Below are 191,512 nucleotides of genomic sequence, written 5' to 3' on the forward strand. Positions count from 1 at the left end.
GTTTTGCGGTCTGCGTGTCCAGTTTGACGCAAAAGATACTCCCCAGTCTTTGGCCTTCTGCCTCGGCGATCCAGCCCTTCTCACACGCTGGGTCATGATCGGCAACAAAACCATCCAGTATGCGTGCGACCAGCGGGGCGAAGCTGTCATCAAACCCCTCATCGCGGGCATAGAGGGTTCCGTGACGCTCAACCAACCAAGGCGCATCCTGGGGCTGAAAGGATCTGATGCTTACATTCTGCATACCGTATCAGAGCGCAAAGGCCGCTTGATTCTCAACCCCGTGCGCGCTAGCAGGAACGCTCAGTCCCCGGAGGCGAGTATGGGTATCAACACCGAACGCGACATTCAGGCCAACCTTCAGATCGGCCCCACAGATCAGGGTATGGTACGTCTGTTTATCGAGGCAGATGGCCTTGAGATTCCGATGGATTTCGATCCCGAGGAAGCCGAAGAGATCGCAGACGAGCTGCGTGCCGCCGCACAGGCTGCCCTGGCCGTCAAAGGCTGAACTGCGTCACAGCCGCGGATCGCGCAGCGCCTGCAATCGACGCGCTGCATCGGTCGCGAATTTCTGGATCATCTTTTTACGCCGGGCCGGAGGCAGCTTATCCTCGGGTGCCATGCGAATGATTTCGGCATCATAAGCATCGGCAATGATCAGACCGGTTTCCTGCGGTAACAGGTCCGTTGGGAACTCAGTATCGACAGCCCAAAAAAATCGATCGCACCACTCCAGATAGCCTTGCCACTTCGAATCTGACTGATAGTCAGCACGGCTGGATTTGCACTCGATCACCCAAAGCTCGCCCTTTGGACCTAGCCCCATCACATCAACGCGCAGCCCGCGCGTCGGCACAAATTCTTCAACGGAAACAAAACCGTGGGCGGTGAGATGGCGCGCGACGCCGCGCGCAAGTTTCTGTCCAGGCTGTAAATCCAGTGTCATACCGAGAATGTGAACAATTAGTGAACAAAAGTAAAGTCTTCACTCAACGCTTGACATGGTACCATATGGTATCACATTAATATAATACCAAACGGTATCTTTACCGAGGCGACAAATGCAAACCCTTACCCAAAACGCGTTCCGTGCGCTTGCAGACCCAACCCGTCGGGACATCATCAAACTGCTGGCCTCTCAGGACATGACGATCGGGCAGCTGACGAACCGGTTCGACATGACGAGGGCTGCCGTCAAAAAGCACCTGACGGTCTTGTCTGATGGCGGGCTTATTACGGTGGAAGCTCGCGGCAGAGAACGCATCAACCGCATTGAACCACAGGGCATGGCCCCGGTCTTGGATTGGCTCAGCTACTTTGACCAGTTCTGGGATGAACGCCTCAACTCTCTTAAGGAAGCTATTGAAAGGAAAAAAGAATGACGAATGCTGTATTGCAAAAGACGATTTTTCTACGGGCCGATCGAGATACTGTCTGGGCCTATCTGACCGAGCCCGAACGGCTGGCAGAGTGGTTTCACAAACCGGATTGCACGTTGACCAAAGGAAGCAAACTGCAAATGTTCGGGACCACCAGCGGCGACCTGCTGATCTGGGGCGAGGTACGGGAAGCACGTGCCCCTGAATATCTTGAGTACACATTCGCTGTGAAGCCGATGGGAGACGCGGTCAGTCTAGTCAGATGGACTCTGACCCCCGTCGCAGGAGGTACAAAGCTTAGCCTTCAACATGAAGGTTTGCCCCAGGGTGCGGATGCGTTCGGCCTGATCCTTGCGCTCGACAATGGCTGGGACGAGCATTTCGGCAAGATGCGCACGGCGCTGCACGAAACTGTTGATGCCTGACCCCTTGTGTAAATCCGCCGGACGCCCTACGTAGGCGCTTGGCGGGTTCTGCCCTTCTTGTGACTGGTAGCATTCTGGTGGCCTTAAGCAATTCCGAGGGGGCTGGCTCTGTTCAGGTCCTGGCCTGATTACCTGGCGCCCACCTGTACATACAGGTCCTCGGGAATCACACCGCACGGTTGACTGGTGGTCCCGCCACATTTCCCCTGAAAATCAGCGCTCTGCGCGGGCTTCCTGCTTGGCCAATGCCGGCTTGAAGCTGTCGACCACGGGCGAGCCGCGACGTGGGCCTCCGGGTTTTTCTGCCATGCTCATGATCTTGTAACCGAACTGGACACCGGCAAACACGATCCCGTTCATGAACCAGATCATCGCAAGCGCGACCAGACCGATTTCCGAACTGGTGATCAAATGACGGAGGTTTGCCACGTTAAATGCTAGAAGCACCCCTACAAACACGGCCGAGATAACGAAACCCCAAGCGACTTGCGTGATATACAGGCGGATCAGTTTGGGCATGGCGAACCTCATTGCGCTATGACATTCAGGTTAGCGCATGTTTGGCTCGAGTAAAGGCGTCAGAATGCCTCGGGCTGAGCCTCACGGGCCATGTGATCCAGCACGGCGTTGACGAATTTCGGCTCTTTGCCTTCAGGGAAGAAGGCACGCGCGACGTCGACGAACTCGGTGATAACCACTTTTGGCGGCGTCTCGCTTTGGGTCAGCTCGGCCCCGGCGGCGCGGAACAACGCGCGCAAGGTTGGGTCGATGCGTGAGATCGGCCATTTGGCGACCAGAGCGCGGTCGGTCATCTGGTCGATCGGCGCCTGATAGTTCACCGCATTATCGACCAGCGACCGGAAGACGCTGATGTTGCCGTCCAGCATTTCCTCACCCTCGTAGACGGCACCGAACCGGTGATCCAGAAACTCATTCACGACCGCTTCAGTCGTCTGCCCCGATTGCTCCATCTGGAACAGTGCCTGCACGGCGTAAAGCCGGGCGGCGGATTTCATCAGGCGTTTCTGGTTGGCCGGTTTCGGCGCGTCTGTCTGGGTCATGCTGTCGTGGATCCGTTGCTGTCGCCCGCCACAAGGATGGACTCGGACGGCGGCTTGAAGCCCACGCCCTTTTTGGAAGAGCCCCACTTACGGCTGAGCGCGATCAGATGCAAGGCCGCAGCGGCTGCTCCGCCACCTTTATTCTTCTTTTCGGGATTTGCGCGGACTTCGGCCTGATCGTCATTCTCGACGGTCAGGATGCCGTTGCCGATGCAAAGCCCCTGCAGGCCCATCAATTGGATCGCACGGCTGGAGTCGTTGCAGACGGTTTCATAATGCGTGGTCTCGCCGCGAATGACGCAGCCCAGCGCGACATAGCCGTCGAAGTCGCATTGACGATCAGCCATCGCGATAGCGGTTGGGATCTCAAGCGCGCCGGGTACTTCGACAACCTCACAGGTGCCGCCCGCCGCTTCGATCTCGGCCTTCGCGCCCGCAATCAGATTGTCGGCAATCGCGCGGTAGAAAGGCGCCGCGACGATCAGCAGCTTCACCGGTTTGTCGAAGCTAGGTGTCGGCAGAATGCCATGTTTGTCTTGTTCAGCCATGATCAGTCTTCCTTCAGGATCGGGCGGGTGCCAACGATGGACAGCCCAAATGCGTCCAGCCCCAGATATACGGTTTCGGGCGAGTCAGTCAGCAGGACTAGCTCTTGAATGCCCAGTTTGGACAGGATCTGAGATCCCAGACCGGTTTGCTTGATGGTCCGCGGGCCTTCATCTTCGGCTGCATAGAGAGAGTTGCGCGGCTGGCGGAACAGACAGACGACCCCCCGGCCCTCTTCCGCGATCTTCTCCATCGCGCGTGGCAATTCGCGAGAGGACTTCGGACCGAGGCCCAAGATATCCGGCGCTTCGTGCAGCGCGTGGGTGCGGGTTAGGACAGGCTCGGGCGTGGTGATGTCGCCTTTGATCATGACGACATGTTCGATGCCGTGAAGCTGATCGGTGAACAGGCGCATTTCCCATTCGCCGCCGTATTCCGACGAAACCATCTCGCGCGAGGTTTCGACCACGAGGTTATCATTGCGCGAGCGGTAGGTGATCAAGTCGCTGATCGTACCAATCTTCATGTCATGGGTTTTGGCGAACTCGACCAGATCGGGCAGACGGGCCATGGTGCCGTCGGGCTTCATGATCTCACAGATCACGCCCGAGGGGTTCAACCCGGCCAGGCGCGAGATATCCACGGCAGCCTCAGTGTGGCCTGCGCGGACCAGCACCCCACCCCGCTTGGCGCGCAAGGGGAAGATGTGACCTGGTGTTGCGATATGGGCCATCGTGTTCTGTTCATTGATCGCCGTCGCCACGGTCAGCGCGCGATCAGCGGCTGAAATACCGGTCGACACGCCCTCACGTGCTTCGATCGATACCGTAAACGCCGTCTCGTGGCGGGACGAGTTGTTCACCGCCATCATCGGAAGCGCCAGCGCCTCGACCCGTTCAGCCGTCATCGGCAGGCAGATCAACCCGCGTCCATGGGTTGCCATGAAGTTGATCGCCTCGGCATCGGCAAATTCTGCGGCAATGACCAGATCGCCCTCGTTCTCGCGATCTTCATGATCGACGAGGATATACATCCGGCCTGCGCGGGCCTCTTCGATGATGTCCTCAATCGGGCTGATCGCATCGCGCAGCTGGGCCTCGACCGGGCCGGGGGTTTCAAAGCTCATGGGGCAGCCTTTCACAAGAGCATTTCTGCAAGGCGGGATAGACCACCCCGCATCCAAAAGCCAGAGCACAAACGGCCTGAGCGGGCTCAGACGCGACGTATTCTAACGCTCAGACGGTCTCGGCCAGTCGGGCGACGTAGCGAGCCAGAGTGTCGATTTCCAGATTCACCCGATCCCCGACGGCGACATCACCCCATGTGGTGACCTCTTTCGTGTGGGGGATGAAGTTGATGCCGAAATCGCAGCCCTCTACATCATTCACGGTCAGAGACGTCCCGTTCAACGCTACCGAGCCTTTGGGCGCAACGAAACGCGCCAAATCCTTGGGCGCGCGCAAGGTCACGCGGGTGCTGTCACCTTCGTCGCGCAGATCGACAACTTCGGCGACGCCATCCACATGGCCCGACACGATGTGACCGCCGAGTTCGTCGCCAACCTTCAGCGCACGCTCAAGGTTGACGCGCTTGCCCAGCGCCCAGCTGTTCAGGTTGGTTTTTGAGACGGTCTCGGCGCTGATCTGAACATCGTACCAGTCATCGCCCAGCGCGATCACAGTTAAACAGACACCATCGCTTGCAATCGAGGCGCCAATATCAATCGAGGCCGTGTCATAGCTCGTCTGGATACGCGCACGCAGGTCGCCTTGCTGGTCCAGCTCGGTCACTGTTCCAATATCGGTCACGATCCCTGTAAACATTCCGTCAACCCTCGCGTTCTACCCTGTCTCAGACTATCAGGGCCGAGGTAAGCTGATCCGCGCCGCCCGGCAAGCCCAACCTTGCCGAGAAACCCTCAGGCGGGCATAGTTTCGACAAGAATATTAGCTAAATCGCGCAGATGCACCACCCAGACCCAAACGCTGACCCTCGGGTCTTTCTGTTCCTGCAAGGCCCGCATGGCCCGTTTTTCAACGCGTTGGGCCGGATGTTGCGGGCCTCGGGGGCGCAGACATGGCGTGTCGGCTTCAACGCGGGCGATCAGGCTTTCTGGTTCGACAGGAAAAGTTACATCTCCTATCGCGACGCGCCAGAACACTGGCCCGAGGTGCTGCAGGCGCTGATCGCCGAGAAACAAGTGACAGACATCGTTCTATACGGTGACACCCGCCCGATTCACGCCAACGCCGTCAGGATCGCCAAAACACGAGGCATAACTGTGCATGTGTTCGAGGAAGGCTACCTGCGCCCATGGTGGGTCACCTATGAGCGGGGCGGCTCAAACGGCAACTCGCGGCTTATGTCTCTGGATCTGGACCAGATGGCACAGGCCTTGTCGCATTCGGGCGGGCACGCGCCGCCGCCGCCGTCCCATTGGGGAGACATGCGACAACACATTTTCTACGGCGCGCTCTATCACTGGTTTGTACTGTTTCTGAACGGGCGCTATCGAAATTTCAAACCCCACCGTGCGCTGCCAGTCTCGAAAGAGTTTCGCCTGTATTTCAAGCGCCTGATGCTGATGCCCATCCATCGGCTGCAACGCAGTCTGGCCACGGCGCGGGTACGTAGCAGGGCTTTTCCTTATCACCTTGTGCTGTTGCAACTGGGACATGACAGCTCGGTCCAATCCCATTCAGACTATTCGGGAATGTGCGCTTTTTTAGAACAAATGATGGAGGGCTTCGCGAAAGGCGCTCCCACGCATCACCACCTTGTCATCAAGGAGCATCCGCTTTAGAACCACCGCGAACCCCTCCGCCGACGTGTTCGGGATTTGGCGCTTAGTTTCGGGATCAAGGGACGGGTTCACTACGTTCCCGGCGGCAAACTGGCGAAACTGCTGGACGACGCCAACTCGGCCGTGACCATCAACTCGACTGCCGGGCAGCAAGTTCTGTGGCGCGGTATCCCCCTTCGGATTTTTGGTCGTGCGGTCTATGAAAAACCGGAACTTGTGTCACAACAGGAGGTTAGCTGTTTCTTCGCCGACCCTGAATTACCCGACATCGAGGCCTACCAGTTGTATCGACGGTTTCTGCTGGAAACCAGTCAGGTTCCGGGCGGCTACTACTCCAGACGCGGACGTCGGCAATTGCTGCGCCGCACTGTCGACATGATGCTGAGGGCTGATGATCCCTATCAGGCCCTGCTGTCCGTCGACGCGACCCCAGAGCCACAGTTGAAAATCGTTGAGTAGACCCGGCCATCCTTCTCTGGAAGTTGTAGCGATAAAAGAGTAGTTTGCCGAAAAACAAGTAGAACTGAGGTTATCGGCAGTGCATCGCTTTCCAATCCGTTGGGTACGGGGGGTCGCCCTTGTGACCTCACTCGTCATGCTGAGTGCATGCCAGTTGCCCAAAGCGGGCCCAAACAAGAACGAGATTCTGGCCGGCTCAGTCAATAATGGCGGCAATGCGTTTGTGGTGGAAGTCGATGACCGCGTGTCACGGGCCACGTCATCAGTGCCGCAGTTTGGGTTCTCTTCCTCCTTTACCTCTGCCCCATCTCTGACCGCTGATACCGTACGCCCCGGAGATGTTTTGGGCCTAACGATCTGGGAGAACGTCGATGATGGGCTGCTTGCGGGCGATGCAGGTTCTTCGACTGCGTTGAACGAGGTTCAGGTCGACAGCGAGGGCTTCATTTTCGTCCCCTATGCAGGCCGTCTACGCGCCGCTGGCAACACTCCGGAAGAGCTCCGAGGGTTGATCACGGACGAGTTGAAGGAACAAACCCCCGACCCTCAAGTCGAAGTACGACGCCTGGCCGGTGACGGCTCTACTGTTTCGCTAAGCGGTACTATCGGCGCCCCGGGAATTTACCCGATAGAACGCCCCACCCGTACCCTGCTCGGCATGCTGTCGCAGGCCGGGGGGGTTTCGGTTGAGTCCGATATTGCGCTGGTCACGCTGATCCGTGGCGACCAACGTGGGACAGTCTGGTACAATGACCTGTTCCGCAATCCTAAACTGGATGTCGCGCTGCGCAGCGGTGACCGCATTCTGGTCGAGGGAGACAGCCGTTCCTATATCGCGCTCGGCGCAACCGGAGGACAATCGCGCGTCGCCTTCGACAGTCAGGACCTGTCCGCGCTTGAGGCACTGGCACAGGTTGGCGGCCTGGTATCCATCTCATCCGATCCAACTGGTATTTTTGTCCTGCGCCGCGAACGCCAGGACATCGCCCGCCAGGTGATGGGCCGTTCCGACCTGCAGGGCGATCAGCGCATGATCTATCTTTTGAACCTGACCGCGCCCAATGGCCTGTTCATCGCGCGTGATTTCGTGATCCGCGACGATGACACAATCTACGTGACCGAGGCACCGTACGCGCAGTGGACAAAGTCGATCTCTCTGATCGCAGGGGGCCTGACGCCGGTTGCGAATGTCGCCACCTTGACCGGCAACTAAACCATGACCCATGGGGACCCCACCGCAACTGGCGCGGCGCGGTCCCGGGCATTTGTCTACAATGGCGGGTTTCTGACCAACCGGCGCCTCCGGCGCATTCTATCCCTTTCGGGATATGACATCCGACTGGGCCTGCCCCGACCCGAAGACACCGTCGCCATTTGGGGCAACAGCCCTACCGCCCATCGCGGGCGACGCATCGCTAACGACCGGGGTACCCCTTTGCTGCGGGTCGAGGACGCCTTTCTAAGATCTCTCCGCCCCGGTCGCCAGGGCGAGCCGCCTTTAGGCCTGCTTCTGGATCGCTCGGGCTTACACTTTGATCCGGCCCAACCGTCAGATCTGGAAACGCTTCTAGCGACACATCCGCTGGATGATACCGCGCTTCTGAACCGGGCGCGTGGCGCGATTGAGCGCCTGAAGGAACTGAACCTCAGCAAATATTCCGCCTATGACCCCGACGCGCCGATCCCCGACCCCGGTTATGTGCTGGTGGTTGATCAGACGGTCGGCGATGCCTCGGTCACGGCCAGCCGAGGGGACCGCGCGCGGTTTCTTGAGATGCTGGTGATCGCGCAGGAAGAAAACCCCGGGATGCAGGTTCTGATCAAGACCCATCCCGAAACACTGGCTGGTCACCGCACCGGGCACTACACCGAGCAAGACCTCTTGGAACGCGTTTCCTTCGTTGCGGATAACATCAGCCCATGGTCGCTGTTGGACGGAGCGGTCAGTGTCTATACGCTCTCGTCGCAAATGGGGTTCGAGGCCATTCTCTCCGGTCACAAACCCCGCGTCTTCGGGCAGCCATTCTATGCCGGATGGGGTTTGACGCAGGACGAAAACCCCGTTCAACGCAGGCAACGCAATCTAACGCGCGCGCAGCTCTTTGCTGCAACAATGATGCTCTATCCCGTTTGGTATGATCCCTATCGGGACCAATTGTGTGAGCTAGAAGTCGTGCTGGACACGCTCGAGGCCCAGACCCGCGCGTGGCGGCAGGACCGTTTGGGATGGACCGCGTCGAGCATGCGGATGTGGAAGCGCAAGCATCTGCAGGCCATGTTTGGCCAGCACCGGAAAATACGGTTTTTGCCGTCGCCTCCGGCCTCATCCACCCGTCCCCACATGGTCTGGGCCAATCAATCCCGCGAAGCCGAGGGCGTCACCCGTATCGAGGATGGCTTTCTCCGCTCCCGCGGATTGGGGGCCGACCTAGTGCCTCCGCTGTCGCTGGTTACGGATCCTGACTTCCGACATTTTTTCGTATAAGTCATTGATATTATTATGCCTTGGTTGCCAAAAGGCACTACACGGACTTTTTTCGCCAGCGATTGTTTCGGAGTGTTGAGGGAGCTCAGGCTTTGGTCTGGCCAGTTTTTCGGGTGCGCCCGGGGGGTATCTTGAAAGGGGCTTCGTTCCAGGTCAGGCCGACGCAGGTGAGGATGCGTCTGGCATCGACCGTGGCATGGCTTGGCATGCCGTAGCGGTCAGGGGTGCCTTTGTGGCGCAGGATCGAGAGCTGCAATGCGTTCAACTCGTTGCGGATACGAGCCGGGCTCATCGGGTGTCCGAGCAGGTCCAGATGCTTGCGCAGGTGCTGCAGGCAGCAGAAGGCCATGTAGCAGATGGCGATATGGGCCCGGACCCGACGCGGCGACCAGTGATAGATGGGCCGGATTTTCAGATCGTGCTTGTTGGTGCGGAAGCAGGCTTCGATCTCCCACAACTGGTGATAGCGGGCAATGACGTCCTGTGCCTCCAGTTCGTCCGCACCATGAACAACAATGGCATGCAGCCCGTCCCATTGTGCCGCTGCCTTGATCTTTGCATCATCCAGCGTGACGTCCCCGCTGTCGGGGAAGGCCAGGAAGCGGCCATATCCCCGGCTGCTGAAGCTGCCGGGTTTGCGAGAGCGCTTGAGCTTCTTGTGCAGCTTTTCGATTGCCTTGTCGCGCTTGTGGGCATCATTGCGTGCCCGGGTGGGTGACCAGGTCACAATGACCCGCGCTCCCTCCTGGTCGATCACCTTGTACCAGCCCTTCTCGGTTGCCTCTTCAGAACCGTGTCCAGCCCAAGGCTGGCGTCCCTCCGGGCTCAAAATGTTCGCCTTCACGGCGGCCGGGGCGGACTTCATGCGATAGCCGAGGATGTAGGGCAGACCCTTGTTCTGCAACATCTGCTGGTTGTCCTTGCTGAGCATGGCGGCATCGGCCACGAACGTGACCCTGGCCACGTCGAAGCGTCCCTCCAACGCCTTCAGCGCAGCTTCCAGCGTATGACCTTCCCAGGTGTTTCCCGGGAAGAGTTCATAGCCCACAGGCAGCCCATCGGAGGTGACGATCAGCGCCAGCATGACCTGAGCGCGGTGATGCTTGCCATCCTTGCTGAAGCCCTTGGCCAGAAGATGATCCTGCTCGACCCCGTCCGCATCCTCGGCCGGGTCCTCGCGCTCGGTGTCAAAGGCCAGGGTCGTGCAATCGTAGAACAGCACGGTCACTGGCCCGCCCAGCAACTTCTCTGCCGCCGCGTGAGAGGTTTTGCAAATCCCGTCTATCACCGGCGTATTGATGTAATCCATGCTCCGATAGACCACGTCCAGATTGAGCGTGATGCCTGCCTGGTTCTCCAACGCCTCCACGGTCGCGCGCTTGCTCTCGGGCTGTGCGATCCGCGCCATAACCAGCTCTTTCACAATGCGATTGGCACTTTTACGCGCCGCCCCCAGAAGGGCCCCCCAACCCAGTTGGTCATACATCGTCCCCATGACATCCCGCAGACCCAGAGAGACCCGCGCCTCCTCACGGCACTCGGCAAGATCAACGCCAAGCTTGTCCGGCCGCGGAGCGCGGCGCACCAGCGCCTGCAGATCGGCATATTCCGTGGGCGTGAACAGTTCCATTTGCGGCGAGCGATCAATGCGTAATTGCTCCATCAAGCGGCCCGCCAGACGCTTGATATCCTCAATCTCGCTGTCGTTATGGGCCACACCCACATGGCGCAGGATCTTCTGGCGTACCTTGGAGCCGGTGCGGACGGATTCAACGATCTGGATCCGTGTGCGGTTGAGCTTTGCGTCATGTTTGGTGCGGATGAACATGGGCGAAGAGGTTAGCCATCTGAAGGCCCATGTCAATACTTTTTATAATAATGGGGCACTACAACGCGCCTCTGAGCAACCACACCTGAAAACAAACCAAAAACCCAGTCAGATCAACAAAAAGGTCGGAAGTCAGGAATCAATCCCGCGAAGCCGAGGGCGTCACCCGTATCGAGGATGGCTTTCTCCGCTCCCGCGGATTGGGGGCCGACCTAGTGCCTCCGCTGTCGCTGGTTACGGATGATCTGGGTATCTATTACGACCCGACCCAAACCAGCCGCTTGGAAGAGTGGATTTCTAAGCGCGAGACCCTGCGTCCGGATCAGGAATACCGGGCCGAGCGGGTGATCTCAGCCCTCGTGTCCGAGGGGTTGAGCAAATGCAACACCGGCGGCGCTGCGCCGCCTCTGCCCAAAGGTCATCGCATTCTGGTACCCGGACAGGTCGAGGATGACGCCTCCATCCTGCTGGGCACCAGCGCCATCCGCACCAATCTGGACCTGCTGCGCAAAGTTCGGTCCGCCAATCCCGATGCCGTGGTGATCTACAAACCCCATCCTGATGTCGAGGCTGGCCTGCGCTCGGGCCGGATTGACACCGAGGGCTTGGCGGATGTGATCGCGACTGAAACCGACCCATCGGCCTTGCTGTCCAAGGTGCAGGAGGTCTGGACCATGACCTCGCTAATGGGGTTCGAGGCGCTTTTGCGCGGAATTCCGGTAACCACCTTTGGCGCGCCTTTCTACGCTGGTTGGGGCCTGACCACGGATCTTGGAAGTGTTCCGGCCCGTCGCGGCGCACGCCCATCCTTGCTGGGGTTGGTGCATGCCAGCCTGATCGACTATCCCCGCTATCTGGACCCTTCAACCGGCGCACCCTGCCCCGTTGAAGTCGCCGTTGAACGGCTGGCCCAAGGTCAGCCCGCCAAACGCGGGCCGCTCAATCGCGCCTTGTCAAAGCTACAGGGTGCTTTTTCCACCCATGCCCATCTCTGGCGACGTTAATGCGTCGTTCGCGCCCAACGGTGCAATACGTCGCCACCGACCGGGCGCGCCTCGATCAACTCGAACCGAGGGGCGCTGTCTAGTTTTTCCAGACCCAAAGCGCCAATCGCCGAAAGGCCTTCGGCACCGATGGTCAAACCGGCGGTGAAACCGACAAGCTCATCGACCAAATCCTGCGCCAGCAACGACGCCGCCAAAGCCGAACCGCCTTCGCAGAAAACACTTGTCAGACCTTCGTGGCCCAGCTGTTGCAGCAAGTCGCGCGCATTAACCTGATGGTCGTGCAACGCGCAGGGCAACAACCGCGCGCCCAACCCCTCCCACGTGCGAGCGCGCTCGGCGTCGGGATGCGGGCCATGACATAGCCAAACGGGCGTTTTTGTGGCCGTGCGCGCCAGTTGACCCATTAAGGGTAAATCCAAATGGCGCGAGACAACCACGCGCACCGGCTGACGCTCTATCCCCAGATCCCGAACCGTAAGCGAGGGATCATCCGCGCGCGCCGTGCCAGCGCCGACCATGACGGCATCGTGTCGGGCGCGCATCGCGTGAACCTCGCGTCGCGCGGTTTGTCCGGTGATCCACTGGCTATGTCCGGTGGACGTGGCAATCCGCCCGTCAAAGCTGTTGGCCAGTTTCAATGTCACAAACGGACGGCCCTGTTCGGTTTTCAGAAAGAACCCGGCCAGATCACGCTCGGCCTCTTGCGCCAGCACACCAGTTTCAACCTCGATCCCGGCCTCGCGCAGCATGGCAAAGCCCTGCCCGGAAACGCGAGGATCGCTATCTTCAATCGCTGCAACAACGCGGGCCACACCGGCCGAGATCAACGCCTCGGCACAGGGCGGTGTCTTGCCGTAGTGGGCGCATGGCTCCAGCGAGACATAAGCCGTGGCCCCTTTAGCCCGCGCGCCCGCTTGCGCCAAAGCCTCAGGCTCTGCGTGGGGACGCCCGCCGGGTTGAGTCCACCCTCGGCCAACAATCCTGCCGTCGCGCACGATCACGCACCCGACGGCCGGGTTGGGCCAACACGACCCTTGACCGCGCCGACCCAAAGACAAGGCCAGCGCCATAAATCGCTTATCTGTTTCGCTCACTCGTCCGTCGAAGGCTGCGGCGGGCGCAGTTCGTGAACAAACTCCTCGAAATCATCGGCCGCCTGGAAATTCTTGTACACACTCGCAAAGCGAACATAGGCGACGGTGTCGATCCGCGCCAGAGCTTCCATGACGATCTCACCAATTCTGTTGGACGGAATATCGGTGTCGCCCATGCTTTCCAGACGCCGCACAATCCCCGAGATCATCTGATCAATCCGCTCAGGATCAACCGGGCGTTTCTGCATCGAAATACGGATCGAGCGTTCCAGCTTATCACGGTCGAAGTCCTCGCGTTTTCCGTTGGTTTTGATCACAACCAGATCGCGCAACTGAACCCGTTCATAGGTCGTGAAACGCCCTCCACAGGCCGGGCAAAAGCGACGTCGGCGTATTGCAACGTGATCCTCTGCCGGGCGTGAATCTTTCACCTGAGTGTCGATATTTCCGCAAAACGGGCAGCGCATCCGCCGTCTCCTCGTCCCTAGCTGGCCTCTTTTGTAAGCACTTTGGCTTACTTATCCACAACTATAGGGCAGCCGCTAGGATTTGGGTAGTCGGAATTTCGCACCCCAAAATAAAGGGTCAGGACAGATGTGCCGCGACCAGCCGCTGATGCGGGGCGCGGCGGTGTTCAAACAGGTAAATCCCCTGCCATGTGCCTCCTGACTTCCGACATTTTTTCGTATAAGTCATTGATATTATTATGCCTTGGTTGCCAAAAGGCACTACACGGACTTTTTTCGCCAGCGATTGTTTCGGAGTGTTGAGGGAGCTCAGGCTTTGGTCTGGCCAGTTTTTCGGGTGCGCCCGGGGGGTATCTTGAAAGGGGCTTCGTTCCAGGTCAGGCCGACGCAGGTGAGGATGCGTCTGGCATCGACCGTGGCATGGCTTGGCATGCCGTAGCGGTCAGGGGTGCCTTTGTGGCGCAGGATCGAGAGCTGCAATGCGTTCAACTCGTTGCGGATACGAGCCGGGCTCATCGGGTGTCCGAGCAGGTCCAGATGCTTGCGCAGGTGCTGCAGGCAGCAGAAGGCCATGTAGCAGATGGCGATATGGGCCCGGACCCGACGCGGCGACCAGTGATAGATGGGCCGGATTTTCAGATCGTGCTTGTTGGTGCGGAAGCAGGCTTCGATCTCCCACAACTGGTGATAGCGGGCAATGACGTCCTGTGCCTCCAGTTCGTCCGCACCATGAACAACAATGGCATGCAGCCCGTCCCATTGTGCCGCTGCCTTGATCTTTGCATCATCCAGCGTGACGTCCCCGCTGTCGGGGAAGGCCAGGAAGCGGCCATATCCCCGGCTGCTGAAGCTGCCGGGTTTGCGAGAGCGCTTGAGCTTCTTGTGCAGCTTTTCGATTGCCTTGTCGCGCTTGTGGGCATCATTGCGTGCCCGGGTGGGTGACCAGGTCACAATGACCCGCGCTCCCTCCTGGTCGATCACCTTGTACCAGCCCTTCTCGGTTGCCTCTTCAGAACCGTGTCCAGCCCAAGGCTGGCGTCCCTCCGGGCTCAAAATGTTCGCCTTCACGGCGGCCGGGGCGGACTTCATGCGATAGCCGAGGATGTAGGGCAGACCCTTGTTCTGCAACATCTGCTGGTTGTCCTTGCTGAGCATGGCGGCATCGGCCACGAACGTGACCCTGGCCACGTCGAAGCGTCCCTCCAACGCCTTCAGCGCAGCTTCCAGCGTATGACCTTCCCAGGTGTTTCCCGGGAAGAGTTCATAGCCCACAGGCAGCCCATCGGAGGTGACGATCAGCGCCAGCATGACCTGAGCGCGGTGATGCTTGCCATCCTTGCTGAAGCCCTTGGCCAGAAGATGATCCTGCTCGACCCCGTCCGCATCCTCGGCCGGGTCCTCGCGCTCGGTGTCAAAGGCCAGGGTCGTGCAATCGTAGAACAGCACGGTCACTGGCCCGCCCAGCAACTTCTCTGCCGCCGCGTGAGAGGTTTTGCAAATCCCGTCTATCACCGGCGTATTGATGTAATCCATGCTCCGATAGACCACGTCCAGATTGAGCGTGATGCCTGCCTGGTTCTCCAACGCCTCCACGGTCGCGCGCTTGCTCTCGGGCTGTGCGATCCGCGCCATAACCAGCTCTTTCACAATGCGATTGGCACTTTTACGCGCCGCCCCCAGAAGGGCCCCCCAACCCAGTTGGTCATACATCGTCCCCATGACATCCCGCAGACCCAGAGAGACCCGCGCCTCCTCACGGCACTCGGCAAGATCAACGCCAAGCTTGTCCGGCCGCGGAGCGCGGCGCACCAGCGCCTGCAGATCGGCATATTCCGTGGGCGTGAACAGTTCCATTTGCGGCGAGCGATCAATGCGTAATTGCTCCATCAAGCGGCCCGCCAGACGCTTGATATCCTCAATCTCGCTGTCGTTATGGGCCACACCCACATGGCGCAGGATCTTCTGGCGTACCTTGGAGCCGGTGCGGACGGATTCAACGATCTGGATCCGTGTGCGGTTGAGCTTTGCGTCATGTTTGGTGCGGATGAACATGGGCGAAGAGGTTAGCCATCTGAAGGCCCATGTCAATACTTTTTATAATAATGGGGCACTACAACGCGCCTCTGAGCAACCACACCTGAAAACAAACCAAAAACCCAGTCAGATCAACAAAAAGGTCGGAAGTCAGGAAACAGGTAAATCCCCTGCCATGTGCCTAAAACCATCCGCCCCTGACGGACAGGAATGGACAAGGATACCGGCATCATCGCTGCTTTGATATGGGCAGGCATGTCATCCGGCCCTTCATAGGTATGGCGCAGGTAAGACATTGAGGGATGATCAGACGGAGGCACAAGACGCTCAAAAAACGCATGCAAATCCGTCTGCACCTCGGGGTCTGCGTTCTCTTGCACCAGCAAAGAACAGGAGGTGTGCCTGACGAACAACGTCAGGACACCATCCCGATCAAAGGAACTAAGCCAACCTGCAACCTGGGATGTGAATTCGTACAAGCCGGGCCCATCGGTCTGGAGCGCGAATTCCGTCTGCATTGCGTCTTGGCCTTTGTTCTAGTTGTCAAAAAATCTGCCGGCGACCGCACCGCGCATTTGCACCCTGCACGGAAATGCTGGAGCCGACAACGAAGGGCCCCGTTACACCACCAGATTGTGTTGGAGCATCAGCCGGAGGCGGTTTCAGCGAAAACTGAACCGCGGTTACACGCCCAGTTGTTACACTAGGTCCATAGCCGCGCAACACATAGATGGGGTCCTGCCAACCTGCCCCGAGACTGCGGCGCGCGAAATCTGCCGCCTCGCACCAATACCCGTCTGTGTCATCCCGTGTACGGGGAATGACTTCAAAGTCGGTGCTATTGATTGCATTGGCTTGAAAACCCAAACGTGCCGCGTCCGCCGTTGCCGGAACACTCAGGGCAAACACCGCCAAAGCGGCGCAATATTGTAACTGTTTCATAATACTCTTTCCTCACTTGCTGCTCCCCTTAGTTTAGAGGTCATCGCGCCCGCGGAAAGCAGGTCTCACAATCATTTCAACCAACTTGCGCCCTACTGTGAAGCGGCGTGAGCCAGCCGTGGTAGCGGATCAGCAATCCCAATCCCGGCATCGAGGACGCTACATCAAACCGAAAGCGCCCCAAATCATCCTGCCATTCACTCGTTGACGATTGCGGCATTAAAAACTGAGGGAGCGACACGCCGAAAACCGTCAGGCGATGGACATGAACCTCCAGCCCTCGTTTCGACGCAACCGGCTTTAGCCGGATCGAAAGCGGCCCGAAACGCTCATTAACATAGCCCGTTTTTGCATCGAACCTCAGCTCTGACGTTGTTTCGTGCCCCCCGAAGTCTCGCAGCCAGCTGTGGTCTTTATCCTGAGTTTGGGTCACCAGTCGAACGGGCACATGCCGGCCCGCAGGGGGAAACCGCCCCAATTTAAGCGCGAGTTGAACGAGAATGCCCCGACCACGTTCGATATCGCATTCGCCGACATATTCACCTGGGCTGTGATGCAGGTCTCGCACGGATTGGGGCAGAACACTTGGGTCCGCCAAAGCCTGAAGAAACGGATCCGTCACGCGTCAAACCCCTGCTCGGCAAAACGCTCGAGGAGAGCAGCATCCGGCATCATACAGGTATCGTACCGACCGAACAGAGCATACCGATTGCGGGCGATCGAGAAATACAGCGGGTCTTTCACAGCGCTCGGCAGAAACCGTACCAGCGATAGAAAGGCCGCACCCCCGGCAGCGCGCGCACAGCCGCCGCAAAGGCATCAAGCCGTTGAAAAACCTTACCATCTACGATCACGAGGTTGGTCTCATAATCCACAACGGGCAGATTCAGCGCCATGTACATCCTTTGCCCAAGCGGAGACTGCGCCGTTGCAAATTCAAAGCGTCGGGTTTTGTCGCGTTTCAGCATGAACCGGAAAAAGCCTGAACGCAGAACGCATTCTCCGTCAAAGACGATCAGGTTGCGTCCGTCGAACAGATCGGTTGTGTCAATCCCTGCCATGGCGCCGCTACCTACCCAAGCTTGCACAAACAGCGTGGCATAGGGCCACCAGGTGGACAATGCGGCAAGAAGGAGAAGTGTGCCGGGGAACCCGGTGACCGGTTGGTAAGACCGGCGGTGGCTCTGACCTCATCCCCAACAAGGTACTAACCCGGCAACGAAAAGGATATAGGCAGGAACGTTTGACCAGGCTTGTTGCCAGCTGCCAAATCCATTCGAATTTCTGACAGAAAAGCAGTATGCTGGAACGGCCCCGGTCCAGAGAAAGGAAGGCTTCGCTGCGATGAATGTGGATATTGACCGCCTTCACTTTCTGCGCGATGCGCTCGACGCGCGATTGGAAAAACGCAACACCTTGGAGGTGCTGGATCGTAGCGGACTTGGCCCGCGGGATCTGCCGGAGGATGCGACCTCCTTTTGCGCCCACAAAGAGGCGCTGTTTGTCCGCTATGCCTGCGACGCTCTGAACGATATCACCTTTGCGGCAAGTGTCGGGCTTGGCGTCACGTCCTCATCGACCTTGACGGCCTACATCAGCAAATACTCACGAGACCTGGAGCAGGTGATTGAAAACACGTCTCATTTCCACGACATGATCGACCCTGCTATCGCCTTCAACCTGCGGGTTTCGGGGAATTTCGCCGCGTTAGAGGCCCGGTGGAAAGACGCCAGCTTTGCTCGCTATCACCGCCGAACTGAGTTCTTGATGTTTGCCGCCGTCGCCCGAATGCGCAACCTGACACATACCGATTTCCACCCTATTGAAATACGGTTTCAGCATGAGGTTGGGGATCATATCCATGCCTTCCAGCAACTGGCAGGTTTTCCGGTTGTTTTCGGCTCTGAAAGCCTCGAAATCGTCCTGTCCCCGTCCTCGCTGAACCTGCCCGTCCCGACCTACGACCCCAGCTTGCGCGCCCACCTACTAGAATACGGGGAACGCGTTCTAGCCGAGCGTCGCTTGCCGAAGCAATTGACTCGCGCCAAAGTCGAAGGGCTGATCACTCGCTCGCTGCCGGGCAAAATCCTCAGCGCAGATGATGTCGCGGCAAAACTCGGAATGAGCGCCCGCACCTTTGCCCGACGGTTGCAAAGCGAAGGCACCAGCTACCGCGACATCACCGAGGATTTGCGCTGCGATCTGGCCCAGACCTTCATCACCAATGGAATGAACCTATCCGAGATCGCTTATTCTCTGGGATACGCCGATCAATCCGCGTTTTCCACAGCGTTCAAACGTTGGACAGGTCAGCCCCCGAGTACCTTTAAAACGCGGGTTGAACATCCTCTGGACTTCGGGAACCGGGGGTCATCAGCTTAACCGCCTCGCCCCGGCCCGCCCCATGAGTGGACCAAGCAGATATAGAAACGGGCACGCCACAACACGTGTGAAGTCGCGCCAATGTGTTTGGCAAATCTGCCAATGTGAACGGTGAAACGAAAAAAGGCGCCTCCGTCCGGGGCGCCTTTGATCTCACTGATCCAAGAAGGAGCGAAGTTTCCGCGATCTGCTTGGGTGTTTAAGCTTCCGCAGGGCTTTCGCCTCGATCTGACGGATACGTTCGCGGGTCACGCTGAACTGTTGGCCGACCTCTTCCAGAGTGTGGTCGGTGTTCATGCCGATGCCAAAACGCATCCGAAGAACCCGCTCCTCACGCGGGGTGAGGGAGGCCAGAACCCGGGTTGTCGTTTCCTTGAGGTTTTCCTGAATGGCACTGTCCAGCGGCAGCACGGCATTCTTGTCCTCAATGAAATCACCCAGTTGGCTGTCTTCCTCGTCGCCGATTGGCGTCTCAAGGCTGATCGGCTCTTTGGCGATTTTCATTACCTTGCGCACTTTCTCAAGCGGCATCTGCAGCTTCTCGGCTAGTTCCTCGGGCGTCGGCTCGCGGCCGATTTCGTGCAACATCTGACGACCGGTCCGAACCAGCTTGTTGATCGTCTCGATCATGTGGACCGGAATACGGATGGTCCGCGCCTGATCCGCGATCGAGCGTGTGATCGCTTGACGGATCCACCAGGTCGCATAAGTCGAGAACTTGTAGCCGCGACGGTATTCGAACTTGTCCACCGCCTTCATCAGGCCGATGTTACCTTCTTGAATAAGATCAAGGAATTGCAGGCCACGGTTCGTGTACTTTTTAGCAATCGAGATCACCAGACGCAGGTTGGCCTCGACCATTTCCTTCTTGGCTTGCCGGGCCTCTTTCTCGCCCTTTTGAACCTGCTGCACGATGCGGCGGAATTCGCTGATATCCAGACCGACATATTGACCGACCTGAGCCATATCGCTGCGCAGTTCCTCAACCTTGTCGGTCGAGCGTTCGATGAACATCTGCCAGCCCCGGCCCGGCTTTTCCGCCATCTCGGATAGCCAGTTCGGGTCCAGTTCACGCCCGCGATAGGCGTCAATGAACTCCCGACGGTTGATCCTGGCCTGGTCGGCCAGTTTCACCATCGAGCTGTCCAGAGACATGACGCGGCGGTTGATGCCATAGAGCTGGTCGATCAGCGCCTCGATCCGGTTGTTGTGCAGGTGAAGCCCGTTCACCAGTTCAACAATCTCGGCCCGCAGCTTCTGATAGGTCTCTTCGTCTTTTTCACTGAACGAGCCATCCTCGTTCAAAGTGGCTGAAATCCGGCTATCCTGCATTTCCGACAGCATCGAGAAGTCGGTCGAGATACGCTCCAGCGTGGTCAGAACCTGATCCTTGAGGGCGGCTTCCATCGCGGCCAGCGACATGTTGGCCTGATCGTCCTCGTCATCATCATCGTCATTGCTTAGCGGGTTGCCATCAGCATCCAGTTCGGGCCCGGTGTCTTTGGCAGGTTTGGCCGATTGCACGGCCGAGGTGTCGACGACCGGCTCTTGCACGTCACCATCTTCGTCCATCTGGTTGCCAAAAGTGGTCTCCAGATCAATGACGTCGCGCAGAAGAATGTCTTCGGACAGAAGTTCGTCATGCCAGATGGTGATCGCCTGGAAGGTCAGAGGGCTTTCGCACAGACCCGCAATCATCGTGTTCCGGCCCGCTTCGATCCGCTTGGCGATGGCGATCTCGCCCTCACGGCTCAGCAGTTCGACCGAGCCCATCTCACGCAGATACATGCGGACGGGGTCGTCGGTGCGGTCCAGTTTTTCAGTCGCAGCACCGGCCAGAGCCACCTCACGGTTGTTGTCCGTGGTGGTCAGTTCGGTGGAGCCTTTGTTTTCTTCTTCCTCGGCCTCTTCATCTTCGATGATGTTGATGCCCATCTCGGACAGCATCGACATAACGTCCTCGATCTGCTCCGAACTGACCTGATCAGGCGGCAGAACCTGATTGAGCTGGTCGTAAGTGATGTAACCTTTCTCGCGGGCTTCGGCGATCATCTTCTTGACCTGGGCCTGGCTCATGTCCAGCGAGATTTCCTGTTCCTGCTCGTCTGACTTGCGATCTTCTGACGTGTCTTTGGCGGCCATTCAATGCTCCTGCAGGGATGGGTGATTCGTTTGATCCGAATCATTAGCGCGTGAAACTGATTCGGCCACCCGTTTACCTGTTTTTCTTTTCCAGTGCTTTACGAAAACATCACTTCAGCGACGTTTCCGTTCGAAATTGATCCCGGACATGATTGCCTTGAACGCATCCTTTTCGTCGCGATTGATTCGCGCGCCATTGTCGGCAATGTCGAAAACGGCTCTGTCTTCATTCTGACTGCGGCTTGTACGGTTACGCTCTTCGGCGGCTTGCGCCAGCCGATATGTCAACGCCTCGTCGGCCAGATCAGAAAGTTCCTCTGCGGCTTCGGCAATCTCAGCATCCAACCCCCGGAGCGCTTTTATTTTCGCGAGTTCCTCGGCCAGTGTCATCTCAGCCTTTTCAACGTCGCCTGGTTTGAACACACAGGGGATCACTGCGACATGGCGAAGGCTCAGCAGATTTTCAAGGGGTTCGGCCCCCAAAGTTTCAACAATATGGTCCCGAAGGTTTTCAGGATCATCAATCGCATGGCGCAAAATGGCATGACGCAGAGCAGCATGTTCAGGATCATGGCAATCCATCTCTTCCAACTGCGCCTCAAACTGGACCACGACCTGAGGGTTCAGAATCGCGATGGCCAGAATCGCGGCTTCACGCAGATGGATGTCCGCATTGTCCGATGACGCCAGAAACGAGGCCCGCGCACCCGCGGTCGCGGGCTGTTTCTGCGGTTGCCACTTCCCTTTTGGTTGCCACGCACGGTTTTGTGACTGTCTCTGCGGGCGAAACAATTGCCAGCGCAGATCTTTGATCTCTTGCCCGTAATGCGATCGGATCGAGGGGTCACGGATCAGCTTGATCTTGTCGCGTAGCACCTTATCGAGCCCAGCTTTGCGTTCAGGGCTGTCAAAAACCTTGCCCTCGGTCTCGCGCTGCCACAGGAGCTTGACCATTGGGATGGCCCCGTCCAATACGGCCTGAACAGCCCCTGCCCCGTCGGCCCGTAGCAGATCATCCGGGTCTTTTCCTTCGGGCATCAGCGCAAAGCGCAGGGACTTTCCGGCCTCAAGCAGCGGCAAGGCCAGATCGACCGCTCGCATCGCCGCCCGCAGGCCGGCCGTGTCGCCATCCAGCGCAATGATCGGCTCATTCGAAATCCGCCAGAGCAGCTGCAACTGATGTTCGGTAATTGCCGTCCCAAGCGGAGCAACCGACGCGCCGAACCCAGCCTCGGCCAGCGCGATAACGTCCATATAGCCCTCGGCCACGATCAGCGGCTGCCCCTTCCCGGCCGCCTGCCGCGCAGGCCCGTGGTTGTACAGGCTACGGCCCTTATCGAACAACTCGGTTTCGGGTGAGTTCAGGTATTTGGCATTATCATTCGGGTCCATCGCCCGACCGCCGAATGCAATACACCGACCGCGCGGATCACGGATCGGGAACATGATCCGGTTGCGGAACGTGTCATATGGTTTCTTGCCCTTGTTCGACGGCTTGGCCAGACCCGCCCCGAGGATCAGATCTTCGGCTACGTTCTTTCCGGTCAGATGATCCCACAAAGCCTGCCAGCCGTCCGGGGCAAAACCGATCTCCCATCGCTCCAACGCTTTGGCGTCCAAACCCCTACGGGCCAGATAGTCGCGCGCCGCACTGCCCGCCCCGGTCTTGAGTTGCAGGCGAAAGAACTGAACCGCCTGCTCCATCACTTCGGCCAGTTGCGTGCGGCGGTCTTGTTTTTCTTGCGCTTTCGGGTCGCGCGCGGGCATCGGCATGCCAGCTTCACGCGCCAGAATTTCAACGGCCTCGATGAACGAGACATTCTCGGTCTCTTTCACGAAGGTGATCGCGTCCCCTTTGGCATGACAGCCAAAGCAGTAGTAGAAGCCCTTTTGGTCATCCACATGAAAAGACGCCGTTTTTTCGTGGTGAAACGGGCACGGCGCCCACATGTCCCCCTTGCCCTGATTGGATTTTCGCTGATCCCACATAACTTTACGCCCAACAACCTGAGACAGGCTCAGCCGGGTGCGCAGCTCATCGAGAAATCCGGGGGGCAATGACATGGCTCAAACCTGCCAGAAATGAAAACGCGCGCCAAGGGGATGACGCGCGGTTGTCCACAGGGAAATTGCTGAGCTGTGGATTATTGCTGCAAACACAGCTCAAGCCAAGCCGCACCCAGATCCTTTTTGCGAACGTCGCGCATCTTTTGCTCATAAACCCAGGGCGTGATCAATGGGATCGCCGCGTTATAGTTCTCGGGCCATGTGGGGCTGGTTTCAGCCACGGCCTCCACAACGTCGCGCTCTTTCACCTTGTCCAGACGCGCTTTCTGGATCGCGGCCACGACATCGGCCTGATACTGGCAGCTTTGTTCCTTGGTTTCGGCGGCGGCCAGAGGCGTTGCAAGCAAGGCTGCAGCGATGGCGATACGCAACATTGAGGTCTCCCGGATTCGTTTGTCTGGACGCAGCTTACCCGCCAGCACCGTTTTCGCAATCGACGCGCAGCATTCAGTGTCGCTAACACGCGATATGTCCGGTGTATGTAACATGCGATCTGTCCGGTTCTATTCTGTCTCTGAGAGGAGGCGTTATGAACCGAGCAGAAGTGTTACAGGAAGTTCGACTGATGAAGTTTGAAGATGTGTATTCGCGGCGAAGCGCGAACAAGCTGACGCAAGAACAGGCGGCTGAGATACTGGGTGTATCCGTGCGCACCGTCAGGCGTTGGGAGGATCGATTTGAGGCGGATGGTGCAGAAGGTCTGTACGACCGTCGGCTTGGCAAACTGGCCAACAATCGTGTTGCCACGGATAAGGTCATGGAGATGCTTGAACTGTTTGATACCAAGTACTGGGATTACACGCCGAAGCATTTCCACGAGAAGCTGGTGGCCCACCATGGTTTCACACAGAGCTACAACTGGGTGCGGCTTACACTGCAGCGCCACGGCCGGGTTCAGGCAGCACCCCGACGAGGTGCCCATCGGCGCAAGCGGCCCCGCCGTCCGATGGTTGGCATGATGTTGCATCAGGACGGCTCCAGCCATGAATGGGTTCCGGGTCAGTGGTGGGATCTGATCGTCACCATGGACGATGCCACCAACCGGGTTTATTCGGCATTCTTTGTCGAGGAAGAAGGGACGATGAGCAGTTTTCAGGGGCTGACAGAGGTGATCGAGGCGCAAGGTCTGTTTTGCTCGCTCTATGCCGATCGGGGCTCTCATTACTGGCATACGCCCGAAGCGGGCGGCAAAGTGGACAAGGACAATCTGACCCAGGTCGGGCGCGCCTTGCAGCAACTCGGCATTGAGCTGATCCCGGCCTATTCACCGCAGGCCCGTGGACGGTCTGAACGCATGTTTGGCACGTTCCAGAACCGATTGCCGCAGGAACTGCGGTCCCATGGGATCACAACCATTGAAGAGGCCAATCAGTTCCTGAAAGAGGTCTATCTTCCCGAACACAATGCCCTGTTTGCAAAGGAGCCGGAGGATACGACCTCGGCCTTCGTGCCGTTTACAGGCAATGTGCGCGACACCCTGTGTGTGCAGGAAGACCGCGTCGTCGGCAACGACAATACGGTGCGCTACAAGGGCCTGGTCATGCAGATCGCGGCAGACAGGCACCGTCATCATTTCGTCAAGGCGAAGGTCAGGGTCCACGAATACCCCGATGGTCAACTGGTCATCTTCCACGGCCCGAGATGCATTGGCCGCTACCAGCCTGACGGATCACCCATCACACAGGAGGATAGCAAACACAAAGTCGCGTGACCCGCTTCGACGTGGCGCGAACGCGGTGGCCCAAATCTACGGTCGCCTACGGCTCCCTCCGAATTGGGCCACCGCGCAATCAACTGAAGCGGACAATTGGCATGTTACCTACACCGGACAATTCAGAATGTTCTCGACATCGACGCGCAGCATTCAGTTTGCGCACGGGGCAGAAAAGCCACCCCGTGCGCCAAGTGTCATAGGCCTTTGGCCCTGTAGCTTTTGGCCACGCGATCAATCGCAACGATATAGGCCGCCGTGCGCAGATCCTCGACATCGTCGCGGCTGTGCCAAACCTCGCGCATGGACTGGTAGGCAATCCGCATCGTGTCATCGAGGCCCGAGCGTACCAACTCCAACTCATCCGCGCCTTTGAGGTACTTGGCCTTGAAATCCGGCGACATTGACCAGGCATCGCCCAGATAACGATCCAGCCGTTCAAGCTCGCTTACGATCAACTCATGCCGTGCCTCTTCTTGACGGCGCTGCATGCGACCAAATCGAATGTGGCTGAGGTTCTTCACCCATTCGAAATACGAGACCGTCACACCGCCCGCATTAGCATACATATCAGGAATGATGACGGTGCCCTTCTTGCGCAGAATTTCATCCGCACCTGCGGTCACCGGACCATTCGCGGCCTCGATGATCAGCGGAGCCTTGATCCTGTCGGCATTGTCCAGATTGATCACGCCTTCCAGAGCCGCGGGGATCAGGATGTCGCAATCTGCCTCTAGCACCGAGGCACCGTCGGTTGAATGAGTCGCGTCCGGGAAATCCTTTACGCCACCATGTTTGACGATCCAGTTGCGCACCGCCTCAACGTCGATACCGTCCGGGTTATAAAGCGCACCGTCCCATTCGATGATCCCTATAATGCGCGATCCATCTTCCTCAGCGAGGAACTTGGCCGCGTGGTAGCCCACGTTACCCAATCCCTGTACAACGACGCGCTTGCCGTCCAACTCGCCGGACAAACCGGCCTTGGCAATGTCTTCAGGGTGGCGGAAGAACTCGCGCAGCGCGTATTGGATACCGCGCCCCGTCGCCTCGACCCGCCCGGCGATACCGCCTGCGTTCAATGGTTTACCCGTCACACAAGCGCGTGCGTTAATGTCGGTGGTATTCATCCTTGCGTATTGGTCAGCCATCCAGGCCATCTCACGTTCACCTGTGCCCATGTCAGGCGCCGGAACGTTTTGCGAGGGGTTTATCAGATCGCGTTTGGCCAGCTCATAGGCAAAGCGTCGGGTGATCTGCTCCATCTCGTGTTCTTCGTATTTGCGCGGATCAATACACAGCCCGCCTTTCGAGCCGCCAAACGGCGTCTCAACCAGGGCGCATTTGTAGGTCATCAGCGCAGCAAGCGCCTCAACCTCGTCCTGGTTCACCGCCAAGGCATAACGAATCCCGCCCTTGACCGGCTCCATATGCTCGGAATGGACGGAACGGTAGCCGGTGAAAGTATGAATCTCACCGCGCAGACGCACCCCGAAACGAACCGTGTAGGTGGCATTGCAGACCCGGATTTTCTGCTCAAGACCGGGCGGCAGATCCATCAGGGATGCCGCCCTGTTGAACATCAGATCCACACTTTCACGAAAGCTCGGTTCCTTGGTGCTGGTCATTAATCCCTCCGTACCGGTGAATGACGAACGTTATGGCGTTTTGTCGCACCACTGGCGCAAAGCTGCAATCTTTTATGATGAAAAATTCATCACTTCATGAACGGGCGACAAAAACCCCTTACTGAGTCGCCTCGGAAATTTTTGCGGCGCTAATTGTCAACACAACAGAAACAAAACCCTCGCCACCCCGTTAAATGCGGCAGTTTGCCGTTCAATCCCAGCAGCATAGTGGCAAAGTCGCCCAAATCTCGCCACGTTCGCCGACTAAATTCTTAAAGTTGATATGACCCGCCTTCCGTGCGCCGGATTACCTGCAGGGACTAGATATGAAAAAAGTGTTTAGGAATTCTGAATCCAAACGAACTGAGCATTCCAGCTGCTCCGACAAAGGCGCTGCGCCGTTCTTACGCTCGGAGCGCGGGACCATGACCATCCTGTCGTTGGGCCTAATCCTTGTCATCTTCACTGTGGGTGGATTTGCCGTCGACATGATGCGCTATGACCATGAAAGAGCGCGCCTTCAGTATTCGTTGGACCGCGCCGTTTTGGCCGCTGCAGACCTCCAACAGAACCTTTGCCCAAAAGACGTTGTACAGGACTACTTGGTCAAAGAAAATTTGGACCAGTTTCTGGATGGCGAAGTCATAGTCACCCCGAGGTCTTGCGATGATGACGGCAACAAGTTGATCGTCGGACAGCGCCGCGTCGAAGCGAGAGCAACGATGCCGGTCGGTATGCATTTCATGCAATGGTGGGACGTCGACTCGATTGACGTGAACGTCGTCAGCGTCGCAGAAGAGTCCATCGGCAACGTCGAAATCGCTATGGTTCTGGATGTTTCGGGCTCCATGAGAGGGTCGCGCCTGACCAACCTGAAAGGTGCGGCCAAGAGCTTTGTCACCAAAATGTATGAGAACACGAGTTCTGACAAACTCTCGATCTCGATCATTCCTTACGCAACGCAGGTGGGTGTCCCTTCTGCCGTCATGAACCAGCTTACGACCGCTGGCTCCAACAGATTCGCCAACTGTATCGACTTTGAAACCTCAGATCTGGCAGCAGGGACATTCGATCTTTCAAAGACGTACAATCAATCGTTGTACTATTCTCGCTACGGTGGGGATCAGCGCCCGTCAGGTGGGTTCAGTTCACCGCGCATCGACGAACGGTGCCGTTCTGAGGCCAGCCGTCAGCTTGTTGTTCACCAGAACAACGAAACGAACCTGCACACTTACATTGACTCGTTTTATGCGCGCGACAACACGTCGATAAATGTCGGCATGAAATGGGCACTGACGCTGTTGGACGAAAACTTCCGCCCCGTTGTCACCAACATGATCGCAAACGGCCAGATACCGGCAGATTTTGCGGGTCGCCCCGCCGACAGCGTCGGTAGTGACACCATGAAAGTTATCGTTCTGATGACCGATGGCGAGAACACTTCTCGCACATGGGTGAAACCGCCATACAATGATGGTCAATCGGGTATTTGGTGGAATGGAGACGAAGAAGTCTATTCCGTCAATGTGAACCACTATGACGAAGACGACGATAGCTTCAGATATGCGTGGCTGGGTGTGGACAGGGCATACTGGGACAGCAGTCGCGGCAGATACTGGGTGCGCGACGAGTTTCAGGACCACGCGTACGGAAACGACACTTTCAATGTCTACCTTTGCAGAGGAAATTACTACAGCAGCGGCTATTGCGACAACCTTGACAGGGGCGAAGTTCGCCAGCTCGATGAAGATGGGAGCGCCCTGTCTCTGACATGGCCCGCCTTGTGGGAGCGTACCTCGCGGTACGAAATCTATCAGTTGCTGTATGATTCCGTCGGTTCGAGCGATGCATACAACTGGTATTATGCGGCGACCGAGACCGAAAACCGTTCCAAAAAAGACGATCAGGTCGAAGCGATGTGCGATTATGCGAAATCCGGCGCAAGAAACATTCTGATCTTCTCGGTCGCCTACGAGGCCACCACCAATGGTCGAAACCTCCTGTGGTACTGCAAATCGGATGAAAACGCATATTTCGCACCAACAGGATCCGAGATTGGCGAAGTCTTCGACGATATTGCGGCGAGCATCCAGAATCTGAGGCTGACCCAATGATCCGACATCTGAAAAAAGTGCTGCGAAGGTTTCGCCGCGAAGAAAAGGGAATGGCCACAATCGAATTTGTGATGTGGTTTCCGATCTTCATGATAACCACCTATTCCGGTATCGAGATCGGGATTGTGGCGTGGAACCATGCCAACCTAGAGCGCGCCCTAGATGCGACGATCCAGGATGTCCGCATGAATCGAATTGATCTTTATGAAGGCGAAACAGCCTGGACGCACGACCTGTTAAAGCGGATCATCTGCGAAGAGGCCGGCGCCATTCCAGATTGTCAGCAAAATCTGGCTGTCGAGATGACAAGGGTCAATCATTTCGACAGCAGTGCAATTCTTACTGGCAACTTTGATCGGCCATTTTGCGTTGATACGCCAGAAGAGATTCGAGGCAAAGACGATCAGATTTTTACACCCGGAACGGCCAACGAACTAATGATCATACGCGCGTGCGTAGAAATCACTCCTTTGTTCTTCGGTACAACGCTTGGTCGGCTTGCTCGGCAAGATCCCGATGGACAATACGAACTTCATGCAACGACGGTGTTTGTACATGAACCTTAGATCTTTCATTCAAAAACACTTGGCCGGTGTGACATCACGCTTTCTAAAGAGAGAAGATGGTGTCGTTAGCATCGAAGCCATTATGACGTTTCCCCTACTGTTCTGGTCGGTCTGGACGGCGTATACCTATTTCGACGGATATCGTCAGGGTGCTAGCAACCTGAAAGCGGCCTACGCTGTCGCTGATATTCTTTCCCGAGAGAAAGACACGGTAACGGACCAGTACATCACATCCATGTATGATCTACAAAGATACATGATCAGTGAAGGCAACGGATTGTCGTTGCGGATCTCTTTCGTACGATGGGACACTGGCGATGAAAGCACAGACACAGATGATCGTCACTTTGTCGAATGGTCCTGCACACGCGGTGAAGGGTTGACACGGTGGTCCAACGAAACAGTTGATCAAGTCTCGGATCGCATTCCAATAATGGCAGATAACGCCACGATGATCTTGGTCGAGACACGGCATCACTACGTGCGTCCGTTCAAAATCGGATTCGGTAGCAACGAGTTCTTCATCGACAAATTCATCTTCACGCAACCCCGCGGATACACCTTCATCCAAGGGCCAGACTCTTGCAAGGACGCCAACAACGTGGACGACGGCACTGTTGATAGCGGACATGACGACAGTACTCCGGAAGATAACACCACCGTGGAGCCGTCAACGCTGTAACACCATAGCCGAGAGTATCTCGGACATGAACTTGGCCTCGGCGGATGCTGTCATGCCGCCGACGCCAACCCGGCGGCCTAGCCGCCACCACAGGCCAGGCGCCCAGACGTTACCGGCCTTTTCGCGCGTTCGCACCAGAAACCCATTAGACGGTTTGAACGCGAAAACACCTCGATCCACGGCTTCAATCTCTTCGACACGCGCAATCACCTGCCCCGATCCGGTGCGCAGCTCTGATGCAGTCAGCTCGATCCTGTCCTGAGTGGCCATCCAAACGCGATAGGCCAACCACAAGGACGACGCGCCAACCGCCAATAAAAACACCTGCCAGACGAGTTCAGGCGGAGAAGCCAGCGCCACGTAAATCACCAAAACACCTACGCTGCCCAGCATAGCAACACCGGCCACCCGTCTTGGGGATGATGCCTCGATCGTTGCCAGCACTTCGTCCTGCATGACTGCCTCCTGTCTTTCTGCTGTCTCGTGTATCCGCTTTGCGCAGAAATAAACAGGCCCTCCCCTGCCCTACATTTGCGCACATTCATGGTGCCTCTGCGCAAATTGACCAGTCCCCGGCCGGGCATACATCTTGCAAACAAATGAAGGAGGTTGCCATGTCCCTCAGACCCACATTGGAAACACGCAAGGCCGTACCGACGATGGAAGGTGCAGGCGTCAAGCTGCATCGCGCCTTCGGGTTTCAGGACCCGTCCGAATTGGACCCGTTTCTGTTGTTCGACGACTTTCGGAACGAGCGCCCGCAGGACTACCAGGCCGGATTTCCCTGGCATCCTCATCGCGGGATCGAGACGATCACCTATGTGCTGTCCGGCACGGTCGAGCATTCGGATTCGTTGGGCAATAGCGGGACGCTCGGTGCCGGTGATGTACAATGGATGACGGCGGGGTCGGGCATTCTGCATCAGGAAATGCCGCACGGGAATGCCTCGGGCCAGATGCACGGGTTTCAGCTCTGGGGCAACCTGCCCTCGGATCAGAAAATGACCGCTCCGCGCTATCAGGACGTTCAGGCCAACGAGATCCCCGAGGTCATCGACGATGACGGTACCACAGTGCGCGTTATCGTGGGTGAGTTCTGGGGCAAAACCGGCCCGGTGGACGGTATCGCTGCAGATCCCCAATATCTGGACGTTCAGATCCCGGCCGGTGTCAAAAAGACCTTCAAAATCGACACCTACCGCCGCGCCTTTGCCTATGTGTTCCAAGGTCAGGCGGCCTTTGCCGATGCGTCCCAGCCGACCGGAGTTTTGCTGGAAAAGGAAGTCGCCGGGCAAGAGGTCAATATCCGCGACATGTCCGGAGACCGCACTCTAGTACGGTTCGGCACCGGGGATGAGATCACGGTTCAGGCCGGGCCTGAAGGCGTTCGCTTTCTGCTGATCTCGGGCGCTCCGATTGACGAGCCTGTAGCGTGGCACGGACCCATCGTCATGAACACGCGTGCCGAACTGGAACAGGCGTTTCGTGAGCTGCGCAACGGAACCTTCATTCGCCCTGCCCACTAAGGCTAAGCCTGACCCGATTATGGGTCAGGCCATCACTGCGCGGCGAACCATGTCCCAATAAATCTGCTCGACTTCGTCCAACGACAATCGCCCACCCGAGCGATACCAGGTCATCACACCATTCAGCATCGCTATCACCGCCAGCGTGGCGATCTTTGTGTCCGAGATCGCGAAGTGACCGGCTTGCTGGCCCTCACTCAATATCCGCTCCAGAGAATCTTCGTATGCGCGGCGCAGATCCTCGATCTCTGCGAAGTTGTCCGGCGTCAAGTTGCGCAACTCCATATAGGCGATGAAAACCTCGTCGGGGCGTTCCAGATGAAACCGGATGTGGAACCCGACAAAGCGGCGCAGAGCCTCTTGCGCGTCGCCAGTTTCACCAAGCGCATCATAGGCTTGCTGCAACTCCTGCATGTGGTCGCGCATCAGGCGGAACAACAGGCTTTGCTTGTCGGGCGTGTAGTTATACAGCGCCCCGGCCTGAACGCCGACCTCCTTGGCGATCTGGCGCATCGAAACTGCGGCGTAGCCATGGCGGGCAAAAAGACCCAACGCTGCCTTGCGGATGCGCGGGCCGGTTATGTCCGAATGTGATCCCTGTGTACGAGCCATGGACCGACACTATCTGAACGCACGTTCAGATAGAACCCCGCTTGAACAGATCGGGTAAAAGAGGCATCACAAGACCAGTCCTTTGTGAAAGCACCCGTTATGAAGCGCATGCCCGTTCTGGTTCTGATCCTGACCCTTGCCGGATGCACAAACTTCCCCGAGTTGGAAGGCAGCGAATCCCGCGCGGTCAAGACAGCGCCTTACCCCAAGCTTTTGCCTCTACCTAACGTTCTGGGCGCGCCTGCCGATCCGGTCAGCGAAGCCTCTGCCGTTGAGCAGGACCTGACTGCCCGGAGCGAGGCTTTGGCGAAGAAAGCCGAAGCGCTGCAAAATGCGCAGATCGACTAAAGATCGGCTTTTCCCAGCCCCGGCCAACGCGTGACGGATTGCGCCCGTGCCCTGAACCGGCTAAGGCAGCGCTGAGCGGGCAAAAGGCCCGAAATCAGACTGGTACGAGCGAAAGGAACCCACGGGATGACACAGGCGCTGCGGCTTGGAATTGCGGGCTTGGGAACTGTTGGCGTGGGTGTTGTCCGGATTGTCCGGCGTCATGCCGATCTACTGCAGGCACGCACCGGACGCCCGATTGAAATCGTCGCCGTGTCGGCCCGCGATTCAAGCAAAGACCGGGGCGTGAACCTGTCGGACTATGCTTGGGAAACCGATCCCGTAGCCTTGGCAAAACGCGATGACGTGGACGTATTTGTCGAGTTGATGGGCGGTGAAAACGGCCCAGCCAAAGCCTCGGTCGAGGCGGCGCTGGCCAGCGGCAAGGATGTTGTCACGGCCAACAAGGCCCTGCTGGCAATCCATGGTCAGGAACTGGCCGAGAAGGCCGAAGCCGCAGGCCGCGTGATCCGGTTCGAGGCCGCCGTCGCCGGAGGCATCCCGGTGATCAAATCCCTCACCGAAGGTCTGGCTGGAAACGAGATCACCCGCGTGATGGGCGTGATGAACGGCACCTGCAACTACATCCTGACCCGCATGCAATCGCAGGAAAAAGGCTATAACGCGCTGTTCGACGAATGCGCCGAACTGGGCTACCTCGAAGCGGATCCGAACCTGGATGTGGGCGGCATTGACGCGGCGCATAAACTGGCCCTGCTGTCATCGATCGCGTTTGGCACGAAACCGAATTTCGACGGGATCGAGATTGAAGGTATCCAGCAAATCAGCCTCGACGACATTCATCAGGCCCACGACATGGGTTACCGGATCAAGCTGCTGGGTCTGGCGCAGCGTACTGCGCGCGGCCTGGAGCAGCGTATGCAGCCCTGCCTCGTGCCTAGCGACTCGCCGCTTGGTCAGCTCGAAGGCGGCACCAATATGGTGGTGATCGAAGGTGACGCGGTTGAACAGGTCGTACTACGCGGCCCCGGAGCGGGCGAAGGACCAACTGCAAGCGCGGTGATGGGCGATGTTTGCGATCTGGCACGGGGTCTGAAAATCTCGACCTTCGGGCGCCCTGCGTCCAGCCTTGAAGACGCCACCCCAGCCATCACAGGCCTGCCTGCGCCCTATTACCTGCGTCTGGGCTTGCTGGACAAACCCGGAGCGCTGGCCAAGGTTGCGGCCATTCTGGGGGACGCGGGCGTGTCGATTGACCGGATGCGCCAGTACGGCCACAGCGACAGCACAGCCCCCGTCCTGATTGTCACGCACAAGACCACTCGGGCCACTCTGGACGTGGCGCTGGACGGGTTCCGCACAACTGATGTTGTCGCGGGTGAGCCTGTCGCGCTTCGGATTGAACAGGTCTGAACCCTTGCAGCCTGCGCCATCCGCAGGCTATGCCAGACGAAACGCCATTGCCTGCCAAAGGAATACAACGCATGAACGCTGCCAAAATCGACTTTAACGACCGCCTGCTGTCCTTGGGCCTTGCGCGGGTTGCGGAACAGGCCGCGCTTGCCTCGGCCTCGCTGGTGGGGCGTGGTGATGAGAAAGCCGCCGACCAGGCCGCCGTGAACGCGATGCGCGAGCAGTTGAACCTGCTGGATATCGCAGGCGTTGTGGTCATCGGCGAAGGCGAGCGTGACGAAGCGCCGATGCTCTATATCGGCGAAGAGGTTGGCACCGGCGAAGGCCCCGGCGTGGATATCGCTCTGGACCCGCTGGAAGGCACCACGCTGACCGCGAAGGACATGCCAAACGCACTGACCGTGATCGCCATGGGCCCGCGTGGCTCGATGCTACATGCGCCGGATGTCTACATGGACAAGCTGGCGGTTGGCCCCGGCTATCCTGAGGGCGTTGTCTCGCTCGACATGAGCCCGCGTGAACGTGTTGAGGCACTGGCCAAAGCCAAAGGCTGTGAGGCAGCAGATATTACCGTTTGCATTCTGGAACGTCCGCGCCATGAAGCGATGATTGCCGAGGTGCGAGAAACCGGTGCCTCGATCCGCCTGATCACTGACGGCGATGTGGCAGGTGTTATGCATTGCGCCGAAAGCGAAACCACCGGCATCGACATGTATATGGGTCAAGGTGGCGCGCCGGAGGGTGTTCTGGCCGCTGCTGCTCTGAAATGCATGGGCGGTCAGATCTTCGGCCGCCTTCTGTTCCGCAACGATGACGAACGTGGTCGCGCCGCCAAGGCAGGCATCACCGATCTTGACCGTGTCTATGCACGTGACGAGATGGTGACGGCGGATGTGATCTTTGCAGCAACTGGCGTAACAGGTGGCTCTCTACTGCCGCGCATCAAGCGTGAGCCGGGCTGGGTTGAAACCACCACCCTTCTGATGCGCTCGAAAACCGGGTCGGTTCGCCGCATGTCCTACCGCACGCCGATGTGGTCGCACGACGAAGCCTAAGCGGCTTGCGCCGATACCTTCGGCGAGAGTATCTGTGAAAAGATGAAGAGGCCGGGTCCAAATGGGTCCGGCCTTGGCACATGAGAGGCGCGATGAGTTTTCTTGGGGTTGAGCAATCTTTGACAGGTCGGCGCTGGGTGGGGCCCTCGCCCGAAGTTGAGCGCGCGACTGAAATGCTGGTGCAGCAGGCCGGTTTGCCGCGTGCCGTTTGCCAAGTACTGGCGCGGCGGGGCGTCCCTCCGATGGAGGCTGCCGGTTTTCTGGAACCAAAGCTGAAAGAGCTTTTGCCTGATCCACGCAGCATGAAAGACATGGAAACCGCTGCGACCCGGTTTCTGAAAGCGGTGCGCGAAAAGCAGCGGATCGCAGTCTTTGCGGATTATGATGTGGATGGAGGCAGTTCGGCGGCGTTGCTGCTGGTCTGGCTGCGTCAGATGGGTCTGCAGGCGACACTCTATGTGCCGGACCGCATCGACGAAGGCTATGGGCCGAACGTGCCTGCGATGCAATCGCTGGCAGCGGCGCATGACCTGATCATCTGCGTGGATTGCGGCACGCTGAGCCGTGACCCGATCGCTGCAGCGCAAGGCGCGGATGTGATCGTGCTGGATCACCATCTGGGCGGTGAGACCTTGCCGGATTGTGTGGCCGTGGTGAACCCAAACCGGCAGGATGAAAGCGGCGATCTGGGCTATCTCTGTGCGGCAGGCGTTGTCTTCTTGATGCTGGTCGAGGCTGGGAGGCAAATGCGTGAGGCTGGGGCCAAAGGGCCGGATCTGGTGCCTCTGCTGGATTTGGTCGCACTGGCGACTGTCGCCGACGTTGCCCCGTTGATCGAGGCGAACCGCGCTTTGGTTCGGCAAGGCTTGAAGGTCATGGCAGGCCGTCAGCGACCCGGCCTTGTGGCCCTGTCGGATGTCGCTCGGATGGATGCGGCGCCAAACAGCTATCACCTTGGGTTTCTGTTGGGACCACGTGTCAACGCGGGCGGGCGTATCGGTCAGGCCGACCTTGGAGCGCGGCTGCTCAGCACCGACTCTTTGCACGAAGCGCAGGCCCTGTCCGAGCGGCTGGACGCGCTGAACTCTGAACGGCGCGATATTGAAAACGCAGTGAGAGCTGCTGCGCTTGAACAAGCTGAGGAGCGCGGTTTGGACGCGCCCTTGGTCTGGGCTGCTGGCGAAGGTTGGCATCCGGGCGTTGTCGGTATCGTCGCCTCGCGCCTGAAGGAAAACGCCAACCGCCCGGCGATTGTGATCGGCTTTGACGGGGATGAAGGCAAAGGATCAGGGAGGTCGGTGTCGGGCGTTGATCTGGGGGCCTCGATCCAGCGACTGGCGGCTGAGGGGTTGTTGGTCAAAGGCGGCGGTCACAAGATGGCGGCGGGGCTGACCGTGATGCGCGACCAGTTGGAACCGGCCATGAAGCGCCTGTCAGAACTGCTGGAAAAACAAGGCGCAGGGCAAGGTGGTCCGGCGGACATGAAGCTCGACGGGGCGTTGATGCCCGGCGCCGCGACAGTGGATCTGATTGAAGAAATTGAGAAAGCCGGGCCTTTTGGGGCCAGCGCCCCTGCTCCGCGCTACGCCCTGCCCAACCTACAGGTGCGGTTTGCCAAACGGGTGGGCGAGGCGCATCTAAAGCTCTCGCTTGCGGATGGTCTTGGCGGCGGGCTGGACGCGATCGCATTCGGAGCCTTCGACGGGCCGATGGGTGAAAAGCTTTCAAATCACGGCGGAGCGCGCTTTCATTTCGCCGGTCGGCTTGAGGTGAACACATGGGGTGGTCGCCAAAACGTACAGCTACGTCTTGAGGACGCGGCCGAGGCGAAATGACCAGTTTCAAGGCAACAGCAGGACAGGTCAAAAAACTTTCGCATCCCTGCATTTTTCGGCTTGCGGGGGTCGGGGTGAAACCGTAAAAGGCCCTCCACAAGCTAGCGTGGCCCGTTCGTCTATCGGTTAGGACGCCAGGTTTTCAACCTGGAAAGAGGGGTTCGATTCCCCTACGGGCTGCCATTTTTGCTTGTGAGCCAAGGCTCAGTGGCCCGTTCGTCTATCGGTTAGGACGCCAGGTTTTCAACCTGGAAAGAGGGGTTCGATTCCCCTACGGGCTGCCACTTCACCAGCATTCGATATCTAGAAGAAAACCAGAAGTCTGGCTTCAGTCTTAAGCTGCTTTCTCTTTGATGCTTCTCTCTTTGATTTCTATCGGCGCTTTTTCAGTTGTGGCTGCCACAGGTTTTTTCGTGCGGAACACTAAGGCAACCTTTCGTTCCAGAACCCCAAACCTCCGCCAGCGTGTTACGCCCTTCGACCGTTTCGACAACAAACTGATCATTGAACCTATGGCAGTCGCAGAGCCATGGTTCACCGGCACCTGCCTCGTGCTACCAGCCGCGACGGCCAAACAGAGAATGCAAGCGGTTCTGACCTGCAAACGGGTCGATCTCCTGCGCGCGTTCTAAGCTAGACACAACACGGCCGACCAAATTCCAACTGATCGCGGCGAAGATGATGCCTCCGAAAGCCTGCCCCAACAGAACGCCGGACGCCCCTGCCAGCGCCGATCCGATTGAGGCAAACACCCATGTGCCGACGGTGTGGCGGCCCCAGTTGATCCAAGTGGAATAGACCGGGTGGCCCAGGTTATTGAAACTGGCATTGGCGACGAAGATGACTCCGTTGAAGAATGACGCCAGCGCCAGAGGCCCGCAGAACAGATAGATCAGCACGCGGGTCTCGCCCTCGGCCGCGAACAGATCCGCGATTGGCGCGCGCAGAAGGAACAGAACTGCCGCCATCCCGAGAACGTAGACCGCCGTGAATTTGATACCGGCCAGAAAGGCTTCGCGTACGCGGGTGAACTGCTCGGCCCCGAAGTTCTGGCCGATGATTGGGCCAATTGCCCCAGACAGCGCGAAGATGACCGAGAACGCCACGGGCAAAAGCCGCCCGATCACGGCCATTCCGGCCACCGCATCCGTTCCATACTCGGCGATCTCACGCACGACGATGGCATTTCCGATCGGCGTTGCCACATTGGTCAGCACGGCCGGGATCGCGATGGCCCGGACCGGTTTCAGATCGGATGCGACTTGCCGCAGCGATGGGCGGGCAAAGCCTCGGTGAACGCGCAGGGCGGGCCAAATCGCAGCGGCCAACATGCAGGTCCGTGCCAGCACCGATGCGATGGCCGCACCGTCGAGCCCCAAACCAACCCCGAAGATCAGGATCGGGTCGAGAACCGCATTCACCACGCCGCCATAGATCGTGGCCATCATGGATCGCCGCGCATCCCCATGCGCCCGCAGAACCGCCATAGCCACCATCGCAATCGCCATCACCCACATGGTCGGCAGAATGATCGAAACATAGCGTGTGGCGAGCCTCAACACCTCGCCCTCAGCCCCCAATAACGACAACAGTGCGCTGAGGTTCCAAAGCACCAGAACCGGGGTTACCAGCCCAACGCACAGACCCAGCGTTGCCACGCTGGAGGCATATTTCCGCGCCTCCTCCGGCCGCCCCGCCCCCAAGGCCCGTGCTGTTAACGCTCCGGCCGAGATCGACAAGCCAATATTGATTGCATTGGTGAAAAACAGCAACGTTCCGGCATATCCCACGGCGGCGGCCAACGCGTCATTGCCAAGCATCGAGATAAACACCATGTCGACGAAATCGACCGCAAAGATCGCCATCAGACCGATACTGGTTGTCAGAGACATGCGCGTGACATGTCGCATCAGGCTGCCACTCAGGAAAACGGCTTCGCCTTGGGATTGATTGGCCATGTTCTACCTGCTCTGCGACGGCGTTTGAGTTCAGTCACCTTCTCAGATGGCAGCGCAGCGTCAACAGTTTCATTTCGCCCAAAAGGCGGGCCATTTTCGGGCAATCACCGCTGAGTCGGGTTTTGCAAGCCCTGAGCCGAAGCCGCGCTTGACAGAATCCAACCATCTCGTTCTGATACCAGCGTGAGCAAAAACACTGAATCAAACCAATGCATTGCCCGGATCACGCGCTGCTGTCAGCATCGCTCTCGGCATGGTTGCGTTCGGTCTGATGACCCCAAACGCCTGAAAGTCTGCCTCTCGTGACAGGACCCATGATGACTTATGTGCGGTTCATCGACCGCGCCAACCGGATGCTGGGTCGCGTGATCATGTATGGCATCTTCGTGATGATGGCGATTTTGCTGTATTCCTCGGTCTCCAAGACGTTCTTCGTGCCGTCCCTCTGGACGCTGGAAATGGCGCAGTTCGCGATGGTGGCCTATTACATGCTGGGCGGGCCTTACGCGATGCAGATGGGCGCGAACGTCCGGATGGATCTGCTCTATGGTGAATGGACGGACCGTAAGAAAAGCCAGATCGATGCGCTGACTGTTTTGTTTCTGATTACATACCTCGGCTTTCTGCTGTGGGGTGGCTGGGACAGCCTGATGTATTCGTTCCAGTATGGTGGTGAGCGTTCGTCCTCGGCCTGGCGGCCCTATATCTGGCCGATCAAGACCATCATGGTCATCGGCATTTTTCTGATGCTGCTTCAGGCGATATCGGAACTCTGCAAGGACATCCTGCGCCTCAAAGGCTTTGACATGGGCAAAAAGGATGATGAGCCCGTCCACATGGCCCCCGAAGACCTTGAAGGAGGGCATCGCGGGTGAGCTATGAACTGATTGCCGCGCTCATGTTCTCGACCATGATGCTGATGCTGCTGACCGGTCAGCGGGTCTTTGGTGCGATTGGCTTTGTCGCTGTGGTTGCAGCATTCTTCCTATGGGGCGATCGCGGAGGATACGATCTCGGTTTTGCGGCGGCGATCAAGGTGATGCGATGGTATCCCCTTCTGACGCTGCCGATGTTCATTTTCATGGGGTACATCCTGTCCGAGTCCCGGATTGCCGATGACCTCTATCGAATGTTCCACGTCTGGATGGGCGGCCTATCCGGAGGCCTCGCCATTGGCACCATCGGCCTCATGGTTCTGATCTCGGCCATGAACGGACTGTCTGTGGCTGGTATGGCGATCGGAGCCACCATCGCCCTGCCCGAGCTGTTACGCCGTAACTATGACAAGCTGATGGTCACCGGCGTGATACAGGCCGGATCATCACTGGGCATTCTGGTGCCACCCTCAGTCGTGCTGGTCCTTTACGCCATGATCGCGCGCCAGCCGGTCGGGCAACTCTGGCTGGCCGGCGTGATCCCCGGCCTGATGATGGCCACGATGTTCATCATCTACATCGCCATCCGCTGCCGCATAAATCCGGCGCTTGGCCCCGTGATGAGCGCGGAGGAGCGCGCAGAGGTCACATGGGGGGAAAAGATGCGTCTGCTGGGCGCTGGCCTTCTGCCGCTGGGCATCTTCGCCGTGATGATGGTGCCCTTTGTCAACGGCTGGACCTCCCTGGTGGAAAGCTCAGCCCTTGGCGCAATTGCCGCCTTTCTGGCGGCCGTTCTGAAACGTCGCATGACATGGCAGGTCTTTGAAACCTCGATCAAGCAGACGCTGGGCATCACCTGCATGTTCATGTGGATCATCCTCGCCGCACTTGCCTTTGGGGCCGTCTTCGACGGTCTGGGCGCGGTCAAAGCAATTGAGAACCTGTTTACCGTTCAACTCGGTCTGAACCCGTGGATCATCCTGATCTTGATGCAACTGAGCTTTCTGCTCATGGGAACATTCCTTGATGACACGGCCATGCTGGTCATCGTCGCGCCCCTTTACGTGCCGCTGGTCGGCGCGCTTGGGTTTGACCTGATCTGGTATGGCGTGCTCTACACGATCACCTGCCAAATTGCTTATATGACACCACCTTTCGGGTATAACCTGTTCCTGATGAGGGCCATGGCCCCGCCTGAGGTGACGATCAAAGACATTTACCGCTCCATCATCCCGTTTGTCTGCGTGATGGCTGTGGCACTGGGATTGGTGATGGCCTTCCCTGACATTGCATTGTGGCTTCCGGGCGTCGTCTACGGAAACTGAGCACATAAGAAAGAGAAGCCGGAAAAACCGGTTCAATTTCAACAAAAAGCACAGGAGAGGAAGACTATGACCACAACAAGACGCAGATTTTTACGCACTGCAGCTTTGGCCGCGCCTGCGACATTGGCAGCGCCCGCAATCGTCAAAGCGCAGGCCCCGATCAAATGGCGCTTTCAGACCTACGCAGGGGGTGCGTTGGGTGAGCATGTGACCAAACCGGCCATCGACTACATCAACGCCAACGCCAATGGCGAGCTTGAGATCGAGCTATTCTACGCCGACCAGATCGTCCCCACTGGAGAGCTGTTCCAGGCGCTTCAGCGCGGCACCATCGACGGGGTGCATTCGGACGATGACTCGATGGCCTCGCCCACGCCGCTGCGCGTGTTCGGAGGGTATTTCCCTTTCGCAACCAAGCACATCCTCGACGTTCCTGTCCTGTTTAACCAGTACGGTCTGGCTGATATCTGGCGCGACGAATACGCCAAGGTCGGGGTGCAATGGCTGTCCGCCGCAGGTCAGGACCCGTGCAACTTCAACACCAAGAAGGAGATCACCTCGGTTGCTGACCTGGATGGGCTGAAGCTCTATACCTTCCCGACCGCTGGTCGCTTCCTTGCCAAGTTCGGCGTGGTTCCGGTGAACATCCCCTATGAAGACGCCGAAGTGGCCGTTCAGACGGGTGAGTTGGATGGCATGGCATGGTCTGGTATCACCGAGGATTACACGGTCGGCTGGGCTGATGTGACCGACTACTTCCTGACAAACAACATCTCGGGCGCGTGGATCGGATCGTGGTTCGCCAACCAAGAGCGTTGGAACGAGCTGCCGGATCACCTGAAATCCGTAGTGATGGCCGGGATCGAAGCCGGGCACACCTATCGGAACCAGTGGTACTGGGGTGGCGAAGCGGCGTTGCGGGCCAATGGTGACAAGCTGGAGTTGCGCTCGGTTCCACCCGGCGAATGGGCCGAGGTTGAGAACGCGGCCAAGGAGTTCTGGGACGAGATTGCTCAGGAAGGCGAAGTCCACCAGAAGATCATCGGCATCTTCCAAGAGTATAACAGCGTCATCAATCAGGCTGGCGTGCCCTATAACTTCGAATAAAGAAACGGGCGACCCCGCGCAAAGGGGTCGCCTTGCCAATTTGTCATCCACAGAAACCAACCGACATGCTAGAGGTCCCAAGACACCGAAGGTTCAGGGCAAGGGCAGAGCATGAAACTGGAATTCTACCACATCAACTTCGTCGCCGATGATGTTGATCGCATGCACGATTTCTACACCAACGTGCTGGGGCTAGATGACATCCCACAGGACAATTTCCCACGGACCGAGGCCGATGAGGAAAGCGGCTATGACGGCAAGATTCGCTTTGCAACCGAGGGCCACATGCAGATGCATCTGGCCGAACGCGCCTTTGACGTCGCCTTCAAGAACGGCCAAGTGATCAACCCGGTGGAACGCGGCCATATCGCATTTCGCACCGATGACCTGCCTGCGTTCCTGAAGCTGCTGGACGAGCGCGGCATCCCCTATTCCGACTACGGCACCACCTTCGCGAAAGAATGGCACCAGGTCTTCTTTCAAGACCCGGAGGGCAACGTGATCGAAGTGCATCAACAGGTCGATCAAGGCGACTAGCCAAAAAAGGCCCGCGCACTCAGGTCGTGCGGCGGGCCTTTGAAAGAGTTGTTGGGCGGGAAACCCGCCCAAGCGTGGCGGTTCAGACGAACCTGTTGACGTAGTTCTCGAGAATTTCCTGACGACCGGAGCGAGGCTGCGGGTTGATTTCCTCGGCCAATACACGGGCCGTGATCTCATCCAGACCAGAAGAAAGCATGGATTGCGCGGCTTCCGTCGACCAGCCCGCGTATCTGTCCGCCAGCGCGGCCTCTAACCCGCCATCTTCGATCATGGCGGCGGCCGCTTTCAAACCGCGCGCGCAGATATCCATACCACCCACATGTGCGGCGATCAGATCCTCGGCGTCGATCGACTGACGCCGGATTTTCGCGTCGAAATTGGTGCCGCCCGTGGTGAAGCCTCCGGCCTTGAGGATGTGATAATAGGCCAAGGCGACCTCGGGCGTGTTGTTGGGGAACTGGTCCGTATCCCAACCCGACTGATAGTCGTTGCGGTTCATATCTATGGAACCCAGCATGCCTTCGGCTGTGGCAGTTGCGATCTCATGCTCAAAGCTATGACCGGCCAGAATGGCGTGCCCCTGTTCGAGATTCAGCTTGACCTCATCTTCAAGGCCATACTTGCGAAGGAAACCGATGCAAGTGGCTGCATCATAGTCATACTGATGCTTGGACGGCTCCTGCGGCTTGGGTTCGACCAGAATGGCGCCCTTGAAGCCGATCTTGTGCTTGTACTCGACCACCATGTTCAGGAACCGACCCATATGATCAAGCTCGGCCCCCATATCGGTGTTGAGCAGCGTCTCATAGCCTTCACGCCCACCCCACAGCACGTAGTTCTCGCCCCCCAGCTTATGGGTCGCGTCGATACAGGATTTCACCGTTGCAGCCGCAAAGGCAAACACGTCCGGATCAGGGTTCGTGCTCGCCCCACCCATCCAGCGGCGATGGCTGAACATATTGGCAGTTCCCCAAAGCAGCTTGGTGCCCGAAACTTGCATCTTCTCACCGATATAGTCGGTGATCTCTTCCAGAGTTCTCAGGTTATCCGCATAGTTGCCCTGTTCGGGCCGGATATCCGCATCGTGCCAGCAGAAATAGGGCTGCCCGAGAATGTCGAACATCTCGAACGCGATGTCGGCTTTCATCTTGGCCCGGCCCATATCATCCTGCGGATGCCAGGGGCGCTCAAGCGTCGGGCCACCAAACGGGTCGCCCCCCTCCCACGCGAACGAGTGCCACCACGCGACGGCGAAACGCAGGTGATCCTCCATGCGTTTGCCCATGATGACTTCATCCGGATTGTAGTGACGGAAGGCGAGCGGGTTCTTGCTGTCTTCGCCCTCGTACCGGATCTTTTCGATCTCTTGAAAGAAACCACTCGCCATTGTCTTCCCTCACTCAGTCTTTTCGCCGGGCTTTTTGCCCAGAATAATCATCGACAGCAGGTCATCATCGGTGACATCGGGGATGTCGACGGTTCCGACCAATTGACCGTTCTTCATGACCGAAGCCCGATCGCACAGTTCCATCACAGCATGCACATCATGGTCGATTAGGAAAATCCCGATCCCCTGCGCCTTGAGCTTCTGGATCAATTCCGCAACCATCTGGGTCTCATGTGGGCCCAATGCGGCTGTGGGTTCGTCCATGATCAGGATGCGCGCGTTGAAATACACCGCCCTGGCAATCGCCACCGACTGGCGCTGACCGCCAGACAGGGCAGAGACCGGGTCATTGAACTTCTGAAAGTTCGGGTTCAGCTGACCCATGATCTTGCGGCACTCGGCCTCCATCGCGGCGTCGTTGACTAGGCCCATCGGTGTCACCATCTCGCGCCCTAGAAACAGGTTCGAGCTGGCGTCTAGGTTGTCGGCCAAAGCGAGCGTCTGATAGATCGTCTCGATATTGTTGGCCCGCGCGTCCCGAGGGTTGTTGATCTCGACCTTTTCACCGTCGATCCGGATCTCGCCGCTGTCCATCTGGTACGCACCGGACAGGACCTTGATCAGCGTGGACTTCCCTGCCCCGTTGTGGCCCAGCAGGCCCACAACTTCGCCGGGGTAGAGGTCGACCGACACGTGATCCACCGCCTTGATGCCCCCGAAGGAAATCGAGATGTCGTTCATTTCGACCAGAGGTGGCTGGCCTGAACCGCGACCCGAATTTGTGTTCTGCGTTTCTTCAGCTTGCATCATTTCGCTCCCAGACGTTTGCGATAGACGATGTCGATATAGACAGCCAGGACGAGCACAGCACCGACGACGATGTTCTGGAACGGTGCATCCACACCTACCATCGCCATCCCCGATTGCAGCGCCTGCATGATCAGGGCACCAAGGATCGCGCCATAGATCGTCCCCAGACCACCGGACAGGGCTGTCCCGCCGATCACGGCTGCAGCAATAACACGAAGCTCATCCAGCGTACCAATGTCGTTCGAGTGGTTGGCCAGACGGGCCGAAGCCACAACAGCGGACAGCGCGCACAGGAAGCCCATCAAGGCAAAGATCTTGACGGTCATCATACGGGTGTTGATACCCGAAAGCTCTGCCGCGTCAGGGTTGCCGCCGGTTGCAAAGATATAGCGACCAAACCGGGTCTTGCGGGCCACGACGGTCAGTGTGACGGCCACCAGGATCAGGATCAGAACCGAGATCGGGATGCCGTAGCCGACGACCAGACCCTCGGGCATGATCTCACCACGCGCTTCGAACATACGCTCGAGTCGACGGGTCGGGATGGCGTAGCTGTTGACGATGAAGACATAGCCCATGATCGCGATGCCGATGATGCCGGCCAGCGTTGTTTCAGCCCAGACGGGTTTGACCGGGAAACCATGTGCGGCCTTGGACCGGCGCGCACTCCAGAGCGCCCAGATCGCGGCGGCTGTGGCGGCAAGGCCGAACAAAAGACTGGCCGTGGTGCCAAGCGTTCCGTTGGTGCCGCCGAACATCAGGAATGTGCTATCCAGCGGGCCAATGGTCTGGCCATCGGTCATGTACCAGGCGACGTTGCGCCAAACCAGAAACCCACCGAGGGTCACGATGAAGGCGGGAATTGTTAGGTACCCGATCATCCAGCCTTGAAAGGCCCCGATCAGGGTTCCAACCGCAAGCCCAACGACCAGAGTGATCGCCCATGTGGCCGGGTTGTTCAGGCCCATGCCCAGCATGTTCGGCAACAGCTCGGTTTGGGTCATGGCCATCACGGCGGATGTCGTTGCCAGCAAGGCGCCGACAGACAGGTCGATGTGGCGCATCACGATGATGAACACCATGCCACAGGCCATGATCGCAACCGACACGGTCTGAATGGACAGGTTGAACAGGTTGCGAGGGGTCAGAAAACGCCCATCAGTGACGATATTGAACCCGATGCAAAGGATGATAAACGCGCCGATCATACCCAATAGCCGCATATCCAGCTCAAGCTGCTGGAACAAGTTTTGCTTGCTTTTCTGGGGTACCGGCTGAGACGAAGTTTCGGTCATATCCGATCTTTCATGTTCAGCGATTGGGATCCCGGCCCGCCTACGCAGGCCGGGAATTGTATTAGTTTAGTTACAGGGGGCTGGGCCGTTTTCCACGCCCTGGCACAGGTCTTCCAACGGAATCCAGCCTGCATCTACAACAACCGAGAGGTTGTCTTTTGTGATCGGAACCGGCGCCAGGAAGACCGAGGTCATCTCGGTGCCGCCGGGCGATGTCCAGCTGACCGCGCCTTCAACGTCTCCTGCAGCGGTGCCGCCGCTCAGCGCGACCGCGATCTCGCCTGCGGCTTTGCCCAGCTCACGCGCGTCTTTCCAAACGGATACGGTTTGAGTGCCCAGCGCGACGCGGTTCAGCGCGGCATGGTCACCGTCCTGACCCGAGACCGGGATACCTTCCATGCCCTGCGCCGTCAGCGCGGCAACAACACCACCGGCCGTACCATCATTCGAGGCAACCACGGCGTCCACGTTGTTTTCGTTCGCCGTCAGGATCTGCTCCACGTTGCGCTGTGCGTTCGCGGGCAGCCAGCCATCGGTGTAAGCTTCGCCGACGATCACAACATCACCGCTGTCGACAGCGGCCTGAATGATCTCTTGCTGACCGCCACGCAGGAAGTCCGCATTCGGGTCGGTCGGAGAGCCCTTGATCATGACGTAGTTGCCCTTGGGCATCGCGTCGAACACTGCGCGGGCCTGCATGCGGCCTACTTCGACATTGTCGAAGGTCAGGTAGAAGGCGCGATCATCTTCGATCAGACGGTCATATGCGATAACCGGGATACCCTCGTCTGCGGCGGCCTGAACAGCCGGGCCAATCGCCTGCGAGTCCTGCGCGAGGATGATCAGAGCGTCCACGCCCTGCGCGATCAGGCTTTCAATGTCCGACAACTGCTTGGCAGAAGACGACTGCGCGTCGGCAGAGATATAATCAGCCCCACCCGCCTCAAGCGCGGATTTGATCGCGGCTTCGTCGGTCTTCCAACGCTCTTCCTGAAAGTTCGACCAGCTGACGCCGACGACGGTTTCAGCAAAAGCAGCCGTGCCCATCAGAGCCGCTGCGACTGAAATGCTTAGGAATTTCTTCATGCTTTCCTCCCGGTTGTTCGAGTCCCTTCGAAGTGATTCGAGGACTTCACCTACCTGAGTAGCACATTTATTTCAGTCGGCAAAATATTTATGCTATCGCTAACATGAAAATCTGACTAAGGTGAATGCCAAGATGAGATTCGCGAGGGCAAGATGCTGAAAAACAAAGCCTCTTCTATCTCTACCGAGCAGCGGAACGTAACGCGGCTGCGCGTGCTGGAGCATATCCGCCGCAAGGGGGCGATCTCGCGCATTGATATTGCGGGTGCGTTGCAGACCAGCCCCGCTACCGTTACCACCGCAACTGCGGATCTGTTGTCTGCAGGGCTGATCCATGAGGTTGAAGGCGACCCTCAGTCCGGGTCCCCACGGCGCGGACGGCCCCGTGTATTGCTCAAGCTGAACGGGGGATCATTGCTGATCGCGGGGTTCAAGGTCACACGCCACTATGTATCCGTACTTATCGCAGATTTCGAAGGGACCGAGCGCACGTCGATCAAATACCCGCTGACCGAGGCCTGCATGACCCCGCTCGACTTTGCCCAAACCATCCGCAAAGCGCTGGAAAGCGCCTGCGCGGCGGCGTCCATTTCGATGTCGGACATCGCCGGAGTCTCGATCGGGATCGCGGGCCTGATTGATGCCGAGCATAACTTTGTCCATTGGTCCTCCTCGATCTCGGAACGGAACGTGCCACTTGGCCCGCTTCTGCAGCAAGAGGTTGATTGCCCAGTATTCATTGAAAACGACGCCAATCTCGTTGCAAAGGCGGAACAATTGTTCGGGCTCGGCAAAGGTTTGCGGAACTTCCTTGTCATTACGATAGAACACGGAGTCGGCCTAGGGATCGTGCTGGGCGGCAAGCTCTACCGGGGTGAGCGCGGATGCGGGGCTGAATTTGGACATACCAAGGTGCAACTGGATGGGGCGCTCTGCCAATGTGGACAGCGCGGGTGTCTTGAAGCCTATGTCGGGGAATATGCCCTGATCCGAGAGGCCTCTATTGCTGGTCAGGATCGCGACCAGATCACCATTGCCGATCTGCTTGACAACGCGCAGTCCGGTGATCAACACGCCTTGTCCGTGCTAGATCGGGCCGGTCAGATATTCGGCATGGGCGTTTCGAACCTGATTAATCTATTCGATCCCGAATGTATCATCATCTCGGGCAGTCAGGTCAGCTTTCAGCATCTCTATTCCGACAGCGTGATGGAGCGGATACGTAAGGGGGTCGTTCACGTCGATGCCCCCTTGCCCGACATCAAGGTCAACCAGTGGGATGACACCATGTGGGCCAAAGGCGCCATTGCCTTTGCCATCGAGCAGGTCTCAACCTTGAAGATTCGCGAGATGCCGGCCCATGCATCGTGAATGCGTCCTCCTACTGGCAAGCACCACAGTTGTTGCGGCCGATCAGCCCGTACCAAGCTTTCAGCAGATCGTGGTTGCCGAACATGTCTATGACGGCGGTTGGGAACACTTCGTGGGCGGAGGCGTTGCGGTGTTCGACTGCAATGGCGACAGCCTCCCCGATTTCTTCACCGCTGGTGGGTCAAACCCGTCTCAACTGTTCCGCAACACCTCGGACGGCGACCTGTCTTTCCGTGTCGACACGCCCCAGGCCCTGTCCCTGACCGGTGTGACCGGGGCCTATCCTTTGGACGTCGACGGCGACGGCTTTCAGGATCTGGCGGTTCTGAGGGTTGGTGAGGACCTTTTGCTGCAAGGCCTGCCCGACTGCCAGTTTGCGCCCTTTTCCGATGTCAACTTTCAATCGGATGATCATTGGACCACTGGCTTCTCGGCCACGTGGGAGGACGGCGAGACGCTGCCAACGCTGGCCTTTGGAACCTATGTCGACCGTTTTGACCCTGAAGGGCCGTTCGAGACCTGCGGTCCGACGCTCCTCTACCGTCCTGAAGGATCGGGATACGGGGCACCGTCACTGCTAGAGCCAGGCTATTGTTCATTATCGATCCTGTTTTCCGACTGGGCGCGAACAGGTCGGGCGGACCTGCGGGTCAGCAATGATCGCCACTACTACGTGCGCGGCGGGCAGGAGCAGCTCTGGGCGATGGAGGCTGCACCGCGCCTCTACACCGAAGATGACGGATGGCTGCCCTATTCGATCTGGGGAATGGGGATCGCCTCGCGCGATCTCACGGGGGACGGGTTCTCCGATGTCTACCTGACGTCGATGGGCGACCAGAAGTTTCAGGTGTTTGACCCCTCCGACGACAGCCCGACCTGGCGCGATGCGACCTATGAGAAAGGCACCACCGCGCACAGACCGCATGTCGGCGGCGATGGGCGACCTTCGACCGGATGGCATGCGCAATTCGGAGACGCCAACAACGACGGGCTAGACGATATTTTTGTGACCAAAGGCAATGTCGAACAGATGCCTGTCGCGGCTTTAAACGACCCAAATAACCTGATGCTGCAACAGCCTGATGGCTCCTTTGTCGAAGCCGCTGCCGAGGCGGGCGTGGCTTCGATGGCCAAGTCGCGCGGCGGCGCCTTGGTCGATCTGAACAATGATGGCCACTTGGATCTTGTGGTCGTCAACCGGGGCGCGCCGCTGGAGGTTCACCAGAATACAAGCAACGCCGGAAATTGGGTGTTGGTCGATGTCTCTCAGAACAGCTTCAACCGTGCTGCGGTGGGCGGGTTTATCGAGATGCGAACGCCCTCCGGCTTACAGACCCGCGAGATCACCATTGGCGGAGGCCATGCTGGAGGGACCTCAGGCCTGCATCATTTCGGCTTGGGATCGGCTGACGCAGCCGAGCTGCGGATGATTTGGCCGGATGGTTCCACAAGCGACTGGCAGGCGTATGACGCCAACCAGATCATCCTCCTCCATCACTGATCCACATGCAGCCCGCTGGGAACGGTTTCGGGAACACCAAGCCTTAGGGCCGGGTCTTCAAGGGTGTTCAGAAAACTGAGGATCGCGTTAACCTCATCATCGCTTAACGCAACCGGATCCAGGCTATTGGCTGCAGCGATAGCTTCGGTCGTTTCGCCTAAAGCCCTCTGATCATCTGCACCCGGAAACGCGGGCAGACGTGCTTGTTCCAGCGAATACCGCTGCAACGACCCCACGGGATCAAGGTGGTGGCGCACCACACCCTCCAACTCGGCATAGGCGCCGCTGTGGCCATAAGGGGCGGTCAGGGTCACATTGCGCAGCGACGGTGTACGGAAGGCAAACGCGTCGTCGGCCTCGCCAGTCACCCGCATGCGACCATCGTCACGGGCGTGACTTTCAAACCGCGCGCCTTTGCCCGGCCCGATCTGAGGCATCGCGATGGCGTGGAAGCTATGGTCCGTCTGGAGCCATCCCGAATGGCAGGAACTACACCCCGCCTCGCCGTAAAACAGATCCAACCCGGCCTGTGCCTCGGGCGGCAGCTCGGCTTCTCCGCGCATCGCCTGATCAAAAAGGCTGTTGTCGGCCCGCCATTCGAAGGCGATGAAATCGGCAAGCACGTTGGCAATCGTCGTAAAGGTGATCTCCTCGCCCGGCAGAACGTCTTCGAACCGTTTCTGATATTCGGGAATGGCTGCGACACGCGCGGCGATTAGGTCCCAGGCCCCACCCTCTTGCGTCAGCAGACCCAGACGCACCGCTTTACTTATTTCATTCTCGGAGTAATGCCCGGCCATCTCGTCCGGCGACAGCACCGGGAACATGGCCTGCGCCGCGAGGGCGGATTTGAACCCCGATCGCATATGCGTTCCCAGCGGAGTGCGGATGCCGTTGGGACGGCTTGGGTCAGCCTCAAGCCGCCCGTCATGGAAGAAGACCGTGAATTCCTCCGCGCCGAGGTTCCACAAGGCCGGAGAGTTGCGGGGAATGCGCTGTTCCGGGCGGTTTTCGGGGTCCAACGCACGTGTCACTCCCAGCCCGATGCCGCCCTCACCCACACCCAGAGACAACCCGTCGGACGTGCCCAGACGCGGATGGTGACAGGACCCGCAGCTGATATTTCGGTTGCCAGACAGGATGGGATCGTAAAACAGCAAATGCCCCAGTTCGACAACGGCCAAATCGGGTTCCGCGAATTCGGGAGGAGGGCCAAGGTCCAGCGCCTGTGCGGCCGAGGCCAATCCCATCATTCCAATCGCCGAAACTACCCTCATGCCTAAGTCCCTGTGAGTTTGAGTGTAAGTGTCTGATGATAGGGCCGCTCAGGTGAAAAAACCATGCTGGGAAACGCGTTGACGTTTGGCGCGTTGGGATAGCCTGATGGTTCAATACATAGACCAGCGCCGGCGTGAAACGGTGCTCCCAATGAACCGGCAGAATAGACCTGCGCCCCGGCCTGATCGGAGAATACCTGCAATCCCAGCCCATTTGCGGCGTCAATCGTGGAGATTGGCTGCTGCGCGTCGCGGTCGTTGTCGAACACGTAGAAATGATCGATGTTTTTGCCCGGGCGACCCGGCGTCCTGAAATCCAGAGCCGTGTTTTGTACGTCTTGCAGGTTGCCGGTTGGCACACCATGCGCATCGGTCTCCAGCACATGCCCGGCATTCACCTGCAGGGTGAAATCTTCAACGCCCATAGGACTGCCAAGGGTATAGTAGTTATGTTGCGCGATGCTAATTGCCGTTGGCCGGTCCGGCTGGGCCGTGATGGTATAGGTCAGATTGGGAAAACTGAGCGAGACGTGCAACTGAAACCTGACCTCGCCCGGAAAGCCGCCTTCGCCATCGTGGGAGAGATAGGTCATCACCGCCTCACGATCCGAAAGCTTCTGCAGTGTCCAGATTTGGCGGGACAGGCCCTCGGCCCCGCCATGCAGTGTGTTGGCGCCCTCGTTCGGGTCCAGCCGGTATCGCGCACCCGCGAGGTCAAAGCTCGCACCCGTGATCCGGTTTGCCACGCGCCCAACAATCGCCCCGTGATAGAAGCGATCTTCCAGATAAGCCTCAGGACCGTCATATCCTAGGATCAACGGCGTACTATCTATCCACCACCCTTGGGTGATTGCGCCGTAGTTCAAAAGGCTGACGGACATATTTCTGTCTAGCAACCGCACCTGTTCGATCTGCAAATCCGCCACCATTTTCCCTATCGTGTCGCGCAGTGCGGCGACACCTGTCCCTCTGTCAAAAGGCAGCCTTGAAGACCAACCCGAGTTACTGCGCTCATAAGACCCCGAACAGGCCCCAATTCCACCCAAGGTTTCGAATGCCGTGAGACCCGCGCCTGCATGGCGACTACTCGCCTCGATGGTTAGCGCTATCATAAATATTGTCAAACGCCTAACCAGATGAAAAGTGTTCTTCACCCGCACTTCATGGCTCTTTTTTCCTAGAGACAGAACAACCCAACAAGCGTGATCACGACCCCGCTTGTTGGCCAAGGATCAAGTTTGCGCGGCCACGTTCCGGGCGACCAAATCCTTGTACAAGGCGCGGATACGCAATGTCATCGAACCCGCCTTGCCCTCTCCGATCTGTTTGCCGTCGATCTCGGCCACTGGGGTTTGCGCGCCGAAGGTGCCGGTCAGAAACGCCTCATCCGCACCGTAGGCCTCGTAGAGTGAGTAGTCCTTTTCTAAAACCGGGATGTCATTGGCGCGGCACAGGTCGATCACTTTCTGCCGGGTCACCCCGTTCATGCAATAGTCCCCTGTCGAGGTCCAAACCTCGCCCTTGCGCACGATGAAGAAATTACAAGCGTTGGTGGTGTTCACAAAGCCATGAGGGTCCAGCATCAGCCCCTCATCCGCGCCTGCCTGTTCGGCCTGCAAACAGGCAATGACACAGTTCAGTTTGGAGTGGCTGTTGAACTTCGCATCCTGGCTGGTCGGCAACCCCCGCACCTGGGGCACGGTCGCCAGACGGATACCTCGCTCAGTCAACGCCTCGGCGGGTTTGGAGTGTTCGACGATGGCCACGATGGTCGGTCCCCAGCGAGACAGCTTGGGATGCTGAAACGGCTTGGCCTTGCGTCCGCGCGTGATCATCAGCCGCGCGTGGGCATCGGTTGTCGCGCCATTGGCGGCGGCGGTGGTGTCCAGAATCTCGCGAATTTCGTCACGCGTTTTTCCTATGTCCAGCGACACGGCTTTACAGCTGTCAAACAGCCGGTCCATATGTTCGTCAAAGAAGGCCCAGCATCCATCATAGAGCCTCAGCCCCTCCCACATGCCGTCGCCCAGCATGAAGCCGGAATCATAGACCGAGACCTTGGCCTCATCCTTGTGAACCAGCGCGCCATCAACCCAGATTTTCAGGTCCTCGTTGCGGGCATCGTATTCCGCGTCGTGGGTTGAGAGTTCAGTTGTCATGCATCACCTTCCCGAACAAGTGCATCCGCCTTGAGCCGCTCATAATATGGCATCGCCGCATCGCAAACGGATTGCAGCACAGGCGGCAAGGTCGGTAACTCCCCCTCAGCGCCCGCAAACCCGGTTGAGGCATGCACGGCCCCGTACCAGTGGCTGGCCCACACACCGTCCGACGGATGGCCGCCCACAGGCCACGACAACATGGCCGGGTCAAAGGGCAGATCAATTGCCGCACATAGTTTCCGCAACATCTGTTCGGGCGCCTGACGGATATCATAGCTGTCGACGACCACGCCTGCTCCGGTTCGCGCGCGGATCAGATTGTAGATCTCGGCCTGTTGCACAAAGCCGATATCCTCAAGCGTCGGGTTTTCGCGTTTTGCGGCATAGCTGGCCAGCACACGCGCGGGGTGGCGGATCAGAAAGATATGTTTCAGCCCATCCATCCAGGGCTGATCCAAGCCCCAAACCATATGCTGGGTCATGTGTTTCTGGTAGATATGCGCCTTACCTTCGGGCGGCTGAGCTGCACAACCCCGCCCGACCTGAAGGGGGTCCGTTTCGCCCTCGGCGATGATCCGATCTCCCATCGGATGATGCAGCCCGGTCTCAGCCAGATAGGCCGCGTAGAACGGCTCATCCCAGACGGCGCAATCGGCGCGCGCGCCAAAGGCATACATCATCGCAGTGGACAGATTTCTGGGGCCAGACCAGCAGGCTATGTTCATTACTCAAGACCCCTCAATCGGCTTGACGGATGGTATCGCGGGCGGGCCGCAGCCCGAAGTTTTAGTATGCGCTACGGTTACATAAGGGCACAACTTCAAGTTCACACATGCCCCCTCTGCTTGTCACAGCAACACCCTGATTTTGTCAACATCGAGTATTCAGACGGACACTGAACCCGGCCTCAAGCAAACGCCAGGTTCACGTCACGGTTTTTCAGGTTGAATTTCGTTACAAATGTAACAATGCTGCAGCAACGACGGGACAATATCATGAAACTCTATTCCTACTGGCGCTCAACGACTTCGTTCCGAGTTCGCATCGCCTTGAATCTCAAGGGCCTCAGCTACGACTACTGCCCGGTCGATCTGGTCGCCGGAGAGCAAGGCTCGGTCTCATATACCGCGCTCAACCCCGGCAAGGGTGTTCCAACTCTGGTTCTCGAAGACGGCACGGCCCTGACCCAGTCGCTTGCGATCATCGACTATCTGGAGGCCATCGCCCCAGAACCTCAGCTGCTGCCCGCCCAACCCCTGTTGCGCGCACGAGTCCAAGCCGCTGCGTACACCATCGCGATGGACATCCACCCGGTGAATAACCTGAGGGTTATGACCTACCTCAAATCTCAAATTGGAATGGACTCCGCCGGGCAGACCGCTTGGTTCGACCGTTGGATGACCGAAGGATTTGCCGCCTACCGGGCGCTGTTGCCGCAAAACACCTACTTCAGTTTCGCAGACACCCCAACCCTCGCCGATATCTGCCTTGTCCCCCAGCTCTATTACGCGCATCGCTGGGGGGGTGGACATGACACGCTTTCCGCGATTGCTCGAGATCGAAAACACGCGCTGTCCCTTACCGCTTTTGATCAGGCGCGCCTGGAAACCCAACCCAGCGCAAGCTGACAAGTTTAAGTAACGGCAATCGGACTATTGTCGTCGGAAAGGAAGGTGCGAATTCTCAACGCGGTTGTGGAGCCACCTGCTCGTTTGTTGTTTTCCCTTGGCACCAAGTTCCCAGAGAACTGTCCGAAATGATACGAAACGATCCGTGACCACATTCTTCGCAACACCGTAGCGTATCCAAAATTTCTCTATTAATTTCTATGCTTTCCGCCTGGTTCGGCGATTGGTAACGACAGCTTCGAACACCTCTCTTTCGTGATCAACGACGCTCCGCAGGTCTAGCCGCTTTCCATTGATCTAAACAAACACTTCGTCGACATGCCATTTCAATTTTGGGTATGCCCGCAACTGCTGGATCCGTTTTATCCGAATTTCCGATGCGAAAATCGGGCTAAACCAGTTCCGCCACGACCGCACGGTCTTGTGGCTGACTTCGATGCCATGCTTATGCATCAGGTCTCTCACATTTAGAAGCGACCGAGGAAACCAAACGCATAACATCACCGCCAAGCGATTGATCTCTGAGCTGGTTTTAAAGCACTTGAAGGTAACTCGTCTTTTCACGAGCAGAGGCAACGAAAGCCCCCTACCCGACTCAAGACAAGTTCCTCTGACAAGACCTTTATTTTGAGTCAGCAAGAAAGGGCCATTCCATAAATATCTTGCATCGCGAGCTTTGGATCACCGAATTACGTGAACCGAACACTTGGCATGATGCACGACTCTGTTCGCAGTGGAACCTAGAAATATGTCCTCGAATCCTGGTTTGTGTGACGCTAAGACGATGCAATCAACGTCTTTCTGATTTGCGAAGTCGACGATAGCCCTACCCGCGTGCCCAGAGATGAGCTGTACCTTCGCGTCTGGAATTTCAGAGGCAGTCTGATGCAGGCTCTCCAGTATCTCATGCCGCGTGTTTGCAAGCACTTCGCTTGGAATCTGAGACCCTACATACGCCGGAATAGGCTCCTGGACGTGCACAACGGTGAAAATAGCGTCAGCGTCAGCCAATTGGCGCGCGGCCCCAAGCGACGCTTGGGTATCGTGTTCTTTGTCCAGAGCAACCGGGATCAGGATATTCTTGTACATTTGACCTCCTATCTACTGCTCAGATGACTTCAGTTTGGTATTTCGGCAGCAGGAAACCTACACAGGCTCAGACTTCGAAGATTTCCCCGCACTCTTTGTAGCGGCTGCAACATCACCAACTGTTTTCTCGACAGCTTCAGCTTCGGTTTCAGCGACATAAGATGCACAACGGGACACGGTTTCGAACCATTCCTGCGCGTCAGCAACCAACCGTTCAGCCGAATGGCGCTGCCATTCCGCCATGCTCTGAAAGGCTTTCGATGGATCGGACGGGTTCGCGGAAGACACTTTGCGTGCAGCTTGTAGAGCCGTCCGGACCGCCTCATGACGCCGTTCAAACCAATGCTGCGCAAAGGCCTCAGTTTCTTCGAGTAATTTTTCTTGCGCGTCCCAAAATTGTTCAATCTGGGCCCCGAAGGCCGGATTGCCAGAAACGGGTGGCTGCATTTGCTTGATAACATCCAACAGTGAGGTCGGGCTGTTTGTTTTAGTTTTCTTTGTCGGCATCGAAAGTTCCTCCTCATTTCCTGAATGAGTTATTGTGCCACTTGCGGCACGCTTTCGCCTTAATACAGATCAATATCCCTTATTTTTCAGGTCTTCGGCCTAAGCTGCGACGGGACCCCGCATTCTCACCGACATCGGTTCCTAGAAGGCAGTGTTGGAGTTAGAGTAGTTTAGACAAGAACTAAATGCTTGGTTTTCTATGCACATTGCCGGCTTTCTGATTACCCTTGGTGTCCTCTTTCTTGCCGGATTGGCGGCCGACCAACTAGGCCGGGCCACGCATCTTCCTCGTGTTACAACCTTACTTTTCCTCGGTCTGATCGCCGGGAACGCCGGAATGGGGCTGATCCCACTCGACGTTGCAATGTGGTTCGACGAGATTTCCATTGTGGCCTTGACGATGGTCGCGTTCCTTCTTGGAGGATCTTTGACCCGCGAGAACCTGGTTCGACATGGCCGGGCCATTCTGACGATTTCGATTTCAATCGTGGTTGCAACTCTTGTTATCGTGTCTGCTGGATTGACCGCAATCGGTGTACCCTTCGGGCTGGCATTGGTGCTGGCGGCAATTGCCACGGCTACAGCTCCGGCCGCAATGACAGACGTGATCAAGCAATCTGGAGTGTCCAACAGCTTCACTGAGACATTAAAGGGCGTCGTCGCAATTGATGACGCTTGGGGTCTGATCGTATTCAGTTTCGCCCTGGTTCTGGCCGGTCATTCGGATGGTTGGGCAACTGTCACGACCACAGCGATGTTGGATTTCGGAGGGGCGATACTGTTGGGTATCGCACTAGGCGTGCCATCCGCTTACCTGACCGGCCGCTTGAAACCGGGAGAACCAATGCAGGCAGAAGCAGTGGGCATAGTCTTTCTTACAGCCGGCCTCGCGCTTTGGCTGGAGGTTTCATTCTTGGTAGCAGGCATGGTCGCAGGGGCCGTCATAGGGAATCTTGCCCGCCATCACGACCGTGCTTTTCATGAGATCGAGCACATTCAGTGGCCATTCATGATCCTGTTCTTCCTGTTGGCTGGCGCCACATTGGATATCGAAGCCTTCGGCTTGATGGGTTGGGCTGGTGCACTTTTCCTGATCCTGCGCGCCGCGGCCCGCCTTGTCGGGGGTTATTGTGGAGCGAGATTGGGCGGCCTGCCTCGCCATCAGACCCGCTGGTACGGCCCCGCTTTGTTGCCACAGGCTGGTGTCGCGGTAGGAATGGCCCTCGTTGCCGGAGAGCAATTTCCGAACTGGGCATCGTCCATCATGGCGTTTACTCTTGCCGGCACTGTGGCCTTCGAAGTGTTGGGGCCGCCACTGACTCTCATGTCAATCAGACGCACGGCTGATACGGACTAGCAGGTTGGCCGTGACTAGTCAGCCTGAAGCGATTCAAGAAAAGCGAGCAAATTCGCTAACGGCAGGCCAACCATCATTCGTTGCCCGTTGGGCAAAGCCACCGCGATTTGTTGGTCTGTTTCAAACACCGCGCCAAAGATCGGCATTTCGCCCCCATGCGCGAGCAATTGGGATCGACCATCAATCTGTTCAGCTATGCGATCTGTCGGAAAAACACTGTCGTTTTGGCCCGCTAATTTGGTAAGGTCGGGCGTTCGAATAGCCATCATTTCCGCCATCGGCCCGTCTCCGGTCGCTTCGAAACCGTGACATTGCCAGCAATACGTCCGGTACAAATCACGCCCTTCGTCGACGCTGACGTCCTGCGCCAGTGCAGGTCCCGTGACGAACAGTGCCAGTAAAACCCCGCGAACAATCTTCATATGCTCCTCCAATTTGCTGCCCCGGATGCAGATCTTATTAAACCGCATCCTTAAGAAACTTCTTTGACCTTGCTCATGTTGCACGCTTAAGCACGAAGATTGCCGTTTCAGCCGAAGAACGTTTGAGCTAGTGCCGAATCTAATCCAGGCTAGCCTCCAACTACGCCAGTTCGTCATTGACCTCACCACCCCTGCGCCCAGACGGCGCTCCTTCCAATGCGTTCAAATGCCAACGAATGCGCCAGAGGTGATAAGACACGCGATGTAACCATCTGAGGGCATCCAGCCGAGCCCAAACCACGTCGTCCGGCAGATTGTCAGTTGCAGCGTCGGAGATGAGCAAGTCTCTGCGAAGTTTCCTCTGTCGCCGCAGAAAACGGCGAAGGCGGTTCAGCGTGTTTTCACACTGCACCGGATCGTCGATCTCTAAATAGCCGTCAGTTTCTGAAATCAACACCGAAGCAAGCCGCTTCAAACGCCGGTCTTTTGGTAGCTCACTTATCCGATCATCTTGGCTACACCGGTAAAGCAGCCGGTCAAGATGGTCGAGGACATGGTACATACCCTTGATGCTGGATATCTCTGCCTCGGACCTGCTGGGCAGTTCAATCTTGTCTAGGTACGAGCGCGCCTCAGAAACAGCTGTCTCAATGTTGTCCCGCCCATAGCCGGGTCCGCTTGGCAGAGATGCCCCCATACATGACCGAAGGTGCCCCACTTCGGCCCTTACAATTTGTTCGACTGAAGCTTTTGCTGCATCCACCGCTATTTCCGGCACCCCAAGAACCAGCGGATCCAGAGATCGCGTTAACTCAGCGCCCCTGTCGGGTACGAGCGCCTCGATAAATCTGGCGAAGGGTTTCGCGAACGGCAAGATCAGCGCTACGCCTATGGCGTTGAAGAAGCTATGGAACGCGACAAGCGCAGTCAGTGAGTTTCCGGCCCCCGTCCCACTTACAAAGACCGAAGTAAACGGCCCGAGTAGAAAAAATGCCATTGCTCCTGTCATCACGTTGTAGATCACATGCGCAAAACCGGTTCGACGCGCCATCGTGCCCCCACCCAAGGTGGCTAGAACAGCGGTGAAAGTTGTCCCCACGTCCATTCCAATGACGAGAGCTGCTGCTTGAGGGAAGTTCACAGCACCCGCGCTCAACGCAGCCAATGCCGTTGCAACGCCAGCGCTCGAAGACTGCGTCACCATCGTGATAACGACACCGATCAATACAAGCTTCAGCCTGCCCAGTAGTGTATCTGGTGGAAAATCGGCAGGGGTAACTACGCCGCGAAAGGCGTCCAGCCCGGACTTGAGCTGCTCGATCCCAATGAAAATCAAGCTGAAGCCGGCCAACGCCAGCCCAATGCCGGCAACCGCTTTTTTTCCTGAAAGCGCCAGCAAAGCCCCAGCAAAAACAACGGGCAACATCACTTGCCCAAGGTCCAGCTTGAACCCCAAGAGCGCGACGAGCCAACCTGTCATGGTCGTTCCGATATTGGCCCCGAAGATGATCCCAAGCGCTTGGGGAAAGGTGAGAAGGCCAGACGCGACAAATCCGACGGCCGCGACAGTCGTCGCGCTGGAAGACTGGATCGCAGCTGTCGTGACCGCGCCTGTTACCGCCCCGGTAAAAGGTGTCGATGTAGAAAAGCGTGCAATTTTGACCCCCTAAGCGGGGAAATCGGCGTCCAAATTTGACCCCTCCCTATGGTTGTAGACATCCTTTTCATTGAGCAGTCGATGGAGAGGCAAGCGGGATGATTTGCGTGGAAACTATTAGAAAAGTGCGTCGCTTACACCTGATCGAAAAAAAGAGCATCAAGGAAATTTGCCGTTCGCTCAATTTGAGCCGTGCAACGGTTCGAAAGATAATCCGATCGGGAGTGACGGAGTTCAAATATGAGCGCAAATCGCAGCCATACCCGGTGCTCGGGCCTTGGCGCGCGCGTCTGGATGAAACGCTTGAGGAGAACGAGGCGCTTCCGAAGAAACACCGCAAGCGGATGACCAAAATCTGGAAGGAACTCTCCGATGATGGTTTTGGCGGCGGGTATGACAGTGTTCGACGCTACACAAAGAATTGGCGCATTGCGCACGGCCGACAACAGGCGCAGGCGTTCATCCCGCTGATCTTTGATCCTGGGGAGGCGTACCAGTTCGACTGGAGTGTGGAGACGGTTTTGATGGACGGTGCACTCACGACCGTGAAGGTTGCCCATTTCAAACTTTGCCATAGCCGCATGCCATTCTCCATTGCCTATCCGCGCGAGACGCAGGAGATGGTCTTTGATGCCCACGACGAGGCCTTCAAATTCTTTGGTGGAGGCTGCATCAACGGGATCTACGATAACATGACGACCGCCGTCGATGCGATCCTGTCGGGCAAGGAAAGAAAGTTCAACAAGGCATTCTCCCGGATGTGTTCTCATCATCTGGTGAACCCGATCGCCTGTACGCGCGCGGCCGGTTGGGAGAAGGGTCAGGTTGAGAATCTGGTCAAGGAGAGCCGCGCCTATAGTTTTACACCGCGTCTGGAGGTGGCCGACTTCGATGAATTGAATGCCCGGCTGCAAAAAGACGCGATCAAACGCGCAAAAGAACTGCGGCATCCGGAAAACCTGGAGGTGACGGTCTGGGAGGAGTTCCAGCAGGAAAAGCCGCTGCTGACGCATCTGCAGAAGCCCTTCGTCGGGTTCCGTGAAAAGACGGTCGCCGTGAGCCGAACCTGCCTGATCAACTTCGAAAGAAACAAATACAGCGTTGAGGCAAGAGCTGTTGGACGTCAGGTCCAGTTGCAGGTCTACGCCACGCGGATTGTCCTGCGCCAAGACGGTGAGATTGTCGGAGAGCACGAACGGTGCTTCGGCCGAGGAAAAACGATCTTCAACCCTTGGCACTATGTGCCCGTCCTCAAGCGCAAGCCTGGCGCTCTGCGCAATGGAGCACCGTTCCGTGACTGGGACCTACCACCGGCAATGACGCAGATCTGGACCCATCTGCGGGGCACATCCGACGGAGACCGGCAACTTGCCGATATTCTTTTCGCTGCTTACCAGCACGACATTGATGTGGTCGAGGCTGCCTGCGAAGAAGCTCTAAAATCTGGCCTGCGCAAGGCCGATGCGATCCTGAACATTGTCTCTCGGCGCACCAATCCCCCGCCGCCAAAGGCGATTGAGCCGCCTGCCCACCTGCAGCTGAAAATGGCACCGATCGCGGATTGCGCTCGCTATGACAGGCTTGGAGGCTCCCATGCAACTGCGTAAGGAAATTCTCGAACTTGCCCGTCAACTGAAGTTGCCAGGCATCGTCAACTGCTTTGACGAAGTGATGCAGGCCGCAGCCAAAAACAACTGGCGGCCCCAACAGGTCGTGGCCGAACTCCTCACGGCCGAACTGGCCGAAAAGACTGCGCGCTCGATCCGGTATCAGATGGGTGCCGCAAAGTTCCCGGTCTGCAAGTCCTTACCTGAGTTCGACTTCACGGTCAGCCCCGTCAACGAGGAAGTCGTGCGCAATCTTCATGACGGCGATTTTATGGACCAGGCCAGGAATGGCGTGCTGGTCGGTGGAACCGGATCGGGCAAAACGCATCTCGCAACAGCGATCGGGGGCCACGCGGTCAATAACCGCCGGCGGGTCAGGTTCTTCAGCGCTGTGGATCTCGCGAACAAGCTGGAGGCTGAACATCGCGAAGGCAACGCCGGGCGGCTCAGCGAGCAGCTGATCCGCGTCGACCTCGTGATTATAGACGAACTCGGTTATCTGCCGTTCGCAGAGTCTGGTGGACGATTACTCTTCCATCTCATCAGCAAACTGTACGAGCGAACGTCTATTCTGCTAACAACCAACCTCGCATTTGCTGAATGGCCGAGTGTGTTCACAGATGCCAAAATGACCACTGCTCTCCTGGATCGACTGACACACCATTGCGATATCATCGAAACCGGGAACGAAAGCTGGCGAATTAACCACCGCGACTAACCTCGAAATCGGGGAATAAATTCAAAACAGACAGCAGGTCAAACCTTCAGTCGAGCTACGCTCTCTTTTCGGTTTGACCTGCTGTCCACCCCCTCCTGAATCAACCTAAACACGACCCCCTCAACGCCCCTCTTAGCTCCAAGGGGGGTCAAATTTGGACGCCGATGGGGGGTCATTATTCAATGCCGATTGACATTCCGGTTTTTGTCGACGCAGGAGCGCGTGTCATTGCACCGGACTGGCTGGGTTTTGGTAAGTCCGACAAGCCCATTGATGATGAGATCTACTCATTCCACTTCCATCGCAACTACATGCTGGCGCTGATCGAGCGTCTTGATCTGCGCAACATTACACTCGTAGTGCAAGACTGGGGTGGTGTGCTTGGCCTTACGCTGCCTATGGAAATGCCCGAGCGGTTCAAGCGGCTTTTGATCATGAACACGGGGCTCATGGCAGGCCCGGTCGATATGCCGGCCTTCGACGCATGGCAGGCGGACATCGACTCTGATCCGGACGTTCCTATAGAGTTCATCATGCAAAAGAACGAACCCAGCATCTCGGTGGCCGGAGCGGCTGCCTATGCAGCACCTTTCCCGGATGCAACCTACAAAGCCGGTGTTCGAAAGTTCCCCCACCTGATCGCACGCACCATAGAAACGCCCGGCGTGGATACTTCGCAAAAAGCGGCCCAGTTTTGGTCGTCTGAGTGGGAAGGCGAGAGCTTCATGGCTATCGGCATGAAGGATGAAATGCTCGGCCCAAACGTGATGAACCACCTGCGCACGTTCATCAAGGGCTGTCCAGACCCTCTGGAAATTCTTGAGGGTGGGCACTTCGTGCAAGAAGCGGCAGGGCCTTTGATCGCTGAACGCGCCTTGACCCATTTTGGTCTAAACAAGACCTGACTTTGCACCGTGAAAAAAAACGAATTCGAAATGCTGGAGAGTTCCATGAGCAATGAAATCCTCGTTATCGGTGCCACCGGTAAAACAGGGAAAAGGGTCGCGAAGCGACTAGAGGCGCGCGGTTTGGCCGTAAGATACGGAACACGACGAAGCGCTATTCCGTTTGATTGGGAAAACCCTGAAACATGGCGGGCATCTTTAGCAGGAATAAAATCGGCTTACGTCGCCTATTCTCCAGACCTCGCCGTGCCCTCCGCCCACGGCGTAATTGCAGCGTTTGTCAAAGCCGCGGAAGAGGCCGGGCTTCACCGTGTCGTCATGCTGTCAGAGCGCAACGAGGCGCGCGCTCAGGCGTGCGAGCAATTGATCAAGGACTCTTCTCTTGAATGGACAATCCTTCAACCCAGTTGGTTCATGCAAAACTTCAGCGAAGGCGGGTTCCTTGAAAGCGTTCTCGCTGGCGAGGTCTCGGCCCCCGACTCCGGTGCAAAGGAACCGTGGGTTGATCTGGAAGACGTAGCGGACGTAGCCATTGCAGCCCTATTGGAGGAGGGTCACGCCGGACAAGTGTATGAAATCACCGGGGCTGACTTGCTCACTTGGGACGAAGCGGTGGCGGAAATTGCGGCCGTGACCGGGCAAGACATTACGTACAAAACAATCACACCCAAGGAGTTTGAAGCAACGCTGATCGCCGCTGGGTTTCCGAATTCGGATGCTGAATTTGTTGCCGAGCTTGTTGCGCAAATACTCGATGGGAAAAACGCTAGCACTTCTGACGGCCTTCAGCGCTCATTGGGCCACGAACCCAGAAGCTTCCGACAATTTGCGGAAGCAGCAAATGCGGCCGGGTGTTGGCCTTGATCATTGTGACAATGGTAAGACCCCTTGCGGCACAAGACGAATGTCCGCTCCGTTAAGCATAGCAGTCGTTCGTACCAACTGCGGCGAAGACTGCTTCGAGCCCAAAGTGCCCGATGTTGTGCGACGCAAGAACGGGCGCGAACCACGTCATTCCCGCCATTGCTTATGGTGAGTACGGCCCGAACCTGCGGTCAAAGTAAAATCAAAATGTTTCTGCGCGGCCCTTAATACCGGATCGTCGTTGCGAGTGCATAGCGCGGATGCTAGCAGAGGTCCGCAAGCTCAACCGACCGGTGGATCTGTTAGATGTACAGGGCATCTCAGTCCTTGGAGTGAACATCCGTTGCTCGAGTGACATCAACTCCTGCAACCCCGCCTCCGTTGTCCCATTTGGGGATGTAACTTCATTTCGGAGGTTGGCAGGTGACAGGGCTGTATCGCAGAAGATCGCCGCTCACAGAGATCAATTCTCGAGCCAGTTTTGCGGCAGCTTCTTTCGACCAGCCCATTTCTCTCCCGGCGTTCGTCAATACTCTGTCATCACGAAAACATAGGCCGGGCCGCCACCGGAAAACGCGGTCACTGCGCGTAGCATGTCCGCGTCATTGAGCGTGAATGCCAATCCAACAAAACGAAAGTGCTCAACCCGAGAATGAATTGAACAGAGAATTGTTACTAAATGCGCCATTGCCGCGTTGCGAAGGGCTGATTGTTCCATGTCGCATTCAGCTCGGCATTCGCCGTGGTGCGGTCGTCTGTGGTTCTGGCAGTCAATGCGACCGAAACCTCAGCAATTCCGTCAGGTCGCTCGAAAACCATCCTGTGACATATGCTTGTCTGTTGCTCGACGCCATCTGAAGTGTCCAGACTGTGCTTCATGCTGGTTTCATAGCTGAAAACGGTTTCTGTCTGGGCAAAGGTCGTCTTCAGAAGCGGCTGATGCCAGCCCATCTCGATGCAGTTCCCTTTGGTCTGCGTCCATCGTGTCAAAGCGGCAGGCGCATGATTGGAATGCCGCTTCTGCACGGGCAGGTCTTGGGCTGTGGGCAGTGGCTTGGACAGGTCAGCGGGCGTATCGGGTAAAACAGGCAAACGCAGCGATGCCTGGTTTATCTGTATATCCAAGGCCGATGATTTCGCGTGAATGAGAGGCCAGTAAGAGGAGGACAAAGCCAGTCGCAGGCTGTGTCCCTTGCGCACGCGATAGGCCGTCGAATGAAGCCGGATGCCCGCATTGAATTCGCCTGTTTTCGCCGCTGACGGGGTGCGATCCAAATTCTCATCAAGCGCGAGGTTTCGAACCCCATAGCTTACACGTGCAGCGACCCCATCCGGGGCCACATCGCTAAGTCTGGCGATGATCTGCCCCGGATTGTCGCCGGTCTCGCCGCGCAGAGTCAGTGTAACCGAACCATAGATAATGACGTCTTGGGCCAAAGGCGCCGTTTCGAACACCAATGACCTGGCATCGTCTCCGGTTTGGTCAAGTGGCAGCCCGCTGGGGCGGCCAAAATACCCCGTGTCCCCGGCGGTTTGCCCGACGGTCGGGTCTGCGGGAACACTCCATGGTGCAGGGCCATCGCTGGATTTAAGCGTGGACAAGTCCCAGTCCTGCGGCTCGCTCTCCTGCGAGGCTGGCCCGCTTTGCACCCATGCCCCGGATCTTTGGGCCAAACTGTCGCCCGGTGTATCGAATTCGCGCATCCAGACCCTCAAGCGCGGCCATTCCGGCGTGTGGGGCTGATCCGATTTCAACCAATGATCCCACCACTCCAGCGCCAGCTTTTGAAAGCCGATGGCAGGCCCCGGGCTCCCGTGGTCGGGATAATGATGCCCCCATGGACCAACGACCCCCCAGACCAGATCGGGGCGAGCATCAACCAATGACATGACAGAATTGGAATAGCGATCGCTCCATCCGCCGACTGACAGGATCGGAACCGAAAGGGCGTCAGCGGTATGAACAACCGAGCCGTGGCGCCAATAGTCACCGCGCCCCTCCTCGCGCAGCCAGTTTTCCAAGGGAAATGTCAGGGTGTCGATCCGCTCTTTCCAAATCACTTTCCATTCCGGTCCGACATTCAGCGACGGCGGAGACGCCAGGATAGAGGGCAGCGTCGCGCCCCATTCGAAGGTATCCGAAAGAACGCAACCGCCCATATAGTGGATATCGTCCTCGAACCGGTCATGCGTGGCGCAGACGGCTATTGTGGCCTTCAAGGGCGCTGGCGCATTGACACTTGCCTGAAGGGATGCCGTCCCGCCCCAAGACGTGCCAAACATGCCCACGCGGCCATTGCACCAGGGTTGCGCAGCCAGCCATTCGATCACTTGCCGCGCGTCGTTCAGTTCCGCCGGAGCGTACATATCCGGCATGTGCCCTTCGCTATCCCCTGATCCCCGCATATCCACCCGAATACAGGCATAACCATGGGCGGCAAAATAGGGATGGTTCCTCTCATCCCGCGCGCGAACCATGTCGGTCTTGCGATAGGGAATATACTCCAGAATGGCGGGCACAGGCGCTTGAGTCACAGGGCGCCACAACCGTGCGGCCAGCCGCACGCCATCGGGCATTTCGATCCACAGATGATCCGTCTCTGAGACGTCGAATGGGTATTCTGGCTGGTCTGTCATAGTGATCTGCCGCATGCGTTTGGTGTTTTTCCCACTTCTGCAAATCCAGATCGAACTTGCAACAGTTTCATAAAATTCAGATTAAAATAGAATTTGACTTTAAAATTCTAGTCTGGTTTGAATTTTGTAGAGTTTGGAAGCTCAAGTCATTTTCGGAGAGCCGCATGCCATCTGACAACGTCGTCGCTTTGCCTTCTGCAATATCCTCGCTGGGCAGTGAGGTTCGGCAGCTGCGCAAAGCCCGCCAGCTCACGCTCAAACAGCTGAGCGAAGAGGCGGGCATCTCGCTCAGCCACGTGTCGGCGATTGAGCGCGGTGTTTCTAAGCCTTCGGTCGATGTATTACAGGCCATCGCCAGCGCGCTCAGCGTCACGCCGGATTGGTTCTTTGCTCGCCGCGCCGGAGCCGGGCCGATGGAACAGGCCTTTGTGGTACGTGCCCAGAATCGTCGGGCGCTGAATACGCTCTACGGTCAGGACGCGGCTGAGTTGGGCTATACCGATCACCTGCTGTCCAGCTCAATTGGCGGGCAGTTCTATATGGGCATGGCGGTCTATGCACCGCATTCGGAACGCCCCGAAGACCCTTTGCAAAAGCACGAAGGCGAAGAGCACGGGCTGGTTCTGGAGGGCGAGCTGGAAATGCAGATCGGGGATGAGTTCATTACCCTGCGCGCCGGGGACAGCTACAGCTTTGACGCACGTATCCCGCACCATGCCCGCAACCGCACCGATCAGGTATGCTGGTTGATTTGGGCTGTCTCACCGGTCGTCATTCCAAAAGATGTCGTTGAACCGCAGGCGTCTGACCGGGAAACCTCGTCATGAGCCGCGACGCTCTGTTGCAGCCTTATCAACTCAAGCACCTGACTCTGAAAAACAGGATCATGACCACAAGTCATGAGCCCGCCTACCCAGAAGACGGTATGCCCAAAGAACGCTATCGCGCCTATCACGAAATGCGAGCAAAAGCGGGTGTTGCGATGACAATGACTGCGGGTTCTGCCACCGTCAGCCGTGACAGTCCGCCGGTGTTCAACAACATCCTCGCCTACAAGGATGAGGTCGTGCACTGGATGGGCGAACTGACCGACGCCTGCCACGCCCATGGCTGCGCGGTGATGATCCAGCTGACCCATCTGGGGCGGCGTACCGGTTGGAACAAAGGTGACTGGTTACCGTCAGTTTCTCCATCGCACTACCGGGAACCCGCGCATCGGGCCTTTCCGAAGAAAATGGAAGATTTCCTGACTTCCGACATTTTTTCGTATAAGTCATTGATATTATTATGCCTTGGTTGCCAAAAGGCACTACACGGACTTTTTTCGCCAGCGATTGTTTCGGAGTGTTGAGGGAGCTCAGGCTTTGGTCTGGCCAGTTTTTCGGGTGCGCCCGGGGGGTATCTTGAAAGGGGCTTCGTTCCAGGTCAGGCCGACGCAGGTGAGGATGCGTCTGGCATCGACCGTGGCATGGCTTGGCATGCCGTAGCGGTCAGGGGTGCCTTTGTGGCGCAGGATCGAGAGCTGCAATGCGTTCAACTCGTTGCGGATACGAGCCGGGCTCATCGGGTGTCCGAGCAGGTCCAGATGCTTGCGCAGGTGCTGCAGGCAGCAGAAGGCCATGTAGCAGATGGCGATATGGGCCCGGACCCGACGCGGCGACCAGTGATAGATGGGCCGGATTTTCAGATCGTGCTTGTTGGTGCGGAAGCAGGCTTCGATCTCCCACAACTGGTGATAGCGGGCAATGACGTCCTGTGCCTCCAGTTCGTCCGCACCATGAACAACAATGGCATGCAGCCCGTCCCATTGTGCCGCTGCCTTGATCTTTGCATCATCCAGCGTGACGTCCCCGCTGTCGGGGAAGGCCAGGAAGCGGCCATATCCCCGGCTGCTGAAGCTGCCGGGTTTGCGAGAGCGCTTGAGCTTCTTGTGCAGCTTTTCGATTGCCTTGTCGCGCTTGTGGGCATCATTGCGTGCCCGGGTGGGTGACCAGGTCACAATGACCCGCGCTCCCTCCTGGTCGATCACCTTGTACCAGCCCTTCTCGGTTGCCTCTTCAGAACCGTGTCCAGCCCAAGGCTGGCGTCCCTCCGGGCTCAAAATGTTCGCCTTCACGGCGGCCGGGGCGGACTTCATGCGATAGCCGAGGATGTAGGGCAGACCCTTGTTCTGCAACATCTGCTGGTTGTCCTTGCTGAGCATGGCGGCATCGGCCACGAACGTGACCCTGGCCACGTCGAAGCGTCCCTCCAACGCCTTCAGCGCAGCTTCCAGCGTATGACCTTCCCAGGTGTTTCCCGGGAAGAGTTCATAGCCCACAGGCAGCCCATCGGAGGTGACGATCAGCGCCAGCATGACCTGAGCGCGGTGATGCTTGCCATCCTTGCTGAAGCCCTTGGCCAGAAGATGATCCTGCTCGACCCCGTCCGCATCCTCGGCCGGGTCCTCGCGCTCGGTGTCAAAGGCCAGGGTCGTGCAATCGTAGAACAGCACGGTCACTGGCCCGCCCAGCAACTTCTCTGCCGCCGCGTGAGAGGTTTTGCAAATCCCGTCTATCACCGGCGTATTGATGTAATCCATGCTCCGATAGACCACGTCCAGATTGAGCGTGATGCCTGCCTGGTTCTCCAACGCCTCCACGGTCGCGCGCTTGCTCTCGGGCTGTGCGATCCGCGCCATAACCAGCTCTTTCACAATGCGATTGGCACTTTTACGCGCCGCCCCCAGAAGGGCCCCCCAACCCAGTTGGTCATACATCGTCCCCATGACATCCCGCAGACCCAGAGAGACCCGCGCCTCCTCACGGCACTCGGCAAGATCAACGCCAAGCTTGTCCGGCCGCGGAGCGCGGCGCACCAGCGCCTGCAGATCGGCATATTCCGTGGGCGTGAACAGTTCCATTTGCGGCGAGCGATCAATGCGTAATTGCTCCATCAAGCGGCCCGCCAGACGCTTGATATCCTCAATCTCGCTGTCGTTATGGGCCACACCCACATGGCGCAGGATCTTCTGGCGTACCTTGGAGCCGGTGCGGACGGATTCAACGATCTGGATCCGTGTGCGGTTGAGCTTTGCGTCATGTTTGGTGCGGATGAACATGGGCGAAGAGGTTAGCCATCTGAAGGCCCATGTCAATACTTTTTATAATAATGGGGCACTACAACGCGCCTCTGAGCAACCACACCTGAAAACAAACCAAAAACCCAGTCAGATCAACAAAAAGGTCGGAAGTCAGGAGCCCGCCTACCCAGAAGACGGTATGCCCAAAGAACGCTATCGCGCCTATCACGAAATGCGAGCAAAAGCGGGTGTTGCGATGACAATGACTGCGGGTTCTGCCACCGTCAGCCGTGACAGTCCGCCGGTGTTCAACAACATCCTCGCCTACAAGGATGAGGTCGTGCACTGGATGGGCGAACTGACCGACGCCTGCCACGCCCATGGCTGCGCGGTGATGATCCAGCTGACCCATCTGGGGCGGCGTACCGGTTGGAACAAAGGTGACTGGTTACCGTCAGTTTCTCCATCGCACTACCGGGAACCCGCGCATCGGGCCTTTCCGAAGAAAATGGAAGATTTCGATATCGAGCGGATCGTGACAGACTATGCCGATGCGGCCGAACGCATGCAGGCCGCCGGTTTGGACGGGATCGAGTTGCAGGCTTACGGGCACTTGCTCGATCAATTCTGGTCGCCGCTGACCAACACGATGGACGCGCCATTCGGAGGTGACCTCGAAAACCGACTTCGCTTTGGCTCTCTGGTTTTGGATGCGATCCGTGACCGCGTCGGTCCCGAATTCATCGTCGGTGTTCGGTACACCACTGATGAGGTCGAAAAAGGCGGCATCACCGAGGAAGAAGGGCTCCAGATCGCGCGCAGGCTGCGCGACAGCGGTCAGGTGGATTTCCTGAATGTCATTCGCGGGCGCATTCACACCGATCCTGCCATGACGGACGTGATCCCTGTGCAGGGCATGAAAAGCGCGCCGCATCTGGATTTCGCCGGGCGGGTGCGGGCCGAAACGGGCATGCCGACCTTCCATGCTTCGCGCATCCCTGACGTGGCGACGGCGAGACATGCGGTGTCCTCGGGGCTTTTGGATATGGTGGGGATGACCCGCGCGCACATGGCCGACCCGATGATCGTATCCAAGATCCAAGCTGGACAAGAAGATGACATACGGCCTTGTGTCGGGGCCACCTACTGCCTCGACCGCATCTATCAGGCAGGCGAAGCATTGTGCATCCATAACCCCGCTACCGGGCGTGAATTGTCGATGCCGCATGTCATCCCTGCCGCTGAAACGCGTCGGAATGCGGTCATCGTCGGCGCAGGCCCCGGCGGGCTGGAGGCGGCGCGTGTCGCCGCTGAGCGTGGACATAACGTCACCGTTCTGGAGGCCGCCCCCGAACCCGGCGGGCAAGTGCGCCTGACCTCGCAATCCAAGCGCCGCGCCGAGATGATCGGGATCATCGACTGGCGCATGGCGCAATGTGCTGCGCAGGACGTTCAGTTTCAGTTCAACACGTATGCCGAAGCCAGTGACGTGACCGCGCTGTCACCGGATACGGTCGTGATTGCGACCGGGGGCCTGCCGAATACAACGATCCTCGATTCGGGTAATGAGCTGGCGGTGTCCGCCTGGGATATCCTGTCCGGCGACGTGCAGCCGGGCGAAAACGTGCTGATCTATGACGATGCAGGAGATCACCCGGCCCTGATGGCCGCCGAGGTCATCGCCGCCTCCGGTGCACGGGTTGAAATCATGACCCGTGACCGCAGCTTTGCGCCCGAGGTTATGGCAATGAACCTGGTGCCCTACATGCGGTCCCTGCAGAAAACCGGAGCCGTGTTCACTGTCACCCGAACCCTGCAAGTGATCGAAAAAGCAGGCAATCATCTGCAAGCCCATATCGGCACCGACTATTCTGATCTGGTCGAAAAAAGGGAATATGATCAGGTGGTTGTCAATCAAGGCACGCAGCCTCTGGACGATCTCTATTTTGATCTCATACCTCTGTCGCGCAATCGTGGGGCGGTGGATCAGGGTGCGCTTGTCTCCGGCACAGGCGACCTGTTTCCGCAACCCAATCCCAATGCGGAATTTGACCTGTATCGCATTGGTGACGCCGTATCGGCGCGCAACATTCACGCATCAATCTACGACGCCCTGCGTATGGGCATCCGATGGTAGCAAGCGCAGAAAGGCAATGCCAATACGAGAATTTTTTATAATTTTTCTTGCGAAGAAGAAAAACTAACGTAGCATTTCCGAAATACCCAGCGAGCGTGAGGAGGATTCGTGAGCCAGGGCGCATCGAAAAAACACACCCGCACAGCCAGCGAAGAGGGCCTTGCAGCCTTCGGTGCCGAGGTGCGTCAGCTGCGCAAAGGCCGCCAGATGACACTTGCCGAGCTTGCAAACAGCAGCGGTGTTTCGATCAGCCATCTCAGCGCGATTGAGCGCGGCACCGTCAGCGCCTCGCTCAACAAGATTTCAAGCATCGCCGATGCCCTTGGTGTTCCTGAGGAATGGTTTTTCAACCACCGCCCCGGCTCTGGCCCGCTAGAGCGCGCCTATGTCGTGCGTCAATCCAACCGTAGAAATCTGAACCTGCTGTATGACGAACCGATCGAGCAATCTGGCTATGCGGATCAGTTGCTATCCAGTTCAATTGGCGGTGGGTTTTGTTTGGGCGTCTCAGATTACCGCCCCTATTCCGAACAGGTCGTAGACCAGTACTTCTCGCGCGATGGTGAGATGCATGGTGTCGTTCTGGATGGTGAGCTGGAACTGGTGCTTGAGGACGAAACCGTCACCTTGCGCACTGGGGACAGTTTCAGCTTTCCCGGAGAAATTCTGCACGTCCTGCGCAACGTAACCGATCAACCCGCGCGCATGATCTGGGTGAACTCACCCGTCATCATCCCAAGATTCTCAGCGCTTGGCGCTGATGAGCAACTGCCACAGACAAACAAGAAAAAGAACGGATAACGCCTGCTGGCACCTGAAGTCGCGGGCGCGCCTGCCCGCAAGCAACCAAACCGGACAGATGCCCGGACACGAAGACAAACAGGGAGTAAGCAAATGAGTTCGATTTTCAAAGGGGACGTTTCCCGACGCTCCGTTCTGGCCGGTGCTGGTGCATTGGGCGCGGCCAGCCTCGCATTTCCGCATATGGCTGTCAGTGCCGATGGTTCGGTCCTGACCATCCGGTCCTATAGCGATCTACAGGTGCTGGACCCAGCCTTCTGGCTCGCGCTGCCCGAGGCCGACATCATGCGGTCGATCTATGCCCCGCTGGTGTCAAACCAACAAGGCGATGAATGGAACTGGCGGCCGGTCGCTGTCGAAAGCATCGAACAGTTGGACGACCTGACCATTGCATTCAAACTGCGCGACAATATCGGTTTCACGGACGGCTTCGGACAGATGACCGCCGATGACGTCAAATTCTCGATTGAGCGTATCGCGGATCCGGCCAACGAAAGCCCTTATGCTGGCGATTGGAGCGCTTTGAAAGAGGTTGAAGTCAAAGACAATCTCTCGGGTCTGATCCACCTAAAAAACAAGTTCGTGCCGCTTTGGACGACCACACTGCCGACGCCAGCCTCTTGTATCGTTTCGCGAAAGGCGGTCGAAGAAATCGGCGGCAAGATTGGTTCTGAGCCGGTGGCACAATCCGGTCAGTACATCCTGACCGAATGGGTCCCCAAACAGAAAACCGTTCTGAAGCGTAACCCGGACTGGGCCTATGAGCCGGGCGGATACGAAGAAATCCACATTTTGCCCATCGAGGACCCCTCGACCGCCGAGCTAGGTTTTGAAGCGGGCGATCTGGACTACACCTGGACGTCGGTATCCTCGCTGCCGCGTCTCAAAGAAAACCCGCCTGCGGGATCGGTTGTCGAGGAAAAACCCTCGCTGGCTTATGTCTGGCTGGGCATGAACCAGGACAACGAAGCGCTGAAAGACGTGCGCATCCGCCGTGCCATCCAGCACGCGATTGACCGGCAGACTGTGGTTGACGCGGCCTATTTCGGCGCAGCGGCCGTGGGCAACGGCATCATCGCCCCCGGTTTGCCCGGCAGCCGGGACAGCGTGACTTATGACTACGACCCCGACAAAGCCCGTGAGTTGCTGGCCGAAGCCGGTGCGGAAGGCATGACCGTCACGCTGGACATCCTGAACCAGTCCGAGCGTCTGACGGCGGCGCAGGTCATTCAGGCTAATCTGGCTGAGGTCGGCATCGCCTGCGAGATCAAGCAGAATGACAGTGGTACATTCTGGACGCTGGGCTCGAAGGACGGCGACTATTTCATGAACCTTCAGCTTGTGCTCAGCCGGTTCTCGATGAACCCTGACCCAAGCTGGGCGACCGTCTGGTTCACACCGGAACAGGTTGGCGTCTGGAACTGGGAGCGCTTCAACAACGAAGAATACAAGGCCCTGCACGAAGAAGGCCTGGTCGAAAGCGATCCGGCCAAGCGCGATGAGATCTACAAGAAGATGCAGGGACTCATGGATGAAAGCGGCTGCTACGTCTTCCTGACGCATGAGGTTGTTGGCCTGATCCACAAGGATACGGTTAATCCGGGCCTCAAGCCGAATGGCGAGCCACTTCTACCGCTGTTCAAACCCGCCTGATCCACGCAAACGGGCGGCGCACTGCCGCCCGCACGCCTATAGGGGGCGCGTATGCTGAGCTATTTTGTCAAACGGCTTGGACTGGCTGCTGCGATCGTGTCGGTCGCCATGTTCCTGCTGTTTTGCATGATCTACCTGATCCCCGGCGACCCGGCCTCGGTCGCATTGGGGCCTCGGGCGACCGAGGAAATGCGCGCTGCCCTGCGCGAGAAAATGGGGTTGAACCAGCCGGTTCTGGTTCAGTTCTGGAACTTCTACATCGGGGCATGGACAGGTGATCTGGGCGACGAGGTTCTGTCAGGCCGTCCTGTCACCACGGTCGTGTTCGAGCAACTGCCCTATACGCTGGCCCTGATCGTCGGCGGCATCACGTGGTCGGTGGCTCTTGGCATTCCGCTGGGTTGCTGGGCTGCGGTCAGCCGCGGCAGCTGGGCTGACCGGATCGTTGGCATCCTGTCTGTGGCCGTGATCGCGGTGCCCTCCTTTGTGATCGCGATCTATGCGCTGCTGATCTTTGCCGTCGAACTGCGCTGGCTGCCAGCCATTGGCGCTGGTGAACCCGGCAATCTCGGCGATCAACTTACCCATCTGATTCTTCCGTCTCTGGCCGTTGGTCTAGGTTGGGTCGGTTACATCGCCCGCATGGTGCGCGCCTCGATGCTCGAAGTACTTGAGGCCAGCCATATCCGCACCGCACGTGCGTTTGGCTTGCCCGATCGAACGATCACCTACCGCTACGCTCTGTCGATTGCGATCCTGCCCACGGTCACGTTGCTGGGCGTGGGTATCGGTCAGATGCTCTCATCGGCGGTCTTTGCCGAGATCGTCTTCGCCCGCCCCGGTGTCGGCAAGCTGGTCTATGACGCCATCCTGACCCGCAACTTCCCCATCGTGACAGGCACCGTTCTGATCACCACCGTCCTGTTCGTTCTGCTCAACCTGCTGGCAGACCTCATTATCGGAGCTTTGGATCCCCGTGTCAGAAGCAGTTTCTAATCCCGCCCCCGGGCGCATGGCCGAGCTGTGGCGCCCGATCCGCAAAATCCTGCGAGAGCCTCTGGGCGCATTAGGATTGTTCCTTGTGTTGTTCGTGATCTTTGGCGCTGTCTTTGCCGATCTGCTCACCAGTTGGGACCCGACCAAGATCAACCCGCGTGACCGGTTCCAAGGCCCAAGCACACAGCATCTGATGGGCACAGATCAACTGGGCCGAGACCTGTTTGCCAGGGTGCTGCATGGCGGGCGGATCGCGCTGTTTGTAGCTCTGGTCTCCACCGCTGTGTCGCTGGTGATCGGTATCGTGCTGGGCTTGATCGCGGGCTACGGGCCACGTTGGCTGGACAACCTGATGATCCTGCTCTTCGACGCAATGAAAAGCTTTCCGACCGTGATGCTGGCCCTTGCGCTGGTGACGCTAATGGGCCCGTCGCTGACCGCCGTGATGGTTGTTGTCGTTCTGGTCACTGTACCCGGTTATGCGCGAATTATCCGAACCCAGACCATTGCACTGAAAACCTCGGAATATGTCACCGCTGCGCAAAGCATGGGGGCGTCTTCGGCGCGTATCCTGCGGGTGCACATTCTGCCAAACGTGATCGGCCCGTTGGTCATTCTCGCATCGATGGACATCCCTGTCGTCATCGGCATCGAAGCAGGTATGAGCTTTCTGGGCCTCGGCGTGCGGCCTCCGACCCCAAGCTGGGGCTCGATCCTGAATGACGGTTTCACCAATATACGAGACACCGCCTGGATCGCTATTGCAGGCGGTGTGCCGATCATCATCACAACGCTGGGCTTTACTTTCCTGGGTGAGACGCTGCGGGACGTGTTCGATCCTCGGCTGAAAGGACGCTGATGACCACGCTGCGCATAGACAATCTGAATGTCAGCTTCTCAACCGAGGCCGGGCCGCTGCACGCCTTGAAAAACGTCAGCTTCGATGTGCCCGAAAATCGGATCGTTGGCATCGTGGGCGAATCTGGCTGCGGCAAGTCAACGTTGATCAACGCCATTCTGGGGCTGCTGGCTGACAATGGCAGCATCGACGGTGGCTCGATATTGTTCGAAGGGCAGGATGAACTGACCACTTTGCCCCCATCACGCATGCGAGATTTGCGTGGTCCGCGGATCGCAACTGTGTTTCAGGACCCGATGGGCGCGCTGAACCCCGTGATATCGGTCGGCAAGCAGATGCTGAATATCCAGTATCGCTCGTCCTTGTCAAAAGAGGAAAAGCTGAACCGTGCGGTCGAGATGCTGGAATTAGTGCGTATTCCCGACGCACGTGCTGCCTTGGCACGCTATCCGCATCAGTTCTCGGGCGGGATGAAACAACGGATAGCTATCGCCATGGCCTTGATGATGGAGCCTGCCCTGCTCATCGCGGACGAACCTACAACCGCGCTGGATGCGACGCTTGAAGTGACAACGATCGAGCTGCTCAAAGACCTGCAGCAAAAAATCGGCTGTTCGGTTATGTTCATTTCGCACCATCTGGGTGTCATCGCCGAGCTTTGCGATGACGTGGTGGTCATGTATGCGGGCGAAGTCGTGGAGCGCGGCACCGTTCGGCAGATTTTCCAGGACCCGCGCCACCCCTATACGGCGCGACTGCTGGAATGCGACCCGGCACGGCAAAGCGAGCGCACCCGGCATCTGCCGACTATCCCCGGAGAAATCCCCGATCTGCGCGCGCGGCCCACTGGCTGTATTTTTGCCAACCGCTGCGACCGCGTGAGTGACGCTTGCTTGGCACCGCCACCAGACAAGGATATCGGCGACGGCCATGTCGCCCGCTGCTTTGTCGCAGATACACCAGCTGAAACCGGAGTGACGGCATGAGCAGCGATCCCATTCTCAAGGTCGAAAATGTTCAGGTCTCTTTTCCGGTCGGGGGGCTGGGACGCAAAAGTGCAATCTTTGGCGTGGCCGGGGTCAGCTTTGAGGTCAACCGGGGCGAAACCTTTGCCCTGGTCGGCGAAAGCGGGTCTGGCAAAACGACGCTTGCGCGCGCCGTGAACGGTTTGCAGGAGATTAGCGCCGGTGCCATCACTTTTGAGGACCAGCGCATCGACGAACTGGACCGAAAAGCGATGAAACCCATACGCAAACGTATGTCGATGATGTTTCAGGACCCAGTGGGCTCCCTCTCGCCCCGTATGACCGTGGGCGATCTGGTGACGGAACCGTTCCGCATCCACGGCATCGAAGGCCGCAACTTGCGGGAAGAAGCCGCGCGTCTGCTGACTTTGGTAGGGTTGCCGACCAGTTTCGCTTCGCGCTTTCCGCATCAGTTGTCTGGTGGGCAGGCCCGACGGGTCGGCGTGGCGCGGGCCATTGCGCTAGACCCGGCGCTGATCATCGCCGACGAACCCACTGCTGGTCTGGATGTGTCGGTACAAGGCGAAGTCCTCAACCTGCTAAACGACCTTCGCGAGCGGTTGGGCCTGGCGATGGTGATCATCACGCACAACCTGCACGTGGTGCACCACGTGGCGGATCGAACTGCGGTCATGTATCTCGGCCGTTTTGTCGAGGCAGGCGACACCGAACAGGTGTTCAGTGCACCTCAACACCCCTACACGGCGGCGCTTCTGTCGGCCAATCCTGAGCCCGACCCGGACAAAACCCATGACCGGATCACCCTTCCTGCCGAAGTTCCCTCGCTGTTGGCGCGACCCGCTGGATGCGAGTTCCACACCCGCTGCCCATGGGCGCAATCAAGATGCAGCGTGGATGCGCCGGAACGGCAGGCCACAGACGGACGCGCAGTTGCCTGTCATTTCCCCCTTGAACCCGGCGCCCGCCCACCGGAAATGGAAGAACAGGCCGCATCATGAGTGAAATCGAGGTCATTGAAACCGTCTGGATTCCCATGCCCGACGGGACAAAACTCGCCGCACGGCTTTGGCTGCCTGAAACGGCCAGAACCTCACCAATGCCCTGTATTCTGGAATACATCCCCTACCGGCGTCGAGATCGCACGCGCATGCGCGACGAGAGCATGCATCCTCATTTTGCAGCCGCAGCGTACGCCTCTATCCGAGTTGATATCCGCGGGTACGGCGACAGTGAGGGCGTGACCGAGGACGAATACTCGCATCAGGAAATCCAAGACGGCCATGACATCATTCAATGGATTGCCGCTCAGGAGTGGTGCGATGGGAATGTCGGAATGTTCGGCAAAAGCTGGGGGGCCTATAGCGCGTTCCAGGTCGCTGCGACGCGACCTCCAGCGCTGAAAGCCATTGCGCCGGTGATGGGCACGGATGACCGCTGGCGCGAGGACATTCACTTCTACGGCGGCTGTCTGGCCAATGACAATTTCTGGTGGGGCTCAATCATGCAGCTCTACAATGCGATGCCCCCCGATCCCGAAATTGTGGGTGCGGATCACTGGATCGACATGTGGCGCGAGCGGCTTACAGGCGCGAAATTCTGGCCTGCCATGTGGCTGGAACACCAAACTCATGACGAAATGTGGCGGCGCGGATCGATTTGCGAGAACTACGCGGATGTTGAGGCTCCGGTGTATTTCTTCGGCGGCTGGATGGACCTGTACCGAGATACGCCTTTCCGCATTGCCGAGCACCTCAAGGGCACCGTTAAAATCCTGATGGGACCTTGGGCGCATCTTTACCCGCATGAAGGCATCCCTGGACCAAAGGCCGATTTTGTCGGTGAGGTGATCCGTTTTTGGGATCATTGGCTCAAGGGGAAAGACACGGGACTGATGGATGAACCCCCGTTGCGGTTTTTTCTGCAGGACAGCGCGGCCCCTTCGGGCACTCACCTACAACGCACGGGGCGCTGGGTCCAAGAACCCTCTTGGCCGTCGCCCAATGTGTCCGAGCAGACGCTCTGGCTGAACGACCAGACTCTGGACGAAACGGCACAGACCGGGCCCGCGATGTCGATATGCTCACCACAAACATTCGGGTCGGCTGCGGGCGATATGTGCTCGTTCGCGATCCCCGGTGATATGGCTGCGGATTGCCGGATCGACGCCGGGGGTGCCTTGCAGTTCAAAGGGGCGCCCCTGACCGAACCGATGAACCTGTTGGGCCAGCCTAGTGTTGACCTGACGGTGTCGGCTGATCAGCCAGAGGGATTTGTCGCCGCGTTGCTGGTGGATGAAGCCCCGGACGGCGCGCAAACATTGATCGCGCGGGGGTTTTGCAACCTCAACCATCGCGACAGCGACACTCAACCCACGCCAATCACACCTGGCGAAGAGATGACTGTTACAGTTCCGATGTACGGAACCGGTTACTGCGTTCCGAAGTGTCACCGCATCACGTTGCAAATCGCCTCGGCTTATTGGCCCGTCCTGTGGCCTGCGCCCCAGCCTGTGACGCTGACGGTTCAACCCGGTACGTCACGACTAAACCTGCCGGTCCGAACTTCACCAATCGACGCGCCCGAGCCGCGTCCGCTGCCGGAACCTACCACCCCGGACGTCCCCCCCCGAAAAACGCATGTGCGCGATGGGTCCATGGAACGCTCGGTCCACACCGACCTGACGAATGGCGAGATGACCCACCGTTTCTTTCTGGATGGCGGTGTATTTGGCCCGATCGGGGATTTCCGCCTCGATGACATCGGAACGGTATTGAGCGACGTGTCAGACCGGCGCTACACGATCCACCCCAGCGATCCCTTGTCCGCCGTCGCCACCATGGAGCAAACGGCCGGTTTCGACCGGGAAGACTGGTCCGCAAAGATCTGGACCTATTCCGAGCAACGGGCAACGGCGACCGAGTTTCACTTGACCTCACGCCTCAAGGCCTGGTCGGGCGAAGAACTCATTTTCGAAGAAGAAGAAACGCACATCATTCCCCGCAACGGAATGTGAAGAAACACATTATATTTTGCCCTTGTGGCAGAGGAGCACTCCAATGTCAGCCTTCCCCGAATTTGGGCCGAGAGCCGAGACACATCAATTGACCGTCAGCGGCGTCACCATGCGGGTATTGATCGAAGGGGATGGGCCGCCAATCGTGTTCGTCCCCGGCGGCGATCAGACGGCCGAGGCCTATTCCGAGCAATTCTCGCGTCTGTCCGACAGTTATAAATGCATCACCTATGATCCACGCGGCGCAGGTGATACGCAATCACCCCCTCCCCCGTGGACGATGCATGATTACGCGGCGGATTGCGCGGCGGTGATTGACGCTTTTGCCAGCGGGCAAGCTACTGTATGTGGCCTGTCGCTGGGTGGACTGGTCACGCAGCAAACCGCAATCGACTTCCCAGACAAGGTGCGACTAGCCATTCCGATGGGCACCTCGGCTTATATCGACGGGTTCACCCGCGACTGGATGCAGGCCGAGATCGACCTGCGCAAGGATGGCATCACCCTGCCTGAATATTTCCTGGCGCCGCACTATGCAGTTTACGCATTTCCGGCCAAAGCACTGCACGAGGCCGAACTTTGGGAGCAGATCAAAGCCTCCTACACCGAGCGTTTTCGGGATCGCGACCCGCAGGCAACAATTGATCAGTGGGAAGCCTGTCTGGACTTCGACTGCCGCGAGGAGCTAAAAACCTGCTTGGTTCCGATGCATGTAATCGCCTTCTCCGAGGATGTTCAAACCGCTCCGGTCATGTGCAAGGTGGTTTCTGATCTTGCGCCCAACGGCGTGTTCCACGAAATTCCCGGCCTTGGTCATGTTTCGATGACCCGACACAAACCGGATATCGTGGCGGCAAAACTGCGTGAGATCTTGACCGTCGAATTGGTGCAGCAATAAACGGTTGAAGGGTCAGATGAGAATTGCAATCGCAGGATTTCAGCACGAGACCAACACCTTCGTCGACACACCGACACAGCTGAGCGACTTTGAACAGGCCGACAGCTGGCCGGAATTGCTTTGTGACCAAGACGTTTTGGCCGTGACCCGCGGCATGAACCTGCCCATCGCAGGTTTTGCAAATGCTGCGTTGGCGGACGGGGTCGAATTGCTACCTATCTTGTGGTGCGCGGCGGAACCAGGAGGCAAGGTCACGGATCAGGCCTTTGACGCTATTTCCGGACGTATCACCAATGCGCTCTCGAAAATGACGCAGCTTGATGGAGTCTACTTCGACTTGCATGGGGCCATGGTCACAGAGTCCTGGGATGATGGCGAGGGAGAGCTGTTGTCGCGGATCAGGCGGATGATCGGGCCGGATCTGCCGCTTGTTGCAAGCCTCGATATGCACGCCAACATCTCTGGGAGAATGGTGGGACTGTCCGACGCAATGACTATTTTCCGCACCTATCCGCATCTGGACATGGCGGAAACAGGCGCGCGGGCTTTTCGGGTGATGCGCGACATCTGCACAAACGGTCCGCCCGCAAAGACGTGGCGTCAAGGTGAGTATCTGATCCCGCTGCACAGCCAGTATACAGAAGTGGCACCTGCGAAAACGCTTTACAAGGCACTGGATGCCTTCGACGGACCGGGCGCGCGTCTGGTTGAACTCGCCATGGGATTTACTGCAGCGGACACGGCCGATTGCGGGCCGTCTGTATTGGCCTACAACTCGTCTCAGTCTGAGGCTGACGCAATGGCAACGCAGATATTCGCAAATCTGCAGGCCGCGGAATCGCAGTTCGATACCACTCTTCTAAGCCCAGAAGTTGCTGTTACAACTGCAATGCATGCAAACGGCAAGAGGCCTGTTGTCATCGCAGATGTGCAGGATAATCCTGGTGCTGGTGCGTCGGCCGATACAACAGGATTGCTGCGTGAGCTTGTTAAACGGAACGCCCCTTCTGCCATTCTCGGGTTGCTGCATGACCCTCAGTTGGCTTCTAAGGCCCACGAGTTGGGCGGAGGCGCGAAATTCGAGGCCACGATTGGCGGTCGTGTCCCCGGTGACGCTCCCTTTACGGCACACGTCCGGGTGCATCACCTGAGTGACGGCCAATGCCGCTATACCGGCGAAATGTATGGCGGCGGCGTTGCAACGCTCGGCCCGTCGGTCGCATTGCAAATAACCGGAACGCAGATCCATGTCCTTGTCACTAGCATTCGAAATCAATGTCTGGATCTGGCGCAGATACGTTTGTTCAATCTGGAGCCGGAAGACGCAAAGATACTATGTGTCAAAAGCACAGTGCACTTCCGAGCCGATTTTGATCCCATCGCGCACAAGGTTTTAGTATGCGCCTCGCCGGGACAGTTTCCATGTGAACTGGCGGATGTCAGCTATTCAAAGCTGCGCTCTGAGGTTGGTACAATTTAATGATGACGACTTATGCACCTAAGGTGCTGTCTGACGAATTCGAACCAGTCTCAGTTTGCTGCGGAAACCGTGAACCTATCCTGAACGAAGTTGACGCCACTCGCTAAGAGCGGCGGAGCGTGTCAGCTTGAAGGTATCTCGACTGGCTAGCGATCTTTCCTGATTGAAGTGGTTGTAGAAAGACGAGTGGACGGAGGTGAATTTCTGTAGACTTCGCATGCGCCTGAAACGCTGCATCGCGCGTTCGCGTCGTCGAAACGGCAGGTGCGAATTCTCGACGCGGTTGTTGAGCCACCTGCCCGTCTGTTGTTTATCGAGCGCGCCCATTTCTCTGAGCGCTGGCTTGTAGGAAGCGAAGCGATCTGTGACGATCTCTTCGACGCAACCGTGTCGCTTCATCAATTTCTTGAGGAATTTCAGTGCTGCAGCTTTGTTTCGGCGTTTGGTGACAACGGCTTCTAACACCTCACCTTCGTGATCAACAGCCCGCCAAAGATAATGCCGCTTGCCATTCACCTTCACGAAAACCTCGTCAACGTGCCACTTCCATTTGGAGAACGCGCGCAGGTGCTGGACACGCTTTCTTCGGATCTCAGCAGCAAACATAGGGCCAAACCTGTTCCACCAATATCGGACAGTTTCGTGGCTCACATCGATGCCTCGCTCGTGAAGCAGATCTTCGACATTCCGAAGCGAAGGCGGGAAACGGATTTACTACATCACTGCAAGGTGGATGATCTTGGGACTGGTTTTGAAGTACTTGAAAGCGGCAGGTCTGGTCGTGGACAAAAGCTACGCAACACCACTGCCCCGCTCAAGCAAAGTTCTTCTGACAAGACCGTCCTCTGAATGTACAGTCTGCTCTGTCTCTGATTGAAAGCGCATGCGCCAACGCTCGGGAATTGCGGCACAATTCCGAGTCAGAAAACACAACTGAAGTGAGACAGGTATGAGTGGCGGGGAGACAGGGATTCGAACCCTGGGGACGCTCTCACGCCCAACGGTTTTCAAGACCGCCGCATTCGACCACTCTGCCACCTCCCCGTCGAAGGCAGGGTCTAAGGCTAACTGAAATCAGAGGCAAGTCAAAATCGGGAAATCTTGCCGAAGCCCAAGCAGCGGACTTTCCATAGAACCACACCCACGTTATGATCCGCATGAAAGACCGCAGCAGACTGGCGCGAAGAACCGGCTGGCTGACGGTGGGGCTCGGGGAACGAGGCCCCTTCAGGCAAGGGATGACAAGATGAAGCGAGCGACTGAGATCCGCCCAGGGCCAAAACGGCTGGCGTGCTTGGCTGTAGCCTTGGTGGTGCTGTCGGGTTGCGAGGAAACGCTGGCAACCGCAGAAAAACCCGACGAAAATACCAGCAAGAACGAACTTTTCCCGCAATCCTCCGGCGACACACAGCGCGATGTCGAAGCACCGGACGTGTTCCAATTGACCGAGGCCGGATTATGGGACGGTCGTCCCTCGCTGGGCGGGATCTGGGTGGCTCATCCGGATGTGACTCAGCCCGAACGGGTGATCATAAAAAACGCCTCGAACAATAAATCCGTGACCGGCGCTTTATTCCGGCGGGAACGCAATCTGCCCGGCCCCGCCTTGCAGGTATCTTCTGCAGCGGCGGAACAGCTGGGTATCCTTGCTGGCGCGCCGACCAAGATAAACGTGGTGGCCTTGCGGCGCGAAACCGTAGAGGTCGCGCCCGAACCCGAGGTCGCTGAGGCCGAGACCGCTCCGGAAGCAAGCACCGAGACCGCCGCCGCCAGTGACGTGGCCGAGGTTGATGCATCCGAAGCCACCTCTGGTGCGGAAAAACCGGCTAAGCGCAAATGGTGGCAGAAGAAAGCCCCTGCCGCAGCGGCGACTGCAGGCGTTGTGGGCGCAGCCGCTGTTGCCTCAGACGCAGCCGAAGATGGGGCCGAGGCCGCCATAACTAGTGACGTGGCCGAAGTTGATGCGCCCGAAGCTACCTCCGAGACGGAAAAACCGGCCAAGCGCAAATGGTGGCAGAAGAAAGAACCCACCGCCGCGGCGACCGCAGGCGCTTTAGGCGCAGCCGCTGTTGCCTCGGACGCAGCCGTGGATGGCGCCGAGGCCGCCGTCGAGGCCACCGCAGAGGTATCGGCGGCCAGCACGTCTCCGGCTTTGACCGATGCACCGGTGGTTGCGCCTGCGGAAAAACCGACCAAGCGCAAGTGGTGGCAGAAAAAAGATCCCAACGCGATCACCGAAACTACGCTTGACCCGATCGAAGGGGCCGCAGCCGCTATCGACGCCGCAGAGCCGACGCCTGTCGCCGCGACGGCCGCCACGACATCTTCTCTTTCGAAACCCTTTGTTCAGGTTGGTACGTTTGGTGTTCAGTCCAATGCAAACAGCGCCGCCGCCAAGATCCGCAGAAACGGCATGTCGGCCGAGGTGCGAGAGTTAAAGACCGAAGGCAACACCGTCTGGCGCGTGCTGGTCGGACCCGCCGCCACCCGCGCCGAGCGCAAGGCCATCCAGAACGACGTGAAAGATCTGGGCTTTGGCGACGCGTTCACCGTGGCCAACTGACAACAGGAGGCACCTCATGCTATCCGCATTGCGAACATCCGTTTTCACCTTTGGAATGGCTGTTCTGGCCCTGCCCGCCCACGCGTTCGACACCTCGGCGCGTGCGGCATATGTGATGGATCAAACCACAGGCACCGTGCTTCTTTCCAAAGACGCCGATCAGCCGCTTCCGCCCGCATCCATGTCCAAGCTCATGACGCTTTATGTCGCCTTCGAAGCGCTACGTGATGGGCGTCTGACGCTCCAGGAGACCCTGCCTGTCTCGGAACATGCCATGAGCTATGGCGGCTCAACCATGTTCCTGAACACACAGGACCGAGTGACCGTTGAGGATCTGATACGCGGCATCATCGTGCTGTCCGGCAACGACGCCTGCGTGGTGATCGCCGAGGCGCTCAGCCCCGATGGGACCGAGGCCGGATTTGCCCGCTATATGACCCAGCGCGCGCAGCAAATGGGTATGAACAACTCGAACTTTGCCAACTCCAACGGCTGGCCTGCTGCCGGGCATATGATGTCCGTGCATGATCTCGCCGTCCTCGCGGATAGGCTGATCACGGATTTCCCCGAATATTACCCTCTGTTCGCTGAAGAAGAATTCGAGTTTGACGGGCGCGCGCCTTCGAACAAGCGCAACCGCAACCCGCTTCTACGGCTGAACATTGGGGCCGACGGCCTGAAAACAGGCCACACGCAAGAGGCCGGCTACGGCCTTGTCGGATCGGCCAAACAAGGCGACCGCCGGGTGATCTTCGTTCTCACTGGCCTAGACAGTACCGCTCAGCGGGCAGAGGAGGCTGAGTCCGTGGTTAACTGGTCGTTTCGAAATTTTGTCGAGAGGACAGTTGCCACCGAAGAAGCGCCAATAGCCGAAGCCAAGCTTTGGATGGGTGAGAAAAAGACCGTGGGTCTGGTGCCCGACGGCGACCTGAATGTTTTGTTCCCGGTTCTGGGCACCCAGAATATCGAAGCTGAGGTTGTCTATGACGGCCCCATCAACGCACCTGTTGCCAAAGGCCAGCTACTGGCCGAGCTGGTGATCAAGCCCGAAGGTCTGCCCGAAATCCGACGCCCTCTGTTCGCGGCCGAGGATGTCCCGCCGGGCGGTTTCATGGTGCGCATGATGACGGTCGGTGGCATCGTTCTGAAAGACGTTATCAATAACCCGCTGGAGTCGATGTGACGCAACGCGGGTTATTCCTGACCTTTGAAGGCATAGACGGATCAGGCAAATCAACTCAGGCCCGGATGCTGGCCGAGTCCCTCCGCAATGCGGGCCATCAGGTTGTGCTGACGCGCGAACCCGGCGGGTCGCCGGGGGCAGAAGAAATCCGCCGCCTCGTACTGGAAGGCGACCCTGACCGGTGGTCGGCGGAAACCGAGCTGTTGCTGTTCGCCGCCGCCCGCCGCGATCATCTGGAACGGACGATCGAACCGGCCTTGGATGCGGGAAAGGTGGTGATCTGCGACCGCTTTGCCGACAGCACAAGGATGTATCAGGGCCTGTCTCGTGGGAACCTACGGGCGGTTGTCGATCAGCTCCATGACCTGATGATCGGGCGCGAGCCAGACATGACCCTGCTGATCGACATGGACCCGGACACCGGCCTGTCCCGCGCCAAGGGGCGACAGGGCACTGAGGAGCGGTTCGAAGATTTCGGCCCTGCTCTGCAAAAACAGATGCGCGCCGGGTTTCTGGCGCTGGCGGATGAGTTTTCCGACCGGTTTCGCGTCATCGATGGCAATCGCGACATGGACAGTGTCGCACAGGATGTGAGAGATATCGTCGAGGCAGCCTTGCGATAGACGATGAGCGACGACACCCCAACCCCAGATCAAGCGCCCGGAGCGCCGCATCCGCGTGAGACCGCGCAGCTGTTCGGGCAGGACACGGCCGAGCAAGCGTTTCTGCGCGCGTACAACTCGAACCGGCTTCACCATGGCTGGCTTCTGACTGGCCCGCGCGGGGTCGGCAAGGCCACGCTGGCATGGCGGATCGCGCGGTTTCTGCTCGCCACCCCTCCGGCGGATGACGGAGGGTTGTTTGGTGCGCTTCCGCCCCCGCAAACGCTGGAGATCGACCCGGACCACCCGGTTTCGCATCGCATATCTGCTGGCGCAGAACCGGGGCTGGCCGCGATCACCCGGTCGTTGAACGATCAGGGTCGTCTCCGGAGTGAGATCGTGGTGGATGACATACGCAAGTTGGGCAAGTTCTTCGGCCTATCCGCGGCAGATGGCGGGCGACGCGTCGTCATTGTAGACGCGGCTGATGAGATGAACGTCAGCGCCGCGAATGCCCTTCTGAAAATGCTGGAGGAACCACCGGCGCGCACCACGTTACTGCTAATCTCGCACCAACCCTCCCGCCTGTTGCCGACTATCCGGTCCCGTTGCCGCACCTTGCGCCTCTCACCGCTGGGTCCTGAGGATATGCAGGCCGCTTTGGTACAGACCGGAGCGGAACTGCCTGCGCAGGCGGAACATCTGGCCGCCTTGGCCGCCGGGTCGGTGGGTGATGCGGTTCGCCTGATCAATCTGGGCGGGCTTGAGATCTATGCCGAGTTGATCGCCATTCTGGGCACCCTGCCCCGCATGGACCGCCAGCGCGCCCTCAAGCTGGCCGAAGCCGCCGCCCAGCGCGGCGCAGCCGAACGGTTCGAGCTGTTGCTGACCCTGATCGACGTGGCACTCTCCCGTCTGGCAATGACTGGCGCGACAGGCGCAGCCCCCTTGCCTGAAGCCGCCCCCAACGAGGCGGAAATTCTGACACGGCTTTCAGCCTCCCCCCATCAGGCCCGCAACTGGGCCGAGGTGGCGGCAACGATCACTGCCCGCGCACGTCAAGGTCAGGCGGTGAACCTTGACCCTGCCGCGTTGGTCCTAGATACGATGTTCAAGATACAAGAAACCTCCGGTCAGAGCAGATGAGCAACATCCCCCAGATCACCGATAGCCATTGCCATCTGGACTTCCCCGATTTCGAAGGGCAGCTGAACCAGATCATCGCCAATGCGGCCGAGGCCGGTGTGACCCGCATGGTCACCATTTGCACCCGCCTGCGCAATGAACCCAGCGTGCGCGCCATCGCCGAGGCTCATGCGCCGGTGTTCTATGCCGCCGGTACCCACCCGATGAGCGCGGCTGACGAGCCGATGGCGACGGTCGATGAACTGGTCGCACTGGCGCAGCACCCTAAATTCGTGGGCATCGGTGAGACCGGGCTGGACTATCACTACACTGCCGACAGCGCCGAGGTGCAAAAGCAGTCTCTGCGCATTCATATCGAGGCGGCCCAACGCACCGGTCTGCCTCTGATCATTCACGCCCGCGCAGCCGATGACGATATGGCGCGCATTCTGACTGAGGAATACCGCAACGCGCCCTATTCCTGCGTGATGCACTGTTTCTCATCATCGGCCGAGCTGGCAAAGGCTGCCTTGGACCTTGGGTTCTATCTGTCGATGTCCGGGATCGCTGCATTCCCCAAAAGTCAGGAGCTGCGCGATATCTTCGCAATCGCTCCGGTAGATCGCATTCTGGTCGAAACCGACGCCCCCTATCTTGCGCCGCCCCCATACAGGGGCAAACGCAATGAACCCGCCTATACCGCTCACACTGCCCGCAAAGCGGCCGAGGTATTCGGCATGGACTACGCAGATTTCGCCGCCCAGACACAGGTAAACTTTGACCGCCTGTTCTCAAAAGCGGCACAGTATAAGGCAGCCGCATGACACAGCTGCGCTGCACCATTCTCGGCTGCGGGTCCTCGGGCGGCGTACCGCGCCTTGGTGGGCATTGGGGCGATTGCGACCCCGAGAACCCAAAAAATATCCGCCGCCGCTGCTCGATGCTGGTCGAAAGAGACGGGCCGGAGGGTACGACCTCGGTCCTGATCGACACCTCGCCGGATATGCGCAGCCAGCTTCTGGATACCGGAACCGGGCGGCTCGACGGGGTGGTCTATACTCATTCTCACGCCGATCATGTGCACGGCCTTGATGATCTGAGAATGATCGTCTTCAACATGAAGACCCGTGTGCCGGTCTGGGCGGATGGCGACACCCAGAATGCCCTGCTCGGACGGTTCGGATATGCGTTCATCCAGCCCGAGGGCTCTCCGTACCCACCGATTCTGGAGCTGAAATCTATTGACGGCCCTTTCGAGATCGACGGTCCCGGAGGTCCGATCCCCCTGCGCCCGTTCCGCGTGAACCATGGGTCAATCGACTCGCTGGGGTTTCGGATGGGCAAGCTAGCCTATCTGCCAGATGTCGCCGAAATCTATGACGATTCATGGACCGAGATGGAAGGGCTGGATTGTCTGGTCATCGACGCCCTGCGCCGCGCGCCGCATCCTACCCATGCGCATCTGGAAAAAACCCTGGGGTGGATTGAGAAACTGCAGCCCAAACGCGCCGTCCTGACCAATATGCATATCGACCTGGATTATGCGACGGTCGAGGCCGAAACCGCCGATCAAATCACCCCCGCCTATGACGGGATGGTGATCGAGCAAGCGCTGTAAGGCCCTGCCGTTTGTGGCACACATATCGCCAGAACCGGGGGCGATATGCTTCAAAGCCTGATTGACGTTATCCTGCCGGTCTTTCTGGTGATTGGCGCAGGCTATGCTGCGACCCGTTCGGGCTATTTCAAAGAGGTGCATGTCGACGGGTTGATGCGCTTCACGCAGGGCTTTGCTATTCCCTGCCTTCTGTTTCTCGCCATTGCCCATCTGGATCTCAGTGCCAGTTTCGACCCTCGGCTTCTGGTCAGTTTCTATTCCGCAGCCGCGCTATGCTTTACAGCAGGGTTGTTCGGGGCACGGCTGATTTTTGGTCGTGATTGGGAGGACTGCGTCGCCATCGGCTTTTGCTGCCTGTTCTCGAACTCTGTCCTTCTGGGCCTGCCCATTACCGAACGCGCCTATGGCCCCGAAAGCCTGACGGGCAACTACGCGATCATCGCCTTCCACTCGCCCTTCTGCTACGGCGTTGGGATCACGGTGATGGAGATCGTGCGCAATCGCGGCCATGGCGGCACAAAGATGGTGCGCTCAGTTCTGTCTGCGATGTTCAAGAACGCCCTGATCCTTGGCATCGCGCTGGGCTTTGTCGTCAATCTATCCGGACTGGTCATTCCGCAAGTGGTGGATGAGGCGCTGGAACTCGTTACCCGCGCCGCCCTGCCCGGTGCCTTGTTCGCGCTGGGCGGCGTGCTTGTGAAATACAAACCCGAAGGAGATCTGCGCACGATCGCCTACGTTTGCGGGATTTCTCTGATGTTGCACCCAAGCGTAGTGTGGCTGTTCGGAACATCCACAGGGCTGCCGCAGGACCTTTTCCGCTCCGGAGTGCTGAACGCAGCGATGGCCCCAGGTTTCAACGCCTATATTTTCGCCAACATGTACGGGCGCGCCAAACGGGTCGCGGCCTCGTCAGTGCTGATCGGAACCGCCGCCTCGATCCTAACCGTCTGGCTTTGGCTGACAGTTTTGGGCTAACACCCGCCTTGACATAGAGAACCGGCGACACACTTACCGCTCAGGAACAGGAGCCCGGAATGCCGCACGCCATCATCGTTGCCCACGGTCAGCCCTCAGACCCGGAGCCAGCTGAGGCCTCTCTTGCCACGTTCGCCGCTGAGGTGAACGCCCTCGCGGCTGATGTGTCGGTCCATTCTGCAACGCTGGCCAATCCCGGCGCACTTGAAGAAGTGATGGACAGCCTGCCCCACGACACCGTGATTTACCCCCTTTTCATGGCCAAAGGCTGGTTTGTGACCAGCGCCTTGCCCGAACGCATCGGGGATCGCAACTTGCGAATTCTGGACCCGTTGGGCACCGACCCCATGCTTCCCGATCTTGTCGGCGACGCGTTGAAATCGGTCCTGAAGGAAAACGACTGGAGCGCAGCTGCGTCCGATCTGATCATCGCCGCGCACGGTTCGGGCCGCAGTAGAAACCCTTCGGCCGTTGCAAAAGACTTTGCCGAGCAGCTGTCGCAGAGAATGACGTTCAGCTCGATCCGCGTCGGGTTTGTCGAGGAACCTCCGTCGATTTCCGATGCTGCCGATGGAGTGTCAGAACAGTCGCTTTGCCTGCCGTTCTTCGCCTGTCGCGGAGGACACGTGCTGGAAGATGTCCCAGAAGAGTTGGACAAGGCGCATTTCCGAGGCATCGTTCTGCCAGTGATCGGCGAATTGCCCCCGATACAGCGCCAAATCGCAGACACTCTTCAAGCGGCGTTTTCCGCAGCCTGATCTCAGGATTGCGCCTTGAGCAGCCTGGAATAGAGCCGGTGGCAGGATCGACCCTCTCGCTTGGCTTGATACAGCGCGAGGTCCGAGGCCTGCAGAACATCTTCGGCCCTCGGATTGTCAAAATGCGTGGACAAGGCAGTGCCGATACTTGCGGAAATTCGGCAATCCTTTTCCTGAAAGCTCATCGGTTGGTTTAATCTTTCGATCAGCCGGTCTGCAATCGCCGAAAGCCGGTCGGTGCTGGACAGGCCTTGGAAGATGATAACGAACTCGTCCCCACCGATTCGCGCCACCGTGTCGTCATCTCGGGTCTCTTCGATCATGATCCGGGCGGCCTGCTGCAAGACAAAATCCCCAGCAGCATGTCCCAGACGGTCATTCACGGATTTGAAATAGTCCAGATCAATATGCATCACCGCAAACGGCGCGTTAGACGCGATCATCTGTCCTAGAAGGCTGTCCATGGCGCGCCGGTTTTTCACTCCGGTCAAGGTGTCGGTATAGGCCTGCTCCTCGGCTGCGAGCATTGCGCCCTGCAATCTGAGGTTCAGCGACCGCGACGCATCCATCGCGGCCGATTTCGCCTCAACCAGATAGAGCAGCTCGATCGCCAGATCAGTGCCGGAAAAATCAGCGCTGGTCAGGGCATAGTCGCGCACTGCGTCGAGGATCGAGATACCGAAGGACAGGTTGATAACCGCCCCTTCCCCGCCCGGCAGCGGGGCGACCAGCCCCTTGAGGGCTGTGCGCGGCTCATTATGAAACCTGAGGTGCAGATTCGCCCCGGCCATGGCCATAAGTGCCGGTATCGTTGTCACCGTGCGGGGGCGAACCATTTCGAAAACATCCAGGAAACTTTGCCCCTCCATCACGCAGTCCGGGCGTAACTTCTGCAATGTCGGACCGACGCGCAGGATGCGACCCTCTTGGTCAACCAGAAGAAACATCGGACACAGGGTTTTCAGCAGTTCTGCCAGATCATCCATCCGCGTCATGCGCCCCGCGCCCCCAAATCGAATTGTGTAGAAAAGCGTGCAATTTTGACCCCCTAAGCGGGGAAATCGGCGTCCAAATTTGACCCCTCCCTATGGTTGTAGACATCCTTTTCATTGAGCAGTCGATGGAGAGGCAAGCGGGATGATTTGCGTGGAAACTATTAGAAAAGTGCGTCGCTTACACCTGATCGAAAAAAAGAGCATCAAGGAAATTTGCCGTTCGCTCAATTTGAGCCGTGCAACGGTTCGAAAGATAATCCGATCGGGAGTGACGGAGTTCAAATATGAGCGCAAATCGCAGCCATACCCGGTGCTCGGGCCTTGGCGCGCGCGTCTGGATGAAACGCTTGAGGAGAACGAGGCGCTTCCGAAGAAACACCGCAAGCGGATGACCAAAATCTGGAAGGAACTCTCCGATGATGGTTTTGGCGGCGGGTATGACAGTGTTCGACGCTACACAAAGAATTGGCGCATTGCGCACGGCCGACAACAGGCGCAGGCGTTCATCCCGCTGATCTTTGATCCTGGGGAGGCGTACCAGTTCGACTGGAGTGTGGAGACGGTTTTGATGGACGGTGCACTCACGACCGTGAAGGTTGCCCATTTCAAACTTTGCCATAGCCGCATGCCATTCTCCATTGCCTATCCGCGCGAGACGCAGGAGATGGTCTTTGATGCCCACGACGAGGCCTTCAAATTCTTTGGTGGAGGCTGCATCAACGGGATCTACGATAACATGACGACCGCCGTCGATGCGATCCTGTCGGGCAAGGAAAGAAAGTTCAACAAGGCATTCTCCCGGATGTGTTCTCATCATCTGGTGAACCCGATCGCCTGTACGCGCGCGGCCGGTTGGGAGAAGGGTCAGGTTGAGAATCTGGTCAAGGAGAGCCGCGCCTATAGTTTTACACCGCGTCTGGAGGTGGCCGACTTCGATGAATTGAATGCCCGGCTGCAAAAAGACGCGATCAAACGCGCAAAAGAACTGCGGCATCCGGAAAACCTGGAGGTGACGGTCTGGGAGGAGTTCCAGCAGGAAAAGCCGCTGCTGACGCATCTGCAGAAGCCCTTCGTCGGGTTCCGTGAAAAGACGGTCGCCGTGAGCCGAACCTGCCTGATCAACTTCGAAAGAAACAAATACAGCGTTGAGGCAAGAGCTGTTGGACGTCAGGTCCAGTTGCAGGTCTACGCCACGCGGATTGTCCTGCGCCAAGACGGTGAGATTGTCGGAGAGCACGAACGGTGCTTCGGCCGAGGAAAAACGATCTTCAACCCTTGGCACTATGTGCCCGTCCTCAAGCGCAAGCCTGGCGCTCTGCGCAATGGAGCACCGTTCCGTGACTGGGACCTACCACCGGCAATGACGCAGATCTGGACCCATCTGCGGGGCACATCCGACGGAGACCGGCAACTTGCCGATATTCTTTTCGCTGCTTACCAGCACGACATTGATGTGGTCGAGGCTGCCTGCGAAGAAGCTCTAAAATCTGGCCTGCGCAAGGCCGATGCGATCCTGAACATTGTCTCTCGGCGCACCAATCCCCCGCCGCCAAAGGCGATTGAGCCGCCTGCCCACCTGCAGCTGAAAATGGCACCGATCGCGGATTGCGCTCGCTATGACAGGCTTGGAGGCTCCCATGCAACTGCGTAAGGAAATTCTCGAACTTGCCCGTCAACTGAAGTTGCCAGGCATCGTCAACTGCTTTGACGAAGTGATGCAGGCCGCAGCCAAAAACAACTGGCGGCCCCAACAGGTCGTGGCCGAACTCCTCACGGCCGAACTGGCCGAAAAGACTGCGCGCTCGATCCGGTATCAGATGGGTGCCGCAAAGTTCCCGGTCTGCAAGTCCTTACCTGAGTTCGACTTCACGGTCAGCCCCGTCAACGAGGAAGTCGTGCGCAATCTTCATGACGGCGATTTTATGGACCAGGCCAGGAATGGCGTGCTGGTCGGTGGAACCGGATCGGGCAAAACGCATCTCGCAACAGCGATCGGGGGCCACGCGGTCAATAACCGCCGGCGGGTCAGGTTCTTCAGCGCTGTGGATCTCGCGAACAAGCTGGAGGCTGAACATCGCGAAGGCAACGCCGGGCGGCTCAGCGAGCAGCTGATCCGCGTCGACCTCGTGATTATAGACGAACTCGGTTATCTGCCGTTCGCAGAGTCTGGTGGACGATTACTCTTCCATCTCATCAGCAAACTGTACGAGCGAACGTCTATTCTGCTAACAACCAACCTCGCATTTGCTGAATGGCCGAGTGTGTTCACAGATGCCAAAATGACCACTGCTCTCCTGGATCGACTGACACACCATTGCGATATCATCGAAACCGGGAACGAAAGCTGGCGAATTAACCACCGCGACTAACCTCGAAATCGGGGAATAAATTCAAAACAGACAGCAGGTCAAACCTTCAGTCGAGCTACGCTCTCTTTTCGGTTTGACCTGCTGTCCACCCCCTCCTGAATCAACCTAAACACGACCCCCTCAACGCCCCTCTTAGCTCCAAGGGGGGTCAAATTTGGACGCCGATGGGGGGTCATTATTCAATGCCGATTGACATCGAATTGCCGTCCCTCGGCAAACGAGCTTTCGACAAGCAGGATCGAGATCACCTCAGCCTCGCCCTTCTGCCCGTCATGCGACAACATCACCAAAGCACCGTAATCATCTGCCATCGCACGCAAAACACCAACCATTGCGCTAGCATAGCCGGGCAGCCCAGGCCCACAAATGAGCTGAAATTCGGTCTGCGAAAGCTCTTGCAATTCGAGGGCCGGCAGAGACAGGTCGGACACAGCCAGTCGCACCCGATCCGCCAGATCATCAAGGGAATGGAGGAATTCGACATAAGTCACGCCGCCAAATCGCAACAGGCGGCGCAGCCCTTCTGTATTGGGATGTGAGACCAGATAGGTTCCTACGTCTTCAAGAATCTCGGGTCGCGGCCGGGCGAGCTCCGTACTGAGCGCATCCAGCAGAGAGGCCGTGATCGCGTCATCGTAGGTCAACATGGCCTCAAACTCGGAAAACCCCAATCCGGCCGTATCTGTTACGCGCTGCCAACACGGCCGCCCGTAGGTTGCGCATACAAACGACTGTATCGCCCGATTGATCAGACCATGCATCAGATGCCTCAGATTGGTTGCATCCGTACTGTGGCCTGACAATCCTTAACAAATAGCCAAGAACCGCTGCTGATCAGCGGAAAGACCCCTTAGTATCAAACCGATATCAAAAATCCGTCGGTGCCCCACCTTCGGCTTTGCGGCGGGCGACGAACTCCGCCAGTTCCTCGCGAATACCCTCGTCCAGAGGGGGGGCCTCGAAGCTTCCGATGATCTCTTTGAACATGTGATGCGCGCGTTCCGCGGTCCAAATACCGCCCGCGATCTCCCAGCCTTCGTAGTTCTTCCAGTCGCTCAGAAACGGTTGATAGAAGGCGGTCGTGTAGCGGTCCTGAGTGTGCTGAATGCCAAAGAAATGCCCGTCATTCCCGACCGCACGGATCGCGTCCAGGGCGATCTCATCCGGGCCGGTCGCGGTGAGATCAGGTTTCATATACCTCTGAATTTGCTGAAGGATTTCGCAATCCATGATGAACTTTTCAGGGCTTGCAATCAGCCCGCCCTCAAGCCAGCCCGCCGCGTGATAGACCATGTTGGTCCCCGACTGCACCGACGCCCAGAGCGAGTTTGACGTCTCCCACACCGACTGCCCATCCGGCACATTCGCCGCACAGACGCCTGACGATCGCATCGGCAGACCATAGAAGCGCGCCATCTGGCCCGTCATCTGAGTGGCCCGCATATACTCAGGCGTCCCAAAAGCCGGGGCCCCGGATTTCATATCCACGTTCGAGGTAAAGGTTCCAATCACGCAGGGAATCCCCGGGCGCACATATTGGAACAGAGCGATAGCACAGAGCGCTTCGGCCAGAGATTGCGCCACCGCGCCAGCGATGGTGACAGGGGCCATCGCTCCAGCCAAGGTAAATGGCGTGACAACGATCGCCTGACCGCGCCGTGCCAGACGCAGGCAACCATCAATCATCGGGTGGTCGTGCTTCAGCGGTGAGGTCGAGTTGATGTTAGTGTACATCCGCGGCGTGGCCTCGAACTCTTCATGACTCAGCCCGCCCGCGATGCGGACCATATCCATCACATCCTCGACCCGCTCTTTACCCAGCGAGTAGGCGTGCATCGCCTTATCCGTCAGGGTCAGCTTGTCATAAAGCACATCCAGATGGCGGATGCTGGCGTGAATATCGACCGGCTCAACCGGGTAACCACCGGCAAAATGAATGCAGTTGAAATACTGGGTTAATTTCAGCAGATTTCGGCACATCTCACGATTGCCGGGAACTTTGGTTCCGATCTCCATATCCCAGTAGTTCGGAGGCGAGGAGACGTTGCCGAACAGGATGTTCCGCCCACCAATCTCAATCGTCCGGTCGGGATTGCGCGGAGTGATCGTGAAACGGCTCGGGGCTTTTGCCACCATCTCCATCACGAAATCACGGCCCATCCGTACGTTGTCACCGTCTATCGTACAGCCCGCCTCACGCAGGATGCCGATGGCTTCTTCGTTATAGAACTCGACCCCGATCTCTTCGAGAATTCGCATGGCGCCGTCGTGGATTGCCTCGATCCCGCCCTGATCCAGAGGCTCGGTCGGTGCATCAATATTGACCGGTGGGTTCCACGGCATCTGATCAATAGCCGCACTTCCCCTGCGCTCGGCAGCGCCAGCGCGCCCTCCGCTACGACGTCTGCGCGATTTGGTTCCGGCCATGTTCGCCTCCCTGCCAGTTGCCTGATTTCAAGCAAGCCTAGGAAAGCGGTAACAGGCCGTTCCATCTGCGACAGATTTTGTCGTTTACAAGCTTTGAACCGCCGGAAACGGATTCTGCATATCTAGTTGTCCGCCAACCAAGCCGGGATATGACCTATGTCGGGCAAGACAACATCTGCCATCGGCGCCAGAACGTCGGCTTTGGCGAGACCGGTGAGGACTCCGATCGTAGTCATCCCTGCCGCCCGCCCGGCCTGCAAGTCGTGCAGGCTGTCGCCGACCATGGCGATGCGATCCGGCTGCACGCCAATATGCGCGGCGAATGCCAGCAACTGGCCAGGGCCGGGTTTGAAGCCATGTCCACTGTCATAACCGGCAATAAAGTCGAAATGGTCTTTGACGCCCACCGACTCCAGATGCTGAAGCGCCGGGTGTTCGCTGTCGTTTGTGGCGACCCCCAGCTTGAGGCCGGCCTGTTTCAACGCATCCAGGAACGGCCCCAAAGGCACCGCCTGAGCTTGCGGCGCGGCTGCGGCCTCGGCATTCATCAACTCGATCAAGGCGTTACGCGGCAAGCCATCGACATGCGGCAACAGGGCTTCTGCGATTTCCTCAACGGTTCCCGCAATCACAACACTATCGGGGGAATAGGTCTCAGTCTCAAGGTCGAAGCCAATGATCCGACCCAGTTCCGCCGCACGGTCCGCGTCATTCTCAGCCACGCGCAACAACATTGTCCGTCCGAACGTGCCCCAGGTGTTGGCGAAGTCAAACAGCGTGCCGTCCTTGTCGAACACGATCGCATCTATTGGCATGAAAAGCTCCTGCAGAGTCAGGTCCAGTGAACGTCGGAACCACCCGACAACACCGATTGCGCCTGAGCGGGTTGGTCATACGGCACCGCCGCCGCGTCACAAAATGCCATGATCCACGAATCGTCAAGCATCAGGAAATCCAGAACCGAGGCTAGAAAATCGGTCTCACCTGCCCTGTCGCGCAGATCATTCGCTGCGGCGCCGGTCGAGCCCAGGAAAATGGGCAAAAGCTCCTCATTCCCAACCAACCACCCGAGGGCGTTCAGGGCAAGAGTTTGGGCAGAGTCTTCGGAAATCGACATAAAATGGCCTCGGTCCCTTGTCTTGGAAAGGGTTTGTTAACCAGACTCATAAACACTTTGTTCACGCATGCAATCAATGGTGAGCAACTATGTCCGTGCAGGGAACGATCCTTGTTTTAGATGGGGTATCTACAAACCGCATCATGCTGAAGGTTCAGCTGACAGCGGCGTGGTACCACGTGGTGCAAGGTGAGAAATTGGAAGGGCTCGCCACACTCTTGCGGCGTGTGCGGCCTGATCTCGTACTGACCGCGCAAACGCTGCCTGATGGCACGGCGGCGGATGTCAAAAGCCTGATTGCAAAAAATCCGGCCTTGGGCGACGTGCCCGTCGTGGCGCTGACCGCTCAGAATGACAAACAGGCAAGGCTGCGGGCCTTGGCGGATGGTCTGGATGATGTCCTGACCCACCCGTTCAAAGATACGCTGCTGCTGGCCCGCATTCGCAGCCTGTTGCGCGCACGGGCTGACACGCAGGACCTGCAATTCCGCGAGGACCCCCAGTCTCTTGGCCTGGCCGAGCCGGAGACCCCGCACGTTGCAGCCCCTAAACGGGCCCGCGTCGCGGTTCTGGCGCAAACCCCGCACAACGGCGCGCTTTGGCAAAAAGCCCTTTCCGTGCAGTCCCGCTACGCTCTGAACTCGCACCACCAATCGGATCTTCAGGCCTTGCTCTCAGGCCCGATCCCGGATGCAATCGTGGTCGAGTTGGATGCAGACCGATCCGCGCTGAACATCTTGGCCGACCTAAGATCACGCGGAGCCACACGACATACGGTCCTGATCGGCGTGCTTAATGACAACAACGCCACACGCGCGTCCGAGGCGCTGGACAGAGGGGCAGATGCCGTCTGTCTCGGCGGGTTCTGCGCTGACGAGATCGTCTTGCGGCTGGACAACCAGATTGCCCGCAAAAGCCGAATGGATCAGATGCGGGATTCGCTTAAGAAGGGGATCGCCGAATCGTGGATCGACCCGCTTACCGGGTTGCAGAACCGCCGCTATGCCATGCGCGCCGTCCAGCAGATCGCACAGCAATCTGCGCAGACCCGGCGGGGTTTTGCCCTGATGCTGGCCGATCTGGATCATTTCAAGGCGATCAATGACGAATACGGTCACGCCAGTGGCGATTGCGTGCTAACTCAAACGGCGGCGCGGATGCAACAGGTCGTTGGTAAGGCCGGATTCGTCGCGCGCATCGGCGGAGAGGAATTCATGATCGCTGTTCCCAACATCTCGCGCGCCAAGGCGCTGACGATGGCAAGCACCCTGTGCGAGGCGATCTGCGCAGTACCTTTCCGCCTGCCCAATCAGCGCACACCGATTGCCGTAACCATAAGTGTGGGCCTGAAAATGTCTGCTCCGGCCTATCTGTCACAAGACGAGGCCGAACCCGTCGAGCAGTTGATCAAATCCGCAGACAAAGCGCTCTATGCGGCCAAACAGGCGGGACGCAACCAAGTGCAGATCAGGCAGAGCGCTGCCTGATCGCCTCAGTGCTTTTTCTTGTGACCGCGCGGGCCGCGTTTCACGACCTCTTCCAAACGGGTCGCGTAAGTCTGGCGTTCTTCGTCGCTCATCTGTGTGACCAGAACCAACCATTTTTCTTGCAGCGCAGCCTGCAAGTCCGCAGTCGCCTGCGCCTGCTGCTGCAGCAATAGTGTGACGGTTTCGGGATCAAAGGGAACAGCCCGCAACGCCTCAGTCACAACCATGAAGTCCTGAGATCGCCCCTTGGCCCCTTTGCCGTGCAGGCCGGATAGCTCTCCCCTCAGGGATTTGCGGTCCTCTTTTGGCAAGGCACGGTACAATGCGGGCCCAAACCCCGGCGGTGCCTTGGCGTGATCGCTATTCTTCAGCCGCAATACGCTGCCGAGAGCGACCCCGATGATCAACAGGTTGATCGCCAGAGAGAGCGTCAGAACGATCGGCATCCAACGGCGCTTCGGTTTTGGATCAGTGCTCATTCCGTACTCTCCAGAAAACTGGTGTCAAATCCAAGGTCGGCCGCCAGAACGCTGCCATCCGTTGTGCCGAACAGGCCGACCGTATCCGGCAGAACGGCAGGTGCAAAAAACCCAATGAAAATCCCGGTGACGCTCGCGGCAGCCAGACCGCTAAAGCCCTGCCATCCACCGATATTGTCCAGAAGGCGTGACCACAGGGACCGTTCAGGGCGCGCGTGTTTCGCCAACCGCCCTAGCCGAGTGGTCTCAGCGTCTGTCTGGATACGCACGACAAGATCATCCGGTAGGCCGGGTCGGTCATTGCGCGCCTGAGCAAACAGGCTTTCCAGTTCCATGTCGTCATCAGCCATCGTCGTACCCCAGTTCTTCCCGCCGTCCGGCCAATATGGCCGACAAAGCCCGCTTTCCACGCGCGGTCAAGCTCTCGACCGCTTCTACCGATAGGCCCATGACCCCGGCAATCTCGGGGTTGGACAGTTCCTCAATATGCCTCAACACGACGGCCTGTCGCTGTCGGTCGGGCAGTTGCAAAAGCGCGACCTGCAACGCATCACGGCGCGCCGTATCCTGCATTTTCTCAACCACGCTGGCCGCGTTGTCGGGCGGCTCAGCCTCTTCGGGTAGCTGCTCGAGCGTCTTTTTGCGCTTGCGGTCCAGACACAGGTTCAGCGTCACCCGATAGAGCCAAGTTGACACTTTGGCCGTGCCCGGCACCCATTTGGGTGCCATCTGCCACAGCCGCATCATGGCATCCTGTGTCACATCCTCGGCCTCGGCCCGATTCCCCAGCATGCGCAGAGAGACCGAGTAGCAACGCGGGCCCAGCCGGTCCGTCAGGATCCGCGCCGCCCCGGCATCGCCATCGGCAAACATCCTCAGCAACCTATCGTCACCAAGGTCGTCCGCGGTGCACACCGCACCGCGAACGTCTTGAGGGTGGGAGGTCAGATCCTCCATCCTGCATCAGCTATCGTCAGCGTCCGATTTCTGGCGCTTCTTGTGATGCTTGCCCATCTTGTCTTTTGCATCTGCAAATTCCTGTTCCGAGATACCGCCGCTGCTATCCGCGTCGATCCGATCAAACATCTTGTCAGCCCGGCGCGGTTTGGGCAACTCATCGGTGCTGAGAACCCCATCGCCATTCGCGTCATGTTTCTCGAACATCTTGGTCACGCGATCATTGGCCTTCTGCTGGGCCGCAGCCTGCATCTCCTCGACGCTCAACTGTCCATCGCCGTTAGTATCAGCCTTTGTGAAGCGCTGTGCGCGATGAGCCTGCATCTCTTCCTTCGTGATCTGACCATCCGCATTGGCGTCTAGCTCCTGAAACGAGACAGGCTCACGATCCTTTGGGCCTGCTGCCAGGGCCGATGTGCCTGTGATCGCCACTGCCGACAGAACGATGGCCGGGATGAATTTTGAGTTCTTCATATCGGTTTCCCCATATTGGCGCGACCTGATTGCCGCTGCTCATATCCATTCAAACGCGGCATCATCGGGTTTCCGTCGAAAAAAGTTTAGCGAAGGATCAGCAGGTCACGAACTCTTGCCCCGACCGGGCGATGCAAAGCGACGCACCCCCCTTTTTTATTCCGACAAACAGGCCCATTATCCGCCAAAGATAGATGCGCGAGTTACATTATCATGGATCAAACGATCACCCCCGCAGTGGAAGAAGAGCGCGAAACATGGCCTGCTTTGGTCAAAGGCTTTCGTTGCAAATGCCCGAAATGTGGTGAAGGCAAGCTGTTACACAGCTACCTGAAGGTCAACGACAGCTGCTCAAATTGCGGGCAAGAGTTGTTTCACCACCGCGCAGATGACGGTCCCGCCTATTTGACGATTCTGCTGGTCGGGCACCTGCTGGCCCCTGCTCTGCACGTCTCATACGTACATTGGCGTCCGGACCCGTGGACCATGGCCATCGGGTTTTCTGTCGGCTGCATAGCGCTGTCGCTGTTTCTGCTGCCTCGCCTGAAGGGGGCTGTCGTGGCTTATCAATGGGCGCGGCGCATGCATGGGTTTGAGAAAGCCGCGTGACCGTATCAGGCACCAGCATGAGCGTCGACAAAACCGCCATCCGCAACGCTGCCACCGTCATCGTCTTGCGGGACCGTTTTACCGCGCCCTCAATCCTGATGGGGCAACGCGGGGCCAAAGCGGCGTTCATGCCGAACAAATTCGTGTTTCCCGGCGGCGCGGTCGACCCCGAGGATGCGAGCATCCCACTAGCCGCCCCGCTGCCCCAACTCTGCTATGATCGCTTGGCCGAGCAGGCCGAAGCTGAACTGCAGCAGGCGCTTGCCGTCGCAGCCATTCGAGAGTTGTGGGAGGAAACCGGGATGGTCCTCGGCCAGCCCGGTGAATGGGACGGCGATGCTCCGTCGGATTGGGTCAGCTTTGCGGCTTTGGGCTTCAAACCCTCGGCCGAGGCGCTGCAGTTCGTGTTCCGCGCCGTTACCCCACCAGGTCGGCCCAGACGGTTTGATGCGCGATTCTTTCTGGTCGATGCACAGGCGATTCACGGCGATCTGGACGATTTCAGCCGCGCCTCGGATGAGCTGTCGCACCTGCAATGGGTCAAACTGGACGAGGTCCGCAACTTCGACCTTCCCTTCATCACCGAGGTCGTGCTGGCCGAGATCACAGCCCGGGTCACCGACCCGACACCGCCAACCTCTGTTCCGTTTTTTCTAAACAATGATGAGGCCAGCCTGTTCCAAAGGCTCAGGGGTTACCCCATGCCCGAGGTTGACTGACCCCAACCTTACTTCATGCGGCTGATCACAACCGTGACTTCGGGCTTTTTACCGATCTCTGCCTTGGCCGTCTGACGCACGATCCGGCGCATGGCCTCTTCCAGCTTGTCATCGTCGCGCAGGGTCTTGGCCTCGGCCCGCATCAGGAACTGGTTCAGGTCTTCCTCAAGCACCTCAACCAGTGCCGCGCGAGAGGTTCCGATCTCCGGTAGGCCCATCGTATCGCACCATGGCTCACCCAGAGGCTCGTCCTCTTCATCCAGAATGACGGTCACAGTCACGTGGCCGTTCAGCGCCATGCGGATACGGTCGCGTACAACCCCGTCCAGCGCCCCGACCTTTACCGTGCCATCCAGATAGGTCCGCCCGGTTTCCACATAGTCGACAACCTTCGGCGCATTGCCGGTCAGGTCCAGCATGGTGCCGTTGACGGCCAGAATACCCGTGCGTCCGCCAGCCTCAGCCAGTTTGGCATGTTCGCGCAGGTGGCGATGTTCGCCATGCATCGGGATCACCATCTGTGGGTCGATCACCCCATGCACCTTCTCTAGATCCGGCCGGTTAGCATGGCCCGACACGTGGTAGAGGCCCGAGCTGTCATCCACCACATCCACGCCCTTTTCGCTGAGCTGGTTGATGATGAAAATCACGCCGCGCTCGTTGCCGGGAATGGTTTTTGAGGAGAACAGGAACAGATCGCCCTCTTTCAACTCGATGCCGCGGTATTTGCCACGGGCCAGCTGCGCGCTGGCGGCGCGGCGTTCGCCCTGACTACCGGTCACAATCAGCATCAAGTTCTGACGCGGAAGCTCTACGGCCTCTTCGGCGCTTATCACTTTGGGGAAATCCGACAGGATGCCGGTTTCCGTTGCAGCTTCGATCATCCGGCGCATGGCCCTACCCAACAGCACGACCGAGCGCCCGGCCCTTTGGCCAGCCTCAGCCAAGGTCTTCACCCGCGCGACGTTCGAGGCGAATGTAGTCGCCACAACCATACCCTCGGCGCTTTCGACGAGCTTGGTGATCTCGGGTCCGACCTCGGACTCTGAGCGTCCGGGGTGGCTTGAGAACACATTTGTGCTGTCACAGACCAAAGCCTTCACGCCGGATTTGGCGACATCGGCCCAGAGATCGGGATCAAACGGTTCGCCCACCACCGGGTTTGTGTCCAGTTTGAAATCCCCCGAATGGACGATCCGCCCTTCGGGCGTGTCGATCACCAGCGCGGCGCTTTCGGGGATCGAGTGTGATACTGGCAGGAAGCCAACGGTGAAAGGCCCGGCCGAGACCTGCTCGGGCCAAGCCGAGGCAGTACGCACAGCATCTTCAGGGTGGCCATGTTCTTCCATCTTCCGACGGGCGATATTGGCGGTGAAAGCGCGCGCATAGATCGGAGCACCCAGTGCCTCGTAGCAATGCGCCACGGCCCCCACGTGGTCTTCGTGCGCGTGGGTGACAAAAACCGCCTCAAGCCGGTCAGCGCGTTCCTGCAGCCATGAGATATCGGCATGGATGAGGTCTACACCCGGCGTCGTGTCCATGTCAGGGAAGGTCACACCCAGATCGACGAGGATCAGACGTTCCTTGCCCGGCGCGCCGTAGCCATACACATACGCATTCATGCCGATTTCACCGGCCCCGCCCAGTGGCAGGTAGATCAGTCTTTCGCTGCTCATTTTGAGCCATTTTCCTTGTTATAGCGATGGATCACGGTCAGCCCGTGCATCGTCAGATCATCTTCGATTGCGTCGAACCCCACGTCGGCCTGATCGAACAAGGGTGCGAGCCCTCCGGTTCCAACGACTTTCATCGGCATTCCGTATTCGGTCTTGATGCGGGCGATCAGCCCCTCGATCAGACCGGAATAGCCCCAATACACGCCCGATTGGATACAGCCAACCGTATTCGTACCAATCACCTTTTCCGGGCGGGTTATGTCGATATGTGGCAGAGCAGCGGCCCCTTGGTGCAGGGCCTCAAGGCTCAGGTTTATGCCCGGCGCGATGATGCCTCCGACATAGGCCCCATCTGAGGCGACGACGTCAAAGTTTGTCGCGGTCCCGAAATCGACAACCACAACGTCTCCGCCATGTCGGTCAAATGCCCCCACTGCATTGGCGAGGCGATCAGGCCCCGGCACCGTGCCTTCGTCAATGCGCGGGGCGACGGGCAGCAGGCAGTCCGGTTTGCCGACAACCAGCGGACGGCAGCCAAAAAACCGATCCGCAAAGATGCGAAGGTTGAAAACCACGCGCGGCACGGTCGAGGCGATGATCACGTCCGTAATGTCAGCCTCGATCCCGTAGTGTTTCACCAGCGTGGAATACCAGGTGAAATAGGCATCCGCCGTGCGCGAATGATGGGTCGAGGTGCGCAGGGTACACATAAATGTCTCGCCGTCCCAGATCGAGAAAACGGTATTGGTATTGCCGCAGTCGATGGCCAGAAGCATCTGAGCCCCCTTCAGAAAAACACGTCCGCCGCAGGAATGCTCACACGGCCTTTGGCGGTGTTTAGGACAAGGTTGCCCCCCGCGTCTACCGTTTCGAAGGTACCAACCGTTTCCGACGTAGCGGTACGGGCGGTAATGACCTCACCCAGCCGCGCTGCGCGGGACAGCCACGCTGTACGGATCGGTTCATACCCGTAAGTGACGAATTGGGTTTCATACCGGGCATAGGCGATGGCGAGTTCGGTCAGAAAATCCTCGGGCGTGACATGCGCGCCGGTTTCCGACAGCAAAGAGACTGGGCGAACCGCGCCCAGCTCAACCGCGTCTGCACCGGGGGCTTCAGTCAGATTTACACCGATCCCGATCGACAGATGAGACACTCCGCGCCCCTGCCCTGTGCTCTCCAGAAGAATACCCGCAAGCTTGCCGCCGTTTAGCAACACATCATTGGGCCACTTTAGCGACAAACCTGACGCTCTGCCGGTCACAGCGACACAGGCATCGAACAAGGCCAAAGCTGCTACGAAGCTGCGCAGAGCCGCGCTCTCCGGGTCACCTTGAGGGCGCATAAGAAGGGTCGAGGCCAGATTGCCCTTGGGATTGGCCCAAGCCCGCCCTCGCCTGCCGCGCGCTGCGGTCTGGTGATGTGCCATGATCCACACGGGGCCTTGCGCCGTGGGTGCAAGACGCGCGGCTTCGTTCAGCGTGCTGTCCACCTCTTGCAAGATGTGCAACCCGTACCCGTCGGGCCAACTGCTCATGTCAGAAAGGCCCGCTTGCGTGGATGCGGAGCTGCATCGTGTTGGCGGCTTTCATTAATTCACAAGCGTGGCTGCGGCAGCTGCTGCTGCACCCTCGACACCAAACTGGTAGAACACACCGATCAGCATCAAAACCGCCGATCCCATCAAGGCAACCCACAATACAGGGTTTGAACGCGTTTCGATGGGCTCTTCGTTCTCGGCGCCGAAATACATGTAGAAGACGATCCGCAGATAGTAGAACGCACCGATGACCGAGGCGATGGCCGACACGATCACCAACCCGGTCAGACCCGCGCTGACACCCGCCTGCCAAACGCCGAACTTGGCAAAGAACCCAAGCATGGGCGGCACGCCCGCCAGGCTGAACATCAGGATAAGAACGGCCAGAGCCTTTCCAGGATCGCGCTTGGAATACTGCCGTAAGGCGTCGATGTCGGTGACCGGTTTGCCGTCGCGCTCCATCATCAGGATGAAGGCGAAGGTGCCGATGTTCATCGTCACGTAGATCGCTAGATACATCAGCATGGCTTTCACGCCCAGCTCGGTTCCCGCAGCCAGACCGATCAGCGCATAGCCCATATGGGCAATCGAGGAAAACGCCATCAGACGTTTGATGTCACGCTGGCCAATGGCGGCAACCGCGCCGAGCAGCATGGACAGAACCGACAGCAACACGATCACCTGCTGCCAATCCTTAACGATGCCTCCAAACGCATCGTGCAGAAGCCGTGCAAACAACGCCATCGCAGCCACTTTCGGAGCGGTCGCAAAGAAGGCTGTGATCGGGGTTGGAGATCCTTCGTACACATCCGGGGTCCACATGTGGAAGGGCACGGCCGAAACCTTGAAGGCCAGACCCGAGATCAGGAAGATCAGACCAAAGAGCAGACCGATCGAGACGTCACCGGCCTGAACGGTGGCGATGATGCCTGAGAACAGCGTGGTGCCGGTAAACCCGTAAACCAACGACGCGCCATAGAGCAGCAGGCCCGAGCTAAGCGCACCCAGAACAAAATACTTCAGACCCGCTTCTGTGGATTTCGCACTGTCCCGGCGCAGCGCCGCCACGACATAGAGCGACAAGGATTGAAGCTCCAACCCCATGTAAAGCGACATCAGATCGCCCGCGCTGACCATCATCATCATCCCGACTGCAGCCAATGCGACCAGCACAGGGTATTCAAACCGCAGCAGGTTGCGGCGGGCCATGTAGTCCTGGCTCATGACCAGAACGGCAGCGGCGGAAAGCAGGATGGCAACCTTGGAAAACCGCGCAAAGCCGTCATCCACGAACATTCCATTGAACGCCACATTGGTCCCGTCACCGTTGCTCGAGATCCAAATCGCCAGAAGCGCCATCAGACCTGCCGTGGACCAGACCAATGCCGGAGCCAGCTCGTCCTTCTTTGTGTAAACGGCCCCGATCAGAGCAGCCATCGCATACACGGCCAGAACGATCTCTGGCAGGATTATCGTCAGATCAGCTTGGATCATGTCTCCAAAGCTCCCTTAATGCGAAGCGGCCGTCTGGGTCGCAGCCTCAGCTGCGGCCAGAGCCGTGTCATAGTTCGAAATCAGCGCAGCCGTCGAGTTGCCGATCACATCGGTCACCAACGAAGGATAGACGCCCAGCAGGATGGTCATCACGATGAGCGGCGCAAAGATCAGCCGCTCACGCGAGCTCATGTCGGTCATCGCCTTCAGGCTTTCCTTGATAAGATCGCCGAAGACCACCCGGCGGTAGAGCCACAGCGCGTAGCCAGCCGAGAAGATCACGCCGGTCGCGGCCACGGCCGTTACCCAGGTGTTGACCTGGAACGCGCCCATCAGGGTGAGGAATTCACCGATGAACCCTGAGGTACCCGGCAGGCCGACATTCGCCATGGTGAACAGCATGAAGACCAGCGCATAGGCGGGCATCCGGATAACAAGACCTCCGTACGCGTCGATATCACGGGTGTGCATCCGGTCGTAGATTACGCCGACGCACAAGAACAGCGCGGCCGAGATAAACCCGTGGCTGAGCATCTGGAAGATCGCGCCATCAATACCCTGCTGGTTCGCCGCAAAGATACCCATGGTCACAAAGCCCATATGCGCGACCGAGGAATAGGCGATCAGCTTCTTCATATCCTCCTGCACCAGCGCCACAAGCGAGGTGTAAACAACGGCAATCGCCGACATCCACAGCACCAGATCGGTCATCACAGCCGAGCCAACCGGGAACATCGGCAGGCTGAACCGCAGGAAGCCATAGCCACCCATTTTCAACAGGATCGCCGCCAGCACGACCGAGCCCGCCGTCGGGGCCTGAACGTGTGCATCCGGTAGCCAAGTATGCACCGGCCACATCGGCATTTTCACAGCGAAGGAGGCAAAGAAGGCCAAGAACATCAGCGTCTGCATCCCGCCGACGACGTAGATGCCCAGAACACTGAAGCTCTCAGAAGAGAACTGATGGGTCATCAGCGCCTCGATATCCGTAGTGCCAGCATCCGCATACATTGCCACCATCGCCACCAGCATCAGCACCGAGCCGAGGAAGGTATAGAGAAAGAACTTGAAGCTGGCGTAGATGCGATCCTTGCCGCCCCAGATGCCGATAATCAGGAACATCGGGATCAGGCCTGCCTCAAAGAACAGGTAGAACAGCACCAGATCCAACGCCATGAACACGCCCAGCATCAGCGTTTCCAGCAGCAGGAAGGCGATCATGTATTCCTTGACCCGTTCGGTCACGTTCCAGCTGGCCAGAATGGTCAGAGGCATGATGAAGGTGGTTAGCAATACGAACAGCACGCTGATGCCATCGACGCCCATCTTGTATTTCAGACCCATCAACCACTCGCCCTCTTCCACCATCTGGAAGCCGGTGTTCGAGGGGTCAAAGCCCGTGTAGATACCAATCGACACAAGGAAGGTGACCGTGGTCGCCAACAGCGCCACCCATTTGGCATTTCGCTGCGCAGCCGCATCATTTCCGTGCAGAAACAGCGCCAGAATACCCGCAGCAATGGCCGGGATGAAGGTCACGATCGAGAGGATATTGTCCATTACTGCGCCCCTCCGCCGATCGACATCCAGGTCACAAGGGCCGCGATGCCCAGCACCATCCAGAAGGCGTAGGTAAAGATGTACCCGGTCTGCGCCTTGCCTGCGAGGCGGGTGAAGAAGGGAACAACGCCCATTGCTACTCCGTTCAGGAAGCCATCAATTGTGTTGCCATCGCCGCGCTTCCACAGGAGGCGGCCAAGGGCCAGAGTGGGTTTGACGAAGATCACGTCATAAATCTCGTCAAAGTACCATTTGTTCAGCAGGAACAGGTAAAGCGGACGCTGGTTTGCAGCCAGACGCGCGGGCAGCGACGTGTTCACGATGTAGAACCAGTAGGCCACGACAAACCCAAGCAGCATCGCCACGAAAGGCGAGAACTTGACCCATTTCGGGACAGCATGGGCGTCATCCAGCACAGTATTGTCCGGCGCGATGTACAAAGCGCCCTCACCCGGTTCGCCCGCGAAGACGTAGTGATGATCTCCGTGGCCGTCTTTCTTGCCATGCGCCTCATCCCCATGGTCATCCCCGTGCGCCTCATCCGAGTGGGCATCGGCATGATCGTCACCGTGATGCTCTTCGGCGGTACCATCGGCGACATGCTCGGCATGGGTCGCCTCGTCATGACTTTCAGCATGCGCCGAGGCCTCGGCAACCGGAATCCCGTAGAACTTGCCGACCTTGTCCGTGTGACCGAAGAAGTTGCTGTACCAGATCATCCCCGCAAAGACCGCGCCCAGAGACAGAACACCCAGAGGGATCAGCATCACTTTCGGGCTTTCATGGGCGTGATCATGCGTATGCTTGTCACCGCGCGGTGTGCCGTAGAAGGTCAGGAAAATCAAACGCCAGCTGTAGAACGAGGTGAAAACAGCCGCGATCACCAGCATCCAGAAGGCATAGCCCGTGCCGCCCGCAAAGGCGCTTTCAATGATCGCATCCTTGGACAGGAACCCGGCAAAGCCGAAGGTGGTCAGCGGGATACCAACACCCGTGATGGCCAGCGTTCCGATCATCATTGCCCAGAACGTATAGGGGATCTTATTCCGCAGCCCGCCGTACTCGGTCATTTCCTGCTCGTGATGCATCGCATGGATCACCGAACCGGCCCCAAGGAACAGAAGCGCCTTGAAGAAAGCGTGCGTCAGCAGGTGGAACATCGCCGCCGAATACATGCCAACGCCTGCGGCCACGAACATGTAGCCCAGCTGTGAACAGGTTGAATAGGCGATGACGCGCTTGATATCGGTCTGAACCAACCCCACGGTCGCTGCAAAAAACGCAGTCGAGGCCCCAAGGAAGGTGATAAACCCGGTCGCACCCGGTGCGAACTCCATCAGCGGCGACATGCGGCAGACAAGGAAGACACCCGCCGTTACCATCGTCGCGGCGTGGATCAGGGCCGATACAGGCGTCGGGCCTTCCATCGCGTCGGGCAGCCAGGTGTGCAGGATCAACTGTGCCGATTTACCCATCGCGCCGATGAACAGAAGGACACAGATCACCTCAACCGCGTTCCACTCACCCCAGAGGAAGCTGAGTTGCATTTCCGACAGGTCAGAGGCCGAGGCAAAGATATCCGAGAAGTTGATGCTGTCAGTCAGCAGGAAGATCGCGAAAATCCCCAGCGCAAAGCCGAAATCGCCAACCCGGTTGACGATAAACGCCTTCATAGCCGCCGCATTGGCACTGGATTTGCGGTAATAAAAGCCAATCAGCAGATACGAGGCGACGCCCACGCCCTCCCAGCCGAAGAACATCTGTACCAGATTGTCGGCAGTCACCAGCATCAGCATCGCGAAGGTGAAGAAGGACAGATAGGCAAAGAAGCGCGGCTTATAGCTTTCGCCCTCGCGCCATTGCGGGTCGTGATCCATGTAGCCGAATGAATAGAGGTGCACGAGCGCCGAAACCGTCGTCACCACGATCAGCATAATCGCGGTCAGGCGGTCCAGACGAATAGCCCAGCTTGTCGAGAGTGAGCCGCTCTCGATCCAGCGCAGGATTTCGATCTGTTGGGTCTGACCGTCAAAGGCCAGGAACACGATCCACGACAGCAGACAGGCCAGAAACAACAGGCCCGTCGCGGTCCACATGGCGGCTTTCTCACCGATGAACCGCCAGCCGAACCCGCAGATCAGAGCGCCCACGAGCGGGGCAAAGAGGATGGTGGTTTCCATAGTTCTCTTAGCCCTTCATCATATTGACGTCTTCAACCGCGATGGTGCCACGGTTGCGGAAGAAGCAGACCAGAATGGCCAGACCAATCGCCGCCTCTGCCGCCGCAACGGTCAGCACGAACAGCGTGAACACCTGCCCGACCAGATCGCCGAGGAAGCTGGAAAACGCCACAAGGTTGATATTCACCGCCAGCAGCATCAATTCGATGCTCATGAGCAGGATGATGACATTCTTGCGGTTCAGGAAGAGACCAAAGATGCCGATGACGAACAGCGTCGCCGCGACTGTAAGATAGTGTTCAAGTCCGATCATCTTCTCAAAGTCCCTGCCCCGGTTTCACGTCCTTCAACTCCATCGCCTTGGCCGGGTCGCGCATCATCTGGCCGACGATGTCCTGACGCTTGATGTCCTGACGGTGGCGCAAAGTCAGCACGATGGCGCCGATCATGGCCACCAGCAGGATCAGACCCGCAAGTTGGAACAGAAGGAAGTATTGATCGTAAAGGATTACACCCAGCGCCTCGGTGTTGTGGCGGTCCGCCGGGACCGGTTGGGCCAGATTGACCTCAATGCCTTGGGCGCTGTCCCAAGCCCCAAAGGCCATGATGAACTGCATCAGAATGACCAGACCTATCAGCAGGGCCAGAGGCATGTACCGCGCCATCTCGGCCTTGAGCTCGGCAAAGTCCACGTCCAGCATCATCACCACGAACAGGAACAGCACCGCGACCGCACCCACGTAGACGATGATCAGCAGCATCGCCACGAACTCGGCCCCCAGCAGTACGAACAGCCCAGCCGAGGACAGGAAAGACAGGATAAGCCACAGCACCGAATGCACCGGCTGACGGCTGATCACCGTGAACAGCCCGCCGGTGATGGTGCTGATGGCAAACAGGTAGAAGGCAAAGACGGTCATTGATCCTCATCCTCGTTTTCGCCCATGACCTCTTGCGCCAGATCCAGCGCGCGTGTCATGGCCGGGATGCCAGCAAAGACCGACATCTGACCGATCGTTTCCACGATCTCTTGTTTCTTTGCGCCCGCCTCAAGCGCATGGCGCACGGTCTGCCGTACGGCCGAATCCGCCTGAGCGCCCTGACAGGTCAGCCCAGCCAACGTCAGCAGTAGACGCGTCTTGGCATCCAGCCCGTCCTTGTTGACGGTGTTGCCGAACATCATCTCCATGACCTCTTTAGGCATGGTCGGCCATAGGTTCTCGAACCCTTTGGGCGAGAAATTCTCCATCGCCGGATTCATCGCCTTGGCCATGTCCTGCGCCTGCTTCATCATCAGCTCAAATGGGTTTGTCGGCGTGTCACTCATCTGTACGGCGCGTCCATTTCCAGATTGCGGGCGATTTCGGCTTCCCAGCGTTCACCGTTGTCGAGCAGCTTTTCCTTGTCGTAGAACAGCTCTTCGCGGGTTTCCGTGGCGAATTCGAAGTTCGGGCCTTCGACGATGGCATCGACCGGGCAGGCTTCTTGGCAGAAACCGCAATAGATGCACTTGGTCATGTCGATGTCGTAGCGCGTGGTGCGACGGCTGCCGTCTTCGCGCGGTTCGGCGTCGATGGTGATGGCTTGCGCCGGGCAAATCGCCTCGCAGAGCTTACAGGCGATGCAGCGTTCCTCGCCGTTAGGATATCGGCGCAAGGCGTGCTCGCCGCGGAACCGAGGCGACAGAGGGCCCTTTTCATGCGGATAATTCACGGTGGCCTTGGGCGCGAAGAAGTATTTTAGCCCAAGCTTCATGCCGACCCAGAAGTCCTGCAACAGGAAGTACTTGGCAGCGCGGGTGTAGTCGATTTGAGTCATATCAGCCTCCTACGCTCCAACGCGCAAACGCGCCCCAGAACCAGTCGAATTTTGCAGCGAAGGCTACGAACACCACCCAAGCCAGCGAGAACGGAAGGAACACTTTCCAGCCCAGACGCATCAACTGGTCATAGCGGTAGCGGGGTGTGATTGCCTTGACCATCGCGAAGAGGAAGAAGAAAAACGCCATCTTCGCGACCATCCATAGCACTCCATCCGGCAGGCCCGGGATCGGCGACAGCCAGCCGCCGAAGAACAGCAGCGTGGTCAGCGCGCACATCAGGAAGATGGCGATGTACTCGCCCGCCATGAACAGCAGGAAGGGCGTGGCCGAGTATTCGACCTGATAGCCTGCGACCAGTTCCGATTCCGCCTCGGGCAGGTCAAACGGGGGTCGGTTGGTTTCCGCCAGAGCCGAGATGAAGAACAGGAATACCATCGGGAAGTGCGGCAGCCAGTACCAACTGAAGAAGCCAAACGAGCCATCCTGCGCCTCGACGATATTGCCGAAATTCATCGACCCAGTCGAGATGATCACGCCGATGATGATCAGGCCGATCGACACTTCATAAGAGATCATCTGCGCCGCAGAGCGCAACGAGCCGAGGAAAGGGTACTTTGAGTTCGACGCCCAACCGCCCATAATCACGCCATAAACCTCTAAAGAGGATACGGCGAAGACATAGAGGATCGCCACGTTCAGATCTGACAGCACCCAGCCGTCGTTGAATGGGATCACGGCCCAAGCGATCATTGCCAGTACGAAAGAAGTCAGCGGCGCCAAGATGAACACGGTACGGTCCGCGCCTGCCGGGATGACGACCTCTTTGACCACATATTTCAGCGCGTCGGCCACTGTTTGCAATAGACCGTAAGCACCCACCACATTGGGGCCCCGGCGCATCTGAACAGCCGCCCAGATCTTGCGGTCACCATAGACAAGGAACAATAGCGAGATCATCACAAAGGCCACAACGGCGAGCACCTGCGCCAGGACGATCAGGGCGATGCCGCCCGGTGTGTTAAAGAAATCAGCCATTGGTCCTCACACCGTGGGTCGTCGGGGATATCTCTGCGGGACGGATCATTCTGCGGCCATCCTGTCTGTGTTTTTCGCCTGCGCCGACAGCTCGGCCATCAGTTGCGAGGCGCGCGCGATCGGGTTGGTCAGGTAGAAATCCTTGACCGCATTGCGGAAACTCGCCTTGCCCAGTGTACCAGCCTCAAGCGGTTGCACCTCGTTCGCGATCACTTCGTCGATATGCGCCAGATGCGGTACCGCCTCGATCAACGCGGATCGCAATTGCGCCAAAGAGTCGAAGGGCAGAGTTGCCCCTAACTCGGCCGAGAGTGCACGCAGGATCGCCCAGTTTTCCTTGGCCTCACCCGGTGCGAAACCCGCACGCATGGCCAGCTGAGGGCGGCCTTCGGTGTTGACGAACAACCCGTTTTCCTCGGTATAGGCGGCGGCAGGCAGGATCACATCAGCGCGGTGCGCGCCACGGTCGCCATGGCTGCCCTGATAGATGACGAATGCGCCGTCTCCGATTTCGACTTCATCTGCGCCGAGGTTATAGATCACGTCCGCCGCGCTGACGGCATCCATACCACCGTCGTTGGTGGCATCCAAATCCATCGCACCGACCCGCGCGGCGGCGGTGTGCAGCACGATCAGGCCACTTTCGGTATTGCTTGCAATGGCTTGCGCGGCGGCCAAAACAGCGGCGCCATCTGCCTCTTGCAGCGCGCCTTGCCCTACAATGACCAAAGAGCGTTTTGCTTTGATCTCATCATCGCCGCCCAAGTCGACGACCTTTTGCAACGCGGCGCGGTCATCGCCCATGTGGTGGTATTCATAGGTCAGATCGGATGCCGGGCCGACCAGAGCCACCTCGGCCCCATGCGCCCAGGCCTTGCGGATGCGGGCATTCAGAACCGGAGCCTCATCGCGTGGATTGGTGCCGATCAGCAGAATACGCTCAGCCATGTCGATATCTTCGATTGCGGCGGTCCCAGCATAAGCCCCACGGTTGCCCGCGGGCAGCTTGGCCCCGTCCGTACGGCATTCGACAACGCCGCCCTGGCCTTCGATCATCTGTTTCAGCGCAAAGATCGCCTCAACCGGGGCAAGATCGCCAACGAGACCCGCCGGTTTTTCGGCCCCTTTCAGCGCTTCAGCGGCTTTGGTCAGCGCCTCGGGCCACGAGGCCGGACGCAGCTTGCCGTTTTCGCGCACATACGGGCGATCCAGACGTTGACGGCGCAGACCATCCCAGACGAACCGGGTTTTGTCGCTGATCCATTCCTCGTTCACGCCATCATGGTTGCGCGGCAGGAACCGCATCACTTCACGTCCTTTGGTATCCACGCGGATGTTCGACCCCAAAGCATCCATCACGTCGATGCTCTCGGTCTTGGTCAGCTCCCACGGGCGCGCTGTAAAGGCGTAGGGCTTCGAGGTCAGCGCTCCCACGGGGCACAGATCAATGATGTTACCCTGCAGGTTCGAGTGCAGCGTCTGGTTGAGGTATGAGGTGATCTCAGCGTCCTCGCCTCGCCCCGTCTGACCCATCTGGGCGATCCCCGCGACCTCGGTCGTGAAGCGCACGCAGCGGGTGCAGCTGATGCAACGGGTCATCGCGGTGCCAACCAACGGTCCCAGATCAAGATCATCCACCGCGCGCTTGGCTTCCTTAAAACGCGAACCCGAAACACCATAGGCCATCGCCTGATCCTGCAGGTCGCACTCACCCCCCTGATCGCAGATCGGGCAATCCAGAGGGTGGTTGATCAGCAAAAACTCCATCACCCCTTCGCGGGCCTTTTTGACCATGGGTGAGTTCGTCTTGACCTGAGGCGGCTGCCCTTCCGGCCCCGGACGCAGATCCCGCACCTGCATCGCGCAAGAGGCCGCAGGTTTCGGAGGGCCGCCCACGACCTCAACCAGACACATCCGGCAGTTCCCCGCAATCGAAAGACGTTCGTGATAGCAGAAGCGCGGCACCTCGACCCCGGCCTCTTCACAGGCCTGGATTAGGGTCATGGCACCATCGACTTCGATTTCCTGCCCGTCGATATTGATCTTGCGGAGGTCAGACATCGTCAGTTCGCCCTCAAATAAACGCCGATGGCGCTGTTTCTGTCGATCTCCTTCCGCCCCAAAGTGCAGAAGGAATTCGGGTTCTCGTAGGTCACGCCGTTGGAGGCCAGATAGGCCTCGCCTTTGGCGCGCATCCGGTCTTTTTCGGCGTCGGATTCGACATAGGCCCGGATCTCTTGGTCCGAGTAGCCAAGGCTGTTCGCCTCGGACCGCAGCCCCCACATCACGTTGATCGCTTTCAGCTTCCGCCCGCTGATCGAGGGGCAATAGTCCGAAATCTCTTTCGCAACAGCGATGTAATACAGCTCATTGTCGATCTGTTTGACCTCACGCAGAGGTGGCTTGGCCTCGGCGATCGCTGGGATCATCAGCGCAAGACCGATGGCAAGTGTTTTCGCATAAGACATGACAGGTCCTTCCTTCTTGGATCGACCAAGATGGGTGTCGCCCTGTCTGCTATGCAATAACAGACCGCTGGCCCTGCCGTGATATGCGGAAAACAGCCTCATGGTCTTTGGCAGGTTCCCGCAAAAGTCAGTTTGTCGTCGCTGATGCGCAGGTTCTGCGGTTCGGTATCCGGGCCAACCTTCCACACGATACGCGACGAGCCGAAGTTCTGGATGCAGAATTTGGTGCCTTCGAACCGGCCTGCCTCTCGAGCGCCGTCAAGCGAGGCTGACACGTTGTTCACGACAACGGTGAACTCGGTCGGCGTATTGCGTTTGTCGACCGATTTGGCCTTGGCACGGAAAAACTGGCCATCAAACAGCACACGGTCCTTGGACGAGGAGACGGTGCAGGCCGAGACCAGCACAAGCCCTGCAAGGCCAGCCAAGGTTGAAAATTTCATAGTCTTCACTTTGTTTATTCCTGTCAGATGGCTGGCATCTGGGTGGCTGCGCGCGCGATCAGAATGGTGTGTCATCCCGCTCACTCCGCTGCGACCTGAGCGCAACGATTGTCGCGCCACTTGCTTGCTTGTTTCAAATTCGCCCATCCAAAAGCGTGTTCACTTGGACCTTCCTGGCGCAGACACTCTAGCCGCGCCATGGCTTCATCCAAATCCGGCTGGTGCCCTGCGGGCACCCACCACATGACGAAATGCTGATCCCCCAGCAGTTCAAACCACTCCTGACGGCGGTCGTAAAACTGTTTGTGTATGGTGTCCCAGACAAATGTTTCAAGGCTCGCGACATCTTCCCAGACCGTCAGGTTGGCAACAAATTGAGGATCGTCCCCAATCGCGTTTTCCGTATTTCCGGTTCCCGGCTCGCCCGATCCTTCCATCATCCACACAAAGCCCGGCATCCGCTTGCCCAAGCCGTTGACCTTGTCGAGATTGGCCATGAACTCAGCCACCCGAGGGTCATCCGTCGGGGCCAGCAGGCGGCCAATATTCAGTTCGGCCAGATGATATCCGTCGGGCTGCCTGATCATTCCGCTGCCATTGCCCCCATGCGGCCTGATTTCTGCGCTTTGATGCGGTCCTCGATCTCTTCGCGGAAGTTGCGGATCAGGCCCTGGATCGGCCAGGCCGCGGCATCGCCCAAGGCGCAGATCGTGTGGCCTTCGACCTGTTTGGTCACGTCAAACAGCATGTCGATCTCTTCCAACTCGGCCTCACCGCGCACAAGGCGGTCCATTACCCGCATCATCCAGCCAGTGCCTTCGCGGCAAGGCGTACACTGGCCGCAGCTTTCATGCTTGTAGAATTTCGACAGCCGCCAGATCGCTTTGATGATGTCGGTGGATTTGTCCATCACGATCACCGCCGCCGTGCCAAGACCCGAGCCCAGTTCACCGCGAAGATAGTCGAAATCCATGATCGCATCACGCATGTTTTCACCGCGCACGCACGGAACGGACGATCCACCTGGAATGACCGCGAGCAGGTTGTCCCAGCCGCCGCGAATGCCACCGCAATGGGTTTCGATCAGTTGCTCGAACGGGATCGACATCGCCTCTTCGACGACGCAAGGGTTGTTCACATGGCCCGAGATCGCAAACAGCTTGGTGCCTGCGTTGTTCTGACGGCCAAAGCCTGCGAACCAGTCCGCGCCCCGGCGCAGGATGGTCGGCACAACGGCGATGGACTCCACGTTATTCACCGTGGTCGGGCAGCCATAGAGGCCCGCGCCAGCCGGGAATGGCGGCTTCATGCGCGGCATACCCTTTTTGCCCTCAAGGCTTTCGATCAGCGCAGTTTCTTCGCCACAGATATAGGCACCCGCGCCGTGATGCAGGAAGATGTCGAAATCCCATCCCGAGCCGGCCGCGTTCTTGCCCAACAGCCCAGCGTCATAGGCCTCATCAATTGCGGCCTGTAGCGCCTCGCGTTCGCGGATGTATTCGCCGCGCAGGTAGATATAGCAGGTGTGCGCATTCATCGCGAAAGAGGCAATCAGGCAGCCTTCGATCAGCGTATGCGGATCGTGGCGCATGATCTCACGGTCTTTGCAGGTGCCCGGCTCGGATTCATCCGCATTCACAACCAGATAAGACGGGCGGCCATCGCTTTCCTTGGGCATGAACGACCATTTCAGACCGGTTGGGAAGCCCGCGCCACCGCGCCCACGTAGGCCCGAGTCTTTCATCGTCTGGATGATCCAATTCCGGCCCTTTTCGATCAGACCAGCGGTGCCATCCCAATGCCCTCGGGCCTGCGCGCCGCGCAGAGTACGCTCGTGCATCCCGTAGATGTTGGTAAAGATCCGGTCCTGATCCTTCAGCATCGCGTGTTACCCTCAGCTGTCCTGACGCATGCGCCAGAGTTGAAATATGTTGACGCCTGCATAGATGAAGCCGGCCAAAGCAGCGAAATCAAATAGCAGCGCATAGCGCCCCGGCATTCCAATCGCGGGGCCGATGAACAAAGTCATGCCAAGCCAAACCACCATCGTCACGGCGATGACGATGCCTATATGTCGGCCCTTGCGGGCTATGGCTTGCTCTTTGTCCTTATCCATCTCGTCCTTGAGCCCTTGCAGGGGCGTTTAGTCTTCGTAAGTGCCGTCTTCCTTGGCACGTTTGGCGAATTCGGTCTGATCCCCAACAGCCAGCTTGGCCGCTTGTTCAATCCAGCCATCGCGTTCGATCCGGCCCTTGAACTTCAGGCGCGCATCCACCCAGGCCACGTGCTCGGGCGTCCAGGCTGCGATCTGATCATAGTGGAAAAAGCCCAGCTCGTTCAGCGTCTTTTCCAGCTTCGGCCCCACACCTTTGAGCATCTTGAGGTCATCCGGCAGACCCCCACGCGCCTCAGTTAGCGTTCGGGGTTTATCTTCCTCGACCTCTTTCGCTTTGGCCTCAGCCGCCTGTTTGACGGCAGGCTTCGGTGGCTCGGGCGCTTTGGGCGGTTTCGCCGCCGCCGACGCTCCGGCCTGCTTGCCGTCTTTGCCCAGCCAAGGTGTGAGGATCGGAACCTCGGTCCCGTCGATCCGCTTGACCGTATCGCCAAGCTCTGCCGCCAAGGCCACGCTGGCATTGTGTTCCGGCTTTCCAGCCTCATGTTCCGTCAGGCTGCTGAGGCCTTTCAAAGGCTCGGCCGCATATCGCCCGTTCTGAGGGCCAGGCATGGGCACCTTCCCCGCCGCTAGATCGTCAATGATCTTTCCAAAGCTCTCGGCGGTCAGGTCTTCGTAGTAATCCTTGCCGATCTGCGCCATCGGAGCATTCGTACAGGACCCAAGGCATTCCACCTCTTCCCAGCTCAGCTTGCAATCAGCGGATAGCTCATGCGGTTTGGCGGCGATCTTGTCCTTGCAGACCGCAATCAGATCCTCGGCCCCGCAAATCATGCAGGAGGTCGTGCCACAGACCTGAATATGCGCCACCGACCCAACCGGCTGCAGTTGGAACATGAAGTAGAACGAGGCGACCTCAAGCACGCGGATATAGGCCATGCCCAGCATGTCGGCGACGGATTCAATCGCTGGTCGGGACAGCCAGCCCTCCTGCTCTTGCGCGCGCCACAGCAGAGGGATCACCGCACTGGCTTGGCGACCCTCGGGGTATTTCGTGATCTGCGCTTCGGCCCATTGCTGGTTGGCAGCGGTGAAGGCAAAGCTTTTGGGTTGTTCGGGATGAAGACGGCGGAGCATTAGCGGTCAATCTCTCCAAATACGACGTCCATGGTGCCGATGATGGCGGCGACGTCAGCCAGTTGGTGGCCTTTGGCGACGTGATCCATGGCTTGCAGATGCAGGAAACCCGGTGCGCGGAGTTTGGCGCGATAGGGTTTGTTGGTGCCGTCGGCGACCAGATAGACACCGAATTCGCCCTTTGGCGCCTCGACGGCGGCATAGACCTCGCCCGCAGGAACGTGGAAGCCCTCGGTGTAAAGCTTGAAGTGATGGATCAGGCTTTCCATCGATGTCTTCATGTCCGAGCGTTTTGGCGGGGTGATTTTACCGCGGGCCAAAACATCGCCCGGGCATTCGCGGATTTTGGCGATGGCCTGACGGATGATCAGCAGGGATTGGCGCATCTCTTCCATGCGGCAGAGATAACGGTCATAGCAGTCGCCATTCTTGCCGACAGGGATCTGGAACTCGAACTCGTCGTAGCATTCGTACGGCTGCGCACGGCGTAGGTCCCATGCGAGTCCCGAGCCACGGACCATAACGCCCGAAAAGCCGTATTTCTGAATGTCATCCTCGGTCACGACGCCGATATCGGCGTTGCGCTGTTTGAAGATGCGGTTTTCGGTCAGCAGCCCGTCGATATCATCGAGAACCGAGGGGAATTCGTGGCTCCACGCCTCGATATCATCCAGCAACTCGGGCGGCAGGTCCTGATGAACGCCCCCGGGGCGGAAATAGGCGGCGTGTAGGCGAGCACCGCAGGCACGCTCATAGAACACCATCAGCTTTTCGCGTTCTTCAAAACCCCACAGCGGCGGGGTCAGAGCGCCCACGTCCATCGCCTGTGTGGTCACGTTCAGCAGGTGGTTCAGGATGCGCCCGATCTCGGAATACAGAACCCGGATCAGCGAACCCCGGCGCGGTACTTCGACACCGGTCAGTTTTTCAATCGCCAGACACCAGGCATGTTCCTGGTTCATCGGCGCCACGTAATCCAGACGGTCGAAATACGGTAGGTTCTGCAGATACGTCCGGCTTTCCATCAGCTTTTCGGTGCCACGGTGCAGCAGACCGATATGCGGATCGCAGCGCTCGACGATCTCTCCGTCCAGCTCAAGCACCAAGCGCAAAACACCATGCGCCGCAGGGTGTTGCGGGCCGAAGTTGATGTTGAAATTGCGGATTTTCTGCTCACCGCTCAGCGCGTCCGTGCTGCCGTCATCATATCTTGAGCCGTCCATCACCGCCCCCGCTTTTTCTTCGCGTCCGCACGCACCCGGACCTTCTCGGCCTCCGCCGCCTTGGCCGCGGCGCCGGCAAGCAGCACCCCAAGAGCGCCCAAAATGATCAGTTCCCCCAGCATCTCAGCGACGCTCCATCTCTTGCAGCTTCATGGCCATGATCCACAAAAGGATCAGCGTTCCAATCGGGATGACGCAGGCAAACGCCCAGAACTTCTCGATCCCGAAATGCGGCAGCAGTTTCAGCATCGGGATGATCGTGGCAATCGTGAAAGCGATCCAGATCAGGAACTCCATGGCTTACGACTCCTGTTTTTCATCCCCCGGAAGAATGTAGTTGGCACCTTCCCATGGGGACATGAAATCAAACTGACGGTATTCCTGCACGAGGCTGACGGGCTCATAAAACACGCGTTTCTGCGCCTCGTCATAGCGAACCTCGGTGTAGCCGGTGGTCGGGAAATCCTTACGCAGCGGATAGCCGCGGAACCCGTAATCGGTCAGGATGCGCCGCAGGTCCGGATGGCCCGAGAACAGGATGCCGAACATGTCGAAAACCTCACGCTCGAACCAATTGGCCGAGGGATGGGTATCGACGATCGAGGGCACCATGTCTTCTTCGCGGATCGAAACCCGCAGGCGAATGCGCTGGTTCTGGTACATCGACAAGAAGTGATAAACCACGTCGAACCGCTTGGCGCGTTCGGGGTAATCAACGCCCGTGATATCGATCAGCGTCGAGAACTGGCAGGATCGGTCGCTTTTGAGGAATTCGATGAATTCGACGAGGTTCGACGGCGCCACATCCACATTCAGCTCACCATGGGTGACATCCCAGGACAACACACAGTCGGACCGTTTCAGCTCCAGATGCGTACCGAGTTCCTTGAGTGCTTCGCTCATCCGTCCTCTCCCTTAGCGCACGATCGTGCCGGTACGGCGGATTTTGCGCTGCAACTGCATCAAGCCGTACAGCAGCGCCTCGGCGGTCGGAGGGCAGCCGGGGACGTAGATATCCACCGGAACGATACGGTCACAGCCGCGAACAACCGAATAAGAATAGTGGTAGTAGCCGCCACCATTGGCGCAGGACCCCATCGAGATCACGTAGCGCGGCTCTGGCATCTGGTCGTAGACCTTACGCAGCGCAGGGGCCATCTTGTTGGTCAGCGTACCGGCCACGATCATCACATCAGACTGGCGCGGCGAGGCACGCGGCGCGATGCCAAACCGTTCCGCGTCATAGCGCGGCATCGAGGTGTGCATCATCTCAACCGCGCAACAGGCCAAACCGAAGGTCATCCAATGCAAGCTGCCCGTCCGCGCCCAATTGACGATGTCTTCGGTCGAGGTCAGCAGGAAACCTTTGTCCTGCAACTCGGCATTGAGGGCTTGGGTGGCGACTTCTTTGTCGACGCCGGCGGTATTTGCACCCGTCATCACTCCCATTCCAAGGCCCCCTTCTTCCATTCATAGGCAAAGCCGATGGTCAAAACGCCTAGGAACACCATCATCGACCAGAAACCCACATCGATGATGTCCTTGAAGCCCACGGCCCAAGGGAACAGGAAAGCAATTTCGAGGTCGAAAATGATGAAGAGGATCGAAACCAGATAGAAGCGCACATCGAACTTCATCCGAGCGTCATCAAACGCGTTGAAGCCGCATTCATAGGCGCTGACTTTTTCGGGATCGGGGTTGCGAACTGCCAGAACGACAGCTGCCAGAATCAGGACAATTCCCAGGCCGATGGCTACGGCCAGAAACACCAGAATAGGGAGATACTCCCGCAGCAGGTCTTCCACGTCTAGCTCCTTTCCTGCGCGTCCCCTTTCGGAGGGCGCCGTCAATTGGCGTGTTGACTCGACTTTCTCTAGCCCCACGCGGTCAGAGGGTCAACCGAACACAAGCGCGCACCACGTCATTCATCCCCTTGACAGACCTTCGGGAATCACCCGGATTTCGCATCAGCGGACAATAGACGCCCCAAGTTAAACTTTGTTGTTCCACTTGGGGTTACGTTTTTCAAAGAAAGCTTCGATGCCTTCGCGTGCTTCAGGCGTCTCCCATCGGGCGACCAACGCCTGGATGGTATGGTCAATCACACTGTCGTCAAGACGCGGACCGAGGTTTTGAACCAATGCCTTAGCCGACGCCACAGCCCCCGGCGCACAGGACAGGTAGGGGGTGATTTCATCTTCGACGGCACGCATCAGTTGATCGGCTGGCACTGCTTTTGCCAAAAGACCAAGCTCCACGGCTTCTGCCGCGTCAAACAAACGCGCCGACATGAAAACACGCCGCGCGCGGGCCTCACCCATCCGCGCGATCACGTAAGGCCCAATCGTCGCTGGGATCAGGCCCAGCCGGGTCTCGGTAAGGCCCATTTTAAGGGTGTCAACGCCAACCGCAACGTCGCAGACCGAGGTCAGCCCGACGCCGCCGCCAAACGCGTTGCCCTGCAAGGCACCAATCAGAGGTTTGGGCATCTCGTTCAGCGCCTTCAGCATTTCCGCCAGCTTGCGCGCCTCGGTAAATCGGGTCTCGGCATCCGCAGCCATCTGATCACGCATCCACCCCAGATCGCCCCCGGCACAGAAGCTCTTGCCAGACCCGGTCAACACAACAACGCGCACCGCCTCGTCGCGCCCGAGCTGCGCCGCGGCCTGAGTCAATTCGCTGATCATCAGCGCCGACATGGCATTGTGCTTTTCGGCGCGCGACAGAGTCAGTGTCGCAACACCCCGGTCATCTGTGACGACCGCAATCGTTTCAAACATGTCAGCCTCTCATTGCCTGCGCCATCTGCGCGGCTTCGTCCAAAACTGCTGCGTCCAGACCGGTCTCATATCCCAGCCGCTCCAGATGGGCGGCAACTGCTTCGGTCGCGACATTGCCGGCTGCGCCGGGTGCATAAGGACATCCGCCCAAGCCACCGACCGCAGAGTCAAACACCCGCACGCCCAGCGCCAACGAGGCATCAATATTGTCCATCGCCCGCCCGTTGGTGTTGTGGAAATGGCCCGCAAGCCGGGTGACGGGCACCCTGTCGCGCACCGCCAGCAGCATATGCGCAATCTTGTCCGGAGTTCCCTGCCCGATCGTGTCGCCCAGCGAAATCTCATAGCACCCATGCGCGAACAGAGCGTCCGCGACCTCTGCCACTTTTTCGGGTGGGGTCGGACCGTCATACGGGCAATCGGTCACGCATGAGACATAGCCCCGGACCGGCAGGTCGATATGGCGCGCAGCCTCAAGGATCGGCGCAAACCGTTCAATGGATTCTGCGATGGTTGCGTTAATATTGGCTTTCGAGAACCCCTCGGAGGCTGATGCAAATACCGCGATCTCATCCGCTTTGGCCGCCAGCGCGTCTTCATAGCCGCGCAAGTTCGGCGTCAACGCCGCATAACGCACGTCCTCGGCCCGTTTGATCCCAGCCAGAACCGCGCCGCTTCCTGCCATTTGCGGCACCCATTTGGGAGATACGAAACTGGCCACCTCAATTCGATTGAACCCCGCGCGGCTCAGGCAATCGACCAGCGCCATCTTCTCGGCCACCGGAATCTCGCGCTTTTCGTTCTGAAGCCCGTCCCTTGGCCCGACCTCGAATATCTCGACCCGTTCTTTCATCAGCGCATCCCTCCCCGGCTTCTTTTCGTTTTACATTCGGATGGCCCGACTGTGCCACGCAATGCACGGCCCGAACAGATCAATCCTCAGCCAATCGAACCAGTGCCGCCCCAGCCTCTACCTGTGCGCCTGCGTCGGCCAACACCTCGGCCACCACACCGTCGCGCGCCGCAAGCAGAGAATGTTCCATTTTCATGGCTTCCAGAATCGCCAGCCGATCACCCTCTTTCACCGCCTGCCCCGCCGAGGCGAAGACGGCCTTGACCAGTCCCGGCATCGGCGCCTCGATTACATTGGTATCTCCTGCAGCGCTGGAATCGCGATCCAAGGGGTCGACTATTTCAAACGCCCGCCCATAGTCATCAAACACCGTGATCCGAGGCCCAGCGACGGCGACATGGGGCATGCGCTGTCCATCAATGACCCAACCACCATTGTGCTGCGCGATCACCTGCGCGCCATTCACCGTCCAGACCTGCCGGTACGGGCTTTCGACCTGAACATCCAGATCAAGGACCTCACCGTCGCGCAACAGCTGCACGGCCCGGTGCAACGGCCCCCACAGGGTGAAGCCAGTCTCTGAGGTCGTCTCTGTCAGACCCAGCGCTATCATCGCCGCGGCCACAACCGAGGCATTGGTCGTCCCTGACGTCCTTAACAAATCCTCCAGATCGCGCCCGATCAGACCCGTATCCACGTCGCCCGAGGCAAAACCCCCATGGCGAGTCAGAGCGCCAAGGAAGGCCAGATTGGTCACCGTCCCGGCAACTTCGGTCTGGCGCAGAGCACGATGCAGGCTCTCAAGTGCGACCGCGCGGGTCGGACCATGCACGACGACCTTGGCGATCATCGGATCATACCAGGGGCTGATCGTATCCCCCGCCCGCACGCCACTATCCGCGCGGCACTCAGGCGGAAACCGCAGATGGGTCAGAGTTCCCGTTGCGGGCAAAAAGCCCTTGGGCACATCCTCGGCATAGAGCCGCGCCTCAAACGCGTGACCATTGATCGACAGATCGCTTTGCTGTTTCGGTAGGTTCTCCCCCGCCGCCACGCGTAGCTGCCATTCGACCAGATCGATTCCCGTGATCGCCTCGGTCACCGGATGTTCAACCTGCAGGCGCGTGTTCATCTCCATGAACCAGAACCGATCCGGGCGCAGCCCGTCCGAGGCATCGACGATGAACTCAACCGTTCCCGCGCCTTTATACCCGATGGCCTCAGCCGCACGCACGCCCGCCTGCCCCATCGCGGCGCGCATCTCAGCGGTCATGCCTGGGGCCGGCGCCTCTTCGATCACCTTCTGGTGCCGCCGTTGAAGCGAGCAGTCCCGTTCAAACAGATGCACCGCATGGGTACCGTCGCCGAAAACCTGAACTTCGATATGTCGAGGCTTGGAGACGAATTTCTCGACCAGAACCGCATCATTGCCAAAGGCCGTCTTTGCCTCACCGCGCGCGCTGTCCAGAGCGTCCGAGAACGCTTCGGGCGTCTCGACCAGCCGCATGCCCTTGCCGCCGCCGCCCGCAACCGCCTTGATCAAAACGGGGTAGCCAATGGCCGCGGCTGCCTCGGCCAGATGAGCGGGGTCCTGATTGTCACCGTGATATCCGGGCACAACGGGAACGCCTGCGTCCTCCATCAAAGCCTTGGCTGCATCCTTGAGGCCCATCTTGCGGATCGCATCCGCCGATGGTCCGATAAAGGTCAGCCCAGCGGCGTCAACTGCATCCACAAAATCGGGGTTCTCGGACAGAAACCCATAGCCGGGATGGATCGCCTGCGCCCCGGTCTCAAGCGCCGCCTGAATGATCACATCCCCCTTCAGATAGCTTTCAGCCGGAGCAGCCCCGCCGATATGAACCGCCTCATCTGCCATCTGCACATGCTTCGCCGAAGCATCCGCATCCGAATAGACAGCCACACAGGACACACCCATCTTCTGAGCGGTCTCGATCACGCGACAGGCGATCTCACCCCTGTTGGCAATCAGGATTTTGTTGAACATGGCTTACCCCTCAACCGCCAGATCTTCGATCAGTCGGAACCGCTCGCAGAGCAATTCCATCTCGGGATCAAACCCACCATTGCGCTCAAAGTAGTGGTGATGTTTTTCGCGCCATCCCTCAAGCGTCTCATTCTCACCCTCGGCCAGCGCGAAGTCTTCGGTCACGTCGCAAAAACGGCAGATCGAAACCTCAACCGTTTCGATCACCAGTGCCGGACGATCATCCCAGTCCAAAGCGATATCTCGTCGCCCCACGACAGGAGTGTCCGCACTGCCTTCGGGATAGTCTCGCAACGCACCGCAGGTTGCGGTTTTCCGTCCCGCGCGCACTAACGACAGCAGTTGGGCACTCAACATAGCATTGTCCCCAAACTTGAAGGTCTGCGCGCCGGGGTAGCGGGCGATCACTTGCTTTAGATTGTGATTCATACTTCGCCCTCAACGGTTTCAATAGTTGTTTTGCGGAGCGACTTTGCCTCGGGCATCGGAAAATCAGTCAGAATGCCTCCGTACGGAGGGACCTCTTTGCCAGTGAGGCAAGCGCGACTGCGAATCCCCGGCTTGCCGATTGCAAGAACTGTCGCCTCACCAATATCTGTTTCAAACCGATCGCCTTCCTCGGGTTCTCCGGCCACAGCCGTTAGCCACAATACGGTTCCCTTCCCTGAAATGGAGAACACATCCTCAATCGTAGCAGAAAACGCCATCGTCACATCCTGAACACGCCGAAACGTGTTTCCTCGATCGGGGCGTTCAGAGCGGCGCTCAACGACAATGCCAGGACATCGCGCGATTTGCGCGGGTCGATGATCCCGTCATCCCATAACCGAGCCGAGGCATAGAGCGGATGGGACTGCTCCTCGAACATATCCAAGGTCGGGCGTTTGAATTCGGCCTCTTCCTCGGCGGACCATGTCCCGCCCTGCCGCTCGATTCCGTCGCGCTTGACGGTAGCCAGAACGCCCGCCGCCTGCTCTCCGCCCATCACGGAAATCCGTGAGTTCGGCCAGGTCCACAGGAACCGAGGCTGATAGGCCCGACCAGCCATGCCATAGTTTCCAGCCCCGAAGGACCCTCCGACCAGCATCGTGATCTTCGGCACCGAGGTTGTCGCCACCGCCGTCACCATCTTGGCCCCGTGCCGAGCGATGCCCTCGTTCTCGTACTTACGGCCGACCATAAAGCCGGTGATATTCTGCAGGAACACCAGCGGGATGCGACGCTGAGAACATAGCTCAACAAAATGCGCCCCCTTCTGCGCGGCCTCGGAAAACAGCACGCCGTTATTGGCGATGATTCCAACCGGGCAGCCTTTGACATGGGCAAAGCCAGTTACCAGCGTCTCGCCAAAGCGCGGCTTGAACTCATCGAACCGAGAGCCATCGACCAGACGCGCAATCACCTCGCGGATATCATAGGGCGTGCGCAGGTCAGCCGGAACAACGCCGAGGATTTCCTCGGGGTCATAGGCCGGGTCCTCGGGGCTGACCCAATCGACCGTCTGCGGCTTGCGCAGGTTCAGCGACCCAACCGCCCGACGCGCCAAAGCCAGTGCGTGGGCGTCATCCTCGGCCAGATAATCCGCCACGCCGGATAGGCGCGTATGGACATCGCCGCCGCCCAGATCTTCAGAACTCACAACCTCGCCTGTCGCCGCTTTCACCAAAGGCGGTCCGGCCAGAAAGATCGTGCCTTGTTCTTTCACAATGATGGTCACGTCCGACATTGCGGGCACATAGGCTCCGCCCGCCGTACACGAGCCCATCACCACTGCGATCTGAGCGATCCCCTTCGCGCTCATCCGCGCCTGATTATAGAAGATACGACCAAAGTGGTCGCGGTCAGGGAAGACCTCATCCTGATTAGGTAGGTTCGCGCCGCCACTATCGACCAGATAGATGCAGGGCAGATGGTTTTCCTCGGCAATCTCCTGCGCGCGGAGGTGTTTTTTGACGGTCATCGGATAGTACGTGCCGCCCTTCACCGTGGCGTCGTTGCAAACCACCATGACCTCGCGCCCCCGTACTCGGCCAATGCCCGCGATCACCCCGGCACAAGGCGCGGCATCGCCATACATCCCATGCGCCGCCGTCGCGCCGATCTCCAGAAACGGAGACCCCGGATCAAGCAGGTTCGCCACCCTGCGTCTGGGAAGCATCTTGCCCCGAGAGACGTGCCGCGCACGAGATTTCTCGCCACCGCCCATTCGAGCGGCTTCTGCGGCAGTTGAAATTTGCGCCAACGCTTCGAGATGGGCGGAGCGGTTTGCATTGAAGCCCTCGGAGGCGGGCATGGCTTTGGACGTTAGTTTCATTTGGCTACCTCATCGGCTAGTCTTTGCAGGTGCCGCCACTCCACCCAACGTCCTGCATTCAAATACATCTTGCACCACGTATCCGAGGGAATTTCTTCTCTAGGAGATGCATCGCAAACATCGAACTCCTCTTGGACTAACCGGAGGTACTTGCGTTCATAGTTTCGAGCTACCCAGCCGGACCCTCCAATGCTTTCCGGCAAATTGGATTCTATCTCTTTCCAGATTCCACTGACATGTTCAGAAAGCTCTACCAAACATTGAACTCGATCTTCTTCAACGCGTCCGATTGTGCAGTATTCGACTGCAGTGCTCACACAATTGGTGTCCATCGTCATACCGTTCTCGGGTTGACTTAAAAATGCACACCCGTTGAACCATTTCAAAACACTAATCGGTTTGTCCGTACTTTCTGCATGCGCAGTGCAAACGCTAGACAAAACTAAGGAAAGTGCGCAGATTAAGTTTTTCATAATGGGACCTCCCCAGCGGCCCGCGCCTTCAGTTCCTTCCGGATGACCTTCCCCGTCACGGTCATCGGAAGCTCCTCCAAAAACGTCACCTCCCGCGGATAGGAATACTGCGCCAGACGGTCCTTGACCCACTCCTGCAACTCCGGCCCTGAGGCCTCGGCCCCGGGTTTCAACACCACATAGGCCTTCACGATCTCGGTCCGCAGTGGGTCGGGTTTGCCGACCACGCCGACCGTTGCCACAGCAGGGTGGGTCAGCAAGCAATCTTCAATCTCGGCGGGGCCGATGCGGTACCCGGCGGAGGTGATCACGTCATCATCGCGCCCGACGAAGCGCAGGTAGTCGCCCTCCCACACACCTCGGTCTCCGGTGATCAGCCAATCCCCCCGGAACTTCTCAGCCGTGGCCTCGGGCCGGTTCCAGTATTCAAGCAGCATCGAGGCCGAGCCGCGCCGGATGGCCACATCGCCCTCGTCCCTCGTGGGCGTGCCATCCTCATCAATCACCGCAACCTCATGGCCCGGAACCGGTTTGCCGATACAGCCGGGACGCACCGGGAAATCCTCGGCGCAGGAAGAGACGACCATATTGCATTCGGTCTGGCCGTAGAACTCGTTGATCGTCAGTCCAAAGGCGTTTTGCCCCCACGCCAGCATCTCGGCGCCCAGAGGCTCGCCCCCTGACGCGACCGAACGCAGTCCGGGGATGCTCTGATCCTCCGCTTTCAGCATCCGCAGCGCGGTCGGAGGGAAGAACACGTTGCGCACGCCGCCGCGCGCGATCACATCGGCGCAGGCTTCGGGGGTGAATTTGTCCAGCCGTGAGGCCACCACGGGGATGCCCAGCGCGAGGCCCGGCATCAGCACATCGAACAGCCCTCCGATCCAGGCCCAATCCGCCGGAGTCCAGAGGCAATCCCCCGCGCGCAGGTGATTATGGCTGATCGAAACGCCGGGTAGATGGCCGGTCAGCACACGGTGCCCGTGCAGAGCACCCTTAGGGCTGCCGGTCGTGCCCGAAGTATAGATCAGCACGGCGGCGTCTTCGGGGCCGGTATCCGCAAATGGCAGCTCTGGGCCGGGATGGGCAACCTCAGCGGCGATCATAGGCTCGGCCAGATCACCCAGCAGCTCGGCGCCCTCAGCATCCGTCAGAACGATCCCTGCCCCGGCATCCGCCACGCGGGAGCGCAGCGCGTCCTGTTTGAACAGCTTGAACAGAGGCACCGAGATCGCGCCGATCTTCCAGATCGCCAGATGCGCTGCCGCACACCACCGAGACTGGCTGAGCAAAACACCAACCCGGTTACCGGTCTGGACCTTGGGCAAGAGCGCCCGCGCAAGCCCATCGGCCATCTCGTGCAGTTGACCGTAAGTTACCGGCCGCTCCTCGCCCTCGGTCAGATCGACCAAGGCAACCTGTTCGGGTGGATGGTTCAGACACTGGCGCGCCATATTCAGCCGATCAGGGACATCCCAGCCACCCGCCGAGCGCAAACCCGGTATGCGCAGATCGCCTGACATCAAAATTTTCCTTTATTTTCAGGGCCTGCAGTTATGTCACACTTGCCGGGCGCGCTCACGCAAATTTGACTCAGATCAGAGAGCGCAGGCAGCGCCCGTGCAAAACAGCGGTCATCAACTGAACCAAAGGCAGAACAATGACTAATAAACTCGCCGCTTTGACCCTCTCCACCGCGCTGGTCGCGCTGGCTGGCCCCGCACTCGCCCAATCGCAAGGTGACTGGACCGTTGGTTTCGGTGTCGGCTACCTGGACCCTAAATCTGACAACGGAACGCTGGCCGGTTTTGACGCCGAGGTCGACGACGACACCCGTCCGATCTTTACCGTCGAATACTTCATCCGAGACAACCTGGGTATCGAATTGCTGGCCTCCACGCCGTTCGAACACGATATCACCTTGGGTGGCAGCACCGACGCTGGCAGCACCAAGCACCTGCCCCCCACCTTGTCGCTGAACTACCACTTCCCGACCAACAGCGCTTGGAAGCCCTATGTCGGCGCAGGCCTCAACTACACTATCTTCTTTGAAGAAAGCTCTCCGCTGGGCGACCTGGAACTGGACAACTCGTTCGGTTTGTCGCTTCAGGCTGGTTTGGACTATCAGATCACTGAACAAGGCGCTGTCCGTTTGAACGTGCGTTGGTTCGATATCGACTCGGACGTCAAACTGAACGGTGCCGATATCGGTACCGCGGAAATCGATCCTTGGCTGGTCGGCGTATCCTACGTCCATCGCTTCTGATCCTTTGATCGAAACGCCCCGCAGTTCCCTCGGCTGCGGGGCGATTTCTTATCCCAGCATTTCGCCCATCAATTCACGACCGATCAGCATGCGGCGGATTTCGCTGGTCCCGGCCCCGATCTCCATCAGCTTGGCATCCCGGAAGATCCGACTGACCGGAGCGTCTGATAAGAACCCCGCCCCTCCCATCGCCTGTACGGCCTGATGCGCCTGCGTCATCGCCGCTTCAGAGGCATAGAGACAGCACGCCGCAGCGTCCTGGCGAGTCACATCCCCCCGGTCGCAGGCCTTGGCGACCTCATACACGTAAGCACGGGCCGAGTTCATCGCGGTGTACATATCCGCGATCTTACCCTGCATCAGTTGGAACATGCCGATGGGTTTGCCGAACTGCTTGCGCTCGGCCAGATAGGGCATGATTTCATCCAGACATGCGGCCATGATGCCGGTTCCGATCCCGGCCAGCACAACACGTTCATAGTCGAGCCCGGACATCAGAACGGCAACACCCTTGCCCTCTTCGCCCAGAACATTCTCAAACGGTACTTCTACGTCTTCAAAGATCAGTTCTGCGGTGTTGGACCCACGCATCCCAAGCTTGTCGAAATGGGGCGAGGTCGAGAATCCCGTCATCTCTTTCTCGATCAGAAACGCGGTGATTCCTTTCGATCCCGCATCCGGGTCGGTCTTGGCATAAACGACCAGAGTATCCGCGTCCGGCCCGTTGGTGATCCAATACTTGTTCCCGTTCAGGCGGTAGTGATCATTGCGCTTCTCGGCGCGCAACTTCATCGAAACCACATCCGATCCTGCCGAGGGTTCAGACATCGCCAACGCGCCCACATGCTCGCCCGAGATCAGGCGGGGCAGGTATTTCTGCTTTTGCTCTTCCGTGCCGTTTAGCTTGATCTGGTTCACGCAGAGGTTCGAATGCGCGCCATAGGACAGCGAAACCGAGGCCGAGGCCCGTGCGATCTCTTCAATCGCGATTGTGTGCGCAAGATAGGACATGCCTGCGCCGCCATATTCCTCTGGCACGGTCACGCCCAAAAGGCCAAGCGCACCCATCTCGGTCCAAAGCTCATTGGGGAAAGCGTTCGATGCATCGACCTCGGCGGCCATCGGCTTGACCCGCTCCTGCGCCCAACGATGCACCATCTCGCGCAGCGCATTCACGTCCTCGCCCAGATCGAATTGCATACTCGCCATGAACATTGACGCTCTCCTCTCAGCATTAATGAACAAGTGTTCAATAACTGGATACCAGCGAATCTGCGGCGGGTCAATCATTCCGGGCACGCCGGTCCCAACACGCAAAACGCCGCCCGAACCGGGGCGGCGTTTTCCAAAAATCAAGTGTGCGCTGCAGGCGCACTCAATTGGATCACGATTGGTAGACGGCTCCGACTTCGGCCCGGATGATACGGGCGATCAGCTGGCAGTCTTCCAGCGAAAAGGTCAGAGGCACGCGCATATCCATGATGCCCGCCAAAACCCGGTCCGAGGCAGGCATCCGCTCACTCTCGGCATAGCGCCAACTGTCATAGCGTGAGGTAAACCCGGTGGGCTCGGCACCGCCAAACCATTTCAACTCCACTCCACGGCCCGCGCAGCGGCTGATCACCTCGGCGATCCTTTCAGGCAGCCAATCGAGCAACAGGAACTGGATCGACGACCCCACATAAGTCTCTGCCTCGGGACGCTCGACCATCGTCAGGCCAGGCGTTCCCCGCAGACCGCCTTCAATGGCCTGATACCGTTCGTTCCAGCGGCCAACCTGACGATCCAGATCCCGTAGCTGAGGGCGCAAAATCGCAGCGCGCAAATTATCCATACGGCCTGAAACGTTCGGCGTGGTGTATTTAATCCGCTCGAACACCTCTGGCCCCGGTGCAGCCAGATGCCGCTCGTAGAGCATGTAGGACCCCGACAGCATCGTGGCTTTGGCCGCAAGTTCCTCATCATCGGTAACCAGCAGACCACCCTCGCCCGAGTTTACATGCTTATAGGTCTGGCACGAATAACACCCAATGGCTCCTTGCCGACCCGAGAGGCGCCCGCACCATGCGGCCCCCATCGTATGGGCGCAATCCTCGATCACAACAACGCCTGCCGCATCGCAGAGCTGCATCAACCGATCCATGTCGCACAGATGGCCACGCATATGGCTGAGCATCAGAACCCGCGCCTGATCCAACTTGGCCTCCAGATCCTCCAGATCAATGGTCAGGTTTTCGGTCACGCCAACAAAAACCGGTTTGGCCCCGACTGAGGCAATCGCTCCCGGTACAGGGGCCAGAGTAAACGCGTTTGTCAGCACCGGATCGCCTGGCTGCACACCCACGGCCCGCAAGGCAGTCGCCAAAGCGTAGCCACCCGACGAAACGGCAAGGCAATATTTCGCCCCCATCTGGGCCGCGAATTCCTGCTCCAGCAGCGCGGCCTCGCCCAATTCGCCAGGCACGACGTTGTAGCGATGAAGACGCCCGTGCCGCAGAACGGCCAGAGCGGCCTCGACCGCCTCGTCCGGGATGGGTTCTTGTTGGGTGAAGCTGCCGGTGAATGTCTCTGTCATAGGCTAGTTCTGGGGCTCCATCCGGTCCGGGTCAAGGGATCAAGCCGCCGCACCGATTAACTCAGCCACAAGATCGGGCAGATCGTCGAAATGATGCAGCAGCGCCTCGGGCTCCAAAGCGGCCATATCGTCGCCAGAGGGCCCGAAAGTAACCAGAACCGAAGGCACCCCGGCCGCTTTCGCGGTATTGCGGTCGGTATCGGAATCCCCGATCAGAACGCACAGATCCGGATGCCCACCCGCACGCCGCGCGGCCTCGCGCAGAGGCTCGGGGTCAGGTTTGCGCACCGCTAGAGTGTCCGCGCCGACCAAGGAGGCGAAGTGATCCAGAACCCCCATTTGGCTGAGCAATTGATGCGCCAGACGTTCAGGCTTGTTGGTGCATATCCCAACGCCATAACCTGCGGTTTTCAGGGCCTCGACCGCCTCCAAAGCACCGGGATAGAACTGCGTGTGGGTGTCGATGTCCTGCGCATAGGCTTCAAGCAAAACCGGGTAATACGCGTCAATCGTGCCTGCATCATAGGCCCCGACGCGCTTCAATCCGTGCGTCAACATCATCCGCCCGCCACGTACGGCGATACCCGCATCCTGCCCGTGAACCAGAACATCCCCATGCCCCATCTCGCGAAAACAATGGTTTGCAGCGGCCAGCAAATCGCCCGATGTATCCGCCAAAGTGCCGTCCAGATCGAAGATGACCGTGCGCATTGCGCCTCCTTGCTCGGCAGGTTTCCGCCATGTCCTGTTGCAATCGGCAATCTAGTTTGATGGCCGAACGGCTTGCGCCTTTGCCCTCAGCGGATAAAACGGACGGCAACAAAACACAAAGAGAAAACGATTTCATGACCACTGCCCTTGTCATCCTTGCCGCCGGGAAAGGCACCAGGATGAATTCGGACATCCCCAAAGTCCTGCACCCGATCGCTCAGATTCCGATGCTGGTTCACGCTATGCGCGCCGGTTCGGTGCTGTCGCCTGAGCGCACCGTGATCGTTACAGGCCACGGGGCCGAGGCCGTCGCCAAGGTCGCACAGGCCGAGGACGAGACCGCGCAGATTGCCGTGCAAGAGGAGCAACTGGGAACCGCCCATGCCGTCGCGCGGTCCCGTGATGCGCTGGAGGGGTTTGATGGCGATGTCGTGGTCCTTTACGGCGACACGCCGTTTCTGCAGCCGGACACACTCGAGCGGATGATCGAAGCGCGCGCGCAGAATGATCTGGTGATTCTAGGCTTTGAAGCCGCCGACCCAGCGCGCTATGGCCGCCTGGTGATGAATGGCGACACGTTGGAGCGGATCGTCGAGTTCAAAGACGCCTCGGACGAAGAACGCGCGATCACCTTCTGCAATTCCGGCCTGTTGGCCTGCAACGCGGCCACCCTGATGTCCCTGATTGACGCGGTCGGCAATGACAACGCCTCTAGTGAATACTACCTGACGGATGTGGTCGAAATCGCCCGCTCCCGCGATCTGAGCGTGACCGCGGTCGCCTGCGATGAGGCGCAGACGTTGGGCGTGAATTCTCGCGCAGATCTGGCCGCGGCGGATGCGGTGTTTCAGACCCAAGCACGGGCCGAACTGTTAGATTTGGGCGTCACGCTGATGGCCCCGGAAACCGTCTATCTTGCCGCCGATACAGTGATCGGGCGCGATACGGTGATCGAACCAAATGTGGTCTTCGGTCCCGGCGTGACCGTCGAAAGCGGCGCAACGATCCGGGCGTTTTCGCATCTGGAAGGCTGCCATGTCAGCCGAGGGGCCATCATCGGCCCATATGCCCGCTTGCGCCCCGGCGCGGAACTGGCAGAAAACGCGCGCATCGGCAATTTCGTCGAGATCAAGAATGCCGAGATCGCCGAGGGCGCGAAGGTCAATCACCTCAGCTATATCGGGGATGCCTCGGTCGGGGCGGGTTCGAATATCGGGGCAGGCACGATCACCTGTAATTATGACGGCGTGATGAAGCACAAGACCACGATTGGTGAGGGTGTCTTTATTGGCTCCAACACCATGCTCGTAGCCCCCGTTAGCGTAGGCGATGGCGCAATGACGGCAACCGGTACAGTCGTGACGAAAAACGTGGAATCCGAGGCACTGGCCGTCGCGCGCGCCAAACAGGAAAACAAGCCCGGCTATGCACGCAAATTGTTTGATATGTTGAAGGCGAAGAAGGCTCGCCGCGATAAAGAGGCCTGAGTATATGTGTGGAATTGTAGGTGTATTGGGACAGCATGAGGCCGCCCCCATTTTGGTCGAAGCCCTGAAACGGCTGGAATATCGCGGCTATGACAGCGCCGGGATTGCGACTGTCAACGATGGCGCTTTGGGGCGCCGACGGGCCGTGGGCAAGCTGGTGAATCTGAGCGACCTTCTGGTCCACGATCCCCTGCCTGGCAAATCCGGGATCGGACACACCCGCTGGGCGACGCACGGAGCGCCCTCTGTCACCAACGCGCATCCGCACAAAGCGGGGCCTGTCGCAGTCGTCCATAACGGCATTGTCGAGAATTACCGCGAGCTGCGCGCCGAACTGGCCGAACATGGTGTGGATTTCGTGACCGAGACGGACACCGAAACCGTGGCCCTGATGGCCGCGTATTACCTGAATACCGGCCTGTCCCCAGTCGAAGCGGCCTTCAAGACCATCGACCAGCTGGAAGGTGCATTTGCGCTGGCCTTCCTGTTCGACGGTCAGGACGACCTGATCGTGGCCGCACGCAAGGGCTCTCCTTTGGCAATCGGCCATGGAGAGGGTGAGATGTATGTGGGCTCGGACGCAATTGCCTTGGCTCCGCTGACCAACAAGATCACCTATCTTGAGGAAGGCGACCGCGCCGTTCTAACCCGCACCTCGCTGGAAATACGCACCGAGGCCGGGGAACTGGCCAATCGCGAGATGCGCAAGATCAAGCTGGATACGGCCCGCGCCGACAAAGGAGAACACAAGCACTTTATGGCCAAGGAAATCGCCGAGCAACCGGTTGTCGTGGCCGAGGCGATCCGCTCGTACCTGCCCACCGGTGGAGACCGCGTAGTTCTGCCTGAGACCGATCTGGATTTCACCAAGCTGGACCGCCTGAGCATGGTCGCCTGCGGCACGGCCTTCTATGCCTGCCTGACAGCGAAATATTGGTTCGAGCAACTGGCGAAAATGCCGGTCGAGGTCGATATCGCCAGCGAATTCCGCTATCGCGAACCTCCGATCACCGACCGCACGCTGGCCTTGTTCGTCAGCCAGTCGGGCGAAACCGCCGATACGCTGGCCGCGTTGCGCTATTGCGAGGGTAAGGCCGACAAGATTGTTTCTGTCGTCAATGTTCCCGAAAGCTCGATCGCGCGGGAAAGCGATATCGCCCTGCCCATCCACGCAGGGGTTGAGATCGGCGTTGCCTCGACCAAGGCCTTTACCTGCCAGCTGAGCGTGTTGCTGATGCTTGCGCTCAAGGCCGCCGCTGATCGGGGCACCCTGAGCGATGAAGAATTGGCCGATCACGCCGCTGCCCTACGCGGCTTGCCTTCGGTCCTGAACGCGGCTTTGGATCAGAACCGCGCCATCCGCAAATCCGCCCAGCGCCTGTCCGAAGCCCGCGACGTGCTGTTCCTCGGCCGTGGCCTGATGTATCCGCTTGCGATGGAAGGCGCGCTGAAACTCAAGGAAATCAGCTATATTCACGCCGAAGGCTACGCGTCGGGCGAGTTGAAACACGGCCCCATCGCGCTGATCGACAAACACATGCCCGTGGTGGTCATGGCCCCGCGCGACGCCGTTTTCGACAAGACCGTCTCGAACATGCAAGAGGTCATGGCCCGCAAGGGCAAAGTGATACTCGTGTCGGACGATGACGGCATCGTTGAGGCTGGCGATGATGTCTGGAGCACAATCCGCATGCCCCATGTTCACACGAACCTGACCCCGATCCTCTATTCGGTTCCCGCGCAGTTGCTGGCCTATCACACGGCTGTCGCCAAGGGGACGGATGTGGATCAGCCGCGCAACCTCGCGAAATCTGTGACTGTGGAGTAAGACATGGCCAAGCAATTCCCCCATCTGGACGAAGCGCATCAGAAATTCATCAACGACCAGCACATGTTTTTCGTGGGTAGCGCCGGGGTTGAGGGGCGGGTCAATATCTCACCCAAGGGCATGGATTCACTGCGTATTCTGGGGCCAAACCGGATTGCTTGGATGAACCTGACCGGCAGCGGGAATGAAACCGCCGGGCATCTGCTTGAGGTCAACCGGATGACTCTGATGTGGTGCTCCTTCACCACGCGCCCGCTGATCCTGCGCACCTATGGCACCGCGAAGACCCTGCATGCGGGGGATGACGGTTGGAACGAACTGGCAGGTCACTTCCCCAACCACCGCAGCGCGCGGCAGATCTATGACCTCAGCATTGATCTGGTGCAGACCTCCTGCGGCTATGCTGTTCCGTTCATGGAGTTCCAGTCGGATCGCGACACGATGCAAAGATGGGTCGACGGCAAATCGGACGATGATATCCGCGCTTATTGGGTCGAGAAGAACCAGCAGACGATTGACGGCAAACCCACCGGCGTTCCGGTTTAGACCATGCTTGCCCCCTATCTGGATCAGATCAAGGCGCATGCCGATGCCGAGCGCGCGGAACAGGTCGCAGCCTATCACAAGGCCGAGCGTCCTTATCTTGGCGTCGCCGTCCCTATTCTCAACGATCTGACCAAAGCCTGGCGCAGGGAACTGTCGGTTGCTGAGCGCATCACCCTCGCAGATGCGCTCTGGCAGACCAACATCCATGAGGCGCGCGTTGCGGCCTCCAAACTACTGACCCAGGCGCGGATTCGCCCGGATGAGGATGTCTGGACCTTGTTGCAAAGCTGGGTGCCCGATTTCGACGCATGGGCCATCGCCGATCACGCCTGTACCGCCATCCAGAAACGCCTGAGTTCCGATCCCGCGCGGCTGAATCAGGTCGAAACATGGACGGGATCAGACCACATGTGGACCCGCCGCGCTGCTCTGGTTTCGACCCTGCCTTGGACCAAACAGAACCACCCCAAGCCCGAAGATCTGGCGCGCCGAGATCGCATCCTCGGTTGGGCCGCAGGCTATGTGCCCGATCGGAACTGGTTCATCCAGAAATCCATCGCGTGGTGGCTGCGGGAACTCTCAAAACATGATTCCGACCGGGTCGTGGCTTTTCTGGGCGCCCATGGCGACGCGATGAAACCCTTTGCCCGGCGCGAGGCCGGAAAATACCTGAAGAGTTAGTTCGCGTAGACCTCGACCTCGACCAACTGATCGAACGGCACCAGCAACGCCCGCATGGCATCCAGCGACAAACGGCTGCCGCCTGTCTCGGGCCCCGAGGCCGGAACCAGTGTGATGTAAGCCTGCGCCCCAGTTTTCGGCACAACCACCCGCGCGGTCACCTCGGAATCGACCAAGGGCGTCTGCATCCAGCGGCCCGGAGTCGACGGATCGCCCAACCCGGCAATAGTGGTCTTAGCGCCGGTCCAGTTCGCTGTCGCAGTTGCAGGCTGGATATAGGCTGAGCTTTCCGCCTCGGCAGGTGCGGTCTCCACCGCAGCAGGCGTTGCCTCTGCCGCCGCTTCATCGCGCCCCAACAAACGATCCGTTGTCGAACGCACGGTATCGCACCCGACCAGTAAAACGCAGGATATCACAAGCAGTTCTCTCATACTCCGAACCTACTACCCCTCAGGCAGCTGTACCAGACCAAAGCACAGTTCACTCTTGTCGTGGGCCTGTTCCAGCTTTACCTATACCGCATGACTGCTCCGCTGATTGATCCTTTCGCCCGTGCCATCACCTATCTGCGCGTCTCGGTAACCGACCGCTGCGACTTTCGCTGTGTCTATTGCATGTCCGAGAACATGACCTTTCTGCCCAAGAAAGAGCTGCTGACGCTGGAAGAGCTGGACCGCATGTGTTCCACCTTCGTGAATATGGGCGTTGAGAAACTGCGCATCACCGGTGGTGAGCCGCTCGTGCGTCGCAATATCATGACGTTCTTCAACTCCATGACCCGTCATCTGGAAAGCGGCGCGCTGAAAGAACTGACGCTGACAACCAATGGCTCGCAGCTTTCGCGATTTGCCTATGACCTCTACGCGGCGGGTGTGCGACGGGTGAATATCTCGCTGGACACGCTGGATGAGGATAAATTCGCAGCCGTTACGCGATGGGGACGTCTGAAACAGGTTCTGAACGGGATTGATGCCGCGCAAAAGGCGGGCCTGCGGGTCAAGATTAACGCAGTGGCCCTCAAAGGCTTCAACGAACCCGAATTGCCCCAGATCACCGAATGGTGCGCCGAGCGCGACATGGACCTGACCTGGATCGAGGTCATGCCGATGGGCGATATCGGCAATGAGGACCGGTTGGACCAGTACTGGTCGCTGAAAGATGTGCGCAAGGAATACGAAAACCACTACAGCGTGACCGATCTTGCCGAACGCTCCGGAGGGCCTGCGCGTTATGTCCGGCTTGAGGAAACTGGCCAGAAGATCGGCTTTATCACCCCGCTTTCCCATAATTTCTGCGAAAGCTGCAACCGCGTGCGCCTTACCTGCACCGGTGAGCTTTACATGTGCCTGGGTCAGGAGGACATGGCCGACCTGCGCGCGCCGTTGCGCGATCACCCGGACACGGAAAAACCCTTGGAAGAGGCGATCCGCGCCGCGATCAACCTCAAGCCCAAAGGCCATGACTTCGACTATTCCCGTCAGGCCGTCGATGGCCAGATGAGCCGCCACATGAGCCACACAGGCGGCTGACATGCCCGGCTCTGACGTTCGTCCGACGCTGCTGTACAAGCTGTACTGCGGCGTCACCTCACTCGTGCAGCCTTTGGCCTGGCGGACCGTGCGCAAAAAGCTTCAGGCGGCCGAAGTCTCGAACCAGCGCCAGCAGGAGCGGTTGGGCTATACCAGCCTCGACCGCCCCGCGGGACAATTGATCTGGTTTCACGCCGCCAGCGTCGGCGAAAGCCTCTCGGTGCTCAGCCTAATCCACCGGCTTGGCGAGCGCCTGCCACAAGCCGAGTTCCTGATCACCTCCGGCACGCCCACCTCAGCCGCGCTGATTGCCAAGCGACTGCCCCCTCGCACCCGACATCAGTTTCCGCCCTTAGACAGCGCCGGGCCTGTGCGACGGTTTCTGGACCATTGGGCCCCAGATGCCGCAATTTTCGTCGAAAGCGAGATCTGGCCCCGCCTGATCGTCGAGACAGCAGAACGCGGCACACCTCTATGCCTTCTGAACGCACGCTTGTCCGACAAATCCGTGGCGGGGTGGCAAAAACGCCCAGAAACTGCGCGCTTCATTCTGGACCGCTTCGCGCTATTTCTGACGCAGAACGACAAAACGGCCAAGAAACTGATCGCCATCGGAGCGGACCCACAGCGCGTCCAACCCGGCACCAACCTCAAGGCAATGTCCGACCCTCTGCCGGTGGATCACACCACGCTGGCAGATGTCCAAGGCCAGATCGGCGATCGACCCGTCTGGATCGCCAGCTCGACCCATGCAGGCGAGGAGGAAACAGTTCTGGCCGCCCATAACGCTTTGCTAAAGCAGCGCCCGGACTTGCTGTTACTGCTGATACCTCGCCACCCGGAACGGCGCGAGGAGGTCGCGACCCTCCTGACCAAAGCCAAACTCACATCGGCCTTCCGAACCAAAAGCGACCCGATCACCGATGAGACTCAGGTCTACGTGGCCGATACCCTAGGCGAAACCGGCACATGGTACGCGCTTTGCCCGATTGTCTTTCTCGGCGGGTCCTTGAAAGAGATCGGCGGCCACAACCCATTCGAACCCGCCCAAGCCGGGGCTGCCGTTATAACCGGTCCAGGCTACTTCAACTTCGCCGAAACCTTCGCACCCTTGATCGAAACCGGCGGGGCCGTTCAGGTCGAAACCGCAAAAGATCTGGAGAAAGCCGTCAACAATTGGCTGTCCAACGAGGCGGCCCTGACCCAAGCCCGCGCGGCCGCCCGCACCTGCGTCTCAACCCAAAAAGATGCTCTGCAAAACGTGATCGAAACGCTCTGCACCACACTCAACCTTGAGTCGAAGGATCCTTCTTCATCTGGCTGAAAATATCCCGGGGGTGTGGGGGCAGAGCCCCCACCCTCTCCATCACGCCGCGGGCATCCGCTGTTCGACAATCTCGGCCCACCAGCTGCACCCGGCAGGAATGGCCTCATCGTTGAAATTGTACTCGGGGTGATGAACCATGGCCGTGTCGCCATTGCCCACGAGGATATAAGCGCCCGGACGTTCTTCCAGCATAAAGGCAAAATCCTCGCCGCCCATGACCAGAGGGGCCTCTTCGCAAGCACCAGATACCGACCGCGCGACATCAGCCGCAAACTCGGTCTGCTCGTCGCTGTTCACCATAACCGGATAGCCCCGGATATAGGTCACGTCTGCCTTGCCACCAAAGGTCGCCGCCACGCCGTTGCAGATCTCGTTGATCCGCTTCTCGGCCAGATCACGCATCTCCTTGCTCATGGTGCGCACAGTGCCTTTGATCTGAACCGATTGCGGGATCACGTTGAAGGCCTTCGACGAGGTCTCGAACGACGTCACAGACACAACCACTTGATCAACCGGGTCCGCATTGCGGGACGCTATCGTTTGCAGCGCCAGCACCGCCTGCGCCGTCATCACAGTGGTATCGACCGTCTCCTGCGGTTTCGCCGCATGGCCGCCGCGCCCTTCAAACGTGATGTCGAACTGGTCCGTGGCCGCAAAGAACGACCCTGGACGGATCGAGAAGCTGCCGACCGGTTTACCCGGCCAGTTGTGCATCCCGTAGACCTCCTGAATGTTCCAGCGGTCCATCATGCCGTCTTCACACATCTCGCGACCACCGCCGCCTCCTTCTTCGGCGGGCTGGAAGATCACTACGACAGTGCCATCGAAATTGCGAGTTTCCGACAGGTACTTTGCCGCGCCCAACAACATCGCGGTATGACCGTCATGCCCGCACGCATGCATTGCGCCCGGTATTTTCGAAGCATAGTCCAGCCCCGTCGCCTCAAGGATCGGCAGAGCGTCCATATCCGCGCGCAAACCGATCACCTTGCCTTTGCTGTCCGACTTGCCCTTGATCACACCGACAACGCCGGTGCGGCCAATACCGGTGACAACCTCATCGCAGCCGAACTCTGTCAACTTTTCGGCCACCAAAGCGCTGGTGCGGTGGGTTTCAAACAGGATTTCGGGGTTTTCGTGCAGGTCGCGTCGCCACGTTGTGATCTCGTCCTGCAATTCCGCAAAGCGGTTTTTGACTGGCATATCTTGTCTCTCCTAAATCATTCAGCCGGCATCCGGCGTTCGACCATTTCAGCGAACCAGCTGCAGCCGACGGGTATGGCGTCATCATCGAAATTGTATTCTGGGTGGTGACACATTGCAGTGTCTCCGTTCCCTAGAAAGATGTAGGCTCCGGGCCGTTCTTCAAGCATGTAAGCGAAATCTTCCGACGGCATGATCGGGTCGGTGCCATCGTTTACCTTTCCGGCCACGGCTGCGGCGGCCTCGGCGGCATAGCTAGTCTCGGCCTCGGAGTTTACCGTCACCGGATAGCCCGGCGTCCATTCTACCTTCGCGGACGCGTCAAAGGCCGAGGCTGTATCTTCTGCAATTCGGCGAACACGCTGTTCCGCGATCGCGCGGTACTCGGGGTCAAGCGTTCGTACCGTGCCTTTCAGACGGACTGTATGCGCAATCACGTTTGAGGCCACGCTGTCCGTCTCGAACGTACCCACCGTCAGAACAACCCGTTTGATCGGATCGACGGTGCGGGCCACAACGGATTGCAAAGACACAACAATATGCGAGGCGACAAGCGTTGTATCCACCGCCTCATGCGGGGCTGCCGCGTGGCCACCCTTGCCGGTGACGGTAATTTCGAACTCGTCCGACGAGGCCAGCAGGGCTCCGGGCCGGATCGCAAATTCACCAACCGGCAGGCCGGGCATGTTGTGCATGCCGTAAACTTCCTGAATGCCCCAGCGCTCCATCAACCCGTCCTGACACATAGCGAGACCTCCGGCGCCGCCCTCCTCGGCCGGTTGAAAGATCAGCACGGCGGTGCCATCGAAATTCCGCGTCTCGGCCAAGTACTGCGCAGCGCCCAGCAGCATCGAGGTATGCCCGTCATGCCCACAGGCATGCATCTTGCCCGGCACGGTCGAGGCATAGTCCAGACCCGTCGCCTCTTCGATCGGCAGGGCGTCCATATCTGCCCGCAATCCGATCACCCGACCCTTGGTATCCGAGCGGCCCTTGATTACAGCCACAACACCTGTCTTGCCGACACCTTCGGTGATTTCATCGACACCGAAGGCCTTCAACCGTTCAACAACAAAACCGGCGGTCTCGTAAACGTCATACATCAGTTCGGGATGCGCATGCAGATGTCGGCGCCATTTGGTGATCTCTGCCTGCATTTCAGCAAGTCTGTTTTTCACCGGCATTTTGGACCTCCTTGGGTTCAGGTGGACAGTTTATCGACCAATCGCTGCATGAACGCATGGCCCGCTTCGAACTGCGCGACTGAGATGAACTCGTTCGGTTGATGCGCCTGCGCGATGTCGCCCGGGCCGCAAATGACCGCTGAATAACCTGCTTCTTGAAACTGCCCGGCCTCGGTGCCATAGCTGACCACATGACTTGCGTTGTCACCGGTCAGGGCGCGTACCAGAGCTTCGGCCTCGCCGTCCTGTTCGGGGACCAGACCAGGGATCGAGAAATTCTCGGAGATTTCGATCCGCGCTTCGGGGTGAACGGCTTGCATCCGCGCCTCAACCGCGCGCACCTGTTCGAAATAGGCATCGCGCCACGCGGCTTTGCCTTCATCCGGCACCGTGCGGAAATCCAGCATGAAGTGGCAATCCTTGGCTGTGATATTATGCGCGGTGCCGCCTTCGATCATGCCTACATGGACCGTGGTCCAGGGCGGATCGAACACCGCTGCCGTTTCGCTGGGCTTGGCCGCCTGATTGCGGGCGTTCTGTTCGTTCGCCCAATTGATCAGCGGCGCGGCCTCCATGATGGCATTCACGCCTGTGTGCATGATCGAGCTATGAACCTCGAACCCTACCATATGCGTGTCATAGCCAAAACCACCCTTGTGGCCGGTGACAGCCTGCATTGTCGAAGGCTCGCCCACGATCACGGCCGAGCCTTTGGGCAGCACTTTGCTCATCGCCTCGATCATCGGCGGAGCGCCCGTGCACCCGACCTCTTCATCGAAGCTCAGCGCCAGTTGCAAGGGGCGCTTTAGGCCTGCATCGCGCGCCTCGACCAGCGCCCAGATCGCCAGTGCGTCAAAGCCCTTCATGTCGCAGGTGCCGCGTCCGTAATACTTGCCGTCCTTCTCAGTGACAGTGAAAGGATCCGTATCCCAGGGCTGCCCGTCAACCGGAACGACATCGGTGTGACCCGAGAGGACAACGCCCCCCTCTTCCCACGGGCCGACATGGGCAAAGATCGCCGCCTTGTGCGGCTGATCCGGGTCCGGCCAGCGATGGGCTTCGATACCTTGTTCGTTCAGGTAACCTTCGACCCAGTCCACCAGCGGCAGGTTTGTGTCACGGCTTACGGTCGGGAATGAGATCAACTTGGTCATGATCTCAAGCGGCGTCAGACGCTGTGGCATATTTGTTAGTACCCGCTATCCGTAGTCAGGATGAAATGGCCCGGCTCAACCTCTTTGTACTTCGACGGTTCTGGCGCGTATCCGATTGGATGAATGGGCGACGGGATCGGCTTGAAATTCAAGTCTTTTTCCGATTTCCGCTTGTTCGGATCCGCGATTGGAACCGCCTTCATCAGCGCCTGTGTATAAGGGTGCTGCGGATTCTCGAACACCCGCGCGCGCGGTCCAAGTTCAACAATCCGGCCCAGATACATCACGCCCACATGGTGGCTGACCCGCTCGACAACGGCCATGTCGTGACTGATGAACAGGTAAGACAGGCTTAGCTCGGATTGCAGCTCCATCATCAGGTTCAAAACCTGCGCCTGCACCGACACGTCCAGCGCCGAGACCGCCTCATCCGCGATGATCAGTTTCGGGTTCAACGCCAAGGCGCGGGCGATGGCTATACGCTGACGCTGACCGCCGGACATCTCATGTGGGAAACGGCGCATGAAGCTGCGCGGCAGTTGCACCTTGTCGAACAGCTGCGCAACGCGATCTTGCAGCTCCGACCCCGAGGCCACGCCGTAGTTGCGCATCGGTTCGGCCACTTGGTCGATCAACTGCATCTGCGGATTGAGCGAGGCAAACGGGTCCTGAAAGATCATCTGCATATCCAGCCGCGCCTTGCGCAGACCGGATTGGTCCAGCTTCATGATATCGACGCCGTCCAGATTGACCTCACCCGCCATCGGCTCGACCAATCGCAGGATCGAGCGCCCGGCCGAGGACTTGCCGCAACCCGACTCGCCCACAAGGCTGAGCGTCTGGCCTTTGTTCAGCGTGAACGAGACATCTTCGACGGCGTGAACGTTTGAGATCGTCCGGCGCAGCAAGCCGCCTTTGACAGGGAAACGCGTGGTCAGGTTCTTGACCGTCAGCAGTGTTTCTTCCGTGCCGGGAATCGGAGCTATATTCTGCCCTTCGACACCCAACAGTTTCATCGGTTCCGGCGCGGCCTTCCCCTGCATCTCACCCAGTTTCGGCACCGCGGCCAGAAGGGCCTTAGTGTAGTCATGTTGCGGATTTTCGAAAATTTCGGTGACCGGGCCCTCTTCGACCTTGTTGCCACGGAACATGACGACAACGCGGTCGGCCATCTGTGCCACCACGGCCATGTCATGGGTGATGAACATAACCGCAGTGCCCGTTTCGCGTTTCAAACGGTCCATGAGGGCCAGAATCTCAGCCTGAATGGTCACGTCCAATGCGGTCGTCGGTTCGTCCGCGATCAGCAGACGTGGCTCGCACGCCATCGCCATTGCGATCACCACGCGCTGGCGCATGCCCCCTGAAAGCTCGTGCGGGTACTGCTTCAACCGGCGCTCGGGTTCGGGGATTCGCACCTGACGCAGCAGCTCCAAAGCCCGCTCTTCAGCCTGCGCCTTGGACATGTCCTTGTGAATGCGCAGTCCTTCGGTCAGTTGCCGACCAACGGTGAAAACTGGGTTCAGGGCGGTCATCGGCTCCTGAAAGATCATTCCGATCTCATTGCCGCGAATCTGTTTCATCAGATCCTGATCGGCATCGGCCAGGTCCATCTCGGCCCCGTCGCGGCGGTCAAACAGAAGCTCGCCTCCGGCGATTTCGCCTCCGCCGAACTCGACAAGACGCATCAGAGACAGCGATGAAACCGACTTGCCCGAGCCCGATTCGCCAACAATACAAACCGTTTCGCCCGGATTTACCTCGAACGAGACGTCCTCAACGCCCACGACCGGGCCGTCTTTCGTCTGAAACTCCACCCTCAGTTTTTTGATCTGGGCAATTGGTTGATCCAGCACGCGCGCGCTCCCTTTTGGGTCGTTTTGTTTTTATGGATGCCGAACGCTAAGGCGGCGAGCCAGGAAAAGTCAAACGCAATGCACGATTTCGTGACGGCAAGGCTTGCAATTTTCCTAAGTTCTGTTTCGATACCCGCGTAACCGACAACCAGCGAAGGCAGAAATCGCGTTGCGCGAAATGCAATTGCTATTTCTAACAATGCCTTAGCCAATAGTCGGCAACGCCAAATCCGCAGGCATTGCGGAGATAATCGAGACACGCAAGTGTCCAATTCGGGAGTGACTTATGAAGATCAAAACCCTTTTGCTTGGTGCGATTGCAAGCACGGCGATGGCCCCAGCGGCTTTTGCCGAGCGCGGATCGGACGGCAATGTCAGCATCATTTATTGGCAGGCTCCGTCAATTATGAACCCGTTTCTATCGGGTGGCACAAAAGATGTTGAGGCAGCCTCGCTGGTTATTGAACCACTTGCACGCTACGACCAAGACGGGAACATGGTGCCTTATCTGGCCGCTGAAATCCCGACCGTTGAAAATGGCGGCGTCAGCGAAGACCTGACCACCATCACCTGGAAGATTGCGCCTGGCCTCACATGGTCGGATGGTACACCGTTCACCTCGGCTGACGTGGTGTTTACCGCAAACTACTGCATGGACCCCGAAGGCGGTTGTGCACAGGTGACCAAGTTTGAGGGCGTCACCGACGTCGAAGCTGTCGATGACCTAACCGTTAAGGTAACGTTCGACGCACCAACCCCCTTCCCTTACGGACCGTTTGTGGGTGGTGAAAGCCCGATCATTCAGGCCGCTCAGTTCGCTGACTGCATGGGCGCAAAAGCCCCTGAATGTACAGATCAGAACTTCAACCCAATCGGCACTGGCCCGTTTGTCGTCACCGAGTTCAAGCCGAACGACGTGATCACATTTGCCGCCAACGACAACTACCGTGACCCGGCCAAGCCGGCATTTGCCAGCGTGACCTTCAAAGGTGGCGGCGACGCAACTGCTGCTGGCCGTGCGGTTATGGAAACCGGCGAGTTTGACTATGCCTGGAACCTGCAGCTGGCCCCAGAGGTCATCGCGCAGATGCAGGAAGGTGGCAAAGGTACTCCGGTTGCAGGCTTTGGCCCGCTGGTCGAGCGTATCATGCTGAACCAGACCAACCCGTCGCCCGACCTGCCGGAAGGCGAGCGCTCGACAGCCGCGCATCCGCACCCATTCCTGCAGGATCCGGCCGTTTACAAAGCCATGTCCATGGCCATCGACCGCCCGCTGCTGGTGGAAATCGGCTATGGCCAAGCTGGCAAGGTGACCTGTAACTGGGTTCCGGCCCCGGCTGCGTTTAGCTCGACCTCGATGAGCTGTGACACGCAGGATATCGAAGGCGCTAAGAAGCTGCTGGATGACGCAGGCATCGTTGATACCGATGGCGACGGCATTCGTGAAAAAGACGGTGTGCCTCTGAAAATCGTCTACCAGACCTCGACCAACGCTGTGCGTCAGGACTTCCAGGCGCTGATCAAGGAATGGTGGAGCCAGATCGGCATCGAATCCGAACTGCGCAATATCAACGCATCGGTCTTCTTCGGCGGTGACCCGGGTTCGCCTGACACCTTCCAGAAGTTCTATGCCGACGTTGAGATGTACGCCAACACCTTCAACGGCACCGACCCGCAGTCCTATCTGGGCAACGGTCTGTGCGACAAGGCACCGAAGCCAGAATCGCAGTGGCAGGGTGAGAACATCAGCCGCTTCTGCAACGAAGAGTTTGACGCCTTGCACGCCAAACTGGCTGAAACCGCAGGTCTGGAAGCCCGTGCGGAAATCGCCAAGCAGCTGAACGACATCATGGTTCAAAACGGCGGCATGATCCCGCTGGTGCACCGTGGCCGTCTGTCGGCGCATGCAAACACCCTGGGTGGTGTTGTCCTAAACGTTTGGGACAGCGAGCTGTGGAACATTGCGGACTGGTACCGCAAGACCGGTTCCTAAGCTTTAATCTTGCAATATCGCGCCCCGATCTCTATCGGGGCGCGGTCATTTGCAGACCACTCCAACAAAAAGACGCATCAACAAAGGCGCCTTTGAATGCTCAACTTTACCATCAGACGACTGGTGCTGGCCGTACCCACGCTGCTGTTCATCAGCCTCGTCATTTTCCTGCTGCTCGAGCTTGCCCCAGGCGACCCGATGGCACAGGTTCCCCTCACCGTTCCCCCCGAAGTCAAAGAGAAGATGCGAGAGGCGCTTGGCCTTGGCCAGCCGATGCATATCCGGTTCTGGAAATGGATCGTGCAGTTCTTCTGGATCGAGCCGCAGGTTCTGATCGACCATATGTTCGGCACCACCTTCTCAGAAGGTGACCTGCGTGTGATTTCGTGGCAGACCCGCTCGCCCGTTATGGACATCGTCGTTCAGCGTATCCCGCAGACTCTGTGGGTTGTCGGCACCGCCTACGTGGTCGCCATCCTGATCGCCCTGCCCATCGGCATCTATTCCGCATACCGCCAGTATTCCTGGTTCGACCAGATGGGCACATTCGTCTCGATGGTCGGCTTCTCGGTCCCGCCCTTCTTCTCGGGCGTGCTGGTGATCGTGATCTTCTCGGTCCAGCTGGGCTGGTTCCCATCAATCTATGACACGACTCACGTGGTGAATAGCTGGGATAGCTTCGTCGTGCAGCTCAAGCAGATGATCATGCCGGTGATGGTTCTGGCGCTTCAAATTACGGCACAGCTGAGCCGCTTCATGCGCGCCTCGATGCTGGACAACCTCAACCAAGACTACGTTCGTACCGCCCGCGCAAAAGGACTGAGCGAATACACGGTTGTGATGGTCCATGTCCTGCGCAACTCGATGATCCCTGTGGTCACTGTTATTGCGCTGGGTATTCCGGCCATCTTCGGCGGCGCAATCATCACCGAGCAGGTTTTCAAGGTGAACGGTATCGGCCAGTTGCTGATCGGCGCGATTCAAGCCAATGACCTGCCGATGGTGCAGACGCTGACCTTCATCTTTGCCGTGTTGATCGTTCTGTTCAACCTGATCGCTGACGTTCTGTACGGCATTCTGGACCCGAGGATTCGCTATGACTGATACTGACAAATCAGACACGCTGGTCCCCGACGAAGGACTGGCCCCTGCCTCAACCGCGCTGCCGACCGCTGGCGTGATGGATGACCTGGCCACCCCGCCGCGTAGCCAGTGGCGCGATGTGAGGGATCAGTTCAAAACGCACAAAGGCGCGATGATAGGGGCGATCCTGTTCATCTTCATCGTCGCAGGTGTGTATCTGGGGCCTTACCTCTGGAGCATCGACCCAACCCAAATCGACATCCGTTCGCGTAATCAGGGCCCCAGCTGGGCGCATCCTTTCGGTACCGATCAGCTGGGCCGGGATATTCTTGCGCGGATGATGTCGGGTGGTCAGACCTCGGTCTCGGTGGGCATCACCGCTATGTTGCTGGCGCTGTTTCTGGGGTCCTTCATTGGTGTGATCGCAGGCTTCTTCAAACGCCTCGACGGGCCGTTGATGCGACTGACCGACCTGTTCCTCGCACTCCCCCTGTTACCGCTGCTGCTGGTCATGATGCTGCTGTTCCGCGAGCCTCTATCCGCCGCATTCGGGCTGGAGCGTGGGATTTTCATCCTGATCGTCTGCGCCATCGGCATCACCTCATGGATGCCCACAGCGCGGATCGTGCGCGGCGACGTGCTGGCTATCAAAGAGCGTGAGTTCGTTCTGGCTGCACGCTCCATAGGCACCAGCAACCGGCAGATCATCACGCGGCACATCCTGCCGAACGTGCTGTCTCCGATCATGGTGTCCGCGACGCTGGGGATTGCCACGGCGATCATCACCGAAAGCGCGCTGTCCTTCCTCGGGCTCGGCTTCCCGCCGGATTTCCCAACCTGGGGCCGCCTGCTGTTTGATGGTGTCGACTACCTGCAGCAATACCCCGAGCGTGTGTTCTGGCCCGGCCTAGCGATCTCGCTGACTGTACTCAGCGTGAACTACCTGGGCGATGGCTTGCGTGACGCGCTGGATCCGCGCATTCGCGGCCGGTGATAAAGCTCAGTCGGCGCGCTTTAGCGCGCCGGCACAGACCACAATCAGCACCGCCAGCGGCAGCAAGACACCAAACGCCATCCGAAGCGACAACAATTCGGCCAGAAACCCGATCAGCGGCGGTCCGATCAACAGCCCCCCATATCCGAGCGTCGCGACACTGGCGATGGCCTGTCCCGGTGGGGTGTTTGGGTCGTTCGCTGCGCGGCTGAACGCCAAGGGCATGATCACCGCATAACCGACCCCCATCAGCGTGAACCCGACCAACGCCAATGGCGCAGCACCGGCGGACACCACGCAGAACACCCCTATCGCAGCAAAGACACCGCCGCCCCTCGCTGCTGCGACCGGGCCGACGCGCGCGATGAGGAAGCCGCCAACCAAACGACACACCACCATCGCGACCGAAAAAACCGCATAACCCAAGGCTGCGACACTCTCAGCGGCCCCAGTAACGTCGCGCAGGAAAAGGGCGCTCCAATCTGCGACCGCACCTTCCCCCAACGCACCGCATAGCGCGGTGAAACCAACGAGGACCAACACCCCGGACGGGAATGCAAACACGGCACCTTGAGACTGTTCCGCGCGGCGCGAAGTCCATTGCACCCAGGACATCGCCAAAGCCAAGGCGACAACAACACCCCCCGCAACCAGGAAATGCTGCAGAACAGTCGCATCCCACTGAACAGCTACAAATCCACTGACCGCCCCAAGGCCGGCACCAAGGCTCCACATCGCATGAAACGAGGACATGAGCGGTTTTTCGTAAGCCTGCTCTACCTCGGCAGCCCATGCGTTCATCGCCACGTCCATCGAGCCATGAAAGGCACCGAACAGAAATAGGAACGCGGCGAGCATGGTGAAGCTGTCGGCCAGCGCCAGCAAAACGAGCGAAAAGGTGTACAGAACCGCGATGATCCGCGTGATCGACACGGCTCCAAACCGGTCGGTCAATCGTCCGGTCACCGGAAAGGAACAGACAGCGCCCGCAGCCATGAATAAAAGGCCATAGCCAAGCTCTTCATGGCTAAGGTTCAGGTGATCGCTGTAGAAAAGCGTGCAATTTTGACCCCCTAAGCGGGGAAATCGGCGTCCAAATTTGACCCCTCCCTATGGTTGTAGACATCCTTTTCATTGAGCAGTCGATGGAGAGGCAAGCGGGATGATTTGCGTGGAAACTATTAGAAAAGTGCGTCGCTTACACCTGATCGAAAAAAAGAGCATCAAGGAAATTTGCCGTTCGCTCAATTTGAGCCGTGCAACGGTTCGAAAGATAATCCGATCGGGAGTGACGGAGTTCAAATATGAGCGCAAATCGCAGCCATACCCGGTGCTCGGGCCTTGGCGCGCGCGTCTGGATGAAACGCTTGAGGAGAACGAGGCGCTTCCGAAGAAACACCGCAAGCGGATGACCAAAATCTGGAAGGAACTCTCCGATGATGGTTTTGGCGGCGGGTATGACAGTGTTCGACGCTACACAAAGAATTGGCGCATTGCGCACGGCCGACAACAGGCGCAGGCGTTCATCCCGCTGATCTTTGATCCTGGGGAGGCGTACCAGTTCGACTGGAGTGTGGAGACGGTTTTGATGGACGGTGCACTCACGACCGTGAAGGTTGCCCATTTCAAACTTTGCCATAGCCGCATGCCATTCTCCATTGCCTATCCGCGCGAGACGCAGGAGATGGTCTTTGATGCCCACGACGAGGCCTTCAAATTCTTTGGTGGAGGCTGCATCAACGGGATCTACGATAACATGACGACCGCCGTCGATGCGATCCTGTCGGGCAAGGAAAGAAAGTTCAACAAGGCATTCTCCCGGATGTGTTCTCATCATCTGGTGAACCCGATCGCCTGTACGCGCGCGGCCGGTTGGGAGAAGGGTCAGGTTGAGAATCTGGTCAAGGAGAGCCGCGCCTATAGTTTTACACCGCGTCTGGAGGTGGCCGACTTCGATGAATTGAATGCCCGGCTGCAAAAAGACGCGATCAAACGCGCAAAAGAACTGCGGCATCCGGAAAACCTGGAGGTGACGGTCTGGGAGGAGTTCCAGCAGGAAAAGCCGCTGCTGACGCATCTGCAGAAGCCCTTCGTCGGGTTCCGTGAAAAGACGGTCGCCGTGAGCCGAACCTGCCTGATCAACTTCGAAAGAAACAAATACAGCGTTGAGGCAAGAGCTGTTGGACGTCAGGTCCAGTTGCAGGTCTACGCCACGCGGATTGTCCTGCGCCAAGACGGTGAGATTGTCGGAGAGCACGAACGGTGCTTCGGCCGAGGAAAAACGATCTTCAACCCTTGGCACTATGTGCCCGTCCTCAAGCGCAAGCCTGGCGCTCTGCGCAATGGAGCACCGTTCCGTGACTGGGACCTACCACCGGCAATGACGCAGATCTGGACCCATCTGCGGGGCACATCCGACGGAGACCGGCAACTTGCCGATATTCTTTTGGGAATTATATACTTAAGTAACATTTTTATAGTGGACTGTCGCATATTGACGCGATAAAAACGAAAACCGCGCAAGGTATTTTAGCACTCTGCGCTCTCTTTAATCAGGCTTCTTGATACTCATTGGCCGCATGAATGCAGCCCTGATTTCATCCAATGACATTTCAGGCATGTCGATTTCTTCTTCCAACTCAGCCTTGGTCGGTTGATATTTGTTCGATCTGATGTGCAGATCGGCGGGTTCAGGCAGGTCTGCATTGTAACGTTGGTTTGTCATGCGAATTCCTAAATTGAATACATTGGTTTTAGCCGAGAAGTTCTCGCAAGCGGGTTTGGATTGGTTCAATTTTAGCCAGTTCGGTCAACAAAAACTCTACGTTGTCGGGGCCGTCGGCCTGACGCGCCCGCACAATACTGTCGTAATCAATTTCCAACAAATCACAAAACTCCCGACCTGTCATTGCCTCATCGATTGAAATTCTCTTCTTGAATCCTTCCCAGATCGCTTGCTTGTCTTCTTGATTGAAAGCACAAAAGTGTGCCTGGAACCGATATTGAATATGCTGGGCGTTGCGTTGAATGAACCCGTGCATTGACTGCCTCTCTGCGCTAGCTTTTTTTGTGTCGAACACATGACCGTCCTTCAACTCAACTATATGGCAGTTTTGCTCGCCTTTTCGGCGCTTGAAAACCATAAAGTCAGGCTCTGATCCCGAAAAATCCAAGGTCCGACTTCGTTTAATTTCACGTTTTCGGGCAAGCAACACGCCCTCAGGCATGATTTCTTGTTCCAAAAAGGTGTCCAGATTAGGGATGTTGGGAACAGCTTCCACGATCATCGATTCCAGTTCTGACCCCGATGAGATTACAGCTGACTGTATCTTGCTGGCCAATTCACCTAACGCTTCATTCCCAAACAACCGGGCGTAAGAACCAGATGTGTTCTTTGGTTTGGCATCCCGTAATCGTGCCATAATCTAACCGTTCAAGTCGCAACCAAGGAAGGTGCGGCCATGGTTTCGTGCCGCTTGCAGAACCGAAAACGACCCGGCAGCCGGATCAATTACAAAATCGCCTTCGTGGCTCACGGCGGCCATGAGTTGACCTTGTATGTCTATTGGTTTGGAATGTGGGTGATCCCGCTGGGATACTTGTTCTTGAATTACATCTGGAATGTTATGTATTTTCCACACGCCTTTTGCCTTACGCGGCTGTTTCTGTAGTACTATGCAGTATTCTCCTCTGCGCCGAGTGCGATAGCCCATACCAAATGTACCCTTGTTCCACGTTAAAAGATCCACAATGTCCAGCCTCGTTCCGTCCAGCCACGGGTGAATACCTTGGCAAAGGTGAAACTTATCCACCCATAAAAAGAGATGGCCTGATGGGATAAGCGTACGATCTATTCCGCGAATAAAATTGGCGATGGCCTCCTCCGGCATTTGCTGTAGGGCGCTGCGGCGTTTTCCACGAACTTTGCCTTCGTTCCCATATGCCAGCTTTTCAAGCACGCCACGGTATTGGGGATCGAAGAATGCGACTGGAACTGCGTCCGCAGGTATAGCGGAAAGGAACTCAAGACCGTCCATCTTAAGGCGCGTGTTGGGCTTAAGGACATCGGGAAGCACCAGCTTTGGCACGGTCACCGTGCGCGTGTTGGAAAATACCCCGGCAGTACTTTGCGAAGTTCCGACGCTCATGACCGCGCTCCGCTATTCAATCCGTTATCCTCGATTAGCTTCTTGTAAGGCAGGTTCTTTCCAGCCATCCCATGCACAACGCCGCCCATTTGGTCGATTGTATCCTTTGGCCTGTTGTTGTGACGGTGCTGAAACTCGTCCACATAGCGTTGCAGATGCTTGGGCGACATCTTGTGATAGACGCCATTATAACCCCGCTTCATAGGAGCCCAAAAGCTTTCCAGCCCGTTGGTGTGCGCCTGATCGCGGACATATTCACCCACTGAGTGCTTTACCACCTCATGCGGCCTGTCAATGCCCTTGTAGGCACTAGCCTCATCGGTATAGAGTGTTGCTCCTTCGACGGCATGCTCGTTCACAAACCCCTGCAAGGTCTCTTTGTCTGTGCTCTCTACCACTTTGGCAACAACCTGACCCGTTTCGCGATCCCTGATACCAGCAACAGCAGCCTTGCCAACAGCGCCACGTCCAGCCTTGAGTTTCTTCTTCGCGTGTTTGTTGCCTTCCTTGCCGCCTATGTAGGTTTCATCTGCTTCGACTGGGCCATTAAACCAAGGCATGTTTGCCTCCATTGCAGCCCGAAGACGATGCAGCATGAACCACGCGGACTTCTGCGTAACACCAAGCTCACGGTGCAACTTCATCGAAGATACGCCCTTAAGGTTAGTTGTGAACAAGTAAATACCAATGGCCCATGTGCGATATGGTAGCCGGGTATTCTCAAGGATCGTGCCGACCCGAACCGTAAACATGGGTTTTTTGGAGCACTCACGACACCTGTGCGTCATGCTTGGATGCCTGATGCCTGACTGCACGTTGAAAGAACCGCAATGCGGGCAAAACGGACCATCTGGCCAATGTAGTTCCTCAATCCACTTACGCGACTTTTCTTCATTACCGAACATTGCAGCAACCTGTAGGAAGGTCAGGCCCTTGCGGTTTGATTTTCCCGGTGCTTTTGTCATTTTTACACTCCTGAATGTTATTAAAATGTAACAAATGCGTCGGAGTCCGTCAATCATAAATGTTACTTAAGTATATAATTCCCATTCTTTTCGCTGCTTACCAGCACGACATTGATGTGGTCGAGGCTGCCTGCGAAGAAGCTCTAAAATCTGGCCTGCGCAAGGCCGATGCGATCCTGAACATTGTCTCTCGGCGCACCAATCCCCCGCCGCCAAAGGCGATTGAGCCGCCTGCCCACCTGCAGCTGAAAATGGCACCGATCGCGGATTGCGCTCGCTATGACAGGCTTGGAGGCTCCCATGCAACTGCGTAAGGAAATTCTCGAACTTGCCCGTCAACTGAAGTTGCCAGGCATCGTCAACTGCTTTGACGAAGTGATGCAGGCCGCAGCCAAAAACAACTGGCGGCCCCAACAGGTCGTGGCCGAACTCCTCACGGCCGAACTGGCCGAAAAGACTGCGCGCTCGATCCGGTATCAGATGGGTGCCGCAAAGTTCCCGGTCTGCAAGTCCTTACCTGAGTTCGACTTCACGGTCAGCCCCGTCAACGAGGAAGTCGTGCGCAATCTTCATGACGGCGATTTTATGGACCAGGCCAGGAATGGCGTGCTGGTCGGTGGAACCGGATCGGGCAAAACGCATCTCGCAACAGCGATCGGGGGCCACGCGGTCAATAACCGCCGGCGGGTCAGGTTCTTCAGCGCTGTGGATCTCGCGAACAAGCTGGAGGCTGAACATCGCGAAGGCAACGCCGGGCGGCTCAGCGAGCAGCTGATCCGCGTCGACCTCGTGATTATAGACGAACTCGGTTATCTGCCGTTCGCAGAGTCTGGTGGACGATTACTCTTCCATCTCATCAGCAAACTGTACGAGCGAACGTCTATTCTGCTAACAACCAACCTCGCATTTGCTGAATGGCCGAGTGTGTTCACAGATGCCAAAATGACCACTGCTCTCCTGGATCGACTGACACACCATTGCGATATCATCGAAACCGGGAACGAAAGCTGGCGAATTAACCACCGCGACTAACCTCGAAATCGGGGAATAAATTCAAAACAGACAGCAGGTCAAACCTTCAGTCGAGCTACGCTCTCTTTTCGGTTTGACCTGCTGTCCACCCCCTCCTGAATCAACCTAAACACGACCCCCTCAACGCCCCTCTTAGCTCCAAGGGGGGTCAAATTTGGACGCCGATGGGGGGTCATTATTCAATGCCGATTGACAGGTGATCGCGCACCGCCGGAATGCGGGAGGCCAAGATACCGAACAGAGCGCCGTTCAGCGCGAACATCGCGGTGACGGCGCGCCATGCAGCAACGACACTGATCATATTAAAGCTCCGCTTGTTTGATGCGCTTCGCCGGTTACTAGTACAACGCTACCAAACAGAGGCAAGCGCCGCTCACTCTAGCCGACGCCGAATTCTGCGGACGCCCACCCAAACGGCCAGAATGACCGGAACCGTGACCAAAGCCGTCAACATTCCCTTGCTGATCCCCGCCGACGTCAGAGGATACAGCAGATAGCTGACCAGCGAGACGGCGTAGTAGCTGATGGCAACCACCGACAACCCCTCGACCGTGCGCTGCAGGCGCAGGGCCTGATCGGCGCGGCGATCCATACTTTCCAGCAAGGCCTGATTCTGCGCGCTGCGTTCCACGTCCACACGTGTTCGCAGCAGATCTCCGGCGCGGATGGCCCGATCAGACAAGGCCTGCAGACGCAGTTCCGTCGATTTCACAGTCCGCATCGCTGGGTCATAGCGGCGCATCATGAAATCGGCAAAGGTCTGCCCCCCCATGAACCGCTCTTCCCGCAAGACTTTGACACGCTGGTTAACGATGGCTTCATAGGCGCCCGTGGCCCCAAACCGAAAGGAACAGCGTGCCGAGATCGTCTCCAACTCGGTCGAGGTTTTCAGCAGTTGCGGTAGCATATCATCGGGATGTTTGCCGCCATCGGTCATCTCGCCCATCAGCGCGGTCAGCTTCTGATCCAATTCGCCGATGCGCGGGGTCAGCGATTTGACCCGTGCAAACCCCAGCATGGACATGGCCTTGTAGGTCTCGATCTCGCACAGGCGCTGGATGATCCGTCCAACCCGGCGCTCTCCGGTTCCATCCGAGACGAACAGCGCAAACCGCATATGTCCGGCCGGGTCGATACGAAAATCGCTGGCGCAGATCGCGGCATCGTCCAAAACGCGGGACACAGCAAGGCTTTCGGGTTCGAACCAATCCGGTAGCAGGTTCTGGACGACGTCATCCTCTGGGCGCGGAATAACCCGTAGCAACGCGGACGTGATCCTTTGGCCGGGACTGGCCATCATCCAATCCGGGGGGAAGACTTCGAAGTCGGCGGGGTTGAACGCCCGCTCACTCACGTTCTGAGAGATCGCCGTAAAGGTTACGAACTCAGTGTGTTGCTCCCACTTGAGCCAATAGCGTCCGATCTGCCCCGCATAGTGGGTCGCGTCCGGCTGAGGGTGCGGCGCGCCGTGGCGATCCAGCAGATTGATCAAATGCGCTATGTCGTCCTGCCGGTCCCCACCTTGCGACGGGCCGGGCTTCTTGATCGCCAGAAAGGCAACCGTGCATGGAACCTGCGCCACCGGAAAAGGTCGGGCGTGCAGTTCATTGGCAAGCCGATAGCGTAAAGGGTGGTCATCGATTGGCGTCATGCGGGGCTCCGATTCATCCGACACACTATACGGCAGACCCAAAATACATCAATTCCCATTTTATTTCAGATACTTACAAGAATGCAACGGTATACATTCCAGCCAATTCATTGATTTGGCTGCCATAGCTCGATGGGATTGCCCTCGGGATCGTGAATACGGGCAAATTTGCCTACCTCGCTATCCCAATCCGGATTGGTTTCGACGGTGATCCCTGCGTCTTGTAGCTGGCGTGTCAAAGCCGCCAGATCATCAACCCGGAAATTGATCATCCACTGCTGCTCGCTTCGGCCAAAATACGCGGTATCCTGCGCAAAGGGCGCAAAAACGGTATAGCCTTCAGCCTGCTTCCAAGGGACCGGATCATAGTGATTTACCCCCAGGTGCTTTTCATACCATTCGCTCAGGGCCTTGGGGTTCTTTGCGCGAAAAAACACCCCGCCGATTCCGTTTACTTTCTCCATGACCTAGCTCCCACAATGTGCCGTCACACATAAAATAGCACATCACGCCGCTTCATCTGGCTGCAATACTCTGGAGGCGCGAAGGCCAACCCCGCTTCAAAGTAGAAAAGAAAAGGGCGCCCGCAGGCGCCCTTTGCAATTGAATTGTGCGTTTTGATCACTCAATCATCGGCAGCAGCTTGTCCAGCGACTGCTTGGCATCGCCATAGAACATGCGCGTGTTCTCTTTGAAGAACAGCGGGTTCTCGATGCCCGAATAGCCAGTGCCTTGACCGCGTTTTGAGACAAAGACCTGCTTGGCCTTCCAGCATTCCAGAACCGGCATTCCGGCGATGGGGCTGTTGGGATCCTCCTGAGCCGCAGGGTTCACGATGTCGTTCGAGCCGATGACGATTGCCACGTCCGTGTCCGGGAAATCATCATTGATCTCATCCATCTCAAGCACGATGTCATACGGCACTTTCGCCTCGGCCAGCAGAACGTTCATGTGGCCCGGCAGACGTCCGGCAACGGGGTGGATCGCAAAGCGCACCTCTTTGCCCTTGGCGCGCAGCTTGCGGACCAACTCGGACACCGACTGCTGTGCCTGAGCAACAGCCATGCCGTAACCCGGGATGATGACAATGCTGTCCGCATCGTTCAGCGCAGCCGCCACACCGTCCGCCTCAATTGCGATCTGTTCGCCTTCGACGGCCATCTGCTCACCCTGAGGGCCACCGAAGCCGCCCAGGATCACGCTGACAAAGTGACGGTTCATCGCCTTGCACATGATGTAAGACAGGATCGCACCCGACGAGCCGACCAGAGCGCCGACGACAATCAGCAGGTCGTTACCAAGGCTGAAACCGATCGCCGCAGCCGCCCAACCCGAATACGAGTTCAGCATCGACACAACCACGGGCATGTCAGCACCACCGATCCCCATGATCAGGTGATAGCCGATGAACAGTGCCGCCAGTGTCATCAGGAACAGCGGGAACAGACTCCCTGAGCTGGTGTACCAAATCAGACAGATCAGCGAGAGACCCGCAGCCGCCGCATTCAGCATATGACCACCGGGCAGTTTGGTCGCGGCGCTCGTCACTTTGCCCGCCAGCTTGCCATAGGCCACGACCGAGCCAGTAAAGGTGATCGCACCGATGAAGATGCCCAGGAACAGCTCAACATGCAGGATCGCCAATTCCGCCGGGGTCTTCTTGGCAATCAGCTTTGCGAACGCACCAAGGTCGGACAGATCTGCCTGACCCGCGCTATCCTTGATCGCCATGACCTGAGCCACGTTTCCGATCTCAAAATGCGCGTTGAAGCCAACAAACACAGCCGCCAGACCAACCAGCGAGTGCATTGCGGCCACCAGCTGCGGCATCTCGGTCATTTGGACGCGCTGCGCCACGTATTGACCGATCAGACCACCACCGATGATCAGCAGAATGGACAGCAGCCAGAGGCCCGAACCCGGACCGACAAGCGTGGCGAAGACCGCCAGCGCCATACCGACGATACCATACCAGACAGCGCGTTTGGCGCTTTCCTGGTTCGAAAGGCCGCCGAGCGACAGGATGAAAAGGACAGCCGCAACAACATAGGCGGCAGAAGTGAAGCCAATCATATGCCCGACCTCCTTAGGATTTCTGGAACATGGCGAGCATGCGCCGGGTTACGAGGAAGCCACCGAAGATATTGATCCCGGCCATGAACACGGACAGTGCCGCCAGCAGAATAACCAGGAACGACCCGGACCCGATCTGCATCAAAGCCCCGACGATAATGATCGACGAGATCGCGTTGGTGATCGCCATCAGCGGTGTGTGCAAGCTGTGCGCAACGCCCCAGATCACCTGGAAGCCCACAAAGATCGCCAAAACAAAGACGATAAAGTGCTGCATGAAGCTTGCCGGAGCGATCAGCCCCACCAGCAACATCAGCGCGCCACCAACACCCAGCAGGGTGAACTGCTGCTTGGTCTGTGCCTTGAAGGCTGCGATTTCCTGCGCCTTTTTCTCTTCCGGGGTCAGTTCCTTGACCTCGGGTTTCTTTTGCGCCGCAATCGCCTGCACCTTGGGCGGTGGCGGCGGGAAGGTTATCTCCCCCTCATGGGTCACGGTTGCACCGCGGATAACGTCATCTTCCATATCGTGATTGATCTGACCGTCCTTCTCGGGCGTCAGGTCTGCCATCATGTGACGGATGTTGGTCGCGTACAGAGACGACGCCTGCGCCGCCATCCGGCTGGGGAAGTCGGTGTAACCGATGATGGTCACGCCATTGTCGGTTACGATCTTCTCATCCGCAACGGTCAGCTTACAGTTGCCGCCCTTTTCCGCTGCCAAATCGACGATGACCGAGCCCGGCTTCATCGCTTCGACCATATCCTTGGTCCAAAGCTCGGGCGCTTCACGGTTCGGGATCAGCGCGGTGGTGATCACGATGTCCATCTCGGGCGCCAACTCACGGAACTTGGCCAACTGCGCTTCGCGGAACTCCTCCGACTGAACCGAGGCATAGCCGCCGGTGGCCGCGCCGTCCTGCTGGTCTTCTTCAAAGTCCAGATAGACAAACTCGGCCCCCATCGACTCGACCTGTTCGGCCACTTCGGGGCGCACGTCGAACGCATAAGTGATCGCACCCAGCGACGTAGAGGTACCAATCGCCGCCAGACCGGCAACACCGGCACCCACGATCAGCACCTTCGCAGGCGGTACCTTTCCGGCCGCCGTCACCTGACCCGTGAAGAAACGGCCAAAGTTGTTACCCGCCTCTATCACCGCGCGATACCCGGCGATGTTCGCCATCGAGGACAGCGCGTCCATTTTCTGCGCACGGGAAATACGCGGAACCATCTCCATCGCAATTACATTCGCGCCTTTGGACTTGGCAGCCTCCATCCCTTCTTCGTTCCCGGCCGGGTTGAAGAATGAGATCAGCGTCTTGCCTTTGGTCAGACGCTTCAGCTCGGTCTCATTCGGCTGGCGCACCTTGGCAACGATATCTGCAGCTTTCCAAAGCGACGCCGCGGTTTTCATAACCTCGACACCGGCCTCTTCGTAAGCCGCATCAGAAAAGCCCGCCGCAGCACCGGCACCCTTTTCGATCAGGCAGTCATAGCCCAGTTTTTGCAGCTGGCGCGCCGAGTCCGGCGTCATCGCCACCCGGTTCTCACCGTCAAAAACTTCTTTTGGCGTTCCTATCTTCAACGGAGAGCCTCCTTTACTTTAGATATGTTCGCGCGAGTTCTTTGCATCTTTTGTTCAATCCCCACCTACATTGCGAAAGATTATTTCGCAACTGCAGCATTCGTTACGTTGTGTCATTGGCAGTACACCTTCAAATCCAGCGTCGCGTCTTTTGCGCATAACGGGCGAAGTCAGCGCGAAATTTGCGGCGCAAGCGGTCCTCTTCCGGCTCGATAAAGCGGCGTTCCAGGATCCAGACGAAAATCGGCACCAGAACCAGCGACAGCACCGCATCGAAACGCAGGATCAAACCGGTCAGGATAAGGACGTCCCCCAAATAGATTGGGTTCCGGCTGCGTTTGAAAATTCCGCTTTGCACCATGCTGGATGGGGTCTGGTGTGGCATTACCGTCGTCTGATGGCGGCGGAATTCGACGACCGCCAGAACAGCCAAAAGAATACCGCCCCCGATTAGCACGCCGCTGGCAAGATCAGTCAACCACCCTTCAAGGGACAGTCCAAAGGACAGGTGTTGCGCTTGAAACCACGCGAGGCAAGCCGCCCCCAGCAACCAGATCGGAGGGATGTCGATTTTCTGCATTCGCGCTGATTACCTGTCGATATCTCTCAAAGAAAGTGTCGTTTTCGACAGTTTGTCTACCGCTTTCCGACCTTAAGATCAAAACATCAAAAGGTCGCGGCAATTTATTTCGAAGATATGCGTCGGTAGACAGCGCTTAGCGCATCCGATAGCCAACGGATATAACCAAAATAAACAACAGGGCCCAGCCGGAATGACCGACTTCAAAGCAACCAAAGCCATGTTCGAACTGCCCGAAGGCATTCTCTATCTTGACGGCAACTCTCTGGGTCCGTTGCCAAAGGCGGTTGATGCGCGTCTGCACCAGACGGCGACGCAGGAATGGGGGCAGATGCTGATTACCGGTTGGAACAAGGCCGGATGGATGGGATTGCCCACGGGTCTGGGGGATCGGATCGGATGCCTGATCGGGGCAGAGGCAGGCAGCGTTGTGGTGGGTGACACGCTGTCGATCAAAGTCTATCAGGCCGTTGCTTCGGCGTTGGAGCTGAACCCGAACCGCAAGGTTGTGCTGTCGGACAACGGCAATTTCCCATCCGATCTGTATATGGCGGACGGATTGCTGCGCTCGCTGGGCGCGGAGTACGAATTGCGCGTCGTCGCCCCGGAAGAGGTCGCTGAAAACATCACAGAAGACGTCGCCGTTCTGATGCTGACCGAGGTCGACTATCGCACCGGCCGTATGCACGACATGAAAGCTCTGACCGAGTTGGCCCATGCCAACGGTGTGGTGACGGTTTGGGATCTGGCCCATTCTGCCGGTACAATTCCGGTCGATCTGGCCGGGTGCAATGCCGATTTCGCGGTCGGATGCACATACAAATACCTCAACGGCGGCCCCGGCGCGCCCGCGTTCATCTACGTCGCCCCGCGCCTGACCGACCGTGTCCGCCCCGCGCTTTCGGGATGGTTGGGGCACGAAGCACCTTTTGCCTTCGATCTCGACTATCGTCCCGGTTCGGGGATCGAGAGGATGCGGGTCGGCACCCCTCCGATCTTGCAAATGGCGGCGCTTTCTGCGGCGATGGATGTCTGGGACATGGCCGAGATGGCCGATGTCCGGGCGAAATCCATCGCACTGACCGAGTTGTTCATTGCAAAGGTCGAGGCCACTTGCCCCGGCATAACCCTCGCCAGCCCACGCGATCCGGCGCAGCGTGGCAGTCAGGTCTCATTCCACTTTGCCGAAGGATATGCGGCCATGCAGGCGCTGATTGCCCGCGGCGTGATCGGAGATTTCCGCGCGCCGGACATCATGCGCTTTGGCTTCACGCCGCTTTATGTTGACGAGAACGACGTGGAACAGGCCGCAGATATTCTGGCGGACATCATCACCAACGACCTGTGGGACCAACCCGAGTACAAAATCCGCCAGCGGGTTACCTGACCTCGAGCCCGGCGCCCAGCAATTCCGCCAATTGCGAGATACGTTGCTCGAATTCAGCTGCGTTGGTTGCGGTCATCTTGACGCCCATCAGGGTCGCGGTGATGGTCTTCGCTGTCTCTTCCGGGCCGTTGGGTAGGTGGACGCGTCCGGCACTGTCTTCGCGGTGCAACCAGTCGGCATAAAGCGCGGTCATTTCCGCCTCACCCTCGGCCAAAATGTCCGAGGCGGTCGATTTGCTGGTATCCAGCATCTCGCGCCCGTGGGGAGAGGTCAGTATCTCAGCCAACCCCTTGATCTGGCCGTCAATCGCACGCGCCAAACGCTGGGACACGCTACCACTGCCCGACAAGGCCTGCGATACGTTTGCGGTCTTCTCGGCGTAATGCGCGCGCGTCAGGCTGCGCACGATCGCCTCTTTGTTCTTGTAGTGCAAATATACGGCTGGGCGCGACATGCCCGCCCCTTTGGCGATGTCGTCCATCGAGGTTTTGCGAAACCCATAGGCCGCGAACGCCTCAAGCGCCGACGCAAGAATGGCCTGTTGCCGCGGATCGTCCTGTTTTTCCGTCATGAAACCGATCTGACATTTTTCGTTTATTTTGTCAATTGACATACTGACATTTTCAGACAATTATGTCAGAAACCGCCACAGCTACGAGAGGTGTGCCATGGCAACCGCGCTGAAGATCAACGGCAAGCAACATCAGGTTGACCTGCCCGACGACGTCCCCCTGCTTTGGGTCCTCCGGGATGAGGTCGGCCTGACCGGAACCAAATTCGGCTGCGGCGTGGCCGCCTGCGGCGCCTGCACCGTGCATATCGATGGTGAAGCCGTTCGCTCGTGCCAAGTGTCGCTGTCCGATGTCTGGGGCGATGTGACTACGATCGAAGGCATCGGTTCGCCCGAAGCGATGGCCGTCATCCAGCAGGCCTGGGTGGATCATCAGGTAGCACAATGTGGTTATTGCCAGTCCGGTCAGATCATGCAGGCGGCGGCTTTGTTGGCCGAAAACCCCGCTCCAACGGATGCGGACATAGACGACGCGATGCAGGGCAACCTGTGCCGCTGTGGCACCTATCCCCGCATCCGCGCCGCGATCCAAGACGCCGCTGGCAAGTTGCAGGAGGCTTAAGAGATGGGCAAAGTTGGGAAAATTCTGCGCCGCACTTTCCTTATCGGCTCGGCCGCCATCGTCGGCGGTGTGGCCTTTGGTGCCTACTACGTCACCCGTCCCGCCCCGAACCCGCTGAAACCTGGCGAGGGTGAGGCCGCGCTGAACCCATTCATTCTGATCGACCAGAATGGCGTCACCCTCTTCGCCCCGCGTGCCGAAATGGGACAGGGCGTTAAGACGACCTGGGCTGCTTTGATCGCCGAGGAGTTGGATGTCGATCTTGACCAGATCAACGTGCTGCATGGCCCTGCTGCGGCGGCGTATTACAATTCCGCATTGGTTGGCGAAGGACTGCCGAACAAGGGCTACGACATCTCGAACTTCCAGCACAATCTGGGTGAGGCGCTGGGTGTCCTCGGCAAAGCGCTGAGCCTTCAGGTTACCGGTGGCTCGACCTCGATGAAAGACGGGTTCGAGCGGATGCGGCAGGCCGGCGCGTCGGCCCGCGAGACACTGAAACGGGCAGCTGCCGACCGTCTGGGGGTTGATCCATCGCAACTACAGACGGCCTCTGGGCACGTCATCGCGCCCAATGGCGACAAGATCGCCTACACCGACCTCGCGATGGATGCGGCCGGTCTTGAGCCGGTCGAGGTGCCTCTGCGTGACCCGTCCGAATGGCGGTATCTGGGCCAGACCCATCCACGTCTGGACATGGTTGGCAAAGCGACTGGCACCGCAGAATTCGGCGTAGATGTCCGCCTGCCCGGTATGAAATTTGCAGCCGTGAGAATGAACCCCAAGCTGGGAGGCGCGATGAAAGGCTATGACGACAGCGCCGCAAAAGACATGCCGGGGGTCGAACAGATCGTCGATCTGGGCACTGGCGTTGCGGTCATCGCCAACAACACATGGCTCGCCAATCAAGCGGTTGAGGCGATCGACGTGGATTGGGGCGATGCCCCCTACCCGCCGGAAACCGACGGCATCTTCGCCAAGATCGCAGAGGCGTTTGACGACTCCCCGAACTCGACCATGCGCGACGACGGCGACGTCAGCGTCACGCCCGAGGGCGCGACCGAAATCACCGCCGAATACCGCCTGCCCTATCTGGCGCACGCTACGATGGAGCCGATGAACGCCACCGCGCTTTTCACCGGAGACGCGCTGGAACTGTGGTGCGGCAATCAAGCGCCCACTCTGATCCAATTCCGCATCGCCAATACCGCCGGTCTGGATACGGATGCGGTGCAGATCCACACCACCTATCTGGGCGGTGGGTTTGGTCGTCGTGGGGAACTGGATTTCGGCGAGATCGCCACCAAGGTCGCCATGGCGATGCCTGGCACTCCGGTCCAGACGACCTGGAGCCGGGAAGAGGACATGCGCCACGACTATTACCGCCCTGGCGCGATCGCTCGGCTGCGTGGCGCCGTGAAGGACGGCAAAGCAGTACTGATCGACGGCGCGGTTGCCTCGCAATCCTGCACTCAGCAAGCGGTTGAGCGCTATACCGGAATGCCCGGTGCGGGCCCTGACAAAGTTCTGGTCGAGGGCTTCTTCAACCAACCTTATGCGGTTCCGAACTACCGGATGAGCGGCCACATCGCGAAGCTCGACGTGCCTGTTGGCTTCTGGCGCTCGGTCGGCAACAGCCATAACGGCTTTTTCCACGAAACTTTCATGGATGAGATGGCCCATGCCGCAGGCCGTGACCCGTTGGAATTCCGGCTGGAGCTGATGAAGACCGAGCACGCCCCCTCGGCAGGTTGCCTTGAGGCCGTGAAAGAGATGTCTGGCTGGACCGGCCAAACCCCGGCTGGCGTCGGACGAGGTGTCGCTTTTACCTACAGCTTTGGCACTCCGGTCGCGCAGGTGATCGAGGTGGTCGACGAAGACGGCACGATCCGCATCAACAAGGCGTGGATCGCCTGTGACATGGGTCTCGCGTTGGACCCTGAAAACGTCAAAGCGCAGATGTTCGGCGGGATGATGTACGGGCTGAGTGCCGCTTGCTACGGCGAGATCACCTTTGCCGAGGGCGAAGTCGAACAGTTCAACTTCCCCGACTATGACGCACTTCGCATGCACACGGCTCCGCAGGTCGAAGTGCGCGTTCTCGAGACCAACCGCCATATGGGCGGCGCAGGTGAGCCCGGCACCCCCCCCTCGATGCCGGCCTTAGGTAATGCGTTGTTTGATCTGACCGGAGAACGCGCGCGAACCCTGCCGCTGATCAATCAGTTCGACCTGCTGATTTGATCGCGACGTACCGGTCCGGCGTCCCCTCCCGGCCGGACCGGTGCCTAAACTTAAGCTGTTTCCTGACTTCCGACATTTTTTCGTATAAGTCATTGATATTATTATGCCTTGGTTGCCAAAAGGCACTACACGGACTTTTTTCGCCAGCGATTGTTTCGGAGTGTTGAGGGAGCTCAGGCTTTGGTCTGGCCAGTTTTTCGGGTGCGCCCGGGGGGTATCTTGAAAGGGGCTTCGTTCCAGGTCAGGCCGACGCAGGTGAGGATGCGTCTGGCATCGACCGTGGCATGGCTTGGCATGCCGTAGCGGTCAGGGGTGCCTTTGTGGCGCAGGATCGAGAGCTGCAATGCGTTCAACTCGTTGCGGATACGAGCCGGGCTCATCGGGTGTCCGAGCAGGTCCAGATGCTTGCGCAGGTGCTGCAGGCAGCAGAAGGCCATGTAGCAGATGGCGATATGGGCCCGGACCCGACGCGGCGACCAGTGATAGATGGGCCGGATTTTCAGATCGTGCTTGTTGGTGCGGAAGCAGGCTTCGATCTCCCACAACTGGTGATAGCGGGCAATGACGTCCTGTGCCTCCAGTTCGTCCGCACCATGAACAACAATGGCATGCAGCCCGTCCCATTGTGCCGCTGCCTTGATCTTTGCATCATCCAGCGTGACGTCCCCGCTGTCGGGGAAGGCCAGGAAGCGGCCATATCCCCGGCTGCTGAAGCTGCCGGGTTTGCGAGAGCGCTTGAGCTTCTTGTGCAGCTTTTCGATTGCCTTGTCGCGCTTGTGGGCATCATTGCGTGCCCGGGTGGGTGACCAGGTCACAATGACCCGCGCTCCCTCCTGGTCGATCACCTTGTACCAGCCCTTCTCGGTTGCCTCTTCAGAACCGTGTCCAGCCCAAGGCTGGCGTCCCTCCGGGCTCAAAATGTTCGCCTTCACGGCGGCCGGGGCGGACTTCATGCGATAGCCGAGGATGTAGGGCAGACCCTTGTTCTGCAACATCTGCTGGTTGTCCTTGCTGAGCATGGCGGCATCGGCCACGAACGTGACCCTGGCCACGTCGAAGCGTCCCTCCAACGCCTTCAGCGCAGCTTCCAGCGTATGACCTTCCCAGGTGTTTCCCGGGAAGAGTTCATAGCCCACAGGCAGCCCATCGGAGGTGACGATCAGCGCCAGCATGACCTGAGCGCGGTGATGCTTGCCATCCTTGCTGAAGCCCTTGGCCAGAAGATGATCCTGCTCGACCCCGTCCGCATCCTCGGCCGGGTCCTCGCGCTCGGTGTCAAAGGCCAGGGTCGTGCAATCGTAGAACAGCACGGTCACTGGCCCGCCCAGCAACTTCTCTGCCGCCGCGTGAGAGGTTTTGCAAATCCCGTCTATCACCGGCGTATTGATGTAATCCATGCTCCGATAGACCACGTCCAGATTGAGCGTGATGCCTGCCTGGTTCTCCAACGCCTCCACGGTCGCGCGCTTGCTCTCGGGCTGTGCGATCCGCGCCATAACCAGCTCTTTCACAATGCGATTGGCACTTTTACGCGCCGCCCCCAGAAGGGCCCCCCAACCCAGTTGGTCATACATCGTCCCCATGACATCCCGCAGACCCAGAGAGACCCGCGCCTCCTCACGGCACTCGACAAGATCAACGCCAAGCTTGTCCGGCCGCGGAGCGCGGCGCACCAGCGCCTGCAGATCGGCATATTCCGTGGGCGTGAACAGTTCCATTTGCGGCGAGCGATCAATGCGTAATTGCTCCATCAAGCGGCCCGCCAGACGCTTGATATCCTCAATCTCGCTGTCGTTATGGGCCACACCCACATGGCGCAGGATCTTCTGGCGTACCTTGGAGCCGGTGCGGACGGATTCAACGATCTGGATCCGTGTGCGGTTGAGCTTTGCGTCATGTTTGGTGCGGATGAACATGGGCGAAGAGGTTAGCCATCTGAAGGCCCATGTCAATACTTTTTATAATAATGGGGCACTACAACGCGCCTCTGAGCAACCACACCTGAAAACAAACCAAAAACCCAGTCAGATCAACAAAAAGGTCGGAAGTCAGGAGGACATGCGCCACGACTATTACCGCCCTGGCGCGATCGCTCGGCTGCGTGGCGCCGTGAAGGACGGCAAAGCAGTACTGATCGACGGCGCGGTTGCCTCGCAATCCTGCACTCAGCAAGCGGTTGAGCGCTATACCGGAATGCCCGGTGCGGGCCCTGACAAAGTTCTGGTCGAGGGCTTCTTCAACCAACCTTATGCGGTTCCGAACTACCGGATGAGCGGCCACATCGCGAAGCTCGACGTGCCTGTTGGCTTCTGGCGCTCGGTCGGCAACAGCCATAACGGCTTTTTCCACGAAACTTTCATGGATGAGATGGCCCATGCCGCAGGCCGTGACCCGTTGGAATTCCGGCTGGAGCTGATGAAGACCGAGCACGCCCCCTCGGCAGGTTGCCTTGAGGCCGTGAAAGAGATGTCTGGCTGGACCGGCCAAACCCCGGCTGGCGTCGGACGAGGTGTCGCTTTTACCTACAGCTTTGGCACTCCGGTCGCGCAGGTGATCGAGGTGGTCGACGAAGACGGCACGATCCGCATCAACAAGGCGTGGATCGCCTGTGACATGGGTCTCGCGTTGGACCCTGAAAACGTCAAAGCGCAGATGTTCGGCGGGATGATGTACGGGCTGAGTGCCGCTTGCTACGGCGAGATCACCTTTGCCGAGGGCGAAGTCGAACAGTTCAACTTCCCCGACTATGACGCACTTCGCATGCACACGGCTCCGCAGGTCGAAGTGCGCGTTCTCGAGACCAACCGCCATATGGGCGGCGCAGGTGAGCCCGGCACCCCCCCCTCGATGCCGGCCTTAGGTAATGCGTTGTTTGATCTGACCGGAGAACGCGCGCGAACCCTGCCGCTGATCAATCAGTTCGACCTGCTGATTTGATCGCGACGTACCGGTCCGGCGTCCCCTCCCGGCCGGACCGGTGCCTAAACTTAAGCTGTTTGTTGCAGGAACCGCGTGCTTGATCCAGCGGACCAGGCTTTGACGGCCGCGCCAAACGCCTCAAACAACGGGCGCGAGACCGGGTCATTTGCAGCATCCCATTCCGGGTGCCATTGGACCGAGAGGGTGAAGCCCGGCGCATCTTTGACATAAATCGCCTCGGGCGTGCCATCCGGTGCAAGGCCGTCGATCACAACGTTCTGACCTACGGCCTTGATCCCCTGACCGTGCAGCGTATTGGTCATCACTTCGCGCGCGCCGAACAGCCGGTGGAACACGCCGCCTTCGTTCAGAGTTACGACGTGGCGAAGGGCAAACTTCTCCTCAAGCGTTCCATCCGGAGGCATCCGGTGGTTTTGCCGTCCCGGAAGGTCGCGGATCTCGGGATACAGCGTCCCACCCATCGCCACGTTAACCTCCTGAAACCCCCGGCAAATTCCAAAAAACGGCTGGCCCCGCTCAACACAGGCACGCACCAGCGGCAAGGTGATCGCATCGCGCGCCCGGTCGAAATCGCCATGCGCTTCAGTCGGCGGCTCACCGTATTCCTCGGGGTGAACATTCGGTCGACCGCCCGTCAGAAGAAACCCGTCGCAGGCGTCCAGCAACTCCTCGACCGAGACGTATCGTGGATCAGCCGGGATCAGCAGTGGCAAACACCCTGAAACATTCGCAACGGCATCCGAGTTCATCGTGCCACCGGCATGCGTCGGGTAGTTGTCATTCATCAAGTAAGAGTTGCCGATGATACCGACGACGGGTCGAGACATTCTGCTTTCCCAATTTGTTTCCTAAACGTGTGGAAAAGCTATCGGCAGGGACAACAGCGCGCAATAGCACAGGCCCTGTGTGTCAGCGCAAGTACGTGTTCAATGCCGCACATCTATTCAAACGATAGGACAGTGTGACAATCGGGCTCCCATTGCCCGCTAAACGTGCAATGCAAAAAGTCCAATTTGGGCGAGAGAGCCAGCGCAGGCTCTCCACTTTTTCAAGGAAATCAGCTTTCGCCAACAAGGTTCGCGGCTTCGATCCCTGCCATCGCCGCAAGCACGTCATTGTCCGATGTGTCGCCCGTCACGCCAACGGCGCCTATCACGGCACCTTTCTTGTCGCGCAGCAGTACTCCACCCGGCACCGGAATAACCTTACCGCCATAAACTCCGTTCACCGCAGCCATGAAATAGGCCTGCGCTTCGGCCCGCTGCATTTGCGCCGTCCCGGCCATACCCAACATGACCGAGCCATAGGCCTTGCCCTGCGCAATTCCAAACCGACCCGGGGCCGCGCCATCTTCGCGTTCGAACGCGATAACATGACCGCCTGCATCCAGCACAACGACCGAAAGCGGTTTCAATTCCAACCGGCGCCCCTCTTCCAGCGCTTTACGAATGATGGTGCGCGCCTTGCGCAAGGAAATTGCCATCCCTGATCCCTTTCATCTGGCTAAAAATATCCTCGGGGGAGTCGCGCCTCTGGCGCGATGGGGGCAGACAGCCCCCTCGGTCCCGTCCTATCCACTTAACCCAAGCTGGCTTTCAACTCCAAACGGCGGGCATGCAGGACCGGCTCGGTATAGCCCGACGGTTGCACACGACCCTTGAACACCAGATCGCAGGCCGCTTGGAAAGCAATGCCATCAAAGCCGGGGGCCATCGGATGATATGCAGCGTCTTCTTCGTTCTGACGGTCCACAACGGCGGCCATCTTCTGCATCGCCGCCATCACCTGTTCTTCGCTGACGACGCCGTGGTGCAACCAGTTGGCCAGCGCCTGGCTGGAAATCCGGCAGGTCGCACGATCTTCCATCAAACCAATGTCATTCAGGTCCGGCACTTTCGAGCATCCAACACCCTGATCGACCCAACGCACCACGTATCCGAGAATACCCTGCGCATTGTTCTCGATCTCGCGGGTGATCTCATCATCGCTGAGGTTGCGTCCGCCCAGCAGCGGAACGGACAGCAAATCCTCCAACGTGCCGCGTGCGCCACCGGCGGCCAGCTCATCCTGACGGGCCAGAACGTCGACCTTATGATAATGCGTGGCGTGCAGCGTCGCAGCGGTTGGCGAGGGAACCCATGCGCAAGTGGCACCAGATTGCGGATGGCCGATCTTGGCCTCCAGCATATCGCCCATGCGATCGGGCATCGCCCACATACCTTTGCCAATCTGCGCCTTGCCTTTCAGGCCACAGGCCAGACCGATATCGACGTTTCGATCCTCGTAGGACGCAATCCACGGTGTGTTCTTGATGTCGCCCTTGGGCAGCATCGGGCCTGCCTCCATCGAGGTGTGGATCTCGTCCCCGGTCCGGTCAAGGAAACCAGTATTGATGAAGGCCACGCGCGATTTCGCCGCCCGGATACATTCCTTGAGGTTGGCCGAAGTGCGCCGTTCCTCATCCATGATGCCCAGCTTCACGGTATTGCGCGGCAAGCCCAGGATGTCTTCGACCATGTCGAAAATCTCGACTGAGAAGGCGACCTCTTTGGGACCATGCATCTTCGGCTTCACCACATAGACCGACCCGGTGACTGAGTTTCCGCCCTCGCGCGCCAGATCGTGCATTGCGATCAACGTGGTACAGAGAGCGTCCATGAGGCCCTCGCCGATCTCGTTGCCCTCGGCATCCAAAACGGCCGGGTTGGTCATCAGATGGCCCACGTTGCGCACTAGCATCAGCGAGCGACCTTTGAGGCGCCCCTCAGCGCCTTTCACGTCCGTGAAGTCCAGATCAGCCGCCAACCGGCGGGTAAATGTCTTGCCGGACTTGCTGACCTCTTCGGTCAGGTCACCCTTCATCAGACCCAGCCAGTTGCCATAGGCAACAACCTTGTCGGCTGCATCCACACAGGCCACGGAATCCTCGCAATCCATGATCGTCGACAACGCGGACTCGAGCCGCACGTCCGAGATGTTGGCCGGATCAGCAGCGCCAATCGCGCTTATTGGGTCGATCATGATCTGAATGTGAAGACCGTTGTTTTTCAACAGGATGAATTCGGGCTTTTCAGCCGCGCCGCCGTGACCAACAAAGCTGGAGACGTCCTCCAGAGCAGGAACCAAAGCGCCTGCCTCAACGCTCAGTTTCGTGACATCCGACCAGGATCCGCTGGCCAATGGCACAGCATCGTCGAGAAACGCCTTGGCCCATGCAATGACACGCGTGCCGCGGGCCGCATCGTAGCCTCCGCCCGCAGGAAGATCGCCCATCGCATCCGTGCCATAGAGCGCGTCGTACAAGCTGCCCCATCGGGCGTTGGCAGCGTTAAGAGCAAAGCGCGCATTGGTGATTGGCACAACCAGCTGAGGGCCGGGCGTTGCGGCGATCTCGGCGTCGACATTGGCGGTTTCGATCTGGAAATCTTCGTCCTCTTCCACCAGATACCCGATCTTGTGCAGGAACGCTTGATAAGCCTCGGCGTCGTGAGCCTCACCTTTGCGCTCCAGGTGCCATGCGTCCAGTTGGCTTTGAATCTCTTGACGTTTGGCAAGCAATTCGCGGTTCTTGGGCCCCAATTCGGATACCATGCGTGACAGGCCATTCCAGAAGGTCTCGGCGGTGACACCGGTTCCGGGCAAAGCTTGACCTTCGATGAATGCGACCAGAACCGGATCGACCTGAAGTCCGCTGCGTGTCTGTCTGCTGGCCATTTTCTTCCTCTCCCACGAATGTACGCCACTGTATGCCGCCAGCATGTAGAGCGAAAGTTTCCGATAGGCAACGTATGCCGCTACGTTCTGGTAAGAAAATCTTACCAAAATGGCTAATCACCGTCACTGATAGCGGATATAGGCGGCTTGCAGCCCTGCCGCGATGCCCCTAACGTCGCCCTCGACCCAAGTTATGCGAGGCCCCCGATGCGCGACGCCTCCCCCACCACAATTTATCTGAAAGACTACACCCCGTTCGGGTATCTGGTGGACAACGTGCATCTGACATTTGATCTCGCAGCAAATGCCACCCGCGTCACATCCCACATCGCCTTTCGTCCGAATCCTGAGGCCAGCGATCGCACCTTTTTCCTGCATGGCGAGCAACTGAAGCTGATCCGCGCCTCCATCGACGGTGCCGAAGTGTCCCCAAACCTCACGCCTGAAGGACTGACGGTTGCCGCCCCCGACGCCCCCTTTGTCTGGGAGGCGGTGGTCGAGATCGACCCCGGCAATAACACCGCGCTTGAAGGGCTCTATATGTCGAACGGCATGTATTGCACCCAGTGCGAGGCCGAGGGATTCCGCAAGATCACCTACTACCCGGACCGCCCCGACGTGATGTCGACATTCACGGTGCGTATCAATGGCGACCTTCCGGTGCTGCTGTCCAACGGCAACCCGTCCGGCGAGGGCGAAGGCTGGGCCGAATGGACGGACCCATGGCCCAAACCCGCCTATCTGTTTGCTCTGGTCGCTGGAGACCTCATCGCGCATCCGGGTCAGTTCACCACCATGTCCGGTCGCGATGTCGAGTTGAACCTCTGGGTGCGCCCCGGCGACGAAGGCAAATGCGCCTTCGGGATGGAGGCGCTCAAGAAGTCCATAAAATGGGATGAGGACGTCTACGGCCGCGAATACGATCTGGACGTGTTCAACATCGTAGCCGTGGACGATTTCAACATGGGCGCGATGGAGAACAAGGGGCTGAACATCTTCAACTCTTCAGCCGTTCTGGCCAGCCCGGAAACCTCGACCGATGTGAATTTCGAGCGGATCGAGGCGATCATCGCGCATGAGTATTTCCACAACTGGACCGGCAACCGCATCACCTGCCGCGACTGGTTTCAGCTATGCCTCAAAGAGGGCCTGACCGTTTTCCGCGACGCGCAGTTCACCTCGGACATGCGCTCGGCCCCGGTCAAACGCATCCACGACGCCATCGACCTGCGCGCACGGCAGTTCCCCGAGGACAATGGCCCACTATCGCATCCTGTTCGGCCCGAGAGTTTTCAGGAAATCAACAACTTCTACACCTCAACCGTCTATGAGAAAGGCGCCGAGGTGATCGGGATGCTGAAACGTCTGGTCGGGGATGAGGCCTATGACAAGGCGCTGGATCTCTATTTCGACCGCCATGACGGGCAGGCCTGCACGATCGAGGATTGGCTGCAAGTCTTCGAGGACACCACAGGCCGCGACCTGAGCCAGTTCAAACGCTGGTACAGCCAGTCCGGCACCCCGCGCGTTTCCGTGGCCGAGGATTGGGCGGATGGCACCTATACGTTGACGCTGAGCCAACGCACCGAGCCGACTCCGGGACAGGAGGACAAGCAGCCTCAAGTCATTCCGATCGCAGTCGGCTTGCTGGGCCCGAACGGGGACGAGGTTCACGCAACCGAAGTGCTGGAGCTGACCGAGGCCGAGCAGAGCTTTTCCTTCACCGGGCTTGCGGCCAAACCCGTGCCCTCGATCCTGCGCGATTTCTCGGCCCCTGTGATCCTTGAACATGACACTTCGAATGCCGAGCGCGCCTTTCTGCTGGCCCATGACACCGATCCGTTCAACCGCTGGCAAGCGGGGCGCTCGCTGGCCGAGGACACTCTACTGCGCATGATCACCGAAGAGGCGACGCCGGATTCTGACTATCTGGATGGCCTTCTGGCCGTGCTGCGCGATGAATCACTGGACCCGGCCTATCGGGCCTTGATGCTGGGCCTTCCGACCCAATCCGAACTGGCCGCCGCCCTGCATGACAAGGGTGTCACGCCCGACCCGATGGCCATCTGGACTGCGGTCGAGACTCTCCGTCAAGCCACCGCGCAACATGTGCAGGACCTGCTGCCCAAACTGCACAGCGAAACACTCGTGGACGCCCCTTACCAACCGGATGCGGCGCAATCAGGCAAACGTGCGTTGGGCGGAGCGGCGCTCGCTCTCACCTCGAGGCTGGACGGCGGCAGCAAGGCCGCAGACGCGTACCAATCGGCCGACAATATGACCCTGCAACTGACCGCCCTGTCCTGCCTACTGCGCGCGGGCAAAGGTGAGGCGGAACTGTGTGCCTTCTACGACCAGTGGAAACATGACCGGCTGGTGGTCGACAAGTGGTTCGGCCTGCAGGTCTCGATGGCCGCCCCTCAGAGCACGGTCGAGACCGCGCGGACTCTGACAGAGCATCCTGATTTCAATTGGAAAAATCCCAACCGGTTCCGTGCCTTGATGGGATCGCTGGCCATGAACCATGCGGGCTTCCATCAGGAAAACGGAGCGGGCTATGCCCTGCTTGCCGATTGGCTGATCCGGTTGGATCCGGTGAACCCGCAGACCACGGCGCGCATGTGTTCGGCGTTCCAGACGTGGAAACGATATGACGCCGACCGTCAGGCGCTGATGCGCGCGCAGCTGCGCCGGATCGCCGACACGCCCGACCTGTCACGCGACACGACCGAGATGGTCTCGCGCATCCTCGGCGCATGACCTCGTTCAGCTTTACACGGCAAAACCGGAACCCGCGTGTGGTGGTCTTGCTGATCTGCATCTACGCGGTGCTGATCGGCCTGATCATTTTCCTGAACGCGGCCTGGTGGTTGATGGCGTTGCTCGCGTTGGCAACACTCCCGGCCGTCTGGGATATTGTTAAAGACACCAGCGCCGGGGTCGAACTGACCGACGGGAAACTACGCTGGTACACCGGCCAACGCAGCGGTCAACTGGACCTGTCCGAGGTTGACCGATTCCGATTTGACACCCGCTGGGATTTCTCGGTTCGCGTTTCAGCGGTGCTGAAATCGGACAAGCGTGTCCGCCTTCCGGATGAGTCGCTGCCCCCACACAAACAGTTCGAAGACGTGTTGCAGCAGGCGGGATTTACCGTTGAACGTCATCATTTTAGGGTTTTTTGAAACAATCCCAGGCCCACGGACTAATTGATCACACCTCGGACCAACGCGCGCAACGACTCCTTGAAATAGACACAGTTTTTGGCAAACTGGAGGGGTTACACGTTTGTTACAGTTCGAGTTTTGCCATGTTTCGGTCTTTCAGGGCGGTTGCCGCCCGTATTTTCGGCTCTTCCAATCCCACCTCTACGCCTTTGCCCGCGTCTGTTGCGGATGCAACGGCATGGCTTGTCGCCTCGGGGCAGTTGAACATCCCTATCGCGGAAACAGATGACACCGCCGGTCATCAGGTGATCGAACGCGGACGCCATCTGGCGCGTCAGGATATGTGGGTCGAACTCTCGCAAGAGATGCGGGCCGCGGATGACGCACACGAAACAACACCCTGCGGCCAGCCGATTGCCGACCTGTTAGGTTTTGGGGCACGCGCAGATGTTGTGCTGGCTGCGGAACATGCCTTGTCGGATGGCAGAACTCAGTCGGACTATGACTTTCTGGCAGGCATCTCTGAACTGGAGGGTGAAATTCAGAACCACCCCGATGATCCTATGATCGCCCTTGTGGTGGCATTGGCTCATATTGATTTGGCTTGGGCATGGCGTGGGACAGCAGACCCCAAAGACCTGCCTGCCCTGCATCAATCCCGGTGCGCCGCGCATTTCGACCGCGCTGCGGATTTGCTGAAGGACTGCCGCTCTACAATGCCGAACAGCCCAGCAATTGCCGCTGCGGATTGTGCCCTTTTGTCGGGCCACATCAGCCCGCGCACCCGTGTAGCGGACAAATACGAAGCGCTGATCACGCTTGACCCGCGAAACCATCGCCACATGCGCGCAATGGGCAGCCATCTTTTGCCACGCAGGTTCGGGACCTACGACCAGCTAGAAGTTCAGGCCCTACGCAACGCCGCGCGCACTCAAAAAACATGGGGCGCAGGTGGCTATACCTGGGTTCAGTTCGATGCCATTGCACTGGATGACGAAGCCTGCGCGCGTGTGGATGTCGAGTATTTTCTGGAAGGGTTGCACGACATCGTTGAACGCCGCCCCGACCAGCAGACGATCAACCTGTTGGCGGCCTATTGTTCGGTCACGCTGCAAAACGGGATGGGCCGCAACCCTAAGGCCGACATCGCCCGTAAACAGATTTGCGAGGCTGCAAACTGGTTGATCCGCGATCACCTGACCGAGCTGCACCCCCTGATCTGGGCCCATGCGGCGAACGGGTTCAGCAACAGCCTGCGCGTCAACTCGACCGAGCGCTTCGCCGCACGTGGCCGCCGGGATGCGCTGCGCGCGATCGCCAATCAACTGCGCGAGGAACTGCGCAGTGGTGTGCCACGACAGAATTAATGCTCAATCGGGCCTATCCGGGCCTATCCGGGCCTATCTGGGATGAGGGGCGTTAAACCGCGCAGAATAAGGGGTTTTTCGGGTGCTTGAGGAGGCGTGACGATGAGGGCTCAAAATCGGGCTTGCGACAGTGATTTGCCCAATCTCGACCGCTCAGTGGTTCAGATCGCCGGAAAACGCTGGTTTTTTCTTCGCATTTCAGGGCCCGGAATCGAGCGTATTTTCCACGATCTGCGCAGGCCAGAACACCCGGATTGCGCCGATCGGTCAGAGCGCGTGGCATTGGCGTTTAACGGGGCTTTGAAGATGCGTTTAGGGCCTGTGTTGGGGCGGTTCAGGAACGGGCCCACCAGTTGGGTGGTTCGATCCCGAGGATGTCCCATTGCGGTGTCCAGGCCTTGCCCACGGCATCAGGCCATCCATGCCGGGCTGCGGCCTCTTCCTCAGGGGTATCAAGGCGGTCGATACCGTGACCCTCGACCCATGCGGTGATCTGCGCAATGGCCTCGCGGACGCAATCCCGCAATCGGTGAATCTCTGCGGGTTCGGGCAGGCCCGCACCCCAGGGGAACCGCAGGCCGTTTCTGACAGCCCCGATGGAGCATCTCAGTTCCACGGCGAATCCGGCGCCGCAGGTCGGTTTGCCGGATTTGAGTGTTTGACGGAGCCAGTCCACGGATTGCCCTGGCTCATGATCGTAGAGGAAATCACCGAACAGCCGATCATCGAGCTCTTCGCGATCGCGTGGGTCGCACTCGGTGAGACCGTGCCTTTCGAGGTCTTCCCATGTCAGGAAACCAGCCATTCGAGAAGTCCTGCGATCAGTTGCTCCATGCGGTCTTCGCCAAAGCGCATCAGGTTGACGCGGCTGCCCCCGGCGATGGCGTGAGCATAGTTGACGTAGCCTGCGCGGTCCAGTGCGCTGGTGGCGGCATGGGAGGCCAGCCGCTGCATGGCGGGGGCGTTCATGTCGAGACCGGCCGCTTGCTCGTTGATGCGCAGCGTGGCCAGTTGCCAGAGGCGATTGGCGGTGTGGCCAAGCCCGGGGCGGGGATCGGTGGCGCGGAAGAGCGAGCCATCATGGCCCACGGCGACGACGCGCACGAGGCCGGGTCGCTTTTCCAGCTGCTCAAGATCAACAGATGACAGGGCTGCGGAATCGGGATGATTGTGCACGACGCCGATACGGCGGGCCGGGTCTCTCAATATGTCGAGCATCTCCGGAGACAAGTCGACCCGGTCTCGCGCGCCCTCCACCCATTCCACGGGTGCGGCATTGCCGCCACGCACGGGGGTGTCGGCGTCGAGATCGATGGCGGCGAGATGTTCATTGCCGGTTCTGAGGCCGCGTGCGCGGGCTTCGTGGATCAGCCCCAGTTCGATGCCGCGCGCCACCGGGTCCAGGCCCTCGGCGATGGCATCATGGCGGCCCTGCTCGGCGAGGAATGTGGCCCCGGGGTTGGTCTCAAAGCCCGGCGTGATGCCCTTGGGAACCTCAAGGCTGCGCCCGGTGCGGGGATCGGTCAGGCTGCGGGTTTCCATTGGTGGCTCGGTGGCGACGGTCAGGCCCCGGCGTTCCAGCGCGCGGGCGGAGAGCTGGCGGGTGGTACAGGCGCAGAAATAGCCGTTGGGCGGGAAATGCGCGGCCCACCAGATATGATCGACCGGCACAACCAGCCCGTGGAAAGGCTGATGCGCCGCGCGGCGGCTGGCGCGCTGGAGCTGGATATATTCGAGATAGGGAAAGACCTCTTTGGTGCGCTGGATGCGCATCCAGCGTCCGGCGGCATATGCGGTGCGCAGGTTGGTGTCGAATATGACGGCAAGGCGGCGTTTCGAGCCAAGCTGTACGATGCGGGTCTCGCCGGTGAGCGGATCGGTCATGCTCTTGCGGCCCCACCATCCGGCGGCCTTGAGCTTTGGCTCCAGCGCCGCGCGGAACTGCTCCATGGTCCAGCCCCCGGCGATGGCCTCGTCCACGGCTTCGCGGATCGTGGCCAGCAGATCGTCCTGCATCGCCTTGGCGACCACGAAGCCGCGCGCATGGGAGGCGCCCCACCAGTCGCGCCAGGAATAGCGCCCTTCAGGCGGGGCGTAGCCCTTGGCGCGAAAGAACTCTATGGCTTCCCGGGGCTGAAGCGCTGTGGCGGTGGCCAGTGGCGTGAGATCGATCGGGTCAGCCATGGGGTCACGCCTCCGGATCGCTTTCGGGCATCACCGGCGCATCGGCGGTGCCTGCGAGCTGGGCTGCAAAATCAGCGCGCGCGTAAAGCCCGGCCAGCGCTTCGGCGGCTGGGTGGGTGGCCAGTTCCGCCAGCCGGTCGCGCAACGCTTGAAGCGTTTCCGCCTCATCCAGTGCGCCCTGAACGGGAATGAGCGTGGCAGCGGCGGCCTCTGCGGCAATATCGGGGCCGATGAGATGGCCGACCAGCCCGGTGATGGCATCACCCGGGGCGCCGCCGGGCGGCGCGGCAAACTCTGCGGTGGGATCAGACATGTCGGGCGGCCTGTCGGGCCGGGGGGCCGGCTCTTCCCAGACCCCACCATAGGTCTCTTCGATATAGCTGCGCGCGGGGCGCAGGCCGGAGGCCTGGGTGATGTAATAATCGCGTTTTGCGCGGATCTCGAGGTCCTCGGGTGGCGCGGTATCGCGGTAAAGCCGGGGCACGGCAGCCCCGGGAAAGTTCCAGTGGGTGAGCCATGTGGCCACGCTGGCGTGCAGGCATTCGGAAAGCCGATGTTCGTCACTGGCGATGAGGGCCTGAAGGGTTTCATTCTGGACCCTGGCTGTGCCCACATGCTGGCCGATCTCGGAGGTGGCGTGCTGGCCCACCACCGCTTCGGCGATCATGCGATCCAGAGCGGACAGCATGGAGCGGAAGTCTCCGCCCCCCGAGCCTCTACCACCGGCTCCACCGCCGGAACCGGCGGCGGCCAGCGTTTCCACCGACTGGCCCTCGGGCAGCGCGATGCAGCTGGCTGTCACCGCCTGTCCCATGATTGCCAGCAGCGCATCGATCTCCGGTTGCAGCGCATCCTGTCTGTATTTGCCCACCAGCACCGGCGCCCCGAACTTCTCCAGCGCCACCGACCACATGCGCAGCACCTGCCGCTTGAGCCAGACCGGCCAGATGCACCAATGCGCGGCCCCCAGCCCGAAGGGTTGCCCGCCATGGCGCGGCGGGGTGCGGTGCAGGATGTATTTTGCTGGCGGCAGCGGGATCCCGGCCGGATGGCTCCGGGTGATCAGCAGCGGCTCGAGCGTGGTCCGGTCATGGCGGATGAGGCGCGGATCGCGACTGCGGATATCGACCAGCCGGACGCGGTGCCCCTCCACCGCCCAAAGGCATTCGGAGATCGCATAGCCATACCAGATCGCGTGCAGAAGCGCCCGGCTGACCCGGTTCATGTCGAGGCCGCCCAACTGCAAGCGCAGATCGTCGGCGGCCGCCACGTCCCGCGCGCGCGTCCCGCCGGGCTCGATTGTCAGGGGGGCCGCCAGCAACCCGTCGATGCGCTGGCCCAGCACGGCGGTGGCCTTGCTGTCGGTCAGGGCGATCTCGGCGGCGTCCAGTCCGGCGTCATCGCCCGGGACAGCGCCAAAGCCGCCCGGCCCGCCGGCCAGCGCGCTGCCCAGACCTTCCAGCCAGCCTGCGGTCTGACCCCAGATGCCGGTTCCGCCCAGCCGGGCGGTCTGGGCCGGTGCGGCCCGCTCTGCGGTATCGGGGCGCTTGGGCACATCGCTGTCACGGGGATCCATGGCTTACCTCCAGCCAACAGGGCCCGCCAGCGGCGAGCGGATGATGTCAAGATCGGGATCGGCGCGGTAGCCCGCGCCCGCGCCTGGCCCGCCGCCCAGCCCGGCGGAGCTGAGTTGCGGACCCGGCCGCATCTCGAAGGGTCCTGCCACCGAGGCGGCTCCGAAGGCCGCGAGCGCCAGGGCCCAGAAGCGATCGGCATGCCCGTCACTGTCCTTGCGGTCGGCAACAAGGCGCGGCGCCCCGGAGGCCGAGGGTTCGGCGCGCACGGAATGCAGATCATCCCAGAGCGCGGGATCGGCGGGAATGCGAATGCGGCGATCCTCGAAGGCCTCGCGCAGGGCGCCGGCCACATCGAGCTTGCGGGCCGCCGACAGGAGCACCCCTTCCACGGTGAGCGCGCCATGGTCTTCCTGGTACTGCTCGACCACCGCCTCGCCCATGCCGGTCTGATCGACCAGGATGCGCAAGGGGCGGTGCGCGCGCGCAAGACGGCGCATTTCGGCGCGCTGTTCGGCAAAGGTTTTGTTGTCCAGTGTGACAATCTCGCGCAGCCAGAGCGTGCCCCCATCATCTTCCAGCACGGCGGCCACCCAGAGGTCGCGACGGCGCGCCACATCAACACCGATATAGCAGGGACCGGAGCCGCGATGGTCGGGGTTTCCGGCGCGCGCGTCGCGTGAGGCGGCGCGGATGAGATCATAAAGCAGCCAGGCCCCGCCGCCCGCCGAAGGCACGCAGTCGAGCTCTTCCGGCCCGTGGCGGCCATATTGGGCGCGGATGGCGGCCTCCCAGGCGGTTTCGGCCGGCTGCGTGAGCGGTTGATCGGTAAGCTGTGCAATCCGCCCATAGAGCCCCTGAGCGAGCGCGTCACGCAGTGTCACCCGGTGGAGCGTGCCCGGCTGGCGAGCCTCCCGGATATCGCGCACCAGCGTGTTGAACGGGTTGGCCTCGCCGTTATGGGTGGAGATGATCCGCACCCGGCCGCCCCAGGTCAGAAACGCAAGCGCCGCTTTCAGCACCGCGTCGAGCGTGTCGACAAAGGCGGCCTCATCGATCACCGCCACATCGCCCGGACGGCCCTTGCCCCGAAACCCGCGTGGGGAAGAGGTCATGGCGAGGATCTGTTTGCCCGAGGCCAGCGCGATCCGGAAGGCCTGGATGTCGCGGCCCTCATCATGGATCAGAACCTCGCCGGCCGCCCCGGCCGCGATGTCGAGGTCCTCGGCCCAGCCCGCGCAATCGTCGATGAAGCCGCGCGTCATGTCGCGTGCGTAGCTCTGATAGTAGATATCGCCCCGGCCCGTGCCTGCATGCATCACCGCGTGATAGGCCTCGGCCCAGCTGATCCCGATGCGGCGGGACTTCTCGATCACGGCCAGCGGGGCGGGGTCCCCCACCCAGGCCGATTGATAGGGCAGAAGGGTCCTCATGCATCACCACCCTCGACCGCCTGCCGGATCAGGGCGGCAACATCCGGGCTGAGACCGGCCCCGCGCGCGGCCGCCCCGGCCCGTTCTCCCCCGGCGCGGCGCTCGGCCTCGGCCAGGCGTTTGCGTTCCTTGTCGGCCATTGCCTCGCGCAAGCCCGATGAGCTCATGACATCCTTCATCATCCGGCCCAGGAAATGCAGATCACGCGGATCGATCTCCCCGGCCTCCCGGGTCATCTGCGCTTTCATCACCTTGAAGGCCACGGTGGTGATCATCTCGAAGAGCACCGATTGGCGGCGGGCTTCCTCTTCCAGCCCGATCTCGTCCAGCCACCCCGCCGCCCAGCCGGTGGCCTCCTGCTGAAGGCGCGAGAACTCCCGGTGTTCCTGGCCGAACCGCTGCACCGTTGAGCGCCCGATCGTGACCAGCAGCCCCTTCTCGGCCAGGCGGTCATTGAGCGCGTCGGTGATCGTGTCATAGTCGGCAAACCCCTGCGCGGCGAGCTCTTCGCGCAGCCAGTCACGGATGGCCGAGGGCAGAAGATCGATCTTGCGCCGTCGCGGCATGTCACGGCCCCTTTGGTGCGGGCCGCCTCACGCCGGGATGGAGGGCCCGGCCTTGCGCGATATCCACGCCGCGCGCGGTGGCCGAGGCCAGAACGAAGCCCTCATGGTCCTCCAGCGTCACAAGCTCCTGTTCGCTGAGCCAGGCCAGCGTCGAGACCAGCCGGTCGCGCGAGGTGGTAATGCCCAGCCAATTGCAGACATCCATGAGGATCTCCGAGTTGGAGGCATATTCGAGACAGGCCGAAAGATGGGTGAGGATGGCCAGGCGGCGGTGGGCGTCCAGTGTTGCGGCATAGCTCATCTGCGGCTCTCTCCCAGAAGATGGTCCTCGATCCGGGTGATGGCGGCCGAGAGGGTGCCCACGGCCCTGGCATCGCGCTCCATGGCGGTGCGCAACTCCGAGACCGCGCCCGCCTGGCGTTCGATGGCAAGCTGCAGCGCGTGAATGTCCTCGCGGCTGGCCAGTCCGGCCACCGCGCCTTCCAGCCGCGTCAGCCGTTCGGCGTGGCGGTCGAGCCGGTCGGTGACATCTGCCCCGGGTTCGGATCGGGATGGGTGCGGGGAGGCGCTGCGCCGCAAAAGACCCAGCCGCTGCAGGGCCACCACGGCGCCGCCCAGAAGGCCCAGGATCGCAAGGAGCGCGGCAAAGCTCTGCCAGTCTTCAGGGGTGGGCATCATCAGCAGGCCTCCGGGAAAGATATGCGGGCAAAAGGGTCCTGCCCACATTAGCGGCTTTGCGCCACATCAGTCAGCGGACCATGGTCCGCTGCTCTGGTTATACCCGGGGCGGTGCGGGATCGTTGCAGACCGGACAGGGCACACCGCGCCGCACTTCACTGTCGGTCATGTCAAAAAGCCAGCCCGCCTCATGGCCGCAGCGGCCACATGTGAAATGCCCGCCCTTTGCGGTGCGCCAGCCGGGCATCAGGCCCGGAGCCTGCCCCCGGTCATCGGCATGCATCATCACGCGGCGCATCCGGGGTGGGGGCGTCAAACCCGGAAGCCAGGGCTGGCGGCGTTCAGTCTTCACTGTGAACCGCCCGCGCCGCCTCCAGCCACATCAGACAGGCCGCACCCAGATCGCCCCCGTGGGCGACGAGGCCGTAAAGCTGTATTTCCACGATGCCGCAGGCGAGCTGGGGGATTTCCACCTTTGCCCCGGTCTCGATGAGCGCCGTGGTTACCGCCTCGGTGATCGTCTCCACATCCTCCATCCCCGAAAGCCGCTCCAGAAGGGCGGTGCGGGCTGTGGTGCCGGGATCGGCGTTTTTGTCCTGTTCTTCCATATCCATATCCTTCATCTAGGTACATTCTCCCGCTTCCGCCTGGCACAGAGCGCCTTCGGTCTCAAATATCCAGTCCCCCTGGCGCGCCACGAAATCGGCCAGCTCCGCGCAGCTTCCATCCTTGCGCCAGTATGCGCCTGAGGGGGTGTTGCTGAGGCGCGAGGCCAGCGCTTCCATCTCTATCCACCAGGCAAAGCGGTCGGGGTCATCGCGGGCCAGGGCGGCGCGCACGGCCTCTGACTTGAGAAAGCAGCCATCGCAATTGCCCAGGGGTGTGCGCCCGTCCTCACCTGCCAGCGCCAGATCGAAAGGCTGCGCGGCCCAGAACGCGGCCACGTCGCGCCGGGCAATGCCGGCCCCGGCCAGCGGATACCAATTTTGCCATCTTTCTTTGGGATCATATTTCAAGCGCGATTGTTCATCCGCTCGTATACCCAATGCCGTCGTCCAGTTTTTCCAGCCCTGACCCACCAGCCAGCGCTTGGCGGTGCGCACTTTGAGCTCGGCGGTGCAGTAGCGCGCGGCCACATTGGGCAGATGCCGCTTGCGGCGAATGAGCGCCTCAAAAGGCTCGCCGTTTTGCGACGCGGTTGCGTGATCAACCTCGACCGCGCGAGGACCATTGCCATAGCGGTATTCCAGCCAGACAATCTCCACGCCCCAGCGGGTGCCGCATGTCGCGACAAAATCCAGCGTCTCTTCCCTCTCGCGGCCGGTGTTGGTGAAGATCACCCGCACGTGGTCGGGGTCAAGCCCGCCATTGTTTTCAAGAATATGATGCAGCATCAGGGCCGAGGAGCGGCCGCCGGAAAAGGCGATCTGCACCGGGCCTTCAGGCAGGCGGAAGGGATCGGGGGCATTCATCGCGCGCGCGCCTCGCGCCGGTAGCGCCGCACGGTGCCGGTTGCAATACGCAAGGCGCGGGCGATCTCGCCTGTTCCCAGGCCGCGCCCTGTCAGCCACAGCACCACCGCGCGGCGCGCCAGCGGCACCTCCAGCACATGACCGCCACAGCCCTGCATGAGCGCCTGTGCAGGTGCGTGACCCAGAAGGGCGATCAGGGCCTGGCCCTCGGGGCTTTGATCGCGCGCGGGCACCCGCCAGCTCCGCCCGCCATGTTCCAGCGCGATGGCAAGTGCTGCCTCGCGCCCGGCGTGATCGGCAATCTCGGCCAGGGAGGCCGGCAGGGGCGCGGATGCGCAAGTCTGATGCGGGCGGGTCAATGGTCAGGTCTCCGGTGGGCGCTCCTTTGGTGCCGCAGGCTCAGCCGTTCGGCGCGGTTCGAGATCGGCCCGGCCTGGGCGCTGGTTATGGTGACGAGTGCGACCGTGCCATCTGCCGTGCGCCGCAGATGAAACCGCAGGCCCTCGCGGATCACCGCGCCCTCGCCAAAGGTGCGCATGGCGGCCTCCGCGCCCGGCACCTGCGCCGCAATCCGCGCCCTCAGCCCCTCCACATCCACACCCCAGCTGCGCTCGAGCCAGCGCAGCACCGCGTGATCGGTGACATGCAGCGACCCGGTCATGCGCCCTCCTCCGGTGCGGGCCCGGAGCGGGCCAGCATCGCGCGCAGCGACCGGATCACATCGGTGATGCAGCCCGTATCGGTCAGCGCATCCACATCGAGGGGCACAAAGGCCCAATGCGCCCCGAAGCGCGCGCGGATGAAGGCGTTGAGCCCGGCGCGGCCCGGGCGTTTCAGCGCGCCCCGGCGCCCCAGTTCGCCCCAGAGCGCGTGAATGAGGCGCACGTCGCCCCTTTTGGCTTTGGGGTGGGGGTTTGCGCCGCTGTGGCTGTCCCGGTGGGCCGCGCTGGCGCCCTTCTGACCGCCCCTGTGGCCGCCCCCTGTGCCATCCGGGGCTCCGCCCCTGTGGCCGCCCCCTGTGCCATCCGGGGCTCCGCCCCTGTGGCCGCCCCCTGTGCCATCCGGGGCTCCGCCCGTTCGGCGCTTCATCCGTCCACTGGACGGATGACCGGTTGCACCGGACCGCGCCTCACCCTGCAGCGTGTTGAGATGGGCCAGCAGCAGGACCAGGTCGCGGGCGGACATGTCCCGCATCGACGCCTTGCCGGTCACAGCCAGTTGCACATCATGGCGTGCGTCCGCATCGAGCCCGAGGGCGCGGCAGGCCCCGTGCGCCCCGCGCATCAGCCGGGCGCAGTCCCCTTCGGCATATCGGCGGGTGCGGGTCATGTCACCGCCGCCCCGCCCTGCGCTTTGCGCGCCGCGCGTTCGAACCTCTTCTGCCGCCGCGCGATCCGCATCCGCTGCGCTTTGTGTTCGGGCGCCTTCATCGGCAGGTGCGTGACGGGCAGACCGGAGACCCCCTCGGGGATATGCCTGATCCGCCCGGCCGCCACCGCCGCGTCGATGAGCCTGCGCGCCTCGGCGGAGAGCGGGTCGCGCGTCATGCGGGTGCCAAAGACCGCCACCGCTCAGCCCGCCTTGGCCAGATCGATGCTGATCGGCTCCCAGGCCGCATCGGGGGTGGCGCGGCGATAACAGCGCATATAGGTTTTCGAACCCACCACCCGCATCGCATCGCGGATCGCTTCCATCGCCCTGCGCCAGCGCCCGTCCGCGATATCGAGCCGCAGCAGGCTGTAGATGCCGGCGCGCGCGATCTCGCCCTCCTTGTCGACCTGGAAGGCGTGGGAGACGATGGTGCGGATCTCGGCGCGGCTGCCCTCGGCCCATTCGGCCAGGCATTCCTCCACCAGGTCGCGCGCCACCTGCAATTCGGGGCCGAAGGCGATGCGATCGGCGATCTGCACCTGCACCTTCATCGTGCCGTCATAGGACATATAGGTGCGGTTGCCCTTGACCGAGCGGCGGCTATGGCCGCCATATTCGGCCTCCAGGATCGCATCAAACCCGCCGATCTCATCAAAGCAATGGGACCGGAACCGCCCGATCTGCCCCGAGAGATCACCGGCAAAATGAATGACCCGGCGCACCATCTCATCCTGCAACTGGTCCTGCGGGCGCACCATCTCGAGCGGCGTCAGGCGCCCTTGTGCGTCGCGCATGTAGCGCGCACCATCAATGTCCACCGTGGCCGCATCGATCCAGTTCAGCGGCGGCAGGCCCAGAGATACGGGACCGGCTTCGCTCTCCGGGTCACAGCCCTGGTCGATCCGGGCCTCGGGGCCCCTGTCGGGATGCGGGTTTGTCTGTGCCATAACATGTCCTTTCGATGTGTTGACTGTTGCAGGGGGTCTTTTGCATCCGCCGTCAGCCCTCGGCCGCGTCCTCAAAATCCACATGCGCGAAGATCGCCGGCAGCCCGTCTTCCAGCCCGACCGCCTCGATCTCGTGAAAGCCGCCCGGGATGTCGGCGATCCAGACCTCCTCATGGGCGGGCAGCTCAGAGAGCCGTTCGATCAGCTCCTCTACGCTCATGACAGCTCTCCCGCCGCCGCTTCGATATCCGCCTCGGAGATCGCCTCGCGCCCGGCCCCGCGCGCGATCATCCAGGCCCGCGCCAGATGGCGGCGCAACCCGTGCAGCCCGCCGGGGCCTGCGGCGGCGGCGATCAGATGTTTCATCTCGCGGGCGCCCGGTTTGCGTCCCAGGGGCCCTGCGGCAATGGCGGCCACATCGTCGCGGGCCAGCGCCTTGAGATCGACCCGCATGCCGATCCGCCCCGTCACCTGCGGACAGCGCGCCAGCGTCATGCGGATGGTGTCATCGCCGATGAGCGCCAGCCCGCAGCCGGCCATGTCGCGAATGCAGCGGAGCTCATCAAGCAAGGGTCGTGAGCGTCGGCGAGGCGCGCAGCCAGATCGCCTGCGCCCGGCCCGCGCAATGGGTCTCGGCCGCCCAGGTCTTGCCGCGCCCCGAGGGGCCGTGGATCAGCGCCAGATCGCCGGCGGCCTGCGCATAGGCCAGGGCGGCACTGACC

General features: G+C 59.0%; 189 protein-coding genes, 3 tRNA genes and 9 pseudogenes (1 of these 201 only partly in view). 78 read left to right on the top strand and 123 right to left on the bottom strand.

Annotated elements, in window-relative coordinates; genetic code table 11:
* Positions 1-244, bottom strand: partial view of an N-acetyltransferase family protein gene (locus tag ACOERD_RS04750; protein WP_419738211.1) — the 5' portion only. 239 nt of this gene lie to the left of the window's left edge; 244 of the gene's 483 nt are visible here — the first part of the coding sequence; its start codon is at positions 242-244; its stop codon lies off the left edge, out of view.
* 78 nt (positions 245-322) lie between these two features.
* On the opposite strand from ACOERD_RS04750, the gene ACOERD_RS04755 reads away from it, so the two are divergent.
* A complete protein-coding gene (locus ACOERD_RS04755; protein ID WP_170376278.1) occupies positions 323-511 on the top strand; it encodes a DUF6324 family protein in 189 nt (62 codons plus the stop codon).
* Positions 512-517: 6 nt separating this feature from the next.
* On the opposite strand, the gene ACOERD_RS04760 is transcribed toward ACOERD_RS04755, so the two are convergent.
* The gene (locus tag ACOERD_RS04760) at positions 518-949 is read right to left on the bottom strand and encodes an MmcB family DNA repair protein (protein ID WP_419738212.1); all 432 of its coding nucleotides are present in this window, start codon (positions 947-949) and stop codon (positions 518-520) included.
* Between the two features lie 115 nt (positions 950-1,064).
* Between ACOERD_RS04760 and ACOERD_RS04765 the strand changes: the two genes are divergently transcribed.
* Positions 1,065-1,385 carry a metalloregulator ArsR/SmtB family transcription factor gene (locus ACOERD_RS04765; protein ID WP_170470214.1) on the top strand — a complete coding sequence of 107 codons (321 nt, stop codon included), beginning with the start codon at positions 1,065-1,067 and terminating at the stop codon, positions 1,383-1,385.
* Positions 1,382-1,807 (top strand): SRPBCC family protein, encoded by a 426-nt coding sequence (locus tag ACOERD_RS04770; protein WP_170470217.1) that lies wholly within the window; start codon positions 1,382-1,384, stop codon positions 1,805-1,807. The genes ACOERD_RS04765 and ACOERD_RS04770 overlap by 4 nt, the downstream gene beginning before the upstream one ends.
* Before the next feature lie 213 nt (positions 1,808-2,020).
* Here ACOERD_RS04770 and ACOERD_RS04775 read toward each other — a convergent pair whose 3' ends face one another.
* The 5 genes from ACOERD_RS04775 to ACOERD_RS04795 all read right to left on the bottom strand — a co-directional run bounded on the left by ACOERD_RS04775 (position 2,021) and on the right by ACOERD_RS04795 (position 5,237).
* Entirely contained in the window at positions 2,021-2,326 is a 306-nt protein-coding gene (locus tag ACOERD_RS04775; protein WP_170478268.1) for a hypothetical protein, read from the bottom strand.
* A gap of 59 nt (positions 2,327-2,385) precedes the next feature.
* Positions 2,386-2,868 (bottom strand): transcription antitermination factor NusB, encoded by a 483-nt coding sequence (gene nusB, locus ACOERD_RS04780; RefSeq protein WP_419738213.1) that lies wholly within the window; start codon positions 2,866-2,868, stop codon positions 2,386-2,388.
* Positions 2,865-3,416: a 6,7-dimethyl-8-ribityllumazine synthase gene (locus ACOERD_RS04785; protein ID WP_419738214.1), complete on the bottom strand. Its 552-nt coding sequence runs from the start codon at positions 3,414-3,416 to the stop codon at positions 2,865-2,867. The genes nusB and ACOERD_RS04785 overlap by 4 nt, the downstream gene beginning before the upstream one ends.
* Positions 3,417-3,418: 2 nt before the next feature.
* The gene (ribB, locus tag ACOERD_RS04790; RefSeq protein WP_170665386.1) at positions 3,419-4,540 is read right to left on the bottom strand and encodes a 3,4-dihydroxy-2-butanone-4-phosphate synthase; all 1,122 of its coding nucleotides are present in this window, start codon (positions 4,538-4,540) and stop codon (positions 3,419-3,421) included.
* 109 nt (positions 4,541-4,649) lie between these two features.
* Positions 4,650-5,237 (bottom strand): riboflavin synthase, encoded by a 588-nt coding sequence (locus ACOERD_RS04795; RefSeq protein WP_419738215.1) that lies wholly within the window; start codon positions 5,235-5,237, stop codon positions 4,650-4,652.
* Positions 5,238-5,377: 140 nt separating this feature from the next.
* Between ACOERD_RS04795 and ACOERD_RS04800 the strand changes: the two are divergent.
* The 3 genes and pseudogenes from ACOERD_RS04800 to ACOERD_RS04810 form a co-directional block, all read left to right on the top strand.
* Positions 5,378-6,676: pseudogene (locus ACOERD_RS04800) on the top strand (capsule biosynthesis protein).
* 79 nt (positions 6,677-6,755) lie between these two features.
* Entirely contained in the window at positions 6,756-7,889 is a 1,134-nt protein-coding gene (locus ACOERD_RS04805; RefSeq protein ID WP_419738216.1) for a polysaccharide biosynthesis/export family protein, read from the top strand.
* A 3-nt stretch (positions 7,890-7,892) separates the two neighbouring features.
* Positions 7,893-9,134, top strand: a pseudogene (locus tag ACOERD_RS04810) (capsular polysaccharide biosynthesis protein); the annotation flags it as partial.
* A gap of 112 nt (positions 9,135-9,246) precedes the next feature.
* Here the strand turns inward: ACOERD_RS04810 and ACOERD_RS04815 are convergent.
* On the bottom strand, positions 9,247-10,989 hold the full coding sequence (locus ACOERD_RS04815; RefSeq protein WP_419737624.1) for an IS1634 family transposase: 1,743 nt from the start codon (positions 10,987-10,989) through the stop codon (positions 9,247-9,249).
* Here ACOERD_RS04815 and ACOERD_RS04820 point away from each other — a divergent pair.
* A complete protein-coding gene (locus ACOERD_RS04820) occupies positions 10,982-11,233 on the top strand; it encodes a hypothetical protein (protein WP_419738217.1) in 252 nt (83 codons plus the stop codon). The two genes, ACOERD_RS04815 and ACOERD_RS04820, sit on opposite strands and share 8 nt — an antisense overlap.
* Positions 11,145-11,993 (top strand): annotated as a pseudogene (locus tag ACOERD_RS04825) (capsular polysaccharide biosynthesis protein); the annotation flags it as partial. The gene ACOERD_RS04820 and the pseudogene ACOERD_RS04825, both read left to right, overlap by 89 nt.
* Here ACOERD_RS04825 and ribD read toward each other — a convergent pair.
* The 4 genes and pseudogenes from ribD to ACOERD_RS04845 all read right to left on the bottom strand — a co-directional run bounded on the left by ribD (position 11,990) and on the right by ACOERD_RS04845 (position 15,609).
* Positions 11,990-13,090, bottom strand: a complete 1,101-nt coding sequence (gene ribD / locus ACOERD_RS04830; protein WP_419738218.1) for a bifunctional diaminohydroxyphosphoribosylaminopyrimidine deaminase/5-amino-6-(5-phosphoribosylamino)uracil reductase RibD — start codon at positions 13,088-13,090, stop codon at positions 11,990-11,992. The pseudogene ACOERD_RS04825 and the gene ribD overlap by 4 nt on opposite strands.
* Complete coding sequence (gene nrdR / locus ACOERD_RS04835) at positions 13,087-13,557, bottom strand: transcriptional regulator NrdR (protein WP_170376254.1); 471 nt, start codon at positions 13,555-13,557, stop codon at positions 13,087-13,089. Before nrdR ends, ribD begins: the two co-directional genes overlap by 4 nt.
* Positions 13,558-13,675: 118 nt before the next feature.
* Positions 13,676-13,753: pseudogene (locus ACOERD_RS04840) on the bottom strand (YjbQ family protein); the annotation flags it as partial.
* A gap of 113 nt (positions 13,754-13,866) precedes the next feature.
* The gene (locus ACOERD_RS04845; protein ID WP_419737624.1) at positions 13,867-15,609 is read right to left on the bottom strand and encodes an IS1634 family transposase; all 1,743 of its coding nucleotides are present in this window, start codon (positions 15,607-15,609) and stop codon (positions 13,867-13,869) included.
* Between ACOERD_RS04845 and ACOERD_RS04850 the strand changes: the two genes are divergently transcribed.
* Positions 15,602-15,835 carry a hypothetical protein gene (locus tag ACOERD_RS04850; protein WP_419738219.1) on the top strand — a complete coding sequence of 78 codons (234 nt, stop codon included), beginning with the start codon at positions 15,602-15,604 and terminating at the stop codon, positions 15,833-15,835. The genes ACOERD_RS04845 and ACOERD_RS04850 overlap by 8 nt on opposite strands.
* On the opposite strand, the gene ACOERD_RS04855 is transcribed toward ACOERD_RS04850, so the two are convergent.
* The 4 genes from ACOERD_RS04855 to ACOERD_RS04870 all read right to left on the bottom strand — a co-directional run bounded on the left by ACOERD_RS04855 (position 15,723) and on the right by ACOERD_RS04870 (position 17,594).
* Complete coding sequence (locus ACOERD_RS04855; protein ID WP_419738220.1) at positions 15,723-16,109, bottom strand: secondary thiamine-phosphate synthase enzyme YjbQ; 387 nt, start codon at positions 16,107-16,109, stop codon at positions 15,723-15,725. The genes ACOERD_RS04850 and ACOERD_RS04855 overlap by 113 nt on opposite strands.
* A gap of 25 nt (positions 16,110-16,134) precedes the next feature.
* On the bottom strand, positions 16,135-16,533 hold the full coding sequence (locus tag ACOERD_RS04860) for a hypothetical protein (protein ID WP_419738221.1): 399 nt from the start codon (positions 16,531-16,533) through the stop codon (positions 16,135-16,137).
* Positions 16,534-16,609: 76 nt separating this feature from the next.
* Positions 16,610-17,155, bottom strand: a complete 546-nt coding sequence (locus ACOERD_RS04865; protein ID WP_419738222.1) for a DUF4166 domain-containing protein — start codon at positions 17,153-17,155, stop codon at positions 16,610-16,612.
* A 118-nt stretch (positions 17,156-17,273) separates the two neighbouring features.
* The gene (locus tag ACOERD_RS04870; RefSeq protein ID WP_419738223.1) at positions 17,274-17,594 is read right to left on the bottom strand and encodes a thiol-disulfide oxidoreductase DCC family protein; all 321 of its coding nucleotides are present in this window, start codon (positions 17,592-17,594) and stop codon (positions 17,274-17,276) included.
* A 283-nt stretch (positions 17,595-17,877) separates the two neighbouring features.
* Between ACOERD_RS04870 and ACOERD_RS04875 the strand changes: the two genes are divergently transcribed.
* Positions 17,878-18,915, top strand: coding sequence for a helix-turn-helix domain-containing protein (locus tag ACOERD_RS04875; protein ID WP_419738224.1), 1,038 nt, complete (start codon positions 17,878-17,880; stop codon positions 18,913-18,915).
* A gap of 153 nt (positions 18,916-19,068) precedes the next feature.
* Here ACOERD_RS04875 and rpoD read toward each other — a convergent pair whose 3' ends face one another.
* From rpoD to ACOERD_RS04890, 3 genes are all read right to left on the bottom strand, one after another.
* Positions 19,069-21,057: an RNA polymerase sigma factor RpoD gene (gene rpoD, locus ACOERD_RS04880; protein ID WP_170639014.1), complete on the bottom strand. Its 1,989-nt coding sequence runs from the start codon at positions 21,055-21,057 to the stop codon at positions 19,069-19,071.
* Between the two features lie 114 nt (positions 21,058-21,171).
* On the bottom strand, positions 21,172-23,121 hold the full coding sequence (gene dnaG / locus ACOERD_RS04885) for a DNA primase (RefSeq protein WP_419738225.1): 1,950 nt from the start codon (positions 23,119-23,121) through the stop codon (positions 21,172-21,174).
* Between the two features lie 80 nt (positions 23,122-23,201).
* Positions 23,202-23,498, bottom strand: coding sequence for a hypothetical protein (locus ACOERD_RS04890; protein WP_170376237.1), 297 nt, complete (start codon positions 23,496-23,498; stop codon positions 23,202-23,204).
* Positions 23,499-23,653: 155 nt separating this feature from the next.
* Between ACOERD_RS04890 and ACOERD_RS04895 the strand changes: the two genes are divergently transcribed.
* The gene (locus tag ACOERD_RS04895) at positions 23,654-24,835 is read left to right on the top strand and encodes an ISNCY family transposase (RefSeq protein ID WP_419737631.1); all 1,182 of its coding nucleotides are present in this window, start codon (positions 23,654-23,656) and stop codon (positions 24,833-24,835) included.
* A gap of 197 nt (positions 24,836-25,032) precedes the next feature.
* Here ACOERD_RS04895 and ACOERD_RS04900 read toward each other — a convergent pair whose 3' ends face one another.
* Complete coding sequence (locus ACOERD_RS04900; RefSeq protein ID WP_419738226.1) at positions 25,033-26,463, bottom strand: Glu/Leu/Phe/Val family dehydrogenase; 1,431 nt, start codon at positions 26,461-26,463, stop codon at positions 25,033-25,035.
* A 425-nt stretch (positions 26,464-26,888) separates the two neighbouring features.
* Between ACOERD_RS04900 and ACOERD_RS04905 the strand changes: the two genes are divergently transcribed.
* The 3 genes from ACOERD_RS04905 to ACOERD_RS04915 are packed head-to-tail and all read left to right on the top strand — an operon-like array spanning position 26,889 to position 29,825.
* Positions 26,889-28,577 (top strand): pilus assembly protein TadG-related protein, encoded by a 1,689-nt coding sequence (locus ACOERD_RS04905; protein WP_419738227.1) that lies wholly within the window; start codon positions 26,889-26,891, stop codon positions 28,575-28,577.
* Positions 28,574-29,143, top strand: coding sequence for a TadE/TadG family type IV pilus assembly protein (locus tag ACOERD_RS04910; protein ID WP_419738228.1), 570 nt, complete (start codon positions 28,574-28,576; stop codon positions 29,141-29,143). Before ACOERD_RS04905 ends, ACOERD_RS04910 begins: the two co-directional genes overlap by 4 nt.
* Positions 29,133-29,825, top strand: coding sequence for a TadE/TadG family type IV pilus assembly protein (locus ACOERD_RS04915; RefSeq protein WP_419738229.1), 693 nt, complete (start codon positions 29,133-29,135; stop codon positions 29,823-29,825). Before ACOERD_RS04910 ends, ACOERD_RS04915 begins: the two co-directional genes overlap by 11 nt.
* Here ACOERD_RS04915 and ACOERD_RS04920 read toward each other — a convergent pair.
* Positions 29,814-30,281, bottom strand: coding sequence for a hypothetical protein (locus tag ACOERD_RS04920; RefSeq protein ID WP_419738230.1), 468 nt, complete (start codon positions 30,279-30,281; stop codon positions 29,814-29,816). The two genes, ACOERD_RS04915 and ACOERD_RS04920, sit on opposite strands and share 12 nt — an antisense overlap.
* 158 nt (positions 30,282-30,439) lie before the next feature.
* Between ACOERD_RS04920 and ACOERD_RS04925 the strand changes: the two genes are divergently transcribed.
* Positions 30,440-31,351 carry a pirin family protein gene (locus tag ACOERD_RS04925; protein WP_419738231.1) on the top strand — a complete coding sequence of 304 codons (912 nt, stop codon included), beginning with the start codon at positions 30,440-30,442 and terminating at the stop codon, positions 31,349-31,351.
* Between the two features lie 24 nt (positions 31,352-31,375).
* Here the strand turns inward: ACOERD_RS04925 and ACOERD_RS04930 are convergent, their stop codons facing one another.
* Entirely contained in the window at positions 31,376-31,963 is a 588-nt protein-coding gene (locus tag ACOERD_RS04930; RefSeq protein ID WP_170718251.1) for a TetR/AcrR family transcriptional regulator, read from the bottom strand.
* A gap of 99 nt (positions 31,964-32,062) precedes the next feature.
* Here ACOERD_RS04930 and ACOERD_RS04935 point away from each other — a divergent pair, with 99 nt between their 5' ends.
* The 6 genes from ACOERD_RS04935 (at position 32,063) to ACOERD_RS04960 (ending at position 36,898) form a co-directional block, all read left to right on the top strand.
* Positions 32,063-32,311, top strand: a complete 249-nt coding sequence (locus ACOERD_RS04935; RefSeq protein ID WP_419738232.1) for a hypothetical protein — start codon at positions 32,063-32,065, stop codon at positions 32,309-32,311.
* Positions 32,312-32,437: 126 nt separating this feature from the next.
* Complete coding sequence (locus ACOERD_RS04940) at positions 32,438-33,724, top strand: homoserine dehydrogenase (protein WP_170376220.1); 1,287 nt, start codon at positions 32,438-32,440, stop codon at positions 33,722-33,724.
* 71 nt (positions 33,725-33,795) lie between these two features.
* Entirely contained in the window at positions 33,796-34,779 is a 984-nt protein-coding gene (gene glpX, locus ACOERD_RS04945) for a class II fructose-bisphosphatase (protein ID WP_170470293.1), read from the top strand.
* 92 nt (positions 34,780-34,871) lie between these two features.
* The gene (gene recJ / locus ACOERD_RS04950; protein WP_419738233.1) at positions 34,872-36,614 is read left to right on the top strand and encodes a single-stranded-DNA-specific exonuclease RecJ; all 1,743 of its coding nucleotides are present in this window, start codon (positions 34,872-34,874) and stop codon (positions 36,612-36,614) included.
* Positions 36,615-36,722: 108 nt separating this feature from the next.
* A tRNA-Glu gene (locus tag ACOERD_RS04955) sits at positions 36,723-36,797 on the top strand.
* Positions 36,798-36,823: 26 nt separating this feature from the next.
* Positions 36,824-36,898, top strand: a tRNA-Glu gene (locus ACOERD_RS04960).
* 270 nt (positions 36,899-37,168) lie between these two features.
* On the opposite strand, the gene ACOERD_RS04965 is transcribed toward ACOERD_RS04960, so the two are convergent.
* The gene (locus ACOERD_RS04965; RefSeq protein ID WP_419738234.1) at positions 37,169-38,572 is read right to left on the bottom strand and encodes an MATE family efflux transporter; all 1,404 of its coding nucleotides are present in this window, start codon (positions 38,570-38,572) and stop codon (positions 37,169-37,171) included.
* A gap of 314 nt (positions 38,573-38,886) precedes the next feature.
* Here ACOERD_RS04965 and ACOERD_RS04970 point away from each other — a divergent pair, with 314 nt between their 5' ends.
* The 4 genes from ACOERD_RS04970 to ACOERD_RS04985 all read left to right on the top strand — a co-directional run bounded on the left by ACOERD_RS04970 (position 38,887) and on the right by ACOERD_RS04985 (position 42,416).
* Entirely contained in the window at positions 38,887-39,447 is a 561-nt protein-coding gene (locus tag ACOERD_RS04970; protein WP_170376848.1) for a TRAP transporter small permease subunit, read from the top strand.
* Positions 39,444-40,772 carry a TRAP transporter large permease subunit gene (locus ACOERD_RS04975; protein ID WP_170376214.1) on the top strand — a complete coding sequence of 443 codons (1,329 nt, stop codon included), beginning with the start codon at positions 39,444-39,446 and terminating at the stop codon, positions 40,770-40,772. The genes ACOERD_RS04970 and ACOERD_RS04975 overlap by 4 nt, the downstream gene beginning before the upstream one ends.
* 66 nt (positions 40,773-40,838) lie before the next feature.
* On the top strand, positions 40,839-41,879 hold the full coding sequence (locus ACOERD_RS04980) for a TRAP transporter substrate-binding protein (protein ID WP_170376212.1): 1,041 nt from the start codon (positions 40,839-40,841) through the stop codon (positions 41,877-41,879).
* Positions 41,880-41,990: 111 nt separating this feature from the next.
* Positions 41,991-42,416, top strand: coding sequence for a VOC family protein (locus ACOERD_RS04985; RefSeq protein WP_419738235.1), 426 nt, complete (start codon positions 41,991-41,993; stop codon positions 42,414-42,416).
* A gap of 82 nt (positions 42,417-42,498) precedes the next feature.
* Here the strand turns inward: ACOERD_RS04985 and xylA are convergent, their stop codons facing one another.
* The 4 genes from xylA to xylF form a co-directional block, all read right to left on the bottom strand.
* Positions 42,499-43,806 carry a xylose isomerase gene (xylA, locus tag ACOERD_RS04990; protein WP_419738236.1) on the bottom strand — a complete coding sequence of 436 codons (1,308 nt, stop codon included), beginning with the start codon at positions 43,804-43,806 and terminating at the stop codon, positions 42,499-42,501.
* Positions 43,807-43,815: 9 nt separating this feature from the next.
* Positions 43,816-44,613, bottom strand: coding sequence for an ATP-binding cassette domain-containing protein (locus ACOERD_RS04995; protein WP_170551730.1), 798 nt, complete (start codon positions 44,611-44,613; stop codon positions 43,816-43,818).
* A complete protein-coding gene (locus tag ACOERD_RS05000) occupies positions 44,613-45,911 on the bottom strand; it encodes a sugar ABC transporter permease (protein WP_170376204.1) in 1,299 nt (432 codons plus the stop codon). The genes ACOERD_RS04995 and ACOERD_RS05000 overlap by 1 nt, the downstream gene beginning before the upstream one ends.
* Before the next feature lie 66 nt (positions 45,912-45,977).
* Complete coding sequence (gene xylF, locus ACOERD_RS05005; RefSeq protein WP_419738237.1) at positions 45,978-46,997, bottom strand: D-xylose ABC transporter substrate-binding protein; 1,020 nt, start codon at positions 46,995-46,997, stop codon at positions 45,978-45,980.
* Between the two features lie 153 nt (positions 46,998-47,150).
* On the opposite strand from xylF, the gene ACOERD_RS05010 reads away from it, so the two are divergent.
* A complete protein-coding gene (locus tag ACOERD_RS05010; protein WP_419738238.1) occupies positions 47,151-48,368 on the top strand; it encodes an ROK family protein in 1,218 nt (405 codons plus the stop codon).
* Entirely contained in the window at positions 48,358-49,869 is a 1,512-nt protein-coding gene (locus tag ACOERD_RS05015; RefSeq protein ID WP_419738239.1) for a CRTAC1 family protein, read from the top strand. Before ACOERD_RS05010 ends, ACOERD_RS05015 begins: the two co-directional genes overlap by 11 nt.
* On the opposite strand, the gene ACOERD_RS05020 is transcribed toward ACOERD_RS05015, so the two are convergent.
* The 4 genes from ACOERD_RS05020 to ACOERD_RS05035 form a co-directional block, all read right to left on the bottom strand.
* Positions 49,863-51,146: a cytochrome-c peroxidase gene (locus ACOERD_RS05020; RefSeq protein WP_419738240.1), complete on the bottom strand. Its 1,284-nt coding sequence runs from the start codon at positions 51,144-51,146 to the stop codon at positions 49,863-49,865. The genes ACOERD_RS05015 and ACOERD_RS05020 overlap by 7 nt on opposite strands.
* A gap of 2 nt (positions 51,147-51,148) precedes the next feature.
* Positions 51,149-52,300 carry an aldose epimerase family protein gene (locus ACOERD_RS05025; RefSeq protein WP_419738241.1) on the bottom strand — a complete coding sequence of 384 codons (1,152 nt, stop codon included), beginning with the start codon at positions 52,298-52,300 and terminating at the stop codon, positions 51,149-51,151.
* A gap of 78 nt (positions 52,301-52,378) precedes the next feature.
* The gene (locus ACOERD_RS05030; protein ID WP_419738242.1) at positions 52,379-53,305 is read right to left on the bottom strand and encodes an aminotransferase class IV; all 927 of its coding nucleotides are present in this window, start codon (positions 53,303-53,305) and stop codon (positions 52,379-52,381) included.
* Positions 53,302-54,033 carry an HAD family hydrolase gene (locus tag ACOERD_RS05035; protein WP_419738243.1) on the bottom strand — a complete coding sequence of 244 codons (732 nt, stop codon included), beginning with the start codon at positions 54,031-54,033 and terminating at the stop codon, positions 53,302-53,304. Before ACOERD_RS05035 ends, ACOERD_RS05030 begins: the two co-directional genes overlap by 4 nt.
* Positions 54,034-54,303: 270 nt before the next feature.
* Between ACOERD_RS05035 and maiA the strand changes: the two genes are divergently transcribed.
* On the top strand, positions 54,304-54,936 hold the full coding sequence (gene maiA / locus ACOERD_RS05040) for a maleylacetoacetate isomerase (protein WP_419738244.1): 633 nt from the start codon (positions 54,304-54,306) through the stop codon (positions 54,934-54,936).
* A 27-nt stretch (positions 54,937-54,963) separates the two neighbouring features.
* Here maiA and ACOERD_RS05045 read toward each other — a convergent pair.
* The 3 genes and pseudogenes from ACOERD_RS05045 to ACOERD_RS05055 all read right to left on the bottom strand — a co-directional run.
* Positions 54,964-55,506: pseudogene (locus tag ACOERD_RS05045) on the bottom strand (DDE-type integrase/transposase/recombinase); the annotation flags it as partial.
* 111 nt (positions 55,507-55,617) lie between these two features.
* Entirely contained in the window at positions 55,618-56,025 is a 408-nt protein-coding gene (locus ACOERD_RS05050; RefSeq protein ID WP_419738245.1) for a universal stress protein, read from the bottom strand.
* A 57-nt stretch (positions 56,026-56,082) separates the two neighbouring features.
* Positions 56,083-56,532, bottom strand: a complete 450-nt coding sequence (locus tag ACOERD_RS05055; protein WP_419738246.1) for a phasin family protein — start codon at positions 56,530-56,532, stop codon at positions 56,083-56,085.
* 199 nt (positions 56,533-56,731) lie between these two features.
* On the opposite strand from ACOERD_RS05055, the gene ACOERD_RS05060 reads away from it, so the two are divergent.
* Positions 56,732-57,889 carry a cation:proton antiporter gene (locus tag ACOERD_RS05060; RefSeq protein WP_419738247.1) on the top strand — a complete coding sequence of 386 codons (1,158 nt, stop codon included), beginning with the start codon at positions 56,732-56,734 and terminating at the stop codon, positions 57,887-57,889.
* A gap of 14 nt (positions 57,890-57,903) precedes the next feature.
* Here ACOERD_RS05060 and ACOERD_RS05065 read toward each other — a convergent pair whose 3' ends face one another.
* Together ACOERD_RS05065 and ACOERD_RS05070 are read right to left on the bottom strand one after the other, a co-directional pair.
* Positions 57,904-58,311 carry a c-type cytochrome gene (locus tag ACOERD_RS05065; protein ID WP_419738248.1) on the bottom strand — a complete coding sequence of 136 codons (408 nt, stop codon included), beginning with the start codon at positions 58,309-58,311 and terminating at the stop codon, positions 57,904-57,906.
* A 160-nt stretch (positions 58,312-58,471) separates the two neighbouring features.
* A complete protein-coding gene (locus tag ACOERD_RS05070; RefSeq protein WP_419738352.1) occupies positions 58,472-59,968 on the bottom strand; it encodes a Na/Pi cotransporter family protein in 1,497 nt (498 codons plus the stop codon).
* Positions 59,969-60,066: 98 nt separating this feature from the next.
* Here ACOERD_RS05070 and istA (ACOERD_RS05075) point away from each other — a divergent pair, with 98 nt between their 5' ends.
* The 4 genes from istA (ACOERD_RS05075) (at position 60,067) to ACOERD_RS05090 (ending at position 64,062) form a co-directional block, all read left to right on the top strand.
* Positions 60,067-61,575 carry an IS21 family transposase gene (gene istA / locus ACOERD_RS05075; RefSeq protein ID WP_419737605.1) on the top strand — a complete coding sequence of 503 codons (1,509 nt, stop codon included), beginning with the start codon at positions 60,067-60,069 and terminating at the stop codon, positions 61,573-61,575.
* Positions 61,562-62,293 (top strand): IS21-like element helper ATPase IstB, encoded by a 732-nt coding sequence (istB, locus tag ACOERD_RS05080; RefSeq protein ID WP_419737606.1) that lies wholly within the window; start codon positions 61,562-61,564, stop codon positions 62,291-62,293. The genes istA (ACOERD_RS05075) and istB (ACOERD_RS05080) overlap by 14 nt, the downstream gene beginning before the upstream one ends.
* A gap of 182 nt (positions 62,294-62,475) precedes the next feature.
* On the top strand, positions 62,476-63,198 hold the full coding sequence (locus ACOERD_RS05085) for an alpha/beta fold hydrolase (protein WP_419738249.1): 723 nt from the start codon (positions 62,476-62,478) through the stop codon (positions 63,196-63,198).
* Positions 63,199-63,243: 45 nt separating this feature from the next.
* Positions 63,244-64,062, top strand: a complete 819-nt coding sequence (locus ACOERD_RS05090) for an NAD(P)H-binding protein (RefSeq protein WP_419738250.1) — start codon at positions 63,244-63,246, stop codon at positions 64,060-64,062.
* 202 nt (positions 64,063-64,264) lie between these two features.
* Here the strand turns inward: ACOERD_RS05090 and ACOERD_RS05095 are convergent, their stop codons facing one another.
* On the bottom strand, positions 64,265-64,510 hold the full coding sequence (locus ACOERD_RS05095; RefSeq protein WP_419738353.1) for a pyrroline-5-carboxylate reductase dimerization domain-containing protein: 246 nt from the start codon (positions 64,508-64,510) through the stop codon (positions 64,265-64,267).
* Between the two features lie 227 nt (positions 64,511-64,737).
* Positions 64,738-66,714: a CocE/NonD family hydrolase gene (locus tag ACOERD_RS05100; RefSeq protein WP_419738251.1), complete on the bottom strand. Its 1,977-nt coding sequence runs from the start codon at positions 66,712-66,714 to the stop codon at positions 64,738-64,740.
* Between the two features lie 41 nt (positions 66,715-66,755).
* Between ACOERD_RS05100 and ACOERD_RS05105 the strand changes: the two genes are divergently transcribed.
* Entirely contained in the window at positions 66,756-67,526 is a 771-nt protein-coding gene (locus ACOERD_RS05105; protein WP_419738252.1) for a helix-turn-helix domain-containing protein, read from the top strand.
* A pseudogene (locus ACOERD_RS05110) lies at positions 67,523-67,945 on the top strand (N-methylproline demethylase); the annotation flags it as partial. The gene ACOERD_RS05105 and the pseudogene ACOERD_RS05110, both read left to right, overlap by 4 nt.
* Before the next feature lie 111 nt (positions 67,946-68,056).
* On the opposite strand, the gene ACOERD_RS05115 reads toward ACOERD_RS05110, so the two are convergent.
* Positions 68,057-69,799, bottom strand: coding sequence for an IS1634 family transposase (locus ACOERD_RS05115; protein ID WP_419737624.1), 1,743 nt, complete (start codon positions 69,797-69,799; stop codon positions 68,057-68,059).
* On the opposite strand from ACOERD_RS05115, the gene ACOERD_RS05120 reads away from it, so the two are divergent.
* The 10 genes from ACOERD_RS05120 to ACOERD_RS05165 all read left to right on the top strand — a co-directional run bounded on the left by ACOERD_RS05120 (position 69,792) and on the right by ACOERD_RS05165 (position 82,583).
* Entirely contained in the window at positions 69,792-71,897 is a 2,106-nt protein-coding gene (locus tag ACOERD_RS05120; RefSeq protein ID WP_419738253.1) for an FAD-dependent oxidoreductase, read from the top strand. The two genes, ACOERD_RS05115 and ACOERD_RS05120, sit on opposite strands and share 8 nt — an antisense overlap.
* Before the next feature lie 108 nt (positions 71,898-72,005).
* Positions 72,006-72,698, top strand: a complete 693-nt coding sequence (locus ACOERD_RS05125; protein ID WP_419738254.1) for a helix-turn-helix domain-containing protein — start codon at positions 72,006-72,008, stop codon at positions 72,696-72,698.
* Positions 72,699-72,791: 93 nt separating this feature from the next.
* Positions 72,792-74,351, top strand: coding sequence for an ABC transporter substrate-binding protein (locus ACOERD_RS05130; protein WP_419738255.1), 1,560 nt, complete (start codon positions 72,792-72,794; stop codon positions 74,349-74,351).
* Positions 74,352-74,402: 51 nt separating this feature from the next.
* Positions 74,403-75,347, top strand: coding sequence for an ABC transporter permease (locus ACOERD_RS05135; protein ID WP_419738256.1), 945 nt, complete (start codon positions 74,403-74,405; stop codon positions 75,345-75,347).
* Entirely contained in the window at positions 75,328-76,206 is an 879-nt protein-coding gene (locus ACOERD_RS05140; protein ID WP_241484037.1) for an ABC transporter permease, read from the top strand. The genes ACOERD_RS05135 and ACOERD_RS05140 overlap by 20 nt, the downstream gene beginning before the upstream one ends.
* A complete protein-coding gene (locus ACOERD_RS05145; RefSeq protein ID WP_419738257.1) occupies positions 76,206-77,192 on the top strand; it encodes an ABC transporter ATP-binding protein in 987 nt (328 codons plus the stop codon). The genes ACOERD_RS05140 and ACOERD_RS05145 overlap by 1 nt, the downstream gene beginning before the upstream one ends.
* Complete coding sequence (locus ACOERD_RS05150; RefSeq protein WP_419738258.1) at positions 77,189-78,190, top strand: ABC transporter ATP-binding protein; 1,002 nt, start codon at positions 77,189-77,191, stop codon at positions 78,188-78,190. The genes ACOERD_RS05145 and ACOERD_RS05150 overlap by 4 nt, the downstream gene beginning before the upstream one ends.
* Complete coding sequence (locus ACOERD_RS05155) at positions 78,187-80,205, top strand: CocE/NonD family hydrolase (RefSeq protein ID WP_419738259.1); 2,019 nt, start codon at positions 78,187-78,189, stop codon at positions 80,203-80,205. Before ACOERD_RS05150 ends, ACOERD_RS05155 begins: the two co-directional genes overlap by 4 nt.
* Positions 80,206-80,314: 109 nt before the next feature.
* Positions 80,315-81,103, top strand: a complete 789-nt coding sequence (locus ACOERD_RS05160) for an alpha/beta fold hydrolase (RefSeq protein ID WP_419738260.1) — start codon at positions 80,315-80,317, stop codon at positions 81,101-81,103.
* Between the two features lie 16 nt (positions 81,104-81,119).
* Positions 81,120-82,583: a M81 family metallopeptidase gene (locus ACOERD_RS05165; RefSeq protein ID WP_419738261.1), complete on the top strand. Its 1,464-nt coding sequence runs from the start codon at positions 81,120-81,122 to the stop codon at positions 82,581-82,583.
* Between the two features lie 75 nt (positions 82,584-82,658).
* On the opposite strand, the pseudogene ACOERD_RS05170 reads toward ACOERD_RS05165, so the two are convergent.
* Both ACOERD_RS05170 and ACOERD_RS05175 read right to left on the bottom strand, forming a co-directional pair.
* Positions 82,659-83,372, bottom strand: a pseudogene (locus ACOERD_RS05170) (IS6 family transposase).
* Positions 83,373-83,537: 165 nt separating this feature from the next.
* Positions 83,538-83,627: transfer RNA gene (locus tag ACOERD_RS05175), tRNA-Ser, on the bottom strand.
* Between the two features lie 250 nt (positions 83,628-83,877).
* Here ACOERD_RS05175 and ACOERD_RS05180 point away from each other — a divergent pair.
* From ACOERD_RS05180 to ACOERD_RS05215, 8 genes are read left to right on the top strand one after another with little or no spacing between them, the layout of a single operon-like run.
* Positions 83,878-85,146 carry an SPOR domain-containing protein gene (locus ACOERD_RS05180; protein ID WP_419738262.1) on the top strand — a complete coding sequence of 423 codons (1,269 nt, stop codon included), beginning with the start codon at positions 83,878-83,880 and terminating at the stop codon, positions 85,144-85,146.
* Between the two features lie 16 nt (positions 85,147-85,162).
* A complete protein-coding gene (locus tag ACOERD_RS05185; protein ID WP_419738263.1) occupies positions 85,163-86,329 on the top strand; it encodes a D-alanyl-D-alanine carboxypeptidase family protein in 1,167 nt (388 codons plus the stop codon).
* Positions 86,326-86,952: a dTMP kinase gene (gene tmk / locus ACOERD_RS05190; protein WP_419738264.1), complete on the top strand. Its 627-nt coding sequence runs from the start codon at positions 86,326-86,328 to the stop codon at positions 86,950-86,952. Before ACOERD_RS05185 ends, tmk begins: the two co-directional genes overlap by 4 nt.
* A 3-nt stretch (positions 86,953-86,955) precedes the next feature.
* The gene (locus tag ACOERD_RS05195) at positions 86,956-88,077 is read left to right on the top strand and encodes a DNA polymerase III subunit delta' (RefSeq protein WP_419738265.1); all 1,122 of its coding nucleotides are present in this window, start codon (positions 86,956-86,958) and stop codon (positions 88,075-88,077) included.
* Positions 88,074-88,880 (top strand): TatD family hydrolase, encoded by an 807-nt coding sequence (locus ACOERD_RS05200; RefSeq protein WP_419738266.1) that lies wholly within the window; start codon positions 88,074-88,076, stop codon positions 88,878-88,880. Before ACOERD_RS05195 ends, ACOERD_RS05200 begins: the two co-directional genes overlap by 4 nt.
* On the top strand, positions 88,877-89,674 hold the full coding sequence (locus tag ACOERD_RS05205) for an MBL fold metallo-hydrolase (RefSeq protein ID WP_419738267.1): 798 nt from the start codon (positions 88,877-88,879) through the stop codon (positions 89,672-89,674). The genes ACOERD_RS05200 and ACOERD_RS05205 overlap by 4 nt, the downstream gene beginning before the upstream one ends.
* Positions 89,675-89,719: 45 nt before the next feature.
* Positions 89,720-90,652, top strand: a complete 933-nt coding sequence (locus ACOERD_RS05210; protein ID WP_419738268.1) for an AEC family transporter — start codon at positions 89,720-89,722, stop codon at positions 90,650-90,652.
* Positions 90,653-90,711: 59 nt separating this feature from the next.
* Entirely contained in the window at positions 90,712-91,410 is a 699-nt protein-coding gene (locus tag ACOERD_RS05215) for a CbiX/SirB N-terminal domain-containing protein (RefSeq protein ID WP_419738269.1), read from the top strand.
* A 2-nt stretch (positions 91,411-91,412) separates the two neighbouring features.
* On the opposite strand, the gene ACOERD_RS05220 is transcribed toward ACOERD_RS05215, so the two are convergent.
* Positions 91,413-92,405, bottom strand: a complete 993-nt coding sequence (locus ACOERD_RS05220; protein WP_419738270.1) for a diguanylate cyclase domain-containing protein — start codon at positions 92,403-92,405, stop codon at positions 91,413-91,415.
* 142 nt (positions 92,406-92,547) lie between these two features.
* On the opposite strand from ACOERD_RS05220, the gene istA (ACOERD_RS05225) reads away from it, so the two are divergent.
* Both istA (ACOERD_RS05225) and istB (ACOERD_RS05230) read left to right on the top strand, forming a co-directional pair.
* On the top strand, positions 92,548-94,056 hold the full coding sequence (gene istA, locus ACOERD_RS05225) for an IS21 family transposase (RefSeq protein WP_419737605.1): 1,509 nt from the start codon (positions 92,548-92,550) through the stop codon (positions 94,054-94,056).
* Positions 94,043-94,774, top strand: a complete 732-nt coding sequence (istB, locus tag ACOERD_RS05230) for an IS21-like element helper ATPase IstB (RefSeq protein WP_419737606.1) — start codon at positions 94,043-94,045, stop codon at positions 94,772-94,774. Before istA (ACOERD_RS05225) ends, istB (ACOERD_RS05230) begins: the two co-directional genes overlap by 14 nt.
* A gap of 179 nt (positions 94,775-94,953) precedes the next feature.
* On the opposite strand, the gene ACOERD_RS05235 is transcribed toward istB (ACOERD_RS05230), so the two are convergent.
* From ACOERD_RS05235 to ACOERD_RS05250, 4 genes are all read right to left on the bottom strand, one after another.
* Entirely contained in the window at positions 94,954-95,535 is a 582-nt protein-coding gene (locus ACOERD_RS05235; RefSeq protein WP_419738271.1) for a heme NO-binding domain-containing protein, read from the bottom strand.
* A gap of 106 nt (positions 95,536-95,641) precedes the next feature.
* Entirely contained in the window at positions 95,642-97,201 is a 1,560-nt protein-coding gene (locus ACOERD_RS05240) for a trimethylamine methyltransferase family protein (RefSeq protein WP_419738272.1), read from the bottom strand.
* A gap of 122 nt (positions 97,202-97,323) precedes the next feature.
* Positions 97,324-98,016 carry an HAD family hydrolase gene (locus tag ACOERD_RS05245; protein ID WP_419738273.1) on the bottom strand — a complete coding sequence of 231 codons (693 nt, stop codon included), beginning with the start codon at positions 98,014-98,016 and terminating at the stop codon, positions 97,324-97,326.
* Positions 98,017-98,033: 17 nt separating this feature from the next.
* The gene (locus tag ACOERD_RS05250; RefSeq protein ID WP_170719142.1) at positions 98,034-98,318 is read right to left on the bottom strand and encodes a DUF3572 domain-containing protein; all 285 of its coding nucleotides are present in this window, start codon (positions 98,316-98,318) and stop codon (positions 98,034-98,036) included.
* Positions 98,319-98,407: 89 nt separating this feature from the next.
* On the opposite strand from ACOERD_RS05250, the gene ACOERD_RS05255 reads away from it, so the two are divergent.
* Positions 98,408-99,805, top strand: coding sequence for a diguanylate cyclase (locus ACOERD_RS05255; RefSeq protein ID WP_419738274.1), 1,398 nt, complete (start codon positions 98,408-98,410; stop codon positions 99,803-99,805).
* Positions 99,806-99,810: 5 nt separating this feature from the next.
* On the opposite strand, the gene ACOERD_RS05260 is transcribed toward ACOERD_RS05255, so the two are convergent.
* The 4 genes from ACOERD_RS05260 to ACOERD_RS05275 are packed head-to-tail and all read right to left on the bottom strand — an operon-like array spanning position 99,811 to position 101,715.
* Positions 99,811-100,251: a periplasmic heavy metal sensor gene (locus ACOERD_RS05260; protein WP_419738275.1), complete on the bottom strand. Its 441-nt coding sequence runs from the start codon at positions 100,249-100,251 to the stop codon at positions 99,811-99,813.
* Between the two features lie 29 nt (positions 100,252-100,280).
* A complete protein-coding gene (locus tag ACOERD_RS05265) occupies positions 100,281-100,634 on the bottom strand; it encodes a hypothetical protein (RefSeq protein WP_419738276.1) in 354 nt (117 codons plus the stop codon).
* Positions 100,627-101,241: an RNA polymerase sigma factor gene (locus tag ACOERD_RS05270; RefSeq protein ID WP_419738277.1), complete on the bottom strand. Its 615-nt coding sequence runs from the start codon at positions 101,239-101,241 to the stop codon at positions 100,627-100,629. The genes ACOERD_RS05265 and ACOERD_RS05270 overlap by 8 nt, the downstream gene beginning before the upstream one ends.
* A gap of 6 nt (positions 101,242-101,247) precedes the next feature.
* Positions 101,248-101,715: an EF-hand domain-containing protein gene (locus ACOERD_RS05275; RefSeq protein ID WP_170467857.1), complete on the bottom strand. Its 468-nt coding sequence runs from the start codon at positions 101,713-101,715 to the stop codon at positions 101,248-101,250.
* A 213-nt stretch (positions 101,716-101,928) separates the two neighbouring features.
* On the opposite strand from ACOERD_RS05275, the gene ACOERD_RS05280 reads away from it, so the two are divergent.
* Positions 101,929-102,324, top strand: a complete 396-nt coding sequence (locus tag ACOERD_RS05280) for a DUF983 domain-containing protein (protein WP_170467859.1) — start codon at positions 101,929-101,931, stop codon at positions 102,322-102,324.
* 17 nt (positions 102,325-102,341) lie between these two features.
* Positions 102,342-103,043, top strand: a complete 702-nt coding sequence (locus tag ACOERD_RS05285; protein ID WP_419738278.1) for an NUDIX hydrolase — start codon at positions 102,342-102,344, stop codon at positions 103,041-103,043.
* 8 nt (positions 103,044-103,051) lie between these two features.
* On the opposite strand, the gene ACOERD_RS05290 is transcribed toward ACOERD_RS05285, so the two are convergent.
* The 32 genes from ACOERD_RS05290 to ACOERD_RS05445 form a co-directional block, all read right to left on the bottom strand.
* Complete coding sequence (locus ACOERD_RS05290) at positions 103,052-104,719, bottom strand: ribonuclease J (protein WP_419738279.1); 1,668 nt, start codon at positions 104,717-104,719, stop codon at positions 103,052-103,054.
* Positions 104,716-105,495 carry a type III pantothenate kinase gene (locus tag ACOERD_RS05295; protein WP_419738280.1) on the bottom strand — a complete coding sequence of 260 codons (780 nt, stop codon included), beginning with the start codon at positions 105,493-105,495 and terminating at the stop codon, positions 104,716-104,718. The genes ACOERD_RS05290 and ACOERD_RS05295 overlap by 4 nt, the downstream gene beginning before the upstream one ends.
* A gap of 11 nt (positions 105,496-105,506) precedes the next feature.
* The gene (locus ACOERD_RS05300) at positions 105,507-106,256 is read right to left on the bottom strand and encodes a biotin--[acetyl-CoA-carboxylase] ligase (RefSeq protein ID WP_419738281.1); all 750 of its coding nucleotides are present in this window, start codon (positions 106,254-106,256) and stop codon (positions 105,507-105,509) included.
* A gap of 54 nt (positions 106,257-106,310) precedes the next feature.
* Positions 106,311-107,753, bottom strand: a complete 1,443-nt coding sequence (nuoN, locus tag ACOERD_RS05305; RefSeq protein ID WP_419738282.1) for an NADH-quinone oxidoreductase subunit NuoN — start codon at positions 107,751-107,753, stop codon at positions 106,311-106,313.
* 15 nt (positions 107,754-107,768) lie between these two features.
* Positions 107,769-109,313 (bottom strand): NADH-quinone oxidoreductase subunit M, encoded by a 1,545-nt coding sequence (locus tag ACOERD_RS05310; protein WP_170375153.1) that lies wholly within the window; start codon positions 109,311-109,313, stop codon positions 107,769-107,771.
* Positions 109,313-111,493, bottom strand: coding sequence for an NADH-quinone oxidoreductase subunit L (gene nuoL, locus ACOERD_RS05315; protein WP_419738283.1), 2,181 nt, complete (start codon positions 111,491-111,493; stop codon positions 109,313-109,315). Before nuoL ends, ACOERD_RS05310 begins: the two co-directional genes overlap by 1 nt.
* Positions 111,494-111,500: 7 nt before the next feature.
* Positions 111,501-111,806: an NADH-quinone oxidoreductase subunit NuoK gene (gene nuoK, locus ACOERD_RS05320; protein ID WP_005984024.1), complete on the bottom strand. Its 306-nt coding sequence runs from the start codon at positions 111,804-111,806 to the stop codon at positions 111,501-111,503.
* A 4-nt stretch (positions 111,807-111,810) separates the two neighbouring features.
* A complete protein-coding gene (locus tag ACOERD_RS05325) occupies positions 111,811-112,413 on the bottom strand; it encodes an NADH-quinone oxidoreductase subunit J (RefSeq protein ID WP_170375149.1) in 603 nt (200 codons plus the stop codon).
* Entirely contained in the window at positions 112,410-112,820 is a 411-nt protein-coding gene (locus ACOERD_RS05330) for a carboxymuconolactone decarboxylase family protein (RefSeq protein ID WP_170678546.1), read from the bottom strand. The genes ACOERD_RS05325 and ACOERD_RS05330 overlap by 4 nt, the downstream gene beginning before the upstream one ends.
* Positions 112,817-113,311 carry an NADH-quinone oxidoreductase subunit NuoI gene (nuoI, locus tag ACOERD_RS05335; protein ID WP_039524264.1) on the bottom strand — a complete coding sequence of 165 codons (495 nt, stop codon included), beginning with the start codon at positions 113,309-113,311 and terminating at the stop codon, positions 112,817-112,819. Before nuoI ends, ACOERD_RS05330 begins: the two co-directional genes overlap by 4 nt.
* 1 nt (position 113,312) lies before the next feature.
* Positions 113,313-114,350, bottom strand: a complete 1,038-nt coding sequence (gene nuoH, locus ACOERD_RS05340; protein WP_170691952.1) for an NADH-quinone oxidoreductase subunit NuoH — start codon at positions 114,348-114,350, stop codon at positions 113,313-113,315.
* 45 nt (positions 114,351-114,395) lie between these two features.
* On the bottom strand, positions 114,396-116,411 hold the full coding sequence (gene nuoG / locus ACOERD_RS05345; RefSeq protein ID WP_419738284.1) for an NADH-quinone oxidoreductase subunit NuoG: 2,016 nt from the start codon (positions 116,409-116,411) through the stop codon (positions 114,396-114,398).
* A gap of 2 nt (positions 116,412-116,413) precedes the next feature.
* A complete protein-coding gene (locus ACOERD_RS05350; RefSeq protein WP_419738285.1) occupies positions 116,414-116,818 on the bottom strand; it encodes a DUF5333 domain-containing protein in 405 nt (134 codons plus the stop codon).
* Between the two features lie 98 nt (positions 116,819-116,916).
* A complete protein-coding gene (locus ACOERD_RS05355; RefSeq protein ID WP_419738286.1) occupies positions 116,917-117,261 on the bottom strand; it encodes a hypothetical protein in 345 nt (114 codons plus the stop codon).
* Positions 117,262-117,341: 80 nt separating this feature from the next.
* Complete coding sequence (locus tag ACOERD_RS05360) at positions 117,342-117,848, bottom strand: DUF3291 domain-containing protein (protein ID WP_419738287.1); 507 nt, start codon at positions 117,846-117,848, stop codon at positions 117,342-117,344.
* Entirely contained in the window at positions 117,845-119,143 is a 1,299-nt protein-coding gene (gene nuoF / locus ACOERD_RS05365; protein ID WP_419738288.1) for an NADH-quinone oxidoreductase subunit NuoF, read from the bottom strand. Before nuoF ends, ACOERD_RS05360 begins: the two co-directional genes overlap by 4 nt.
* A 12-nt stretch (positions 119,144-119,155) precedes the next feature.
* Positions 119,156-119,377 (bottom strand): DUF5337 domain-containing protein, encoded by a 222-nt coding sequence (locus ACOERD_RS05370; RefSeq protein WP_170467891.1) that lies wholly within the window; start codon positions 119,375-119,377, stop codon positions 119,156-119,158.
* 27 nt (positions 119,378-119,404) lie between these two features.
* On the bottom strand, positions 119,405-120,511 hold the full coding sequence (gene nuoE, locus ACOERD_RS05375) for an NADH-quinone oxidoreductase subunit NuoE (RefSeq protein ID WP_419738289.1): 1,107 nt from the start codon (positions 120,509-120,511) through the stop codon (positions 119,405-119,407).
* The gene (locus ACOERD_RS05380) at positions 120,511-121,734 is read right to left on the bottom strand and encodes an NADH-quinone oxidoreductase subunit D (RefSeq protein ID WP_170461082.1); all 1,224 of its coding nucleotides are present in this window, start codon (positions 121,732-121,734) and stop codon (positions 120,511-120,513) included. The genes nuoE and ACOERD_RS05380 overlap by 1 nt, the downstream gene beginning before the upstream one ends.
* Positions 121,734-121,856, bottom strand: a complete 123-nt coding sequence (locus ACOERD_RS05385) for a hypothetical protein (RefSeq protein ID WP_419738290.1) — start codon at positions 121,854-121,856, stop codon at positions 121,734-121,736. The genes ACOERD_RS05380 and ACOERD_RS05385 overlap by 1 nt, the downstream gene beginning before the upstream one ends.
* Before the next feature lies 1 nt (position 121,857).
* On the bottom strand, positions 121,858-122,031 hold the full coding sequence (locus tag ACOERD_RS05390) for a hypothetical protein (RefSeq protein ID WP_170461080.1): 174 nt from the start codon (positions 122,029-122,031) through the stop codon (positions 121,858-121,860).
* A gap of 3 nt (positions 122,032-122,034) precedes the next feature.
* A complete protein-coding gene (locus tag ACOERD_RS05395; RefSeq protein WP_419738291.1) occupies positions 122,035-122,637 on the bottom strand; it encodes an NADH-quinone oxidoreductase subunit C in 603 nt (200 codons plus the stop codon).
* Between the two features lie 12 nt (positions 122,638-122,649).
* Complete coding sequence (locus ACOERD_RS05400; protein WP_419738292.1) at positions 122,650-123,183, bottom strand: NuoB/complex I 20 kDa subunit family protein; 534 nt, start codon at positions 123,181-123,183, stop codon at positions 122,650-122,652.
* Complete coding sequence (locus ACOERD_RS05405; RefSeq protein ID WP_419738293.1) at positions 123,174-123,539, bottom strand: NADH-quinone oxidoreductase subunit A; 366 nt, start codon at positions 123,537-123,539, stop codon at positions 123,174-123,176. The genes ACOERD_RS05400 and ACOERD_RS05405 overlap by 10 nt, the downstream gene beginning before the upstream one ends.
* Positions 123,540-123,725: 186 nt before the next feature.
* Entirely contained in the window at positions 123,726-124,514 is a 789-nt protein-coding gene (locus ACOERD_RS05410; protein WP_170768081.1) for a crotonase/enoyl-CoA hydratase family protein, read from the bottom strand.
* Between the two features lies 1 nt (position 124,515).
* On the bottom strand, positions 124,516-125,367 hold the full coding sequence (locus ACOERD_RS05415) for a hydroxymethylglutaryl-CoA lyase (RefSeq protein ID WP_419738294.1): 852 nt from the start codon (positions 125,365-125,367) through the stop codon (positions 124,516-124,518).
* A gap of 79 nt (positions 125,368-125,446) precedes the next feature.
* Complete coding sequence (locus tag ACOERD_RS05420; protein ID WP_419738295.1) at positions 125,447-127,375, bottom strand: acetyl/propionyl/methylcrotonyl-CoA carboxylase subunit alpha; 1,929 nt, start codon at positions 127,373-127,375, stop codon at positions 125,447-125,449.
* A 3-nt stretch (positions 127,376-127,378) separates the two neighbouring features.
* On the bottom strand, positions 127,379-127,804 hold the full coding sequence (locus ACOERD_RS05425) for an ASCH domain-containing protein (RefSeq protein WP_419738296.1): 426 nt from the start codon (positions 127,802-127,804) through the stop codon (positions 127,379-127,381).
* Positions 127,801-128,082, bottom strand: coding sequence for a hypothetical protein (locus ACOERD_RS05430; protein WP_419738297.1), 282 nt, complete (start codon positions 128,080-128,082; stop codon positions 127,801-127,803). Before ACOERD_RS05430 ends, ACOERD_RS05425 begins: the two co-directional genes overlap by 4 nt.
* A 2-nt stretch (positions 128,083-128,084) precedes the next feature.
* A complete protein-coding gene (locus ACOERD_RS05435; RefSeq protein ID WP_419738298.1) occupies positions 128,085-129,689 on the bottom strand; it encodes a carboxyl transferase domain-containing protein in 1,605 nt (534 codons plus the stop codon).
* Positions 129,686-130,162 (bottom strand): hypothetical protein, encoded by a 477-nt coding sequence (locus ACOERD_RS05440; protein ID WP_419738299.1) that lies wholly within the window; start codon positions 130,160-130,162, stop codon positions 129,686-129,688. The genes ACOERD_RS05435 and ACOERD_RS05440 overlap by 4 nt, the downstream gene beginning before the upstream one ends.
* A complete protein-coding gene (locus tag ACOERD_RS05445; protein WP_419738300.1) occupies positions 130,159-131,685 on the bottom strand; it encodes an AMP-binding protein in 1,527 nt (508 codons plus the stop codon). Before ACOERD_RS05445 ends, ACOERD_RS05440 begins: the two co-directional genes overlap by 4 nt.
* Positions 131,686-131,822: 137 nt before the next feature.
* Between ACOERD_RS05445 and ACOERD_RS05450 the strand changes: the two genes are divergently transcribed.
* Positions 131,823-132,428, top strand: a complete 606-nt coding sequence (locus ACOERD_RS05450; protein ID WP_170375109.1) for an OmpW family outer membrane protein — start codon at positions 131,823-131,825, stop codon at positions 132,426-132,428.
* 48 nt (positions 132,429-132,476) lie between these two features.
* On the opposite strand, the gene ACOERD_RS05455 is transcribed toward ACOERD_RS05450, so the two are convergent.
* The 3 genes from ACOERD_RS05455 to ACOERD_RS05465 all read right to left on the bottom strand — a co-directional run bounded on the left by ACOERD_RS05455 (position 132,477) and on the right by ACOERD_RS05465 (position 135,714).
* Positions 132,477-133,643: an isovaleryl-CoA dehydrogenase gene (locus ACOERD_RS05455; protein WP_170375107.1), complete on the bottom strand. Its 1,167-nt coding sequence runs from the start codon at positions 133,641-133,643 to the stop codon at positions 132,477-132,479.
* 169 nt (positions 133,644-133,812) lie between these two features.
* Positions 133,813-135,003, bottom strand: coding sequence for a DegT/DnrJ/EryC1/StrS family aminotransferase (locus ACOERD_RS05460; RefSeq protein ID WP_419738301.1), 1,191 nt, complete (start codon positions 135,001-135,003; stop codon positions 133,813-133,815).
* A 39-nt stretch (positions 135,004-135,042) separates the two neighbouring features.
* Positions 135,043-135,714: an HAD-IA family hydrolase gene (locus ACOERD_RS05465; RefSeq protein WP_170493683.1), complete on the bottom strand. Its 672-nt coding sequence runs from the start codon at positions 135,712-135,714 to the stop codon at positions 135,043-135,045.
* Between the two features lie 134 nt (positions 135,715-135,848).
* Here ACOERD_RS05465 and glmU point away from each other — a divergent pair, with 134 nt between their 5' ends.
* The 4 genes from glmU to ACOERD_RS05485 are packed head-to-tail and all read left to right on the top strand — an operon-like array spanning position 135,849 to position 140,256.
* The gene (gene glmU, locus ACOERD_RS05470) at positions 135,849-137,201 is read left to right on the top strand and encodes a bifunctional UDP-N-acetylglucosamine diphosphorylase/glucosamine-1-phosphate N-acetyltransferase GlmU (RefSeq protein WP_419738302.1); all 1,353 of its coding nucleotides are present in this window, start codon (positions 135,849-135,851) and stop codon (positions 137,199-137,201) included.
* A 4-nt stretch (positions 137,202-137,205) separates the two neighbouring features.
* Positions 137,206-139,029, top strand: a complete 1,824-nt coding sequence (gene glmS, locus ACOERD_RS05475; protein WP_419738303.1) for a glutamine--fructose-6-phosphate transaminase (isomerizing) — start codon at positions 137,206-137,208, stop codon at positions 139,027-139,029.
* Positions 139,030-139,032: 3 nt separating this feature from the next.
* A complete protein-coding gene (locus ACOERD_RS05480; protein WP_419738304.1) occupies positions 139,033-139,575 on the top strand; it encodes a pyridoxamine 5'-phosphate oxidase family protein in 543 nt (180 codons plus the stop codon).
* A gap of 3 nt (positions 139,576-139,578) precedes the next feature.
* Positions 139,579-140,256, top strand: coding sequence for a DNA alkylation repair protein (locus ACOERD_RS05485; RefSeq protein ID WP_419738305.1), 678 nt, complete (start codon positions 139,579-139,581; stop codon positions 140,254-140,256).
* Here ACOERD_RS05485 and ACOERD_RS05490 read toward each other — a convergent pair.
* Positions 140,253-140,687, bottom strand: coding sequence for a hypothetical protein (locus ACOERD_RS05490; protein ID WP_170554291.1), 435 nt, complete (start codon positions 140,685-140,687; stop codon positions 140,253-140,255). The two genes, ACOERD_RS05485 and ACOERD_RS05490, sit on opposite strands and share 4 nt — an antisense overlap.
* Before the next feature lie 90 nt (positions 140,688-140,777).
* Here ACOERD_RS05490 and moaA point away from each other — a divergent pair, with 90 nt between their 5' ends.
* Both moaA and ACOERD_RS05500 read left to right on the top strand, forming a co-directional pair.
* On the top strand, positions 140,778-141,785 hold the full coding sequence (gene moaA, locus ACOERD_RS05495) for a GTP 3',8-cyclase MoaA (protein WP_419738306.1): 1,008 nt from the start codon (positions 140,778-140,780) through the stop codon (positions 141,783-141,785).
* A gap of 1 nt (position 141,786) precedes the next feature.
* Complete coding sequence (locus tag ACOERD_RS05500) at positions 141,787-143,109, top strand: 3-deoxy-D-manno-octulosonic acid transferase (protein WP_419738307.1); 1,323 nt, start codon at positions 141,787-141,789, stop codon at positions 143,107-143,109.
* Positions 143,110-143,151: 42 nt separating this feature from the next.
* On the opposite strand, the gene ACOERD_RS05505 is transcribed toward ACOERD_RS05500, so the two are convergent.
* Genes ACOERD_RS05505 through ACOERD_RS05520 form a run of 4 tightly spaced genes read right to left on the bottom strand, consistent with a single transcriptional unit; the run spans position 143,152 to position 148,509 of the window.
* A complete protein-coding gene (locus ACOERD_RS05505; protein WP_419738308.1) occupies positions 143,152-144,315 on the bottom strand; it encodes a M20 aminoacylase family protein in 1,164 nt (387 codons plus the stop codon).
* A gap of 17 nt (positions 144,316-144,332) precedes the next feature.
* Positions 144,333-145,499, bottom strand: a complete 1,167-nt coding sequence (locus tag ACOERD_RS05510) for a M20 aminoacylase family protein (protein ID WP_419738309.1) — start codon at positions 145,497-145,499, stop codon at positions 144,333-144,335.
* A gap of 17 nt (positions 145,500-145,516) precedes the next feature.
* Positions 145,517-146,683 (bottom strand): acetylornithine deacetylase, encoded by a 1,167-nt coding sequence (argE, locus tag ACOERD_RS05515; RefSeq protein ID WP_419738310.1) that lies wholly within the window; start codon positions 146,681-146,683, stop codon positions 145,517-145,519.
* A gap of 5 nt (positions 146,684-146,688) precedes the next feature.
* Positions 146,689-148,509: a dipeptide ABC transporter ATP-binding protein gene (locus tag ACOERD_RS05520; RefSeq protein ID WP_419738311.1), complete on the bottom strand. Its 1,821-nt coding sequence runs from the start codon at positions 148,507-148,509 to the stop codon at positions 146,689-146,691.
* A 286-nt stretch (positions 148,510-148,795) separates the two neighbouring features.
* On the opposite strand from ACOERD_RS05520, the gene ACOERD_RS05525 reads away from it, so the two are divergent.
* The 3 genes from ACOERD_RS05525 (at position 148,796) to ACOERD_RS05535 (ending at position 152,579) form a co-directional block, all read left to right on the top strand.
* On the top strand, positions 148,796-150,502 hold the full coding sequence (locus ACOERD_RS05525) for a peptide ABC transporter substrate-binding protein (RefSeq protein ID WP_170375081.1): 1,707 nt from the start codon (positions 148,796-148,798) through the stop codon (positions 150,500-150,502).
* A gap of 96 nt (positions 150,503-150,598) precedes the next feature.
* The gene (locus ACOERD_RS05530; RefSeq protein WP_170375080.1) at positions 150,599-151,606 is read left to right on the top strand and encodes an ABC transporter permease; all 1,008 of its coding nucleotides are present in this window, start codon (positions 150,599-150,601) and stop codon (positions 151,604-151,606) included.
* Positions 151,599-152,579 carry an ABC transporter permease gene (locus tag ACOERD_RS05535; RefSeq protein WP_419738312.1) on the top strand — a complete coding sequence of 327 codons (981 nt, stop codon included), beginning with the start codon at positions 151,599-151,601 and terminating at the stop codon, positions 152,577-152,579. The genes ACOERD_RS05530 and ACOERD_RS05535 overlap by 8 nt, the downstream gene beginning before the upstream one ends.
* 6 nt (positions 152,580-152,585) lie before the next feature.
* Here the strand turns inward: ACOERD_RS05535 and ACOERD_RS05540 are convergent.
* Positions 152,586-153,620, bottom strand: a pseudogene (locus ACOERD_RS05540) (MFS transporter); the annotation flags it as partial.
* Positions 153,621-153,741: 121 nt separating this feature from the next.
* Here ACOERD_RS05540 and istA (ACOERD_RS05545) point away from each other — a divergent pair.
* Entirely contained in the window at positions 153,742-155,085 is a 1,344-nt protein-coding gene (gene istA / locus ACOERD_RS05545) for an IS21 family transposase (protein ID WP_419738313.1), read from the top strand.
* 42 nt (positions 155,086-155,127) lie between these two features.
* Here istA (ACOERD_RS05545) and ACOERD_RS05550 read toward each other — a convergent pair whose 3' ends face one another.
* From ACOERD_RS05550 to ACOERD_RS05565, 4 genes are read right to left on the bottom strand one after another with little or no spacing between them, the layout of a single operon-like run.
* Entirely contained in the window at positions 155,128-155,304 is a 177-nt protein-coding gene (locus tag ACOERD_RS05550; RefSeq protein ID WP_419737675.1) for a hypothetical protein, read from the bottom strand.
* A 28-nt stretch (positions 155,305-155,332) separates the two neighbouring features.
* Positions 155,333-156,001, bottom strand: a complete 669-nt coding sequence (locus tag ACOERD_RS05555; RefSeq protein WP_419737676.1) for a hypothetical protein — start codon at positions 155,999-156,001, stop codon at positions 155,333-155,335.
* A gap of 3 nt (positions 156,002-156,004) precedes the next feature.
* On the bottom strand, positions 156,005-156,727 hold the full coding sequence (locus ACOERD_RS05560; RefSeq protein ID WP_419737677.1) for a DNA methyltransferase: 723 nt from the start codon (positions 156,725-156,727) through the stop codon (positions 156,005-156,007).
* Positions 156,724-157,692: an IS1595 family transposase gene (locus tag ACOERD_RS05565; RefSeq protein WP_419737678.1), complete on the bottom strand. Its 969-nt coding sequence runs from the start codon at positions 157,690-157,692 to the stop codon at positions 156,724-156,726. The genes ACOERD_RS05560 and ACOERD_RS05565 overlap by 4 nt, the downstream gene beginning before the upstream one ends.
* A gap of 59 nt (positions 157,693-157,751) precedes the next feature.
* Here ACOERD_RS05565 and ACOERD_RS05570 point away from each other — a divergent pair, with 59 nt between their 5' ends.
* Positions 157,752-158,006 (top strand): hypothetical protein, encoded by a 255-nt coding sequence (locus tag ACOERD_RS05570; RefSeq protein ID WP_419738314.1) that lies wholly within the window; start codon positions 157,752-157,754, stop codon positions 158,004-158,006.
* Positions 157,993-158,724 carry an IS21-like element helper ATPase IstB gene (gene istB / locus ACOERD_RS05575; protein ID WP_419737606.1) on the top strand — a complete coding sequence of 244 codons (732 nt, stop codon included), beginning with the start codon at positions 157,993-157,995 and terminating at the stop codon, positions 158,722-158,724. The genes ACOERD_RS05570 and istB (ACOERD_RS05575) overlap by 14 nt, the downstream gene beginning before the upstream one ends.
* A 175-nt stretch (positions 158,725-158,899) precedes the next feature.
* On the opposite strand, the gene ACOERD_RS05580 is transcribed toward istB (ACOERD_RS05575), so the two are convergent.
* The 6 genes from ACOERD_RS05580 to ACOERD_RS05605 all read right to left on the bottom strand — a co-directional run bounded on the left by ACOERD_RS05580 (position 158,900) and on the right by ACOERD_RS05605 (position 164,613).
* Positions 158,900-159,025, bottom strand: a complete 126-nt coding sequence (locus ACOERD_RS05580) for a hypothetical protein (protein ID WP_419738315.1) — start codon at positions 159,023-159,025, stop codon at positions 158,900-158,902.
* A 72-nt stretch (positions 159,026-159,097) separates the two neighbouring features.
* Positions 159,098-160,375 carry a DUF3422 family protein gene (locus tag ACOERD_RS05585; protein ID WP_419738316.1) on the bottom strand — a complete coding sequence of 426 codons (1,278 nt, stop codon included), beginning with the start codon at positions 160,373-160,375 and terminating at the stop codon, positions 159,098-159,100.
* Positions 160,376-160,482: 107 nt separating this feature from the next.
* Positions 160,483-160,839, bottom strand: coding sequence for a VOC family protein (locus tag ACOERD_RS05590; RefSeq protein ID WP_419738317.1), 357 nt, complete (start codon positions 160,837-160,839; stop codon positions 160,483-160,485).
* Between the two features lie 157 nt (positions 160,840-160,996).
* A complete protein-coding gene (locus tag ACOERD_RS05595) occupies positions 160,997-162,448 on the bottom strand; it encodes an NAD(P)(+) transhydrogenase (Re/Si-specific) subunit beta (RefSeq protein ID WP_170493727.1) in 1,452 nt (483 codons plus the stop codon).
* A gap of 13 nt (positions 162,449-162,461) precedes the next feature.
* Positions 162,462-164,033, bottom strand: a complete 1,572-nt coding sequence (locus tag ACOERD_RS05600; RefSeq protein WP_170554269.1) for a Re/Si-specific NAD(P)(+) transhydrogenase subunit alpha — start codon at positions 164,031-164,033, stop codon at positions 162,462-162,464.
* 130 nt (positions 164,034-164,163) lie between these two features.
* Entirely contained in the window at positions 164,164-164,613 is a 450-nt protein-coding gene (locus ACOERD_RS05605; protein ID WP_419738318.1) for a methyltransferase family protein, read from the bottom strand.
* 193 nt (positions 164,614-164,806) lie between these two features.
* Here ACOERD_RS05605 and kynU point away from each other — a divergent pair, with 193 nt between their 5' ends.
* A complete protein-coding gene (kynU, locus tag ACOERD_RS05610) occupies positions 164,807-166,000 on the top strand; it encodes a kynureninase (RefSeq protein WP_419738319.1) in 1,194 nt (397 codons plus the stop codon).
* Here the strand turns inward: kynU and ACOERD_RS05615 are convergent.
* Entirely contained in the window at positions 165,993-166,571 is a 579-nt protein-coding gene (locus tag ACOERD_RS05615; protein ID WP_419738320.1) for a TetR/AcrR family transcriptional regulator, read from the bottom strand. The two genes, kynU and ACOERD_RS05615, sit on opposite strands and share 8 nt — an antisense overlap.
* A 97-nt stretch (positions 166,572-166,668) precedes the next feature.
* Here ACOERD_RS05615 and ACOERD_RS05620 point away from each other — a divergent pair, with 97 nt between their 5' ends.
* Positions 166,669-167,133: a (2Fe-2S)-binding protein gene (locus ACOERD_RS05620; RefSeq protein ID WP_170375059.1), complete on the top strand. Its 465-nt coding sequence runs from the start codon at positions 166,669-166,671 to the stop codon at positions 167,131-167,133.
* 3 nt (positions 167,134-167,136) lie between these two features.
* Positions 167,137-169,377 carry a molybdopterin cofactor-binding domain-containing protein gene (locus tag ACOERD_RS05625; protein ID WP_419738321.1) on the top strand — a complete coding sequence of 747 codons (2,241 nt, stop codon included), beginning with the start codon at positions 167,137-167,139 and terminating at the stop codon, positions 169,375-169,377.
* Between the two features lie 173 nt (positions 169,378-169,550).
* Here the strand turns inward: ACOERD_RS05625 and ACOERD_RS05630 are convergent, their stop codons facing one another.
* Complete coding sequence (locus ACOERD_RS05630; protein WP_419738049.1) at positions 169,551-171,293, bottom strand: IS1634 family transposase; 1,743 nt, start codon at positions 171,291-171,293, stop codon at positions 169,551-169,553.
* A gap of 133 nt (positions 171,294-171,426) precedes the next feature.
* On the opposite strand from ACOERD_RS05630, the pseudogene ACOERD_RS05635 reads away from it, so the two are divergent.
* Positions 171,427-172,314 (top strand): annotated as a pseudogene (locus tag ACOERD_RS05635) (molybdopterin cofactor-binding domain-containing protein); the annotation flags it as partial.
* A 50-nt stretch (positions 172,315-172,364) separates the two neighbouring features.
* Here the strand turns inward: ACOERD_RS05635 and ACOERD_RS05640 are convergent.
* The 3 genes from ACOERD_RS05640 to ACOERD_RS05650 form a co-directional block, all read right to left on the bottom strand.
* A complete protein-coding gene (locus ACOERD_RS05640; RefSeq protein ID WP_170467954.1) occupies positions 172,365-173,144 on the bottom strand; it encodes a gamma-glutamyl-gamma-aminobutyrate hydrolase family protein in 780 nt (259 codons plus the stop codon).
* Positions 173,145-173,374: 230 nt separating this feature from the next.
* Positions 173,375-173,800, bottom strand: coding sequence for a heme-binding protein (locus ACOERD_RS05645; protein WP_170467956.1), 426 nt, complete (start codon positions 173,798-173,800; stop codon positions 173,375-173,377).
* Positions 173,801-173,895: 95 nt separating this feature from the next.
* Entirely contained in the window at positions 173,896-176,031 is a 2,136-nt protein-coding gene (locus ACOERD_RS05650) for a malate synthase G (RefSeq protein WP_419738322.1), read from the bottom strand.
* A gap of 207 nt (positions 176,032-176,238) precedes the next feature.
* On the opposite strand from ACOERD_RS05650, the gene pepN reads away from it, so the two are divergent.
* The 3 genes from pepN (at position 176,239) to ACOERD_RS05665 (ending at position 180,565) form a co-directional block, all read left to right on the top strand.
* Positions 176,239-178,791, top strand: coding sequence for an aminopeptidase N (gene pepN / locus ACOERD_RS05655; protein ID WP_419738323.1), 2,553 nt, complete (start codon positions 176,239-176,241; stop codon positions 178,789-178,791).
* Positions 178,788-179,216 (top strand): hypothetical protein, encoded by a 429-nt coding sequence (locus ACOERD_RS05660; protein WP_419738324.1) that lies wholly within the window; start codon positions 178,788-178,790, stop codon positions 179,214-179,216. Before pepN ends, ACOERD_RS05660 begins: the two co-directional genes overlap by 4 nt.
* A gap of 242 nt (positions 179,217-179,458) precedes the next feature.
* Positions 179,459-180,565 carry a hypothetical protein gene (locus tag ACOERD_RS05665; RefSeq protein ID WP_419738325.1) on the top strand — a complete coding sequence of 369 codons (1,107 nt, stop codon included), beginning with the start codon at positions 179,459-179,461 and terminating at the stop codon, positions 180,563-180,565.
* Positions 180,566-180,899: 334 nt separating this feature from the next.
* On the opposite strand, the gene ACOERD_RS05670 is transcribed toward ACOERD_RS05665, so the two are convergent.
* The 17 genes from ACOERD_RS05670 to ACOERD_RS05750 form a co-directional block, all read right to left on the bottom strand.
* Positions 180,900-181,370, bottom strand: coding sequence for a hypothetical protein (locus ACOERD_RS05670; protein ID WP_419738326.1), 471 nt, complete (start codon positions 181,368-181,370; stop codon positions 180,900-180,902).
* Entirely contained in the window at positions 181,355-182,581 is a 1,227-nt protein-coding gene (locus ACOERD_RS05675) for a phage minor head protein (RefSeq protein WP_419738327.1), read from the bottom strand. Before ACOERD_RS05675 ends, ACOERD_RS05670 begins: the two co-directional genes overlap by 16 nt.
* 172 nt (positions 182,582-182,753) lie before the next feature.
* Complete coding sequence (locus ACOERD_RS05680; RefSeq protein WP_419737908.1) at positions 182,754-184,325, bottom strand: phage portal protein family protein; 1,572 nt, start codon at positions 184,323-184,325, stop codon at positions 182,754-182,756.
* A gap of 3 nt (positions 184,326-184,328) precedes the next feature.
* Positions 184,329-185,756: a hypothetical protein gene (locus ACOERD_RS05685; RefSeq protein WP_419738328.1), complete on the bottom strand. Its 1,428-nt coding sequence runs from the start codon at positions 185,754-185,756 to the stop codon at positions 184,329-184,331.
* Positions 185,753-186,322, bottom strand: a complete 570-nt coding sequence (locus ACOERD_RS05690; RefSeq protein ID WP_419737724.1) for a phage protein Gp27 family protein — start codon at positions 186,320-186,322, stop codon at positions 185,753-185,755. The genes ACOERD_RS05685 and ACOERD_RS05690 overlap by 4 nt, the downstream gene beginning before the upstream one ends.
* Before the next feature lies 1 nt (position 186,323).
* A complete protein-coding gene (locus tag ACOERD_RS05695) occupies positions 186,324-186,623 on the bottom strand; it encodes a hypothetical protein (RefSeq protein WP_419738329.1) in 300 nt (99 codons plus the stop codon).
* Positions 186,620-187,048: a DUF2730 family protein gene (locus tag ACOERD_RS05700; RefSeq protein WP_419737722.1), complete on the bottom strand. Its 429-nt coding sequence runs from the start codon at positions 187,046-187,048 to the stop codon at positions 186,620-186,622. Before ACOERD_RS05700 ends, ACOERD_RS05695 begins: the two co-directional genes overlap by 4 nt.
* 49 nt (positions 187,049-187,097) lie before the next feature.
* A complete protein-coding gene (locus ACOERD_RS05705) occupies positions 187,098-187,352 on the bottom strand; it encodes a hypothetical protein (protein WP_419737721.1) in 255 nt (84 codons plus the stop codon).
* Positions 187,342-187,623, bottom strand: a complete 282-nt coding sequence (locus tag ACOERD_RS05710) for a hypothetical protein (RefSeq protein ID WP_419737720.1) — start codon at positions 187,621-187,623, stop codon at positions 187,342-187,344. The genes ACOERD_RS05705 and ACOERD_RS05710 overlap by 11 nt, the downstream gene beginning before the upstream one ends.
* Positions 187,624-188,433, bottom strand: a complete 810-nt coding sequence (locus ACOERD_RS05715) for a phosphoadenosine phosphosulfate reductase family protein (RefSeq protein WP_419738330.1) — start codon at positions 188,431-188,433, stop codon at positions 187,624-187,626.
* Between the two features lie 35 nt (positions 188,434-188,468).
* Positions 188,469-188,831, bottom strand: coding sequence for a hypothetical protein (locus tag ACOERD_RS05720; RefSeq protein WP_419738331.1), 363 nt, complete (start codon positions 188,829-188,831; stop codon positions 188,469-188,471).
* Positions 188,828-189,133, bottom strand: coding sequence for a hypothetical protein (locus ACOERD_RS05725; protein WP_419738332.1), 306 nt, complete (start codon positions 189,131-189,133; stop codon positions 188,828-188,830). The genes ACOERD_RS05720 and ACOERD_RS05725 overlap by 4 nt, the downstream gene beginning before the upstream one ends.
* Positions 189,130-189,801, bottom strand: a complete 672-nt coding sequence (locus tag ACOERD_RS05730; RefSeq protein ID WP_419738333.1) for a hypothetical protein — start codon at positions 189,799-189,801, stop codon at positions 189,130-189,132. Before ACOERD_RS05730 ends, ACOERD_RS05725 begins: the two co-directional genes overlap by 4 nt.
* A complete protein-coding gene (locus ACOERD_RS05735; RefSeq protein ID WP_419738334.1) occupies positions 189,798-190,019 on the bottom strand; it encodes a hypothetical protein in 222 nt (73 codons plus the stop codon). Before ACOERD_RS05735 ends, ACOERD_RS05730 begins: the two co-directional genes overlap by 4 nt.
* 24 nt (positions 190,020-190,043) lie before the next feature.
* Positions 190,044-190,790: a DUF3164 family protein gene (locus tag ACOERD_RS05740; protein WP_419737797.1), complete on the bottom strand. Its 747-nt coding sequence runs from the start codon at positions 190,788-190,790 to the stop codon at positions 190,044-190,046.
* 52 nt (positions 190,791-190,842) lie between these two features.
* Positions 190,843-191,010 carry a hypothetical protein gene (locus ACOERD_RS05745; RefSeq protein ID WP_419737798.1) on the bottom strand — a complete coding sequence of 56 codons (168 nt, stop codon included), beginning with the start codon at positions 191,008-191,010 and terminating at the stop codon, positions 190,843-190,845.
* Positions 191,007-191,360 (bottom strand): hypothetical protein, encoded by a 354-nt coding sequence (locus ACOERD_RS05750; RefSeq protein WP_419738335.1) that lies wholly within the window; start codon positions 191,358-191,360, stop codon positions 191,007-191,009. The genes ACOERD_RS05745 and ACOERD_RS05750 overlap by 4 nt, the downstream gene beginning before the upstream one ends.
* Between the last annotated feature and the right edge of the window lie 152 nt (positions 191,361-191,512).

The organism is Ruegeria sp. (assembly GCF_965199275.1).
Classification (GTDB): Bacteria; Pseudomonadota; Alphaproteobacteria; order Rhodobacterales; family Rhodobacteraceae; genus Ruegeria.

Bases quoted from the DNA above. Each gene is read 5' to 3' on its own strand.
- nuoK (WP_005984024.1), bottom strand. From the start codon at position 111,806: ATGATCGGACTTGAACACTATCTTACAGTCGCGGCGACGCTGTTCGTC.
- ACOERD_RS05440 (WP_419738299.1), bottom strand. From the start codon at position 130,162: ATGAAAAACTTAATCTGCGCACTTTCCTTAGTTTTGTCTAGCGTTTGC.
- ACOERD_RS04915 (WP_419738229.1), top strand. From the start codon at position 29,133: ATGAACCTTAGATCTTTCATTCAAAAACACTTGGCCGGTGTGACATCA.
- ACOERD_RS05640 (WP_170467954.1), bottom strand. From the start codon at position 173,144: ATGTCTCGACCCGTCGTCGGTATCATCGGCAACTCTTACTTGATGAAT.
- ACOERD_RS05745 (WP_419737798.1), bottom strand. From the start codon at position 191,010: ATGAGCGTAGAGGAGCTGATCGAACGGCTCTCTGAGCTGCCCGCCCAT.
- ACOERD_RS05740 (WP_419737797.1), bottom strand. From the start codon at position 190,790: ATGGCACAGACAAACCCGCATCCCGACAGGGGCCCCGAGGCCCGGATC.
- ACOERD_RS05055 (WP_419738246.1), bottom strand. From the start codon at position 56,532: ATGCCGACAAAGAAAACTAAAACAAACAGCCCGACCTCACTGTTGGAT.
- ACOERD_RS05130 (WP_419738255.1), top strand. From the start codon at position 72,792: ATGAGTTCGATTTTCAAAGGGGACGTTTCCCGACGCTCCGTTCTGGCC.
- nuoF (WP_419738288.1), bottom strand. From the start codon at position 119,143: ATGCTGAAGGATCAGGACCGGATCTTTACCAACATCTACGGGATGCAC.
- ACOERD_RS05090 (WP_419738250.1), top strand. From the start codon at position 63,244: ATGAGCAATGAAATCCTCGTTATCGGTGCCACCGGTAAAACAGGGAAA.
- ACOERD_RS05450 (WP_170375109.1), top strand. From the start codon at position 131,823: ATGACTAATAAACTCGCCGCTTTGACCCTCTCCACCGCGCTGGTCGCG.
- ACOERD_RS05435 (WP_419738298.1), bottom strand. From the start codon at position 129,689: ATGAAACTAACGTCCAAAGCCATGCCCGCCTCCGAGGGCTTCAATGCA.
- ribB (WP_170665386.1), bottom strand. From the start codon at position 4,540: ATGAGCTTTGAAACCCCCGGCCCGGTCGAGGCCCAGCTGCGCGATGCG.
- ACOERD_RS05050 (WP_419738245.1), bottom strand. From the start codon at position 56,025: ATGTACAAGAATATCCTGATCCCGGTTGCTCTGGACAAAGAACACGAT.
- ACOERD_RS05085 (WP_419738249.1), top strand. From the start codon at position 62,476: ATGCCGATTGACATTCCGGTTTTTGTCGACGCAGGAGCGCGTGTCATT.
- glmU (WP_419738302.1), top strand. From the start codon at position 135,849: ATGACCACTGCCCTTGTCATCCTTGCCGCCGGGAAAGGCACCAGGATG.
- ACOERD_RS04995 (WP_170551730.1), bottom strand. From the start codon at position 44,613: ATGCAAGCTGAAGAAACGCAGAACACAAATTCGGGTCGCGGTTCAGGC.
- argE (WP_419738310.1), bottom strand. From the start codon at position 146,683: ATGCCACAGCGTCTGACGCCGCTTGAGATCATGACCAAGTTGATCTCA.
- ACOERD_RS05735 (WP_419738334.1), bottom strand. From the start codon at position 190,019: ATGACGCGCGACCCGCTCTCCGCCGAGGCGCGCAGGCTCATCGACGCG.
- ACOERD_RS05260 (WP_419738275.1), bottom strand. From the start codon at position 100,251: ATGCCGATCGTTCTGACGCTCTCTCTGGCGATCAACCTGTTGATCATC.
- ACOERD_RS05370 (WP_170467891.1), bottom strand. From the start codon at position 119,377: ATGGATAAGGACAAAGAGCAAGCCATAGCCCGCAAGGGCCGACATATA.
- ACOERD_RS04755 (WP_170376278.1), top strand. From the start codon at position 323: ATGGGTATCAACACCGAACGCGACATTCAGGCCAACCTTCAGATCGGC.
- ACOERD_RS05430 (WP_419738297.1), bottom strand. From the start codon at position 128,082: ATGGCGTTTTCTGCTACGATTGAGGATGTGTTCTCCATTTCAGGGAAG.
- ACOERD_RS05565 (WP_419737678.1), bottom strand. From the start codon at position 157,692: ATGACAAAAGCACCGGGAAAATCAAACCGCAAGGGCCTGACCTTCCTA.
- ACOERD_RS05590 (WP_419738317.1), bottom strand. From the start codon at position 160,839: ATGGAGAAAGTAAACGGAATCGGCGGGGTGTTTTTTCGCGCAAAGAAC.
- ACOERD_RS05220 (WP_419738270.1), bottom strand. From the start codon at position 92,405: ATGACGCGGATGGATGATCTGGCAGAACTGCTGAAAACCCTGTGTCCG.
- ACOERD_RS05445 (WP_419738300.1), bottom strand. From the start codon at position 131,685: ATGTCAGGCGATCTGCGCATACCGGGTTTGCGCTCGGCGGGTGGCTGG.
- ACOERD_RS04815 (WP_419737624.1), bottom strand. From the start codon at position 10,989: ATGTTCATCCGCACCAAACATGACGCAAAGCTCAACCGCACACGGATC.
- nuoL (WP_419738283.1), bottom strand. From the start codon at position 111,493: ATGGAAACCACCATCCTCTTTGCCCCGCTCGTGGGCGCTCTGATCTGC.
- ACOERD_RS05480 (WP_419738304.1), top strand. From the start codon at position 139,033: ATGGCCAAGCAATTCCCCCATCTGGACGAAGCGCATCAGAAATTCATC.
- ACOERD_RS05650 (WP_419738322.1), bottom strand. From the start codon at position 176,031: ATGGCCAGCAGACAGACACGCAGCGGACTTCAGGTCGATCCGGTTCTG.
- ACOERD_RS05035 (WP_419738243.1), bottom strand. From the start codon at position 54,033: ATGAACATAGCCTGCTGGTCTGGCCCCAGAAATCTGTCCACTGCGATG.
- ACOERD_RS05160 (WP_419738260.1), top strand. From the start codon at position 80,315: ATGCGGGTATTGATCGAAGGGGATGGGCCGCCAATCGTGTTCGTCCCC.
- ACOERD_RS04875 (WP_419738224.1), top strand. From the start codon at position 17,878: ATGAATGTGGATATTGACCGCCTTCACTTTCTGCGCGATGCGCTCGAC.
- ACOERD_RS05550 (WP_419737675.1), bottom strand. From the start codon at position 155,304: ATGACAAACCAACGTTACAATGCAGACCTGCCTGAACCCGCCGATCTG.
- ACOERD_RS04900 (WP_419738226.1), bottom strand. From the start codon at position 26,463: ATGACCAGCACCAAGGAACCGAGCTTTCGTGAAAGTGTGGATCTGATG.
- ACOERD_RS05310 (WP_170375153.1), bottom strand. From the start codon at position 109,313: ATGGACAATATCCTCTCGATCGTGACCTTCATCCCGGCCATTGCTGCG.
- pepN (WP_419738323.1), top strand. From the start codon at position 176,239: ATGCGCGACGCCTCCCCCACCACAATTTATCTGAAAGACTACACCCCG.
- ACOERD_RS05695 (WP_419738329.1), bottom strand. From the start codon at position 186,623: ATGAGCTATGCCGCAACACTGGACGCCCACCGCCGCCTGGCCATCCTC.
- ACOERD_RS05420 (WP_419738295.1), bottom strand. From the start codon at position 127,375: ATGTTCAACAAAATCCTGATTGCCAACAGGGGTGAGATCGCCTGTCGC.
- ACOERD_RS04860 (WP_419738221.1), bottom strand. From the start codon at position 16,533: ATGAAACAGTTACAATATTGCGCCGCTTTGGCGGTGTTTGCCCTGAGT.
- ACOERD_RS04770 (WP_170470217.1), top strand. From the start codon at position 1,382: ATGACGAATGCTGTATTGCAAAAGACGATTTTTCTACGGGCCGATCGA.
- ACOERD_RS05490 (WP_170554291.1), bottom strand. From the start codon at position 140,687: ATGAGAGAACTGCTTGTGATATCCTGCGTTTTACTGGTCGGGTGCGAT.
- ACOERD_RS04940 (WP_170376220.1), top strand. From the start codon at position 32,438: ATGACACAGGCGCTGCGGCTTGGAATTGCGGGCTTGGGAACTGTTGGC.
- glpX (WP_170470293.1), top strand. From the start codon at position 33,796: ATGAACGCTGCCAAAATCGACTTTAACGACCGCCTGCTGTCCTTGGGC.
- ACOERD_RS05385 (WP_419738290.1), bottom strand. From the start codon at position 121,856: ATGCTGGGGGAACTGATCATTTTGGGCGCTCTTGGGGTGCTGCTTGCC.
- nusB (WP_419738213.1), bottom strand. From the start codon at position 2,868: ATGACCCAGACAGACGCGCCGAAACCGGCCAACCAGAAACGCCTGATG.
- ACOERD_RS05615 (WP_419738320.1), bottom strand. From the start codon at position 166,571: ATGACGGAAAAACAGGACGATCCGCGGCAACAGGCCATTCTTGCGTCG.
- ACOERD_RS05730 (WP_419738333.1), bottom strand. From the start codon at position 189,801: ATGACCCGCACCCGCCGATATGCCGAAGGGGACTGCGCCCGGCTGATG.
- ACOERD_RS05525 (WP_170375081.1), top strand. From the start codon at position 148,796: ATGAAGATCAAAACCCTTTTGCTTGGTGCGATTGCAAGCACGGCGATG.
- ACOERD_RS05060 (WP_419738247.1), top strand. From the start codon at position 56,732: ATGCACATTGCCGGCTTTCTGATTACCCTTGGTGTCCTCTTTCTTGCC.
- ACOERD_RS05350 (WP_419738285.1), bottom strand. From the start codon at position 116,818: ATGTCTTATGCGAAAACACTTGCCATCGGTCTTGCGCTGATGATCCCA.
- ACOERD_RS05155 (WP_419738259.1), top strand. From the start codon at position 78,187: ATGAGTGAAATCGAGGTCATTGAAACCGTCTGGATTCCCATGCCCGAC.
- ACOERD_RS04775 (WP_170478268.1), bottom strand. From the start codon at position 2,326: ATGCCCAAACTGATCCGCCTGTATATCACGCAAGTCGCTTGGGGTTTC.
- ACOERD_RS05585 (WP_419738316.1), bottom strand. From the start codon at position 160,375: ATGACGCCAATCGATGACCACCCTTTACGCTATCGGCTTGCCAATGAA.
- ACOERD_RS05255 (WP_419738274.1), top strand. From the start codon at position 98,408: ATGTCCGTGCAGGGAACGATCCTTGTTTTAGATGGGGTATCTACAAAC.
- ACOERD_RS05390 (WP_170461080.1), bottom strand. From the start codon at position 122,031: ATGGAGTTCCTGATCTGGATCGCTTTCACGATTGCCACGATCATCCCG.
- ACOERD_RS05605 (WP_419738318.1), bottom strand. From the start codon at position 164,613: ATGCAGAAAATCGACATCCCTCCGATCTGGTTGCTGGGGGCGGCTTGC.
- ACOERD_RS05485 (WP_419738305.1), top strand. From the start codon at position 139,579: ATGCTTGCCCCCTATCTGGATCAGATCAAGGCGCATGCCGATGCCGAG.
- ACOERD_RS05355 (WP_419738286.1), bottom strand. From the start codon at position 117,261: ATGAAATTTTCAACCTTGGCTGGCCTTGCAGGGCTTGTGCTGGTCTCG.
- ACOERD_RS04795 (WP_419738215.1), bottom strand. From the start codon at position 5,237: ATGTTTACAGGGATCGTGACCGATATTGGAACAGTGACCGAGCTGGAC.
- nrdR (WP_170376254.1), bottom strand. From the start codon at position 13,557: ATGCGCTGCCCGTTTTGCGGAAATATCGACACTCAGGTGAAAGATTCA.
- ACOERD_RS05395 (WP_419738291.1), bottom strand. From the start codon at position 122,637: ATGAGCGAAGCACTCAAGGAACTCGGTACGCATCTGGAGCTGAAACGG.
- ACOERD_RS05300 (WP_419738281.1), bottom strand. From the start codon at position 106,256: ATGAGCAGTTGGCCCGACGGGTACGGGTTGCACATCTTGCAAGAGGTG.
- ACOERD_RS05460 (WP_419738301.1), bottom strand. From the start codon at position 135,003: ATGACAGAGACATTCACCGGCAGCTTCACCCAACAAGAACCCATCCCG.
- ACOERD_RS05685 (WP_419738328.1), bottom strand. From the start codon at position 185,756: ATGAGGACCCTTCTGCCCTATCAATCGGCCTGGGTGGGGGACCCCGCC.
- istB (WP_419737606.1), top strand. From the start codon at position 157,993: ATGCAACTGCGTAAGGAAATTCTCGAACTTGCCCGTCAACTGAAGTTG.
- ACOERD_RS05250 (WP_170719142.1), bottom strand. From the start codon at position 98,318: ATGTCGATTTCCGAAGACTCTGCCCAAACTCTTGCCCTGAACGCCCTC.
- ACOERD_RS05210 (WP_419738268.1), top strand. From the start codon at position 89,720: ATGCTTCAAAGCCTGATTGACGTTATCCTGCCGGTCTTTCTGGTGATT.
- ACOERD_RS05510 (WP_419738309.1), bottom strand. From the start codon at position 145,499: ATGCCGGTGAAAAACAGACTTGCTGAAATGCAGGCAGAGATCACCAAA.
- ACOERD_RS05620 (WP_170375059.1), top strand. From the start codon at position 166,669: ATGGCAACCGCGCTGAAGATCAACGGCAAGCAACATCAGGTTGACCTG.
- ACOERD_RS05265 (WP_419738276.1), bottom strand. From the start codon at position 100,634: ATGGCTGATGACGACATGGAACTGGAAAGCCTGTTTGCTCAGGCGCGC.
- ACOERD_RS05205 (WP_419738267.1), top strand. From the start codon at position 88,877: ATGACACAGCTGCGCTGCACCATTCTCGGCTGCGGGTCCTCGGGCGGC.
- ACOERD_RS04765 (WP_170470214.1), top strand. From the start codon at position 1,065: ATGCAAACCCTTACCCAAAACGCGTTCCGTGCGCTTGCAGACCCAACC.
- ACOERD_RS05150 (WP_419738258.1), top strand. From the start codon at position 77,189: ATGAGCAGCGATCCCATTCTCAAGGTCGAAAATGTTCAGGTCTCTTTT.
- nuoN (WP_419738282.1), bottom strand. From the start codon at position 107,753: ATGATCCAAGCTGATCTGACGATAATCCTGCCAGAGATCGTTCTGGCC.
- ACOERD_RS05570 (WP_419738314.1), top strand. From the start codon at position 157,752: ATGTTACTTAAGTATATAATTCCCATTCTTTTCGCTGCTTACCAGCAC.
- ACOERD_RS04980 (WP_170376212.1), top strand. From the start codon at position 40,839: ATGACCACAACAAGACGCAGATTTTTACGCACTGCAGCTTTGGCCGCG.
- ACOERD_RS05410 (WP_170768081.1), bottom strand. From the start codon at position 124,514: ATGTTTGAAACGATTGCGGTCGTCACAGATGACCGGGGTGTTGCGACA.
- ACOERD_RS05415 (WP_419738294.1), bottom strand. From the start codon at position 125,367: ATGAAAGAACGGGTCGAGATATTCGAGGTCGGGCCAAGGGACGGGCTT.
- nuoH (WP_170691952.1), bottom strand. From the start codon at position 114,350: ATGGCTGATTTCTTTAACACACCGGGCGGCATCGCCCTGATCGTCCTG.
- ACOERD_RS05465 (WP_170493683.1), bottom strand. From the start codon at position 135,714: ATGCGCACGGTCATCTTCGATCTGGACGGCACTTTGGCGGATACATCG.
- ACOERD_RS05400 (WP_419738292.1), bottom strand. From the start codon at position 123,183: ATGGGAGTGATGACGGGTGCAAATACCGCCGGCGTCGACAAAGAAGTC.
- ACOERD_RS04965 (WP_419738234.1), bottom strand. From the start codon at position 38,572: ATGGCCAATCAATCCCAAGGCGAAGCCGTTTTCCTGAGTGGCAGCCTG.
- dnaG (WP_419738225.1), bottom strand. From the start codon at position 23,121: ATGTCATTGCCCCCCGGATTTCTCGATGAGCTGCGCACCCGGCTGAGC.
- ACOERD_RS04890 (WP_170376237.1), bottom strand. From the start codon at position 23,498: ATGTTGCGTATCGCCATCGCTGCAGCCTTGCTTGCAACGCCTCTGGCC.
- nuoI (WP_039524264.1), bottom strand. From the start codon at position 113,311: ATGACTCAAATCGACTACACCCGCGCTGCCAAGTACTTCCTGTTGCAG.
- ACOERD_RS05710 (WP_419737720.1), bottom strand. From the start codon at position 187,623: ATGAAGGATATGGATATGGAAGAACAGGACAAAAACGCCGATCCCGGC.
- ACOERD_RS04930 (WP_170718251.1), bottom strand. From the start codon at position 31,963: ATGGCTCGTACACAGGGATCACATTCGGACATAACCGGCCCGCGCATC.
- ACOERD_RS05560 (WP_419737677.1), bottom strand. From the start codon at position 156,727: ATGAGCGTCGGAACTTCGCAAAGTACTGCCGGGGTATTTTCCAACACG.
- ACOERD_RS05325 (WP_170375149.1), bottom strand. From the start codon at position 112,413: ATGACCGTCTTTGCCTTCTACCTGTTTGCCATCAGCACCATCACCGGC.
- ACOERD_RS05660 (WP_419738324.1), top strand. From the start codon at position 178,788: ATGACCTCGTTCAGCTTTACACGGCAAAACCGGAACCCGCGTGTGGTG.
- istA (WP_419737605.1), top strand. From the start codon at position 92,548: ATGATTTGCGTGGAAACTATTAGAAAAGTGCGTCGCTTACACCTGATC.
- ACOERD_RS05195 (WP_419738265.1), top strand. From the start codon at position 86,956: ATGAGCGACGACACCCCAACCCCAGATCAAGCGCCCGGAGCGCCGCAT.
- ACOERD_RS05185 (WP_419738263.1), top strand. From the start codon at position 85,163: ATGCTATCCGCATTGCGAACATCCGTTTTCACCTTTGGAATGGCTGTT.
- ACOERD_RS05000 (WP_170376204.1), bottom strand. From the start codon at position 45,911: ATGACCGAAACTTCGTCTCAGCCGGTACCCCAGAAAAGCAAGCAAAAC.
- ACOERD_RS05020 (WP_419738240.1), bottom strand. From the start codon at position 51,146: ATGAGGGTAGTTTCGGCGATTGGAATGATGGGATTGGCCTCGGCCGCA.
- ACOERD_RS05290 (WP_419738279.1), bottom strand. From the start codon at position 104,719: ATGAGCAGCGAAAGACTGATCTACCTGCCACTGGGCGGGGCCGGTGAA.
- kynU (WP_419738319.1), top strand. From the start codon at position 164,807: ATGACCGACTTCAAAGCAACCAAAGCCATGTTCGAACTGCCCGAAGGC.
- maiA (WP_419738244.1), top strand. From the start codon at position 54,304: ATGAAACTCTATTCCTACTGGCGCTCAACGACTTCGTTCCGAGTTCGC.
- moaA (WP_419738306.1), top strand. From the start codon at position 140,778: ATGACTGCTCCGCTGATTGATCCTTTCGCCCGTGCCATCACCTATCTG.
- istB (WP_419737606.1), top strand. From the start codon at position 94,043: ATGCAACTGCGTAAGGAAATTCTCGAACTTGCCCGTCAACTGAAGTTG.
- ACOERD_RS05135 (WP_419738256.1), top strand. From the start codon at position 74,403: ATGCTGAGCTATTTTGTCAAACGGCTTGGACTGGCTGCTGCGATCGTG.
- ACOERD_RS04925 (WP_419738231.1), top strand. From the start codon at position 30,440: ATGTCCCTCAGACCCACATTGGAAACACGCAAGGCCGTACCGACGATG.
- nuoE (WP_419738289.1), bottom strand. From the start codon at position 120,511: ATGCTCCGCCGTCTTCATCCCGAACAACCCAAAAGCTTTGCCTTCACC.
- ACOERD_RS04920 (WP_419738230.1), bottom strand. From the start codon at position 30,281: ATGCAGGACGAAGTGCTGGCAACGATCGAGGCATCATCCCCAAGACGG.
- ACOERD_RS05120 (WP_419738253.1), top strand. From the start codon at position 69,792: ATGAACATGGGCGAAGAGGTTAGCCATCTGAAGGCCCATGTCAATACT.
- istB (WP_419737606.1), top strand. From the start codon at position 61,562: ATGCAACTGCGTAAGGAAATTCTCGAACTTGCCCGTCAACTGAAGTTG.
- istA (WP_419737605.1), top strand. From the start codon at position 60,067: ATGATTTGCGTGGAAACTATTAGAAAAGTGCGTCGCTTACACCTGATC.
- ACOERD_RS05270 (WP_419738277.1), bottom strand. From the start codon at position 101,241: ATGGAGGATCTGACCTCCCACCCTCAAGACGTTCGCGGTGCGGTGTGC.
- ACOERD_RS05680 (WP_419737908.1), bottom strand. From the start codon at position 184,325: ATGGATCCCCGTGACAGCGATGTGCCCAAGCGCCCCGATACCGCAGAG.
- ACOERD_RS04905 (WP_419738227.1), top strand. From the start codon at position 26,889: ATGACCATCCTGTCGTTGGGCCTAATCCTTGTCATCTTCACTGTGGGT.
- ACOERD_RS05100 (WP_419738251.1), bottom strand. From the start codon at position 66,714: ATGCGGCAGATCACTATGACAGACCAGCCAGAATACCCATTCGACGTC.
- ACOERD_RS05030 (WP_419738242.1), bottom strand. From the start codon at position 53,305: ATGACAACTGAACTCTCAACCCACGACGCGGAATACGATGCCCGCAAC.
- nuoG (WP_419738284.1), bottom strand. From the start codon at position 116,411: ATGTCTGACCTCCGCAAGATCAATATCGACGGGCAGGAAATCGAAGTC.
- ACOERD_RS05455 (WP_170375107.1), bottom strand. From the start codon at position 133,643: ATGTTCATGGCGAGTATGCAATTCGATCTGGGCGAGGACGTGAATGCG.
- glmS (WP_419738303.1), top strand. From the start codon at position 137,206: ATGTGTGGAATTGTAGGTGTATTGGGACAGCATGAGGCCGCCCCCATT.
- rpoD (WP_170639014.1), bottom strand. From the start codon at position 21,057: ATGGCCGCCAAAGACACGTCAGAAGATCGCAAGTCAGACGAGCAGGAA.
- ACOERD_RS04870 (WP_419738223.1), bottom strand. From the start codon at position 17,594: ATGGCAGGGATTGACACAACCGATCTGTTCGACGGACGCAACCTGATC.
- ACOERD_RS05645 (WP_170467956.1), bottom strand. From the start codon at position 173,800: ATGGCAATTTCCTTGCGCAAGGCGCGCACCATCATTCGTAAAGCGCTG.
- ACOERD_RS05240 (WP_419738272.1), bottom strand. From the start codon at position 97,201: ATGGCCGGAACCAAATCGCGCAGACGTCGTAGCGGAGGGCGCGCTGGC.
- xylA (WP_419738236.1), bottom strand. From the start codon at position 43,806: ATGGCGAGTGGTTTCTTTCAAGAGATCGAAAAGATCCGGTACGAGGGC.
- ACOERD_RS05165 (WP_419738261.1), top strand. From the start codon at position 81,120: ATGAGAATTGCAATCGCAGGATTTCAGCACGAGACCAACACCTTCGTC.
- ACOERD_RS04850 (WP_419738219.1), top strand. From the start codon at position 15,602: ATGAACATGGGCGAAGAGGTTAGCCATCTGAAGGCCCATGTCAATACT.
- ACOERD_RS05700 (WP_419737722.1), bottom strand. From the start codon at position 187,048: ATGTGGGCAGGACCCTTTTGCCCGCATATCTTTCCCGGAGGCCTGCTG.
- recJ (WP_419738233.1), top strand. From the start codon at position 34,872: ATGAGTTTTCTTGGGGTTGAGCAATCTTTGACAGGTCGGCGCTGGGTG.
- ACOERD_RS05010 (WP_419738238.1), top strand. From the start codon at position 47,151: ATGCTGAAAAACAAAGCCTCTTCTATCTCTACCGAGCAGCGGAACGTA.
- ACOERD_RS04910 (WP_419738228.1), top strand. From the start codon at position 28,574: ATGATCCGACATCTGAAAAAAGTGCTGCGAAGGTTTCGCCGCGAAGAA.
- ACOERD_RS05380 (WP_170461082.1), bottom strand. From the start codon at position 121,734: ATGGACGGCTCAAGATATGATGACGGCAGCACGGACGCGCTGAGCGGT.
- ACOERD_RS05725 (WP_419738332.1), bottom strand. From the start codon at position 189,133: ATGACCGGGTCGCTGCATGTCACCGATCACGCGGTGCTGCGCTGGCTC.
- ACOERD_RS05280 (WP_170467859.1), top strand. From the start codon at position 101,929: ATGGATCAAACGATCACCCCCGCAGTGGAAGAAGAGCGCGAAACATGG.
- ACOERD_RS05425 (WP_419738296.1), bottom strand. From the start codon at position 127,804: ATGAATCACAATCTAAAGCAAGTGATCGCCCGCTACCCCGGCGCGCAG.
- ACOERD_RS05360 (WP_419738287.1), bottom strand. From the start codon at position 117,848: ATGATCAGGCAGCCCGACGGATATCATCTGGCCGAACTGAATATTGGC.
- ACOERD_RS04855 (WP_419738220.1), bottom strand. From the start codon at position 16,109: ATGCAGACGGAATTCGCGCTCCAGACCGATGGGCCCGGCTTGTACGAA.
- ACOERD_RS04785 (WP_419738214.1), bottom strand. From the start codon at position 3,416: ATGGCTGAACAAGACAAACATGGCATTCTGCCGACACCTAGCTTCGAC.
- ACOERD_RS05295 (WP_419738280.1), bottom strand. From the start codon at position 105,495: ATGCTTCTGGCCATCGACTGCGGCAATACCAATACCGTTTTCTCGATC.
- ACOERD_RS05145 (WP_419738257.1), top strand. From the start codon at position 76,206: ATGACCACGCTGCGCATAGACAATCTGAATGTCAGCTTCTCAACCGAG.
- xylF (WP_419738237.1), bottom strand. From the start codon at position 46,997: ATGAAGAAATTCCTAAGCATTTCAGTCGCAGCGGCTCTGATGGGCACG.
- ACOERD_RS05625 (WP_419738321.1), top strand. From the start codon at position 167,137: ATGGGCAAAGTTGGGAAAATTCTGCGCCGCACTTTCCTTATCGGCTCG.
- ACOERD_RS05690 (WP_419737724.1), bottom strand. From the start codon at position 186,322: ATGCCGCGACGGCGCAAGATCGATCTTCTGCCCTCGGCCATCCGTGAC.
- ACOERD_RS05275 (WP_170467857.1), bottom strand. From the start codon at position 101,715: ATGAAGAACTCAAAATTCATCCCGGCCATCGTTCTGTCGGCAGTGGCG.
- ACOERD_RS04895 (WP_419737631.1), top strand. From the start codon at position 23,654: ATGAACCGAGCAGAAGTGTTACAGGAAGTTCGACTGATGAAGTTTGAA.
- ACOERD_RS05580 (WP_419738315.1), bottom strand. From the start codon at position 159,025: ATGATCAGTGTCGTTGCTGCATGGCGCGCCGTCACCGCGATGTTCGCG.
- ACOERD_RS05200 (WP_419738266.1), top strand. From the start codon at position 88,074: ATGAGCAACATCCCCCAGATCACCGATAGCCATTGCCATCTGGACTTC.
- ACOERD_RS05015 (WP_419738239.1), top strand. From the start codon at position 48,358: ATGCATCGTGAATGCGTCCTCCTACTGGCAAGCACCACAGTTGTTGCG.
- ACOERD_RS04820 (WP_419738217.1), top strand. From the start codon at position 10,982: ATGAACATGGGCGAAGAGGTTAGCCATCTGAAGGCCCATGTCAATACT.
- ACOERD_RS05285 (WP_419738278.1), top strand. From the start codon at position 102,342: ATGAGCGTCGACAAAACCGCCATCCGCAACGCTGCCACCGTCATCGTC.
- ACOERD_RS05555 (WP_419737676.1), bottom strand. From the start codon at position 156,001: ATGGCACGATTACGGGATGCCAAACCAAAGAACACATCTGGTTCTTAC.
- ACOERD_RS05595 (WP_170493727.1), bottom strand. From the start codon at position 162,448: ATGATTGGCTTCACTTCTGCCGCCTATGTTGTTGCGGCTGTCCTTTTC.
- ACOERD_RS05245 (WP_419738273.1), bottom strand. From the start codon at position 98,016: ATGCCAATAGATGCGATCGTGTTCGACAAGGACGGCACGCTGTTTGAC.
- ACOERD_RS04935 (WP_419738232.1), top strand. From the start codon at position 32,063: ATGAAGCGCATGCCCGTTCTGGTTCTGATCCTGACCCTTGCCGGATGC.
- ACOERD_RS05535 (WP_419738312.1), top strand. From the start codon at position 151,599: ATGACTGATACTGACAAATCAGACACGCTGGTCCCCGACGAAGGACTG.
- ACOERD_RS05505 (WP_419738308.1), bottom strand. From the start codon at position 144,315: ATGCCAGTCAAAAACCGCTTTGCGGAATTGCAGGACGAGATCACAACG.
- ACOERD_RS04985 (WP_419738235.1), top strand. From the start codon at position 41,991: ATGAAACTGGAATTCTACCACATCAACTTCGTCGCCGATGATGTTGAT.
- ACOERD_RS05500 (WP_419738307.1), top strand. From the start codon at position 141,787: ATGCCCGGCTCTGACGTTCGTCCGACGCTGCTGTACAAGCTGTACTGC.
- ACOERD_RS05630 (WP_419738049.1), bottom strand. From the start codon at position 171,293: ATGTTCATCCGCACCAAACATGACGCAAAGCTCAACCGCACACGGATC.
- ACOERD_RS05215 (WP_419738269.1), top strand. From the start codon at position 90,712: ATGCCGCACGCCATCATCGTTGCCCACGGTCAGCCCTCAGACCCGGAG.
- ACOERD_RS05235 (WP_419738271.1), bottom strand. From the start codon at position 95,535: ATGCATGGTCTGATCAATCGGGCGATACAGTCGTTTGTATGCGCAACC.
- istA (WP_419738313.1), top strand. From the start codon at position 153,742: ATGATTTGCGTGGAAACTATTAGAAAAGTGCGTCGCTTACACCTGATC.
- ACOERD_RS05530 (WP_170375080.1), top strand. From the start codon at position 150,599: ATGCTCAACTTTACCATCAGACGACTGGTGCTGGCCGTACCCACGCTG.
- ACOERD_RS04760 (WP_419738212.1), bottom strand. From the start codon at position 949: ATGACACTGGATTTACAGCCTGGACAGAAACTTGCGCGCGGCGTCGCG.
- ACOERD_RS04970 (WP_170376848.1), top strand. From the start codon at position 38,887: ATGATGACTTATGTGCGGTTCATCGACCGCGCCAACCGGATGCTGGGT.
- ACOERD_RS05675 (WP_419738327.1), bottom strand. From the start codon at position 182,581: ATGCAGGACGATCTGCTGGCCACGATCCGCGAAGCCGTGGACGAGGCC.
- ACOERD_RS04845 (WP_419737624.1), bottom strand. From the start codon at position 15,609: ATGTTCATCCGCACCAAACATGACGCAAAGCTCAACCGCACACGGATC.
- ACOERD_RS05115 (WP_419737624.1), bottom strand. From the start codon at position 69,799: ATGTTCATCCGCACCAAACATGACGCAAAGCTCAACCGCACACGGATC.
- ACOERD_RS05065 (WP_419738248.1), bottom strand. From the start codon at position 58,311: ATGAAGATTGTTCGCGGGGTTTTACTGGCACTGTTCGTCACGGGACCT.
- ACOERD_RS05670 (WP_419738326.1), bottom strand. From the start codon at position 181,370: ATGGCTGGTTTCCTGACATGGGAAGACCTCGAAAGGCACGGTCTCACC.
- ACOERD_RS05330 (WP_170678546.1), bottom strand. From the start codon at position 112,820: ATGAGTGACACGCCGACAAACCCATTTGAGCTGATGATGAAGCAGGCG.